The 230,686-nt window shown below is 59.5% G+C and carries 206 protein-coding genes, 7 tRNA genes, 2 pseudogenes and 2 riboswitches (2 of these 217 cut by a window edge); of the genes and pseudogenes, 166 read left to right on the forward strand and 49 right to left on the reverse strand.

Annotated elements, in window-relative coordinates; all coding sequences use genetic code 11:
- From DWX25_RS01035 to DWX25_RS01065, 7 genes are all read left to right on the forward strand, one after another.
- Positions 1-291, forward strand: the 3' end of a protein-coding gene (locus DWX25_RS01035; protein WP_199412288.1) for an HD-GYP domain-containing protein. The gene continues 633 nt to the left of window position 1, outside the view; the window shows 291 of its 924 coding nt (coding positions 634-924); its start codon lies beyond the left edge, outside the window; it ends in the stop codon at positions 289-291.
- Between the two features lie 23 nt (positions 292-314).
- The gene (locus DWX25_RS01040) at positions 315-671 is read left to right on the forward strand and encodes an Hpt domain-containing protein (protein ID WP_117798463.1); all 357 of its coding nucleotides are present in this window, start codon (positions 315-317) and stop codon (positions 669-671) included.
- A 230-nt stretch (positions 672-901) separates the two neighbouring features.
- A complete protein-coding gene (locus DWX25_RS01045; RefSeq protein WP_117798465.1) occupies positions 902-1,462 on the forward strand; it encodes a hypothetical protein in 561 nt (186 codons plus the stop codon).
- Between the two features lie 8 nt (positions 1,463-1,470).
- Positions 1,471-1,800, forward strand: coding sequence for a helix-turn-helix transcriptional regulator (locus tag DWX25_RS01050; RefSeq protein WP_117798466.1), 330 nt, complete (start codon positions 1,471-1,473; stop codon positions 1,798-1,800).
- A gap of 144 nt (positions 1,801-1,944) precedes the next feature.
- Positions 1,945-2,706, forward strand: coding sequence for an ABC transporter ATP-binding protein (locus DWX25_RS01055; protein ID WP_117798468.1), 762 nt, complete (start codon positions 1,945-1,947; stop codon positions 2,704-2,706).
- The gene (locus DWX25_RS01060; protein WP_117798470.1) at positions 2,703-3,527 is read left to right on the forward strand and encodes a hypothetical protein; all 825 of its coding nucleotides are present in this window, start codon (positions 2,703-2,705) and stop codon (positions 3,525-3,527) included. Before DWX25_RS01055 ends, DWX25_RS01060 begins: the two co-directional genes overlap by 4 nt.
- Positions 3,511-4,329: a hypothetical protein gene (locus DWX25_RS01065; RefSeq protein ID WP_117798471.1), complete on the forward strand. Its 819-nt coding sequence runs from the start codon at positions 3,511-3,513 to the stop codon at positions 4,327-4,329. Before DWX25_RS01060 ends, DWX25_RS01065 begins: the two co-directional genes overlap by 17 nt.
- Positions 4,330-4,438: 109 nt before the next feature.
- Here the strand turns inward: DWX25_RS01065 and DWX25_RS01070 are convergent, their stop codons facing one another.
- From DWX25_RS01070 to DWX25_RS01095, 6 genes are all read right to left on the reverse strand, one after another.
- On the reverse strand, positions 4,439-5,248 hold the full coding sequence (locus DWX25_RS01070) for a gamma-glutamyl-gamma-aminobutyrate hydrolase family protein (RefSeq protein ID WP_117734249.1): 810 nt from the start codon (positions 5,246-5,248) through the stop codon (positions 4,439-4,441).
- Positions 5,249-5,336: 88 nt separating this feature from the next.
- Positions 5,337-6,101, reverse strand: a complete 765-nt coding sequence (locus DWX25_RS01075) for an amino acid ABC transporter ATP-binding protein (protein WP_117734250.1) — start codon at positions 6,099-6,101, stop codon at positions 5,337-5,339.
- Between the two features lie 36 nt (positions 6,102-6,137).
- A complete protein-coding gene (locus DWX25_RS01080) occupies positions 6,138-6,971 on the reverse strand; it encodes an amino acid ABC transporter permease (RefSeq protein WP_117734251.1) in 834 nt (277 codons plus the stop codon).
- The gene (locus tag DWX25_RS01085; RefSeq protein ID WP_117798473.1) at positions 6,968-7,627 is read right to left on the reverse strand and encodes an amino acid ABC transporter permease; all 660 of its coding nucleotides are present in this window, start codon (positions 7,625-7,627) and stop codon (positions 6,968-6,970) included. The genes DWX25_RS01080 and DWX25_RS01085 overlap by 4 nt, the downstream gene beginning before the upstream one ends.
- Before the next feature lie 138 nt (positions 7,628-7,765).
- Positions 7,766-8,761 carry a glutamate ABC transporter substrate-binding protein gene (locus DWX25_RS01090; protein ID WP_117798474.1) on the reverse strand — a complete coding sequence of 332 codons (996 nt, stop codon included), beginning with the start codon at positions 8,759-8,761 and terminating at the stop codon, positions 7,766-7,768.
- Positions 8,762-9,228: 467 nt separating this feature from the next.
- Positions 9,229-11,010, reverse strand: coding sequence for a 1-deoxy-D-xylulose-5-phosphate synthase (locus DWX25_RS01095; protein ID WP_117798475.1), 1,782 nt, complete (start codon positions 11,008-11,010; stop codon positions 9,229-9,231).
- 228 nt (positions 11,011-11,238) lie between these two features.
- On the opposite strand from DWX25_RS01095, the gene DWX25_RS01100 reads away from it, so the two are divergent.
- From DWX25_RS01100 to DWX25_RS09735, 6 genes are all read left to right on the forward strand, one after another.
- The gene (locus tag DWX25_RS01100) at positions 11,239-11,796 is read left to right on the forward strand and encodes an HD domain-containing protein (protein WP_117798477.1); all 558 of its coding nucleotides are present in this window, start codon (positions 11,239-11,241) and stop codon (positions 11,794-11,796) included.
- A 3-nt stretch (positions 11,797-11,799) separates the two neighbouring features.
- Positions 11,800-12,819, forward strand: coding sequence for a putative ABC transporter permease (locus DWX25_RS01105; RefSeq protein WP_233505172.1), 1,020 nt, complete (start codon positions 11,800-11,802; stop codon positions 12,817-12,819).
- A gap of 198 nt (positions 12,820-13,017) precedes the next feature.
- Positions 13,018-14,295, forward strand: coding sequence for an ammonium transporter (locus tag DWX25_RS01110; RefSeq protein ID WP_117798479.1), 1,278 nt, complete (start codon positions 13,018-13,020; stop codon positions 14,293-14,295).
- A gap of 188 nt (positions 14,296-14,483) precedes the next feature.
- Positions 14,484-14,822, forward strand: a complete 339-nt coding sequence (locus tag DWX25_RS01115; protein WP_089572298.1) for a P-II family nitrogen regulator — start codon at positions 14,484-14,486, stop codon at positions 14,820-14,822.
- Between the two features lie 87 nt (positions 14,823-14,909).
- Positions 14,910-15,767: an HAD-IIB family hydrolase gene (locus tag DWX25_RS01120; protein WP_117798480.1), complete on the forward strand. Its 858-nt coding sequence runs from the start codon at positions 14,910-14,912 to the stop codon at positions 15,765-15,767.
- A gap of 471 nt (positions 15,768-16,238) precedes the next feature.
- Positions 16,239-16,364 (forward strand): hypothetical protein, encoded by a 126-nt coding sequence (locus DWX25_RS09735; RefSeq protein WP_255412936.1) that lies wholly within the window; start codon positions 16,239-16,241, stop codon positions 16,362-16,364.
- Positions 16,365-16,516: 152 nt separating this feature from the next.
- Here the strand turns inward: DWX25_RS09735 and DWX25_RS01125 are convergent, their stop codons facing one another.
- Complete coding sequence (locus DWX25_RS01125) at positions 16,517-19,804, reverse strand: ATP-dependent DNA helicase (protein WP_117798482.1); 3,288 nt, start codon at positions 19,802-19,804, stop codon at positions 16,517-16,519.
- A gap of 7 nt (positions 19,805-19,811) precedes the next feature.
- Positions 19,812-20,822 carry a YafY family protein gene (locus DWX25_RS01130; RefSeq protein WP_158553178.1) on the reverse strand — a complete coding sequence of 337 codons (1,011 nt, stop codon included), beginning with the start codon at positions 20,820-20,822 and terminating at the stop codon, positions 19,812-19,814.
- A gap of 222 nt (positions 20,823-21,044) precedes the next feature.
- Here DWX25_RS01130 and DWX25_RS01135 point away from each other — a divergent pair, with 222 nt between their 5' ends.
- The 3 genes from DWX25_RS01135 (at position 21,045) to DWX25_RS01145 (ending at position 24,180) form a co-directional block, all read left to right on the forward strand.
- Positions 21,045-22,142, forward strand: a complete 1,098-nt coding sequence (locus DWX25_RS01135; protein WP_117798484.1) for an RtcB family protein — start codon at positions 21,045-21,047, stop codon at positions 22,140-22,142.
- 61 nt (positions 22,143-22,203) lie between these two features.
- Positions 22,204-22,983: a hypothetical protein gene (locus DWX25_RS01140; protein ID WP_147335803.1), complete on the forward strand. Its 780-nt coding sequence runs from the start codon at positions 22,204-22,206 to the stop codon at positions 22,981-22,983.
- 162 nt (positions 22,984-23,145) lie between these two features.
- Positions 23,146-24,180 (forward strand): hypothetical protein, encoded by a 1,035-nt coding sequence (locus tag DWX25_RS01145; RefSeq protein ID WP_117798487.1) that lies wholly within the window; start codon positions 23,146-23,148, stop codon positions 24,178-24,180.
- Positions 24,181-24,410: 230 nt separating this feature from the next.
- Here the strand turns inward: DWX25_RS01145 and DWX25_RS01150 are convergent, their stop codons facing one another.
- From DWX25_RS01150 to DWX25_RS01165, 4 genes are all read right to left on the reverse strand, one after another.
- Entirely contained in the window at positions 24,411-25,445 is a 1,035-nt protein-coding gene (locus tag DWX25_RS01150) for a hypothetical protein (RefSeq protein ID WP_117798489.1), read from the reverse strand.
- An 8-nt stretch (positions 25,446-25,453) separates the two neighbouring features.
- The gene (locus DWX25_RS01155; RefSeq protein WP_117807738.1) at positions 25,454-26,527 is read right to left on the reverse strand and encodes a hypothetical protein; all 1,074 of its coding nucleotides are present in this window, start codon (positions 26,525-26,527) and stop codon (positions 25,454-25,456) included.
- Between the two features lie 2 nt (positions 26,528-26,529).
- Positions 26,530-28,662, reverse strand: a complete 2,133-nt coding sequence (locus DWX25_RS01160; protein ID WP_117798492.1) for a hypothetical protein — start codon at positions 28,660-28,662, stop codon at positions 26,530-26,532.
- A gap of 202 nt (positions 28,663-28,864) precedes the next feature.
- The gene (locus tag DWX25_RS01165) at positions 28,865-30,994 is read right to left on the reverse strand and encodes a hypothetical protein (protein WP_117798494.1); all 2,130 of its coding nucleotides are present in this window, start codon (positions 30,992-30,994) and stop codon (positions 28,865-28,867) included.
- Positions 30,995-31,500: 506 nt separating this feature from the next.
- Here DWX25_RS01165 and DWX25_RS01170 point away from each other — a divergent pair.
- The 5 genes from DWX25_RS01170 to DWX25_RS01190 all read left to right on the forward strand — a co-directional run bounded on the left by DWX25_RS01170 (position 31,501) and on the right by DWX25_RS01190 (position 40,019).
- Positions 31,501-32,211, forward strand: a complete 711-nt coding sequence (locus tag DWX25_RS01170; protein ID WP_117798496.1) for a TetR-like C-terminal domain-containing protein — start codon at positions 31,501-31,503, stop codon at positions 32,209-32,211.
- A gap of 12 nt (positions 32,212-32,223) precedes the next feature.
- Positions 32,224-37,011 (forward strand): 2-hydroxyacyl-CoA dehydratase, encoded by a 4,788-nt coding sequence (locus DWX25_RS01175; protein WP_117798498.1) that lies wholly within the window; start codon positions 32,224-32,226, stop codon positions 37,009-37,011.
- Between the two features lie 415 nt (positions 37,012-37,426).
- Positions 37,427-38,386 (forward strand): 3-hydroxyacyl-CoA dehydrogenase, encoded by a 960-nt coding sequence (locus tag DWX25_RS01180; protein WP_117734259.1) that lies wholly within the window; start codon positions 37,427-37,429, stop codon positions 38,384-38,386.
- A 124-nt stretch (positions 38,387-38,510) separates the two neighbouring features.
- Positions 38,511-39,308: an aminoglycoside N(3)-acetyltransferase gene (locus tag DWX25_RS01185; RefSeq protein WP_117763482.1), complete on the forward strand. Its 798-nt coding sequence runs from the start codon at positions 38,511-38,513 to the stop codon at positions 39,306-39,308.
- Between the two features lie 261 nt (positions 39,309-39,569).
- Positions 39,570-40,019 carry a hypothetical protein gene (locus DWX25_RS01190; protein ID WP_147335804.1) on the forward strand — a complete coding sequence of 150 codons (450 nt, stop codon included), beginning with the start codon at positions 39,570-39,572 and terminating at the stop codon, positions 40,017-40,019.
- Positions 40,020-40,075: 56 nt separating this feature from the next.
- On the opposite strand, the gene DWX25_RS01195 is transcribed toward DWX25_RS01190, so the two are convergent.
- A complete protein-coding gene (locus tag DWX25_RS01195; protein ID WP_117798802.1) occupies positions 40,076-41,215 on the reverse strand; it encodes a DUF389 domain-containing protein in 1,140 nt (379 codons plus the stop codon).
- A gap of 307 nt (positions 41,216-41,522) precedes the next feature.
- Here DWX25_RS01195 and DWX25_RS01200 point away from each other — a divergent pair, with 307 nt between their 5' ends.
- Positions 41,523-44,975 carry a CAP domain-containing protein gene (locus DWX25_RS01200; RefSeq protein WP_117798502.1) on the forward strand — a complete coding sequence of 1,151 codons (3,453 nt, stop codon included), beginning with the start codon at positions 41,523-41,525 and terminating at the stop codon, positions 44,973-44,975.
- A 200-nt stretch (positions 44,976-45,175) separates the two neighbouring features.
- Here the strand turns inward: DWX25_RS01200 and DWX25_RS01205 are convergent, their stop codons facing one another.
- Positions 45,176-46,879, reverse strand: coding sequence for an OPT/YSL family transporter (locus DWX25_RS01205; RefSeq protein ID WP_117798503.1), 1,704 nt, complete (start codon positions 46,877-46,879; stop codon positions 45,176-45,178).
- Between the two features lie 303 nt (positions 46,880-47,182).
- On the opposite strand from DWX25_RS01205, the gene DWX25_RS01210 reads away from it, so the two are divergent.
- The 11 genes from DWX25_RS01210 (at position 47,183) to DWX25_RS01255 (ending at position 57,593) form a co-directional block, all read left to right on the forward strand.
- The gene (locus DWX25_RS01210; protein WP_233505173.1) at positions 47,183-48,037 is read left to right on the forward strand and encodes a type III pantothenate kinase; all 855 of its coding nucleotides are present in this window, start codon (positions 47,183-47,185) and stop codon (positions 48,035-48,037) included.
- Between the two features lie 84 nt (positions 48,038-48,121).
- The gene (locus tag DWX25_RS01215) at positions 48,122-48,646 is read left to right on the forward strand and encodes a dCMP deaminase family protein (RefSeq protein WP_117798505.1); all 525 of its coding nucleotides are present in this window, start codon (positions 48,122-48,124) and stop codon (positions 48,644-48,646) included.
- 172 nt (positions 48,647-48,818) lie between these two features.
- Positions 48,819-49,097: a NifU family protein gene (locus tag DWX25_RS01220; RefSeq protein WP_035137589.1), complete on the forward strand. Its 279-nt coding sequence runs from the start codon at positions 48,819-48,821 to the stop codon at positions 49,095-49,097.
- Between the two features lie 109 nt (positions 49,098-49,206).
- Positions 49,207-50,028: a prolipoprotein diacylglyceryl transferase gene (gene lgt, locus DWX25_RS01225; RefSeq protein WP_117798507.1), complete on the forward strand. Its 822-nt coding sequence runs from the start codon at positions 49,207-49,209 to the stop codon at positions 50,026-50,028.
- An 84-nt stretch (positions 50,029-50,112) separates the two neighbouring features.
- Positions 50,113-52,296 (forward strand): DUF6020 family protein, encoded by a 2,184-nt coding sequence (locus DWX25_RS01230; RefSeq protein WP_233505174.1) that lies wholly within the window; start codon positions 50,113-50,115, stop codon positions 52,294-52,296.
- 165 nt (positions 52,297-52,461) lie between these two features.
- On the forward strand, positions 52,462-53,268 hold the full coding sequence (locus DWX25_RS01235) for a YebC/PmpR family DNA-binding transcriptional regulator (RefSeq protein WP_006234926.1): 807 nt from the start codon (positions 52,462-52,464) through the stop codon (positions 53,266-53,268).
- A gap of 166 nt (positions 53,269-53,434) precedes the next feature.
- A complete protein-coding gene (locus DWX25_RS09480; protein ID WP_118299280.1) occupies positions 53,435-53,980 on the forward strand; it encodes a hypothetical protein in 546 nt (181 codons plus the stop codon).
- On the forward strand, positions 53,973-54,350 hold the full coding sequence (locus tag DWX25_RS09585) for a DUF2273 domain-containing protein (RefSeq protein WP_233505175.1): 378 nt from the start codon (positions 53,973-53,975) through the stop codon (positions 54,348-54,350). The genes DWX25_RS09480 and DWX25_RS09585 overlap by 8 nt, the downstream gene beginning before the upstream one ends.
- Before the next feature lie 44 nt (positions 54,351-54,394).
- Positions 54,395-54,916, forward strand: coding sequence for an Asp23/Gls24 family envelope stress response protein (locus DWX25_RS01245; protein WP_117798511.1), 522 nt, complete (start codon positions 54,395-54,397; stop codon positions 54,914-54,916).
- 207 nt (positions 54,917-55,123) lie between these two features.
- The gene (locus DWX25_RS01250) at positions 55,124-56,146 is read left to right on the forward strand and encodes a YitT family protein (protein ID WP_117798513.1); all 1,023 of its coding nucleotides are present in this window, start codon (positions 55,124-55,126) and stop codon (positions 56,144-56,146) included.
- A gap of 148 nt (positions 56,147-56,294) precedes the next feature.
- Positions 56,295-57,593 carry a zinc-ribbon domain-containing protein gene (locus DWX25_RS01255; protein ID WP_158557545.1) on the forward strand — a complete coding sequence of 433 codons (1,299 nt, stop codon included), beginning with the start codon at positions 56,295-56,297 and terminating at the stop codon, positions 57,591-57,593.
- A gap of 141 nt (positions 57,594-57,734) precedes the next feature.
- Here the strand turns inward: DWX25_RS01255 and DWX25_RS01260 are convergent, their stop codons facing one another.
- Entirely contained in the window at positions 57,735-59,198 is a 1,464-nt protein-coding gene (locus DWX25_RS01260; protein ID WP_117798517.1) for a M20 family metallopeptidase, read from the reverse strand.
- A 168-nt stretch (positions 59,199-59,366) separates the two neighbouring features.
- Here DWX25_RS01260 and DWX25_RS01265 point away from each other — a divergent pair, with 168 nt between their 5' ends.
- The 12 genes from DWX25_RS01265 to DWX25_RS01320 all read left to right on the forward strand — a co-directional run bounded on the left by DWX25_RS01265 (position 59,367) and on the right by DWX25_RS01320 (position 73,346).
- Positions 59,367-61,004: an amidohydrolase gene (locus tag DWX25_RS01265; protein WP_233505176.1), complete on the forward strand. Its 1,638-nt coding sequence runs from the start codon at positions 59,367-59,369 to the stop codon at positions 61,002-61,004.
- Positions 61,005-61,384: 380 nt separating this feature from the next.
- Entirely contained in the window at positions 61,385-61,678 is a 294-nt protein-coding gene (gene groES / locus DWX25_RS01270; RefSeq protein WP_022094351.1) for a co-chaperone GroES, read from the forward strand.
- 96 nt (positions 61,679-61,774) lie between these two features.
- Entirely contained in the window at positions 61,775-63,412 is a 1,638-nt protein-coding gene (gene groL / locus DWX25_RS01275; protein WP_117734272.1) for a chaperonin GroEL, read from the forward strand.
- A gap of 365 nt (positions 63,413-63,777) precedes the next feature.
- A riboswitch (FMN riboswitch) is annotated at positions 63,778-63,970 on the forward strand.
- Between the two features lie 5 nt (positions 63,971-63,975).
- A complete protein-coding gene (locus DWX25_RS01280) occupies positions 63,976-64,566 on the forward strand; it encodes an ECF transporter S component (RefSeq protein WP_117798519.1) in 591 nt (196 codons plus the stop codon).
- Positions 64,563-66,467, forward strand: a complete 1,905-nt coding sequence (locus DWX25_RS01285; RefSeq protein WP_117798521.1) for an energy-coupling factor transporter ATPase — start codon at positions 64,563-64,565, stop codon at positions 66,465-66,467. The genes DWX25_RS01280 and DWX25_RS01285 overlap by 4 nt, the downstream gene beginning before the upstream one ends.
- Positions 66,467-67,267, forward strand: a complete 801-nt coding sequence (locus tag DWX25_RS01290) for an energy-coupling factor transporter transmembrane protein EcfT (RefSeq protein ID WP_117743818.1) — start codon at positions 66,467-66,469, stop codon at positions 67,265-67,267. The genes DWX25_RS01285 and DWX25_RS01290 overlap by 1 nt, the downstream gene beginning before the upstream one ends.
- A 30-nt stretch (positions 67,268-67,297) precedes the next feature.
- Positions 67,298-67,744, forward strand: a complete 447-nt coding sequence (locus DWX25_RS01295; RefSeq protein ID WP_117798523.1) for a pyridoxamine 5'-phosphate oxidase family protein — start codon at positions 67,298-67,300, stop codon at positions 67,742-67,744.
- A 44-nt stretch (positions 67,745-67,788) separates the two neighbouring features.
- Positions 67,789-68,199: a pyridoxamine 5'-phosphate oxidase family protein gene (locus DWX25_RS01300; RefSeq protein ID WP_117734277.1), complete on the forward strand. Its 411-nt coding sequence runs from the start codon at positions 67,789-67,791 to the stop codon at positions 68,197-68,199.
- Between the two features lie 258 nt (positions 68,200-68,457).
- Positions 68,458-69,528 carry an N-acetyl-gamma-glutamyl-phosphate reductase gene (gene argC / locus DWX25_RS01305; RefSeq protein ID WP_117798525.1) on the forward strand — a complete coding sequence of 357 codons (1,071 nt, stop codon included), beginning with the start codon at positions 68,458-68,460 and terminating at the stop codon, positions 69,526-69,528.
- 134 nt (positions 69,529-69,662) lie between these two features.
- Positions 69,663-70,931 (forward strand): bifunctional glutamate N-acetyltransferase/amino-acid acetyltransferase ArgJ, encoded by a 1,269-nt coding sequence (gene argJ, locus DWX25_RS01310; protein ID WP_199412289.1) that lies wholly within the window; start codon positions 69,663-69,665, stop codon positions 70,929-70,931.
- Between the two features lie 81 nt (positions 70,932-71,012).
- Positions 71,013-71,993 carry an acetylglutamate kinase gene (gene argB, locus DWX25_RS01315; protein ID WP_117798529.1) on the forward strand — a complete coding sequence of 327 codons (981 nt, stop codon included), beginning with the start codon at positions 71,013-71,015 and terminating at the stop codon, positions 71,991-71,993.
- 69 nt (positions 71,994-72,062) lie between these two features.
- Entirely contained in the window at positions 72,063-73,346 is a 1,284-nt protein-coding gene (locus DWX25_RS01320; RefSeq protein WP_117743813.1) for an aminotransferase class III-fold pyridoxal phosphate-dependent enzyme, read from the forward strand.
- 613 nt (positions 73,347-73,959) lie between these two features.
- On the opposite strand, the gene DWX25_RS01325 is transcribed toward DWX25_RS01320, so the two are convergent.
- Positions 73,960-74,035, reverse strand: a tRNA-Val gene (locus tag DWX25_RS01325).
- 187 nt (positions 74,036-74,222) lie between these two features.
- On the opposite strand from DWX25_RS01325, the gene asnB reads away from it, so the two are divergent.
- From asnB to DWX25_RS01415, 18 genes are all read left to right on the forward strand, one after another.
- A complete protein-coding gene (gene asnB, locus DWX25_RS01330; protein ID WP_117763499.1) occupies positions 74,223-76,103 on the forward strand; it encodes an asparagine synthase (glutamine-hydrolyzing) in 1,881 nt (626 codons plus the stop codon).
- A gap of 112 nt (positions 76,104-76,215) precedes the next feature.
- Positions 76,216-77,778 carry a Mur ligase family protein gene (locus DWX25_RS01335; protein ID WP_117743107.1) on the forward strand — a complete coding sequence of 521 codons (1,563 nt, stop codon included), beginning with the start codon at positions 76,216-76,218 and terminating at the stop codon, positions 77,776-77,778.
- Between the two features lie 107 nt (positions 77,779-77,885).
- A complete protein-coding gene (locus tag DWX25_RS01340) occupies positions 77,886-78,797 on the forward strand; it encodes an HAD family hydrolase (protein WP_117743106.1) in 912 nt (303 codons plus the stop codon).
- A gap of 51 nt (positions 78,798-78,848) precedes the next feature.
- Positions 78,849-79,733 (forward strand): glutamate racemase, encoded by an 885-nt coding sequence (gene murI, locus DWX25_RS01345; RefSeq protein WP_117798531.1) that lies wholly within the window; start codon positions 78,849-78,851, stop codon positions 79,731-79,733.
- 55 nt (positions 79,734-79,788) lie between these two features.
- Complete coding sequence (gene rph, locus DWX25_RS01350) at positions 79,789-80,514, forward strand: ribonuclease PH (RefSeq protein WP_117743104.1); 726 nt, start codon at positions 79,789-79,791, stop codon at positions 80,512-80,514.
- Between the two features lie 143 nt (positions 80,515-80,657).
- On the forward strand, positions 80,658-81,299 hold the full coding sequence (gene rdgB / locus DWX25_RS01355; protein ID WP_117798533.1) for an RdgB/HAM1 family non-canonical purine NTP pyrophosphatase: 642 nt from the start codon (positions 80,658-80,660) through the stop codon (positions 81,297-81,299).
- Positions 81,300-81,302: 3 nt separating this feature from the next.
- Complete coding sequence (gene dtd, locus DWX25_RS01360) at positions 81,303-81,749, forward strand: D-aminoacyl-tRNA deacylase (protein WP_117734288.1); 447 nt, start codon at positions 81,303-81,305, stop codon at positions 81,747-81,749.
- Positions 81,750-81,932: 183 nt separating this feature from the next.
- Positions 81,933-82,229 carry a Veg family protein gene (locus DWX25_RS01365; protein WP_006234957.1) on the forward strand — a complete coding sequence of 99 codons (297 nt, stop codon included), beginning with the start codon at positions 81,933-81,935 and terminating at the stop codon, positions 82,227-82,229.
- 2 nt (positions 82,230-82,231) lie between these two features.
- Entirely contained in the window at positions 82,232-83,128 is an 897-nt protein-coding gene (ispE, locus tag DWX25_RS01370; protein WP_233505071.1) for a 4-(cytidine 5'-diphospho)-2-C-methyl-D-erythritol kinase, read from the forward strand.
- Positions 83,129-83,177: 49 nt separating this feature from the next.
- Positions 83,178-83,254 (forward strand) — tRNA-Pro (locus tag DWX25_RS01375).
- A gap of 112 nt (positions 83,255-83,366) precedes the next feature.
- A complete protein-coding gene (gene tatA, locus DWX25_RS01380) occupies positions 83,367-83,642 on the forward strand; it encodes a twin-arginine translocase TatA/TatE family subunit (protein WP_022094895.1) in 276 nt (91 codons plus the stop codon).
- Positions 83,643-83,748: 106 nt separating this feature from the next.
- Positions 83,749-84,219: a transcription elongation factor GreA gene (greA, locus tag DWX25_RS01385; RefSeq protein ID WP_006234960.1), complete on the forward strand. Its 471-nt coding sequence runs from the start codon at positions 83,749-83,751 to the stop codon at positions 84,217-84,219.
- Between the two features lie 79 nt (positions 84,220-84,298).
- The gene (gene lysS, locus DWX25_RS01390) at positions 84,299-86,263 is read left to right on the forward strand and encodes a lysine--tRNA ligase (RefSeq protein ID WP_117743102.1); all 1,965 of its coding nucleotides are present in this window, start codon (positions 84,299-84,301) and stop codon (positions 86,261-86,263) included.
- 566 nt (positions 86,264-86,829) lie between these two features.
- Positions 86,830-87,423, forward strand: a complete 594-nt coding sequence (locus DWX25_RS01395; RefSeq protein WP_117743101.1) for a DUF2798 domain-containing protein — start codon at positions 86,830-86,832, stop codon at positions 87,421-87,423.
- 185 nt (positions 87,424-87,608) lie between these two features.
- On the forward strand, positions 87,609-90,251 hold the full coding sequence (locus DWX25_RS01400; RefSeq protein ID WP_117794203.1) for an ATP-dependent Clp protease ATP-binding subunit: 2,643 nt from the start codon (positions 87,609-87,611) through the stop codon (positions 90,249-90,251).
- Positions 90,252-90,357: 106 nt separating this feature from the next.
- On the forward strand, positions 90,358-90,717 hold the full coding sequence (locus tag DWX25_RS01405) for a type II toxin-antitoxin system RelB/DinJ family antitoxin (protein ID WP_117794202.1): 360 nt from the start codon (positions 90,358-90,360) through the stop codon (positions 90,715-90,717).
- Positions 90,714-91,235, forward strand: a complete 522-nt coding sequence (locus tag DWX25_RS01410; RefSeq protein ID WP_117794201.1) for a PIN domain-containing protein — start codon at positions 90,714-90,716, stop codon at positions 91,233-91,235. Before DWX25_RS01405 ends, DWX25_RS01410 begins: the two co-directional genes overlap by 4 nt.
- A 148-nt stretch (positions 91,236-91,383) precedes the next feature.
- Complete coding sequence (locus tag DWX25_RS01415; RefSeq protein WP_117798535.1) at positions 91,384-92,841, forward strand: aminoacyl-histidine dipeptidase; 1,458 nt, start codon at positions 91,384-91,386, stop codon at positions 92,839-92,841.
- Positions 92,842-92,967: 126 nt separating this feature from the next.
- Here DWX25_RS01415 and DWX25_RS01420 read toward each other — a convergent pair whose 3' ends face one another.
- The 3 genes from DWX25_RS01420 to DWX25_RS01430 form a co-directional block, all read right to left on the reverse strand.
- A complete protein-coding gene (locus tag DWX25_RS01420) occupies positions 92,968-94,272 on the reverse strand; it encodes a type II toxin-antitoxin system HipA family toxin (protein WP_117743098.1) in 1,305 nt (434 codons plus the stop codon).
- Entirely contained in the window at positions 94,273-94,704 is a 432-nt protein-coding gene (locus DWX25_RS01425) for a helix-turn-helix domain-containing protein (RefSeq protein WP_158553132.1), read from the reverse strand.
- A 124-nt stretch (positions 94,705-94,828) separates the two neighbouring features.
- Positions 94,829-95,407, reverse strand: a complete 579-nt coding sequence (locus DWX25_RS01430; protein ID WP_117798537.1) for a manganese efflux pump MntP family protein — start codon at positions 95,405-95,407, stop codon at positions 94,829-94,831.
- A 248-nt stretch (positions 95,408-95,655) separates the two neighbouring features.
- Between DWX25_RS01430 and disA the strand changes: the two genes are divergently transcribed.
- The 6 genes from disA (at position 95,656) to DWX25_RS01460 (ending at position 101,117) form a co-directional block, all read left to right on the forward strand.
- Positions 95,656-96,696, forward strand: a complete 1,041-nt coding sequence (disA, locus tag DWX25_RS01435; protein ID WP_369796797.1) for a DNA integrity scanning diadenylate cyclase DisA — start codon at positions 95,656-95,658, stop codon at positions 96,694-96,696.
- Entirely contained in the window at positions 96,696-97,424 is a 729-nt protein-coding gene (gene ispD / locus DWX25_RS01440; RefSeq protein WP_117629251.1) for a 2-C-methyl-D-erythritol 4-phosphate cytidylyltransferase, read from the forward strand. Before disA ends, ispD begins: the two co-directional genes overlap by 1 nt.
- Positions 97,414-97,908 (forward strand): 2-C-methyl-D-erythritol 2,4-cyclodiphosphate synthase, encoded by a 495-nt coding sequence (ispF, locus tag DWX25_RS01445; RefSeq protein WP_006234975.1) that lies wholly within the window; start codon positions 97,414-97,416, stop codon positions 97,906-97,908. Before ispD ends, ispF begins: the two co-directional genes overlap by 11 nt.
- Positions 97,909-97,911: 3 nt before the next feature.
- Positions 97,912-99,378 (forward strand): cysteine--tRNA ligase, encoded by a 1,467-nt coding sequence (gene cysS / locus DWX25_RS01450; protein ID WP_117743095.1) that lies wholly within the window; start codon positions 97,912-97,914, stop codon positions 99,376-99,378.
- A gap of 143 nt (positions 99,379-99,521) precedes the next feature.
- Positions 99,522-100,436, forward strand: a complete 915-nt coding sequence (rlmB, locus tag DWX25_RS01455) for a 23S rRNA (guanosine(2251)-2'-O)-methyltransferase RlmB (RefSeq protein WP_117763510.1) — start codon at positions 99,522-99,524, stop codon at positions 100,434-100,436.
- Positions 100,437-100,439: 3 nt separating this feature from the next.
- The gene (locus tag DWX25_RS01460; protein ID WP_055285223.1) at positions 100,440-101,117 is read left to right on the forward strand and encodes an NYN domain-containing protein; all 678 of its coding nucleotides are present in this window, start codon (positions 100,440-100,442) and stop codon (positions 101,115-101,117) included.
- Between the two features lie 27 nt (positions 101,118-101,144).
- Here DWX25_RS01460 and DWX25_RS01465 read toward each other — a convergent pair whose 3' ends face one another.
- A complete protein-coding gene (locus DWX25_RS01465) occupies positions 101,145-102,485 on the reverse strand; it encodes a DNA-binding protein (RefSeq protein ID WP_117798539.1) in 1,341 nt (446 codons plus the stop codon).
- 223 nt (positions 102,486-102,708) lie between these two features.
- On the opposite strand from DWX25_RS01465, the gene DWX25_RS01470 reads away from it, so the two are divergent.
- The 13 genes from DWX25_RS01470 to DWX25_RS01530 all read left to right on the forward strand — a co-directional run bounded on the left by DWX25_RS01470 (position 102,709) and on the right by DWX25_RS01530 (position 109,275).
- Positions 102,709-102,783, forward strand: a tRNA-Thr gene (locus DWX25_RS01470).
- A 568-nt stretch (positions 102,784-103,351) separates the two neighbouring features.
- A tRNA-Tyr gene (locus DWX25_RS01475) sits at positions 103,352-103,433 on the forward strand.
- A gap of 10 nt (positions 103,434-103,443) precedes the next feature.
- Positions 103,444-103,519, forward strand: a tRNA-Thr gene (locus DWX25_RS01480).
- Positions 103,520-103,522: 3 nt separating this feature from the next.
- Positions 103,523-103,599: transfer RNA gene (locus DWX25_RS01485), tRNA-Met, on the forward strand.
- Positions 103,600-103,695: 96 nt separating this feature from the next.
- Positions 103,696-104,886, forward strand: coding sequence for an elongation factor Tu (gene tuf / locus DWX25_RS01490; protein WP_089572520.1), 1,191 nt, complete (start codon positions 103,696-103,698; stop codon positions 104,884-104,886).
- 279 nt (positions 104,887-105,165) lie between these two features.
- On the forward strand, positions 105,166-105,315 hold the full coding sequence (gene rpmG, locus DWX25_RS01495; protein ID WP_102372646.1) for a 50S ribosomal protein L33: 150 nt from the start codon (positions 105,166-105,168) through the stop codon (positions 105,313-105,315).
- A gap of 13 nt (positions 105,316-105,328) precedes the next feature.
- A tRNA-Trp gene (locus DWX25_RS01500) sits at positions 105,329-105,404 on the forward strand.
- A 75-nt stretch (positions 105,405-105,479) separates the two neighbouring features.
- Positions 105,480-105,818 carry a preprotein translocase subunit SecE gene (gene secE, locus DWX25_RS01505; protein WP_117583102.1) on the forward strand — a complete coding sequence of 113 codons (339 nt, stop codon included), beginning with the start codon at positions 105,480-105,482 and terminating at the stop codon, positions 105,816-105,818.
- Between the two features lie 3 nt (positions 105,819-105,821).
- The gene (gene nusG / locus DWX25_RS01510) at positions 105,822-106,358 is read left to right on the forward strand and encodes a transcription termination/antitermination protein NusG (protein WP_099432095.1); all 537 of its coding nucleotides are present in this window, start codon (positions 105,822-105,824) and stop codon (positions 106,356-106,358) included.
- Between the two features lie 120 nt (positions 106,359-106,478).
- Complete coding sequence (gene rplK, locus DWX25_RS01515) at positions 106,479-106,907, forward strand: 50S ribosomal protein L11 (RefSeq protein ID WP_022093893.1); 429 nt, start codon at positions 106,479-106,481, stop codon at positions 106,905-106,907.
- A 117-nt stretch (positions 106,908-107,024) separates the two neighbouring features.
- Positions 107,025-107,732 carry a 50S ribosomal protein L1 gene (rplA, locus tag DWX25_RS01520; protein WP_117734301.1) on the forward strand — a complete coding sequence of 236 codons (708 nt, stop codon included), beginning with the start codon at positions 107,025-107,027 and terminating at the stop codon, positions 107,730-107,732.
- A 435-nt stretch (positions 107,733-108,167) separates the two neighbouring features.
- Complete coding sequence (locus DWX25_RS01525) at positions 108,168-108,407, forward strand: hypothetical protein (protein WP_233505177.1); 240 nt, start codon at positions 108,168-108,170, stop codon at positions 108,405-108,407.
- A 106-nt stretch (positions 108,408-108,513) separates the two neighbouring features.
- Positions 108,514-109,275: an isocitrate/isopropylmalate family dehydrogenase gene (locus tag DWX25_RS01530; RefSeq protein ID WP_117798541.1), complete on the forward strand. Its 762-nt coding sequence runs from the start codon at positions 108,514-108,516 to the stop codon at positions 109,273-109,275.
- Positions 109,276-109,324: 49 nt separating this feature from the next.
- On the opposite strand, the gene DWX25_RS01535 is transcribed toward DWX25_RS01530, so the two are convergent.
- From DWX25_RS01535 to DWX25_RS01580, 10 genes are all read right to left on the reverse strand, one after another.
- Positions 109,325-110,035: a metallophosphoesterase gene (locus tag DWX25_RS01535; RefSeq protein WP_117798543.1), complete on the reverse strand. Its 711-nt coding sequence runs from the start codon at positions 110,033-110,035 to the stop codon at positions 109,325-109,327.
- Positions 110,032-111,948, reverse strand: coding sequence for a BMP family ABC transporter substrate-binding protein (locus DWX25_RS01540; RefSeq protein WP_117798545.1), 1,917 nt, complete (start codon positions 111,946-111,948; stop codon positions 110,032-110,034). The genes DWX25_RS01535 and DWX25_RS01540 overlap by 4 nt, the downstream gene beginning before the upstream one ends.
- A 93-nt stretch (positions 111,949-112,041) precedes the next feature.
- Positions 112,042-112,809: a mechanosensitive ion channel family protein gene (locus DWX25_RS01545; protein WP_117734305.1), complete on the reverse strand. Its 768-nt coding sequence runs from the start codon at positions 112,807-112,809 to the stop codon at positions 112,042-112,044.
- Positions 112,810-112,937: 128 nt separating this feature from the next.
- Positions 112,938-114,968, reverse strand: a complete 2,031-nt coding sequence (locus DWX25_RS01550; RefSeq protein ID WP_117798547.1) for a bifunctional UDP-sugar hydrolase/5'-nucleotidase — start codon at positions 114,966-114,968, stop codon at positions 112,938-112,940.
- 72 nt (positions 114,969-115,040) lie between these two features.
- Positions 115,041-115,835 (reverse strand): ABC transporter ATP-binding protein, encoded by a 795-nt coding sequence (locus tag DWX25_RS01555; RefSeq protein ID WP_117743088.1) that lies wholly within the window; start codon positions 115,833-115,835, stop codon positions 115,041-115,043.
- The gene (locus DWX25_RS01560) at positions 115,828-116,751 is read right to left on the reverse strand and encodes an ABC transporter permease (protein ID WP_117743087.1); all 924 of its coding nucleotides are present in this window, start codon (positions 116,749-116,751) and stop codon (positions 115,828-115,830) included. The genes DWX25_RS01555 and DWX25_RS01560 overlap by 8 nt, the downstream gene beginning before the upstream one ends.
- A gap of 204 nt (positions 116,752-116,955) precedes the next feature.
- Entirely contained in the window at positions 116,956-117,936 is a 981-nt protein-coding gene (locus DWX25_RS01565) for an ABC transporter substrate-binding protein (RefSeq protein ID WP_117798549.1), read from the reverse strand.
- Positions 117,937-118,096: 160 nt separating this feature from the next.
- Complete coding sequence (locus DWX25_RS01570) at positions 118,097-118,885, reverse strand: hypothetical protein (protein WP_117798551.1); 789 nt, start codon at positions 118,883-118,885, stop codon at positions 118,097-118,099.
- A 249-nt stretch (positions 118,886-119,134) separates the two neighbouring features.
- Positions 119,135-120,538, reverse strand: a complete 1,404-nt coding sequence (asnS, locus tag DWX25_RS01575; protein ID WP_117798553.1) for an asparagine--tRNA ligase — start codon at positions 120,536-120,538, stop codon at positions 119,135-119,137.
- Between the two features lie 181 nt (positions 120,539-120,719).
- Positions 120,720-121,283, reverse strand: coding sequence for a PTS glucose transporter subunit IIA (locus tag DWX25_RS01580; protein WP_117743083.1), 564 nt, complete (start codon positions 121,281-121,283; stop codon positions 120,720-120,722).
- A 248-nt stretch (positions 121,284-121,531) separates the two neighbouring features.
- Between DWX25_RS01580 and DWX25_RS01585 the strand changes: the two genes are divergently transcribed.
- The 5 genes from DWX25_RS01585 (at position 121,532) to DWX25_RS01605 (ending at position 128,614) form a co-directional block, all read left to right on the forward strand.
- The gene (locus DWX25_RS01585) at positions 121,532-122,434 is read left to right on the forward strand and encodes an alpha/beta hydrolase (protein ID WP_117798555.1); all 903 of its coding nucleotides are present in this window, start codon (positions 121,532-121,534) and stop codon (positions 122,432-122,434) included.
- Positions 122,435-122,809: 375 nt separating this feature from the next.
- On the forward strand, positions 122,810-125,221 hold the full coding sequence (gene feoB, locus DWX25_RS01590; protein WP_117798557.1) for a ferrous iron transport protein B: 2,412 nt from the start codon (positions 122,810-122,812) through the stop codon (positions 125,219-125,221).
- A gap of 124 nt (positions 125,222-125,345) precedes the next feature.
- Complete coding sequence (locus DWX25_RS01595; RefSeq protein ID WP_117798559.1) at positions 125,346-126,542, forward strand: MFS transporter; 1,197 nt, start codon at positions 125,346-125,348, stop codon at positions 126,540-126,542.
- 128 nt (positions 126,543-126,670) lie between these two features.
- A complete protein-coding gene (locus tag DWX25_RS01600; RefSeq protein WP_117798562.1) occupies positions 126,671-128,047 on the forward strand; it encodes an alpha-amylase family glycosyl hydrolase in 1,377 nt (458 codons plus the stop codon).
- Between the two features lie 3 nt (positions 128,048-128,050).
- A complete protein-coding gene (locus DWX25_RS01605) occupies positions 128,051-128,614 on the forward strand; it encodes a uracil-DNA glycosylase family protein (RefSeq protein ID WP_117734317.1) in 564 nt (187 codons plus the stop codon).
- Between the two features lies 1 nt (position 128,615).
- Here the strand turns inward: DWX25_RS01605 and DWX25_RS01610 are convergent, their stop codons facing one another.
- Positions 128,616-129,278, reverse strand: coding sequence for a hypothetical protein (locus DWX25_RS01610; RefSeq protein ID WP_117734318.1), 663 nt, complete (start codon positions 129,276-129,278; stop codon positions 128,616-128,618).
- A 93-nt stretch (positions 129,279-129,371) separates the two neighbouring features.
- Between DWX25_RS01610 and DWX25_RS01615 the strand changes: the two genes are divergently transcribed.
- From DWX25_RS01615 to DWX25_RS01755, 29 genes are all read left to right on the forward strand, one after another.
- Positions 129,372-130,508 (forward strand): pyridoxal phosphate-dependent aminotransferase, encoded by a 1,137-nt coding sequence (locus DWX25_RS01615; RefSeq protein ID WP_117734319.1) that lies wholly within the window; start codon positions 129,372-129,374, stop codon positions 130,506-130,508.
- A gap of 504 nt (positions 130,509-131,012) precedes the next feature.
- Complete coding sequence (rplJ, locus tag DWX25_RS01620) at positions 131,013-131,534, forward strand: 50S ribosomal protein L10 (protein ID WP_089572500.1); 522 nt, start codon at positions 131,013-131,015, stop codon at positions 131,532-131,534.
- A gap of 102 nt (positions 131,535-131,636) precedes the next feature.
- Positions 131,637-132,014 carry a 50S ribosomal protein L7/L12 gene (gene rplL, locus DWX25_RS01625; protein WP_006235005.1) on the forward strand — a complete coding sequence of 126 codons (378 nt, stop codon included), beginning with the start codon at positions 131,637-131,639 and terminating at the stop codon, positions 132,012-132,014.
- A 314-nt stretch (positions 132,015-132,328) separates the two neighbouring features.
- On the forward strand, positions 132,329-133,237 hold the full coding sequence (locus DWX25_RS01630) for a UTP--glucose-1-phosphate uridylyltransferase (RefSeq protein WP_117734321.1): 909 nt from the start codon (positions 132,329-132,331) through the stop codon (positions 133,235-133,237).
- 370 nt (positions 133,238-133,607) lie between these two features.
- Positions 133,608-137,036, forward strand: coding sequence for a DNA-directed RNA polymerase subunit beta (locus DWX25_RS01635; RefSeq protein WP_233503781.1), 3,429 nt, complete (start codon positions 133,608-133,610; stop codon positions 137,034-137,036).
- A gap of 6 nt (positions 137,037-137,042) precedes the next feature.
- Positions 137,043-141,518 carry a DNA-directed RNA polymerase subunit beta' gene (locus tag DWX25_RS01640; RefSeq protein WP_199411177.1) on the forward strand — a complete coding sequence of 1,492 codons (4,476 nt, stop codon included), beginning with the start codon at positions 137,043-137,045 and terminating at the stop codon, positions 141,516-141,518.
- Positions 141,519-141,827: 309 nt separating this feature from the next.
- Positions 141,828-142,346 (forward strand): RNA polymerase sigma factor, encoded by a 519-nt coding sequence (locus DWX25_RS01645; RefSeq protein WP_233505178.1) that lies wholly within the window; start codon positions 141,828-141,830, stop codon positions 142,344-142,346.
- Positions 142,297-143,373: a DUF4179 domain-containing protein gene (locus DWX25_RS01650; RefSeq protein WP_117794179.1), complete on the forward strand. Its 1,077-nt coding sequence runs from the start codon at positions 142,297-142,299 to the stop codon at positions 143,371-143,373. The genes DWX25_RS01645 and DWX25_RS01650 overlap by 50 nt, the downstream gene beginning before the upstream one ends.
- Positions 143,374-144,055: 682 nt before the next feature.
- On the forward strand, positions 144,056-144,433 hold the full coding sequence (gene rpsL / locus DWX25_RS01655; RefSeq protein ID WP_006235012.1) for a 30S ribosomal protein S12: 378 nt from the start codon (positions 144,056-144,058) through the stop codon (positions 144,431-144,433).
- 74 nt (positions 144,434-144,507) lie between these two features.
- Positions 144,508-144,981, forward strand: coding sequence for a 30S ribosomal protein S7 (rpsG, locus tag DWX25_RS01660; RefSeq protein ID WP_006235013.1), 474 nt, complete (start codon positions 144,508-144,510; stop codon positions 144,979-144,981).
- 19 nt (positions 144,982-145,000) lie between these two features.
- Positions 145,001-147,100 carry an elongation factor G gene (fusA, locus tag DWX25_RS01665; RefSeq protein WP_117798566.1) on the forward strand — a complete coding sequence of 700 codons (2,100 nt, stop codon included), beginning with the start codon at positions 145,001-145,003 and terminating at the stop codon, positions 147,098-147,100.
- A 60-nt stretch (positions 147,101-147,160) separates the two neighbouring features.
- On the forward strand, positions 147,161-147,469 hold the full coding sequence (gene rpsJ / locus DWX25_RS01670) for a 30S ribosomal protein S10 (protein WP_022094184.1): 309 nt from the start codon (positions 147,161-147,163) through the stop codon (positions 147,467-147,469).
- Between the two features lie 139 nt (positions 147,470-147,608).
- Positions 147,609-148,763 (forward strand): cation diffusion facilitator family transporter, encoded by a 1,155-nt coding sequence (locus tag DWX25_RS01675; RefSeq protein WP_117734327.1) that lies wholly within the window; start codon positions 147,609-147,611, stop codon positions 148,761-148,763.
- 39 nt (positions 148,764-148,802) lie between these two features.
- Positions 148,803-149,429, forward strand: coding sequence for a histidine phosphatase family protein (locus DWX25_RS01680; protein ID WP_158557547.1), 627 nt, complete (start codon positions 148,803-148,805; stop codon positions 149,427-149,429).
- Positions 149,430-149,879: 450 nt separating this feature from the next.
- Positions 149,880-150,500: a 50S ribosomal protein L3 gene (gene rplC / locus DWX25_RS01685; protein WP_089572481.1), complete on the forward strand. Its 621-nt coding sequence runs from the start codon at positions 149,880-149,882 to the stop codon at positions 150,498-150,500.
- Positions 150,501-150,546: 46 nt separating this feature from the next.
- A complete protein-coding gene (rplD, locus tag DWX25_RS01690; protein WP_006235032.1) occupies positions 150,547-151,173 on the forward strand; it encodes a 50S ribosomal protein L4 in 627 nt (208 codons plus the stop codon).
- Positions 151,174-151,461, forward strand: a complete 288-nt coding sequence (rplW, locus tag DWX25_RS01695; protein ID WP_006235033.1) for a 50S ribosomal protein L23 — start codon at positions 151,174-151,176, stop codon at positions 151,459-151,461.
- Between the two features lie 179 nt (positions 151,462-151,640).
- Entirely contained in the window at positions 151,641-152,471 is an 831-nt protein-coding gene (rplB, locus tag DWX25_RS01700) for a 50S ribosomal protein L2 (RefSeq protein ID WP_055250219.1), read from the forward strand.
- Between the two features lie 32 nt (positions 152,472-152,503).
- Positions 152,504-152,764 carry a 30S ribosomal protein S19 gene (rpsS, locus tag DWX25_RS01705; RefSeq protein WP_006235035.1) on the forward strand — a complete coding sequence of 87 codons (261 nt, stop codon included), beginning with the start codon at positions 152,504-152,506 and terminating at the stop codon, positions 152,762-152,764.
- Positions 152,765-152,778: 14 nt separating this feature from the next.
- Positions 152,779-153,150: a 50S ribosomal protein L22 gene (gene rplV / locus DWX25_RS01710; protein ID WP_006235036.1), complete on the forward strand. Its 372-nt coding sequence runs from the start codon at positions 152,779-152,781 to the stop codon at positions 153,148-153,150.
- 6 nt (positions 153,151-153,156) lie between these two features.
- Positions 153,157-153,867 (forward strand): 30S ribosomal protein S3, encoded by a 711-nt coding sequence (gene rpsC / locus DWX25_RS01715; protein ID WP_006235037.1) that lies wholly within the window; start codon positions 153,157-153,159, stop codon positions 153,865-153,867.
- Complete coding sequence (gene rplP, locus DWX25_RS01720; protein WP_117734329.1) at positions 153,867-154,304, forward strand: 50S ribosomal protein L16; 438 nt, start codon at positions 153,867-153,869, stop codon at positions 154,302-154,304. Before rpsC ends, rplP begins: the two co-directional genes overlap by 1 nt.
- Positions 154,304-154,519: a 50S ribosomal protein L29 gene (rpmC, locus tag DWX25_RS01725; RefSeq protein ID WP_006235039.1), complete on the forward strand. Its 216-nt coding sequence runs from the start codon at positions 154,304-154,306 to the stop codon at positions 154,517-154,519. The genes rplP and rpmC overlap by 1 nt, the downstream gene beginning before the upstream one ends.
- A gap of 16 nt (positions 154,520-154,535) precedes the next feature.
- On the forward strand, positions 154,536-154,796 hold the full coding sequence (gene rpsQ, locus DWX25_RS01730) for a 30S ribosomal protein S17 (protein ID WP_117734330.1): 261 nt from the start codon (positions 154,536-154,538) through the stop codon (positions 154,794-154,796).
- Positions 154,797-154,914: 118 nt separating this feature from the next.
- Positions 154,915-155,283 (forward strand): 50S ribosomal protein L14, encoded by a 369-nt coding sequence (rplN, locus tag DWX25_RS01735; RefSeq protein WP_117734331.1) that lies wholly within the window; start codon positions 154,915-154,917, stop codon positions 155,281-155,283.
- Between the two features lie 13 nt (positions 155,284-155,296).
- Positions 155,297-155,602 carry a 50S ribosomal protein L24 gene (gene rplX / locus DWX25_RS01740; RefSeq protein ID WP_099432059.1) on the forward strand — a complete coding sequence of 102 codons (306 nt, stop codon included), beginning with the start codon at positions 155,297-155,299 and terminating at the stop codon, positions 155,600-155,602.
- Between the two features lie 330 nt (positions 155,603-155,932).
- Positions 155,933-157,012, forward strand: coding sequence for a Gfo/Idh/MocA family protein (locus DWX25_RS01745; protein ID WP_117743068.1), 1,080 nt, complete (start codon positions 155,933-155,935; stop codon positions 157,010-157,012).
- A 3-nt stretch (positions 157,013-157,015) separates the two neighbouring features.
- Positions 157,016-157,762: a DeoR/GlpR family DNA-binding transcription regulator gene (locus DWX25_RS01750; RefSeq protein WP_117743067.1), complete on the forward strand. Its 747-nt coding sequence runs from the start codon at positions 157,016-157,018 to the stop codon at positions 157,760-157,762.
- A gap of 254 nt (positions 157,763-158,016) precedes the next feature.
- Positions 158,017-159,507, forward strand: a complete 1,491-nt coding sequence (locus DWX25_RS01755) for a PTS fructose transporter subunit IIC (protein ID WP_117743066.1) — start codon at positions 158,017-158,019, stop codon at positions 159,505-159,507.
- A gap of 444 nt (positions 159,508-159,951) precedes the next feature.
- Here DWX25_RS01755 and DWX25_RS01760 read toward each other — a convergent pair whose 3' ends face one another.
- Both DWX25_RS01760 and DWX25_RS01765 read right to left on the reverse strand, forming a co-directional pair.
- Positions 159,952-160,611: an RluA family pseudouridine synthase gene (locus DWX25_RS01760; RefSeq protein WP_231501551.1), complete on the reverse strand. Its 660-nt coding sequence runs from the start codon at positions 160,609-160,611 to the stop codon at positions 159,952-159,954.
- A gap of 15 nt (positions 160,612-160,626) precedes the next feature.
- On the reverse strand, positions 160,627-163,122 hold the full coding sequence (locus DWX25_RS01765; RefSeq protein WP_117798568.1) for a U32 family peptidase: 2,496 nt from the start codon (positions 163,120-163,122) through the stop codon (positions 160,627-160,629).
- Between the two features lie 297 nt (positions 163,123-163,419).
- Here DWX25_RS01765 and DWX25_RS01770 point away from each other — a divergent pair, with 297 nt between their 5' ends.
- A complete protein-coding gene (locus tag DWX25_RS01770; RefSeq protein ID WP_117798570.1) occupies positions 163,420-163,797 on the forward strand; it encodes a RidA family protein in 378 nt (125 codons plus the stop codon).
- A 220-nt stretch (positions 163,798-164,017) separates the two neighbouring features.
- Here the strand turns inward: DWX25_RS01770 and DWX25_RS01775 are convergent, their stop codons facing one another.
- A complete protein-coding gene (locus DWX25_RS01775; protein WP_233505179.1) occupies positions 164,018-164,674 on the reverse strand; it encodes a transcriptional regulator in 657 nt (218 codons plus the stop codon).
- Between the two features lie 593 nt (positions 164,675-165,267).
- On the opposite strand from DWX25_RS01775, the gene DWX25_RS01780 reads away from it, so the two are divergent.
- The 6 genes and pseudogenes from DWX25_RS01780 to DWX25_RS09600 all read left to right on the forward strand — a co-directional run bounded on the left by DWX25_RS01780 (position 165,268) and on the right by DWX25_RS09600 (position 172,161).
- Complete coding sequence (locus DWX25_RS01780) at positions 165,268-166,149, forward strand: uracil-xanthine permease family protein (RefSeq protein ID WP_233505601.1); 882 nt, start codon at positions 165,268-165,270, stop codon at positions 166,147-166,149.
- Positions 166,150-166,344: 195 nt separating this feature from the next.
- Positions 166,345-167,283, forward strand: a complete 939-nt coding sequence (locus DWX25_RS01785) for an amidohydrolase family protein (RefSeq protein WP_233505181.1) — start codon at positions 166,345-166,347, stop codon at positions 167,281-167,283.
- Positions 167,284-167,421: 138 nt separating this feature from the next.
- Complete coding sequence (gene ygfK / locus DWX25_RS01790; protein WP_117798572.1) at positions 167,422-170,421, forward strand: putative selenate reductase subunit YgfK; 3,000 nt, start codon at positions 167,422-167,424, stop codon at positions 170,419-170,421.
- Positions 170,422-170,432: 11 nt separating this feature from the next.
- Positions 170,433-170,690, forward strand: coding sequence for a hypothetical protein (locus tag DWX25_RS09590; protein ID WP_233505182.1), 258 nt, complete (start codon positions 170,433-170,435; stop codon positions 170,688-170,690).
- A gap of 30 nt (positions 170,691-170,720) precedes the next feature.
- Positions 170,721-171,260 (forward strand): annotated as a pseudogene (locus tag DWX25_RS09595) (molybdopterin cofactor-binding domain-containing protein); the annotation flags it as partial.
- A gap of 61 nt (positions 171,261-171,321) precedes the next feature.
- A complete protein-coding gene (locus DWX25_RS09600) occupies positions 171,322-172,161 on the forward strand; it encodes a molybdopterin cofactor-binding domain-containing protein (protein ID WP_233505183.1) in 840 nt (279 codons plus the stop codon).
- Positions 172,162-172,369: 208 nt separating this feature from the next.
- Here DWX25_RS09600 and DWX25_RS01805 read toward each other — a convergent pair whose 3' ends face one another.
- Complete coding sequence (locus DWX25_RS01805; RefSeq protein WP_117734339.1) at positions 172,370-173,107, reverse strand: SDR family NAD(P)-dependent oxidoreductase; 738 nt, start codon at positions 173,105-173,107, stop codon at positions 172,370-172,372.
- Positions 173,108-173,263: 156 nt separating this feature from the next.
- Between DWX25_RS01805 and DWX25_RS09780 the strand changes: the two are divergent.
- From DWX25_RS09780 to DWX25_RS01815, 3 genes and pseudogenes are all read left to right on the forward strand, one after another.
- Positions 173,264-173,365: pseudogene (locus DWX25_RS09780) on the forward strand (hypothetical protein); the annotation flags it as partial.
- A 184-nt stretch (positions 173,366-173,549) separates the two neighbouring features.
- Positions 173,550-173,882 (forward strand): hypothetical protein, encoded by a 333-nt coding sequence (locus DWX25_RS09375; protein WP_233505185.1) that lies wholly within the window; start codon positions 173,550-173,552, stop codon positions 173,880-173,882.
- Between the two features lie 314 nt (positions 173,883-174,196).
- Positions 174,197-175,588: an ATP-binding protein gene (locus DWX25_RS01815; protein ID WP_117798576.1), complete on the forward strand. Its 1,392-nt coding sequence runs from the start codon at positions 174,197-174,199 to the stop codon at positions 175,586-175,588.
- Between the two features lie 487 nt (positions 175,589-176,075).
- Here the strand turns inward: DWX25_RS01815 and DWX25_RS09740 are convergent, their stop codons facing one another.
- Positions 176,076-176,201 (reverse strand): hypothetical protein, encoded by a 126-nt coding sequence (locus DWX25_RS09740; RefSeq protein WP_255412934.1) that lies wholly within the window; start codon positions 176,199-176,201, stop codon positions 176,076-176,078.
- 462 nt (positions 176,202-176,663) lie between these two features.
- Between DWX25_RS09740 and DWX25_RS01820 the strand changes: the two genes are divergently transcribed.
- Complete coding sequence (locus DWX25_RS01820; protein WP_158557548.1) at positions 176,664-177,398, forward strand: 3'-5' exonuclease; 735 nt, start codon at positions 176,664-176,666, stop codon at positions 177,396-177,398.
- A 224-nt stretch (positions 177,399-177,622) separates the two neighbouring features.
- Here the strand turns inward: DWX25_RS01820 and DWX25_RS01825 are convergent, their stop codons facing one another.
- Positions 177,623-180,535: a type I restriction endonuclease subunit R gene (locus DWX25_RS01825; protein WP_117798580.1), complete on the reverse strand. Its 2,913-nt coding sequence runs from the start codon at positions 180,533-180,535 to the stop codon at positions 177,623-177,625.
- Positions 180,528-181,196, reverse strand: a complete 669-nt coding sequence (locus DWX25_RS01830) for a restriction endonuclease subunit S (RefSeq protein ID WP_117798582.1) — start codon at positions 181,194-181,196, stop codon at positions 180,528-180,530. Before DWX25_RS01830 ends, DWX25_RS01825 begins: the two co-directional genes overlap by 8 nt.
- A 70-nt stretch (positions 181,197-181,266) precedes the next feature.
- Here DWX25_RS01830 and DWX25_RS01835 point away from each other — a divergent pair, with 70 nt between their 5' ends.
- A complete protein-coding gene (locus DWX25_RS01835) occupies positions 181,267-182,766 on the forward strand; it encodes a class I SAM-dependent DNA methyltransferase (RefSeq protein ID WP_117798584.1) in 1,500 nt (499 codons plus the stop codon).
- Entirely contained in the window at positions 182,756-184,246 is a 1,491-nt protein-coding gene (locus DWX25_RS01840) for a class I SAM-dependent DNA methyltransferase (protein ID WP_117798586.1), read from the forward strand. Before DWX25_RS01835 ends, DWX25_RS01840 begins: the two co-directional genes overlap by 11 nt.
- A 1,043-nt stretch (positions 184,247-185,289) precedes the next feature.
- Here DWX25_RS01840 and xerA read toward each other — a convergent pair.
- The gene (xerA, locus tag DWX25_RS01845; RefSeq protein WP_117798588.1) at positions 185,290-186,273 is read right to left on the reverse strand and encodes a site-specific tyrosine recombinase/integron integrase; all 984 of its coding nucleotides are present in this window, start codon (positions 186,271-186,273) and stop codon (positions 185,290-185,292) included.
- Positions 186,274-186,694: 421 nt separating this feature from the next.
- Complete coding sequence (locus DWX25_RS01850) at positions 186,695-187,228, reverse strand: hypothetical protein (protein ID WP_117798590.1); 534 nt, start codon at positions 187,226-187,228, stop codon at positions 186,695-186,697.
- An 8-nt stretch (positions 187,229-187,236) separates the two neighbouring features.
- Positions 187,237-187,327: riboswitch (SAM riboswitch) on the reverse strand.
- Between the two features lie 269 nt (positions 187,328-187,596).
- Between DWX25_RS01850 and DWX25_RS01855 the strand changes: the two genes are divergently transcribed.
- The gene (locus DWX25_RS01855) at positions 187,597-188,919 is read left to right on the forward strand and encodes an ATP-binding protein (protein ID WP_117798592.1); all 1,323 of its coding nucleotides are present in this window, start codon (positions 187,597-187,599) and stop codon (positions 188,917-188,919) included.
- Positions 188,920-188,956: 37 nt separating this feature from the next.
- Here DWX25_RS01855 and DWX25_RS09495 read toward each other — a convergent pair whose 3' ends face one another.
- Positions 188,957-189,943, reverse strand: coding sequence for a hypothetical protein (locus DWX25_RS09495; protein WP_117798594.1), 987 nt, complete (start codon positions 189,941-189,943; stop codon positions 188,957-188,959).
- A 122-nt stretch (positions 189,944-190,065) separates the two neighbouring features.
- Entirely contained in the window at positions 190,066-190,719 is a 654-nt protein-coding gene (locus DWX25_RS01865; RefSeq protein WP_117798596.1) for a transcriptional regulator, read from the reverse strand.
- A gap of 272 nt (positions 190,720-190,991) precedes the next feature.
- Between DWX25_RS01865 and DWX25_RS09500 the strand changes: the two genes are divergently transcribed.
- The 22 genes from DWX25_RS09500 (at position 190,992) to DWX25_RS01975 (ending at position 204,607) form a co-directional block, all read left to right on the forward strand.
- Positions 190,992-191,717: a hypothetical protein gene (locus DWX25_RS09500; RefSeq protein ID WP_199412290.1), complete on the forward strand. Its 726-nt coding sequence runs from the start codon at positions 190,992-190,994 to the stop codon at positions 191,715-191,717.
- A 363-nt stretch (positions 191,718-192,080) separates the two neighbouring features.
- A complete protein-coding gene (gene rplE, locus DWX25_RS01875; protein ID WP_006235260.1) occupies positions 192,081-192,638 on the forward strand; it encodes a 50S ribosomal protein L5 in 558 nt (185 codons plus the stop codon).
- A gap of 79 nt (positions 192,639-192,717) precedes the next feature.
- Positions 192,718-192,903 carry a type Z 30S ribosomal protein S14 gene (locus tag DWX25_RS01880; RefSeq protein ID WP_022094280.1) on the forward strand — a complete coding sequence of 62 codons (186 nt, stop codon included), beginning with the start codon at positions 192,718-192,720 and terminating at the stop codon, positions 192,901-192,903.
- Between the two features lie 119 nt (positions 192,904-193,022).
- A complete protein-coding gene (gene rpsH / locus DWX25_RS01885) occupies positions 193,023-193,421 on the forward strand; it encodes a 30S ribosomal protein S8 (protein WP_006235262.1) in 399 nt (132 codons plus the stop codon).
- Positions 193,422-193,454: 33 nt separating this feature from the next.
- Complete coding sequence (gene rplF, locus DWX25_RS01890) at positions 193,455-193,991, forward strand: 50S ribosomal protein L6 (RefSeq protein ID WP_006235263.1); 537 nt, start codon at positions 193,455-193,457, stop codon at positions 193,989-193,991.
- A gap of 75 nt (positions 193,992-194,066) precedes the next feature.
- Entirely contained in the window at positions 194,067-194,435 is a 369-nt protein-coding gene (rplR, locus tag DWX25_RS01895; RefSeq protein WP_006235264.1) for a 50S ribosomal protein L18, read from the forward strand.
- Positions 194,436-194,449: 14 nt separating this feature from the next.
- Positions 194,450-194,974: a 30S ribosomal protein S5 gene (gene rpsE, locus DWX25_RS01900; protein WP_055252236.1), complete on the forward strand. Its 525-nt coding sequence runs from the start codon at positions 194,450-194,452 to the stop codon at positions 194,972-194,974.
- A gap of 2 nt (positions 194,975-194,976) precedes the next feature.
- Positions 194,977-195,159 (forward strand): 50S ribosomal protein L30, encoded by a 183-nt coding sequence (gene rpmD / locus DWX25_RS01905; RefSeq protein WP_006235266.1) that lies wholly within the window; start codon positions 194,977-194,979, stop codon positions 195,157-195,159.
- A gap of 3 nt (positions 195,160-195,162) precedes the next feature.
- Positions 195,163-195,612, forward strand: coding sequence for a 50S ribosomal protein L15 (rplO, locus tag DWX25_RS01910; RefSeq protein ID WP_006235267.1), 450 nt, complete (start codon positions 195,163-195,165; stop codon positions 195,610-195,612).
- Positions 195,606-196,892 (forward strand): preprotein translocase subunit SecY, encoded by a 1,287-nt coding sequence (gene secY, locus DWX25_RS01915; RefSeq protein WP_117734357.1) that lies wholly within the window; start codon positions 195,606-195,608, stop codon positions 196,890-196,892. The genes rplO and secY overlap by 7 nt, the downstream gene beginning before the upstream one ends.
- A gap of 18 nt (positions 196,893-196,910) precedes the next feature.
- Positions 196,911-197,537, forward strand: coding sequence for an adenylate kinase (locus DWX25_RS01920; protein ID WP_055252238.1), 627 nt, complete (start codon positions 196,911-196,913; stop codon positions 197,535-197,537).
- Positions 197,534-198,322, forward strand: a complete 789-nt coding sequence (map, locus tag DWX25_RS01925) for a type I methionyl aminopeptidase (protein WP_117743545.1) — start codon at positions 197,534-197,536, stop codon at positions 198,320-198,322. The genes DWX25_RS01920 and map overlap by 4 nt, the downstream gene beginning before the upstream one ends.
- A 232-nt stretch (positions 198,323-198,554) precedes the next feature.
- On the forward strand, positions 198,555-198,773 hold the full coding sequence (gene infA, locus DWX25_RS01930; protein WP_035137443.1) for a translation initiation factor IF-1: 219 nt from the start codon (positions 198,555-198,557) through the stop codon (positions 198,771-198,773).
- 149 nt (positions 198,774-198,922) lie between these two features.
- Positions 198,923-199,036 (forward strand): 50S ribosomal protein L36, encoded by a 114-nt coding sequence (gene rpmJ / locus DWX25_RS01935; RefSeq protein WP_006363204.1) that lies wholly within the window; start codon positions 198,923-198,925, stop codon positions 199,034-199,036.
- Between the two features lie 14 nt (positions 199,037-199,050).
- Positions 199,051-199,425 (forward strand): 30S ribosomal protein S13, encoded by a 375-nt coding sequence (gene rpsM / locus DWX25_RS01940; RefSeq protein ID WP_022094275.1) that lies wholly within the window; start codon positions 199,051-199,053, stop codon positions 199,423-199,425.
- Between the two features lie 14 nt (positions 199,426-199,439).
- On the forward strand, positions 199,440-199,844 hold the full coding sequence (gene rpsK / locus DWX25_RS01945; RefSeq protein WP_006235274.1) for a 30S ribosomal protein S11: 405 nt from the start codon (positions 199,440-199,442) through the stop codon (positions 199,842-199,844).
- Between the two features lie 19 nt (positions 199,845-199,863).
- Positions 199,864-200,460, forward strand: a complete 597-nt coding sequence (gene rpsD, locus DWX25_RS01950; RefSeq protein WP_006235275.1) for a 30S ribosomal protein S4 — start codon at positions 199,864-199,866, stop codon at positions 200,458-200,460.
- Between the two features lie 32 nt (positions 200,461-200,492).
- Positions 200,493-201,434, forward strand: coding sequence for a DNA-directed RNA polymerase subunit alpha (locus tag DWX25_RS01955; RefSeq protein WP_117734359.1), 942 nt, complete (start codon positions 200,493-200,495; stop codon positions 201,432-201,434).
- A gap of 30 nt (positions 201,435-201,464) precedes the next feature.
- On the forward strand, positions 201,465-201,917 hold the full coding sequence (rplQ, locus tag DWX25_RS01960) for a 50S ribosomal protein L17 (RefSeq protein WP_117734360.1): 453 nt from the start codon (positions 201,465-201,467) through the stop codon (positions 201,915-201,917).
- A gap of 92 nt (positions 201,918-202,009) precedes the next feature.
- Positions 202,010-202,834: a tRNA pseudouridine(38-40) synthase TruA gene (gene truA, locus DWX25_RS01965; RefSeq protein ID WP_117734361.1), complete on the forward strand. Its 825-nt coding sequence runs from the start codon at positions 202,010-202,012 to the stop codon at positions 202,832-202,834.
- 203 nt (positions 202,835-203,037) lie between these two features.
- Positions 203,038-204,036: a glycosyltransferase gene (locus DWX25_RS01970; RefSeq protein ID WP_147335806.1), complete on the forward strand. Its 999-nt coding sequence runs from the start codon at positions 203,038-203,040 to the stop codon at positions 204,034-204,036.
- Between the two features lie 133 nt (positions 204,037-204,169).
- On the forward strand, positions 204,170-204,607 hold the full coding sequence (locus DWX25_RS01975) for an arginine repressor (RefSeq protein WP_006235280.1): 438 nt from the start codon (positions 204,170-204,172) through the stop codon (positions 204,605-204,607).
- 188 nt (positions 204,608-204,795) lie between these two features.
- Here the strand turns inward: DWX25_RS01975 and DWX25_RS01980 are convergent, their stop codons facing one another.
- Positions 204,796-207,009: a transglycosylase domain-containing protein gene (locus DWX25_RS01980; RefSeq protein ID WP_117763198.1), complete on the reverse strand. Its 2,214-nt coding sequence runs from the start codon at positions 207,007-207,009 to the stop codon at positions 204,796-204,798.
- A 162-nt stretch (positions 207,010-207,171) separates the two neighbouring features.
- On the opposite strand from DWX25_RS01980, the gene DWX25_RS01985 reads away from it, so the two are divergent.
- From DWX25_RS01985 to DWX25_RS02000, 4 genes are all read left to right on the forward strand, one after another.
- A complete protein-coding gene (locus DWX25_RS01985) occupies positions 207,172-209,133 on the forward strand; it encodes a U32 family peptidase (protein WP_158557549.1) in 1,962 nt (653 codons plus the stop codon).
- A gap of 97 nt (positions 209,134-209,230) precedes the next feature.
- The gene (gene tyrS / locus DWX25_RS01990) at positions 209,231-210,442 is read left to right on the forward strand and encodes a tyrosine--tRNA ligase (RefSeq protein ID WP_117763196.1); all 1,212 of its coding nucleotides are present in this window, start codon (positions 209,231-209,233) and stop codon (positions 210,440-210,442) included.
- A 202-nt stretch (positions 210,443-210,644) separates the two neighbouring features.
- Complete coding sequence (locus DWX25_RS01995; RefSeq protein WP_117743539.1) at positions 210,645-212,465, forward strand: adenine deaminase; 1,821 nt, start codon at positions 210,645-210,647, stop codon at positions 212,463-212,465.
- A 208-nt stretch (positions 212,466-212,673) separates the two neighbouring features.
- On the forward strand, positions 212,674-213,468 hold the full coding sequence (locus DWX25_RS02000) for a Cof-type HAD-IIB family hydrolase (RefSeq protein WP_117763194.1): 795 nt from the start codon (positions 212,674-212,676) through the stop codon (positions 213,466-213,468).
- A 42-nt stretch (positions 213,469-213,510) separates the two neighbouring features.
- On the opposite strand, the gene DWX25_RS02005 is transcribed toward DWX25_RS02000, so the two are convergent.
- The 6 genes from DWX25_RS02005 to DWX25_RS02030 form a co-directional block, all read right to left on the reverse strand.
- Positions 213,511-214,353, reverse strand: coding sequence for a Cof-type HAD-IIB family hydrolase (locus tag DWX25_RS02005; protein WP_117763193.1), 843 nt, complete (start codon positions 214,351-214,353; stop codon positions 213,511-213,513).
- An 87-nt stretch (positions 214,354-214,440) separates the two neighbouring features.
- On the reverse strand, positions 214,441-215,859 hold the full coding sequence (locus DWX25_RS02010; protein WP_117798602.1) for a citrate synthase: 1,419 nt from the start codon (positions 215,857-215,859) through the stop codon (positions 214,441-214,443).
- A 74-nt stretch (positions 215,860-215,933) separates the two neighbouring features.
- Positions 215,934-216,221, reverse strand: coding sequence for an ACT domain-containing protein (locus DWX25_RS02015; RefSeq protein WP_006235289.1), 288 nt, complete (start codon positions 216,219-216,221; stop codon positions 215,934-215,936).
- 397 nt (positions 216,222-216,618) lie between these two features.
- Positions 216,619-217,326 (reverse strand): site-specific integrase, encoded by a 708-nt coding sequence (locus DWX25_RS02020; RefSeq protein WP_255412939.1) that lies wholly within the window; start codon positions 217,324-217,326, stop codon positions 216,619-216,621.
- 18 nt (positions 217,327-217,344) lie between these two features.
- Entirely contained in the window at positions 217,345-217,596 is a 252-nt protein-coding gene (locus tag DWX25_RS02025; RefSeq protein WP_006235292.1) for a helix-turn-helix transcriptional regulator, read from the reverse strand.
- A 9-nt stretch (positions 217,597-217,605) separates the two neighbouring features.
- Positions 217,606-218,118 carry a DUF2975 domain-containing protein gene (locus DWX25_RS02030; RefSeq protein ID WP_006235293.1) on the reverse strand — a complete coding sequence of 171 codons (513 nt, stop codon included), beginning with the start codon at positions 218,116-218,118 and terminating at the stop codon, positions 217,606-217,608.
- A 552-nt stretch (positions 218,119-218,670) separates the two neighbouring features.
- Between DWX25_RS02030 and DWX25_RS02040 the strand changes: the two genes are divergently transcribed.
- The 10 genes from DWX25_RS02040 to DWX25_RS02095 all read left to right on the forward strand — a co-directional run.
- Positions 218,671-220,893 (forward strand): hypothetical protein, encoded by a 2,223-nt coding sequence (locus tag DWX25_RS02040; RefSeq protein ID WP_117798607.1) that lies wholly within the window; start codon positions 218,671-218,673, stop codon positions 220,891-220,893.
- Between the two features lie 5 nt (positions 220,894-220,898).
- Positions 220,899-221,639: an ATP-binding cassette domain-containing protein gene (locus DWX25_RS02045; protein ID WP_158553158.1), complete on the forward strand. Its 741-nt coding sequence runs from the start codon at positions 220,899-220,901 to the stop codon at positions 221,637-221,639.
- A 433-nt stretch (positions 221,640-222,072) separates the two neighbouring features.
- Positions 222,073-222,732, forward strand: a complete 660-nt coding sequence (locus DWX25_RS02055; RefSeq protein WP_117734374.1) for a hypothetical protein — start codon at positions 222,073-222,075, stop codon at positions 222,730-222,732.
- Position 222,733: 1 nt separating this feature from the next.
- The gene (locus DWX25_RS02060; protein ID WP_117734375.1) at positions 222,734-223,159 is read left to right on the forward strand and encodes a hypothetical protein; all 426 of its coding nucleotides are present in this window, start codon (positions 222,734-222,736) and stop codon (positions 223,157-223,159) included.
- Positions 223,160-223,833: 674 nt separating this feature from the next.
- A complete protein-coding gene (gene rpmE / locus DWX25_RS02070; RefSeq protein ID WP_006235303.1) occupies positions 223,834-224,259 on the forward strand; it encodes a 50S ribosomal protein L31 in 426 nt (141 codons plus the stop codon).
- 342 nt (positions 224,260-224,601) lie between these two features.
- Positions 224,602-227,409 carry a preprotein translocase subunit SecA gene (gene secA, locus DWX25_RS02075; RefSeq protein WP_117743529.1) on the forward strand — a complete coding sequence of 936 codons (2,808 nt, stop codon included), beginning with the start codon at positions 224,602-224,604 and terminating at the stop codon, positions 227,407-227,409.
- Positions 227,409-228,557 carry a peptide chain release factor 2 gene (prfB, locus tag DWX25_RS02080; RefSeq protein WP_117743528.1) on the forward strand — a complete coding sequence of 383 codons (1,149 nt, stop codon included), beginning with the start codon at positions 227,409-227,411 and terminating at the stop codon, positions 228,555-228,557. Before secA ends, prfB begins: the two co-directional genes overlap by 1 nt.
- A 141-nt stretch (positions 228,558-228,698) precedes the next feature.
- Positions 228,699-229,589 (forward strand): YitT family protein, encoded by an 891-nt coding sequence (locus DWX25_RS02085; RefSeq protein WP_117734378.1) that lies wholly within the window; start codon positions 228,699-228,701, stop codon positions 229,587-229,589.
- A gap of 207 nt (positions 229,590-229,796) precedes the next feature.
- Positions 229,797-230,627, forward strand: coding sequence for a transketolase (locus DWX25_RS02090; protein WP_117798608.1), 831 nt, complete (start codon positions 229,797-229,799; stop codon positions 230,625-230,627).
- Between the two features lies 1 nt (position 230,628).
- Positions 230,629-230,686 carry the 5' portion of a transketolase family protein gene (locus tag DWX25_RS02095; protein ID WP_117734380.1) on the forward strand. Its footprint extends 884 nt past the window's final position, so only the first 58 of its 942 coding nucleotides appear in the window; it begins with the start codon at positions 230,629-230,631; its stop codon lies off the right edge, out of view.

The raw sequence follows: 230,686 nt of genomic DNA on the forward strand, positions 1-230,686 counted from the left end.
GCGCGTTGGCACCACGAGCGCTGGGACGGCAAGGGTTATCCCGACGGCCTTAAGGGCGACGATATCCCCATCGCCGCACAGGTGGTTTCGGTGGCCGACGTGTACGATGCGCTGACGAGCGTTCGCGTGTACAAGGATGCCATCCCGCACGAGGAGGCGATCCAGATGATCCTGGACGGTAAGTGCGGCACCTTTAACCCGCTGCTGCTGGACTGTCTGCTCGAGGTGCAAGACCGTATTGCCGAGACGTTGGCACGCCCCGCCGACGTTGTCGCGTTTCCCACGATTTAGTTTGACCAAAGGAGTTTCAATCCATGATTTCCATGCGTGAGGCGTATAAGAAGATCGGCGCTAATTATGATGACGCGTGCGCTCGGCTGATGGGCGGGGAAATGCTTGCCCGCTTTGCCCTCAAGTTTTTGGATGACGAGAGCATGGACAAGCTGGAGGCCGCCATGGCGGCAGGAGACGCCGAAGGTGCGTTTATGGCAGCGCACACGCTCAAGGGCGTGAGCCAGAACCTGGGATTCGATAATCTGTACGAGCCGGCGGTTGTGGTGACCGAAGCGCTGCGCGGCGCCGATGCCGTTGACGGCGCTCGCGAGGGGATGCATGCGCTGCAGCAGCAATATGCGGCTACGATGTCGGCCCTGCGCGAAGCGGCTGAATAAGAGCTTGCGGGCCTTGATGACTATGAGAGTGGATAATCTCCCGTTTTAGGCCCGGTGGCGGCCTCAAAGTGGGAGATTATCCACTCTCGTTCGATATGTGTCCAAAAATCCACGCTCACCCCTCCGGGTTAGTAAATGGCCTATGCGCACTGGCGGGGCTTTCCGCATGCAATCAATATCGTTGTTCGATAAACTGTTCGAATAACGATAGAGTCGATGAGGGTGAGTGTATGTCTAACAGCGTTCAGCGTATGGCCAAAGCGGGCGAAAATATCAGGAAGCTTGGCTTTTGCATGGCAGCCGTTTTTGCAGGGATGCTCGTCGCTTTTGCCGCGTTGGTTGTTTACGTGATCTGGTATGCGGTTGCAAACGTTGCCTCTGTCGATTCTTTCGGCGTCGTGACGCTTCTCGATGGCGGGTGCATCGTTATCCCAAGCGGACTGTGCCTGGCACTCGTCGTGGGTATTTCGCTTGTCGTTCTGTGTGGGATCAGCCGTAACATCTCGCGAGGCGTCTCGCCCTTTACCAAGACGCATGTGCGGCTTATCCGTGTTCTTGCGCTTGCCTTTGCTGTTAACGCCGCGGTTTCGCTTATTGGTGCCTACGGATCGGTCAATCTTACCATTGGTGGGCTGGAGCTTTACGTCGTGCCTCATTCCTTCGTTATTGAGATTTGCCAAGGCGTTGCCTTTGATGCGGGGTCGCTTATCGGCGCGGCTGTCTGTCTGTGTATCTCGGTGATCTGGAGTTATGCCTCGCTGCTCCAAGAGCAGTCTGACGAGCTTGTGTAGGAGGAAGCATGAGCTATCTCATCATCGAGCTTGAGACGCAGCTACTTAAGACCGGAAAGACCAGTGCTGATCTGATTCGTGCCACGGGGCATACTCCGGCTAATATTTCTAAGCTAAGAAACGGAAAAATTAAAGCTATTCGCCTTAAGACGCTTCTCGATATTTGCGATGAACTTGACTGTCAACCGGGAGATATTATTCGGCGGGTGAGTGAGAAAGAGCTTGAGGAGCTTATTGTTGAGCGTGCAAAAAATGTCGTGAGGCAGATGCGGAATGGTGGAGGCAATGAGGCGTCGCTTCCGACATCAGTCTTTGCTGTAGATTTGAGCGACGAGTAGCATAAAGCGAACAACTATAACGAAATATCAGCGTAAAGGGGCCCGTGTCTAACACGGGTTCTTTCTTTTAGATTACCTTGACAAATATGAGTTATCGAAAAACAATAACAACTATGAAAAACGATAAAGGAAAGAAGGAACGATATGAGCGGTTTTGCTATCAAGCAGAACGGGAGGCCGATGAACGCATCAGCGATAAAGTTATCAAAGGTGTCAAAGCGCTACGGGAAACGGCGCGTTTTGCATGACGTTTCCTTCGAGGTGCATCAGTCTGAGCTCCTTGCCCTTGTTGGTGCAAACGGTGCGGGCAAAAGCACGCTTATTAAAATCGTCTTGGGCCTCTGCGAGCCGTCGTCGGGGAGCGTGGAGCTCTTTGGGGGCAAGTCGAAAAAAGAGCTGAGCCTGATGCGGACGCGTGTCGGCTATGTGCCAGATTCCTGCGGAGCATACCAATCCCTCAGTGCGGCTGAGAATCTTCGGATCCGATGTGCGGAATGGGGGCTTGATGCGAATCGTGAGATTCCTCGCGTTTTGAGCCTAGTCGGGCTGGACGTCGAAGAGAAAAAGAGCGTGAACAGTTTTTCTCTGGGAATGAAACGGCGGCTGGATATAGCTACGGCTTTGTTGGGCGACACCGACGTACTAATTTTCGATGAGCCGGCAAATGGATTGGACCCGCTGGGCATCGAGAGTATATGGGCCCTTATCGGTCGATTGAATCGAGAACAGGGTAAGACCATGCTCGTCTCTAGCCATGATTTGGATGAGTTGGCATCAGTTGCAACAAGTTGCGTGTTTATTCATGACGGCGAACTGCTGAAAAAGGAATCGATGGACGTCATAAGGGATGAGGCGTCGTCCCTAAAAGAGTATTACAGGCGCTTGATGAAGGCGGTCTCGCTATGAAGCGGGCGATCCATCCCATAAAGGCAGATATGATGCGTTTGCACAGGATGTTTCCGGCGAAGTTTGGTCTTGCGCTTATTCTGGCGTTCGGCCTTCTCTTCGGTGTCTTTCTAAAAAACGGAACAACGTTGCTCGCCTTTGGCAATAGCGTGTTTGGGGAGGATATTGGTTTCTGCTGGAATGTAATCGATCCTTCTGCACCCGATGAGTCCCTTGTGCGCAGTGCTTTTGCCGGCACGTCTCTGTTCGTTCCGCTCATCGTTTGCCTGGCGATTTTACAGGAGCGCGGCTATGAAGAGGGGCACCGAATTTCTTCAGCAAGAGGTCTTACCCGCTTTAATGGGGCCCTAGCACATGTGCTTTCGTTTGCTTTAATAATTGGCGTAGCATATAGTGCGCTTTGCCTTCTTCTTTTTGCAATAGCCATAATACGTGGAGGGCATAACCTCTCGCACGATATGCTAACTGCATTTTTGCCTGCAATGATAGTCAACGCTGTATTGGTGATATCGGTTGCGCTGGAGACGGTGACCATCTATCGGATTACAGACAGTGCTGTATTGAGCGGGGCTGCGATAATTATTGGATTTGTCATGAGCTTGACGCTCTACGGAACCTTCCTTCAGGCGCCCATACCGTCCTTGCGATGGATTTTCCTTCTTCCGGGGCCGTATCTTGGAGTCGGATGTGCCCTTGGGTATAGCGATATGGGTCAGCTGACACTTCTGGGATACGGCGTGGCAGCCAGCTGTCTATCGGTATTGATTTACGCTCTCGTGAGCTTTCGTGCTGGGGGTGTACTCAATGGCTCGCCAGACTAGAAGATTTCTTCATTCAGAATTGGGGCATGTGAGTAAATGGACGTACGCCTTAATCCTGGTAATTTATGCGTGCATGGTGGTATTGCAGCTTAATTCTTTCCCGATGTGGTTCTGTAGCCTCCGTGAGAACAGTTTCTTGGGCTTTTTCCCAGACCCGACACTTCGGCTATCGGCAGAGGATGTCCTTCTATTTGGTAATGCAGAGGTTTTCCGCGGTCTGCTGTTCAACGTGGCCCCGTTGGCTCATGCATTGTTCTTTCCGTTCATCGCGGCTTGCATTGTGCCGCGCTTTGTCAGTTCGGGCTTTATTGAGGAACCGTGGGGGTTGTCGGAGGCTCGGGGAGGGAAGCGTGTGTGCGCTATCGTTGCGCGAGTGGTGCTGTCTTCTTTTGCCCTTTTGGGCGCATTTATCCTGTCAAGTGTCGTTTTGTACTGTCTTAACTGCGTAATCGTTTTGGATGCTCAGCAGTATTTCAACCTGAATATTTTTTGCTATCGACTTCTTCTGGCGAGTGTCGTCTGCCTTGCATATGTGGTCTCTTGCGTGATTGCTGTTTCCTATTTTGGGTCCGGCTTCGGTCCGATTGGCATGCTGCTGCTTGTCAATGTTGTAGCGATCTACATACAGCTCGAGGCCAATTCCATGCTTCCGCTTCCGTCCTCGATGCTCATGTGGATTTGCGGTGTGACCCCGTTGGGGGACGGCCAATGCGTTTCGATTTTAATTGACTGCCTAATAAACGTAGCAAGCGTTTTTACCATTTGCTTCACTATCGACCGATTGCGGTCGAGATTTATTTGATTGTTTGTGAGGGATAATCATACCGAGCAAACCAAATGCAGGCGGGCGGGCACCGTGGCTGGTGTTCGCCCGCCTGGCATAGGAGGCTTTAACCTGAGTGGTTTGCGGGCTAGCGGGCCTGCTTGACCTTTGCCGCTGCCTCGACAAACGACTTCCACAGGTTAAAGTCGGTCTCGAGCGTCTGCCAGGTGTACTCGGGATGCCATTGCACGCCTAGGCAGAACGGCTGGCCCTCGACCTCGATGCACTCGGGTACGCCGTCGGTTGCCTTGGCGACCAAGCGCGTGCTTTTACCCAGACGATCGACGCAGCAGTGGTGTGCGGAGTTGGTCTGGATCAACCTGTGCCCGCCAACCGCGCGCTCCAGCAGCGAGCCCGGCACGACCTCGACAGGATGCACAGGGTCGTTGAGCACGTGGGTATGGCGCCACTGCGTGCGGCCCTCGCGCGCGCCCAGGCTCGGCACGTCCATGCACAGGGTGCCGCCGGTGGCGACATTGAGCAGCTGCGTGCCTCGGCAGGTGGTAAAGAGCGGCTTCTTGGCGCGAAGCACCTCGTTAACCAGCTTAAACTCAAAACGGTCGCGAATCTCGCAGCACAGCGTGGGGTCGTAAGGACGCTCGTCGCCCCAGCGTTTGGGGTTGACGTCCGGGCCGCCAGGAATGGCAATGCCGTCGGCGATTTCCACGTAATGACGGATAACATCGATGTCTTCGGTAATAGACATCTGCAGCGGCAGGCCACCGGCGGCAAGGATGGCATCGACAAAGACGCTTGCGATTTCCTCGTTGGGGGAGAGCATCTCGCTTAAAAACGGCTTTGCCTCTTCCCAACGCGGCGCGACGAGGATGAGAGGACGGTCGGCGGGGGCAACGTCGACGTGCGGGGTATAGGACGATGAGGTGCGAGTTCCGATCATGGGTGTGGCTTTCGAATCCGGGTGGACATAGCACAGGGGTGACGCGGGACAAACGCTGGTGATGAATTAGTCCCGCGTGGCAATGGGGTTAGTGGCCCTTGATGGAGTTGAGGAAGTCCTGGGCGCGCTTGGTCTGGGGGTGGTCGAAGAACTCGTCGGGCGTGCCAGTTTCCACGATCTGACCGTCGGCCATAAACACGACGCGGTCGGCAACGCGGCGGGCAAAGTTCATCTCGTGTGTAATCACGATCATCGTCATGCCCTGTTGGGCCAGGCGAACCATGACCTCGAGCACCTCGTTGATCATCTCGGGGTCAAGAGCGCTCGTGGGCTCGTCGAAGAGCATGGCCTTGGGCTGCATGGCAAGCGAGCGGGCGATGGCTACGCGCTGTTGCTGGCCGCCCGAGAGCTGTGCGGGCACCTTATCGGCCTGCTCGGCCACGCCTACGCGGCTCAGCAGGTCCATGGCGCGCTCGCGGGCCTCGTCCTTGGAGATGCCCAGCACGTCGACCGGTCCCAGCATGACGTTTTGCAGCACCGTCATATGTGCGAACAGGTTGAACTGCTGAAACACCATGCCCAGCTCGGCGCGCATGCGGGCAAGGTCCTTGCCTTCCTGCGGCAGGGGCTCGCCCTCGATGAGGATCTCGCCCGAGTCGATGGTTTCCAGACGGTTGATGGTGCGGCACATGGTCGACTTGCCCGAGCCCGAGGGTCCAATCACAACGACGACCTCGCCGCGGTCGACCGAGAGATTGATGTCGTTGAGGACGTGCAGATCGCCATAGTGCTTATCGACGTGTCTGAGCTCGATCAGCGGCTGATTGCCGGTGGAAGAGGTGCTCTGTGCCATGGTGCTCGGCTCCTTATGACTCGAAGTGGTAAATCGTTAGCGGATGATGGTCGCGCCGGTCTTGTGCGAAACATAGACAGCGGCCTTGTTGATCGCGACGTTGATGAGGATGTAGATGACCGCGATAACCAGGTAGACCGACACGAGGGCGTCGTAGTTGGTAATGAGCACGCGGGCGTTTTGCATGAGGTCGGGGTAGCTCACCACGTAGGCAACGGTGGTGTCCTTGACTACGACCACAAGCTGCGAAATCAAGGACGGAATGATAAACCGAATCGCCTGCGGCAACACGATTTTAAAGGTGATTTTAGCTTTGGAGAGACCGAGTGCCTGGGCGGCCTCGACCTGGCCGCGCGGCACGGCGTTGACGCCGGCACGGAAGATCTCGGCAAGCACGCCGGCCGCAGCGAGCGCGACGGGAAGCGTGAGCATCCAAAACGACGGCAGCGCAATCTTGTACTGGGGCAGCACCAAAAAGAAGAAGTAGATGAACAGCAGGCTCGGCACGCCGCGGAAGAAATCGGTGAGCACGCGGCAGACCAGTTGCAATGGCTTAATTCCGCTGGTACGGCCGAGCATAAGGGCAAGACCCAGCACCAGCGCGATGGCGCCGGCGGTGAGTGCGACTTTAACGGTGCCCTCAAAGCCGGCAAGCAGGAACTTCCAGGTGGTGAGGTGCGTAAAGAAATACCAATAGTGGACCGAAAGCTGACCGGTCACATAAAAGCGCTGCAGTACCAGGACGGCGAGCGCGGTGACAGCAACAAGCGAGATGGCGGTGCCGATGCGAATCTTGGCGCGCATCTTGGGGCCGGGAGCCTCGTAGAGCGCATCGCGCATGGTGAGCGCGGGAGAGGAGTGCTTGCTCATCGGAGGATCCTTACCTTCTTATCGATGTAGTTGCCAATGTGGCTCACCACAAAGGCCGTGCCCAGGTAGCCGAGCGCCGAGATAAAGAACGCGGCGACACCGCCGAGCGAGCGCGTGTTGATATAGCTCACCACGCCGGTGAGTTCCTGGGGTTTAAGCGGCACCTGACTGCCGAGCGCCGTGGTGAGCATGACGGCGATAAAGAGGTTGGTCATGGGCAGCACGCTCGAGCGCAGTGCCTGCGGAATCACGATCTTGGCGAGGATGCGGTTGAAGCTCATGCCCAGCGAGCGGGCGGCTTCCACCTGGCCGACGCCGACGGTGTTGATGCCGCTCATAAAGTTCTCGGAGCCAAAGGCCGAGCCCAGCAACACCGTGGCGACGATAACGCAGGTGCGGTAGGGCAGGACGACCTTGAGCGGCGGCAGCGCATAGACGACGATGATGAGCAGCGCGATGCCGGGAATGTTACGGAAGACCTGAACATACAGGTCGCCAAAGACGCGCAGCGGCTTGAGCGGCGACACGCGCATCACGGTGACGGCAACGGCCAGCACCATGGCGATGGCAAACGACTCAAGCGTCATGCTCCAGGTTGCTAGCAGCGCGTCGATATAGTTCTGGCCATAGAGCGACCAGAGCTCAGAGAGACTCATGCGGACCTCCCGCCGATAAGGAAAGGGGCTCCCGCGTGTACGGAAGCCCCGACAACTCAGTGAGGAAACAGTTTAGCGCAATAAAGCGCACCGTGCGTTTCCGTATGGTTTCGTTGCGGCCGTTACTAGGCGCGTTGCCTAGGCGCCGATCTCGGGCAGCTCGGGAACATTGGTGTCGCCCGTGCGGTCGCCGATGCAGATCTGCCACAGCTCGGTCCAGGTGCCGTCGCCCTCGATCTTCTTAAGGAAGTCGTTGACAAAGGCGACGCCGTCGGAATCGAGCGGCAGGCCGATGCCGTAGGGCTCCTTGCTGCCGAAGGGCTTGCCGGCAATCTTGTACTTACCGGGCTCGCGGACCAGGGCGCTCTGCTGCATGTTGTTGTCGATGACGTAGGCGTCAACGCGACCCTGCTGGAGTGCCTGGCGGGCCTCCTCGTCGGTCTTGAACTCCTGCTGGCTGGCCTTGGGAGCGAACTCCTCCAGGATGGCAGGGCCGTTGGAGCCGGACTGGACGGCAACGTTCTTGTCGGCCAGGTCATCGACGCTCTTGATGTCGTCGTTGTCGGCGAGCACCAGGATGGCCTGCTGGGTGTAGTAGTAGGGACCGGCAAAGGAGATGAGCTTCTTGCGCTCGTCGGTGATGGTGTAGGTGGCAAAGACGGCGTCGACCTGGCCGTTCTGCAGGACGGACTCGCGCGTGTCCGAGGTCACCTGGGTGATCTCGACCTTGTTCTCGCCCAGAATGTAGTTGGACAGAAGCTGTGCGATACCGGCGTCGAAGCCGCGGGTCTGACCGTCCTTCTCGTTGAGGAGGGAGAAGAGCGTGGAGGTCTGAACGCCGCCGATCTTAAAGACACCGGCATCCTTGACGGCCGTGGCCCAGGTGCTGGCGGCGATGGCGTCGTCATCGGCCTTGGGGCCGTCGTTGACGAGCTTGTCGAATGCCTTGGCGTCGAGCGTGGTGGAAGCCTCGGTATTTTCGGAGCTCTTGGAAGAGCCGGCGGCGGAACCCTTGTCGGCCTCGGCGCTGGTGTCGGAGCAGCCGGCAAGACCAAGGCCGGCGACGGTTGCGAAGGTAGCGGCGACAAAGCCGCGGCGGTCGAGAACGACCTGCTGGGAGAGGTTCTTGCTCATGGGAGAACACCTTTCTCAAAAAAATCCTAGTGGTTGAGTAGAGTTATACCCTATTGCGCTCAAATGGGTCAACACGAAATAACTCAGAAACATACTTACCTTATAGGTTATTCTATCTACCAAATAGGGACAGGTTTATTTTGGCAGGTTTTATCTGGGAAAACGTCGGTTATTGCAGCTGAGACGCCGCCTTGTGGGCGGCGCGGTCGCTCATGGTGGTCGTTATATAAGTAAGGAGATCGCGTATGAACGGTTATTCATTCTTCGCATCGACCATGACCTAAAACCACCACAAAGGGGACAGGCACCTTTGTGGTGGTTCTTGCAGATGTGGCGGCCTGCCCCGCTGTTTTGTCTCGACCTGTAACAGTTAGACGGGAATTCGGGTCCTAGATGTTACAGATCGAGATAATTGAGTTGGGGGAAATAAAAACCTCCGCAGGGGTGCTTCCCTTGCGGAGGTTTTCTTACTCGTTGAGCAGCTTCACGGTTTCGGCGGCCATGTTCTCGACCGTCATGCCGCTCTGTGCGAGCAGTTCGTTGGGGTCGTAGCGGTCGGGGAAGCCCTTGGCGATGCCGAAGGTGCGCGTGCGCACGGGCGTGCAGGCCAGGTAACACGCCACACGCTCGCCCCAGCCGCCGTCCAAGATTCCGTCCTCGAGGGTGACGACAACGCGATGCTTGGCGGCAAGGCTGTCGAGGAACTCGCGGTCGAGTTCGGTTGCGAAGCGCGGGTTGACGAGCGTCGCCTCGATGCCATACTCGGCGGCCAGGCGGTTTGCCACGCGCTCGCCCAGCTCAAAGAAATCGCCAAGCGCGAGCACGGCCACATCGCGGCCCTGGCGCACCATGTTGTAGCGAACGGCGCTGTAGTCGGTGTCTTCGGCGGGCGCCAGATCGGGGCGGCTTACCAAGCCAATGCCCGGCACGCGAATCGCCACGGGATGCTCGCGGTGATCGAGCGACCAACTCAGCATGGACAGGTATTCCTCCATGCAGGAAGGCGCCAGGTAACGCATGTTGGGAAGACCGCCCAGCATGGAAATATCAAAGAACGAAAGGTGCGTCTCGGACGTGGTGCCAAAGATTGACGCACCGAACACCAGGATGGTTGCGGGGGCGTCGTTGAGGCACAGGTCGTGCCACAGCTCGTCGTAGGCGCGCTGCAAAAACGTGCCGTACACACCAAAGACTGGCTTGGCGCCCGAGCGCGCAAGCGCGGTGGCAAAGGTTACGGCATGCTCCTCGGCAATGCCCACATCGACGAACTGTTTGCCGGCGGCAGCGCGAAGCTCGGGTGTAAAGCCCATGATGTAGGGCGTGGCGGCCGTGATGCCCACGACCTGCGGATCGTGCTCGATGGCGGCGCTGAGCGCCTCGCCCGTAATGTCGGCATAGGTGCGCGGCGCGGGCTCGCTCGGATGGCCCGGGCAGAGCTTGCGCCCAGTCGCCATGTCAAACGGACCCACGTGGTGCCAGCGCTCGGGGTCGTTCTGGGCTGGCTCAAAGCCCTTGCCCTTGGCGGTGGAGACGTGCAGCACGATGGGATGATCGATATCGCGCAGCTCCTGCAGCGTGTCGACCAGGGCCAACACATCGTTACCGGCATCCAGATAGCGGTAGTCGAGTCCCATCGCGCGGAAAACGTTGCGCTCACAGGTGCCGTTGCTGGCGCGCAGCTCGGCCAGATTGCGATACAGGCCACCGTGGTTCTCGGCGATGGACTGGTCGTTATCGTTGACGATGATGATCAGGTTGCTATCGAGTTCGGCGGCATTGTTAAAGCCCTCAAACGCCAGGCCGCCCGAAAGCGAGCCGTCGCCAATGATGGTGATGACGTTGTACGCATCGCCCGCCAGGTCACGAGCGTGCGCCAGGCCGCAGCCCAGGCTCACCGACGTAGAGGTGTGACCCATGGCGAACAGGTCGTGCTCGGACTCGTCGGGATTGGCAAAGCCAGAAGCCTCACCATAACGCTCCGGATCGATATAAGTGTACGCGCGCCCAGTCAGCGCCTTGTGGGCGTAGGTCTGGTGCGAAACATCAAAGACAATCTTGTCGATGGGGGAGTTAAACACGCGATGAAGCGCAACCGTGAGCTCAACGACGCCCAGGTTGGGGGCAACGTGCCCGCCGACGGCGGCGGAGCTTTCGAGGATGGCGTGGCGAATCTCGCCGCAGAGCTGCGGGAGCTCGGCGCGATTAAGAGCCTTGACGTCCTCGGGCGTTGTCGTTTGCGTAAGCAGCATCGTTGTGGGTTACTCCATGCGAATCGAGCGCCGGCGCTCCCTCGGCCGGCACAATTGCACAAGACAGTCTCGCACATTTTGGCGTTTGATATGTGACGGCGGCGCGGTAATTCGCCAACTGGCGGGGCAAAACGTTTTGCCCGATGCCATACTGATAAGTTCCATGATGATTTTATTCATTGCGTGCAGGCTGTGGCTTGCCGCCGAGAGCCGCTGGAAGGAGGCCGCATGTCCGATACCGTTTGTGCCAAGAGCATCGCGCGCGAGGTCGACGATGCCGCCCGTCAGCTGGCCCAGGCGGGCCGCTTGGGCCTGACGCACGAGTTTATTCAGCATGGTGACGTGACGGTTTATGCACATGTGACCTCGGTGGCGCGGGCGAGCCTGTCTTTTGCCGAGCGCCTTGGCCGTGCTGGTATTTCGGTCGACCGTGCCTCGCTGCTGCGCGGAGCCCTGTTACACGACTACTTTCTCTACGATTGGCATGACCCCGACCCGAGCCATCGACTGCACGGATTTCGGCATCCATTTTTTGCCCTGGCGCGTGCCGAAGAGGATTTTGAGCTGACGCCGCGCGAGCGGAATATCATCGTGCGCCATATGTTTCCGCTGGTACCGGTTCCACCGACGTGTCGCGAGGCATGGATTGTGTGCCTGGCCGATAAATGGTGCGCTCTGTGCGAGACGGTCGCCGGCCGTCTGCCGCGCAAAGGCGGCGCGAACGATTTGAACGAGGGCTCGAGTGACGGCTCGAGCAAAGATTCGAGCGAAAAGAGGAGAGGGTAGACGGTGGGAACCGCGATCGACATGGCATTTGACGGCGCGACGCTTGCCGCCTGTCCGCTCTCGGCGCTGGTACTCTCGTTTGCCTTCTACGGTTTTTGCGGCTGGGTATGGGAGTCGACAGTCTGCGCCATGCTCAACCACGGACGCTTTGCCAACAGCGGCTTTTTGCTAGGGCCGTGTTGTCCCATCTACGGTGCGGGCGGCATCGCGTGCTGGTTGCTGCTGCGTGGAATCCCAGACGCCTCGAGCCAGTTTGTCGCTGCCGCGCTCGTATGCAGCGTGATCGAATATAGTGTGGGCGTGCTGTTGGAAAAAACGACGGGTGCCCGGTTTTGGGATTACTCGCATCTGCCGTTTAACCTGCACGGACGCATCTGCCTGTACTGGGCCTGCGCGTTTGGCTTGGGTGCGTTGTGTATTTGCCGTTTAGTGGAGCCGGCATTGCTGGGGCTGCTTGGCCATCTGCCGGTGCTGATTGTGCGGCTGTCCGCCTTTATCGTCGCGGTCGCGATGATGGTCGATGCGGTGTGCTCGTTGGCCAGCTGGCGCCGCCTGTCCGATCAGCTTGAGCGTGTGCGTGCCGACCTTGCCGACCGCATCAATGAGTCGCTTGCCGACGCCTCCGACTCTATGCTCGAACGTATTCCCGATTCGGCGATCGACTCGGTGGCGCAGACGCATATCCGCGGTCGCGCCGTTAACGCTTGGCTGGCCGAGCTGGGTGACGCGGCGCTCGATGCCCTGCGCGAGAAGGCTTCGATGCCGACGTTTATCTCGGATGGTGCTCGCGGCCTGGCGCTCGCTGCCCGCCGCGTTGCCGATGTCGCGCCGAGCATGCCGCGTCCGTCGCTCAGTCGTCGCCTTGCCGGCAAGCGCATGAGCCGTCCGGTGCCGAGTGTGTCGCTCAGCCGTCGTGACCTGCGCTTCTTTAACGCCTTCCCGCGTCTGCGCATCAATCGCTACGAGGGCGTCATCCGAGCCACCGACCTTCGCGACCGAGCCCGCGAGCTGTTCCGGCGCTAGCCGGGACGGATGCGCTCACGGCTCCCTTGCTTGCGTATTTCCCGTTCGTTTCGCGTCCGTTGCCGCGCCGTTTCCAAGATTGCGGCGCCGTTTCCATTCGACAACGCCGCGTTTAACAACGCCGTATCTGGTCTACACCAGTTGTCCCTCGGCCGCATTATGGGCGCCGACAACGTTCATGCGACCAAGGGGGAGCGAATGTACGATACGGGATCGACAACGTTTATGCTCATCTGCACCATGCTCGTGTTTTTAATGACACCGGGTCTGGCGTTTTTCTATGGCGGCCTGTCCAGGCGCAAAAATGTCATTAACACCATGCTTATGTGCTTTGGCGCCATTGGCCTGGTCGGTGTGCTGTGGATTGTTGCCGGCTGGTCGCTGGCCTACGGCGGCGACGGCTCGAGTCCGTTTATGGGGGGCCTTGACCAGCTGCTGTGCCTGCCGGTGCTCAACCAGGTGCTGCAGGCGGCCGAGGGCAACGTCGCGGACGGCGCCGTCTACCCCCAGATCATCAACATCACCTTTCAGATGGCGTTTGCCATGATCACGGCCGCCATCGTCACGGGCAGCCTGGCCGGCCGCGTTAAGTTCGGTGCCATGACGGCCTTCCTGGGCATTTGGCTGCTCGTGGTCTATGCGCCACTCGCCCACATGGTCTGGGGCGGCGATGGCTCTTTTATCGGCGACATCATCGGCGCGCTCGACTTTGCCGGCGGCGACGTGGTGCACATTTCGTCTGGTCTTACCGGCCTGATCCTTTGCTTAATGCTCGGCCGTCGTCGCGGTTTTGGCATGGTGAGCTATCGTCCGCATAACGTCCCGTTTGTGGCGCTGGGAGCCGGCCTGCTTTGGTTTGGCTGGTTTGGCTTTAACGGCGGCAGCGAGTTTAAGGCCGATGCCGTGGCTGCGCTCGCCATTCTCAATACCGTGACGGCCAGTGCGGCGGGCATGGTCTCGTGGCTTGTCGTGGAGCGCGTGCATACCGGTCGTCCCACGCTGGTGGGTGCCAGCACCGGTCTGGTCGCGGGCCTTGTGGTGGTCACGCCGGGTGCGGGCTTTGTCGAGCCATGGGCGGCGCTGGTCATGGGCTTGATCGTGTCTCCTGTCTGCTATCTGGCTATCAGCCATCTTAAGACGAGGTTCGGCTACGACGACGCGCTTGATGCGTTTGGCTGCCATGGCATCGGCGGCATTTTGGGCGGCGTGCTCACGGGTCTGTTTTGCGTGCCGGAACTCTCGTGGACCGGTAAAGGCGGCCTGTTCTATACGGGCGACGCGTCGCTGCTTGTCTCGCAGGTCCTGGGCATTGTAGTGACGGTCGTTATCGTGCTGGTGCTCGACGTGGTGATCGCCGCAGTGGTCAAGGCACTGTTCCACGGCAGCCTGCGTGTGGACGAGGCCGACGAGGCGCTGGGCCTGGATGCGAGCCAGCACGGCGAGAGCGCATATCCTTCTTTCTCCGGACTCGATTAGCAGCTTCCCCAAGCACCGCACCTTGCCGTTCAAACCGTCGCGCGGCTTTCCCAGGCGCCCGACCTTGCCCCTCAAACCGTCGCTTGCGTACCGAAGTACGCGGCGCTCCTCTTTCGGGACAATCTCGGGCACCTGGAAAACCCGCGTCTCATGTAAAGGGATACGTTGATTTTTGAGAGGAATTCATTATGAAGAAGATTACGGCTATCGTGCGCCAGGAAAAACTTGAGGTTCTTAAAGATGCGCTGTTTGCTGCCGATGTTCGCGGTATGACCATCAACCAGGTACAGGGCTGCGGCGCGCAACATGGCTGGAAGGAATACGTGCGCGGCAACGAGTTGCTCGTCAACACGATTCCTAAGGTGCAGTTCACCCTCATCTGCGCCGATGAGCATGTCGACGGTATCGTTGAAATCATCTGCAACGCCGCTCGCACCGGTGCCGTCGGCGACGGCAAGATTTGGGTCGAGCCGGTCGAAGAAGTCATCCGCATTCGCACCGGCGAACACGGCCCCGCCGCGGTATAGAGTTGTCTTTCGCCTGATGGGCGTGCCTCCCTTGGGGTGCGCCCATTCTCGTCTACAATATCGTGCAGACGAAGGAGAGGCACGCCCATGATCAAGATGTTTGCGAGTGACTTAGACGGAACGCTACTGAACGCCCTGCATGAGGCGGACGGGACCATCCGCCGTGCCATTCGTGAGCTGACCGAGGTTGGCTTGCATGTGGTTCCCGCGACCGGGCGCTCGACGTTGCCAATCGGCGAGCATGGCTTCACGGGGCTGGCGCTCGATGCCTGCTGCTCCAATGGGTCCATCGTGCGCGACAGTCATGGCGAGGTGCTCAAGACCTGGACCATCGATCCGCAGATCACCGAGGAGCTGCTCAAGGAGTTTCCGGACATTTGCTTCGACTGCTCCACGCCCGACGGCATGTTCTCGAGCGGTTCGTTCGAGATGCACCAGGCGGGTTTTAAGAAGGACAGCCCTATCAAGCGCATCGTGATGCGCGGCATGCGTGCACGTGGCGGCTATCACGAGGAACAGTATTTTGACCAGTCGATCGGTGACATCCTGCGCCACGATGTGTGCAAGATCAACTGCCGCGTGACCTCGCCCGAGCTGGAGCGCGACCTTAAGGCCTATCTTGCCGAGCGCTCGGACCGCGTGGTCAACGCGCCGTTCGATCCGGTGATGTTCGAGATCACGGACGTGGCGTGCAACAAGGGTGAGAGCGTGGCCTGGCTGGCGGGCTACTACGGTATTGCCGAGGATGAGGTCGCGGTTTACGGCGACGGCGGCAACGACATCGCCATGCTCAAGCGTTTCCGCCACAGCTACGCGACCAAAAACGCAAGCGATGCAGCTAAGGCCGCCGCTAGTGCGACCATCGGCAGCTGCATGGTCCACGCCGTCCCCAAACACATGCTTGCCACCATGCATAAGCAAAACTCTCGCACCGTCATCGAATAATGTGGCAAAGGGACACTCACTTTTTCGCATGGGAGATGCCGGCTTTTGGCGTATAGGACTGTTACGCTTTCGCCACCAACAAATTTCGAGTTATTCGGCCTGTCGGAGGTCGTTAAATGGCTAAAGATGCCCTCTCGGGAACATTCATGCCTCTAATGGTGTTTGATTCGGTGACGTAAGTGCGCAAATGGGCATATATACGCTCAAATAAGGACAAAAACCCTCAGATAATCCCGGCGGTGCATTTATGCAGAACCAGTAGCGTGGCCGAATAACTCGAAAAATGTAGGTGGCAGTTCGGCGACAGGCTCGGGTATGGCAAAGGAACTGTTCCTTCGCCATACCCGAGCTTTGATCTTCTGAAATGCGAACAAACATTCGCATATCTAACTGCGCTTTGATAGAATCGGTATCGTTGACGGCAGTTCCATGTGCCGGGCAACGCCCTCCATTTGATGGGAGGTGATGCCCATGACCGGTCTGATTGATTTCGTGAGGCTTCTGACCGCTTTGGTCTCGTTCTTCACAGCGCTTGTCGGCCTTTCCGAGGCACTCAAGCAGCGTTCGAAGCGCAACAGAAGGGGTCGCCGCCGCTAAGGCGTTGACCCCCTAATGCAAACAACGGCGCTGCCCAGCCAGCTACAACTTGGGCTGCCGTCGACACTATTCTACCCACGAATGCCATTTCGGACAATCGGTAATGCCGATTCAAAAGGTGGGCGGGGCGTGACAAAGGGACAGTCCCTTCGTCACATTCCGGGGTTCTCGACTAGCCAATGCTCGTAAGCGCGTTGCACGATCTCGGCTTTGTCGGCCTTTTTGCGACAGCTCTTCTGCTCCTCGATAGCAAGCTCATGGGCATCGCTCTGCTCAAAAGCGCCGGTATCCCAAGCACCGTGTTCAATGCGCGACCATACGGCATCGATGAGTTGTTCGAGCTCGGCAATGTCGTCGGCGTTGGCGGTTGTCGCGAACGGCGGGCGGAGCTCGCCCGTTGTCTTGTCGGGTTCTACATAGTAGTCGCCCATGGAAGTGACGGTGTAGCCATAAAACTCGGGTGACGCTTCGACCAGCAGTTTGTAAAACTTGAGCTGACGATGGTAGCCTGCAGGGACTTCTTTGCCAAAGCCAGTCTTGTAGTCAACAATCTGCACCGTTTTAGCTGCATCGTCAACGAGGAGCAGGTCGAGAAAACCAAAGAGCGGAGTTCCTTCGGTGGTCAGGCACTGCATATTCGCCTCTGTGACGCAGCGATAGCCATGGACGTGCTCGACAAGCCAGGGGACGAATGCACGACAAATGCGTTCGAAGCGCTCCGAATAGCGATGGACGTCCTCGGGGGCAAAATCGAGCCACGAAATCTGCTGGCGATACTCGGCCTCAATTGTCTCAATCGCCGTCTCGCCATCGGCTTCCATTCTATTAACGATCTCCTCGAACATCGCGTGAATGATGGTGCCGAATTCGGTTTGGATCGTGGGCGCCGTGGGCAGGCGCACAATCTGCTTCTCAGGGAAGTGCAGACTATTTGCGCATCCAGGCTCGTACGTCGCAAAGTTGTTGAGTGCTGTGGCAGAAAGAAACTTCACGTCGGTATGAGGATCCAGAAGCGCGCGGAGCTCGGGCGTATCGAGCACGTAGTTGTCGCGCCACTCGGTTTCGATTGCAATGCTGAGCTGGTCTGCTTCAGCAGAAACCTCGCAAGAGTCGATAAGCCCCGTGAGCTCCTGCAGTGCCGACCCGCCGGCACGGTACAGCTCGAGGTGTCGTTTAGCGCGCGTGATGGCGACAAACAGCAGGCGGCGCGCGTCGTCATCATCCTTTTCCTCGCGAATAAGCAGGTTGGACGGGTACAAGCTCATGCCGCCGGCGCCTTTGTGCCAAGTGGAGTCGTCGGCATCGAGCAGGTAGACGCAGTCGAATTCCAGGCCCTTAGAGCTATGGGCGCTGGTGAGGCGAACAGCTCCCGGCGTGCCGAGGTCGATCGATGCGTCGATACTCACGCCAAACTTTTGAGCGGCATCGAGCTTGTCGACAATATCGGGCAGGCGAAGCGCACGTCCCATACGGCGCGCATCTCCCATTTCACCTTCGGCAAAGGTGAGCAGGGCGCGGATGCCGGCATTGAATTCGGCTGCGCCCAGCGGATTTTGTTCCTTGCAATTCTGATAATAGCCAAGGCTGCGTTCGACAATTCTAAAGAGCAGTGGCCTGACAGGGGAGGTGCTGGCTTCGGCCGCCCACTGCATAAGGCCGTCGTACAGCTCTTTGACGCGGACGTTATCGCTCTCGTGCATGGCGGCCATCCAGTCGCCGCGATGCTCACGCTTGGCGTTGAGCGCAAACGCCACGGATGACGGATGATTTCCGCCCAGCTCGGTGGCGCAAATGATCTGGGGGAGATAGCTGCTTGCCAGCCCTTTTTGCCCGCGAGCAAGCGCGGTAACGCAACGCAACAGTGCCAACGTCGTCTGCATACGCTCGGAGGCAAAGAGATTCTGCCGCTCGCGATACGAAAACGGCACGTTCTCCTTAACGAGGAAGGGAATCAGCGAGCGCAATGCGGCGTGTTTGGCAGAGATGACTGCAATTCCTTCATCGGGATCTTCGCAGTCATCGAGGTAGCCAGCATCAATCCTCTGCCTAATGCTCGCGGCAACGGCGGCGTATTCCTCGGCTTTGCCGGTGTAGACGTTCTCGCTAAAGCTGACCTGATCGCCTTGAGGCTTAAAGGCTTCGATTGACTTATTCGAGCTGGCGTCGAGGCGATATTCAATTTGCCGTGCGATAGCTTGACCAAGCTCAACGATGGCGGGCGTGGAGCGATAGTTGGTCTTGAGCACGATGCTCCGGGGCGAGAACTCGGCCGCAAACTGGTTAGCACATTCGATCGTGGCGCCCTGAAAACGCATGATGGCCTGATCATCATCGCCGACGGCCATGATATTGGGCGCACCAACGCCGTCGCAGAGCAGCTCGATGATGCGCATCTGGGCACCATTGGTGTCCTGGAATTCGTCGACCTGAATGTAGCTATAGGTGTCCTGGAGGATTTGGCGCAATGCGTCGTTGTGCTCGACGGCGTTAACAAAGTCGCCGATCATGTCGTCGTAATCGTAGAGATGATGCTGGTTGAGCTCGCTCTGGTAGCGACGTGCAACGTCGCAAGCAGCCTTAAGTCGCTCGCTTTGCTCGGCAATTTTAAACGTACGTCCTTGGGAGTTGCTACCGCCAAAGAATTGGTCGCGTACCTTGGTGTATCCCGACGACTTTCCCTTCTCGTCAATAAGCTCGGTGCGGCGAACGGTGTCGCGCAACTCAAGAATGTACGGTACATACGTGCCAGCAGGACAGCCGATCGGGCGGGTGAGCGATGTAGGCGCCATGCCGCAGGCACGCTCTGCCTCTTCCTCAAAACGCTCAGCCAACGCAGCGCTTGCCCTTTCACAGACAAGTGTAAGCAGCTCGGAATGTTCGGTGAGCCAGGTAGCGGCGTCGATATTCTGCTGCGCGATGGCGCTCAGCGTGTCGTAGTCCAGGCCACTGCGTTTGATTTTGGAGACAAAGCCGATCATCTTACCGATGTTTTGCGCAGGCATATCAGGTGACCCTCCGCCTAGCGGAGAACAAAAGGGCAGCGATTTGAGCAGTCGATCAAAAATCTCTTGCTGGTGCAGGCTGGTAACAAGCGTGTCGGTCGAAGGGCGCACGAAGTACTCGGGATAGCGCGACCTGATACTGCTTGCAAATCCGTGGAACGTGCTGACTTCGATGCCGTAGGCGTCGCGCCCAATGAGCTCAATCAAGCGCTTGCGCATGGCTTCCGCTCCCGCCTCGGTATAGGTGAGGCAGAGGATGTTGCGCGGGGCGGCATCGCGCTTGGCCAGGATGTTCGCCGCGCGCAGGCTCAGCAGCTGCGTCTTGCCGGTGCCGGGGCCGGCAATGACGAGCAGCGGACCATCTAGGCATTCGACGGCCTCGTGCTGTTCGGGGTTTAGTCGGTCTAGCGATGCTATGAGTTCGGGGGTCATGTTCATGGCAGTATTACCTGTCTTCCTGGTAGAGTGCACGCGTGCTATCGAGATAGTCGAGATACGTATCGATGGCACTTTGAGGTTGAACGATCTTAATGAAGGTGCTGAGTTGCAAGAGCCAGCCAAAGAATTGCGGCGACAGTGGGGCTTTGACGGTCGCCAGCAAGCGCCCATCCTGGTTCTCAAACACAACGGCGTCGAGCCCGAACTTGTCGATGAGCGGGTTCATCGCACGATCGTCGAGTTCCAGTACCACGGTGGTTTTGTCGGCAGCATAAACACCAAATGATGGTGAAACGTGATCCTCAAGCACATAGCCCGCAATACGCGGATCTTTGGTCGCGGACTCTTCGGACACCGCAACGTCGAGCATACGATCGACGCGATAAGGCGTGAACGGCTGATGACCCGAGCCGGCATTAGCCCATTTATCTCGAAATCCGATCATGTAATAGAGTTCGTCGGAGTAGATAAGGCGCACGGGCGTGAGCTCGTAGGTCTTTCCGTCATGATTAAGGGCCTTTTGCTTGGCGGCGTCGTAGTGGAAGTAACGAAACCGAATCTTGCGTTTTTCGCGCATAGCCTGCTGAATCAAGTCGATGTTGAGCAGGGCATCGGAGTTTTGCATCTTCACGCGCGAAGGCACGTCGACGCGCTTGTGCATCAGCTCGCGTTCGCCCAGGCTGGCGAGGCTCTGCAGCTTGCCGATGAGGTGGTCGGTCAACTTATCGGTCAAAAACGGCGAACTCTGCACGGCGTCAACAAGCATGATGAGTTCTTGCAGGTCGAGCGGGCGTGAGACCAGCGCCCATTCCTTGCCACCGCGCTGGTCGATGTTGAGCCCAAAGTCGCGAAGTGTTTGCAGGTCGCGATAGATGGCCTTTCGTTCGGCCTCGAGATCGTGATAGGCGAGCTCCTCGATGATCTGCTGTGTTGTGAGCCCGTGCGCGCTGTCGGTCTTTTCCATCAAGGTTTTAAGCAGGAACAGAAGCCTGAGCTTTTGATTTGGTCTGTTCGCCACGTTGTCTCCTTTCGCCGGCAGGGTAACAGCCGAAGATACAAAACAAGACCCGTTATTGGGACTCATTGTAGCCCGCGCGACCGTAGTATTCGCAGCAATAAGAGTCCGAATAGGGCGAAAGGTGGTTAAACGGAAATCGGCGGTTTGGCTGGCTGGCGTGACATGCACTCTGTTGGCTTGGGGCCGGTTCCGGTTTACAAGGATCAAAACAGGAGAAATGCGATGGCAGACATCAAAGTCTTTGCCGAGAATCTTGAGGATTCAACCAAGGAGCAGATCGAGGAGATTTCCAGCTGCCCGCCGTTTGAAGGTGCCAAGATCCGCATCATGCCCGATGCCCATAAGGGCAAGGGCTGCGTGATTGGCTTTACGGCAAACTTGGGCGACAAGGTGATTCCCAACCTGGTGGGGGTCGACATCGGATGCGGGATGTATTGTGTGCCGCTTGCGGAGACCATTGCGCGCGACGACCTCATTCAGTTCAATCGCGATGTGAAGCGCGCGGTGCCTACGGGCTTTAGCCTTCATCGCGATCCTGCCTGCGTACTCGCGGACTTTGACATGGAGTCGCGTGATTGGCTGCAGGATAAACGCAAGGTTGAGCGCTCCATGGGCACGCTGGGCGGCGGCAACCACTTCATTGAACTCGACGAGGACGAGGATGGGTGCCAATATCTGGTCGTGCACACCGGCTCGCGCAACATGGGCAAGCAGACGGCGGAGCACCATCAGGCGCTGGCGCAGAAGACGTGCACGGCAGATATCCCCGACGAGCTTAAGTATCTCGTGGGAGATCTTTCTGCCGAGTATCTCGTCGATATGCATAACTGCCAACGCTTCTCGAATCAGAACCGCAAGGCGATTGTCGCACAGATTGTTGAGCGTACGGGAATTCGACTCGACGGAGACGGCTTTACCACCATGCACAACTACATCTCGGAAGGCGGCATGGTTCGCAAGGGCGCTATTAGCGCTCATGCGGGCGAGATGGTGCTGATTCCGTTCAACATGCGCGACGGTGCCGTTATTGCGCGCGGCAAGGGAAACGAGGACTGGAACTGCTCGGCGCCGCATGGGACGGGTCGTGCGATGAGCCGCACCAAAGCGTTCCAAACGCTCGATACCAGGTCGTTCGTTAACGAGATGCGCGATGCAGGCATCTACTGTCCGAGCGCATGCGAGACGACGCTCGATGAGTCGCCCGAAGCGTATAAGCCTGCGGATGATGTACTGAGACTCATGGACCCGACGGTCGATGTTATTCATCGACTCAAGCCGATTTGGAATTTTAAGGCTACTGGTAAGCGCGGTAGGCGTTAGGAGGGTTGCGATGACGCTAAAGATGGACTCCAGGGACGACCGAATTGGACGCTCCGTGAGCATGGACGAGATGCTGAGCTTCTCGGGCGTGATGCCGCCGTCCGCGAATCGGTGTGGCGGGAATCGTGGAGAGCGTGATGATGAGGGTTTTGACCTCAGCGGTTTCCGCAACCGACTGGCTTCTGGACTCGACCGTGGTATGGAGACGTCGGTGCTTGAAGCCCCGCGAGTGTTGAGGACCGGTATGCCGGTCGATGATGCCCTAGGTGGCGGCGTTGGGCTGGGCAAGCTCAGCGTGATTGGCGGCGCGCATGAAGATGTCTCGAACGTGCTGGTGTATGCGGCTTTGCGTCTGAGTGAGCAATGCGCCGTGCTTTACGTGCCGATTCGGGAGCGTGAAGAGGATGCGATTGCCCGGCTTATTCGTGCCGAGATGGGCACCAAAGTGCCGGAGGATTCTGAAGAGCGTCAAGTCGAGGCGATTCGCGCAACGATGCGACTCAAGCAGCGCAACCTGGGCATCTTTGTCGAAGACAACATGACCATGGACCTTTTAACGAGCTGGTTGCTCGGCGACCAAACGTGGAACAGAGCAGTACTAAAGGACGTCGTGGTCGTAATCGACGGACTCGAAATGCTCGACGACAACCGCCCGATAAACGCTGTCCTGCGCGATCTGCGAAACATGCTCAGCCCAACATCCGCCATCCTGGCAGGCTGCTTTGCGGCAGAGGGTCGAGACAACGATGTGGCATTCGTCGAGACCCACTGCAATGCAGATGCTCTGGTCCGCATAAGTTCCGATGGCATGGAGCCGTCCTGCACGCGAGCCTTCGGCTGAGGCCATAGCCAATAACAACTGCTCGGCCAGCAGCGCGTTTACCAGCAGAAAATGACCGCTCATCTGCCAAAAAGATGCTTCTGAGTGCGCCAGGAATTACCATCAATATAAGGTGTTGTGACTATCAACGCCATGTCTGAACAGCTCTGGGAAGGAGTCCGCATGGGTCGTCAAGAGATACTTTTTAATCCGGTGACGGAAGAGGACGATGGGGCGAAGCGAGCTGCCAATCCATATTTGTTTGACCTGGATCAGAATGGATTCCCGGTTTTTAGTGACAAGAATATCCGATTTGTTCAGACCATGATTGATCACAATTCGTCTTATGACATAGCAGACGAAACATTGATTGGCAAAATGTATGGCGACGTTCTTGGCGGCGATGAGGATGCTATTAAACAGGCTGTTTACTACACCAATAAAGTGAACTCAACACACTTAGCGGTGCTGGGAAAGAGATATAGCGATGCAGTCAAAGCTGGCGAAATCAAGAACGTTGACCCAGAAACTGATATTCCTCAACTTGAAGAAAAATACAAAGAGAGTTCTCAAAAAGGCAATAGTTCCAATAGTCGGAAGTCTGAATGGGTGTTGACCGGTGGGGCAGCGTTAACCGCTCGTGAGATTATTAAAAACAAAGATGAATTAATAGAAGCCTTGAAGGACGACTCGAATGGCGGCGATGAGCACGGAGGCGCTAGGGCGGTGTATCTTATCGCTCGATATGCTGAGAATTATTTGCGTGATGAGGGTCTTACCGACTTTAAGAAAAACAATGTTTCATTTGCATCGAAATTCTGTCATCACACATGTATAAAAGGCGGGCTTGGGGATAGATATTGCATCTATGACTCAGTTGTCGGGGAGGTTCTTCCCTATTACATTTGGGCCTACTCCAATCATGCTGACATCGAAAAAAAGAACTACTCAAAGCTGAAGAAACTGATTTCAGACTATGTCAATGATGATTCATCTTTGGGTTACTGGAAGTACCGTGAGCTATATAGAAGTGTATGCGATGGCGTTAACCTCTGGCGAGGCGAACATTCGAATGAGTGTGCGTTAGATGGCTCTATGACGATCGAGCCATTTGAAGGTGACATTGGCTTCCAAGAGGTTGATAGGCTTATTTGGTATTACTTCAAGGGCCGTCGTCTTGATGAGGCCAAGAGAAAAATGAAGCAAATCATCAAGTAGATCTAGTGCTCGATTGATTGATGGGAAAACCCTCTCAAGTTCGACATCATGTGCAGAGCTTGGGCGAATCAAGATGCTTTCACTTCGCCCAAAGATATTCTGAGTCTCGTGTTCTTGGGCCGTGCCTGGTGTGGGCACGGCCTCTTTTGTGTCCATGAGGATTCGAATGCCGAATTGAGATATGGGCAAGACCGGCTAATGGGGGTTGTTGCGGCTTTTCGTGTCTTCCGTCAACGAGCGCGATGCCGATATATATCCAGCCAGCCGGGCTCTTCCTCTTTGTTGTCGGTGCACGCTTCTAGCAAGTTATCTATCCGGTCCAACCCGATCGCTTGCAAGGCCGCGTATTCTTCTGGCAAAGGTTGCGTTGCTTTTCTCGCCCTGAACACAGGCGACAGCATCAGATTCGTATGTGCCCATCCGGCAAAGCAGCTGCCGTAGGGGATAGAGCCACATCTGATCTGCCCATCGTCATCGGGATACAGACAGTCCAATTTCGAGTTTGCTACCAGGCAATAACAAGGTCCTGGCGCCCATGGCCTGCAGTCAATCTCGAGAATGTCGCCCTTCTTGTACGGTGTGGGCAGGTCGATGTACGCCCCTTTAAACCATGGCCCAAAGATTTCACCCACAATGCAATCGCGCGCCTCGCCACATTCGCCCTCTTCCTCTCTGCAGATGTACTGGATTTCGCCGGAGGCGTTTGCGTAGTAAGCGTAGTCTGGCTGTAGAAAGCCGTCGTATGGATATGAACAGCTCGGGTCGTTGGCAAGGTTGAACAGCTCAATCATCCAGTATGAGGACGATAAATCTGTCATGCCGCCCCACTTGTCTGCGTATGTCTTCATTGCCGCAAGGGCGGCCTGCCACGATGCCACGGGGAAGGGGCCATGCGTGATAGCGGATCCCACTTCGCTATCGATGAAGCTAATTTCGCTGATAAGCAGCACTTTCTTGTTTCCGTCGACGGCCTTTAGCGCGTCCAAGCAGCCATCGATGTAGTCGATACAATCTTCTGGATCGTACCAATGAAAAGTGTTGTCTGACGAGTTGCGCTCAGCAGCAAGCAGTCTGCTGAGCATCTTCCGTTTGCGGTTGATTTCTATCGGCGCGCTACCGATGATGTGCGCGTGCTGATCACTGCTCAGTAGCTGTGGATTATGCAGCAAATGCTCTCGCAGCTCCGGAGAGTCGATCAAGTTGATTATTTCTTCGTGCATGATGGCCTCCGGGTTGCCGGTGTGGCTTCTCGTAGATTCGGACATGGCGGCCTTTATTCAAATAGCTGCGGATACTTTTCCTTGAGCGGTGCCTGATCCAGACGTAGCTCTTTCAGGTTACGCTTTGCCTTGGACTCCATCCTTATGGTGTCGATAAACGCGATGAGTGAGTCGACATACAGGTCGCCGCGCAGGTAGGCCTGGGCGGCGATTAAAATTCGCTGCTCGTCTTCGAGTGGTTTGCGATAGTACTCAAGATTCAGGTAAAGCGGGTCTGGCTCGCCGATGTAGAGGGGAAACGTCTCGTTGTAGGTAATCGAGCAGCCAGTGGCACACATGTTGCTGATATCCCCTGCATGGCGATAGTGCTCGAGGCGCTGCTGCGCATGATCAAGCCATTCGTCAGAACGGTCTGCCTGCCGAAGCTCTGCCTCGAGCTTTGTCCGGTCCCACGTGCGCAGATCGAACAGCGTGAACGGCTCGCGGGCACTGCCTTGCGGCGTCCAGACGATATCGCCGGTGTGGAACGGCGTGGGGATATCGACCCAGATGAACTCGAATGCGATTTCCCAATCGTTCTCAACGGGGCCGGCGGAAGGGCAATAGACGGAAAGGGCCTCGCCTTTACCGTTCACCATGAGCCAATCTTCCCGGTGATGTTCTTCGTCGGCATCGAGCGGACACCGGGTGATGCGTACGCGTGCCTCTGGACGGCTCGCCAGCTCATCATCACCGCGCAACGCCTCGGCACATTTCTCATAACAGCTGAATGGCGCGCCGAAGGCCCCACAAAGTTGCCCGTCGGGCACAATCTCCTCTTCATACTGATAAACGTAGCCCGTCCCACTCGCAAACGCATCGACGCACCGCTTGTTGTAATCGATTGTCCAGCACAAAAAAGCATGGAAATCGGGGATGGCCGGCCTTCCAAGACCGGCATGGGTTGCCTCCAGCGAGCAATTGGGCATGGTTCGGGCGATCTCCTGCCAAGCTTCGCATTTCTGATCGAGCGTGGCGGTCTTCGAAAACCAAACCAGATAGGCGGCCTCAATGGTGTCGGGTTGAAAATTGATGCGGCGGAGATGCTCCCGGATGTCCCGGGAGTCCACAAAATCCAAGATGTCCATGGTTAGCTCCTCTTTGTTTTGAATCGTGCCGGCGGGGCTATCGTGTCATCGAACAGCTCCGGATAGCGGGTCTTGAGCCCGCCGTCTTCCCCTTCAAACCGCTCGGCTTTTTTCTTGACCAGCGCCTGCAGCTCGTAAAGGCTCGATAGCGCAATAAGTGAGTCAAGACCCAGATAGCCGTCGAGATATGCCCGCACGCCGTACAGAATTCTCGCCTCCGGCTTGAGCGGGGTACGGCAGTATTCCATATCGAGAAGAAAACAACTCGGCTCTCCGATATAGACGGGGTACTCCAGGGGATATTCAATCTGACAGCCGTAGGCGTACATGTCGCTCGTATCGCCATTTTGCCGATGGTGTCTGAGCAGGTCGTCGGCATTTTTTGCGGCGCATTCCCTGTAGGTGGAAGGCGGAAGCTCATCCATGACCCGCTGCGTGGTCCATGTCTGCATATTGAGAAGCAGCATGGGGTCGCCAGGGTCGCCGTGACGACAAATGATGTCGCCGGCGTGGAATGGCGTCGGGATGTCAAACCACATCAACTCAAAAGCGAAAGTGGGGTCTTCGCCCTCGCGTTCCATGTCGATGCAGCTCAGCTGGCAGTCCATAATTTCGCCTTTTGCGTTGAGCATGAGCCTGTCGGCGGCATAGTAGTCTTCGTCCGGATCGATCGGGCGGCGCGTTATTTCTATCGAGGTAGGATTTTCCTCCTCAAGCTCATTCCAGATTGCCTCGAAACATTTTTCGTAGCTGGTGTAGGGGCCATAATTGCACCCGCTCTCATGGGGACTTCCCGTCTTGTCCTCAAAGAAATACATGTGCTTGCCAGGCTGTTTGAACCGGGCGATTTTCTTGCGCTCCCATCTGATGACGTCGCGAAGAAAGACATGGAAGTTGGGGATATTGAACGTGCCGTATCGCCTGTTCATCGCACAATTGGGCATGTTGTTGATAATCTTTTGCCAGCCCTTGATCTTCTGCCGTAGCGCCTTTTCGTTCGAACGGGCAACAATAAATGCCGCCTCGGACGTGGTGAACTCGTAGCCGATGTCTCTCAAATGCTCCTTGATGTCAGGCGAGTCGAGAAACTCGAGAATGTCCGAACGTATAGCGTTGGCACTGGGACCGGCCGATGTGCGGTATGGCTGCAGGCAGTCGTGTACGACCGATCCGTCCGACCATTGTTTGCCGTAGCTGGGGTCATCGTGCAGCTTTTTCGAGAGTTCGAGCATAAAGGAGCAATCATCGGGCAATTCGCCGGTATAACGTTCGGCGGTATAGAGGGCAGAGGGCGTGAAGTCGTCGAGGAAGCCGTCCGTGAAATCCCTCAAGCGGAGATTGCCTTCCTCAACGCCGTAGATTTTGCTCGGATAGGCACACCAAACCTGGCCTTTGAACGAACTATCGTAGTCGTCTTCGAGCACGATGACAAAACGGGGACCGTGATCGAAGGGCCGACCGTCGATCTTGATGATGTCGCCGGGGACCCAGGGAGTGTAAAAGACCTCGCCATTGGCGCAGAAGTGCTTGCTATTGTTCCACGGCAAGTGATCGATGCTTTGGTGCGGAGTCCGCTGATTCCGGCGATCGCTCAAAAAGACCAAATCGCCAGCCATGGTCGCGGCGAATATCAGCGAGGCTTGAGCGCACGGGCGGTCATGTAAGTCTTCGGCGGTATAGAGCTTAATCTGCCAGAATGATTCGGACCAATCTTCATCGGGGTCATCATCGACGTATTGCTTCATGAGGGTTTGCGCAGCTCCCCATGAGGCAACGGGGAAGGGGCCGTCAAAGGTGTCGTGCCCGCGCTCATCTTCACTGTAAAACATGCCGGAGACCAGCAAGATACTGCGGTCACGGTCAACGTTATAAAGCATATCGAGTGCAGTGTCGAGTTGTTCGAGGCCGGAGTCGATCGCCTCGGCGTAATCCGATGAGACCTCTTTGCGAAGCTGCTCGAGCATGGTCCGTTTTTCGTCGAGCGTCTTGAGGGAGCCGCCGATGATTTTACAGAGGGAGCCATCTGCCATTCCCATGTGTTTGAACATATGAGCACGCAGCTCATCGTCCTTGATGCAACTGCAAACGAGCTCCCTGCCGGCATCGGTGATTACGGTATCTGCTTGGTTGTTCATGGCAACCTCCAATTCGGTCGTTGCCGTTAGCATCCATCAGAGATTGCGCTTTGTGGTCCCATTAACGGGTCTGATATGAATCTCGCGTCAAACATACTTTTGGAAACGCACTGGTACATGGGTGTGCGCGTACTGAAAGGATTGCCATGCAGAATATGATGTTGGATCTTGTGGCGAACAGCGCCGGTATGGCGTTGACCCTTTAATCCTGGCAACCGGCGCAACCTTCCTCTAAGAAGGGATCGACCGTCGCATCGAACAGCTCCGGGTAGCGGTCCTTGAGCCAACTGTCTGCGTCCTCGAAGCCACGCACCTTTTTCTCCGCCAGTGCTTGTAGCTCGCATGCGCTGGCCATCGCGGCGAGTGAGTCAACCGCCAGGTCGCCTTTGACATATGCCCTGACGCCGTAAAGGATTCGCTCCTCTGACTTGAGCGGCTTGCGGTAATAATCGATGTCCAAAAGAAAGCCCTCAGGCTCCCCAATGTAGAAGGGGAAATGCAAGGCGGATGAGACTTGGCAGCCGTAGGCGTACATGTCGCTGGTGTCGCCGTCATATCGGTGCCAACGCAATAGCTTGTCGGCCTTTTGCACGAGGCGCTCTTTGTAGACGGAGGAGGCCAGCTCTTTGTCGACTCGTTCGGATCCCCAAGTTTGCAGGTCAAATAGCACCATCGGCTCGTCGGGACGTTGGAGGTTGCAGACGATGTCTCCGGCATGGAAGGGCGTTGGGATATCAAACCACATGTCCTCGAAATCGCTGGCGGTGCCCGCCTCGTCCCACTCGCTTTTGTTGCGATAATCGCAAGACATTACTTCGCCGTTCGCATTGAGTAAGACCATGTCGTCGGCATAGTGATCTTCGTCTGGGTCGATGGGACGACGAGTGATCCTGATGGCTTTGGGATCGTCACCGTCGAGCCCTTTCCAGGTTGCATCGAAGCACTTTTGATAACTGCTGTACGGGCCGTAAAGACAACCGCCCTGCCCGCGCCGGTCCCATGAGTAGTCATCAAAGAAATACAGACTCTGGCCGTCTGTCCTTTTAAAGTGCGCGAGCTTTCTTTGCTCCTGCCTGATGACATTGCGCAGAAAGGCATGGAAGTCCGGGATGTTGATCGTGTCGTTTCTGCGGCTCATGGCGCAATTGGGCATATTGTCGATGATCTTTTGCCAGCCTTCGAGCTTTTGCTGTAGCGTTGCTTTATGCGAGCAATTGACGATAAAAGCCGCTACGGGCGTGGTGAGCTCGTAGTTGATTCGTTGAAGATGCTCCTTAATGCTGCGCGAGTCCAAAAACTCAAAGATGTCCGGACGAATATCCAACTCACATTGGCTGGCGGGCTTGCGATACGGCTGAAGGCAGTCATGTCCGACGGAACCCTCGGACCATTGTTTGCCGTAGTCGGGATCATCGTGCAACTTTTGCGAGAGCTCGAGCATAAAGGCGCAGTCGTCCGGCAAGTCGCCGGTATAGAGCTCGCCGGTGTAGAGGGCAGAGGGGATGAAGGGGTCCAAGAGACTGTCGCTGAAGGTGCCGGATGAAGGCGAACCCTCCTTAACGCCGTGATCTCTGCTGGGGCCCGCACACCAGATCTGTCCCCGGAGCGTGTGCTCGTAGTCGTTTTCGAGCACAATGGCAAAGCGAGGCCCGTGGTCGAAGGGACGGCCGTCGATTTTGAGGATGTCGCCCGGTACCCACGGCGTGTAGATAGGCTCGTTGTTCGCGCAGAACCGCCTGCTATCGTTTCGCCAGGCGCTTTCGACATACGATTTGCGAGTGCGGTTATTGCGCTGATCGCGGAGAAATATAAGCTCGCCATCCCTGGTTGCCGCGAACGACAGGGAGGGCTGCGCCGTTTGATGTTCGTGCAGGTCTTCTGAGGTGTATAGGTCGATCTTCCAGTACGATTCGGACCAGTCGTCTTCAGGATACTCTTCGATGTAGCGCTTCATGAGCGTTTGCGCGGCTTCCCAGGATGCGGTGGGGAAGGGACCGTCAAGGGCGTCGGCGCCGCGTTCCTCCTCGTTGTAGACCATGACGTGCAACAGGAGGATTCCGCGGCCGCGCTCGATGTTGTCGAGCATTTCAAGCGCGCTGTTAAGTTGGGCGAGATGCGAATCGATATCTTCGGTCAGCTCTGGCGAAACCTCCTTGCGGAGTTGCTCGAGCATGGTGCGCTTTTCGTCAAGCGTCTTAAGAGAGCCAGCGATGATTGGTGCCGGCCAGTATAAGTATTTGCGCATGTGGTCTCGCAGCTCTTGGCTTCTGATGCAGCTGAGGACAAGGTCCTTGCCAGTAACGCTGATGCTATCGTTTGCGTGGTTGTTCATGTCGGCCTCCTTATCGATTGTTACCGGCATGATGCAACGCGTGGGGCCATTGTTAGTCCTATTAACGGGATCAAGTCGCAACTCGCTACGACATTGAGATAGTCAATTTGCCGCGTTGCGGGCGAGCAAGGCCGGTTTTTGGCAACACCGTTTGCGCCACCAGCAAAAATCGAGTTATTCGGCCTTTCCGAGGGTGCTTACTGACGAGAAGGGCCTTCTTCGAACCGCCTGCGTCCTTTACGGTGTTCGATTCTGTGAAAAGTGAGCGAATAAACGCCCAAATAAAAACAAAGCGGCTCGAGTATTCCGTATGACATTCACGGAGGATTGGCAGTGAGGCCGAATAACTCGAAAAATGTAGGTGGGGTTCTGCGACAAGGGTGAATGTGACAAAGGGACTGCCCCCTCGTCACATTCCAAATATTGCCTTTACGTGTTGATGCACACGGTGTGCAATAATACTCGCACTGTGCAATAGCGCACAGGATGAGTAACAAGGAGGACGCTTGTCCCAGCTCGAGAAATGTGATCGCCGGTCCCTTCGCTCGCAGCGTGCCCTTCGCCAGGCACTTGCTAGCGAGCTTGCCGAAAGCGGCGACCTTTCGCGCATTAATGTTGCGTCACTCACCGAGCGCGCTGGCCTTACGCGTCGCACGTTCTATTCGCACTACCGCGATATTCCCGACTTTATCAATCAAATCGAGGACGGTTTGCTGGCCGAGATTCGTGAGTGCATTGAGCTCATCACTGCAGCTCAGCTGCCCGATCTCTATCACAACATCGATGAGCTCGAGCCGGCGCCCGGTTCGGTTGAGCTGCTGCGTTATCTTGCGGCCAACCGCGACTTAATCGGTGCGCTGCTGGGTCCGGGCGGCGACCAGGCCTTCATTAAAAGGATTATCGACACCGCACGTGAGGCCGTGGCGCCGCGTGCGCAGACGGGCATTTTGGGCCTGGCGCTGGGCACGTTCTTTGACTACTACGTCACCTACGTCGTGAGTGCCGAGGTCGGCATGATTCAGCGCTGGTTTGAACGTGACCTTTCCGAATCGCCCGAGACCATGGCGCGCATCATGACGGTTATCGCCTTTGTGCGCCCCGGCGACCTGTATGGCCAACCCATCGATATCAACGTGCCGGAATACGGCATGAAGCTATTGAATCTGCAGCTCGAGGACGCGGCCGACACCGCCGCAACCGTCGAGTCCAACAACTAAGAGGAGAAACAGATGAGCAAACTCGTCGAGGGCATTAAAGACCGTGTGGTCGCTGCCGCACGCGAGGCCGCTCCCGCCGTGGTGGACGCTGCGCAGAAGGCCGCGACCGCCGCTGCCGAGAAGGTCGCCGAGGCAGTTGCCGATGCCAAGAACACGGCAGGGGAGACGTCCATCGCTAGTGAGCCCGCCATCGCCGCCGAGCCCGCAGCTGCCACCGCCGCCCAGGCCCCCGAAGGCGCGATCTTCAACCCCGAGGCCGCCCGCGGCAACCTGCACCTGGGCATCGATGTAGGCTCTACCACCGTCAAGCTCGCCGTGCTCAACGACGACAACCAGATCGTGTACGCCAAGTACCAGCGCCATCACACCGACGTCCGCGCCTGCGCCCGCGACCTGTTCGAGGGCGCTGCGACCGTGCTGCCGACGGCCCAGATGACCTGCGCCATTACCGGTTCGGGTGGTCTGCTGCTCTCCCAATGGCTCGACCTGGAGTTTGTCCAAGAGGTCATCGCCAGCAAGCGTGCCGTCGAGACCCTCATCCCCGCTACCGACGTCGCCATCGAGCTTGGCGGCGAGGACGCCAAGATCATCTACTTCGATAACGGCATCGAGCAGCGCATGAACGGCACCTGCGCCGGCGGTACGGGCGCCTTCATCGACCAGATGGCAACCCTGCTGCACACCGACGCGAGCGGCCTCAACGAGCTCGCGGCCAACGCCACCACCATCTATCCCATCGCCAGCCGCTGCGGCGTCTTTGCCAAGACCGACGTGCAGCCGCTGCTCAACGAAGGCGCCCGTCCCGAGGACGTCGCCGCTTCCATCTTCCAGGCCGTGGTGACGCAGACCATCTCCGGTCTGGCCTGCGGCCGTCCCATCCGCGGACACGTGGCGTTTTTGGGAGGCCCGCTGCAGTACCTCTCCGAGCTGCGGCGTCGCTTCTACATTACGCTCAACCTCGACGACGAGCACATCATCATGCCCGAGAACGCCCATCTGTTCGTGGCCTCCGGCGCGGCGATGGCGCACGAGTCGGACAAGCTCGCGACGTTCCCCGAGCTGATTGCCGCCATCGACAATCTGGGCGACACCCAAGGCGACGAGGTGGCGCGCCTCGACCCGCTCTTTGCCACTGAGGAGGACTTCCGAGCGTTCAAGGAGCGCCATGACCGCGAGGTCGTGCCGCGTGGTGAGCTCGAGGGCTATACGGGCCGCGTGTTCATCGGCCTCGACGCAGGTTCCACCACCATGAAAGCCGCGATGGTGGGCGAGGACGGCCAGCTGCTGCACACATGGTACGGCAACAACAACGGTGACATCTTGGGCACGGCAAAGACCATCATGGCCGACTTCTATGCGCATGTTCCCGCAGGTTGCAGTATCGGTCATGTGACCACGACGGGCTACGGCGAAGCTCTGCTCATCGAGGCGCTCAAGGCCGACTCGGGCGAGATCGAGACGGTGGCGCACCTGCGCGGCGCCCGTGCTTTCCTGCCGGGCGTGCAGTTCATTCTCGACATCGGCGGTCAGGACATGAAGTGCCTGCGCGTGCGCGACGGCGTGATCGAGCACATCATGCTCAATGAGGCATGTTCGAGCGGATGCGGCAGCTTCATCGAGAGCTTCGCCGTGTCCATGGACATGGACGTTCGCGCGTTCGCGGCCGAGGCTATCAAGGCCCAAAGTCCCGTCGACCTGGGCAGCCGCTGCACGGTCTTTATGAACTCCCGCGTGAAGCAGGCGCAGAAGGAAGGCGCCACGGTGGGCGATATCGCGGCCGGCCTGTCCTATTCCGTCATCAAGAACGCCTTGTTCAAGGTCATTAAGCTGCGCGATCCCAAGGAGATCGGTACCCAGGTGATCGTCCAGGGCGGCACCTTTATGTCCGACGCCACGCTGCGTGCATTTGAGCAGCTCACCGGTGTTCACGCCGTGCGTCCCGACATTGCCGGCTGCATGGGCGCCTATGGTGCGGCCCTGCTCGCCCGCGATCGCGCCGGCGCCGACGGCACCTCTACCATCCTTTCGGCCGAGGACATCGCGCACCTCACTGTGACGCAAAAGCACGTCCGCTGCGGCCGCTGCTCCAACAACTGCCAGCTCACCGTCAACGACTTTGGCGGCGGCAGGCGCTTCATTACCGGTAACCGCTGCGAGAAGGGTGCCGGCCACAAAAAGCAAAAGACCGAGGCCCCCAACCTCTTCAAAAAGAAAAACGAGCTGCTGTTTAACCGCGAGGTCCTGAGTCCCGACGAGGCCCCGCGCGGCACCGTCGGTATCCCGCGCGCGCTCAACATGTACGAGAACTACCCCTTCTGGCATGCGTTCTTTACGCGCCTGGGCTTTAGCGTGCAGCTGTCCGACCAGTCGAGCAAGAAGACCTACCAGGCGGGCATCGAGTCCATGCCGTCCGAGAGCGTGTGCTATCCGGCCAAGATGAGCCACGGCCATGTGATGAACCTCATCGACCGTGACGTCGACTTTATCTGGATGCCGTGCGTGCGCTGGGAGCGCAAAGAGGACCCGACGGCTGGTAACTGCTACAACTGCCCCATCGTCATGAGTTACCCCACGGCGCTGGCGCTCAACATCGACGAGATCCGCGAACAGAACATCGAGTTCCTGTATCCGTTTGTGCCCTATCACGATAAGACCGAGCTCAAGCGCCGCTTGTACCAGGTGCTCGCCGTCGACCGCGTGGCCGACGCCGAGGCCGGTCGCGGTCGCGTGCGCGGACCCAAGATCACCCGCTCCGAGATCGACGCCGCCGTCAATGCCGCCTATGAGGCCGATGCGCGTTTTCATGAGGACATCCAGACCATGGGCGAGGAGACCCTTAAGTGGGTCGAGGACCACGGCGGCCACGGCATTGTGCTCGCCGGCCGTCCCTACCACAACGACCCCGAGATCAACCACGCCCTGCCCGAGCTTATCTCGAGCTTTGGCTTTGCGGTCTTTACCGAGGATTCGCTCGCGCATCTGGTGAAGCCCGAGCGCCCGATCCGCGTTGTCGACCAGTGGATGTACCACTCGCGCCTCTACGCCGTGGCCCGTTTTGTGACGATGCGCAACGATCTGGACCTGATCCAGCTCAATTCCTTTGGCTGCGGCCTAGATGCCCTGACCACCGATCAGGTGCAGGAGATTCTGGAGGCCAGCGGCAAGATTTACACCGTGCTCAAGATCGACGAGGTGTCCAACCTGGGCGCCGCGCGCATCCGCATCCGCTCGCTCATGGCGGCGCTCAAGGACCAGGAGGCCGAGCGTCTGGCCGAGGCAACCGCTGCGGGTGAGGCCTACGAGCAGGGCGATGCCGCGCCGGTGGCGCCCTCCACGGATGCCCCTGCGTTCGCGAGCCGCAAGTACACGTTCGAAGCGCAGCGTGAGAGCGCCTCGACTGCATGGCCCAAGGTGCCCTTTACCGAGCAGATGCGCGACGAGGGCTACACCATTCTGTGCCCGCAGATGGCGCCAATCCACTTTGACCTGGTCAAAGAGGTGTTCCGCGGTGCCGGCTACAACCTGGAGCTGCTGCCCTCGACCGATCACGACGCCGTCGAGGCCGGCCTGCGCTACGTAAACAACGACATTTGCTACCCGTCCATTTTGGTGACCGGTCAGATTATGGAGGCCATCGAGAGCGGCCGATACGACCTGTCCAAGACCGCCGTAGTCATCAGCCAGACCGGCGGCGGCTGCCGTGCCACCAACTACATCGCGCTCATCCGCAAGGCCCTGCGCGAGAGTGGTCATCCCGAGATCCCGGTGATCTCGCTTTCGGCCGTGGCGCTCGGCGAGGACAACCCCGGCTTCAAGATTACGCCGGCGCTGCTTAAGCAGGCTGTGTACGCGGTGCTCTTTGGCGACGTGATGATGCAGATGCTCTACCGCTGCCGCCCGTACGAGGCCACGCCCGGTGCCGCCAACGCGCTCTACGAGGAGTACATGGCGCGCGCCCGCAAGCTCGCGCCCAAGTTCAACAGGCATAACTACACCAAGCTTGCTCGCGAGGCCATCCGCGCGTTCGACACCATGCCGCTTGTGGGCGAGGGCACTAAGCCGCGCGTAGGCGTGGTCGGCGAGATCCTGGTCAAGTTCCACCCCACGGCCAACAACCACGTGGTCGATGTCATCGAGCGCGAGGGTTGCGAGGCCGTGGTGCCGGGCCTGCTCGACTTCTTCCTGTACTCCATGAGCAACGCCGAGCTGCAGAAGGACGAGCTGGGTAGCTCTGCTACCACGCGCGCTGGTATGCAGGCGCTTATTAAGCTCGTGGACTGGATGCGCACGCCGGTGGAGGAGATGCTCGAAAAGTCCCGCCGCTTTGAGGCGCCCGAGCGCATCGGCACCATGGCGGACAAGGCCCGTACGGTTCTTTCGGTGTGCAACAACATGGGCGAGGGCTGGCTGCTCACGGCCGAGATGCTCGACCTGATCGATCACGGCGCACCCAATATCATCTGCACGCAGCCCTTCGCGTGCCTGCCCAATCACGTGGTGGGCAAGTCTGTGATTAAGGAGCTGCGCCGCCAGCATCCCGAGAGCAACATCGTCGCGGTGGACTACGACCCCGGCGCGTCCGAGGTCAACCAGCTCAACCGCATTAAGCTCATGATCAGCGTGGCCAAGGAAAACATGCGCGCCGGCAAGGGCTTTAAGCTCGAGAAGGTGGCGCCGCTCGCGATGGACGAGGTCACCGGCCAGATGCGTGCCCACGATGGCTGCGTGAGCTGCGGACCGGCCAGCGAGGAGGCCGTGGCGTCGGTCGCCGAGCGTCTGGGGCGTGGCATTAAGAAGTAACTGGCCTGCTATGGGCTAGATATGAGACAAACGGGTGGTAGCCGTACCGGCCACCACCCGTTTTTGCTGGACATATGTTGCGTAAATGGGCTTGTTAACGCCTTCAGCGGACTCGGATTTCGGAAGTGCGGGGAAAAACGCGAACCTCCCGAGCACACTCCTCTTTTGGGCTCTCGTTACCTGCGGTTTTGTTGCTAGAATAGTCGGTCTGGTCGACGAAACTCATTTTTTCACCGCACTTCCGAAAACGACGTCTCGGTGGCACAAAAAATCGCCCTCGGAGCCCTGAGTTAATGAACAGGTGTAGCCGTTCACCGCGTAAAAGCGTCCGTTTGTAGAACCAGCCCCCGGCTCGTAGCCTCCATACGGTTGAATAAAAACACATCTATGGAATTACGTAAGAGAGGACCGTTTCATGAGCTACAAGACCGTTTGCGTTGCCGGCGGCGGCGTGCTGGGAAGCCAGATTGCCTTTCAGGCTGCCTACTGCGGCTTTGATGTAACGATTTGGCTGCGCAGCGAGGGCAGCATCGGCCGCACCCAGCCCAAGATCGATCATGTGCGCGAGGAGTACATCGCTGCTATCGAGGGCATGGCGGACGGCACGGGTGAGTGGTGCGCCGGTATCGCCGATAGCGACCAGACCTTCGACAGGGAGGCGGCACTCGCCGCCGTTGAGCGCGCCTACTCCACACTCAAGCTGGAGCTCGATCTTGCCAAGGCAGTGGCCGACGCCGACCTGGTCATCGAGTCTATGGCCGAGGACACCCAGGCAAAGATCGACTTCTACAAGAAGCTCGCCCCGGTTCTCCCGCAAAAGACCGTCATCGTCACCAACTCCTCCACGCTGCTGCCGAGCACCTTTGCCAAGTACACCGGCCGCCCCGAGAAGTACCTATCGCTACACTTTGCCAACTCTATCTGGAAGAACAACATGACCGAGGTCATGGCCCAAAGCCAAACCGACAAGCGCTATTTCGATGAACTCGTCGACTTTGCCAACGACATCCGCATGCTGGCGCTTCCCGTCAACAAGGAAAAGAACGGCTATCTGCTCAATTCCATGCTGGTGCCATGGCTGCTTTCGGGCCTCGACCTGTATGTCTCGGGCGTGAGCGATCCCAAGAGCATCGACCTCGCATGGACGCGCGGCACCGGCGCTCCCAAGGGCCCGTTCCGCGTATTCGACACCGTGGGCATCCAGACGGCGTACAACATCGTTATGCAGTATCAGAAGGTCCCGGGCCTGGTGAGCCCGCTGCTCAAGAAGATGATGATGCCCTACAACTTTAAGGCTATGGCGTCCGTCCTCAAGAAGATGCTCGACGAAGGCAAGCTGGGCGAAAGCTCGGGCGAGGGCTTCTTCAAGTACTAAAAAATGATCCCTCGGCAACATTGGGAAACGTATCATTTGCAGCGTCATGCGCCGCATGGCCCGTGTGCTATTTCGGCGCATGACGCAAAAGAAACTGATGTGTGGGGATAGAGGGGAAACGGTAATGAATCGGCAAATCGTGCTTAAGCAGGATATCCTCGACGCGCTTTCCGCCGTCGGTATGTGCGCAGGGCAGACGGTTATGGTCCATTGCTCGCTCAGCGCGCTTGGATATGTGTGCGGCGGCGCGCAGCCGGTGATCGAGGCGCTGCTCCAGATGGTGGGCGAGGCCGGTACCATCATGATGCCGACGCAATCATGGAAAAACTTGGACCCCGAGAGTGGTGTCCATTGGCAAGAGCCGCAAGAATGGTGGCAGCTGATTCGCGATAACTGGCCTGTCTATGACAAGCGCATTACGCCCACCAACACGATGGGTGCCGTGGCTGAGATGTTCCGGACGTGGCCGGGCACGTTTCGCAGCGATCACCCAGCGCGTTCAGTGGCGGCAAACGGCCAGCATGCGCAATTCCTGACGGAGAACCACGACCTGAGCAACATCTTTGGCGATGGATCGCCCATCGCGCGTCTGTACGATTTGGACGGCTATGTTCTGCTGGTGGGCGTTGGCTATGACAAGAATACGTCACTGCATTTGGCAGACGCCCGTGCGCAGTACCCCGGCAAGCACGACTGCGTGGAACACAGCGCGATCATGGAAAACGGCCAGCGCGTGTGGAAGGAGTACCGCACACTTTTTGTCGACGGCGAGGACTTCGACGAGATCGGCGCTGCTTTTGAGCGTGAATGCCCGGTGCGTACGGCGCCTCTCGGTAACGGAATGATTCGCTTTATGCGTCAACGCGAGCTTGTCGATTTTGCCGTGGACTGGATTGAGCGGCATCGCGGCTGCCTTGAATAGTTCGGGGGCGGAAGCATTGGGGGTTTACGGTAGTATGCGACAAGATCTGAATAGGTCGAGCAAGAGCTGTGGCGCGCGTTGACGTTTGCCCAATAGTACGCAAAAATGCACCGTTCGCCGATACTCCTCTCGCGAGTGGTTGCCATATGGTTTGATGTTAGAAACACATAGTTGCCGGCGGGCCGCGGGTGACGTTTGCTTTGATATCGGAGGTACCAAGTATGTTTTGCACTCCGTTAAACAAGTATCGGGCTGGTTAACATGAGCCGCCGTGCTATCTCGATAGCCCTCGCAGTGGTTTGCCTTGCTGTGTTCCTAGGCGCTGCAGGGCAGTTTGCTATAAATCGAGAAACATCCTATATGCAGGAATGCGTTTCCGAAGGCTTTGCCATTGACGGTTACTATCGGGATGACAAAACAAGTCTGGAAACTCTGGCCTTTCATGAAGAGGATAACCATCGTTGGCAACTGGTCGACAAAGACGGCAGCTGCGTTGACGGGCAGTTTAAGCGTACGGACGACCCCAATATTTTGGTATTAACGAGGGAAAACGGCGAAAAAATCGGTACGGTCCACGTGGTGTATATTTCGCGCCGCCGCGATCAGGGTTGGCTCTACCTATTTAGAGATACCAAGGTGACCCGTTTTTATCTGGTGAGCACCAAACCGGCGTTTATGGTGGAGTCTGGCGATGTCGATGTGGACAGTTGATTCACGGCAATAAAACAGCGAGCGGGGCGCGGGTGTGAACTGCGCCCTACATCAGGTCACTTCACATCGAACTCTACGCGGTCGAGTTCGGGCACGTTAAGGTCGATGAGCTTGCGAGCGACGTGGCGGTCGCGTGCCCCGAGCGCCTCGCTTGTCGTCACATGGGCGACAATCTCGCGCTCGACGATGCCTTCCTCGTCACCTTCGGTAGCCGAGGTCTCGACGGCGACGGTGTAATCCTTAAAGCCTGGCAGCACCGCCGCAAGCTCGCGCGTGGTTTCGGTCACGCCGTAGCCGTCCTGCACGCCGGCCTGCGCCGAGCCAATGGAACCCGCCGTCATAACGATGCAGGGGATGGCAAAGACTACCGTGCCCACAATGATGCGGCTGCGCACCTTGCGTGACAGCTCGTTGACCTCGGCGTCTTCCTCAGCGGTCACAATACCGTCGCCGTTCAGGTCGCGCTTGAGCGGCACGCGCAAAAGAAGCAGCACGGCTTCGGCAGCCAGCGCGATAAAGACCACGTTGATGCCAAACTCGTAGAGGGCTGAGAGGAACAGCGACCCGCTCGCGATGGCAATGCCATAACCCGCCGCGCACAGGGGCGGCATGAGCGCGGTTGCCACGGCCACGCCGGCGATGAGCGTCGAGGGCTCCTGGTCGCGCGAGTTGCCCAGGCCGCCCGCAAAGCCGCCCGCGAGCGCGACGGCAAGGTCCCACACGGTGGGCGTCGAGTTGTCGACGATGGCGGCCGTGGCGGTGCCAAGGGGCGAGAGCTTAAAATACAGCGTGGACGTGACCAGGCAAAAGGCCATTTGTAGAGCCAAGCCCGCGACGGCTTCGACGGTAATCTCGCGGTCGAGCGTGGCGATGCCGTATGCCATGGCAAGGACCGAGCCCATGAGCGGGCAGATGAGCATGGCGCCCACGATGGCGATGCTCGAGTCGATATCGAGGCCGATGCTTGCGATGAGCATGGCGATGATGAGGATGCACAGGTGAGAGCCGGTCAGGCGTGCCCCGTTTACAAAGCGCTTGCGGATTACGTGGTAGGGCGCGCGTCCCTCGCGAATGTTGAATGCGCGCTTTAGGAAGCGGGCGGCGTTCTCCATGGCCTCGCTATGGGCGGGGCGGATGCCGTGGCGCCGGTGATGGCGTTCGCGTAGTCGCTTGATCTGTTGTTTATCGAGTTCCATGTCCACCTCGTTCTGGCACGGGCCGTACACCTTGCCCCTCGTCCTTACTCTACACCGTGGCGGGCGGGGTGTCTGTTGGATGCGGAATCCGATAGAGCGGATGACGCGAGAGCAAATGCAAATCACAGGCTCAATTCGATCCCGCAAGAATATGACGCACCAGCTCCTACATATGTGACGAAATTGTGAAGCACGAGAGCGCGAATTTCAAAAAATTCGCTGGTGACCAATGTTGCGCAACAGAATTCAAAAATCGACAGCTACCGTTTGATACGTATGGATACATCCGTGTCAAAGGGAGAAAGCCATGGCAAACTACAGTCCACAACACTTTGAGCCTCGGGCCAAGGCCGTCAACGTCAAGGGCGTTGCCAACCGCGCCGTCGCAACCGTTTTGACGGCGGGCCTCATCGCTCAGCCGCTCATGTCGCCGCTGGCGGCAATCGCTGCACCGTCAACCGATAACGGCGATTCTGTTCAGGGGGGGGGTAGTTCTGTAGAGAATACCGTTGCCGCCGGTAACCAAGCGGTCGTAAAGACGGCTGCCCAGCTGGCCGAGGAGTCGGCAAAGCAGCTCAAGGACGCTCAGGCCGCCTACGATGCCGCCCAGAAGAAGGCCGACGCGGCGGGCCAGTCTCAAAAGCAGGCGCAGCAGCAAAAGAATCAGGCCTCGCAGGCTGTGAGCGACAACGAAATCGAGCAGAACGCAGCAGAAGTCGCCGCGCTCCAGGAGAAGATTGACGAGCTCAAAGCCGCCGTCGAAAAGACCGAGCAGCAGCAGAAGAAGCTGGGCGACCTGAACGATCAGCTTGAACAGGCCAACAAGAGTGTCGAGGATAAGACCCAGGCGCTCAAGGACGCCAAGGCAAAGCAGGATGAGGCCAAGAAGGCCCTCGACGATGCGCAGGCCAAGCTCGAGGCCATGGGTATGGACGAGTACGAGGCCGCCAAGAAGGCCGTCGAGGACGCGCAGGCAAAGCTCGATGATGCCAATAAGGCCGTTACTACTGCACAGGCCAATCTGGACCAGGCCAAGGCTACCGAGGCCAACGCTCAGCGGGAAAAGAAGGACACTGAGGCCGCTCTGACTTCCGCCCAGGCCAAGAAACAGGAGACTGCCGCTGCTCTCGCAGCCGCAACCACCGCGCGCGATAACGCCCAGCAGAAGTTCAACCAAGCGCAGGCCGCGCTCGATGCTGCCGTCTCGGGTACGGGTGTCGACCTCAGTGCGCTTGAGGCCGCCAAGAACGCTGCTGCTGGTGAGCTCAAGACCGCGCAGGCCGCGCTCGAAGCCGCGACGACTGCAGACGCCACCGCACAGGCGAACCTGCAGGCGGCCCAGAATACCGTCGACGCCGCCCAGCAGAAGGCCAACGCCGCCAACGCTGCCGTGGCATCTGCCCAGTCTGCATACGATGCGGCAAACAAGGAGTACAACGCCGCCGCCAGCGAGCGCGACGCCGCCAAGGCCGCATACGAGAAGGCGCAGCAGACCGAAGCAGACAAGAAGACCGCGTACGATAAGCTTGTCGAAGTTCGCAAGCAGAAGCGCAGCGAGTGGGAGGCAGCCTGCGCCGCTTCGAACGCCGCGGAAAAGGCTTATGACGCTGCTAATGCCCAGGTTGAGGCTCTTGAGCAGCAGATTGCCGACCTCAAGTCGAACATGACCGTTGACCAGGAAGTCATCAGCCAGGGCATATTCGGCTTCATGAATTACATCGTCGGCGGCAGCCAGTTCACAGCCACACAGAAAAAGAACGCCCAGGAAGCCGTATCGATGCTGACCGGTGCCGCTGACAAGGCCGAATGGTATGACCAGTACGTCGATCATGACATGTCTCGCGACACCAACCCGCTCTCCCTGGAGCAGATGCGCAACGCCTTGACATATCTCGACACCCAGAACAACCTCCGCAAGGCGAACGGTCAGTCGGCGCTCAGCGTCAGCCTCCGCATGACTGCGGCAGCCGCCCTTAATGTATCATATTCATCGAACATCTGGGGGCACTCGGGCTGCTACTGGGACAATGGAGAAAATCTTGCCGGCGGCGGCGGCGCATATACCGGCGGCGAGACCGAGGATACGCTTGGCTGGCCATATACCGGTCTCTACACTCAGGAAAAAGAGGCATTCGATAAGTACGTCGAGAAGAATAGTGACCTTGGAAACCATCGATATGATTCCTACTATATCTACCAGCACTACAGCAGCATCTACCATGAGTGCGGGCACTATCTCAACATCATCGATGCCGGCACGAAGGCTATCGGCATCGCGACCGGTAGCGGTAAGAACACCGATTCCGAGGTAACAATCTTCGATTACAGCTCTTTTGACAGTGAGGCTGATTTCACTGTCTCCGAGTTCAAGAAGCTCCTGAACGACTACATCGATTCCGCATACAACGCAGGCGGCACGCAGGAGCAGAAGGAGCAGCTGAAGCAGCTTCGGAATAAGCTGGCGGAAGCGCAGAAGACCTTCGGTACTACCAAGGAAGCTTATTTCGCAGCGGTAAATAAGCAGGATGCGGCGCATGACGCCTATACCGCGGCAGACACGAACGTGAACACCGCCAAGGGCGAGTACGAGAAGGCTAAGTCCGGCACCGCCGCCGCGAAGACGACATACGACGCCGCCGAAGCCAAACTCAAGGGTATCGACGTCAAGACGCCCCAGACCAAGCTCGATGCCGCCAAGGGCGAGGCCGCTACTGCCCAGGCAGCTCTCGATAAGGCAAACGCCACGCTTGCTGACAGCAAGACGAAGGCAGCTGAGGCCGCTGCTCACAAGGCGAAGGCTCGCAGCGCCCGCGACGCCGCCAAGGTAAAGTCCGATCAGGCCAACGAGGCGTATGACAACGCTACCGCTTCGGTCAAGGACCTTGCCGCCAAGTGCGATGCCGCCAAGACGGATCTTGCGAACAAGCAGGGCACGCTTAACGATGCCAAGAAGGCCGACGACACTGCCCAGGCTGGCGTTGACAAGGCTCAGGCCGCAGATGTGCACGCCGCAACCGCTCTTTCGGGCGCCAAGCAGGCAGTTGCCGCCAAGACGCAGACCCTGTCCGACGCACAGGCGAAGGCCAAGGCCGCCGAGGACGAGCTTGCCACCGCAAACAAGGCCTTCGAGCGCTTCGCCGGTGCCCAGAAGGCGGTCGACGACGCCAAGGCCGCCTATGACGCTGCCGTGGCCAGTGTCGCCGATGCCCAGAAGCAGCTCGAGGCCGCCAACGAAGCCGTCGTCGATGCGAACCTCGATATCGTCAAGGCCAAGGCCGAGCTTGCCAGCGATGAGGCACTCAAGGCCGATCTTGAGGCTGTCGACCACAAGGCATCCCTTGCCGCGGGCACGACGGGCAACGAGAAGCTGGTCAAGCTGAACGCTGCCTACGCTCGCTATAAGGCCGCCGTCGATGCCGCCGCTGGCCTCAAGGCTGCTCTGAGCGATGCCGATGCCAAACTGTCCGATGCCAACGACGCCTATGCCGCCGCGCTGGCTGAGCTTGGCGATGCCAAGGATGCCCTGGCTGCCGCGCAGGCCGAGTACGACAAGTATCATCCCAAGGCTGAGCCGCAGGCCAAGCCTCAGGTTGCGCAGGCTGCTGCAAAGGCCCCCGTTGCCAAGAAACAGGCTGCGCCTGCCGCGCTCGCCCAGACTGGCGACAATTCCGCTCTTGCGGGCGAGGTGTTCGTCATCGGCGGTATTACGCTCGTGGCCGCTGGTGTGACGCTGAGCGATCGTCGTCGCAAGCAGATGTAGCGTTTCGAGCGTAGTTTCTGCAACGAACTTCAATTCATAACGGGACCGTCTCGTTAGCCAAACGATAAGGCCGGCGCGCTGTTAAATGCAGCGCGCCGGCCTTTCTTTGCGTTGGTATCAAAAAGCCCGGTCGGTAGCCGCGAAAGCTACCGACCGGGCAAATCGTAGGCAATATGGTCGCTGTCGAGCAACTGCTCGACTTAGCCCAGCAGGCTCAGACCCACGGAGACAAACGCCAGGATAACACCGACGATGGACTCGCCGCCGAGCAGGCCGCTGGCAACGACCAGACCCTGTTCCTGGAAGGCGGCGTCCTTGGCAGCCCTCTCCTCGTCGGAAAGACCAGCGGTGGCGTCGCGGTGGGCGGACCACTTGTCGTAGGCGAGCTTGACGCAGGAGCCCAGGAATGCCGTGAGTGACATGTAGAACGGCAGGTACACGCCCAGGCCGATCATCATGGCCGGAATGCCGAGCCAGTACATGACGATGCCGGCGATAAAGCCGCCTGCAAACCACGGCACGCTCGGAATGCCCGAGACCATGGTGGCAACCACGCTTGCCTGCGCGGCCACAAAGCTCTTGTCGGGACCAAAGGCATCCGGACCATAGGCGGTGACGAGCGCGACCATGACGGCTGCGGCGACCAGGGCGCCCACGATGCCGCCGATGGCCTGGCCGATCCACTGCGCACGCGGGTTGGTGCCCAGCACGGCGCCGGCCTTAAAGTCGTTCATGACGTCGCCCGCAAGGCCGCACGCCACGGCTACGATGCCGGCGATAAAGAACAGCTTGACCTGAGTAATCTGTGCAAAGGCAGCCACGATGAGCATAACGATGAGGCCAAAGATCTCCATGGGGTCGATGCCCGTCTGGCCGCAGCTCTGTGCGCTCATGATGGTGGTGACAAAGGTGAACAGCGTCACGATGACGGCCGGAACGGGACCAAGGTCAAGCACGATGGCGATGATCACGGCGATGGCGGCAGCGCCCAGGCCGATGATGCCGGCGTCGAGCTTAAGGGAGCCCGAGATGAGCGATTGCTCGTCGGTGTCGGTGGAGCTGTCGGCGGCAAGACCGCGGACGATGCCGGTGACCTGCGGCAGGATGTCCTTAAGGACGACGGCGACGCCAAAGCCCATCATGAGGCCCATGCCGAGCGACTTGACGATGCCCTGCGCAGTCACAACGTCGAATAGACCGGCAGCGGTGCCGCCCACGATGATGCCAAAGTTACCTAGCAGCGCACCGGCAAACCAGAAGGCAACCGGGGCGAAGCCCACCAAAAAGCCGATGGAGAGCAGCATGGGCGAGTTATAGATGGCAAAGGTCACGCCGGGGATATTGAGCGTGCACAGCATACTGGGCACCACGCCCAGAGCGTCGCGAAGCACGCTGTAGATGCCTGCGATGGCCATGGAGCCAAAGAGCTGCTTGCCGGTCTTGCCGCCGGCCTCGGTGGCGCGCAGTGTCTGAGCTGCGGCGTTACCGGTGGGAAACTCCAGCGCGGCGTCCACGATAAAGTGGCGATGGATGAGCGCCGTTGCCAGAAGGCCCAAGATGGTGCCGGCGAGCGCCACGATAAACATGTCGAGCCAGCTGATCTGGTCGGCATAGCCCAGCATCCAAGCGCCCGGGATGGTAAACGCCAGGCCGCCGGCGACCATGGCGCCCGCGGACATGATGGTGTGGGTGACGTTGGCCTCGTTGAGGCTGGCGTTGCCCATGAGTTTGAGGAAGAACAGCGAGATGACGGCAGCGAAGATGATCGGCCAGGGGAGCGCGCCCATCTTGAGGGCGGTATAGGCCGAGCTTGCCGTGATGATCACGCAGCCAAGGACGCCGATGACGACGCCGCGCAGCGTGAGTTGCCCGCGCATCGAGGTGCGGTTCGAGGGATTGCTCATATAGAACTCCTTTGCGTATATCCGCTTCCCCCGGGAGCGCCGCTACGGATACGGCGCGGGAAGTCGGGTTACCAAGGGCCGCCGCGTGAGCCCGCGCGCGACCGCGCATCAGTATAGCCGCAAGGTAGTCATTTTGGGACGGGGCTATTTTAGCTACCCTTTGACAGTCGACGAATTATCTGGGATTGGGGCAAATATCAACCGACATATTGGGGTAGCTAAAATGGCCCCGTCCCAAAATGACTACCTGGGATGGCTGGTTCGGGTAGGCGATATACTGCTGGGCAGACGAAAGGAGCGCCGATGATGCTTAATGGGTGCGCATACATATTGACGGTCGACGTGGGCAACACATTCATTCGCTTTGGCCTGTTTGCCGAGGATTCGGCCGCGGCGCAGGAATGCCCGCTTGCGACGTGCGAGATCACGACGCCGACCCGTATTACGGCCGATGAAGCGCGTATGCGTCTCGCTCAAGTCATGGCCGCGCTGGCGGCCGATGCGGGCATGCCGGGCACGCTTGTGCCCACGGCTGCCGTGCTGAGCTGCGTAGTGCCGGCGCTCGAGCGCCCGTGGAAGACGGCGCTTTCTCGCACCTGTACGGGGCGCGTGCTCACTGTGGGACCGGGCCTCAAGACTGGCATGCCCGTCCACTACGACGACCCGGCCGAGATCGGCCCCGACCGCATCGCCGACGCCGTGGCGGCCCGTGCCGTCTACGGCTCTCCGTGCATCGTGATCGACCTGGGCACCACGACCAATATCGAGGTCATCGACGCGCGTGGTACCTTTGTCGGCGGCGTTATCGCGCCGGGGCTGGCGCTCGGCGCCCGTTCGCTCTCGGCCGCTGCGGCGCGCCTGCCTCAGGTCGAGCCTTCGGCGCCAACGCATGTGATCGGTCGCAACACGCGCGAGGCCATGCGCTCGGGCGTGGTCTTGGGCGAGGTAGCCCGCATCGACGGCATGCTCGACATGGTGCTCGCCGAGATGCGCGCGACCAAGGCCGCGGGGGAGGGCAATGTACCCATCGTCATTACCGGCGACGATGCCGACCCGCTCGCGGCGCTGGTCGGCCATAGCCTGACGGTCGATGACGCGTTGACGCTGCGGGGTCTCGCCGAGCTCTACCGCATCAACCAAAAGCCCCGCCGCGTGTAAAGGTGAGGGCGCCGGTGGGACAAACGCCCCCACCTTTCACCTGCTACAATGGGTCAAACTATTGCGATTACGGAGGTGTCTGTCATGTCGGACGATCTTCATCAAACTTCGTCAGGCAAGCGCCTTGACGTCATTAGCTGGGACGAGTTCTTTATGAGCGTGGCCATCGCCGCGCAGCGCCGCAGCAAGGACCCCAACACGCAGGTGGGTGCGTGCATCGCCAACACCAACCACCGCATCCTTTCGGTGGGCTACAACGGTACACCCTCGGCGCTCAACGACGACTTTTTCCCGTGGGGTACGAGCGACGACCCGCTGCAGGACAAGCACAACTACGTGGTCCATGCCGAGGCCAACGCCGTGCTCAACTACCGTGGCTCGCTCAAGGACCTCGAGGGTTCCACGGTCTACGTCACGCTGTTCCCGTGCCACGACTGCGCCAAGATTTTGGCGCAGGTGGGCGTGGGCGAGGTTGTCTACCTGGACAACAAGTACGCCGACACCGATGATGGGCGCATCAGCCGCCGCATCCTCGACTCCTGTGGCATCAGCTACCGCCAGGTTATCGTCGATGTGCACATCGGCACCGAGGGGCAGGCTCGGCAGTAGCGCGTGGCAACGCCAGCTGGCAACAAAAAGCAGCTAAAATGGCCCCGTCCCAAATTGACTGCTCGTGAAAGTCGTGTCCGCACGCATGGCTGGCGCCTAAGCGGGTACATGGCTGTAGTAACATAGCCCCTGTCCGCGGGCGTGCCCGCGTTATTGTGAGAAAGGAGCCCCTGTGGCTGTTAACGAAGAGCTGCTTAAGAAGGTTCTTGAAGAGATTCGCCCCAACCTGCAGGCCGATGGCGGCGATATGGAGTATGTGGGCGTCGACGACGAGGGCGTTGTCAAGCTGGAGCTGCAGGGCGCCTGCGCCGGCTGCCCCATGAGCTCGCTAACCCTGTCTATGGGCATCGAGCGTATCCTGAAGGAGCATGTGCCCGGCGTTACCCGCGTTGAACAGGTCAATGCTTCCGGCGAGGCCGAGGACCTGTACGACGAGTACGCGCCGTTCTAAGATGCGAAAGCTGCGGACGGTACGCTTCGCATAGACGTTACGCCATAATATGCGGCTGCGAGCGTAAGGCCCGCGGCCGCATTTGTATGTAGGGAGCAGGGGGATCGATATGCTCAACGACCTCTACCATATGCTTGATCCCGTCGCGATCTCGGCGGGCCCCATCACCATCTACTGGTACGGCCTGGCCTACGTGGTCGGTGCTCTGCTCACGGCGGTCGTTATGTACCGCACGCAGCGTCGTTGGGGCTTCGACATTACGATTGATGACCTGACGAGCGTCGTGGTCGGCGCGGTCTTTGGCCTCATTATCGGTGCGCGCCTGTTCTACGTCGTCTTTTACGGTGATGGCTACTACTGGGCGCACCCGCTCGAGATCTTTGCCACCAACGAGGGCGGCATGAGTTTCCACGGTGGCCTGGTCGGCGGCATTATCGGCGGCATCATCGTGTGCCGCATGTATAAGCTCGACGCCTGGACCATTGCCGACCTTGCAGTTATCGGTGCTCCGCTGGCGCTGTGCCTGGGCCGTTGTGCCAACTTTGTCAACGGAGAGCTGTGGGGCAAGCCGACCGATCTGCCGTGGGGCGTGGTCTTTGGCGGGACTGCGGGCGAGATGCCTCGTCACCCCTCCCAGCTCTACGAGGCATTTCTGGAGGGCATCGTGCTCTTTTGCATTCTGCAGGTGCTCAGCCGCAAAAAGCCGCTACTGCCCCAAGGCACGTTTATGGGCGTGTTCGTGATGGGTTACGGCATCGTCCGCTTCCTCGTCGAGTTTGTGCGCGTGCCCGATGCGCAGCTGGGCTATCTGCTGGGCGGTGTCATCACCATGGGTCAGCTGCTGAGCCTGCCGCTCATAATCGCGGGCCTGGCGCTCATCATCTTCGCCCGTCGCCGCAACCGGCCCCAGCGCGTCTACCTGGACGCCTAACCACCAAAACCACCACAAAGGGGACAGGCACCTTTGTGGTGGTTTTGCCGAGTTTGATAGGTTTCTAGAAAGGCTCTTTGGACTGTGAAGGATTCCGACCTCTCCACAACGGCTGCGCGCGATGCCGCTCGCATCGTCTGGTTTAAGCGCTACCCCGCCAAGCAGACGCTCATCGCATTTTTGCTCGCGCTGTTGGCGACCACGGCGTTTTCCATCGATCCCGCCCCGGTGTCGAGCAACGCAGTCTTGGCGATTGACCCCAAAGCCTCGGGCATGCTGTACGTGTGCTACGAGGTACTCCTCTCGTTTGCCGGCCATACCGACGCGGTCATGCTGCTTGCACTTGCCTGCCTGCTCACGCTGCCGTTTCGCTACGTGTTCTTTGGCCGTGGCGACACCTGGCGTCCATCGATCATTCTGCCGTCGCTGTTCTTCGCCATCTGCATGGTGTTCGGCCGCAGCTACGACCTCACCGACTCGGCCGAGATCGTCCTTGGCGATAAAGCTCGCATCATCTGCGCCTGGATTGGCGGCGCGGGCTGGATGCTCCTGGCGATCGTTGCCTTCTACCTTGCCTTTGAGTGTCTAGATTGGCTGAGCTCTCGGCGCATTCCGTTTTCCGAAGCGCACTTTGGCCGCATATGGCGTGTGGCTCACGCCGTACTCTCGGTCCATCCCTTTGCCGGGCCCTTCCTGGTGCTTATGATCGCCTGGGCGCCCACGCTCATCGCTTCGCTGCCCGGCCTTTTTATGGGAGATACGGGTGCGCAGATTCGCCAGTGGTTCAACTATCCCAACGGCACGAGCGACTACCTGCGCCTACTCAACCCCAACGTGCTGCTCAACGGACATCACCCCGTGGTGCACACGGCCATTATCGGCTCGTGCGTTCAGCTGGGGCTTTCGCTGTTCAACAGTGCTAACGCGGGCCTCATCATCTATACCTGCACTCAATTTGTCATCACGGCTGCCTGCATGGCCTATTCCATCTCGTCTCTGCGCAAACTGGGCGTGAGCCTGCCGGTCCGCGGCGTGATCTTGCTGTTCTTTGCGTTTATGCCGATGTTCTCTAACTACGCGGCGTTGCTCACCAAAGATGTGCTGTTTGCCGACGCGTTTTTGGTGCTGCTGGTACAGACCCTCAAGCTCGTGGCATGTGGCTTGCCCCGTCGTGATGCCAATGTCGAGCGAGCGGGCGAGAAAGCCCCCGTGCTCTTTGCGCGCCACGACTGGCTGCTGCTCGCTCTGGGCGCCATGGGTTCCACGTTTCTGCGCAACGGCGGCCTGGTGTTTCCCCTGGCGGCATGCGTAATCGCGTCGGCGTTTTGCGCATGGGACGCGCATGTGGCTCGTCGTGCAGCCAAGCAGGCTGGTGTTGCGCCTTCGGGCGCCATCTCGCGCTTCCGCTGGGTGGGAGTTCTTGCGGTGCTTGCACTCTGCCTTGCCTTTAATATGTACTTCACCAAGGTCTTTATGCCGGCGCACGACATCACTCCTGGTTCCAAGCGCGAAATCCTCTCGATTCCGTTTCAGCAGACCGCTCGTTTCGTCCAAAAGCACGACGGCCTCAACTCGGGCGTCAACCCCACGGTTAAGGAGGACGGCACCATCGTGGAGGCTCCTTGCGACGGCTTGGTGGCCGACGAAGAGCGTGCCGTGATCGACCGTGTGCTCAAGTACGAGAATTTGGGCCGCCGCTATAACCCGGATAAGTCGGATGCCGTCAAAAATTGCTTTAACGAATACGCCTCGCAGGAGGACATCAAGGCCTATTTTGAGGTGTGGGCCCAGATGTTTAAGAAGGATCCCGAGTGCTATATCTCGGCGCTCATCAATAACTATTACGGCTACTTTTATCCGAGTGCCCGCGATGCGTGGGTCTACAGCACGGCGCGCAGTGCCGAGATTATGGCGCGCCCCGATAATCTCAAGTACTTCGACTTCCATCCGGTCGATAGCAAGGTTGTGCGCTGGTGCGACCACCTGATCAACCTGTATCGCGTGGCGGTGCAGCGCATCCCGTTTATCTCGCTCACCATGAGCTCGGCCACCTATGTGTGGATCATGATCGCCGTGGTGGTCTACCTGCTGCGTCGTCATTCATGGCGTGCGCTGGCAATCTGGGTGCCGCTGTTGGGCGTGCTCGCCGTGTGCCTGATTGGCCCGTGCAACGGCTCGACCTACATGCGCTACCTGTATCCGGCCATCGCCTGCATGCCCTTCGCCATCGGCGCCACCGTCACCCGCAGCGACTTCCTCTGGTCCTAACTTGGTGCATTGGGGTCAGGTTACTTTGCACCAAAGGGTGGCATCATCACGACGCCTTCATTTTGGGGTTTATCTCGCAGGCCAGTAGGTATATCATAACGACGTTTGTTTATATTGCCCGAGCATCTGCGCTGGGCTTTAGGTCGAAACCGATAGGAGACACGTATGTCCGGACACTCTAAGTGGGCCACAACCAAGCATCGTAAGGGCGCGCAGGACGCCAAGCGTTCCGCCCTTTTCTCCAAGCTCAGCCGCAACATCACCGTTGCTGCCCGTCTCGGCGGTGACCCGCTGCCCGAGAACAACGCCAGCCTCGCCGCTGCCGTTGCCAAGGCCAAGGCTCAGTCCATGCCTAAGGACAAGATCAAGTCCGCTATCGACAAGGCTTTTGGTTCGGGCGCCGATGCTGCCGTCTACGAGAACATCGTGTACGAGGGCTACGGTCCCGCCGGTGTCGCCGTCTACGTCGACTGCCTGACCGACAACCGCAACCGTACTGCCGCTGATGTCCGTTCCGCCTTCTCCCACGCTGGTGGCAACCTGGGCACCTCCGGCTCCGTCGCCTTCCAGTTTGAGCGCAAGGGCCAGATCGTCGTCGCCAAGGAGATCCTGGACGAGAACGCCAAGAAGGAGACCATGATCGCCAACGGTGCTGCCGGTGACGAGGATGAGTTCATGATGGCCATCGCCGAGGCCGGTGGCGAAGACTACGAGGACGCCGGCGAGGAGTGGATCGTCTGGACTACTGCCAACGAGGTCATGGCTGTCTCCAAGGCGCTCGAGGAGCAGGGCGTCCAGGTCAAGGGCTCCGAGACCACCATGGTCCCGACCACCCCGACCGAGGTCTCCGGCGCCGACGCCAAGAAGGTCCAGCGCCTCATCGACCGTCTTGAGGAGCTCGATGACGTCCAGGATGTTTACAGCACCATGGACATGACCGACGAGGTCATCGCTGCCCTCGAGGAGGAGTAGCGCCCGCACGGGTTAAGCCGTGCATATCTGGGCATAATGAAGCGAGCATGCAAGCCTCGTGAAATAGATGAGCCGGATCCGCGTGCGTAGAGCGCCGGACCCGGCTCTTTTATAATGATGCGAACCGTTTTGCATTTCGAGAGCCGAGATTTGAAGGGAGCGCCGCGTGCGCGTACTCAAACGAGCCCTAGCGATCGTGTACCTTGCCGCCACCATCGTGGCGCTGGGTACGCTTGTCTGCCAGTTTTGGGGGCCGTATACGTATCGCTTTATGTTGCTGATGCGCGACCCCATGCCGCGCATCGTCGTCACGGCGTGCGCCGGCGTCGTGGCGATCGGCGTGCTGGTAAGCTTCTTCCGCCTGATGTTCGCCCGTCGCGAACCGTCCTGCGTGCATCCGGCGGGGGAGCGCAATATCGAGGTTACCCTCGCGGCGCTTTCTTCGTGCGCCAGGGCTGCTGCCGAGCGCGACGACCGCGTGATGGTCGAGCATGTCGAGGCCCGCGTCCAAGGCTCCGACGATTCGCACGTCCGTTTTAAGGTCGAGGCTATCGCGCTTGATGATAAGGACGTGGCATCTCTGGCTACCGCGATGCAGCAGCGCATCGAGAAAGCTTGCGACACCATGCTCGGCACGCCGGGTACGACTACGCGCGTCCGTTTTTTGCCGTCCAAGACTACCGTCCAGACCGTGGAGGTTTCCGGTGAGTGATACCAATCAAGATAAGACCGTCCGCACCCCGCGCCTGACCATCGATCAGAGCGCCGCGCCGGCAAGTGAGGTCGTCGATCCCAAGGTAGAGGGCACCGAGTCGCGTGACGCGGTCGTCGACGACTTTGACGAGGCTATGGGCCTCATCAAGGGCACGGGGGCGGCTATCTGGAGCTATGCCGTTCGCCATCCCAACACCACGCTCGGCGCCGTCGCGGGTTTTGTGCTCGCGGTGCTGGTGCTCACGCTCGGCCTGTGGGACACGCTGGTCATCGCATTCTTCGTGCTGATCGGGGCTGTGATCGGACAGATTCGCGATGGCGAAAACGGGATCGTCAACTTCTTCGGCCGCCTGTTTAGCGGTCGCTAGCATGTATTCGACCGCCGCGTATGCGGTGGGCATAAGGAGGAACCATGGCTTTTAACACGAAGGTCGATGTGACCGATACCGAGCTCGAGGCGGACGAGACCGTCGTCGCCGAGGCCGAAGGCGTGACGCTCGAGGACGAGGCGCTTGTCGAGGCCGAATCCGAAGACGAGGTTGACGAGGACGACGAGGAGGCTGACGAGTCCGAGGACTCGCTGACCTATTCCAACGGCGTGATCGAGAAAATCGTCGCCATGGCCACCCGCGAGGTGCCGCACGTCTTGGGCATGAAGGGCAACCTCATGCACTTTGTACAGGAGCAGTTTGGTGCCGAGAACCTGACCAAGGGCGTGACGGTCGAGGTCACCGATGACAACCGCGTGGTCGTCAACATTTCCGTCATTATCGAGTATGGCGCCTACGCGCCCGCGATTTTCGACGACGTTAAGGCGCGTGCGACCGAGCGCCTCGCCGCGATGACCGGCCTTGAGGTGGCGGGCGTCAACCTACGCATCGAGGATGTCATCACCCCCGAGGAGTACGAACGCCGCACCAACCAGCACGAGTAACCTGCCAAAAAGGGACAGGTTTATTTTGGCAGGTTTTATCTGCCAAAACGTTAAACGGCCAGTCACGCAGGTACATGCGCGGCTGGCCGTTCTTTGTATGCCCCCGATGCGGGCATACCGCTCGTCTAACTAAGGGTTGCAATTGCCGCGTTCCGCGTTACCCTAATGGGCGCATTGTTTCCAAATTGTTAACGAGGGGTTGCCGTAATGGCTGACGAGCACGAAACAGAAAACAAGGCATGGGCGATTGAGGCCGCTGCGGCAGAGGCGGCATCGCGTGCTGCCGAGGAGGTGCATCGTCCTCCCGTGGTGCCGATGGAGCGCGTTGTCGATCGCGATGTTATTGAGCAAGGCGAGCGTGCCGGCCAAAAGCGCAGCCAGGAGCCGGGCTTTCCGCGCTTTTTCGCCGAGCTCAATCTGGGCCTGATTCTTACGGCCTTTGCCATCGTTGCGTTTAAAACCCCTAATCACTTTGCTTTCGGCGGTACCTCGGGCGTGTCGGTCATTCTTTCCACGCTGTTCCCGACCCTGCCCGTCGGCGTCTTTATGTGGATTATCAACGCGGTTCTCGTCATCTTGGGCTTTATCTTTTTGGAGCGCAAGGCAATTCTGTGGAGCGTCTTCGCCTCGTTTGCGCTTTCCGCCTATGTTTCGCTGTTTGAGCTCTTTATCCCGACCGATGTCTCGATGACGGGCGATATGTGGCTCGACCTGTGCTTTGCCGTGATTCTGCCGGCCCTCGGCAGCGCCATCGTCTTCGATATTGGCGCCTCGACGGGTGGCACGGACATTCTGGCCATGATCCTCAAACGCCGCACCACGCTCGAGATTGGCCGCGCGTTGCTGCTGGTCGATATCGGCATCGTAACTATCGCGGCCTTTTTGTATGGCCCGCGCGTCGGCCTGTATTGCGTGCTCGGCCTGTTTGCCAAGACGCTTGTGGTCGACAAGGCCATCGAGAGCATTCACCTTCGTAAGGTCTGCACGATCATTTGCTCCGAACCCCTTAAGGTCGAGGAGTTCATCGTCAAGCATCTCAACCGTACGGCGACCATCAGCCGCGGCTACGGCGCCTTCTCGGGCAAGTGCGTGACGGTGATCATGAGCGTGCTGAGCCGCCGCGAGGCCGTGCAGCTGCGTCGCTACGCGCGCGAGGTCGATTCTGGTGCCTTTATCACGATCGTTGACAGCTCCGAGATCGTCGGCAAGGGCTTCCGCGGAACGAACTAACGCGAGCGCGCTCGTCTAACAATCAAATAACGCCCTGCGCGTTGCAAAACGTCATCTAGGAGAATTTGTCCTCACACTGGGTGATAATGATGACAAGACATCGTTTGCGATCCAGGTGATTCGCTCAAGATACGAAGGGATGATTTCGATGTTCTGTTCGCAGTGTGGCGCTCCCATGGGCGATAACGACAAGTTCTGTGGCGCGTGTGGTGCTCCTAATGCAGCGGCCGGTGCGGCTCCTCAGGGGCAGCCTCAGCAGGTCATGACGCAGCCGCCCGTGGTCAACGTGCCCAAGGGCTGTGTGGCTCAAGCGTTTGAGGATATGACCAAGATGCCGGGCGTACTACAGCGCGTGTGCCAGATCGCCTTTTTGCCGGCGCTTATCTGCGTCGTGTCGGTGCTCGTGCTGTTCATTCCCGTTATCGGCGGTATCGCGGCTGCTATCGGCTTTTTGGCAGCCTGTGTGGCAAGCGCGTGCGGTTCTGGCTTTGGCATCGAATGGGGCCGCGACCTGTCGCTCAAGGTCGATGACGGCATCGACCGTCCGTTGATGCGCTCCACGTCGTTTGGTCTCGGAGTCTTTTCGGGCGTCATCTCGAGCGTGCTCAAGGTCATTGCTGCCATTCCCGTTATTGGTGTAGTGCTCTCGGTAATTGAAGGCGTTGCGTTCGGCGCCGCAGGTTCGTACTCTTACTACGGCTCCTATGCGCTCGAGGCCGCGCTGTTTGGCTCGCTGGGCCTGCTTGTCCTGGCTCTGATCGCTTCGGCGGTCCTGGGCGTCTTCTTTAAGATGTTCGCCGACATCGCCGTGATGCACTTTGCGGTGACCGGTCGCGTTGAGAGCGCGTTTTCGCTCGATAAGGTCTGGGCGGCCTTTAGGAACAATAAGACTAAGCTGTTCTGCGCTTCGTTTATTCCCGAGTTTTTGACGGGCCTGATCGCCAACGTCATCACATGGATCTTGACGGCCGTCTTTGGCGCCATTGCCTCTGTTGGTATGTATAGCTACTACTACCGCCCCACGGTTATTGAGGCAATCGTTTCCGGCGGCGGCGTCACGCTCGTGCCGTTTCTGGTGCTGATCGCATTCGTCACCGTATTTCTTACGGTCTTTGGCAGCATGCTCAAGCATCGTGCCGTTGGCTACTGGGTGGCGCGCTACGCAAGCGAGTGGGCCGACGAAGACAAGGACGACGTCCTGACGTTTGTGCTGCCGTTTGAGAAGAAGGCCGCTCCTTCGGGCTATAGCGCTCCGGATGCTGCGCCCGCGCCCGAGCCGGCGCCTGCACCCGAGCCTGAGCCTGCGCCGGTGCCCGAGCCTGAGCCTGAGCCCGCCTCTGATTCCGAGCCCGCACCAGAGCCGGCGCCCGAGCCCGAGCCGACGCCTGAACCTGAGCCCGAACCCGAACCCGAGTCGAGTTCCGACGAGGACCTGCAGGACGAGTAGCCCTGCCGCCTGCCATTTGGGGACGGGGTAGAAATGGTAGAAATAGCGCTTGACAAATGAGCGGGGGCGAACGTTGAGATAACGTTCGCCCCTGCTTTGACATCGCGATGCGGCTATGACTGCGAGATAGTCGCGAATCGACTACTCGTCGTGCTTCTCCTCGCGGCGAGCGGCGGCGCGAGCTTCGTGGATGCCCTTGATCGCGGCATGACGAGCCGTGCGGGCATCGTGGATGGCGTCACGGGCCTCGGCAGTCGTCGCCTTGGCAGAGCGCAACTTGGCGGCCAGATCGGGGTTGGTTTCGGCGACCGCGGTAATCGCGGGGCCGTCGAGCTCCTCTTGCGTGGGCTCGGCCAAAAAGTCGATGGCATACTGGGCGGCCACCATGGAACCCTTGGCCAGTACGGTCTCGTCAATCTTGTAAAAGCAGGAATGTTGGGCGTACGTGGCGCCAATCTTGGGGTTGCGCGTACCTACAAAGGCGAGCACACCCGGTACGCGGCGCAGGTACTCCGAAAAATCCTCGCCCGAGAGCGTGCCGCGATAATGGCCTTGGCCGGCGGGGCCCAGACATTTAATTACAGCCTGACGGCAGCGCTCGCTCGAGGCCGCGTCGTTTTCGACCTTGTAGTTGGCGATGGTGTAGTCGGCGAGCTCTGCCTCGGCGCCCAAGGCTGCCGCAGTATGCTCCACGATGCGGCGCATAAGCTCCGGCATTTCCTCGTGGGTCGAATCGCCGTAGGTGCGCACCGTGCCGGCGAGGTAGGCCGTGCCGGCAATAACGTTGCGCGCGGTGCCGCCGTGCAGCTCGCCGACGGTGATGACCGCCGGCTCGTAGGGGCTAATCTCGCGCGAAACGATAGTCTGCAAGGCGTTGACGATCTCGGCGGCAACCATAACGGCGTCGTGGCCGCGCTGGGGCATGGCGCCGTGGCATGAGGTGCCGCGTACGTCGATGCGGAACCAGTCGGTGTTGGCCATGCGTGGACCGGGCTCGCAGCTTACGGTGCCGGCATCGACCTCGCTCCAGATATGCGCGGCGTAGGCGCCATCGACGCCGTCGAGCACGCCCGTGCCGATCATGAGCTTGGCGCCCTGGCCGTTTTCCTCACTGGGCTGGAAGACGATGCGGACCTCGCCGTGGATGTCGTCGGTCATATGGCGCAGAATCTGCAGCGTGCCGAGCATCATGGCGATGTGGCAGTCGTGGCCGCAGGCGTGCATGCAGCCCTCGTTGACGCTAGCAAACTCCTCGCCGGTCTGCTCGGTAACGGGCAGGGCGTCGATGTCGGCGCGCAGCAGGATGCGGCGGCGCGGCGTGCCGTCCTCGCGGTAGGCATCGGGCGCGGTGCCGCGAAGGGTTGCCACCAGGCCCGTCTTAAGGGGGCGCTCATAGGGGATATTCATGGCATCGAGCTGATTGGCGATGTCAGAAGTCGTGCGCTCCTCGGCGAGGCTCAGCTCCGGGTGCTTATGGAAGTGGCGGCGCTGCTTGATGATGTAGGGCTCAAACTCGGCAGCGATATCTTGGATGGCTGCGGTGATGTCGTCAGCCGCTCGCACCCCGGTCGCTGCCATAATCTGCTGTGCCTTGGTCTTCGTCATGATCGATTTGCTCCTTGCTGGGTTGTTCGCAAAATCGTACAGGCTGCCTCCAGTATGCCACCTGCCACTTGGCGTGGCAAAGCAGCCGTTTGCCGCTTGGGGTTTAGTAACAAGAGTGGGGGAGTACACTCGGGGGTGTTGAATTTCCTGCCAGAGATGGGGATGCCCATGCAACATATCGATCGGATAATCCGCTCCAAGAACGTCTTTACCGCACAAGACGGCATCGATGATGCCCGTGAGCTGGCGATTGCCATCGCGGGCGACCGTATCGTCGCGGTCGGCAAGCCTGACGATGTGATCGCCGCGGCTCCCGCCGTCACGCCGGTTATCGATTACGGCGAGCAGTTTGTTTGCCCCGGTTTCCACGATGCGCACTTGCACTTCTTCCATACCTCGGTCGGCTCCTCGCCGTACATGCTCATGGATATGGGCACGTCCGAGACAGCACTGGTACAGCATGCGCTCGAGTTTTCCCAGGACCTGCCCGATGACGCTTGGGTTGTGACGCAGGGCTGGCGCGATTACCGTTGGGACCCGCCCGAGCATCCAACCAAGGCGTCGCTCGATGCGGCATTCCCCGATCGTCCTTGCGTTATGTATTCGGGCGACGGGCACACGCTTTGGCTCAACAGCCGCGCACTCGAGGCGCTCGGCGTCACGCGCGACAGCGAGCCACCAGCGGGCGGCAGCTACGACAAGGACGCAGACGGCGAACTCACGGGCATTGCGCACGAGGCGGCTGCCATGCAGCTGCTGCCGCGCTGCCTTGAGTGGCTGGGCGAGGACCGCATCGCGAGCGCTTACGCCGACCAGATGAAGCGTATGGCAGAGCAAGGCATCACCTCAATCTGCGATATGTCGCTCATGCCCATGCCGGGCTGCGACTTTATCCGCGACGACGTCTACGACAAACTACAGGCAGCCGGCAAGTTGGGCATCCGAGCCCATCTGTTCCCCACACTGCTGGATGACCAATCGCGTTTGGAAGAGCTGCAGGCACGTTACGCGAACAATGTGCTGCTCTCGGCGCCGGGCTTTAAGCAGTTCTTCGACGGCGTGTCGAGCGAACACACGGCATATCTCACCGAGCCCTATACCAATCCGCGCTTCCCGGGCGACCAGGGCCGTCTGACGGTTCCCGCCGAGCGCATGCGCAAGCTAGTTCTGGCTGCCGCGGAGCGCGGCCACACCGTGCGCATCCACGTCATTGGCGACGGTGCCATCCATGCCGCGCTCGATATCTTCGAGGAAGCGGCCGAACTGTACGGCCTGCCCCAGCACGGCCATAACACGCTCGAGCACCTGGAGAATTTGCTGCCTCAGGACATCGATCGCCTGCGCAAGCTCAACATCCTTGCCTCGAGCCAACCCTGCCACATCACGCTCGACCCAGGTGGTCCGGAGCGCGACCTGGGCCTGGAACGCAGCCGCATCATGTGGCCGTTCGCGACCTATAAGCAGCGCGGCATTCGCCAAGCCTTCGGTACCGACAGCCCTATCACGCCCGTTACCAGCATGAACGTGCTCTACACGGCTATCACACGCCAGGACCCCAAAAGCCACTGGCCCGAGGGTGGCTGGCTGCCGAGCGAGCGCATCGATGCAGCAACAGCCCTGCGCAACTACACCCTGGGCAGCGCCTATGCAGCGGGCGACGAGCAAAACCTCGGCAGCTTGGAGCCCGGCAAGTATGCCGACCTGGTAGTCCTGGACCAAAATCCGCTCACCATCGACCCCCAAGAACTGCAAGCCACCAAGGTTCAGACCACCTACCTGGCAGGCAACTTGATTTACGAGCGCTAACCCCATCTGCATCGCCATTTTGCTGCACTGACTTTTCTGAACACCGGGCCCGATAACGTTGACTCAGCTCCCGTGTGGCGCCGGAGGGGCGGGGCATAAGGTTTATCGCGAGTTCCGCACGAGCCGAAGGCCACTTAATGTGGCCTTCGTGCGAGCAGGACTGCCCGAGCAGGAAACCTTATGCCCCGCCCCTCCGGCGCCACACGGGAGCAACCGCTAAGTTATCCCCCGGCATTCAGAAAATCTAAGTGCCAAAAAATAAGATTTTTTGACTCCGTGTTGTATAACCCGCCATTCGTGGGTACCATTCAACGCGTACGCAAACAAAAAGGGTTAATTCGCGTGGTATAACCGCGCGGCCCAAAAAGGAGGAGACAAGCATGTCGTCTTTGAAGCCGCTTGCAGATCGTGTTCTGGTCAAGCCCGACGAGGCCGAGCAGAAGACCGCTTCTGGTCTGTATATCGCCAGCAACGCTCAGGAGAAGCCGCAGCGCGGCACCATCGTTGCCGTTGGCGCCGGCAAGGTCAACGACAAGGGTGAGCGCATCCCCATGGACGTCAAGGTCGGTGACGTTGTCATCTACGGCAAGTTCGGTGGCAACGAGGTCAAGGTCGACGGCGAGAAGTATCTGCTGATGCGCGCCGACGACATCTACGCCGTCGTCGAGGCCTAGTCTCGTCAGAATCTCTGATTCGTCTTTGAACGCGCCCGCCGCATAGGACTCGGAAGCGGCGACGCGAGTCGCATTTCTTTTGGAGGATTACCTACCATGGCAAAGAACATTACGTTTAACACCGATGCCCGCGCTAAGCTTGCCAAGGGCGTCAACACTCTGGCCGACGCCGTTACCGTCACCATGGGCCCCAAGGGCCGCTACGTTGCGCTGCAGCGCACGTTCGGTGCCCCGACCATCACCAACGACGGCGTTTCCGTCGCTAAGGAGATTGAGCTCGAGGACAACATCGAGAACATGGGCGCCCAGCTGGTGAAGGAGGTCGCCACCAAGACCAACGACACCGTGGGTGACGGTACCACCACCGCAACCCTGCTCGCCCAGGCCATCGTCAACGACGGTCTGCGCAACGTCGCCGCCGGCGCCAACCCTCTGGCCATCCGTCGCGGCATCGACAAGGCCGTCAACGCCGCCGTTGCCGAGATGAAGAAGCAGGCCAAGCCGGTCGAGACCAAGGAGCAGATTGCTTCCGTCGGTACCATCTCTGCCGGTGACCCCGAGGTCGGCGAGAAGATCGCCGAGGCCATGGAGGTCGTGGGCAAGGACGGCGTCATCACCGTCGAGGATTCCCAGACGTTCGACATCACCATCGACACCGTCGAGGGCATGCAGTTCGACAAGGGCTACGTCTCCGCTTACTTCGTCACGGACAACGACCGCATGGAGGCCGTGATGAAGGATCCGTTCATCCTCATCACCGACCAGAAGATCTCCAGCGTCCAGGACATCATGCCCGTTCTCGAGGCTGTCCAGCGCGCTGGCCGCGGCCTGCTCATCATCGCTGAGGACATCGACGGCGAGGCTCTGCCTACCCTGGTCCTCAACAAGATCCGTGGCGCCCTCAACGTCTGCGCCGTCAAGGCCCCGGGCTACGGCGATCGCCGCAAGCGCATCCTCGAGGACATCGCCGTCCTCACCGGTGGCCAGGCCGCTCTGGACGAGCTGGGCGTGAAGGTCGCTGATATCACCGCCGATATGCTCGGTACCGCTAAGTCCGTCACCATCTCCAAGGACAACACCGTCATCGTCGGCGGCGCTGGCTCCAAGGAGGCCATCGACGCCCGTATCGCTCAGATCAAGGGTGAGATGGAGAACACCACCTCTGACTTCGACCGCGAGAAGCTCCAGGAGCGCCTGGCCAAGCTCTCCGGTGGCGTTGCCGTCATCAAGGTCGGCGCTGCTACCGAGTCCGAGCTCAAGGAGATCAAGCATCGCGTCGAGGACGCCCTTCAGGCTACCCGCGCTGCTGTCGAGGAGGGCATCGTCGCCGGCGGCGGCGTCGCCTTCATGGACGCTGTGCCCGCGCTCGATGCTGTCGAGATTGACGACCCCGAGGAGAAGATCGGCGTCGACATCGTCAAGAAGGCTCTGACCGCTCCGGTCGCCACCATCGCCAAGAACGCTGGCTTTGAGGGCGCTGTCGTGGTCGACAAGGTTGCCGAGCTGCCCGCTGGCCAGGGTCTAAATTCTGCCAACGGCGAGTGGGGCGACATGATCGAGATGGGCGTCCTCGACCCCGTCAAGGTCAGCCGCGTCACCCTGCAGAACGCTGCTTCTGTCGCCAGCCTGATCCTCATCACCGAGGCCACCGTCTCCGATGTGCCCAAGAACACTCAGCTTGAGGACGCTATCGCTGCTGCTACCGCTGGTCAGCAGGGCGGCGGTATGTACTAAGGCCGACAAGGTCTAGAACTCCCACCGGGAATCCGGGGGCGTGACGGGGGTTTCTCTCCGGAACGTCCTCGGACATGCAAAGAGGCTCCGCATCGCGCTTCGCGCTGCGGAGCCTCTTTGCGGAATGTTCCGGAGAGAAACCCCCGTCACGCCCCCGGATTCCCTGCGTTTACGGCCTTGAGGTCGGCGGGCGGAGAAGGACGTGGTTGTGGGGGATACGCGTCCCGGTTGCTGTTTCGCGGCAAAGCCGCGAAAAGCGCACCACTTTGGGGTGAGTGGGAGACGTGGTTGTTGCGACAACTGGTCCCCGCCACAAATTACTCTCGGCATACTTGCGCGAGCGATTGCTCGTGCTACACTTGCAATTGCTGTTTCAGGGCGGGGTGAAATTCCCCACTGGCGGTAAATCGGGCGGTGTCAAAGGGGCGCCGTGGCGCAGGTAAAGTGCCTGCGACCGAGCCGATGAGTCCGCGACCCGTGTGTGCGTTGGTTCGCATGCCGGCTGAACTGGTGAGATCCCAGTACCAACGGTTAGAGTCCGGATGAAAGAGGCAGGTGATCTTATGTCTGAACAGTCGCAGCATATCCATTTTGAGAACACGAATAGGTGGAGCACCAAACAGCTCGTTACCATGGCGCTGATGTGTGCCTTGAGCGCATTGTTTATGTATGTGCAGCTACCCATCCTTCCTTCGGCGCCGTTTTTGACGTATGACCCGTCGCTGGTGCCGGCGATGGTGTGTGGGTTTGCGTATGGCCCTGGTGCCGGCACAGCTGTTGCCGCCATGGCGATCGTTATCCATGCGCTTACCACGGGCGATTGGGTCGGTGCGCTTATGAACTCGGTTGCTACGCTGGGCTATATTCTCCCCGCGGCTATCGTCTACCAGAAGATGCATACCTATAAGGGTGCCGTGATTGGCCTGGTGCTCGGCGTCATTGCCGCTACGGCGCTGTCTATGGTTGCAAACCTTACCATTGGCGTATGGTTCTGGTATGGCTCGGTCGATGTGATCGCCCCGCTCATGATTCCCGCCGTGCTGCCGTTCAACCTCATCAAGACCGTGCTCAACTCGGTGTTGACGCTGGCGGTATATAAAGCAGTCTCCAACCTCATCACGCCTAAAAAGGACCAGGTCAAAGGCCGCGCATGATTGAGTGTCGGGGCGTTTCCTTTAGCTATGACGGTGCCGTGCCGGCGCTTGACGGTGTCGATCTGAACATAGAGGACGGCGAGTTTTTCTGCATCCTCGGCGGAAACGGATCGGGCAAGTCGACGTTTGCCAAGCATTTGAACGCGCTACTGCAGCCCGATGCGGGAGCGGTGTGCGTCAACGGCATGGACGCGTCCGATCCTGAGCTGGTCTACGACATTCGCTCGACCGCGGGCATGGTGTTTCAGAATCCCGACGACCAGCTCGTGGCGACGCTTGTCGAGGACGATGTTGCCTTTGGTCCCGAGAACTTAGGGGTGGAATCCGCCCAGATCGCACAGCGCGTGCGCGAGGCGCTGAAGGCCGTGGGCCTGGTGGGCTTTGAGCGCCACGAGACCCATGCACTTTCGGGTGGCCAAAAGCAGCGCGTGGCGCTTGCCGGCGTGCTCGCCATGGAACCGCGCGTGCTCATATTGGACGAGGCTTCTTCGATGCTCGATCCGCGTGGACACAAGGGCCTCATGAAGGCTTGCCACGCGTTGCACGATCGCGGCATGACCATCGTGATGATTACGCACTTTATGGAAGAGGCCTCCGAGGCCGATCGTGTCGCGGTATTTCGGGCGGGGCGCGTTGCCATGCTCGGTACGCCCGAGGAAATCTTGACGCGGGCGGACGAACTTGCGCAGCTCAATCTGGATATGCCAGCGTCGTGCTGCTTGGGCATGGAGCTTCGTGCGAAGGGCGTGCCCGTTCATGCGCAGGTGCGCGAGGTGGATATGGTCGCCGAGATTGCGCAGACTTATGCCGAGCGAAGTGGGGCAGGCACCGTGGGACAGTCTTCCGCACCCCAATCGGAAATCGTTGGCGGTACGGTTTCGGCAAGCAACGAAGATGACGTACCAGAGCCCGTCATCGAACTATCCCATGTTTCGTATAGCTATTCGCTGAGCGCCCGCGAGCGTCGTCGCTGGCGCAAGCGTTCGGCTGTCGCGGACAAATCGAACAAACAAGCCCTTTGGGGAAACGACCCCAACAGCCCGTGGGCGCTGCGCGATGTATCGCTGACGGTGCGCCGCGGCGAGTTCCTGGGCCTGGCGGGTCATACCGGTTCGGGTAAGTCGACGCTGGTCCAGCATCTCAACGGTTTGATTCGCCCCCAGGAGGGATCCGTTCGCGCGCTGGGGCTCGATCTGTCAAACAAGAAAGACGCCGCCGCGGTTAAGGCAAAGGTCGGCGTGGTGTTTCAATATCCCGAGCGTCAGCTGTTTGCCGAAACCGTGGCGCAGGACGTGGCGTTTGGTCCGCACAACCTTGGCTTGCCGCAAGATGAAGTCGACCGTCGTGTCGAGTCATCGCTCTCGCGCGTGGGCCTCGACCTTTCCACGGTCGGCGACAAGAGCCCCTTTGAGCTTTCGGGCGGCCAGCAGCGCCGCGTGGTGTTTGCCGGCGTGCTTGCCATGGAACCCGAGGTCCTGGTGCTCGATGAACCCATGGCGGGGCTCGATCCGGCTGCGCGCAGGGATTTCCTTGAGCTTATCGATCGACTTCACCGTGATGGCCTGACCGTTGTCATGGTTTCGCACAGCATGGATGACCTGGCCAATTGCTGCGACCGTATCGTCGTAATGAACGAAGGCGCGGTGTTTGCCGAGGGAACTCCCGAGCAGGTGTTTGCGCATGCCGATGAGCTCAAGTCGATCGGCTTGGGCGTACCTGCTGCTCAGCGCATGGCGTTGGCGCTCGCGGAAGCGGGCGTGCCGCTGCGTCGCGGCGGGCTCTATACGGTTGAGTCGTTGGCCGACGAGTTGGCAGATTTGCTGATCGGTCGCTCGGACGGTTCTTCTAACGTCTCGGACAAGGCCAAATCCGAAACGGTCACGCGAGAGGAGGGTTGCTGATGGAGGCGTTTTCGTTTGGCAGCTACTATCCCGGCGATAGTGCAATCCACCGCCTGGACCCGCGAACCAAGTTGCTCTTGGGCTTTGTGTTTCTGATCACGACGCTCACGGTCAGTGGCTTCCGCGGACTGGCCCCGGTCGCAATTTTCGTTGTGCTGATCTATGCCGTGTCTCGGGTGCCGGCTCGTCGCGCTCTGTCGTCGATGGCGCCGCTGCTGGCGATCGTCGTCGTGGTCGCGGTGCTCAACTTGTTTACCGATCAGAGCGGGCGCATCCTGTGGCAGCTCGGCTTTCTGCAGATAAGCGAGGGTTCGCTGCATTCCGCCGCCTTTATGACGTGCCGCCTGACCTTGATGATGGCCGGTATGAGCGCCATTACGCTCACCACACCGACGCTCGACCTCACCGCGGGCTTTGAGCGTCTGCTCGCACCGTTCGCGCGTGTGGGGCTTCCGGCACACGAGCTTGGCATGATTATGGGCATCGCGCTGCGGTTTATGCCGCAATTTGCCACCGAAATGAAACAGACGGCCGATGCGCAGGCCAGCCGCGGCGCGCGCGTGACGGGCGGTCCGCTCGGCGGTGTGCGCATGCTCGGCAGTGTGGCGATTCCGCTGTTCACCGGCGTGTTCCGTCATGCCGAGACGTTGTCTGCCGCCATGGATGCCCGTTGCTATCATGGCGAGCAGGGCCGCACACGTCTGCATGCGCTTGCATTTGGCCGCGGCGATGCGTTGGCGGCGGTGGTGACGGCGTTGCTGCTCATCTGCGTCATCGTCATCAATCTTCAACTTGTTTAGGCGCGATTTGAGCGCAAGAAAGGGGTCCCTATGACCGACAACGACCGCACGGCTCAGCTTGAGCGCACCTGTTTGTATCTCAGGCGCATTCCGGCGTGGTATCTTGCCACGACCGATGCGAGCGACGGACACCAGCCCCGCGTGAGGCCGTTTTCGTTTGCCATGGTCGATGACGGCAAACTGTGGTTTTGCACGTCGCGCGACAAGGATGTGTGGGCGGAGCTGAGTGCGAATCCCAAGTTTGAGCTCTCGGGCTGGAAGCCGGGGGAATGTTGGATCGTATTGACCGGCGAGGCCGCGCTCGAGGACGATGTGGTCGTGAGCGACCGCGTTCGCGAAGCAGGCTTTAAGCACATGGTGGGCATTGGCGAGAATCACGAGAGCGCCAACGACGGCCGCCTTGCGTTTTTCTCGGTCCGCAATATCGTCGCCCGCTTCTGTGATATCGACGGCAGCGAGGAGCGCCTGGAGCTCTAGCTCACACAAACCAGGCTCCCAAACTAGCTAGTACAGGAGGAAACGTGGACGGATTGAATACGGTTTTGGAGTATCTGACGTCGGTGCCGGCATGGTATTTGGCGACGAGTGTGGACGGACAGCCTCATGTGCGTCCGTTTTCGTTTGCGCAGATTCAGGACGGCAAGCTGTGGTTTGTAACGGCGCGTACTAAAGATGTGTGGCAAGAGCTGCTGCATAATCAGCGTTTTGAGGCCACGAGTTGGTGGCCGGGCCATGGTTGGTTGATCTTGCGCGGGCGTGCGGGTCTGGATGACCAGGCCGCTCCCGATATGCGCGAGGCAGGATGGAAACATCTTGAGCGCTTGAGCGAGCACTATGAGGGGCCTAACGACCCCACGCTCGTCTTCTTTAGCGTCGAGGATCCCGAGGCGTATATCTGCAACCACGATGAATGGGTGCCGGTCGAGCTGTAGTCAGGCTAGCTCATCTTAACAACTTAGTATCCGCATGGGCGGGCCCCGTATTGCCCGGCGCCGTAAGGAGTGCCGGTCAATACGGGGCCCGCTCCATTTGTCAATTCCTTCAAGCGAATGTGTCGGGAATGTTTCAATGCATGAATATGCAAGCCATTTATGTGTTCTTGCATCTTTTGGTGCTAAAGTTTCAACCCACCTCATAACGACTGCTGAGAAATGCGCATCGGTGCATAAATCGCAGACAAGGAGTCTGATATGTCTTTGAAGGTTGGAATCGTCGGCGCGGCTGGATATGCCGGTGCCGAGCTCATTCGTCTCGTGCTCGGTCATCCCGAGTTTGAGCTTGTTGCCATTACGTCCAACGCCGATGCTGGCCAGCCGCTGTCCGCGGTGTACCCGAGCTTTGCTGGCATAAGCGATCTGGTTTTTACCACGCATGACGCCCCCGAGCTCAAGAGCTGCGATGCGGTCTTTCTTGCCGTGCCGCACACTGCCGCCATGGCACAGGTGCCTGCGCTGCTCGCCGCGGGTGTCTCCTGCTTTGACCTTTCGGCCGATTATCGCCTGAGCGACCCGTCCGTCTTTGAGATATGGTATGCCGTCGAGCACACGAGCCCCGAGCTGCTCAAGACCCGTGCCTTTGGTCTGCCCGAGCTGTTCTGCCAGGACTTGGAGGCCGCCGCATCCGACCATGCCGACGGCAAACCCGTGCTGGTCGCCTGCGCCGGTTGCTATCCCACCGCAACGAGCCTTGCCGCCGCGCCCGCTGTGCGCGCCGGCTGGGTTGCCCAGAGCGGCCCCGTGATCGTTGACGCTATCAGCGGTGTGACGGGTGCCGGTAAGTCCTGTAACGCCCGTACGCATTTTTGCAGCGCGGACGAAAACCTGGAGGCCTATGGCGTGGGCAAGCACCGTCACACGCCCGAAATTGAGCAGATCTTGGGCCTAACCGATCGCGTCGTCTTTACCCCGCACCTGGCACCGCTCAAGCGCGGTCTACTCTCTACGGTAACGATGCCGCTTACGCCACAGGCTATCGATACCTTGACCCTTGAGGACGTTGTCGACCATTACAAGCAGTTCTACGCCGGTCGCACCTTCGTGCGTGTATTCGATGCCGGTCAGCAGCCCAAGACGGCTTCGGTCGTCGGCACCAACGCCGCCCAGATCGGCCTCGCGCTCAACAAGCGCGCGGGCGTGCTGGTGGCGACGGGCGCCATCGACAATCTGTGTAAGGGTGCAGCAGGCCAGGCGGTCCAGTGCGCCAATATCGTCTTTGGTTTTGACGAGCGACGAGGCTTGCCCACAGTGGCGTGCCCGGTGTAGCACATTCGATTGTTAACGATTTGGTAGTCGGGCATCGAGTGGGGCGCCACTCTTAAGCTGGTTTCATGATCACGACTGGCATGGCGCACCAACCGATGTCCGTTTTTTGTTTGACATAAGGAGTCATAAAGACGATGAATACCGAGCTGTTTGATATCAAGATTCGCGCTATCGAGGGTGGCGTTACGGCTGCGGCTGGTTTTAAAGCCGCAGGCATCCACGCTGGGTTCCGCAAGAATCCCGAGCGCCTGGATTACGCCCTCGTCGTGCCCGATAAACCCTGTCCCGGCGCTGGAGTGTTTACCACCAATCGCTTTTGCGCGGCGCCCGTGCAGGTGAGCCGCGCCAACCTGGGCGGTGCCGACAAGGGCTACGGTATCATTGCCGGCGTTTCGGTCAACTCTGGCAATGCCAACGCCGCCACGGGCGAGACCGGCCTTGCATGCGCGCGCGAGACGTGCAGCATCGCATCGCAGGTCATCGGCTGCGAGCCCCAGCAGATCCTGGTTGCCTCCACGGGTGTGATTGGCCAGATTCTGCCGATCGACACGTTTGAGACCGCCGTTCCGTCCGCATACGAGGCACTCTCCGCCCATGGCGGTGCCGATGCAGCCCGTGCCATTATGACGACCGACACGCACTCCAAGGAGTACGCCGTGTCCTACGTCAGTGAGGCTGCGGGTCATGCGGGCAATGTCTATACGGTAGGCGGAATGTGCAAGGGCTCGGGCATGATCATGCCCAACATGGCCACCATGATCGCAGTTATCACCACCGATGCCCCCGTCGAGCCTGTGGCACTTCATGCCCTGCTGCTCTCGACCGTCAAGCAGACCTTTAACAAGGTAACGGTCGACTCCGATACCTCGACCAACGATACCTGCATTATGCTTGCTTCTGGCGCTGCTGCCGCGGATGCCGAGGCCATCGTCGAGGGCACTGATGCCTTTGACGAGCTGGCCTTTGCCGTGCACGAGGTGTGCGAGAGCCTGGCGCGCAATATCGCCGCAGATGGCGAGGGCGCATCCAAGCTCGTGACGGTTAATGTTATCGGCGCCGCTAACGACGAGGAGGCCGATATCGCCGCCCGTGCCGTTGCCAACTCGCCGCTCGTTAAGACCTGCATCGCCGGCCACGACTGCAACTGGGGCCGTGTTGCTATGGCGCTTGGCAAGTGCGGCGTGAAGTTTGATCAGGAAGACGTTTCCATCGACATGATGGGCATGCCTGTCTGTCGCGACGGTCTGACTGTTCCCTTTGATGAGGACGAGGCTCTACGACGTTTCGAGGCGCCCGAGATCGTGATCTCGGCCGACCTGGGCGCAGGCGACGCGGCAACGACCGTGTGGACCTGCGACCTCACGCATGAGTACATCTCCATCAACGGCGACTACCGTTCCTAGATTCCGGGCACGCTTCGCATCTTGCCGCGATTACGGACAGCGGAGCACGGCGCGATAACGATACGAAAGACGAGGCAGATTATGAAATTCGCACGCGATTGTCGTTCGAGCGAATCCAACGAAGCAACCGCGCAGCTGCTGTTCGAAGCGCTGCCGTGGATTAAGAACCTGACCGGCAAGACGGTTGTTATCAAATATGGCGGAGCCGCCATGGTTGATGAGCAGCTGCGCCGCGACGTGATGAGCGACATCGTTTTGCTCAAGATCATCGGTATGCGCCCCGTCATCGTGCACGGCGGCGGCAAGGCTATCAACGAGGCGCTGAGCCATTACGATATTCCCGTCGAGTTTAAGAACGGCCAGCGCGTGACCACGCCGGCGACTATGGATATCGTGCGCGAGGTGCTGGGCGGCAAGGTTAACCAGGAGCTGGTTGCTGCCATCAACCACCACGGTAACCTGGCCGTGGGCGTGTCCGGCAGCGACGCCGGTACGCTCATTGCCGAGCCGCTCGATCCCGAGCTCGGTCGCGTGGGCAAAGTGACGCACGTCAACACCGACTATATCGAGCGCTTACTCGATAGCGAGTACATCCCCGTCATAGCTACCGTCGCGGCGGGGGAGGACGGCGGCTTTTTCAACATCAACGCCGATACCGCCGCTGGTGCCGTTGCGGCAGCGCTCCACGCGCACAAGGCGATTTTCTTGACCGACGTCGACGGCCTGTACAAGGACTTTAGCGACAAGGATTCACTTATCTCCAACCTGACGCTCGACGAGGTCAATGAGATGCTCTACGGCGGCGAGGTCGATAAGGGCATGATCCCCAAGCTTCGTGCGGCTGTCGACGCGCTTACCGCTGGCGTGTTCCGAGCCCACATCATCAACGGTACGACGCCGCATTCGCTGCTGCTGGAGCTGCTGACCGATGCCGGCGTCGGCACCGTGATTCATTCCACCGAGACGGCTTACGAGTTCGATACGCATCCGCATCCGCTTTCGACGTTTGCTGCGCGTCTGACCGAGAACCTCGACGAGGTCGAGAAGCTTCAGACGGTCTAGCTGACCCGCAGTTGTCGCGTCCCTGCATCCATAGCCCTGCGCCGTACGGCGCCCAACGAAAGGCATCCCATGTCACTTGCAACTCAACAATCGCTCGAATCCCATTACGTTATGCATACCTTTGGTCGCTCGCCGGTCGAGTTTGTCGAAGGTCACGGTATGAAGCTCACCGGTGACGATGGTCGTGAGTACCTCGACTTTCTTGCCGGCATCGGCGTGTGCAGCCTGGGTCATGGCGACTCGGCTGTGCTCTCGGCGCTCGAGGCACAGACCAAAAAGCTTCTGCATGTGTCTAACTACTTCTACATCGAGCAGCGTGGCCAGGTCGCGGCGCTGCTGTCCAAGCTTGCTAACGACGACGTAGATGGTGCGCGCGTGCTTGCCGATGCCATTGCCGCCGGCGATGAGACCACAGCAGCTGCTCTTGGTGCCCCGGCTGCGGACGAGCAGGTGTGGGAGACCTTCTTTGCCAACTCCGGCGCCGAGGCCAACGAGGGCTCGATGAAGCTTGCGCGCCTGTACGCCAAGCGTGCCGGTAACGGCGGCAACACTATCGTGTGCATGCGCGGCGGCTTCCACGGCCGTACGCTCGAGACCATTGCCGCCACCATGCAGGATTGGCTGCAGGATAGTTTCCGCCCGCTGCCGGGTGGCTTTGTGGCCTGCACGCCCAACGATGTCGATGAACTGTGTGCAATCTTTGAGCAGCTGGGGAGCGAAATTTGTGCCGTGATGCTCGAGCCGATCCAGGGTGAGAGTGGCGTGCACCCCATGACCGAGGAGTTTATGGCGGCGGCGCGCGACCTAGCACACGACGTGGGCGCCGTGCTTATCGCCGACGAGGTCCAGTGCGGTCTGTTCCGCTCCGGCAAACCGTTCGCTTACCAGACCTATGGCGTGGAGCCCGACATCATGAGTCTTGCCAAGGGCATCGCCGACGGCGTTCCTATGGGCGCCGTGGTGGCAAAGAAAGAGATCGCCGACGTGTTTAAGCCCGGCGATCACGGTTCGACCTTTGGCGGTAGCTGCTTGGCCATCGCGGCGTGCGCCGCGACGCTCTCCGCGCTCGTGCGCGGCGATTATGCCGACCATGCTGCCAAGGTAGGCGCCTATATGGAGGCAAAGCTCGCCAAGTTACCGCACGTTACCGAGGTGCGCGGTCGCGGCTTGATGCTCGGCTGCGACTTGGATGACGCAGCAGGCGATGCGCATGATATTGTTGCCCGCGCGTTGGCCGCCGGTGCCGTGATTAACGCTACGGGTGCCCATACGCTGCGTTTCCTGCCGCCGCTCGTCTGCGAGGAAGCCGACGTGGACAGTCTGATCGAGATCCTGTCGGGTGTCTTGGGCTAACGCGGCGCAATAACTCAATTTGGACCGGGTTCCGGACTGCGGGTGTGCCATATGCGGCACGATTCAACGGTCTGGAGCCCGTTTTGCCTTAGATTTGCTAAGGCAGGGAGACCTGCTGGTCAAAAAACATCAAATATGAGTACTGTTACTGATTTGGTAGCAGCAATTTTGGACTAATAAGGCCAGATAGCAAGTCGAAATGGCGATGAAAGCACGATTTTGAGCCAACTGTTAGTCCTTATAATGGACATATGTTGCGTAACTTAAGCAAATACTGTCTATTTATATGTTGCAAACAAAGTAGCAGTACTCATTTTTGCCATTTTTTGACCACGGCCTTTGTGACAGACGTGCTGGCGGGTTCGAATCCCATGCGCTGGGCCTGAAAAAGGAAAGGCCTCCATCGCTGGAGGCCTAACAATTCAGTGGTGGGCGATGAGGGATGTCCGCGTGCGGCTGGCGCCGCCCGCGTCCCGCTTCGTCGCTCCGCTCCTCGCGTGCTGCGCTGGAAAACGCTTCGCGTTTCCTCAGCTCCGCACCCTGTCGGGTTCGAATCCCTCTGCGATGGGCCCAAAAAAGAAAGGCCCCCATTGCTGGGAGCCTATCAAATCAGTGGTGGGCGATGAGGGATTCGAACCCCCAGCCTTGTGCGTGTAAAGCACCTGCGCTAACCGTTGCGCCAATCGCCCGTGCGGAGAGAGTATAGCAAAACAATCGCCTCATTCACCTCATATCCATTAAAGGTAACTGGCGCGTGTCACAGCGGAGCTGATTCAGTTGAGATTGCCTGAACATTCCGCCCCTCTTTACGCCCTCGGGTATACTCAAAAGCTACTGATTCGATTTGATGCCCAGCAACAGCAGAGGGGATAGTATATGTGCGGTTTTGTCGGTTTTGTCGGTGGGACGGATAACCAATCCGAGGTGCTCACCAAGATGATGGACCGCATCGTCCATCGCGGTCCCGACATGGGCGGTCAGTTTATCGACGGCCGCGTTGCCCTCGGCTTCCGCCGCCTGTCGATCCTCGACCTGACCGAGGCTGGCGCCCAACCCATGGCCAACGAGGACGGTAGCGTCGTCATTGTCTTCAACGGTGAGATCTACAACTTCCAAGAACTCCGTTCCGAGCTCGAAGCCAAGGGCTACAAGTTCCATTGCGGCGCCGACACCGAGAGCCTCCTGCACGGCTACGAGGAGTGGGGCGAGGCCGTCCTCGATCGCCTGCGCGGTATGTACGCCTTCGTCATCTGGGACAAAAAGAAGAACAAGCTTTTTGGCGCCCGTGACATCTTTGGCATCAAGCCGCTTTACTACTATCCCATGGCCGATGCGGGCGACGGCGCTCCGGGCGTGCTCTTTGGCTCCGAGATCAAGAGCTTCCTAGACTACCCGCACTTCCACAAGGCGGTCAACAAAAAGGCTCTGCGTCCGTACATGACGCTGCAGTATTCGGCAACCGAGGAGACCTTCTTCGAGGGTGTCTACAAGCTGCCGCCGGCGCACTACTTTACCGTCGATATCCCGACCGGCAAGATGAACATCGAGCGCTACTGGGATTGCGATTACTCTGCCGTCGAGAAGCCGTTCGAAGAGTATGTCGATGAGCTGGACGAAGTCGTGCACGAGAGCGTCGAGGCCCATCGCATCGCCGACGTCAAGGTCGCGTCGTTCCTCTCCGGTGGCGTCGACTCCAGCTACATCGCCGCTTGCCTCATGCCCGACAAGACCTTCTCGGTGGGCTTTGACTACAAGAACTTCAACGAGACCAACTACGCCAAGGAGCTTTCCGATAAGCTCGGCGTCGAAAACGTTCGCAAGATGATTACCGCCGACGAGTTCTTCGGTGCGCTCGAGGACATCCAGTATCACATGGACGAGCCGCAGTCCAACCTGTCTTCCGTGCCGCTGTGGTTCTTGGCCGAGATGGCCCGCAAGGACGTCACCGTCGTGCTTTCGGGCGAAGGCGCCGACGAGCTCTTTGGCGGCTACGCCTACTACGAGGACACGGTCCCGGTGCGCAAGTACAAAAAGATGGTGCCGCTGCCCATCCGTCGCGCGCTCGGTAACCTGGCGCTGCATATGCCGTACTTCAAGGGACATAACTTCCTGGTCAAGGGTGCCGAGATCCCCGAGAAGTCGTTCCTGGGACAGGCTCTGGTATGGCCGGAGCGCGAGGTCGACGGCGTGCTCAAGCCCGAGTACAACACCGGCGATGGCGCCTTCGAGCTTGCCGCTCCCATCTATGCGCGCGTGAAGGGTCAGCCCGAGCTGGTCAAGAAGCAGTACCTGGACATGAACATGTGGCTCCCGGGCGACATTCTGCTCAAGGCCGACAAGATGTGCATGGCGCACTCGCTGGAGCTGCGCGTGCCCTTCCTGGACCGCAAAGTCATGGAGTTCGCCGAGCACATTCCCGACCGCTACCGCATCAACGAGAACGGCAACAAACAGGTACTCCGCCACGCTGCCAACAAGTCGCTGCCCGATGAGTGGGCCACCCGTCCCAAGGTGGGCTTCCCGGTGCCGATTATCTACTGGCTGCGCGAGCAAAAGTGGTACGACTATGTCAAGGAGTACTTCACCGCGCCGTGGGCAAGCGAGTTCTTCGATACCGACGAGCTCATGCACCTACTCGATCTGCACTTTGCGGGCAAGGGCGATTTCCAGCGCAAGATCTATACGCCGCTCGTGTTCTTGGTGTGGTACAAGCGCTTCTTTATCGACGAGGACCAGCCCACTGTTCAGGCTGCCTAGCCTCGGCTTACGAACGCCTGCGCGTAACGGCTCCTCCGGGAGCCGTTTTTGCGTGGGTGCGTTTCAGTTACTATAAAAACCGTCCCTGCCAAATGGCTGAGAAAGGTGAAAGATGCACCATTCGGATTCCGCGACCGTGACCACGGTCGATACGCTTGCCAAGCTTCTCGATGTGTGCGGCGAGCTGCGCGCATCAGAGCAGGTTGACGAGCGTGCCGTGACCGGCTGCTCGTTTGATTCGCGCGCGGTCTCGGCAGGTGACGTGTTCTTCTGCAAAGGTGCTGCCTTTAAGCCCGCGTTTTTGAGCATGGCGCTCGATGCTGGCGCCGTCGCATTTGTGTGCGAGGAGTCGCTGGTCGAGTCTCTGGAGCCGCTGGCGAAGGAGAGCGGTGCTGCGATGCTGGTTGTTGATAGCGTCCGCACGGCCATGGCCCTGTTGCCGCCGGAGGTCTACGACCGTCCCGACCACGACGTCAAGATCGTGGGCATCACCGGCACCAAGGGAAAGACCACGGCCGCTTTTATGCTCCAGTCCATCATCAAGGCGGCGGGCGAGTCCTGCGGCATGATCGGCTCGGTGAGTACCGACGATGGTATCGAGTGCTACGAGAGCACCAATACTACGCCCGAGGCCCCCGAGGTCTGGCGCCATATCGCCAACTGCCGCACGTCCGGTCGCCAGTCCATGGTCATGGAGGTCTCGAGCCAGGCGCTCAAGTACCAGCGCGTCGAGAACCTGCCGTTTGACGTGGCGTGCTTCCTCAACATCGGCCGCGACCACATCTCGCCGATCGAGCACCCGACCTTCGAGGATTATTTTGAGAGCAAACTCAGGATCTTTGACCAGGCAAAGACCGCCGTGGTGAATCTGGGCACCGAAGAGGTCGACCGTGTGCTGGAGGCAGCGTCGACGGCCGAGCGCTTGGTGACCGTTGGCGTCGAGCATCCCGAGGCAAGCCTGTGGGCGAGCGACGTACGCATGGTCGGCTTTAGCATCGAGTTCAACTTGCATGGCCTGTGTGCCGACGAGTCCGAGGCGGGGGAGAAGGTCCTGCTGGGTATCGCGGGAGACTTTAACGTGGAGAACGCGCTGGTCGCTATCGCCGCTGCGCGCGAGATCGGCATCGGTATCGATGCCATCAAGAAGGGCCTCTCCAAACTGCGTGTGCCGGGCCGTATGGAGGTCGTGGAGTCGAAGGACGGCCGCGTGATCTGCGTCGTTGACTATGCGCACAACCAGCTTTCGTTCCGTTCGCTTTTCTCGTCGGTCAAGCGCGCGTTTCCCGCCAGCCCCGTCATTGCGCTGTTTGGCGCCGCCGGCGGCAAGGCTCAGGAGCGCCGCGAGCAATTGCCACGCGAGGCCGCACCATATTCCGACCTGATGATCTTTACGAACGAGGATCCAGCTCACGAGGACCCGATGAAGGTCTGTCGCGAGCTTGCCGAACATGTTCCCGACGATACGCCGAACAAGATCATCCTCGATCGCGAAGCCGCTGTGCATGCGGCGTTCAAGGCGGCGCGCGAGGAGTACGTCAACCCCGATGCTCCCACCATTGTCTTGCTGCTGGCAAAGGGTGACGAGGAGCTCATGCACGTGGGCGACGAATTCGTGCCCATCGAGAGCGACCTTTCGCTGGCCAATCGCCTGATCGATGTTACCCAGTTTGACTAATGAACCATGATGGCGGCGGCGCCCTGAGTACGCTGTCGCCATAAGCGTGTTCCCTCAATCAAAACATGCCGTCCAAGTCCAAACCCTTCTACGTAAACGGAGTAACCATGTCCCACAACACCCTGCCGACCGTTGCCGAGCTTTCGGGCGAGATGCGCGAGCGCTTGGCCAAGGTTAAGTACGTCTTTACCGACCTGGACGCCACCATGCTCGCGCCCGGCTCGTGCGTGCTGCGCGACAACGACGGCAACCCCTCGACCAAACTCGTCGAGGCCGTCGTGGCGCTCGCTCGCGCTGGTATTCAGGTGGTTCCTACCTCGGGCCGCAACCGTACCATGATCCACGAGGACGCGCGCGTGCTTGGCCTCAACTCCTACATTGGTGAGATGGGCGGCCTGGTCATGTACGACCTCAAAGCCAACGATTGGGAGTATCTGACCGGCGACATGCCTTACGACCCCGCCTGTGGCCTTACTCCGCACCAGGTGATCGAGCAGACCGGCGTGTGCGAGAAGATCCTTGCCCGCTGGCCGCACAAGATCGAGTACCACAACGACATGTCGACCGGCTACAAATACCGTGAGGTCACCGTCGGCATGCGCGGCGATGTGCCCGACGATGAGGTCCAGGCCATCCTGGACGAGGCCGGCTGCGGTCTGATCTGGGCTTGCAACGGCCATCTGACTCACCTGTCCAAGCCGACGACGCTCGAGCTCGATCGCGTCGAGGACGGCCGGGCATTCAACATCAATCCCGCGGGCCTCAACAAAGGCGTCGCTATTGCGCGCTTCTGCGAGCACCTAGGGATCGAGCGCGAGGAGACGTTGGCGCTCGGCGATTCCGAGTCCGACTTTTACATGGCCGATCACGTGGGCACGTTCTGCCTGGTCGAGAACGGTCTGACCAGCGCCGGCGCGCCCGAGTTCCTGGCTGCTTGCGAGAACGCTTTCGTTACGCGCGGCAAGATTGTCGACGGCTGGGTGGCAACGGCTGAGCTGCTTGTTGCGGCCCGTTCATAGCGCGACGCATCACGCGTGGCCGCATTTTTCGAGAGAGAATCTGGTGAGGTAATGTCCGATATCGAGAATCTGGCCGGGGACACGCGCCCCATCGGCGTGTTCGACTCGGGCCTGGGCGGCCTGACGGTCGCACGGGCAATTGCCACGGCGCTTCCGCACGAGTCTGTTTACTACTTTGGCGATACTAAGCGCTGCCCTTACGGCACTCGCACCGAGGATGAGGTGCGCTCGTTTGCGCTGCAGGCGGGGCGCTGGCTTTCGAGGCACGACGTCAAGATTATGGTCATCGCCTGCAACACGGCAACGGCCGCGGCGTTGCGTCTGGCCCAGCAGGTGCTCGACGTTCCTGTGATCGGCGTGATCGCGCCGGGCGCGCGTGCGGCCATCAACAGCACCCGCACGCGCCGCGTGGGCGTGCTTGCCACTAACCTCACCATCCGTTCGGGTGCCTACACGCGCGCCATCCAAGACCAGGATGCCGGCGTGGACGTGTACGGCTGCCCTGCCTCGAGTTTTGTCGAGGTCGTCGAGCACGAGCTCGCGTCGGGTGCGCACCTGCAGGAGCAGTGGCTCGAGAACGAGGATATCTTTGATACGCCTGCCGTGCGCGCGCTGGTCGGCGCCACGGTCGAGCCGCTGCACGATCGCGGCATCGATACCGTGGTGCTTGGATGCACGCATTTTCCGCTGCTGGTGGGGCCCATTCGCCATGCACTGGGGTCCGGGGTGCGCGTGGTGAGTTCTGCCGAGGAAACCACCCGCGAGCTGACCGATATCCTCACGCGCCGCGAGCAGCTGGCGGGCGACGCCGCCGAGCCGCAGCATCGTTTTGCCACGACGGCCGATAACATTGCTGAGTTTGCGGTGGCGGGCAGCTTTATCTTTGGACAGCCGCTCAAGAGCATAGAACATATCGATATCGATGAGCTGAAATAGATGTAAGGCCACCGACCAAAGGCTCACTTTCATCTTTTGCCGAAAGGATATTTCTATGGAGTACATGCAGGTCAACCGCGCCAACGGCCGCGCCGCCGATGAGCTGCGCCCCGTTAAGCTCACCCGTGGCGTCATGAAGCACGCCCGCGGCTCGTGTTTGGCCGAGTTCGGCGACACGCGCGTGCTGTGCGCCGCTACTATCGAGGAGGGCGTGCCGGGCTGGCGCAAGGGCGCCAAGGCCGGTTGGGTAACGGCGGAGTACGCCATGCTACCGGCATCGACCGGCAAGCGCTGCAAGCGCGAGCACGCCAACCGCAAAGGCCGCTCCATGGAGATCGAGCGCCTCATTGGCCGTAGCCTGCGTACCGTCGTCAACATGAAGGCGCTCGGCGAGTACACCGTCACCGTCGACTGCGACGTGATCCAGGCCGATGGTGGTACACGTACGGCAAGCATTACCGGCGCCTGGGTGGCGCTGCACGACGCCCTCGCCATGTGGGTTGAGGCAGGCAAGATCGAGCGCATCCCGCTTACCGGCCAGGTGGCTGCCATCTCCATGGGCGTTGTCGACGGCAATACGCTGCTTGACCTCGATTATTCCGAGGACAGCCATGCCGAGGTCGACATGAACCTCGTCGCCACCGACACCGGTGAGATGATCGAGCTCCAGGGCACCGGCGAGCAGGCGCCCTTCGACCGCAAACGCCTCAACGCCCTGCTCGACCTGGGCGACAAGGGTATCGCCGAGCTCATCGAGCTCCAGCGCCAAGCCCTCGCCTAACCTGCCAAAAAGGGACAGGTTTATTTTGGTAGGTTTTATCTGCGGAGACGTCTAGACACAAGACTGCCGTTGATTGAGAGGGGAGAGGCTAAGGTCCTCGCCGTCCTCAACACGGCATTGCTATAGAGACAAGGAGACCACTCATGGCACTTGAGAAGATCGACATCGACACCCTCGACCCGGCGGCGACCATCGTCGTGGCAACCGGAAACGCTCATAAGCTCACCGAGATCGAGGCCATTTTGGGCAAGGTCATGCCCGAGGTGCGCTTTGTGGCGCTCGGCCAGCTGGGCGATTTTGAGGACCCCGAGGAAAACGGCATGACGTTTTTGGAGAACGCCATCATCAAGGCGCAGGCTGCCGTCGAAGAGACGGGGCTCATGGCCATTGCCGACGATTCGGGCCTGGTCGTTGACGCGCTGGACGGTGAGCCCGGTGTGTATAGCGCGCGCTACGCGGGCGTTCACGGCGACGATGCCGCCAACAATGCCAAGCTGCTCGTTAACCTGGAAGGCGTGGCTGACGAGGACCGCACCGCGCGCTTTATGAGCGTCGTTGCGCTTATCGACACGGACGGTTTGGTCACCTATGGTGAGGGCGCCTGCGAGGGCGTTATCGCACACGAGGGCCGCGGCGATCACGGCTTTGGCTACGACCCGCTGTTCCTGCCGGTCGACACGCCGGGCAAGACCATGGCTGAGCTGACGGCGGACGAGAAGAACACCATCAGTCATCGTTTCCACGCGCTTGAGCATCTGTCCGCCAAACTGACGGGCGAGGAGTAGGCTGTGCGTGCGGTGGTTCAGCGCGTGCTCAACGCCGGCGTGACGGTCGACGGCGAGTGCGTGGGCAAAATTGGGCGCGGCTATCTGGTGCTGCTGGGCGTGGGCCACGGCGACACGCGCGCCGAGGCCGATAAGCTGTGGGGCAAGCTCCGGGGCTTGCGCATTAACGAGGACGAGAACGGCAAGACCAACCTGGCACTTGCCGATGTCGACGGCGAGGTGCTCGTGGTGTCGCAGTTCACGCTGTTCGCCGATTGCCGTCACGGCCGCCGCCCATCGTTTACCGATGCAGGCGCCCCCGATGTCGCCAACGAGCTTTACGAGTACTTTTTGACGCTCGTTGCCCAAGATGTCGAGCACGTGGCACATGGCATCTTTGGCGCCGACATGAAGGTCGACCTGGTCAACGATGGCCCGTTCACCATCGTCCTGGACACGGACAACCTTTAGGTTACTCGGTTTTACCAAACCGCGTAACAACTGGTCATGCGAGGTTGTCGTCTGGTACGTATTTGGGACGGGGCTTATTTAGCTACTTGCGTGTGGTGGCAGCAGGGTGCTATAGTATTAGAGTTTTGTCTATCTTAGGGGTATTATCCCCTTTTTGAATTGCACCTTCTGGAGGCCCTGTTCATGGAAGAGATGGAAGTCAATCACGTCGACGACATCCACGAGAAGCTGACCGATATGGTGGGCGATCGCGTCAAGGTTAAGGCCAACATGGGCCGCACCCGCGTCGTCGAGCGCATGGGCACCATCAAGAGCGTCCACCCCGCCGTCTTTATCGTCGAGGTTGACGAGCGTCGCGGCCGCAAGTCGCGTCAGTCATATCAGTATATCGATGTCCTCACCGGTCAGGTTGAGCTGTTCGACCCCGAGAGCGGCGAGCATATCTTTACCCCGCTCGGCAATCAGCTCGAGGAGCATTAACGGTGACCGATCGGTCCCTGACTCTTTCCGCGCCGGCAAAGATTAACCTTTACCTGGGGGTTCATACCGAGCGCGATGACCGCGGCTACCACAGGGTCGATTCCCTGATGGCAGCCGTCGGTCTTTCCGATACCGTGACGGTCACGCCGGCACAGGCGCTGACCGTCCAGACGGTTCCGGCATCAGATTTTCCCATGCAAAAGAATACGGCGTATCGGGCTGCGGTTGCTATGGCCGAGCATTATGGTCGCGAGGCAAACATCTACGTGACGATTGAGAAGCACATTCCATTGTGCGCCGGCTTGGGCGGCCCCTCGACGGATGCGGCCGCGGTCATTGTCGCCTTGGCGGAGCTCTGGGGAATTGATCGCACCGATTCCACGCTCGACGACATTGCACGGGGCATTGGTGCTGACGTCCCGTTCTTTTTGCACGCGAGCCCTGCGTTCTACGTGGGTGGGGGAGACGTGCTGGCAACCGAGTACCCCGTGCTGCCCGCGACACCCGTCGTGCTGGTCAAGCCGCGGGAGGCGAGCGTTTCGACAATTGAAGCCTATCGACGTTTTGACGAGGCCCCGGTGCCTGCGGACAAGCCCGGCGCGATGGCTTCTGCCTTGCGTGCTGGTGATGCCGAGACGGCATATGCGCTCATCCATAACAACCTGGGTGTCATTTCCGCACAGATGGAGCCGCAGATTCAAACGGTTCTCGATTGGCTGCATAAACAGGACGGCGCCGTTGCTGTAGATGTGTGCGGATCGGGCGCCTGCTCGTTTGCCATTTGCGACACCGCCGCCACGGCCGAAAGGCTTGCCGGCGCTGCCCAGCAAAATGGCTGGTGGGCCTGCGCAACGGAGCTCATTTCCAACACGGTTCAGATCGACGCGCCAAAGAAATAAAAAATTATCTAGCACGTGGCGGAAATCTTTGTTACTATAGTCGAGCTAACGGGTTGTGGCTCAGTTTGGTAGAGCACTGCGTTCGGGACGCAGGGGTCGCTGGTTCAAATCCAGTCAACCCGACCAGAGCATGAGGAGGGACCGCTTCTTGCGGTCCCTTTTTTTAGCTATTGTTGTGATACCGCGATACCCGCGGTATACTCATTCGAGCTTGTCTCGCTGTATTGTGGAGGTCTACATGTTTGGACTGAGGGCTCCTGAGCTCATCATTATTCTCGTCGTTGTCCTGATTATCTTCGGGCCCAAGAACCTGCCGAAGCTCGGCAAGTCCCTCGGCTCTACCGTCAAGAATATCCGCGAGGGTATGGAGGGCGACGATAAGGCCGAGACCAAGCAGGCCGAGGAGGTCGTGGTCGAGCAGTCCGAGGAGGACAAGGAGATCGCTGAGCTCGAGGCCAAGCTCGCTGCTGCCAAGAAGAAGCAGGCAGAGGACAGCGACGCGGACGCAGAGTAGTTCCATCCCTTTGGGGTGAGCACCTGACCGGCTTGCCCGCAGGCTAGCCGGTCTTTTTTGTTTTGTTGACAGTTGATTGTTTGATCAGAGTTGGGGAGATATCCGTATGGACGCAAGCCAGATCGTACTGACCGCTGAGGGCCGCCAGAAGCTCGTCGAGGAGCTCGCTTGGCGTGAGGGCGATTACGCCAAGGAGATCGTCGAGGACATCAAGGAAGCCCGCGCGTTCGGCGACCTTTCGGAGAACTCCGAGTACGATGCCGCCAAGGACAAGCAGGCCCAGAACGCCGCTCGTATTGCCGAGATCCAGGCCATCCTCGCCAACGCTCAGGTTGCTGCCACCACGGGCGATCTGACCGTCTCCATCGGTTCCACCGTTTCTCTGATTGATCCCAACGGTGAGGTCATGGAAGTCACGCTCGTCGGTACCACCGAGACCAACTCGCTCGAGCACAAGATTTCCAACGAGTCTCCGGTTGGCCATGCCATCATCGGTCACGGCGAGGGCGACTCCGTCGAGGTCGTTACGCCTTCCGGCAAGACTCGCGTCTACACCATCGCCAAGATCGCACGCTAGACCACGGTCCCGCGTAAAGCTATGTTTTCGCTCCCTGGGACCGAATCCTGGGGAGCGTTTTAATTTGAGGAGCTAACTTATGGCAGAGAACCAGAACGCCGCCGATCAGGCATCGACGCTCAACGACGAGCGCGCCACCCGCCTGGCCAAGCGCGCCGCCCTGTTCGAGGCGGGCCAGAACCCTTATCCCGAGCACTCTGAGCTTGAGGACTACGTCGCCGATATCGAGGCTAAGTACGCCGGGCTTGCCGATGGCGAGGACACCGAGGACGTCGTGAAGATCGCCGGCCGCGTGGTCGCCAAGCGCGGTCAGGGCAAGATCATGTTCATCGTCGTGCGCGATGCGACTGCCGAGATTCAGCTGTTCTGTCGCATCAACGACATGGACGAGGCTACCTGGAATACGCTCAAGGCCCTCGACCTAGGTGACATCCTGGGCGTGACCGGCGTGGTCGTGCGCACTCAGCGCGGCCAGCTTTCCGTTGCCCCAAAGAGCGCGACCCTGCTTTCCAAGGCCGTTCGCCCGCTGCCCGAGAAGTTCCACGGTCTTTCCGACAAGGAGACCCGCTATCGTCAGCGCTATGTTGACCTGATCGCCAACGACGACGTTCGCGAGACCTTCCGCAAGCGCTCACAGATTCTCTCCACCTTCCGCCGCTTTATGGAAGCCGACGGCTACATGGAGGTCGAGACCCCGATCCTGCAGACCATCCAGGGCGGCGCCACGGCTAAGCCGTTCATTACCCACTTCAACGCGCTCGATCAGGAGTGCTACCTGCGTATTGCCACCGAGCTCCACCTCAAGCGCTGCATCGTCGGTGGTTTTGAGCGCGTGTTCGAGATCGGCCGCATCTTCCGTAACGAGGGCATGGACCTTACCCACAACCCCGAGTTCACCACGATGGAGGCCTACCGTGCCTTCTCAGACCTCGAGGGCATGAAGGCGCTCGCCCAGGGTGTCATTAAGGCGGCTAACAAGGCCATCGGCAACCCCGAGGTCATCGAGTACCAGGGCCAGACCATCGACCTTTCTGGTGAGTGGGCCAGCCGTCCCATGACCGACATCGTCTCCGACGTGCTCGGCAAGCAGGTCACCATCGACACGCCGGTCGAGGAGCTTGCTGCCGCCGCGCGCGAGAAGGGCCTGGAGATCAAGCCCGAGTGGACTGCCGGCAAGATTATCGCCGAGATCTACGATGAGCTGGGCGAGGACACCATCGTCAACCCGACCTTCGTGTGCGATTACCCCATCGAGGTCAGCCCGCTCGCTAAGCGTTTTGAGGACGACCCGCGTTTGACTCACCGCTTTGAGCTGGTCATCGCCGGCCACGAGTACGCCAACGCATTCTCCGAGCTCAACGACCCGGTCGACCAGGCTGAGCGCTTTGCTGCCCAGATGGCCGAGAAGGCCGGCGGCGACGATGAGGCTATGGAGTATGACGAGGACTACGTGCGCGCCCTCGAGTACGGTATGCCTCCCGCGGGCGGCATCGGCATCGGTATCGACCGCGTGGTCATGCTGCTTACCAACCAGGCTTCCATCCGCGACGTGCTGCTGTTCCCGCACATGAAGCCCGAGAAGGGTTTCCAGTCCGGTGCCGCTGCTGCCAAGGCTGCCGAGGCCGGCAACGCCGCGAGCCCGTTTGTCAAGCCGCTCAAGCCCACGGTTGATTATTCCAAGATTGCCGTTGAGCCGCTGTTTGAGGAGTTCGTCGACTTTGATACCTTCTCCAAGAGCGACTTCCGCGCCGTGAAGGTCAAGGCATGCGAGGCCGTCAAGAAGTCCAAGAAGCTGCTGAACTTTACGCTCGACGACGGCACCGGCACCGACCGTACCATCCTCTCCGGCATTCATGGCTACTATGAGCCCGAGGACCTGGTCGGTAAGACGCTGCTCGCCATCACCAATCTGCCTCCGCGCAAGATGATGGGCATCCCCAGCTGCGGCATGCTCATCAGTGCCATCCACGAGGAGGAGGGCGAGGAGCGCCTCAACCTGATCCAGCTCGACGCCTCCATCCCCGCCGGCGCAAAGATGTATTAAGAGTTACGCGGTTCTACGAACCGCGTAATCAGTTGACGCTACGCGCCACCCAGGGCGACAATTTGTCATTCAAAAGGCAAGGCATGACCAGAAGGTCTATGCCTTGCCTTTTTCATGCCAACTTGTTCGTCCTGGACGTCGCTCGCTGTTGGTCCCATTACATTGGCGTTGCCATTGTTGTTGAGTAGTCGTTGGGGACGTTCTTAAACGACTGGTTATTTAAGAACGTCCAACGACTACAACGCACGAGAGTGGATAATCTCCCACTTTTGGCGCGTATGCGGACTTAAAACGGGAGATTATCCACTCTCGTGGAATGGGTGTCCGATAATCCACGCTCGTTGGGCCGATGCGGGCGCATCTGCCGTCCTGCGCGAATGACTCGGCATCTTCATAAACCCAACGCTTACGAAGCGCATGCGTTTCGTGCTAGGCTGGTTCCACCACATAAGTAGTCGCAGACGCACGTAACACGGGCGGGCGAGATGAAGTCCCAACAGCTCCATCTCGCCCGCCCGTTTTTGTTGGCGGCGCCGCGACGCAACACAGAGAGGAATCTGCCCTTTATGCCTATCAACAAACGAGAGAGCTTGCTGTTCACCTTTATCATGTGCTTTTGCATGGCGCTCTGGATGAGCATCTACAACGTTGCCCTGCAGAATGGGGCCATCAACGGCGAGGTTGTTGCCGCCGCGTGGCTCGGCTTCCCCGTTGCCTACATTTTTACCATGTGCTGCGACTGGTTTGTTGCCAGCCCCCTTGCCAAGGGTTTCGCCTTTAAATTCCTGGTCACGCCAGGCAAGAGCTCGCCGCTTGCCATGACGCTCGCCGTTAGCTCCTGCATGGTCGTTCCTATGGTCATCATCATGTCGCTCTACGGTGCGTGTGAGGGCCTGTTCCACATGCCCGGCGGCCCGCTCGCCAACCTGCAGATGCTGCCGATGATGTGGCTCATCAACATCCCGCGCAACTTTGTCATGGCCCTGCCTTGGAATCTGCTGGTGGCCGGCCCGGTTGCTCGCTATGTCTTCCGTCGAGCCTTCCCCATGGGCACGGTTTTTGAGGAGCAGCATATGGAGCTCGTGCGTATGCCGGGCGCTCCCGCTGCCGATGCAGTCAATGACGTTGCCGAGAGCATGGACGTTGAGCCCGTCTGCTAGACAGCAGCGCAAAACCAAACCGCCAAGCGGACCAGAGCGATTCCTTTTTTGTAGACGTTGTCGCGCGGCTACGGGTGGGAAAGGTCCCAACGGTTAACATATACTCCATATGGGTAAAGAGACCAAAGCGCCGCCACGAGTGGCGCTTTGCGTTTGAAAAACTAGCTCGTCTAAGAGGAACTAGCATGTTAGACCGTTTTACCGATCGCGCGCGCAAGGTCATGTCCATGGCCAAGCAGGAGGCGCTCGATCTTCATTCAAATAAGGTGGGTACCGAGCATCTGCTGCTCGCGCTTGCCAAGGAGGACGAGGGCATTGCCGCCGAGGCACTGCGCTCGCTCGATATCTCCTACGATGACATCATGGATACCCTCAAAGAGGTCCAGACCACGGTTCCCGAGCCCAGCGAGGAGACCGAGGCTGCCAAGCTCGCCTTTACGCCGCTCGTCATCAGCGTGATGGAGCGTTCATTCCGCGTGGCGCGTGAGAACAACCAGACCTACGTGTCGACCGAGCACTTGCTGATCGGCATCGTCGAAGAGGGCAACGGCATGGCCATGGACATCCTCATGCGCCTGGGCGTGTCGTCTGCTTCCATCAAGAAGGCCATCGAGAAGCTTACCGCCAAGGACCAGGACAAGAAGCGCCCGCTCGCTGGCGCCGGTGCCGGGCGTCCCGGTGCGGGTCTGCCGTTCTTTAGCGGCTCGGACGCCTCACAGCAAAAGGGGAGCGGCACCGACACGCTCAAGCAGTTCGCCACCAACCTCACACAGAAGGCGCGCGACGGCAAGCTCGATCCGGTGATTGGTCGCGAAAAAGAAGTCCAGCGCATGATGGAGATCCTTTCGCGCCGCACCAAGAACAACCCGCTTATCCTGGGCGACCCCGGCGTGGGCAAGACGGCCATCGTCGAGGGCCTGGCACAGCAGATCGCCGCCGGTAACGTGCCCGAGAACCTTATGAACCAGAACATCTGGACGCTCGACCTGCCGGGCCTTGTTGCGGGTGCTAAATATCGCGGTGAGTTTGAGGAGCGCCTCAAGAACGTGATCCAGGAGGCGACCGAAGCCGACGACGTCATCCTGTTTATCGACGAGATGCACACCATCATCGGTGCCGGCTCCGCCGAGGGCTCCATCGACGCGAGCTCCATGCTCAAGCCCGTGCTTGCGCGCGGTGCCTTCCAGATTATCGGCGCCACCACGGCCGAGGAATTCCGCAAGTACCTCACCAAGGACCCGGCCTTCGAGCGTCGCTTCCAGACTATCGATGTCGAGGAGCCGAGCGTTGAGGACACGGTTAAGATTCTGACCGCGCTCAAGCCGCGCTACGAGGAGCACCACCATGTGCGCTATACGCAGGGTGCTATCGAGGCCGCCGCGAACCTTTCCAACCGCTACATCCAGGATCGCTTCCTGCCCGATAAGGCCATCGACCTCATCGACGAGGCCGGTGCCCGCGCTCGCATCGCCGCGAATCGCGCGCCCGAGCCGGTGCGCGAGGCCGAGCATCGCATCGAGGAGCTCAAGGCTGCCGCACAGGAGGCCACGGAGAGCGACGACATGAACAAGGCCGCCGAGATCACCGAGCAGCAGAAGGCTGCCGAGATTGAACTCGCCGAGGCCAAGGCTGCCTGGACCGCCGAGCTCGACGCCAGCCCGCTCACCATCGACGTGAGTCAGATTGCCGACATTGTGTCCGTGACTTCGGGCGTACCGGTTTCCTCGCTCACCGAGAGCGAGAGCCGTCGCCTGCTGCAGACCGAAAGCGTGCTCAAGACTCGCATCATCGGCCAGGATGAGGCAGTCGAGGCCGTCGCCAAGGCAGTGCGCCGCAGCCGTTCGCCGCTCAAGGACCCGCGTCGCCCCGGCGGCAGCTTTATCTTCCTGGGTCCCACCGGCACGGGCAAGACCGAGCTCGCCAAGACGCTCGCCGAGTACCTCTTTGGCAGCAAGGACGCGCTCATCAGCTTTGACATGTCGGAGTTCGGTAGCGAGTTCGAGGTCTCCAAGCTCATCGGTAGCCCTCCGGGTTACGTGGGCCATGACGAGGGCGGCCAGCTCACCAAGGCCGTGCGCCGTCACCCGTACTCGGTTGTGCTGTTCGACGAGATCGAGAAGGCGCACCCCGACATCTTCAACATTCTGTTGCAGGTGCTGGAGGAGGGTCGTCTGACCGATAGCCAGGGCAAGACGGTCGACTTCCGCAACACGGTGATCATCATGACGTCCAACGTGGGCGCCCGCGAGATCGCACAGGATGCGAGCGTTGGCTTTGGCACCACCGGCGAGCAGGGTCTCACGTCGAGTGAGATCAAGGGCCGCGCGATGGGCGAGCTCAAGCGCCTGTTCCGCCCCGAGCTGCTCAACCGTATCGACGACATTGTGGTGTTCCAGAAGCTCTCGGGCGAGAATCTCACCAAGATCGCGCACCTGCTGGTGGACGATCTGCGCCAGCGTCTGATCGCAAACGGCATGAACATCAAGCTCACCGATGCGGCCTACGACAAGATCGTGGCCGAGGGCACTGACCTCACCAACGGCGCACGTCCGCTGCGCCGTGCTATTCAAAAGCTCATCGAGGACCCGCTGTCCGAGGAGCTTCTGGCCGGCGAGTGGGGCGAGGGCGATACCGTCCTGTGCGACGTGGCCGATGGCAAGTTTGTCTTTAGCCACGGCACGGGCGAGATCCCGGCACCGCGTCCGGCGGGCACGCTCGGTGGCGATTCCGCCCCGGCGGCACCGCACATCGGCAACGCCGCGCCTGTGAGCAGTGGCGTGAGCTCGGGCCCCGGCGGCATGATGCAAGCCGGTTCCGGCGCGCTGTAGGGGTTAACATAGCTTTGCGAAGGGGCACTCCTGTCGGGGCGCCCCTTTTTTATGAGTAAATGGTGCTATACTCGAAATATAAATATGTATAGCAGAAGGAGCTAGTATGCCTATATCGGTACTCGACTCACGGCCGGTCCAGATGAATGTGCGCATGGATCGCCAACTCAAAGAGGCTGGGGACGCCGTGCTGGCGCATATCGGCATGACGCCGTCTCAAGCGGTGCGGACACTTTGGGAATATCTGGTCGTCAACGGATGCATGCCCTCGAGATCGGGGGTTGCGGCACCGAGCTCTAACGTGCCAGCGACTGCGTCGGTGGAATCAAGGGTTACGCAGGGCAGCCACATCGTGCGCGATGCGTGCCTCAAATACGGCATCCCTGTTCCCGACCTCTCGGGTGACTACGATGACCTCTATGAGGAAGCAATGGCGGAGCGCTATCCCGAGTGGGTGGAGCTATGAGTGCAGACGGCATTCTCAAGTTGCTCATCGACACCAACGTATGGATGGATTACTTTTCTGGAAGGTCGGACCGGACAGCGGATGTCGCCCGTCTATTCGAGATTGCCGATGTCTCGGAGCAGATTGCCCTGTTTGCCTCGTCTCTTTCGGTCAAAGATGTCTCGTATCTTGTCTCGGCGGCGATTAAGAGGGAGTGCCGAAGGAAGAATGGTTCGCTGAGCGATAACGCCATTGCGGCGGCGGACGAAACGGCCTGGGCATGCGTTCGGCAGATGCGCGAGCTCGCCCTCATCGCGCCGGTCGGTGCAGACGAGGTCTTCGACTCCTTTGTGTTCAAGTATCATCACAACGACTTCGAGGACGACCTGATGCTGGGCGTCGCCAATCGCATTGATGCCGATTACGTCGTGACGGAGGACAAGAATCTTATTAAACATACCAATGGTGTATGCATTAACGTTCAACAGGCGTTGAGGCTGGTTGAAGGGTCCAACGTCCCTTCGGCACGGCCCGTCTAACCTGCTTTATCTTGATAAAGTGGCGTTTCCTCGCCGTTAGCCGATGATGCGAGGGCGCTCGGCGTTTTCGACTGGTTTATGCACGCAAAGTCTGGGAATATACAAGTCGCATGTCTTACTGTCTAACCAGTTGCGCCAAGGAGGCACCATGGACTACAAGATTACCGGCTACGAGCCCGCCCAGCTGTTCCATTTCTTTGAGGAGGTCAGCGCGATCCCCCGTGGGTCTGGCAACGAGAAGGGCATCAGCGATTTCCTGGTCGCGTTTGCCAAGGAGCGCGGTCTCGATGTGTATCAGGACGAGGTCTACAACGTCATCATTCGCAAGCCCGCATCTGCCGGCGCCGAGAATGCCCCGACCGTGATGCTGCAGGGCCACATCGATATGGTGTGCGACAAGCTGGGCTCCGTTGAGCACGACTTTACGACTGATGGTATCGACCTGGTCGTCAAGGACGGCGTCCTCACCGCTAACGGCACCACTCTGGGCGCCGACAACGGTATTGCCGTCGCTCTGATGCTCACTGTTCTCAATGACGATTCGATCGTTCACCCCGCCCTCGAGTGCGTATTCACCACCGACGAGGAGACTGGCCTGGTCGGCGCCGAGACGCTCGACAAGTCCCAGATTAGCGCCCGCACCATGATTAACCTTGACTCCGAGGAAGAGGGCGTTGCTACCGTCAGCTGCGCCGGCGGTGTCGTCGTTACCTACACCTGCCCGATCGTGCGCGAGCACAAGACCGGTAGCACCCTCACGCTCGACATCTCCGGCCTGCTGGGCGGCCACTCCGGCAGCGATATCCACCTGGAGCGCGGCAACGGCAACCTCATCATGGCCCGCATCATCGACCGCCTGATGGTTGCCGGCGAGCCTGCCATCGTTAGCTTTAACGGCGGCACCAAGGACAACGCCATCAACCGTGAGTGCAAGGCTGTTCTGGTCTATGCCGACCACGCTGCCGCCGAGACCTCGGCCCAGATCGCCCGTGGCATCATCGCCGACGTTACCGCCGAGCTCGAGGTCTTCGACCCCGGCTTTACCTGCACTGTCGAGATCGCCGACGACGCTGAGGTCGAGGCCATGGACGAGAAGTCCGCGCTTGCCCTCATCCGCGCCCTGCGCCTTGCCCCTAACGGCGTGATTCGCCGCAACGTCGCCACCGACGGCTCCGTCGAGGTTTCCTCCAATATCGGTGTGGTTGCCACTTCTGACGACGAGGTCAAGATCATGCTGTCTCCGCGCTCCTCGATCACCTCGTTGCAAAACGAGTTTAAGGATCGTCTGCAGACGCTCGCCGATATCCTGGGCTTCGACGCCAAGTTCGAGTTCGAGTATCCCGGCTGGAGCTATGCCGAGCATTCGCCGGTCCGCGACGTCTTTGTCGAGAGCTATCGCGAGCTCTTTGGCTCCGAGCTGCGCATCGAGTCCATTCATGCCGGCCTTGAGTGCGGCCTGTTTGCCGATGCCCTGCACGGCCTGGACGCCATCGCCGTGGGCCCGACGCTCTCCGATGTCCACACCCCGGACGAGAGCATGGAGCTCGCTTCTGCCGAGCGCTTCTACGAGCTGCTCATCGACGTCCTCAAGCGCCTTGCCGCGTAAGGGTTGCGCTAGCAGCAGCCCGAGCCACGTGCTAGCGGATTGCAAATGACATTACGAGAGGGGGCACCCGAGCTTTTGCGACGGGTGCCCCCTCTCTTCTTTTGGGAAATGGGAAATTGCGGGCGTCTAGCCAATATCCGCCTTGATGAGGTCGAGGGTGCGCTGGCAGTTTTCGCGGACGGGGCCGAGCATATGCTCGCGCAGGTCCGCCATGCCGGGCAGGTCGGCGTATTCGTCCATGACCTCTTCCATGCAAATGGGTACCTCGTAGGCGAGGTCCATCATGGTCGCAAAGCAAAACTTCTCAGATAGCCCGGCATCGGTGAGCGCCGTCTCCAGCGCGGGGTCGCCCATACCGTGGTATCGGCGGATAGCACCTGGACCGATGCGCCCCACACGATTTTCGCCGCCAACGCTCATAGCAAGGCGTGCCCGACGTCGCATGCTCTCATACGCCAAGCCCGATGCGACATCGTACATGGGTGCGAGCGCCGCGTTTGTGCCTTTGCCAAGGACGAGCGAGTAGTTTTTAGCGTGTGCGTTAGGCGCTCCGATAATGGCGTTATAGAACAACATATAGGTAAAAAGCACAAGATTCATGTGGTGGGGGACTGTTTTAATCAGTCGTTCTTGGATGTCTCGTGTGGTTGGTCCTCCGTCGGCGGTGTATTTCTGGCTTGGCAATACACCGAGCGCCTGGCAAAAGTCCTCCTGATGCAGCCTTTCGATATTTCCGCTGCTATTGACCATTCTGTCGTACCGTTCAACGACGAGCGCGGCTTCGTCTTCAAATGTGCAATAGGAGACGTCGGCAGTTGGAATGCCAACACGCCGAGCCGTTTTCATGCAGACGAATTCGTTTAAGGCCTGATGTTTGAACCCAACGACACCATTTTTGAAGATATGGGTAGTGGGGGATGACCCTAGACATTCGCACCATTGGCCATCATGCCAAGCCAGTGCAAATTTGCCTTGATTGCCGCCCAGGGACCAGCTTTCGTTGGAGCCCATCCATGTCTCTCTTTCGTCATCGCGAATTGCTTTGAGCTTATGAGCGATTTGAGAATTGGTAAGCGGGCGGTATGCGGAGACCCTGCCACGGACGGCGTCTAATTGATCGGTTCGACAAAACTGAACGGCCCCCGCGCAGTCAAGACCGATATGGCACAAGAGGGCGACGGGGTTGTTGGATGCAACGTCATGCTCGGCGGCAATAGCGCGACGCTGCTCTTGACTGTCGGGCAAAAGGCCAAATAGGAACGGGCGGACGATGTTATGGCCATACGTGCGATTGGAAAGCGGCATTGTTAGCGATAGCGGTGCTCCGCGATAGGTTGGGGCGTATACAAAGCTGCAGAGTCCATGCTCGTCTTGCCGGAGAGTGCCTGCGATTTCGCCACAAATGAGGGTCGCAAGCTCCATCTCTGCCATTTATTTCACAACCTTACAGCCAAAGGAGAGGTCTGAAGTGTCGGAAAGGCCTTGCTCGGCTGCGATTTGGGCCAGCAAGGCACCATAGGAAGATGGCGTTCCTTGTCGGGCGGGTCGTCTGCCTACACTTGGCTTGGGCAGGGCATTCGAGTTCGCGATAGGGAGGTCCGCTATCGTCGTCGGATGTTTAAAGGGTGATGCGATTGGGTCGTTATCGCTTTGCACAAAGAGACTTATGCCGAGTGCGTTAAAGACGGTCAGCAGCTTGTCGAGTCGAATGCCAGTGGCGTCGCCCAGCTCGAGCGATGCGAGCAGGCGCTCCGAAACACCGGCCTTTTTGGCGAGGGCGGCACGGGTGAGACCCTGAGCCTCGCGTGCCTGGCGCACGTAGATGCCAGCTTGGCGCGGTGTGGTGATGGGAAAGGTATCCACGGCGATCTCCTAACATGCAGACTTTTGCATATCAGTATGACATGCAAAAGTCTGCACGAAAAGGCATTATGTAAAACTCTGCATGAGACCTCTACATTGACGTTGAGCTTATGAGAGGCGTTTTTTATATCGCGAGAATCCCCAGATGCTCAAGCAAGATCTTAAGCCCGATGAAGATGAGCACGACGCCACCCACGATGGTGGCAGGCTTTTCGTAGCGCGCGCCAAAGGTGTGGCCGATCGCTACGCCGGCGACGGAGAAGATAAAGGTCGTGATGCCGATGAGCGACAAGGCGGGCATGATGTCGACCGAGAGCGCGGCAAATGAGATGCCTACGGCTAGGGCGTCGATTGAGGTGGCGATGGCGAGGATCAGGTACTCGCCCAGGTCAATCTTTTCGGCATCCTTGCCGTCGCCTTCATCCTCGTCCTCGGTAAATGCCTCCCACAGCATTTTGCCGCCAATGAAGGCGAGCAGGATAAAGGCGATCCAGTGGTCGATGGGGCCGATGATGCCCATGAATTGACTGCCAAGCGCCCATCCGATTACGGGCATGCCGGCCTGAAAACCGCCAAAGAACAGGCCGAGCACCACGGCGACCTTAAGGTTGATCTTTTTCATGCCGAGACCCTTGCAGATGGATACGGCAAAGGCGTCCATCGAAAGGCCAACGGCGAGCAACACGAGCTCTGCGAGTCCCATAGTCTGGCTCCATCTCTGCGGGCGAACCCGATTACGCGACTACTCCCTCATTTATATGAGACCCAATGCTATCACATGAGCAGTCAAAGGAGCCCCGTCCCAAATGAGTTACCTAAGCTGTGTTCGCTCATTCTGTAAGCATCGGATTTCGCGAGCGCCGCGGGGACAAACCGTGAGAAACTATTTAGCGTTTATGGAGCGTATACGATGGGAGCGATGCCTTGGATAAGAACGAGCTGCAAAAGCGTATGGAACAGGCTATTCGCCTGACGGCACCTGGCCAGCCGATCCGCACCGCCCTCGATATGATCATCGCCGGTCACCTTGGTGCCCTCATTTGCGTCGGCGATACTGAAAACGTGCTCGCCGCCGGCAACGACGGCTTCCCGCTCAACATTTCGTTCACCTCGAACCGTCTGTTCGAACTCTCCAAGATGGACGGCGCCATCGTTATCGACGGCGACCTCACCCAGATTCTGCGCGCCAACTTCCATCTCAATCCCGATCCCTCGCTCGCCACGAGTGAGACGGGCATGCGTCACCGTACTGCCGCTCGCATGTCGGTGCTCACCGATGCCATCGTGATCTCGGTCTCGGCCCGTCGTGCCGTCGTCAACGTGTACGTCCACGGCAAGAGTTACGAGATCCAGCCCGTCACCACCATCATGAGCTCGGTCAACCAGCTCGTCGCCACGCTTCAGACCACCCGTCAGTCGCTCGACCGCTCCTTGCTGCGCCTGACGGCCCTTGAGCTCGACGACTACGTCACGCTCGCCGACATCACCGGCATCTTCTCGAGCTTCGAGATCATGCAGCAGGCAAAGACCGAGCTTAAGGATTGCATCGTCAAGCTGGGCAACCAGGGCAAGCTCGTGCAGATGCAGCTCGAGCAGCTCGCGGGCTCCAGCATGGATACCGAATACGACTTGATGATCCGCGACTACGCAAGCGATTCCTCTGAGGCCAACGCCGAGAAGATCCGCGCCGAGCTGAGCCGCATGACGCCTAAGGACCTGTCCGACCCGCAGCACGTGGCGGCAGTTCTGGGCTATGACGACCTGGACGAGGATTCCGTCATGACGCCGCTGGGCCTGCGCACGCTTTCGCGCGTGTCCGTCGTGCGCGACGGCGTGGCAGAGAAGATCGTCGACGAGTATGGCTCGCTGCAGGAGCTCATGGACGACATCAGCGAGGACCCGGAGCGCCTGGGCGACTTTGGCGTCAACAACCCTGCCATTCTTGCGGACTCGCTGTACCGCATGAAGGGCACCAAACAGGGGAACGCATAATGGCGCCCGTATGCGCCGTGGTCGTTGCCGGCGGCAGCGGCCAGCGCTTTGGAAATCCCGGCGGCAAGCAGCTCGTTAACGTGGCGGGCCGTCCGCTCATGAGCTGGTCCATCCGCGCGTTCGATCGTAGCGACAAGGTCGGCCACATCGTGGTGGTGTGCCCTGCCGAGCGCCGCGCCGAGATGCGCCGCCTGGCCATCGATCCGTTTGACTATGACACGCCCATCAGCTTCGCCGATGCCGGCGATACCCGTCAGGATTCCACCCGTGCCGGCGTGCATGCGGTTCCGGCGGGTTTCGAATATGTCGCCATCCACGACGGCGCCCGTCCGCTCATCACGACCGAGGCCATCGATCATGCGATCGACGTGCTTGTGGGCGACCGCTCGCTCGACGGTGTCGTATGCGGTCAGCCCGCGATCGACACGCTCAAGATCGTCGACGGCGACAATATCGTCGAGACGCCGCCGCGTGAGCTCTACTGGGCCGCGCAGACACCGCAGATCTTTAGCGTCGACGCCATGAAGCGCGCCCACACCGCAGCTATCGCCGAGGGCTTTATCGGGACCGACGATTCTTCGCTGGTCGAGCGCATGGGCGGGCGCGTCCGCTGTGTCCAGAGCCCGCGCGATAACCTTAAGGTGACGGTGCCCGAGGACCTGCGTCCCGTAACCGCGATTCTGCTTGGCCGCATGGCCGAGGGAGAGGACCTTCCCCATGTTCAGTAACCTGCGCATTGGCCACGGCTACGACGTCCACCGTTTGGTGGAGGGGCGTCGATGTATCATCGGCGGGGTCGACATCCCCTACGAGCGCGGCCTGCTGGGCCACTCGGATGCCGATGTGCTTGCACACGCGCTGGCAGACGCCATTCTGGGAGCCTGCCGCGGGGGAGACATCGGCAAGCTATTCCCCGACACCGATCCCGCCTACGAGGGTGCCGATTCGATGGTGCTGCTCGCTCGCGTGATGGACTATGCGCGCGAGCTGGGCTTTGAGTTTGTCGATGCCGATTGCACCATTGCCTGTCAACAACCTAAGATCACCCCGCACCGCGATGCCATGCGCGCCAACCTTGCCCATGCCCTGGGCGTTGACGTCGAAAACGTGGGCGTCGCCGCCACTACGACCGAAAAGCTCGGTTGGGAAGGCCAAGGCGAGGGAATCGGCGCCTGGGCCGTCTGCCTGCTACAGAAAACCGTTAAGGAGTAACGAATGCGTATCTACAACAGCGCTACCCATAAAAAGGAAGAGTTCAAGCCCATCGAGTCCGGCAAGGTCCGCATGTATGTGTGCGGCCCCACGGTCTACGACAACATCCACATCGGCAATGCCCGCACGTTCATCAGCTTTGACGTGATTCGTCGCTGGCTCATCGCGAGCGGCTACGAGGTCACGTTCGCCCAGAACCTCACCGATGTCGACGACAAAATCATCAAGCGCGCCAACGAGCAGGGCCGTACGGCTGTCGAGGTCGCGACGGAGTTCTCCGACAAGTTCATCGGCGTCATGCGTGCCGCCAACGTGCTCGATCCCGATGTGCGCCCCCGCGCCACCAAGGAGATCGGCCCCATGATCGCCATGATCAAGACGCTCATCGAGCAGGGCCATGCCTACGCAGCCGATAACGGCGATGTGTACTTTGCCGTGCGCAGCGATCCCAGCTACGGTCAGGTCTCGGGCCGCAACATCGATGACCTTATGGTTGGCGCGCGCATCGAGGAGAACGAGGACAAGAACGACCCGCTCGACTTTGCCCTGTGGAAGGCCGCCAAGCCCGGCGAGCCCAGCTGGCCGAGCCCTTGGGGCGAGGGCCGTCCTGGTTGGCACACCGAGTGCGCCGCCATGGTGCATCGCTACCTGGGCACTCCGATCGACATCCACGGCGGCGGCTCCGACCTTGCCTTCCCGCATCACGAGAACGAGTGCGCCCAGGCCACCTGCGCCTGGCACCAGGGCTTCTCCAACACCTGGATGCACACAGGCATGCTGCTGGTAGACGGCGAGAAGATGTCCAAGTCGCTCGGCAACTTCTTTACGCTGGCCGAGGTCCTCGAGCAGCACTCCGCTGCCGCTCTGCGCCTGCTGATGTTGCAGACGAGCTATCGCTCGCCGCTCGACTTTTCTTGGGAGCGCCTGGAGGGTGCCGAAAACTCGCTCACGCGTATCGCCGGTACGGTCGAGAACCTGCGCTGGGCCGCGAACCATGCGACGGCCGATGCCGATGAGGCAGCATCCGAGGCGTTTGCCGCCAAGGCCGCCGAGACCCGCGCCACCTTTAAGGAGTGCATGGACGACGACTTTAACACCGCCGGCGCCATGGGTGCCGTCTTTGGCTTTGTGACCGAGTGCAACCAGTACCTGGAGCAAGCGGGCGACGCTGCCGACAAGACCGCTGCCCTGGCCGCCGCCGATACGCTGGTCGAGCTGCTCGATACGTTTGGCGTTGAGCTCCCCGAGCCCAAGGTCGAGCTGCCGCTGGGTCTGCTAGGCGTTGCCGCCGGCTTGGTCGCCTACACGGGCGACGACGTGGACGAGGCCGCTGCCAAGATTCTCGAGGCCCGCGCCGAGGCCCGCGCCGACAAGAACTGGGATCTGGCCGACGCCATCCGTGACCAGCTCAAGGACCTCGGGCTGACGATCGAGGATACTGCCGCGGGCACTCGTATTAAGAGTCTCTAGTATTTGTCGACCGTTCGAGGTGCGGCAGATTGCCTTGAGAGAGGAGGGCATAGACCTGGTGGTCATGCCCGACGATTGAAAGGCAAGGTGCCGTGGCTCGGACGGTCGATTCTTGTTCGTTATCTATTTAAGGAGGCCGTTTTATGGCCGACAATCGCAAGCGTGCGTCTCGTGGCGGCAAGCAGGCTGCTTCTGTCTCGCGTCCGATTCGCCGCAATGACCGCACTGCCGCTCCCAAGGGCCAGCGCGATCGCGCCCAGGCCGCACGTCCGCAGCGCGATCGCAACCGCGACGCTGTCCAGGCTCCCAAGGGTGAGTTCATCGAGGGTCGCCGTGCTGCTGCTGAGGCGCTGCGCACCGGTTTTCCCATCAAGTGCGCGCTCATTGCCGAGGGCGGGGAGCGCGATGCCGCCTTGTCGCGCCTGGTCGACGACCTCAACGCTGCGGGCGTCCGCATTAAGTATGTGCCGCGCGCGCAGCTCGACGCACTGTCGAGCCACGGCGCTCACCAGGGCATCGCGCTCGAGGTTGGCAACTTCCCTTACGCCGATGTCGCCGACATCCTCGACCGCGCGGGTGACGGACCGGCGCTCGTCGTCGTGCTCGACCATGTGACTGACGACGGCAACTTTGGTGCCATCGTGCGTTCCGCCGAGGTTGTGGGCGCTGCCGGCGTCATCATCGCCAACAAGCGCGCCGCCGGCGTGACCGTGGGCAGCTACAAGACTTCAGCCGGCGCCGTTATGCATCTGTCTATCGCGCAAGTGCCCAACATCGCCCGTGCGCTCGACGATCTTAAGGCCGCCGGCTTTTGGGTGGGCGGTGCCTCCGAGCACGCCGAGGGCAGCTGCTGGGACGCTCCCTTCGAGGGCCGCGTGGCACTTGTCATGGGTTCGGAGGGTGACGGCATCTCGCGCCTGGTGCTCGAGAAGTGCGACTTTTTGACCAAGCTCCCCCAGCGCGGTATGACCGAGAGCCTCAATGTGGCCCAGGCGACCACCGCGCTGTGCTTTGAGTGGCTGCGCCGCAACGCCGGTGAGCTCATGGGGGAGGAGTAGCGCATGTCCAAGAAGAACCGCGCCAAGTCCAAGGCCAAGCGCTTTGGCGAAGGCTCGGCCAAGCCGATTGTTTCGGCCGCAACCTATGGCGTGGGCGGCAATGCGTTTGCGCAGGCCATCGCCGATCCGGTCTCGACGGTGCACTCCAATAAGCCCGAGCTGCTGGTGGTCGACGGCTACAACGTGATTCACTGCACGCCGCGCTACGAAAAGCTCGTCTACGACCATTCCGATGATCCGTATTCCAGCGACGTCCACGATATGGCGCGCACGGCGCTCATCAACGACGTTGCCGCGTTTGCCCAGGGCCGCTACGAGGCCGTGATCGTGTTCGACGGTGCGGGCAATATCTCCAGCGAGCGCCCCAACCTGCCGGCCCGCGGCGTGCGTATCGAGTTCTCGCCGACGGGCGTCTCTGCCGATACCGTGGTGCAGAAGCTCTGCATCGAGGCGCGCGAGGAAGGCCGCGCGTGCTCCGTGGTGTCGAGCGACGGCACGATCCAGGCCGTTGTCATGGGCAAGGGCGTTACGCGCATCTCGAGCCGCATGCTGGTGGACGAGATCAAACAGATCGATAACGATGTTCACGAGGCAGAGGAAGCTCCGCAGATCAAGATGACCCTGGGTAGCCGCCTGAGCCCCGAGGCCCTGGCCAAGCTCAAGGCGTTGCGCGGACGGTAGGGGAGCTGGCGGGGCAATGCTGCTTTGCTAACTCCATTCAGCGATGTCGATCATTCTTTCGAGGCGCCACGTTAGCGCCTCTTTTAGATAAGGCAGTCTCGCTGCTAGGGCATCGTTTTTAGACAGAATCTCGATTGCCTCGTCGACAAAGCCTTTGAGTTTGTCTCCATCGAACCAGCCCATGTCCTCGACGAGCAGCATTTGTTTGGCGGGGCTTGAATGAAACTGCGCGCTGGTAAAACTGTGCTCTCCCGCCCTAAGCTCCTCAAGAGAAATGTTGCACCAGAGCGATGAGCCCGAATCGAAGATGGGGGCTGGCCTGCAGACTAGTGAGTTGACGTTTCGCACGAGGCCGAAGTTGCGCCAATGACGATCGTAGTTGGCGATGATGTCGTCGCACACGATCATGCGGTCAAGGGCATCCTTAACGCCTGTCACCCCGAGCTCCTCGCAGTTTGCTACATATCGCTCGTAGTCGGTTAGCCGTTCATCTGCGTTTGCGTGCTGGTTTACATAGAACGCAGGGACATACTCTTCTTCATCAGTTAAGAAGACATCGCATATGCTCATGGCGGAAGTGCCCGTGCCCTCGAGCGAGTAAGGCACATAATCGCAGGCGTTTAGGATGCGCCGGTGGAGCGCGGTCGCCACCAGCTCGTTATAAGGTTCTTGGTTCAGGTGCGCTCCTGCCTTATGCAGAATTCGACGCCCGCCCTCGCACGTCCAGTACTTTTGAAGATTGCCGTCCGAGGTGTTATCGGGCTTTGCGGCAGCCGCTTTTCCCTCTGGGGCAAAGGGCGCAATGGACAGCGAGACGTCATCAAAGGCGTTATTGAAGAAGTTGATATCCTCCCAGGCGAGACCGGAATCTTGGGGTCTAATCCAATACTGGTCGGATAGGGAGATGCCGAGATTTCGCTGTACGAGTTCATCGGGAACATCGACTGCGGCTTCTGCAAGCAGGGAGGTTAGCCCAATGCGTGCGAGCGGGATACCGCGGCCGCGCCACCAGATGCGGAAGGAGTCGAGCGATACGGGTTTGCTGGGAGCAAAAACTCCAATAGGGGCGTGGGCACGATCGACGTCGGCGCCGATGTGGGTGAAGTCTTTCCGTGATCTGCTGTAGACCAGCTGGGCTACTTCGTGCGTGCGGTTCATGAGGGTAAATGCGATTTCGCTTTTCCCATGCCCGCGACGAGGCCGTCCCCCTCTTTTGGTTGCGGAGCGGAGTCGCGTGTCTACGCTGTCTTTGTCGATAAGCCACACGCCAGAAGCCTTGCGGGCGGTCAACGCGCCGTTCTTAATGAGCTCCTGCACCCTGCGCGGGGTGATGCCGAGCAGCTCGGCTGCTTCCTTTGTAGTCAACATCGCGAAACCCTTCGCCAAAACGAATAGTTTTATATAGCCAATTGTAATTAAAACTATTCGTTCTGGCGAATGGTTTTAAGATTGAGGGCGCACTGACAGAAATGAACGGGCCTGGTATGCGCTGTTGCTGGATTTTGCATATTTGTATATCGCCGTGCGGCCTGTTGCGCCCCGTCCGCAATTCCATTATTCTTAACAGGCTTCGCGCGAAAGCGCCAAGTGTGCCAGTGTGGCGCAACGGTAGCGCAACTGATTTGTAATCAGTGGGTTGCGGGTTCGATTCCTGTCACTGGCTCCATGAGAGTTTCGGGCTCTGTTCCTTGTGGGACAGGGCCCGTTTCTTTTTTGTTGATAAGTATCGGGCAAAGCGTCCGTCTCGTCCCCCAATTAGTCTCAATCTGTAACACCAAGACGGTTTAATCGTTTCTAACTGTTACAGAATGAGACGTGAGCTGGGGTCTCTGCGTAATATCTCAATCTGTAACAGATAGGGGAGAAAATGTTCTCTAGATGTTACAGATCGAGACAAAGGCCGGACCGGCTCCAGTCATCCACGCTCGGTCAAGCCAGAGAAGCGCGATCTCGACCTATATATAGGTGCAAATAAGTCGTTATCGAAGTTCGATCCTGAAGGTGCACTCCACTACACCAAAGTGTCGCCTCGGGAAATGTCGCCTCAGTATCCAAAACCACCGTTCTTCATATCCATATTCAACAAAATCGCAGGTCACAGGTATATAGATACGCCCGGCACCGTGTATCTAGAGGTTTTCGTTGACAGCCCCCAAGGTGGCATCGTATTATCTTTTTCGTTCGCGGGGGCGGCGGTCCAAAAGACCAAAGAACCTGCGGATACTTGAACGATTGGGAGTTTGCCCGAGTGGTTAATGGGGACGGGCTGTAAACCCGTTGGCTCTGCCTACATAGGTTCGAATCCTATAGCTCCCACCCGTCAAGTGCCTGTATAGCTCAGTCGGTAGAGCACTTCGTTGGTAACGAAGAGGTCACCAGTTCAAGTCTGGTTGCAGGCTCCATCCGGCGGTGTAGCTCAGTTGGTTAGAGCACACGGTTCATACCCGTGGCGTCACTGGTTCGAATCCAGTCACCGCTACCATAGGTAACACGGTGGCTTCTCAATAGTATGTTGAGAGGCCACTATGGTATAAAGGCAAAGTCCCGTCCGGGGACGACCTGTTAAGAGGAGGGCTTTATGGCCAAAGAGAAGTTTGAGCGCACTAAGCCGCATGTTAACATCGGCACCATTGGTCACGTCGACCACGGCAAGACCACGCTGACCGCTGCCATCACCAAGGTTCTCTCCGAGACCGAGGGCTGCAAGGCTGACTTCACTGCGTTCGAGAACATCGACAAGGCTCCCGAGGAGCGCGAGCGCGGCATTACGATCTCCGTCTCCCACGTTGAGTACGAGACCGCTTCCCGTCACTACGCTCACGTTGACTGCCCGGGCCACGCTGACTACGTCAAGAACATGATCTCCGGTGCTGCTCAGATGGACGGCGCTATCCTGGTCATCGCCGCTACCGACGGCCCCATGGCTCAGACCCGCGAGCACATCCTGCTCGCCCGTCAGGTCGGCGTTCCCTACATCGTCGTCTTCCTGAACAAGTGCGACATGGTTGACGATGACGAGCTCATCGACCTCGTCGAGATGGAGACCCGTGAGCTCCTCTCCGAGTACGATTTCCCCGGCGACGACATCCCCGTCATCCGTGGTTCCGCTCTGGGCGCTCTCGAGGGCGACGCCAAGTGGATGGACGCTATCCGCGAGCTCATGAATGCCGTCGACGAGTACATCCCGACGCCTGCTCGTAACAACGACCTCCCCTTCCTGATGGCCGTTGAGGACGTTATGACCATCTCCGGCCGTGGTACCGTTGCTACCGGCCGTGTCGAGCGCGGTGAGCTCAAGCTCAACGAGCCCGTCGAGATCGTCGGCATCAAGGACACCCAGAACACCGTCGTTACCGGTATCGAGATGTTCCGTAAGTCCATGGACTTCTGCGAGGCTGGCGACAACGTCGGTCTGCTGCTCCGCGGCATCAAGCGCGAGGACATCGAGCGCGGCCAGGTTCTCTGCAAGCCCGGTTCGGTTACCCCGCACACCAAGTTCACCGGCGAGATCTACGTTCTGACCAAGGAGGAGGGCGGCCGTCACACCCCGTTCTTCGATGGTTATCGTCCTCAGTTCTACTTCCGTACCACCGACGTTACCGGTACGGTCAAGCTTCCCGAGGGCACCGAGATGGCTATGCCTGGTGACCACATCACCATCGAGGGCGACCTCATCCACCCGATCGCCATGGAGGAGGGCCTGCGCTTCGCTATCCGCGAGGGTGGCCACACCGTCGGTTCGGGCATCGTCTCCACGATCATTGAGTAAATTAGCTCTCTGATATAGCTGACTTAGAGAACCCGGCACTTATATGGGTGCCGGGTTCTTTTCTGCAATGGACATTGAGTCGTTGCTGGTGTCGAGAGGATCGATAATGGTCCTGGGTACACCGTCGATTAGCTCTCGCTGGCTTCATTGATGTGTTCCAAATATGAATGGATCCACCGAGAACCAATTGACTCGAGGTTTTCGTTGACAGCCCTTACGTAGAGCTGATAAAGTACCATCTCGTGCCCGTACGGGGCGGAAATGAAAGGTTCAGGATACATGCGTACTCTAGTTACTCTTGCGTGCACTGAGTGCAAGCGCCGCAACTATACGACCACCAAGAACAAGGCGAACATGCCTGATCGTATGGAGATCAAGAAGTATTGCCCCTGGTGCCGTCACCACACGCTGCACAAAGAGACCCGCTAGTCTCTAGTCACATACGCCAGTAGTTCAATTGGTAGAGCATCGGTCTCCAAAACCGAGTGTTGAGGGTTCGAGTCCTTCCTGGCGTGCCAGTCATTATTCCGTAAGCTCCCATTGGGGGCTTACGGTTTACTCATGTATAAGCGCATTGCGCGGAGGTAACCCAAATGGCCAACAAGAAGAACAAGAAGAAGGCTCAGCAGCCGGCACCCGCCAACAACGCTGCCGCCAACTCCAAGGTTGAGGCCAAGAAGGCCGTTGCCAAGAAGAACGAGAAGGCTGCGAAGTCCAAGAAGAACGAGAAGCCTGGTTTCTTCGCCCGCACCAAGAAGTATTTCGCTTCGGTCAAGTCCGAGATGAAGCGCGTCACGTGGCCCGATAAGAAGGAGCTCGTGAACTACTCGGTCGTCGTTTGCGCTTCTCTGATCGTCGTCGGCGTCGTCATCGCTCTGCTCGATGCTGGCTTTGGCGAGGCTCTTGCTCTGTTTTCTGGATTGAGGGGCTAAACCATGTCTAAGCGTTGGTACGTCGTTCACACTTACTCTGGATACGAGAACCGCGTTAAGTCTGATCTCGAGCATCGCATCGAGACTATGGGCATGCAGGACCGTATCTTTGATATCGAGATTCCTATGGAGCGCGTCACTGAGATTAAAGAGGGTGGCAAGCGTGAGACCAAGGATTCCAAGATTTTCCCGGGTTATGTTCTGGTCCGCATGGAGATGGATGACGATGCATGGACGTGCGTTCGTAACACGCCTGGCGTCACCGGTTTCCTGGGCGGTAACGGTAAGCCCGCTCCGCTTTCCCGCGACGAGTACAACAAGATGACTCGTCGTCCCGGTAAGGGCGATTCGCCCAAGCGTACCTCGGTTGATATTGAGGTCGGCACGTCCGTCCGCGTCACCGATGGCCCGCTTACCGACTTTGATGGCAAAGTCTCCGAGGTTAACACCGAGGCTGGCAAGCTCAAGGTCACGCTGATGATCTTTGGCCGCGAGACGCCGGTCGAGCTCGACTTTAACCAGGTCGCTGTCATCGCTTAAGTTTTCGTCCGTTCGCGCGAGCGTGCTTCTTCTGTGACTGCTCATCTCAGGAGTGCTTCTAACACGTGCGTGCTTACGATATAGCAAGTACTTCACACTCGTGATTCGAAAGGAATGACCATGGCTGAGAAGAAGGTTGCCAACGTCATTAAGCTCCAGATTCCTGCTGGTGCCGCTAACCCCGCTCCTCCCGTCGGTCCTGCCCTGGGCGCTGCTGGCGTGAACATCATGCAGTTCTGCCAGGCCTTTAACGCCGAGACGCAGGACAAGAAGGGCGACATCATCCCCGTTGAGATCTCTGTCTACGAGGATAAGTCCTTCTCCTTCATCACCAAGACCCCGCCGGCGGCTCACCTCATCAAGAAGGAGCTGAACCTCAAGTCTGGTTCCGCTAAGCCCCAGGCCGACAAGGTTGGTCAGCTTTCCCAGGAGCAGCTCACCAAGATCGCCGAGATCAAGATGCCGGACCTCAATGCCAACGACATTGACGCCGCCAAGAAGATCATCGCCGGTACCGCCCGCTCCATGGGCGTCACCATCGCTGAGTAGCGATTTCTTTAGGTAATGACGGGTGTTCCGACCGGGGCGCCCGTTATATGTGTGCAATAGGGCACACGATACGATGTGGGAGGGCTCACGCCCGTTTAACCACAGGAGGTAATGCACATGGCTAAGCATGGTAAGAGCTATAACGCCGCTGCCGAGAAGATCGACCGCGCCACGCTCTACACCCCCCTTCAGGCTGCCAAGCTCATCAAGGAGCTCGACACCGCCAAGTTCGACGAGACCATCGAGGCCCACTTCCGTCTGGGCATCGATACTCGTAAGGCTGACCAGAACATCCGTGGTTCCATCTCCCTGCCCCACGGCACCGGCAAGACCGTTCGTGTTGCCGTCTTCGCCGAGGGCGAGAAGGCCCGCGAGGCCGAGGCTGCCGGCGCCGACATCATCGGTTCCGACGAGCTCGTCGCCCAGATCCAGAAGGGCGAGATCAACTTCGACGCCGCTATTGCTACGCCGAACATGATGGCCAAGGTTGGCCGCATCGGTAAGATCCTTGGTCCCCGTGGCCTCATGCCGAACCCCAAACTCGGCACCGTGACCATGGACGTCGCCAAGATGGTCTCCGAGCTCAAGGCTGGCCGCGTTGAGTACCGCGCCGACCGCTACGGCATCTGCCACGTGCCCCTGGGCAAGAAGTCCTTCTCTGAGCAGCAGCTCGTCGAGAACTACGCTGCCCTGTACACCGAGATCCTGCGCGTCAAGCCCTCTTCTGCTAAGGGCAAGTACGTCAAGTCCATCTCCGTGTCTTCCACCATGGGCCCTGGCGTCAAGGTCGATCCCGCTGTCCAGCGTGACTTCCTGGCTGAGTAACTGCTAGTTACTGCCTCAGCAAAGCAAACATTGCTAAAGGAACCCAGTTCTGCCTCGTGCAGGACCGGGTTCTTTGCTATCTCGGGGCAAAACCACCACAAAGGGGACAGGCACCTTCGTGGTGGCTTTGCCTCGGTTGCTCCAAAATCCCCATTGCACGTCGTTTCGACTGTGTTGCACTTTAGCGCGATGTAGTGAATACCCGAGGCTGAAAGGAGCCAGGCATGTTCTATAACACGCAGCAGCTCCTAGGCCTAGCGCTACTAGATGGGATAGCGCGCTAGGGTTGCAATCTCGCTATAACGATGAGTTGTACCCGGGTGCGCTATCGTCCGCTGCTTTTGGGCGTGATGAGCGACACGGGTATTTTTCTATCTTGGGGCACTCCATCTCTCCTGAAAGCCATCTGTATCTCAGGCCTATCAGGAGGAAATCATGAGTCGCAAAATCGCAATCTTTGACACTACGCTGCGCGACGGGGAGCAGCCTCCCGGCGTCAGCATGAATACTGAGGGAAAAATCGTTATCGCACGTCAGCTGGTGCGTATGAACGTCGATGTGATCGAGGCGGGCTTTCCCATCTCGAGCCCCGGCGATTTTCGCTCGGTGCAGGAGATTGGCAAGATCGCGGGCGACCGGTGCACGGTATGGAGTCTCACCCGTGCGGTCGACTAGGATATCGAAGTGGCCGCAGAAGCCCTCAAGACGGCTCAGAGGCCCCGTATCCATACCGGCCTGAGGTAAGCCAGCCATCTGCGCGATAAGCTCCATATGACCGAGGATGAGGCTAGCATCAGTCGGTGGCCCTAAGTGGGATTCGACCGATCCGGCGGCCCCACGCCGCGAGCTTACCGGCGGCATTTACTTTGGCAAGCACGATCGTTTCTACGACGAGGACGGCGCGGGCGCTAATGGCGCTGCGGGCCAGCGTGCGGTCGATGTGATGGAGTACCGCGAGTTCGAGGTGGAGCGCATTGCCCGTCAAACGTTCGAAGCGGCCCGCAAGCGTCGCGGTGACGTGACGAGTGTGGATAAGCGCAACGTGCTGGAGACGAGCCGCATGTGGCGCAAGGTCGTGCATCGCGTGCATGATGAAGAGTGCCCCGATGTGCAGCTCGAAGACCTGCTCGTCGATAACACCGCTATGCAGCTCATCAACCGACCGGGCGACTTTGACGTCGTAGTTACGGAGAACATGTTCGGCGACATTCTCTCCGACGATGCTGCACAGATTACGGGCTCGCTCGGCATGCTCGCCTCTGCTTCGCTGGGCGACGGCGTTTCGCTGTTCGAGCCGAGCGCTGGCAGCGCGCCCGATATCGCAGGGCTCGGTATTGCCAATCCGCTCGCACAGATCCTGTCGGCGGCAATGCTGCTCACGTACGCGCTCGACATGGGCGAGCAGGCCGTCTTAGTCGAAAATGCCGTGGCCCATGTGCTCGACGAGGGCTGGCGTACCCGCGACATCGCCGACGCCAACACCCCTGCCGATAAGATCCTCGGCACCGCTCAGATGGGCGATAAGGTCATCGCTGCCCTGTAGCGTCGAGAGTCCGGAACCACCACAAAGGTGCCTGTCCCCTTTGTGGTGGTTACCAGGGGGTTCTGGCGGTCGAGGACTCGATGGCCTCATGGCGCTTGAGCTCGCGGCGCATGGTTTGCGAATTGAGCCAGGCTGCTTGCCAGCCACGGATGGGGTAGCGCGTCTCGTCGAGTTCAAACTGCGTATAGCCGCAGGCGTTGATGATCGTTGTCCCGCATGCGTGCTGACGCTCGCGCTGAAAATTGCAACCGTAGCTTTGGTGCACATGCCCGTGCACCATGTAGTCGGGATTCCAGGATTCGAGTGCCGTGTTAAAGCATTCGAATCCTCGATGCGGTAGATCATCCAGATCGCCCACGCCGGCGGCGGGCGCATGGGTGAGCAAGATGTCGCAGCCGCCGACCATCCTCACTTTGTGGGACAGCTTGCGCACGCGCTTGGCCATCTCGCGCTCGGTGTACATGTTGGCGCCATCTCGGTAGCGCATGGAGCCGCCAAGCCCCGCAATGCGAACGCCGCGATACACGTACACGGTGTCTTCGACACAGATGCAGCCGCCCGGTGCATGACGTGCGTAGCGGTCATCGTGGTTGCCGCGGACGTAGATGAGCGGTTTGTTGATGACCGTGACCAAAAACTCAAGATAGTCCGGGTCCAGGTCGCCGGCAGACAGAATCAGGTCGACACCCTCAAAGCGCTCCTTGCGAAAGCACTCCCAAAGGCATCGTTCTTCGGTATCTGCTATGGCAAGGATCTTCATAGGGCGGTAACCCCCGGCTCATCGTCGAGCTGCGGAATGGTGCCCACCACGTTGTCCGCCAGCCAATTCATCTCGACAATCTGCGTGCTCGGCAGTGGGGGAAAGCCCTCAATCTGTACCACGCCGTCTTGGCTATGGAGCTCGCCGCCAAATGGATTGATGGAGCCCTCGACGATGCCATTGCGGAGTAGCTGAACAAGCTTGCGCGTCTGGTAGGGTAGGCCCGGAGCATAACGGATGTCGATAACACCTGAGCTCATGCCGTACCAGTAGTTGACGGCGCGAACCTGGCTGTCGTCACTGGTCTCATCCCAGGTGCCATGCAGCAGGCTTCGCACGATAAGCTCGTAGTATCGGCCCCAGTTCCATACCGGCATGGCAATGCCGACAGCCTTGCCATCGACCAGACGGTGGAGTCCGTATGCCGTGGGGTCTTCGAGTGACTTTGACATGTCGGCGCCGGTCATGACGCTCACACCTTCGCGGCACATGGCCTCGGCAAGGCCTCCGGCGGGCACATCGCCCCAGGTCAGGATAATTTGCGCACGGGGGTCGAGCAGTGAAGCGCCAATCGCAAAGGCGTTGATCTCGCTGAGCGCGCCCGAGGCGAAGACCGACGCGTGGTAACCGATGCGGTGGTTGTCCGCCATGCTGGCGGCAAGGGCGCCCAAGAGAAATTTGGCCTCATACATCTTGCCAAAGTACGAACGGACGCTTTGGTGGGGAAGGCCGATAGAGCAGTTGAGGAATCGCACCTGAGGATACTCGACGGCAGCCCTGAGCGTGTATTCCATCAGGCGGTGCGAGGTCGAGAAGATGACGTTTGCTCCATGTTTGACAGCCGTTTCCACGGCGGCGTAGAACACGTCCGGATCGTGGCAGTTCTCGAACGCCTCGGTGCGCACGATGCCGCCAAAGTGCTCGTCAAGATATTGACGCCCTTGATCGTGCAGGCTGTCCCAGCTCGATGTCGCACAGGGGAATTCGTGGATAAAGGCGATGCGCAGGGGGTTGGCGGCCGAGTAGACGGTCTTGCCCATAAAGAAGTTGAGCACGCCGGAGGTGGACTTGGCGGGCGACTCTTTCTCGTTGGGTTGAGGGGCTTCGACAAGATCGACCTTGTCCTCGTCACTTTTGCCGGCAATGACCAGCTCGCGCCAAATCTTGCACAGGCGGTTAACGACGATATCCGTCGGCGTATCCAGCAGGCGGTCCTGGTTGTACACATTGAGGTAGACGAGCATGGCGTCGGCGGGCGTAATGTCCAGATGGTCGCCACCTGCGCGAAGGTAGGCGCGCTTAAAGAGCAGGAAGGTGTGGCGCAGGTAGTCGACCTTTTTCTGCGGCCATTTTTCGATAAGGTTCTGACCGAGCATCTTGGCGAGCGTCTCGTAGCTTCCCTCGCGCGAGAACTCGATCTCGTATAGGGGACAGACGTGCCAAAACGCAGAGAACTCACCGTACAGGCGGCTTTCGACGGAATCCCATTTGCCGGGGTAGAGACGGGTGACCTTGGCGGAAACCGTTGGGGCGTCCAGGAATTTGAGGACACTGACGCGCTTGTTGCCCTCTTGGACGTAAAACCGATGCATGAACTCGGTTACGATGACGGGATCGCGATAGCCCTCGGTCACCTGGATGTCGTAGAGGTTGGACCACTTGCGGGCGAACTCGGTGCTAAACGGCAGCAGGGGCATAAAGTTGCACGAAAAGGCGGACTGACGGCCCTTGGTAACCGTACCGACGACCATTTCGAGCGGAATATCCCGCAGGCCGACGTTCTCTCGCCGACCTAAGGGGAGCTGAGCAACCAGGCTATCGAGGTCCGTAAGGTATGGATGCTCGCTTTGGCTGATGGCGCGACGACGCCCTTGCTCGCCGCGTTTGAGTGCTTGACGATAGGCCTCTCCCATGGTGTCTACTCCCTAAGTCGTTTAAACAACGATATGAACCATGGTACCACGAATGAAAACCACCACAAAGGTGCCTGTCCCCTTTGTGGTGGTTTAGGCAATGAGGGGAGCGATGGCACGAATGCAGGCGTCGGCAGCGGTGAAAGTGGTGCTGTCGTCGCTGACGATAAAGATAATCTTTCCTTTGATGCCAAAGTCGCCGATCTCGCTAAAGAGCACGTAGGGCTCCTTGTCAAAGCCCGAGATGGGCGAGACAGCCGTTTTGGTTGCGCTCGTGAGCTCGTCTGCCAGCGCGTCAAGGGAAGCCCATTTAGACGTGTCCTTTACGGCAACGGGCACGGCCACGCGCCCAAAGGGCATCAGATGCACGAGTGTGTTCTTGGAGATGTTGGAGTTGGGCACAATGATGGTCTGTCCACAGGCATCTTCGATGGTCGTGTGGCGCCAGGTGATGTCTTGGACCACGCCGGATACGCCGCCGACCTCGATATTGTCGCCGGGCTTGATGATGCCCATAAACGTCACTTGCATGCCGCCGATAAGGTTTGAGAGCGTGTCCTGAAAGCCGAGCGAGATGGCGATGCCGCCGACGCCAAGAGCGGCGACGAGTGCGTTTGCGTTGATGCCAAAACAGTTGTCGAGGATAAAGCTGCCGCCGATCATCCAGATGACGGCGCGCGCGATGTTGATGAAGATGCTCGATGAAGGGAGCGGGTTATCGTCGCGGTTAAGCAGGTGGTGCAGGGTCTTGGACGCGACTTTGGCGGCAACGGCGGTGCCGATGGCCAAGATGCCGGCCCAGATGATGTTGTGGACCCATCGTTGTGCAAAGAAATGAAGAATTGGCTCAAACAATTCCATGTAGGGAAACCTCCTCATGATCGTCCAACCATGATACCCACCAAGAAGCCCGTCCGATCAAATTCTGACGGGCTTCTGTGCTCGATATAAGGTTTGCACGGCGGGGCTGCAAGGCCCGGCGGTGTAGCTTAGCGTCGACGCTTCCAGATAATGCCGAGAATGATGATGACGATGCCGCCGATGAGGCATGCGCCGACCATAGCCAGCGTGCGGTCTCCCGTTGCGGCGAGCTTACCGGTCGTCTTCTTGGTGATGACCTTCGTGGTCGTCGTATCCGTCTGAGGCGAGGGCTCAGGCGCCGGGGCCGGTGTGGGCGTGGGGTCCACGGCGGCGGAGCCAAAGCTGATGGTGCCCGCGAGCGAGGCCATCTTGCTCTCCCAGCTGTTCTGCCCGATCAGCGCCCTTAGTGCTGACTCGCAGGTACCCCACTCGGTGTGCTTGGTGGCGTTTGCGAAGGTGGGGAAGTCGGTCGTGTTGGTGATGATGTAGTTGTTGGTGGCGACGGTATAGGTCTTGGCGGGGTCGAGCGTGCTGCCATCCTTGGTGAGCGTGGCGCTCACGATGCGCTTGCCTTCGGACTGCGTCCAATCGATTGTCACGTTGATGCCGCCGAAGGAAAGGATACTGCCGGAGTCGTCGCGCCACTTGTACATGTCTTGCGCCTCCTGCTCGGTGTGGCCGGCCGCCACGTAGGCTTGCTGAAGCTCGTAGCTGTGATTGCACTCGTCGCTGATCTGCAGCGAGTGCTCGAGCGCTGTCAGGAAGTCCGCACCGGTCATGGTCCAGGTCTCCACGGTGTTGCCGTAGGGCGAGATAGCGATGACGTTGCCGGCGGTCACATCGCCCGCCGCGATGCCGCCGCGGATGCCGCCCGCGTTCTCGATGGCGAGGTCCGCGTCCGTCAGGGCAAGATAAGAGCCGCAGATCACATGTCCGATGGTCTGGGCCTTGGTGGTGTCGCTCTCCTTGCTGGGGCGGAAATCGATGGTGCGCACCGTTTCCCAACCATGCGTGCCTGTGGCATCCTCGCCGTAGAAATAATTGGTAGAGCTCGTGCCGAGCACCTCGCTCGATGCGGCGCTAAAGGCATCGTCGAGCGGCTTGATCTTGTTGTTGTGGACCTCATCAAGGATGCTCTGATAGGTGGAGCCCTTGTTGGGGTCGGTCAAAAGAACGTTTACGTCCTTGGCGGTATAGAGCTTCTCGTCGCTTTTGCCTGCGTATACCGCCACCGTGTCATCGTCGGTGCTTTCGGTGCCCTTGGTGTCATACTCGTAGGGGACGGAAAGCAGTCCCACCTCGGCAAAGGCACTGCCCGCCTCGACAACGTGGATTGTCTTGCCGTCGGCTCCCGTTACCTTCTCGTTAAGGTTGATGTGCTCGTGGCCTGCGATAAGGGCATCGACGCCACGGAGCCGCGTGGCAAAGGTCTTGGCGTCGAGCGTGTGCGCGATACACACAACAACATCGCAGCCCTCCTTGCGCAGCTGCTCCGCCTCGGCATTGATGGCGTTCGCGGCACTCGAGAAGCTGGTGCCCGCGACCAGGTCCGCGCGCAGCGAGGAACCTAGCGACTCATCCATGGCTCCGACGACGCCGACCTTAATCTTGTAGTTAAACGTGGAACTGTCCTCGCCGTCCTTCCAAGTGCGGTTGAGCGTCTTGGTGATGCTCGAGCTCCATACGCCGTTCGAGGACGTTGCATTCGCGCAAAGCATGGCGAAGGGCGTACCGGTGGTGCTGTGGCCGGTCATGGCGCGGAGCTTGTCCGCGCCGTAGCTCCAGTCGTGGTTGCCCGGCGTGGTCGCGTCGTAGCCGTCGGCATAGAAGGTGTCCATGAGCTCGGCGATGCTTTTGCCCTCGCTCATGGTGGCGAAGGACTGTCCATGGAAGGTGTCACCCGCATCGAGCAGAAGATCGGGGGCGTTGCCCTGGGCGCTATAGAGGACTGCCAGTCCGTCAAAGCCCACAGTGCCGGTGCCCTTGCTTGCGTTGTAGCTGTACTTGTAGCTGCCGTGGATATCGTTGGTGTGCATGACGGTCACGGAGTCGTTGATCGCCTGGGGCAGATCGCTCGCAAGGGCGAGGCTGGGTGCGCCAGTGAACACGCCGGCAAGCAGCGCGGCGGTTAACGCAAGGCAGGGGACGAATCTTTTCATGGCAGTCTCCTTAGTCCTTAACAAAAACCACCACAAAGGTGCCTGTCCCCTTTGTGGTGGTTTTCTAAGTCGTTAGCTTAGCAGCATGCGGTCGTTGGCGAGCTCGCCGCCCGAGACCTCCTCGAACTTCTGCAGCAGGTCGGCGACGGTGAGCGACTTTTTCTCGTTGCCTGCCACATCGTAGATCACGTGGCCCTCGTGCATCATGATCAGACGGTTGCCCAGACGGATGGCGTCGTTCATGTTGTGTGTGACCATGAGCGTGGTCAGGTGGTTCTCGTCGACGATTTCCTCGGTCAGGTTGAGCACCTTCGATGCCGTCTTGGGGTCGAGGGCCGCCGTGTGCTCGTCGAGCAGCAGCAGGCGCGGCTTGGTGAGCGTGGCCATCAGCAGGGTGAGTGCCTGGCGCTGGCCACCCGAGAGCAGGCCGACCTTAGCGTTGAGGCGCGTATCCAGACCAAGGTCCAGACGCTTGAGCAGCTCAACGTACTCGTCCTTCTCGGCCTTGGTGACGCCCCACGAAAGACCGCGATGCTGGCCGCGGCGCTTGGCGAGGGCCAGGTTCTCGGCGATCTGCATGTCGGCTGCGGTGCCGCGCATGGGATCCTGGAACACGCGGCCCAGGTACTTGGCGCGCTGCGACTCGCTCAGGCGCGAGATATCGGTGCCGTCGAGCTCGATAACGCCCGAATCGAGCGGATACACGCCGGCGATCATGTTGAGCAGCGTGGACTTGCCGGCGCCGTTGCCGCCAATCACGGTTACAAAGTCGCCGTCGTTAAGGGTGAGGTCGACACCGGTGAGCGCGCGCTTCTCGGTGACGGTGCCCTTGTTAAAGGTCTTCTTGACGTGTGAGAGCTTAAGCATCAGCCTCATCTCCCTTCGTGTAGGAGCTGCGGAGCTTATATCGCTCCCAAACCACGGGCACGCACAGGGCCACGGCCACGATTACGGCGGAGAGCAGCTTCATGTCGTTGGCGTCCATGCCCAGCTGCAGCACGATGGCGCGGATAAGGAAGTACACCACGGAGCCAAAGACGGCGGAGGCAAGACGGACGCTAAACTGCGTGAGTCCGCCGGGCAGCAGGCGACCGAGCACTTCGCCGATGACGATGGCGGCAAGGCCGATAACGATGGCGCCTGTGCCCATGCCAATGTCGGCATACTTTTGGCTCTGGCAGATAAGCGCACCCGAAAGGCCGATGAGGGCGTTGGAGAGCACGAGAGCGATCATCTTGGTGGAGTTGGTGTTAACGCCCAAGGCGCGGATCATGTACTCGTTGTTGCCGGTGGCGCGCAGCGCGGAGCCGATCTCGGTACCAAAGAACCAGTACAGGATGGCAACGATGGCCACGGCGAGCAGGATGCCCAAGATGATGGCAACGGTGGACTGCGGCAGACCGGTCATATTGCTGACGGCCGAGAACACGGTGCCCTTGGCAAGGATGGGCGTGTTGGATTTGCCCATGATGCGCAGGTTGACGGACCACAGGCTAATTTGGGTGAGGATTCCAGCGAGGATCGCGGGAATCTCGAAGACGGTGGTCAGAATGCCCGTGACCGCGCCCGCGATGGCGCCGGCGCACATGCCGGCCAGCACGGCGAGCAGCGGGTCGACGTTATTGTTGACGATGAGTACGGCGCAGACACAGCCGCCGAGGGCAAAGCTGCCGTCGCAGGTCATATCGGGGATGTCGAGCAGGCGGAACGTGATAAACACGCCAAGCACCATAATGCCCCAGAGGACGCCCTGCGAAACGGCGCCCTGCAATGCAATGAGCATGCTTCATACCTCCTAGGATAGGGTGGACACGTGATGTTCCATAATAGCGGTAACAATGAATATAAGAGCGGCAGGCAAACGTTTTGTTTTATCTGAAACAAGCAGGGCGAACGTCGGTCTATGACGTTCGCCCCAATGACTCAGATATTGAATAACGCAGCTATAGTGCGAGAACGAACCCTAGATGCGTTATGGCGCATGGCGCTACTCGTCCAGGGCGGAAAGGTCGATGCCCAGCGCCTCGGCCATCTCGTCGTTCTTGACGACGACCAAGTCCTTGCTCGAGAGGTGCTCGATAGCCATATCCTCGGGCTTGGCCTCGCCCTTCAGGATCTTAACGGCCATCTCGCCCGCGGCATAGCCCAGGTCCTCATAGTTGATGGAGAGGGTGAACAGACCGCCGGCCTTGCACATGCCCTCCTCGCCGGTAACGAAGGGGAGCTTGTTCTCCTTGCAGATCTGACCGACCTGCGAAGCGCCCGCGGCGATGGTGTTGTCGGTGGGGGAGTAGAGCGCGTCGACCTTGCCCACGGCGGACTCGACGACGGACTGGATCTCGTTGGAGCTCGAGACGGTGAAGTCGGTGTACTCCAGGCCAAGCTTGTCGAGTTCCTTCTTGGCGGCCTTGATTTGGACGTCGGAGTTGGACTCGGCGGTGCAGTAGAGCAGGCCGACCTTCTTTACGTCGGGCAGGACCTTCTGCATCATCTCGAGTTGCTCGGCGACCGGGGTAAGGTCGGAGGCGCCGGTGACGTTGGTGCCGGGCCTGTCGTTGTCCTGGACCAGGCCGGAGGCGGCGTAGTCGGTGATGGCGCAGCCCACGATGGGGATATCCGCCGTGGCACCGGCAGCAGCCTGTGCGGCGGGCGTGGCGATGGCGTAGATCAGGTCGACGCCATCGCCCACGAACTTGTCGGCGATGGACTTACACGTGGACTGGTCGTTCTGGGCGTTCTTCTGGTCGATCTTGACCTTAAGGCCGCTTTTCTTGATGGCCTTGACAAAGCCGTTGTTGGCGGCATCGAGTGCGGAGTGCTCGGTGAGCTGCAGAACGCCGATGGTGTAGTCGGAACCGGCGGCAGCAGAGCCGGAACCAGAGTTGCCGCCGCATCCGGCGAGCGGGGCGAGCGCGAGCAGGCCGGCGGAGACCAGAAGGCTCCTGCGGCTGATGGTGATGTCCTTCATATCATTACCCCCAGTATAAAAATGGCTGGAAACACTGCACTGGGACAAAGTGCAAGTGGAACTATAGTAACGCCGATGTCCATTTTTACAACAGCCTGGCGGGTTTTTTAATACAGAACCGGATAGGCGGTACGGGTAGTCGAATGGGTGACAGAGATGCTTATGCGGCGGAGACGGCGTCATCATCCTCGTCCAGGGCGGCAAAGAGTTTCTTGCCGTCAAGGAGGCGCGTGCTGACGTTTCTCATACGGGTGATCTCGACGGTGCGCAGCGTATCGTCGGTGCCTCGGGCGTCGTAGACCGTTCCCAGCAGATACGAGATGCCATCGCGCTGCCTGATGGCAAAGGGTCGGAGCGTCATCCGCACCGCTTCGGTTGCGCCACGGGCGAGGGTACTCGAGATATCAAAGCTGACGGTCGTTCCGTGGTCGATGGCCTGCTCGACGAGCTCGCACGTGTCGATGCGCTTGATGGGCGTGCGTGTTGCCTTGGTAGCCTTGCTGCTTGCGCTTGGAGCGGGTTCGGGTGTATCGAGGTAGTCGCGAACGTCGGCACTCGCCATGGCAACTAAATGCTGCGCCATGCTCTTGCGGATAGCGATAGGCGTGGAGCGGTTGCGCATGACCATGCCGTGGAGTCGGATGATCTCTTCATCGGTGAGCGGGCGGGTAAGAAGTTTGTAGCCCACGCCGCGTTTGTAGTCGATTTCGTATCCGGCGTGACGAAGCGCGGATATCGAGGTGTAGATGCTGCGCCGCGCCGCCGAGATGGGCATGCGGGTGGGGTCATCGGGATGGGCGAGGTGCTCGATTAACTCATCGGAAAGCAATGCCTTGTCTTCGCCGGTGTTTTCGCTCAAGAGCTGCAGGATGCGCACGGCGCGATAGGCCGCCATCGAGGCGGCGCCTCTGGTCGTGGTCTCATAGTTTTCAACAACGGCTTCGGTCATAACGCCCACGTCCTTTCCATTTTGGGTGGCGACGGTACGGAGCCTAGGACGCGGGGCTTGCCTAGGGGCGCAAGGCGCTCTGGGCGGTCGGTAGTTGTCGGCAAGCGGCGGGTCGAGTTTTCAACAGCCCTGCTCAACTAACCAAAACCTTGCCAAAAGCTTGACGGGTGCTGTTGAAAAAAGCGCCCCTCGGCTTGCCGAGAGGCGCTGGCGCGATGCGCTGTAACGCGCTGGGTGGCGCTGTGGCGATTAGAAGTCGGCGTTGCCCACGGTGCGCGGGTGCGGCAGGACGTCGCGGATGTTGCCCACGCCGGTGAGGTACATCACCAAGCGCTCGAAGCCCAGACCGTAGCCGGCGTGCTTGCAGGAACCGTAGCGGCGCAGGTCAAGGTAGTACTTGTACTGCTCGGGATTCATACCCAGGTCCTTGATGCGGGCCTCGAGCAGATCCAGGCGCTCCTCGCGCTGGGAGCCGCCGATAATCTCGCCGATACCGGGAACCAGGCAGTCGGCGGCGGCGACGGTCTTGCCGTCCTCGTTCATGCGCATGTAGAACGCCTTGATCTCGGCCGGGTAGTCGGTTACGAAGGTCGGGCGCTTAAAGTGCTCTTCGGTCAGGAAACGCTCGTGCTCGGTCTGCAGGTCGATGCCCCAGCTGACGGGGTAGTCGAACTGGTGACCCGCGGCGACTGCCTGCTCCAGGATCTCGACGGCCTCGGTGTAGGTAACGCGGGCAAAGTCGGAGTTTGCCACGTGGTTCAGGCGCTCGACCAGGCCCTTGTCCACAAACTTGTTGAGCATGTTGAGCTCGTCGGGGCAGGTGGCCATAACGTCCTTAAGGACGTACTTGAGCATGGCCTCGGCGTTATCCATGTAGTCGTTAAGGTCGGCAAAGGCCATCTCGGGCTCGATCATCCAAAACTCGGCGGCGTGACGCGTGGTGTTGGAGTTTTCGGCGCGGAAGGTGGGGCCAAAGGTGTACACGTCGCCAAAGGCCATGGCAAAGTTCTCGGCATTGAGCTGACCGGACACGGTGAGGCTCGCATGCTTACCAAAGAAGTCCTGGCTCCAGTCGACCTCGCCGGACTCGGTGAGGGGCGGATTTTTGGGGTCGAGCGTGGTCACGCGGAACATCTCGCCGGCACCCTCGCAGTCACTCGTGGTGATGATGGGGGTGTTGACGTAGACAAAGCCCTGCTCCTGGAAGAACCGGTGGATGGCGGCAGCCGCGACAGAGCGGATGCGGAACACGGCGCGGAACAGGTTAGTGCGCGGGCGCAGGTGCTGCTGGGTGCGCAGGAACTCGACGGTTGCGCGCTTCTTCTGCAGCGGGTAATCCGGGGCGCTCGTGCCCTCGACCTCGATGGAGGTGGCAGAAAGCTCGAAGGGCTGGGGCGCATCGGGGGTCAGTTTGACGGTGCCAGTGCAAATGAGTGCGGCCGAGACGTTTTGGTGGGCGATTTCGTCGTAGTTGTCGAGCGCCTCGCGGTTCATGACGACCTGCAGGTCGCGGAAGCAGCTGCCGTCGTTGAGCGTAACAAAGCCAAAGTTCTTCATGTCGCGGACGGACTTGACCCAGCCGGCGACAGTGACGGTCTGGCCGCCGAGCGACTCGGCATCGGCATAGAGCTGCGCGATTTTGGTGCGGTTCACGTATCCTCCCATAGCGGTTGAATGATAGTTATCCATACAGTTCGATATTCTAGCAGCTCGGCTCATTTGGGCTATACAGACAAGGCATTGGCGGGATGGTTTTTCAAACGAAAAGCGCCCGCGGCCAAATGGTCGCGGGCGCTTGACGAGGTGCCTTTTGGCTGTGTGGCACGGGGCCTGGCTACTTGGTCTTGGCTACCAGCAGCGGGTCGCCAAGCTTGACGAGTGGGTTGCCGCCGATAAGCGTTCCAGACTCGCCGACATGGTCGATGCTCTTAAGACGATCGAGCTCGGAGACGATGACGGTCACGATGTCCTCGTGACCGGCGGCCTTAATAGCCTCGCGGTCGAAGCTGATGAGCGGCTGGCCTGCCTTGACCACATCGCCCATCTCGACAAAGCGGGCAAAACCCTTGCCGTTCATTTCCACGGTGCCCAGGCCAACATGGATGAACACGCGAAGACCGTCCTCGGTGATCATGCCGATGGAGTGGTTGGTGACGGTGGTGGCGCCGATGCGGCCGTTGGCGGGCGCATAGATGGTGCCGGTGATGGGCTCGATGCCATAGCCCTGACCGAGCATGCCCGCGGCGATGGTCTCGTCGGGAACCTCGTCCAGATTGACGAGTACGCCGTTGACAGGGGCATAGATGACGCCTTCGCGGGTAGCGAAGCTTGCTGAGGGCGGAACGGACGCCTCGCCCGACGAAGTGAACGTGGACTTGAGCGAATCGAGCAGACCCATAGTTGCCTCCAACGTATCAAGCGCGCCTGTTGCACGCGTGTAATGTAGCCGGAAACGTTACGTATGTGTTTCCCGGCACGGTCAGCGTCCCTATTTTACGCTGTGAAACGATAGTGCTGAGCTGGGATTATGTGATATATCAGTTGAAAGGGAACTTATTGCGGGAGTGTTTCTGCGCCGTGGGTCCAACTGGGGTACGCTTGAGGACGAAAAAATAGTGCGCACGAATTGCGCGAAGGGAGCACCAATTGATTATCGAGAGTCATGCGCTGTGGGGCGAGGAGCCGACTGAGGAGTATCCGGCGACGTTTACCTATTTGGGCGCCGAGCCGCTGCCCGATAAGCCTAATGGTCGTCGCCCGGCAGCGATCATCTGCGGCGGAGGCGCGTTTACGCACATCGCTCCGCATGAGCAAGATCCGGTGGCGTTTGCGTTTTTGGATCACGGGTACCAGGCTTTTGTGCTCAACTATGTGACAAGCGGCACGGGCGACGTGAGTTTTCCGCACCCGCAGGCCGATCTTGCCAAGATGGTCGCCACGGTGCGCGCTAATGCCGACGAATGGCATGTCGACCCCAAGCGCGTGTGCGTCGTGGGCTTTTCGGCGGGCGGCATGATTTGTGCCTCGTTAGCAACGCAGTGGAAGACCGGTCCCTTTGCGGCGCTTGCCGGGGTGCGTCCGGATGATATTCGCCCCGATGCCGTGGTGCTGGGCTATCCATTGCTCGACCTTGCCTATGTGCGCGACATGCAGACGTGCGATCCGCGCATTGACCTGCGCGTGCCCAAGACGGGCGGCAAGACGGGACGTGATTTGCTTAACGACTACCTGTCGATGGTGACGGGCGGTGAGGCAACCGACGAACACTTGGCCGACATCTGCCCCACCACGCATGTTTCGCGCCAGATGCCGCCGACCTTTGTGTGGGGCGTGTCCGACGACAAGACGGCGCCGATCGCGCAGGTCTACCCGTTTGCGCAGCGCATGGCCGAGGAGGGCGTCGCATGCGAGATGCACGTCTTTGACCAGGGCGGCCACGGCCTTTCGCTCGGCAACGCCAACACCGCAGTCGACAACGAGGACAAGCAGGTGGCGGTCCGTCCTTGGATTCGTCTAGCCTTCCGCTTCCTCGAGCGTCACGGGTTTTAGTTACGGCGTTTTACCAAACGCCGTAACTGCTCGACGCTGCAAGTCCGCCAGGGCGGCAATCTGCCTTTCAACTTCGGCGGCATGACCAGAAGGTCAATGCCGCCTCGTTTCAAGGCACCTTGCTCGCTCTGGCGGGTTTTCGCTGTCGGTTCCAAGAACATCGAGGTAGTCATTGGGGACGTTCTTGGTAGTCATTGGGGACGTTCTTAAGCGACTAGTCGAAAGGGACACTCTTGCGGCACTTGGCACTCGGGGACGTTCCTTTTGTGCCGGCACTTGGGGACGGTCCTTGCACCGATCTGTCGATTGAACATCGTTGCATGTTCGCGCTATCATGCATGCTTAAAATTGGTTAGCCATGGCAAACGGTTAGCCATGGTGAACATAAATACAAAGCCCTGTGGGCGCCGGGGGAGGAACACGGACGTGAGACTCGATACACTCGAGATTGGAAAGGACGCCGTTGTCGCATCGGTGGCATCGGACGATCAGGCACTCCGACAGCATATTTTGGACATGGGTCTAACGCCGGGCACCGAAGTCACCATGATGAAGTACGCCCCTATGGGCGATCCGCTCGAGATCCGTCTGCGTGGCTACGAGCTGACGCTGCGCAAGGACGATGCCGCTCGCATTGAGCTCGTGGGCATCCACGACACCGATACGGGTCCGCGCGTGAACGCCGCTATTGGCACAACGGAGCACCCGGCCCTCGGCGAGGGAACGTATTCGCCCCGCGCGGCAAAGACGGCCGTGCCCGAGGGCGCGCCGCTGCACTTTGCCCTCGCCGGCAACCAAAACTGCGGCAAGACCACGCTGTTCAACCAACTGACGGGCTCCAACCAGCACGTCGGTAACTTTCCCGGCGTGACGGTCGACCGCAAAGACGGCACCATCCGCAACCATCCCGAGGCGAGCGTTACCGACCTGCCCGGCATTTACTCCCTGTCGCCGTACACGGGCGAAGAGATTGTGAGCCGTCAATTTATCCTGGACGAGCATCCCGACGCCATCATCGACATCATCGACGCTACTAATATTGAACGCAACCTGTACCTAACGCTGCAGCTTATGGAGCTCGATCGCCCCATGGTCATCGCGCTCAACATGATGGACGAGGTGACGGCCAACGGCGGCGCCGTGGACGTCAACCTGCTCGAGAGCCTGTTGGGCGTGCCTGTTGTCCCCATTAGCGCTGCCCGCAACGAGGGCATCGGCGAGTTGGTGGATCATGCCTTGCACGTGGCGCGGTTCCGTGAGCGCCCCGGTCGCCTGGACTTCTGTGCGCCCGATGGCTCGGACGGCGGTGCGCTGCATCGCTGCATCCACGGCATTGCCAACCTTATCGAGGACCATGCCGCGACGGCGCACATTCCCGTGCGTTTTGCGGCGACCAAGCTGGTTGAGGGCGACGAGCTGGTAACCGAGGCGCTTCACCTGGACCGTAACGAGCTTGACGCCATCGAGCACATCATTACCCAGATGGAGGGCGAGGCCGGCACCGACCGCCTGTCCGCGCTGGCCGACATGCGCTTTAGCTTTATCGGCGACGTGTGCGGGCATTGCGTCGTCAAGCCGCATGAGAGCCGCGAACACGTGCGCTCCGTCAAGATCGATCGTATCCTGACGGGCCGTTATACGGCCATTCCGGCGTTCCTGGTGATCATGGGCCTCGTCTTTTGGCTGACGTTTGGCGTGATCGGCGCGGCGTTGCAGGGCCTCATGGAGGACGGCATCGCTGCCATCATCGCCTCGGCCGATGCGGGTCTCAAGGTGTTCGGCACCAACGACGTGGTGCGCTCGCTGGCTGTCGACGGCGTGCTCACAGGCGTGGGCAGCGTGCTCACCTTCCTGCCGATCATCGTCGTGCTCTTCTTGTTCCTCTCTATTTTGGAGGACTCGGGCTACATGGCGCGCGTGGCCTTTGTCATGGATAAGGTGCTGCGCCGCTTTGGCCTGTCGGGTCGCAGCTTCGTGCCCATGCTCGTCGGTTTTGGCTGCACCGTGCCGGCTATCATGTCGACCCGCACGTTGCCGTCCGAGCACGACCGCAAGATGACGGTCATGCTCACGCCGTTTATGAGCTGCTCGGCCAAGCTGCCGGTCTACGGTCTGCTGTGCGGGGCGTTTTTCCCACAGGCGACGGTTCCCGCTATGGTCTCGCTTTATCTGATCGGCATTGCGGTTGGTTGCATCGCGGCTTTGGTGCTTAACCGCACGGCATTTAAGGGCGACCCGGTGCCGTTTATCATGGAGCTTCCCAATTACCGCCTACCGAGCGTCAAGACGACGGTGATGCTGGCATGGGATAAGGCCAAGGACTTTATTACCAAGGCCTTTACCATTATCTTTGCCGCTACCGTGGTCATCTGGTTCCTTCAGACGTTCGACATTCGCTTTAATGTGGTCGCCGATCAGTCGCAGAGCCTACTTGCCGGTCTGGGTAGCATTATCGCACCGGCGCTGACGCCGCTTGGGTTTGGCGACTGGCGTGCATCCACGGCGCTCGTTACTGGACTTATCGCCAAGGAGAGCGTTATCTCGACCCTCACGGTGCTTTTGGGTACAACCTCGCCCGCGGCACTGTCGACCATGTTCTCGCCGTTTACCGCCTACGTGTTCCTGGTCTTTACGTTGCTGTACCCGCCGTGTGTGGCGGCAATCGGTGCCGTCAAGAGCGAACTGGGTGCGCGCTACGCCGTGGCCGTGTTCGCGTTCCAAGTGACGGTCGCCTGGATCGTGGCGTTTGTCGTGCATTCGGCGGGCATATTGCTGGGGTTGGCTTAGTTATGTATTGACGGCGCAACCTCTGTGTATCGAATTGTTTTCGGCCCTGCATCTGTACTGACGGATGCGGGGCCGTTGCTATATAATCGCCCACCGCTCAAGATAATCGGAGAGGTTTTCCTATATGGCTCAAACAAAGCAAGATGGCATCTCGCTCAAGCAGTGGCTCCCGCTTATCGGGCTCGCCTGTTGCGCGTTCGTGTTCAACACGTCGGAGTTTATGCCCATCGGCCTTCTGACTGATATCGCCGCGTCGTTCTCGCTCACCGAGGCCCAAGCCGGCATCATGATCTCGGTCTATGCTTGGGGCGTCATGCTGCTGTCGCTGCCACTCATGGTGTTTGCCTCGCGCTTTGAGTTCAAGCGTATGCTGCTCGGTGTGCTCGCCGTGTTTTCTCTGGGTCAGTTCCTGTCCGCTGTGGCACCGACATATCCCATCCTGGTCTGTGCGCGCCTGGTGGTCGCCTGCGCGCATGCCGTGTTCTGGTCGGTCGCCTCGATCATGGCTTCGCGCCTGGTCGACACCCGCCACGGAGCGCTCGCCATCAGCATGATCGCCACGGGCTCGTCTATCGCGCAGATTTTCGGCCTGCCCCTCGGTCGTGCCATCGGCCTGGCCGTGGGCTGGCGCATGACGTTTGCCGTGGTCGGGGCCTTCTCTGCCGCCGCGGTGGTGTACCAGGCCGCGGTGTTCCCGGCCATGCCGGCGGGTGAGCGCTTTACCGTTAAGCAGCTGCCCGAGCTGCTCAAGAACCCGTTCCTGATCGCGCTCTACGCGGTCACGGTCTTTATGGCGACCGGCTATTACGCAAGCTACAGCTATATCGAGCCCTTCCTGGCGCAGGTCGCACACGTCGATGCGGGCGCCATCACCATGACGCTGACGGCGTTTGGCTGTTCTGGTCTGCTCGGAAGCTGGCTGTTTGGCCGCCTGTTCGATGGGCATCGCTTCCCGTTCTTGGCTATCACGCTCTCCGGCGTGCCGGTGGCTCTGCTGCTTATGGCCCCCGCAGCCTCGGCACTCGTGTTGGTGCTTGCCGTCTGCGCACTATGGGGCTGCTGCGCCACGGCCTTTAACGTGGCGTTTCAGGCCGAGCTCATCAAGTACACGCCGGCAGACTCGTCGGCCGTCGCCATGTCGATCTTCTCGGGCCTGTTTAACCTTGGTATCGGCACGGGCACCGCGATCGGCGGAGCCGTGGTGTCGGGCCCCGGTATCGCCTGGATCGGCTACGCGGGCGGCACGATTGCCGTCGTGGGCGTCATCCTCGCCATCACCGTGCTGTTCCCGGCCATACGCCGCGCAAAGCCTGTCGCCTAACCACACCCCCTCATCAGCTGCGGCGGAATGCGGACTGGATTGGGTAGCTAAAAAAGCCCCGTCCCAAATTAGCTACCCTGCTGGGCATACAATGGATGTCGTTGTGTTGAGCTTACCGGGAGGCTGTTATGTGGGCATACGAGACGACGTTCTATCAGATCTATCCGCTGGGCTTTTGCGGGGCTCCGCGCGAAAACGCCGCGCCTGTTGCCGAGGATGAGCTCTTCCAAGCTGCCGGTACCGCGCGCAATCCCGATGCCCCCATCATGAAAATCGCCCAATGGGCCGATTACCTGCAGGAGTTCGGTATCGGTGCCGTGTTGATCAACCCTCCGCTTGAGTCCGATAGCCATGGCTACGATACGCGCAGCCTGCGCCATATCGACCGCCGCCTGGGTGGAGATGCCGATTTTGCCGCCGTATGCGAGACACTGCACGCCCATGGCATCCGCGTGGTGCTCGATGCGGTCTTCAACCATGTGGGCCGTGGCTTTTGGGCCTTCCGCGATGTGCAGGAGCGCAAGTGGGATTCGCCCTACAAGGACTGGTTCCACATTAGCTTTGACGGCGAATCCTGCTATGGCGACGGCTTTTGGTACGAGGGCTGGGAGGGCCATTTTGAGCTCGTGAAGCTCAACCTGCAAAATCCTGCCGTAGTCGATTACCTGCTCGAGTCTGTGCGCCGTTGGGCCGATGACTTTGGCATCGACGGCCTGCGCCTGGACGTCGCCTACATGCTCGACCGCGACTTTATGCGTCGCCTGCACTCCTTTACCCGCGAGCTCAAGCCCGACTTTGTACTGATCGGCGAGACGCTCCACGGCGACTACAACCAGATCGTCAACGACGAGATGCTCGACTCCTGCACCAACTACGAGTGCTACAAGGGCCTGTATTCCAGCTTTAACTCAGTCAATATGTTCGAGATCGCCCATTCGCTGCATCGCCAGTTTGGCGGCGACCCGTGGTGCATCTACCGCGGTAAACACCTGCTGAGCTTTGTCGACAACCACGACGTGCCGCGCCTGGCGAGCATTCTCACCGACAAGCGCTGTCTGCGTCCCGCCTATGCCATGCTGCTTGGTATGCCGGGCATTCCGTGCGTCTACTATGGCAGCGAGTGGGGGATTGCCGGCGAAAAGGGCGGACCCGATGGCGACTGGGCGCTGCGACCCGCACTCGACGAGCCCGCGCCTAACGAGCTGACAGGCTTTATTGCGCAGCTTGCACACCTGCGCTCGACAAACGATGCGGCGGCACGCGCTCTCAACTACGGCGCGTACCGTAACGTGGTGATTCAAAACAAGCAGCTGCTGTTCGAGCGTGCCTGCGACGACGCCACGGTGCTCGTGGCGGTGAATGCCGTGGACGAGACCTATTCCTTTACAGCCGGCGAGCTCAACGGGTCCTTTGTCGACCTGCTTGCCGACGACGCGCCCACGGTCGAGCTGGCGGGCACGCTTGAGCTTGCGCCCTATGAGGTGCGTTATCTGCTGAGGGTCTAGCCCATGCCTGCGTCTGACGAGGGCTATCAACATATTGAGCATGGGTTTGAGCCCGTGTTCGACCGGCACTCGCGCGTTTTGGTGCTCGGGTCGTTCCCCTCGGTGCTTTCGCGCGCCAATGCCTTTTACTATGGCAACCCTCAGAACCGCTTTTGGCGCGTGATAGCGGCATGCCTCGGTGCGCCTGTGCCACCCAATGAGGGCGATCCTTTGGCGGACGGTACGCCGGCGACACTCGACGCCTCGATTGCCGCCAAGCGATTCATGCTCCTCGACGGCGGCGTAGCCCTGTGGGATGTGATCGAGAGCTGCGATATCAAGGGCTCGAGTGACGCTAGTATTCGTAACGTCGTGCCGGCACACATCGAGCTCATCACCAGCAACGTGTCCATTGAGCAGGTAATATGCAACGGTGGCACGGCGGGGCGCCTCTACAAGCGCTATCTACAGGAGCGGACGGGCCTGCCCGCTGTCATATTGCCGTCAACAAGTCCCGCTAACGCGGCCTGGCGCCTGGAGCGCCTCGTTGAGTGCTGGCGCGAGGCCGTTGACTGGGGTGCTCGATAATTTAGATAGTTGATTGAGCACGGGTGCCGAGACGTTTGATGATGGCGTGCCAGATTGACGTGGGCACGGCGGGCTTGGCGAAAACCACGCCATCTGCTGTGACATCCCCGGTGTCGCCGCCGCCGAGTCGTTGGGCGTGCTCAACCGAGCAGCCCATGCGCACGGCGCCTACCAGCTTATCCATCGCTTCGGAAAACGGCCGTCGCAGAAGTCCCATGCGTGGGGAATGGTGAAGCGCCGCGATGCCGCTGCCGGCACAGATGACAACGCCGCCGCACCACGTTAGCCTACGGAGTTCGCAAGCTTGGCGCAGGCACTCGATATACCGGTGCGCCTCCTCGGTGCGCCCACAGGTGGCTTGAACGACGACATAGACGCGCGTTCCCGTATTGCCAAAGCGATCGAGTGCTTGTTGAGCGGCGGATGCCGCCTCATCGTTGGGCTTATCCGTAATCGCGAGCACAATGCCATCGACGGCGGCATCGGCGTCATTCGCCTTCAAGTCGACCGGGCGGGGGAGCGCGGTGCCGGAAAGCCGGGCATAGGCCGCGATGGCATCCTGCAGGTCCCAGAGCAAAAACTCAAGATCGGCGCTATTGGGAATACTGACGTATGCAATCTTCTGCAGTGTTTTGGGCTTATTGCCCTGCGGATCTGTCTCCATGCCGCCTCCTTTCCGGTTCGTTTCCGTTTAGGTTACACCGTCTGGCGGCGCCTCGCCGCGCTATCCTAGTGCAACCCTTACGAAAGGAACGCCATGCGCCTGCCCATGAATACCTCGCTTGCCACGCTCAAGCCTTCCGGCATCCGCCGGATCAACGCGCTCGCCGCTCAGCACCCGGGGTGCATCGCGCTCGCGCTTGGCGAGCCCGATTTTCCCACGCCCGATGTGATTGGCGCCGAGGTGACTACCTCGCTGGTGCGCGGTGACACGCACTATCCGCCCAACAACGGTCGCCCCGCCCTGCGCGAGGCGCTGTCTGCCTACATGGGCGACGCGGGTCTTACGTTTTCTGCCGACGAGGTCATCCTGACCGACGGCGCGACCGAGGCCCTGTCGGCAACGTTCATGGCTATGCTCAACCCTGGTGACGAGGTCATTATCCCCACACCGGCCTTTGGCCTGTACGAGAGCATCGTCGTGGCCAACCATGCCAAAGCTGTCTTTTTGGACACGGAGCCCGCACAATTTCAGATTGACGAGGACGCCCTTCGTGCTTGCGTGACGCCGGCGACCAAAGCCATCGTCATTTGCTCGCCCAACAATCCCACGGGCTGTATCCTCAACGCGGCTTCGCTCGACGCCGTGGCGCACGTGGCGGAGCGGACGGGCATCTACGTGGTCTGCGACGACGTCTACAACCGCCTGGTCTATGTGGATGGCTACGAGCGCTTTGCCCAGCGTCACCCGGAGCTGCGTGAGCAGACGGTAGTCATCGAGAGCTTTTCCAAACCCTGGGCCATGACCGGCTGGCGCTTGGGCTGGCTCGCAGCCGCAGCCCCCGTCATCGCCGAGATCGCAAAAGCTCACCAATACTTAGTATCGAGTGCCGTCTCCTTCGAAATGGACGCCGCAGCCAGAGCCCTCACCGTCGACCCAACCCCCATGCTCGAAGTCTACCGAGCCCGCCGCGAGCGCGTACTCGCAGCCTTAGACGCCATGGGCCTCGACGCAGTAGAACCAGCAGGAGCCTTCTACGCCTTCCCCAGCATCAAACAGTACGGCCTAACCAGCGAAGATTTCTGCATCAAAGCCATCAAAGAAGCCAATGTAGCCCTAGTCCCCGGAGACTGCTTCGGCTGCGAAGGCCACATCCGCCTAAGCTACTGCGTAAGCGACGAAAACCTAGACAAAGGCCTAAATCGCCTGTCCGCCTTCATTTCGACTTTGTAGTCCTCAGGGATGCAACACATCAGCCCACCGACATAAGGGTTATGCGTGGGGCGCGTCGCTCAACGGACACGAGGATTCGCAGCAAAGGCAACGTAGCTCCGGCCGGGAGGGGCAGGGCGAGTTTTCCGTAGATTCCGCACGAGCCGAAGGCCACTTAATGTGGCCTTCGTGCGAGCCCAGGACTTGACCGAGCGGAAAACTCGCCCTGCCCCTCCCGGTCGGAGCGTATGCAGGGTTTGTGTACGAATCCTCGCGTCCGTTGACCGACGCCGGGGTCCCCGCCATAATACTTTCGGTTCACGCACGAATCCGCTGCCAGAGACAGCCGGTGCAAACGGGCTTCGCCCGCAAGCTTAATGGGACATCCCGCCAGCCGAGGTGGTCGAGTAGATATGTCTTCTCGCCCCCGTCGCTCATGCAGCGCGGGGGCTTTCTTTTTGGACATGCCCCCGTCACGTCCTTGTGGCGGACCGTGCCCGGAAAGAATTCGAGGAGGTGTAATTCATGCCCCAGCAGTACAAAATCGACAAGGTTGCAGAGATCGAGTCCCGTATCGCCGAGAACGCCGGTCTGTTCGTCGTCAACTACAACGGTCTGACGGTTAAGCAGGCTCAGGAGCTGCGTCATCAGCTTCGCGAGTGCGGCGCCGAGATGAAGGTCTACAAGAACAACCTGGTCAAGATCGCTCTCAAGAACCAGGAGCAGCCCGAGCTCGACGAGATCCTCGCCGGCCCCGTCGCTTATGTGTTCTACGAGACCGAGCCGGTCGAGGCCGCTAAGGCCCTCAAGGACTTCTCTGCTAAGTCCAAGGGCGTCCTTGAGATCAAGGGCGGTATCTCCGACGGCAAGGCCGTTTCCGCTGATGATGTTAAGGCTATCGCCGAGCTGCCCACCAAGGATCAGCTTCTCGGCCAGATCGCCGGTCTCATCTCCGGTTTCGCTCGCGACATCGCTGTCTGCGTCAACGGCGTTTCCTCTGGTCTCGCTCGTTCGATCCAGCAGGTTTCCGAGCAGAAGGCAGCCTAGTCGCTGTTTTCACCCGCGGCGGCAACGCCGCACCCCTGGCGCATTCGCGCTGTGTTTTAACTGATCTCCGTGCACAGACACGGAAACCGAAAGGACTTAGAAATGGCTAAGCTTACCACCGACGAGATCATCGATGCTCTTAAGGAAATGACCCTTCTCGAGGCTTCCGAGCTCGTCAAGGCTATCGAGGACACCTTCGGCGTTTCCGCCGCTGCTCCTGCTGCCGTTGTCGCCGCTCCCGCTGCTGGCGCTGCTGAGGCCGAGGAGAAGACCGAGTTTGACGTCGTGCTCGAGGGCTTCGGCGACAACAAGATCCAGGTCATCAAGGCCGTCCGTGAGCTCACCAACCTTGGCCTGAAGGAGGCCAAGGAGGTCGTCGAGGGCGCTCCCAAGGCTGTTCTCGAGGGTGCCAAGAAGGAGGACGCCGAGGCTGCCAAGGAGAAGCTCGAGGCTGCTGGCGCTGCTGTCACCCTCAAGTAATCAGGCTTTCTCGCCAGATTTCTTTGCAGACGGGGTTCGCATTGCGAACCCCGTCTTTTTTGTTTTTCGGTCCCTCGGCATCGGTTGCTCAAACTACCATGTTCTGTGATTTGCGTCGTAGCGGGTGCCCTGCCGTTGGACAATAAAATTGCACCATTCGAGCAATAATTTGCGTTGACCTGCTGAAGAATTGTCTCTGCCTTGTAGCGACATATAGTTCCAGCGGTAAGATGCTTGGGTATCGCAATTTGGTCTGCGGCTGTGTGCCGCACGCATGGGGCGCTTTTGCGCCTGCGAAAGGATCTTTGAATAACATGAAGGCAATCATCCCCGCCGCCGGTCTTGGCACGCGTTTTCTGCCTGGCACTAAGTGCACGCCCAAAGAGATGCTGCCGGTGCTCGACAAGCCCGTCATTCAGTACGTCGTCGAGGAGGCGCTCGAGCCCGAGGAGGTCGACGATGCCATCATCGTTACCTCTCCCGGTAAGCCCGAGCTGCTGAGCTACTTCCAGCCCGATCGCTCGCTCGAGAACCTGCTGCGCGAGCGCGGCAAGAACGCCTATGCCGATGCCGTAGCCCACGCTGGCGGTATGCCGGTCGATTTCCGTTATCAGTACGAGCCCAAGGGCCTCGGCCATGCTATCCGCTCTGCTGCCGACGCCGTGGCAGGGGAGAACTTCCTTGTTCTTCTGGGCGACTACGTTGTGCCCAACCGCGACATCTGCGACAAGATGCTCGCCGTCTCCAAGGAGCACGGTGGCGCTTCGGTTATCGCCGTCGCTGCTTGCTCGCCCGAGGAGGTCAGCCGCTACGGCGTGATCGCCGGTGAGCGCGTCGGTTCGCTCGAGGGTGCCGAGGACGTTGCCGATGCTGAGCCGGGCGCTGTCTGGCGTATCGGCGGTCTGGTCGAGAAGCCCGCCCCCGAGGCGGCTCCGTCCAACCTGTACATCGTCGGCCGCTACCTGCTGAGCCCGCTGGTCATGGACCTGCTTGCCGACCAGCAGGCCGGTAAGGGTGGCGAGATCCAGCTGACCGACGCCATGGCCCGTTCGCTCGACCGCGAGGCCATGTATGCCGTTGTCATCGACCCGCTGTCGGGCTACGACACCGGCACTCCCTCTGGCTGGATGGCCACCAACGCCCTCATGGCCGCAAGCGACCCCCGCTTTGCCGATGCCTTTTGGGACGCCATCGACGAGCGCGGCGGTCTTAAGCGCAACTAGCACGTGCCACGGGTGCGGACTTCGGTTCGCACCCGTTTTTTGTTCGCGGGCCATGTAAGCCGTTGCGGGAGGCCGTCGTTGTCCTGCAGGGGAGTGTGTGTTCACAGAAAATATATGAACGCATGTTCGATACAACACCATCTACCTGCTCGTTTTCTGTTGAAAAACTTTGCTACTCCAAAAACTCAATCGCGTCAAGGCTTTTCTTGCCCAACGGTCGGTACCTGATAAACTATTAGGTTGCGATAACTGGCGAAGCTATGCCTCGCCAACCCACCGAGCATTTCCGTGAAGGAGGAAAAACCTGGTGACCTACGCATACACTGCCACTGAGCGCAAGCGCGTCAGCTTCGGGAAAATCCCGGAGGCCATGGAGCTCCCCAACCTTATCTCTGTTCAAAGGGAATCCTTTGAGCGTTTTAAGGACGAGGGCCTTCGTGAGGCGTTCAAGGAATCCAGCCCCATCCAGAGCCAGAACCATGTTCTCGAGGTTACCTTCGGCGAGCATCAGTTCGGCGATCCCGCGCACACCGTCGAGGAGTGCCGCGAGAAGGACATGACCTATCAGGCTCCGCTTCTGACCGACGTCCGTCTCACCAACAAGGAGACCGGCGAGATCAAGGAGCAGCTCGTCTTTATGGGCGACTTCCCCATGATGACCGATCAGGGCACCTTTATCATCAACGGTACCGAGCGTATCGTCGTCTCGCAGCTCGTCCGCTCCCCGGGCGTGTACTACAGCTCCGAGATGGATTCGGGCAAGCAGATCTACAAGGCCCAGATCATTCCGTCCCGCGGTGCCTGGCTTGAGTTTGAGGTCGACAAGCGCGATCAGCTCATGGTCTCCATCGACCGTAAGCGCAAGCAGAGCGCCACGATGTTCCTGCGCGCCCTTGGCATCGCCGTCACCAACGACGACATCATCGAGCTGCTCGGCAACTCCGATGTGATCAAGCGCACCCTCGAGCGCGATACCGCCCTCACTCGCGAGGACGCCCTCATCGAGATCTACCGTCGCCTGCGCCCGGGCGAGCCTCCCACCGTGGACGCTTCCCGCAGCCTGCTCGAGGGCCTGCTCTTCAACCCGCAGCGCTACGATCTGGCCCGCGTCGGTCGTTACAAGGTCAACAAGAAGCTCAACCTCACCACCGAGGAAGAGGTCACGGTGCTCACCGACGAGGATATCGTCGCGACGCTGCGCTACCTGCTGTCCCTCGCTGCCGGCGAGCAGGGCTTCAAGGTCGACGACATCGACCACTTTGGCAACCGCCGCATCCGCACCGTCGGCGAGCTTGTCGCCAACCAGTTCCGTATTGGCATGAGCCGTATGGAGCGCGTCGTCCGTGAGCGCATGAGCTCCCAGGACATCGACGAGATCACCCCGCAGTCGCTCATCAACATCCGCCCGATCGTGGCCTCCATCAAGGAGTTCTTCGGTTCCTCGCAGCTCTCGCAGTTCATGGACCAGGCGAACCCCCTGACCGGTCTGACCCACAAGCGCCGTCTGTCCGCACTCGGCCCTGGCGGTCTTGCCGGCCACAAGTCGGGCTCCAGCCGCCGCACCAACGTGCCGACGGCCGTCCGCGACGTTCACAACTCGCACTACAGCCGCATGTGCCCGATCGAGACCCCCGAAGGCCCCAACATCGGCCTGATCGGCTCGCTTGCCCTCTACGCCCGCGTCAACGAGTACGGCTTCATCGAGGCTCCGTTCCGTCGCGTCGAGAACGGCGTTGCCACCGACCAGATCGACTGGATGACCGCTGACGAGGAAGAGAAGCACGTCATCGCGCCGGCCAACACGCCGCTCGATCCCAAGACCAACGAGTTCATCACAACCGATGCCGAGGGCAAGATCGTTCGTCCGCACACCGTGATCGCCCGTACCCGCGACTTCGACGGCTCCTTCGGTGCTCCCGCCGACGTGCCTGTCGAGGACGTCGACTACATGGACGTCTCGCCGCGTCAGATGCTCTCCGTCGCAGCCACGCTGATTCCGTTCCTGGAGCACGACGACGCCAAGCGTACGCTGATGGGCGCTAACATGCAGCGTCAGGCCGTGCCGCTGGTTCACCCCGCCGCTCCCTATGTCGGTACCGGCATGGAGCGTCGCGCCGCTCTGGACTCCGGCGAGGTCACCCTGGCCAAGAATGCCGGCGAGGTCATCTTTGCCGACGCCGCCAAGATTATCGTCAAGCATGCCGGCGGCATGGACGAGTATCACCTGGCCAAGTACCAGCGCTCCAACCAGTCCACCTGCATCAACCACCGTCCGCTCGTGCGCGTCGGTGACACCGTTGAGCAGGGCGAGCCCCTGGCCGACGGTCCTTCGACCGATCATGGCGAGCTTGCACTGGGTCAGAACCTCACCGTGGCATACATGCCGTGGGAAGGCTTTAACTACGAGGACGGTATCGTCGTGTCCGAGCGCCTGGTGGCCGAGGACCTGCTGACGACCATCAACATCACCCGTCACGAGATCGACGCCCGCGACACCAAGCTCGGTCCCGAGGAGATCACCCGCGAGATCCCGAACCTCTCCGAGGACATGCTTGCCAACCTCGACGAGGACGGCATCATCCGCATCGGCGCCGAGGTCGGCCCTGGCGACATCCTGGTCGGCAAGGTCACACCTAAGGGCGAGAGCGCTCTGACCGCCGAGGAGCGCCTGCTGCGCGCCATCTTCGGTGCCAAGGCCCACGACGTCCGCGATACCTCCCTTAAGATGCCTCACGGCGCTTACGGCCGCGTCATCGATGTCGTCCGCTTTAGCCGCGAGAACGGCGACGACCTGGCCCCCGGCGTCAACGAGCAGGTGCGCGTCTACGTCGCCCAGCGTCGTAAGATCCAGCAGGGCGATAAGATCGCCGGCCGCCACGGCAACAAGGGTGTTATCTGTAACGTTCTGCCGGTCGAGGACATGCCCTACATGGCTGACGGTACCCCGATCGACGTTATCCTCAACCCGCTGGGCGTTCCTTCGCGTATGAACGTCGGCCAGCTGCTCGAGTGCCACCTTGGCTGGGCTGCTGCCTGCGGTTGGGATACCGAGCAGGCCGACTCCGACAAGTACGTCCCCGGTCCGTTCTTCACCGCCACGCCCGTCTTCGACGGCGCCAAGGAGGACGAGATCGCCGAGGTCATTCGTCGTGCCAACAAGAACATGCTCAACAAGGCCACCGCTGCCTTTGGCGATCACATGCGCCCCGAGTTCGTCACCCAGCTTGACGAGCGCGGCAAGACCCGTCTGTTCGACGGCCGTACCGGCGAGGAGTTCCGCGAGCCCATTACCGTGGGTACGTCCTACATCCTCAAGCTCGGCCACATGGTCGACGACAAGATCCACGCCCGTTCGACTGGCCCTTACAGCCTGGTTACCCAGCAGCCTCTGGGCGGCAAGGCCCAGTTCGGCGGCCAGCGCTTCGGCGAGATGGAAGTTTGGGCACTGTACGCTTACGGTGCTTCCAACGTCCTGCAGGAGATCCTGACCGTCAAGTCCGACGATACCGTGGGCCGCGTCAAGACCTACGAGTCCATCGTCAAGGGCGAGAACGTCCCGGTTCCGGGTATCCCTGAGTCCTTCAAGGTTCTCGTCAAGGAGATCCGCTCCCTCGCGCTGGACATCGAGCCCATGCACGATGCCGACGAGGACGCCTCCGCCCCTGTGACCGCCGAGGAGACCTCTGCTCTCGACGACCTGGCTGCGCTCGCCGGCGTTGACACCGACGTCGAGGCCGAGGATGCCGAGACCGCCGAGGCACCCGAGGCTGTCGCCGCCACGACCACTGATAAGGAGTAGTTGACTGTGGCAGATTTCGAAGCTACTGATTTTGACTCGGTAAAGATCTCCCTTGCCTCCGCCGACCAGATCCGTTCCTGGTCGCACGGTGAGGTCAAGAAGCCGGAGACCATCAATTACCGTACCCTCAAGCCCGAGAAGGACGGCCTGTTCTGCGAGAAGATCTTCGGTCCCGCCAAGGACTGGGAGTGCTCCTGCGGCAAGTACAAGGGCATCCGCTTTAAGGGCATCGTCTGCGAGCGCTGCGGCGTCGAGGTCACCTCGGCCAAGGTGCGTCGCGACCGCATGGGCCACATCGAGCTCGCCGCTCCCGTGTCCCACATCTGGTACTTCAAGAGCCCCACGAGCTTCCCGATGAGCCGTATGCTCGACATCAAGTCCAAGGACCTCGAGAAGGTTCTGTACTTTGCCAGCTACATCATCACCGAGGTTGACTACGAGGCTCGCGAGGCCGACGCTGACGACCTGCGCGAGGAGCTCGCCGCCGATCTGGAAGAGATCGATGCCGAGTGCGCCCGCCAGATCGAGTCCCTCAAGGAGCAGGGCGACCCCGAGAACTTTGACGAGTTCTCCGACGAGGAGCCGCTGACCCCCGAGGAGATCGCCTCTGGCATCGTCGACATCGAGGAAGAGTGCAAGGACGAGAAGCAGCTCCGCACGGACGCCTTCAACGCCTTCATGAAGCTCACCGAGCGCGACCTCATCTCCGATGAGCCGCTGTTCCGCGAGATGACCCGCTACTACTCCATGTACTTCAAGGGTGGCATGGGTGCCGAGGCCGTCCGCGACCTGCTCGCTGCCATCGACCTTCCTTCCGAGGCCGAGAAGCTCAAGGCCATCATCGCCGACGAGGACTCCCAGAAGCAGAAGCGCGAGAAGGCCGTTAAGCGCCTCGAGGTCGTTGACGCCTTCCTGAAGGGTGGCAACAGCCCCGCGAACATGATCCTGGACGTCATCCCGGTCATTCCGCCCGATCTGCGCCCGATGGTCCAGCTCGACGGCGGCCGCTTCGCCGCGTCCGACCTCAACGACCTGTACCGTCGCGTGATCAACCGTAACAACCGACTCAAGCGCCTCCTCGACCTGGACGCCCCCGCGATCATTGTGAACAACGAGAAGCGCATGCTCCAGGAGTCCGTGGACGCCCTGTTCGACAACGGCCGTCGTGGTCGCCCGGTCTCTGGCCGTGGCGGTCGCCCGCTCAAGTCGCTCGCCGAGGCCCTCAAGGGCAAGCAGGGCCGTTTCCGTCAGAACCTGCTGGGTAAGCGTGTCGACTACTCCGGCCGTTCGGTTATCGTTACCGACCCCAAGCTGCTGCTGCACCAGTGCGGTCTGCCCAAGACCATGGCGCTGGAGCTCTTCAAGCCCTTCGTCATGAAGCGCCTGGTCGAGCTTGGCAAGGTCGAGAACATCAAGGGCGCCAAGCGCGCTATCGACCGTGGTGCCACTTTTGTGTGGGACATCCTCGAAGAGGTCATCGACGGCCGCGTCGTGCTGCTCAACCGTGCACCGACCCTGCACCGTCTGTCCATCCAGGCCTTTGAGCCGGTGCTGGTCGAGGGCAAGGCTATCCACCTGCACCCGCTGGTCTGCTCGCCCTTCAACGCCGACTTCGACGGCGACCAGATGTCTGTCCACGTGCCGCTGTCCAGCCAGGCTCAGGCCGAGGCCCGCGTGCTCATGCTCTCTGCGAACAACCTGCGCTCGCCGGCATCCGGCAAGCCGGTCAACATCCCTTCGCAGGACATGATCATCGGTGTGTACTACCTCACCCAGGTCCGCGACGGTCTGCCGGGCGAGAACCACGTGTTCTCGAGTTTCGACGACGCGCTGCACGCCTATGACTGCCGCTCCGAGGTCGACATGCAGGCCAAGATTCAGGTCCGCGTGTCCGCTGCCGACGCCAATGTCATCAACGAGGACGGCACCCGTATCTTCCGCGTCAAGAACGGCAAGAACGAGTTTGTCGACTACGACGTCACCGGCAACAAGACCGCGCGCTTCGAGACCTCTATCGGCCGCATCATCTTCAACCGCCAGTGCCTGCCCGAAGACTACGAGTTCATGAACTACAAGATGGTCAAGGGCGACGTGGCCAAGCTGGTTGCGGACTGCTGCGATCGCTATCCCGAGGCCAAGGTCGGCCCGATCCTCGACGCCATCAAGTACTCCGGCTTCCACTACGCTACCCGCGCCGGCCTCACCATCTCGGTGTGGGACGCTCTCATCCCTGCCGAGAAGCAGGAGCTGCTCGATCGCGCCCAGGCCAACGTCGACCAGATCAACGAGTACTTCGAGGAGGGCTTCATCAACGAGACGGAGCGCCACATCGAAGTCGTTAACGAGTGGACCGCTTGTACCGATAAGGTTGCAGCGCTCATGCTCGACTTGTTCGACGAGGAGAACCCGCTCTACATGATGGCCGACTCCGGCGCCCGTGGTTCTAAGACCCAGCTGCGTCAGCTCGGCGGCATGCGTGGCCTGATGGCAGACATGTCCGGCGAGACGATCGACCTTCCCATTAAGGCGAACTTCCGCGAGGGCCTGCTGCCGCTCGAGTACTTCATTTCGACCTACGGCGCCCGTAAGGGCCTGGTCGATACCGCATCCCACACCTCAGACTCTGGTTACCTGACCCGTCGTCTGGTCGACGTGGCCCAGGACGTCATCGTCCGCGAGGAGGACTGCGGTACGCACGAGGGCGTCACCTACAACCTCATCATCCCCGGCACCACCGACCTCAACACCGACCTCGTCGGCCGTTGCTTCATTGAGGACGTCGTGGCTCCCGATGGCACCGTGCTTTTTGAGCAGGACGGCTACATCGAGAAGGTCGCTGACATCCAGAAGATGGTCGATGCCGGCCTTAAGAAGGTCAAGCTTCGCGCGCTGCTCACCTGCCGCTCCAAGTACGGCGTGTGCCAGAAGTGCTACGGCTGGGATCTTTCCACCCGTCGTCCGGTCGCCATCGGTACTGCCGTCGGCATTATTGCCGCCCAGTCCATCGGCGAGCCCGGTACGCAGCTTACGATGCGTACCATTCACTCCGGCGGCGTCGCTGGCGTCGACGATATTACGCAGGGTCTGCCTACGGTCAGCCGTATGTTCGATATCGTCGGCAACGTCAACGAGAAGATCCTGGGTCGCGAGGCCGAGCTGGCTCCGTACTCTGGTCACCTCTCGATTAAGCCCGAGAAGTCCGAGTACGTGCTGACGCTCACCGACTCCGAGGATCACACCCGTGTCCTCGACGAGCGTCGTGTCCCCGCTTCGGTGCGCTTCATGCCCGAGATCGAGGACGGCTGCGAGGTTCGCGCTGGCGACCAGATCACCAAGGGCTTCGTTAACTTCCGCAACCTGCGCAAGCTGACCGACATCGAGTCGACGATGCACACCTTCGTCGAGAGCGTCAAGGACGTCTACACCAGCCAGGGCGTCGACCTGAACGACAAGCACATCGAGGTGCTCGCACGCCAGATGCTGCGTCGCGTTCAGATCACCAACCCCGGCGACTCCAAGTACCTGCTTGGTCAGTACGTCGACCGCTACGAGTTTGCCGACGAGGTCGAGCGCGTTGCCCGTCTGGGCGGTCAGGCTCCTGTGGCCGAGCCCGTCATCCTGGGTACGCTCAAGGTCGCGTCCAACATCGACTCCTGGCTGTCGAGCGCTTCGTTCATTCGTACCGCTGGCGTCCTTACCGAGGCTGCCATCGAGGGCAAGGTCGACCACCTGCTCGACCTTAAGTCCAACGTCATCGTCGGTAAGAAGATCCCGGCTGGTACCGGCCTCAAGCCGTACGCCAACGCCAAGCTGACGTATCGCACGGCCGACGGCTACGTGGACATCGACGGCCCGGCTTCGCCCAACGCCAAGTCGCTGCCCGAGTGGGCTCCTGTGGAGCTCAAGGACCTGGACGAGCAGCTCCCGCAGCAGCTCGACTGGGCCGGCTACGACGAGTTCGGTGGTGCTGACGGTTCGTTCACCCGCAACGGCCACACCATCTCCGCCGAGAAGGCTCGTCTGTACCTGTTCGACGATCTGGGCGTGTCGCAGCGCTGGACCAACAAGTTCAGCGAGGTTGGCATCGAGACGGTCGGCGACCTGGTTGGCAAGTCCGAGGAGGATCTGCTGCGCATCGATGGCATCGGCGCCAAGGCGATCGAGGAGCTCCGTGACGGCCTGGAGGCCCACGATCTGCTCTACATCCTCGAGAACAACGACGACGTTGCCGACGAGGAAGACCTCTCGCAGCTGCTGCAGATGGTCTTTAGCCCCGACGGTCCGGACGATATCCTGCTGGGTACCTCCGCTCCGACGCATCACGCCGACGCCGACGAGGAGCTCCTGGGCGCCCCGATCGACGACAAGAAGGCTCCCGCCAACGGCGCGATCAACGAGGACATGGCTTCCCTCGACGAGCTGCTCAACCAGCTCGTGGACACCGACGACGCCGAAGAGGCCAAGGACAACGACGAGGAGTAACTAGTTCCGCCGTTCTAACGAACGGCGGCGACCTCCGTCGCTGCGCGGCCCCCAGAGCTACAATCTGTCATTCAAAAGGCAGGGCATGACCAGAAGGTCAATGCCCTGCCTTTTTCATGCCACCTTGTACGCTCTGGGGGCCGCTCGCTTGCGTATGATCAACCTGTTGCGTTCCGTTGATCCCTTGCCAAAAAGGGACGGATTAATTTTGGTAGTTTTTCCTGCTTGAATTTGAAACATTCCGTTTGGTCAAAGCGTATCTATGGTGAGGGCCCCATCAAGAACCATCAATGTCACCGGGAGGTGATTATGGAAGAACAAGCATTTAGACAGGCGGTTGAAGATCACCGGGATGTCGTGTTTCGAATCGCATTGACGTACCTGCGCGATCGCGCCGATGCCGACGATGTTGCGCAAGACGTCTTTCTAAAGTTACTCAAAAGCGACACGCAATTTGAAAGCTGGGAACATCTTCGTCGATGGCTTATCCGGGTCACGATCAATGAATGCAAATCGCTCTTTCGAAAGCCATGGAGGCGTGTGGAGGATATTGAGAACCTGGCCGAGTCGCTTTCGACAGCGCAGGAGGAGACCAAGGCGGTCCTGTCAGACGTTATGCGGCTTCCGGAGCGATTCCGTGTTCCCATCGTGCTCTATTACTATCTGGGCTTCTCGACTTCAGAGATTGCCGAGTTGCTGCACGTACCAGCCGCGACCGTTCGAACGCGTTTAGCTCGCGGCAGATCGAAACTCAAGTTCATCCTAGAGGAGGGCGACCGTGAAATCCAACCAAATCAAGCAGGCCTTCGAGTCCGTCCAAGCCGATAGCGATCTTGCTGACCGTGTTCTTTATGCCGCTGCTGGTGAGCCGCTTCGCCGAAAGGGTCACGCGAAGCCTCTGTATGTTGCCGTGATCGGATGCCTTGCCGGAGTGCTGGCGACCGGAGGGGTCGCCTACGCCGTCGTCAATTCCAGTTATTTTGCCTCTGCCTGGGGAAACCATGGCAACGGAGAGTCCATTACCTGGACTCAAGGTGGCTCGTCGGGGACTAAATATACCTACACCAGAGAGTTTGGTGATGGTATCGCGCCCCAAAGCTTGGAGGGTTCAGTACAGAAGGTCAATCTGTCCGTCGAGGGCAACGGCTATACACTCGACATTCATGATATGGCTATCGATAAAAACGGTTGCGGTGCCGTGACGTTTACGTTGTCCAATCCAAATGGTGTTAACTACTACAAGCCGGCAGCAGAGACTGGCGAACTTGTTCTCTATGGTGAAGAAGAACAAGGCATCGGCACGCCCGACATGAAGTTCGGCGAGGAATGGGCTGACACACGCTGCACCATTGATAAGGACACATCAAGCGATACTGTCATTAATGGCACGATGTACTTTGCTTCTATGGATCGCGAGCGAGGTTTTCAACATGCGGTCACCTGGAATATCCAGTGGACCGAGGGCGAAGGTGAGAGTGCGAGGCAGTTTAAAGCATCGACGCCCGAGTTTAGCGTTGGAGCGTACGTCGATACAAAGGAACTCCGCTCCGGTGACTCGTCTCTCGAGATCAGTCCGTTTTCCATCCAGACGCACATCGATGATCTGGGCTATGAAGCAGTTGATCATAAACTGACCGTCACCTACAAGGATGGGTCAGAGCAGATTATCGAAGATGACGACGCAGGGGCGTACAATTTCTATGTTTCGATGGGACGCAATAGCGGAGAGAACATTTGGGTGCCAACGAAGTTGATTGATGTCGACCAAGTGGTTTCAGTAACGCTCGAAGGCACACGCTGCACTTCAACAGGGGGCGCCGAAACGTCGGAACCCTTTACCATCGTCTATTCGTAAGATTTGGGGCCGCTTTCTACTAGGGGAAGCGGCCTTCTTTGCGGTAAATGGGCGGTTAGACCGCACGATATTCGCCTGCATTCCTGAAGTATGCGGCAAAATCTTGATGGGTCGACCACACCGTATATGCTCAAGCGCTCTACCTGCGGGTTTATTATCGCAAAACCCCGGTGCGCTCGGCGGGTCCAGAATTTGCCGCATACTTCCGAAAGCGCCGCCGATTTCCATGCGACAGGTGAGAGCAGATCACCGTTGGAGCGCGACGTTTCCCCAGATAAAACCGACCAAAATAAACCTGTCCCTTTTTGGCAGGTAACGTTGCCCCGACGAGCACGTCGGATCCCCGGCCCGGGCGGCACAGGGGTTAAGTTTGTCGCGAGTTCCGCACGAGCCGGAGGCCACTTAATGTGGCCTCCGTGCGAGCCAGGACTGTAGAGCAGCAAACTTAACCCCTGTGCCGCCCGGGCCGGGGATCCGCCCCCGCGCACAGGAGGGGATTCCTTTTGTGTAGGCTTTGCGGAAATGTGCCAATTTTGGGATACGCCCGGCGGCGTGGTCTGTTGACGGCACAGCTAACGCCACGTATCCTATCGAACTGCGTGTTTCGTAGGGGGATGCTGACCCCTCGATTCAAGCCGTTGCACTTTACAGAAAGCTGGAATCATTCGAGAAGGAGTACGCTTTGCCTACTATTAACCAGCTGGTTCGCCAGGGCCGTCGTTCCGTGCCCAAGAAGTCCAAGAACGCTGCTCTGCAGCACAACTCCCAGAAGCGCGGCGTGTGCACCCGCGTCTTCACCACGAGCCCCAAGAAGCCGAACTCGGCTCTTCGTAAGGTTGCCCGTGTTCGCCTTGTCAACGGCATCGAAGTTACTGCTTACATCCCGGGTGAGGGCCACAACCTGCAGGAGCACTCCATCGTGCTCGTCCGCGGCGGTCGTGTCCGTGACCTCCCTGGTGTCCGTTATCACGTCATCCGTGGCGCCTATGACGCTGCTCCGGTCCAGAACCGTATGCAGGCCCGTTCCAAGTACGGTGCTAAGCGCCCCAAGGCCAAATAAGCCAGATAACGTTTTGATACTTTCGCCGTGTGCCGTCTTGAGCGCCGCACGGTAGACACTTAAGGAGATTTCACATGCCGCGTCGTGCAGCAGCTAATCGTCGTGAGGTTCAGCCTGACGCCGTTTACAACAACCGCCTGGTGACTCAGCTCATCAACAAGGTCCTTCTTGACGGCAAGAAGGCCACCGCTGAGCGCATCGTTTACACCGCTTTCGAGATCGTTGCCGAGAAGTCCGAGGGCGGCGACGCTCTCGCTACCTTCAAGAAGGCTATGGACAACGTCAAGCCCACGCTCGAGGTTAAGCCCAAGCGTGTCGGTGGCGCTACCTATCAGGTCCCGATGGAGGTCAACTCCCGTCGTTCCACCGCTCTGGGTATCCGCTGGATCGTCAACTTCTCCCGCGCTCGCAAGGAGAAGACCATGGCCGAGCGTCTCGCCAACGAGATCCTCGACGCTTCCAACGGCCTGGGCGCTTCCGTCAAGAAGCGTGAGGACGTCTTCAAGATGGCCGAGGCCAACCGCGCGTTCTCTCACTATCGTTGGTAAGTTAAGGTAAGGAACTAACATGGCTAAGCCTAAGTACAAGCTTTCCGATACCCGTAACATCGGCATTATGGCCCACATCGATGCCGGTAAGACCACCACGACCGAGCGTATTCTTTACTACACCGGTAAGACCCACAAGATCGGTGAGGTCCATGAGGGCGCTGCCACCATGGACTGGATGGTTCAGGAGCAGGAGCGCGGCGTAACCATTACCTCCGCTGCTACCACCTGCTTCTGGAACAAGGACGGTAAGGACTACCGCATCCAGATCATCGACACCCCGGGCCACGTTGACTTCACCGCCGAGGTCGAGCGCTGCCTGCGCGTCCTCGATGGCGCTGTCGCCGTCTTCGACGCCGTTGCCGGCGTCCAGCCCCAGTCTGAGACCGTTTGGCGTCAGGCTTCTACCTTCAACGTCCCCCGCATCGCCTTCATCAACAAGTATGACCGCGTGGGCGCTGACTTCTTCAACGCTATCGAGACCATGAAGGATCGTCTCGACGCTAACGCCGTGGCCGCTCAGGTCCCGATGGGCGCCGAGGACAACTTCTGGGGCGTCATCGACCTGGTCACCATGACTGCTTGGGACTTCAAGGCCGACGAGAAGGGCATGACCTACCCCGAGCCGATGGACGAGATCCCGGCTGAGTTCGCTGACATCGTTGCCACCAAGCGCGAGGAGCTCCTCGACGCTGCTGCCAGCTTTGATGACGAGCTCATGGAGAAGATCCTCATGGAGGAGGACTTCACCGTCGAGGAGCTCAAGGCTGCTCTGCGCAAGGGCGTCCTGGCCAACGAGCTCAACCTCGTCTTCGTGGGCTCCGCCTACAAGAACAAGGGTGTTCAGGAGCTGCTCGACGCTGTTGTCGACTACCTGCCCAGCCCGCTCGACGTCGAGGCCATCACCGGTACCGATCCGGACACCGGCGAGGAGGTCGAGCGTCATCCTTCCTTCGACGAGCCCTTCTCCGGCCTGGTCTTCAAGATCATGACCGACCCGTTCGTCGGTAAGCTCACCTACGTCCGCGTTTACTCCGGTCGTGCTGAGTCCGGCTCCTACGTTGTCAACGCTTCTAACGGTCAGCGCGAGCGCCTCGGCCGCATCCTCGAGATGAACGCTGCCGAGCGTATCGACCGTGATGACGCTGCCGCCGGCGACATCGTCGCTTGCGTCGGCTTCAAGAACTCCACCACCGGTGACACCCTGTGCGCCGAGGGCAAGGAGATCGTCCTCGAGAAGATCGAGTTCGCTAAGCCCGTTATCGACGTTGCCATTGAGCCTAAGTCCAAGGCCGAGCAGGACAAGATGTCTCTGGCTCTGACCAAGCTCGCCGAGGAGGACCCGACCTTTACGGTGTCCACCAACCACGAGACCGGTCAGACCATCATCGCCGGCATGGGCGAGCTGCACCTCGAGATCATCGTCGACCGTCTGCTCCGCGAGTTCAAGGTTGACGCTAACGTTGGTAAGCCCCAGGTTGCCTACCGCGAGACCGCTGGTCACGACGTCGAGAAGGCTGAGGGCAAGTTCGTCCGTCAGTCCGGTGGTCGCGGTCAGTACGGCCATGCCGTCATCAAGCTCGAGAAGATGGAGGAGGGCTTCGGCTACGAGTTCGTCAACGCTATCGTCGGCGGTGTCGTGCCCAAGGAGTACATCCCGTCCATCGACAAGGGCATCCAGGAGGCCCTGAACACCGGTGTTATCGCCGGCTTCCCGGTCCTTGACGTTAAGGTCACCCTGTTCGACGGTTCTTACCACGAGGTCGACTCCTCCGAGGCCGCCTTCAAGATCGCCGGTTCCATGGCTATCAAGGACGCTCTCAAGAAGTCTGACCCGCAGCTGCTCGAGCCGATCATGGCTGTCGAGGTCGAGACCCCCGAGCAGTACATGGGCGACGTTATGGGCAACCTCTCCGGTCGCCGCGGCAAGATCGAGGGCATGGAAGATCGCAAGAACAGCAAGCTCATCCGTGCCAAGGTGCCGCTGGGCGAGATGTTCGGTTACGCTACCGACCTTCGCTCCCAGACCCAGGGCCGTGCATCCTACACGATGCAGTTCGACTCTTATGAGCCCGCGCCCAAGTCCATCGTGGACGAGGTCATGAGCAAGAACGCCTAAGTTCGAGCTCCCTGTTACGTAATCCGCGAGAACATCTCTCGCACTCTTTGGAGGTTTAAGTTGGCTACCCAGAAGATCCGCATTCGCCTCAAGGGCTATGATCACGAGGTCGTCGATCAGTCCGCGAAGCTCATCGTCGAGACCGCTCAGAAGACCGGTGCTCGCGTTTCCGGTCCTGTCCCCCTGCCCACCGAGCGCAACCTGTACACGGTCATCCGCTCGCCGCACGTGAACAAGGACTCCCGTGAGCAGTTCGAGATGCGCACCCACAAGCGCCTCATCGACATCCTCGACCCCACCTCGGGCACCGTTGATTCGCTCATGCGTCTCGACCTTCCCGCTGGTGTCGATATCGACATCAAGCTCTAAGCTTTTTGCTCGATCGCACGATTGATAAGGCCGCAGCCCTTTGGGTTGCGGCCTTTTTGTATCGATGCTGTAAAGGGTCTACACTACTGAGCTATTCGACAAACGGGTGTATGAGTAACGCTGTTGGGGGCAGGTAAAGATGGTCGAGTGGATTGTTAAACGAGCACAAGGTGACCGGGCGCGCGTGGGCACGTTGACGGGCGTGGTGTGCATTATCGCCAATGTGGCACTTTGTGCTGCGAAGGGTGCCATCGGTGTGATTTCGGGTTCGGTTTCGATTGTGGCGGACGCTATGAACAACCTGTCCGACGCCAGCTCAAACATCGTGAGCGTGCTTGGCTTTAAGCTGGCGAGTAAGCCGGCGGACCCTGAGCATCCTTACGGACATGGACGCTACGAGTATCTCTCGGGCCTGGTCGTGGCGGCGCTCGTGCTGCTCATCGGCCTTGAGCTAATCAAATCCTCGGTTGAACGCATCATCCATCCCGAGCCTGTTGAGTTCTCGCTTGCCCTGGTTGCGGTCCTGCTGCTTTCGATGGTCGTTAAGCTGTGGATGGCGGCCCTCAACCAAAAGCTCGGCGACCGTATTGAGTCCGAGACGCTGCATGCGACGGCTCAGGATTCCAAGAACGATGTTCTTGCCACGGGTGCTGTGCTGGCATGTGCGATTGTTTCTCAGGTGACGCATGTCAATCTTGATGCCTGGGTCGGCCTTGCCGTTGGCGCCTATATTGGCTGGAGCGGCTTTGAGCTTATCCAAGATACGGTGAGCCCGCTTTTGGGCCAAGCACCCGACCCCAAACTGGTCAAGCATATCCGTGGCAAGATCATGAGTTATCCCGGTGTTTTGGGCGTGCATGACCTGATGGTTCACGATTACGGTCCGGGCAGGAAGTTTGCGAGCGCCCATGCCGAGATGGCAGCTGAGGTCAGTCCACTAGAGAGCCACGACACGCTCGATAACATCGAACAGTCGTTTAAGGACGAAGACGGCATGATCGTCACGCTCCATTACGACCCCATCGTGACCGACGACCCCAAGGTGGCGAGCATGCGTTTGTGCATTAACGCTATGGCTCAACAGATCGATAGCCGCCTTTCGATTCACGACTTGCGCTGCGTGCCGGGCCCTACGCACACCAACGTGATCTTTGACTGTGTGCGTCCCTCGGATCTGCAGATGAGTGCCGAAGACGTAAAGCACACGCTGGCCCAGAGGGTCGAATCCGAATATCCTAAGTCGATTGCCAAGATTACGATTGACGAAGACTACGTAGGCCATGCCCACGAGTAGGGCTGTGTCGGCAAAGTAATGTATGCAGAAGGGGAGAACATGAAGAGGCTGTATCTGCTCCGCCATGGCCAGACGGAATTCAACGTCAAAAAGCTGGTCCAGGGCCGCTGCGATTCACCGTTGACCGACCTAGGCCGCAAACAAGCGGGAATGGCGGCCGCATGGCTCAAGGGCCACGACGTCGTCCCCGACAAAGTGGTCTCATCGCCCTTAGGCCGAGCTATGGACACGGCAAGTCTCGTCGCAACCGAGCTCCTCGGCCCGGACGCAGCCGTCGAACCCTGCGAAGGCATCATCGAGCGCAGCTACGGTACCTTCGAAGAAGGCCCTCACGACGCCCTGCCCACCGACGTCTGGGACCCCGGCGAGGATTTGGTCCCATTTGGCGGAGAAGGAAGCCATGCCCTGCAGGAGCGCATGGTAAGTACCCTCGCTTACCTCATGAGCGCCGAAGACGTTGAAACTCTCCTAGCAGTAAGTCACGGCAGCGCCAGCCGCCAATTCATCAAGGCTGCAGCCCCAGAGGGCTTCGAGCTCCCAACAAAACTCCCCAACTGTGCCATCATGATCTTCGATTTCGATGAGGCGAAGCCACAAGCAGAAGGCGAGCCAATGCAATGCAAGTTCACCCTCCAGCAAATAGTGGACCCCCAACAAGGTAATTAGCTGAGCGAGCAGGGTTAAGCAGACATCAACGTGTCGTCTCCCGAGCTTTGGCGGAGGGGCGGCGAAATATATTAAGTTTGTCGCGAGTTCCGCACGCAAAGGAAAGCACTTAATGTGCTTTCCGTCTTGCGCAGGACTGTAGAGCAGCAAACTTAATATATTTCGCCGCCCCTCCGCCAAAGCCCAGGCGATTCCACGCACTTTACCTGCGTAAACAATGTGAGTGAAATATGAATCTCGATGGATACGCCCGCAGCCGTGTATACTAAACAGCTGTGTGAAACCAGGGGAGTATTTTGGCTGGACAAAATGCCTGCTTAATAGGGTTGTCAGGTAGTTCGGGCACAATACAAGGCTGGGGAGCACGTCGTGTAAGTAGTGGTCCTCTAGGGGCGTACGCTCGGTGGTGTACGCATTGTCCCAAGACCACGCGAGAGTTGGGATCATATCTTGATCAGCATGATTCTCGGCCGCAAGATTGGCATGACCCAGGTTTGGGACGAGAACGACAACGTCGTTCCCGTCACGGTCATCCAGGCTGGCCCCTGCGCTGTCTCGCAGGTTAAAACTCAGGCAACCGACGGCTATGACGCCGTCCAGATCGGTTTCGGCGACATCAAGGCCAAGAACGTGAACAAGCCCATGGCTGGTCACTTCGCCAAGGCTGGCGTCGAGCCTGTCCGCTTCCTTCGTGAGGTCCGCGTCGAGAACGGCGAGGAGCACAAGGTCGGCGAGGTCGTTACCGTCGCTGATTTCGCTGATGTCGAGAAGGTCGACGTCATCGGCACCTCCAAGGGTAAGGGCTTCCAGGGTCGCATCAAGCGCTGGGGTCAGCGCCGCGGTCCTATGACGCATGGTTCTCACTTCCAGCGTCACCCCGGTTCTATCGGTCAGTGCGCCTATCCTGCGCGCGTCCTCAAGGGCGTCAAGATGGCCGGTCACATGGGTAACGAGCGCGTTACCGTCAAGAACCTTTCCGTTGTCCGCATCGATGCCGAGCAGAACCTCATCTTGGTCAAGGGCGCTGTCCCGGGTGCCAAGAATGGTCTCGTCGCCATCCGTATGGCCTAAGGGCCCAGCCCATTTAGCCCAGCGTCATACCAAGGAGAACACTTAAATGGCAAAGTTTGAAGTAAAGAACAGCGAGGGCAAGAAGGTCGCCGAGGCCGAGCTCGCCGCTGAGGTGTACGGCATCGAGCCGAACATCCACGTTATGCACCACATCGTCAAGTGCCAGATGGCCTCTTGGCGTCAGGGCACCCAGTCTGCTAAGGGTCGCTCTGAGGTTTCCGGTGGCGGCAAGAAGCCTTGGCGTCAGAAGGGTACTGGCCGTGCCCGCCAGGGTTCCATCCGTGCTGCCCAGTGGCGTCACGGTGGCGTCGTCTTCGCCCCCAAGCCCCGTTCCTACGCTAAGCGTATGAACAACAAGGAGGTCAAGCTGGCTATGCGCTCCGCGCTGTCCGCCAAGCTGGCCGATGGCGAGCTCGTGCTCGTCGACGACTACGGCTTCGAGAAGCCTTCCACCAAGGCTGCCGTCGCCATGCTCAAGGCTCTCGGCCTTGAGGGCAAGCGTCTGACCATCATCGTTCGCGATGAGGACGTCAACGCCTACCTGTCGTTCCGCAACATTCCCAAGACGTTCATCATCACCGCCGACGAGGCCAACACCTACGACCTCGTCAACAACAACGCCGTGCTGATGCCCGCCGACATCGCCGCTCACTTCGGGGAGGTGCTTGCATAAATGACCGCCCACGAGATCATCATCCGTCCGATCGTGTCCGAGCGTTCCTTCTCCGGCATGGAGCAGAACAAGTACACGTTCGAGGTCGCCAAGGATGCTAACAAGTATCAGATCAAGGACGCTGTCGAGGAGATCTTCGGCGTCAAGGTCGTTCGCGTGAACACCCTGACGGTCAAGCCCAAGACCAAGCGTGTGCGCTATGTCGCCGGCAAGACCCGTTCTTGGAAGAAGGCCATCGTCACGCTGGCCGAGGGCGACACCATCGAGGTCTTTGGCAACCAGGCCTAAGACTCGCTGCTGTTGAGTGAGCTCATGCCTCCCAAATAGGGGAGGCGAGAGCTCAAGGTTTTGGGTGTATAAAATGGACACGCCCGGAACCGTGTATACGTCCGGTGTCATCGCACCCGAGGCAGAACCTCGAATCCCTGTCTGCGATGGCTAACGGATTCCTATTGAAAGGGATTGTAATGGCTGTAAAGCACCTTAAGCCGACCTCCGCTGGTAGGCGTTGGCAGACGATCTCCGACTTCTCCGAGATCACCTGCACCAAGCCCGAGAAGTCTCTTCTCGAGCCCCTGCCCAAGAAGGCCGGTCGTAACAACAACGGCCGCATCACCACCCGCCACCAGGGCGGCGGCGTGAAGCGTCGTTACCGCGTGATCGACTTCAAGCGCAACAAGGACGGCGTGCCCGCCAAGGTTGCCACGATCGAGTACGATCCGAACCGTTCCGCTCGCATCGCTCTGCTGCACTACGCTGACGGTGAGAAGCGCTACATCCTGGCCCCCAAGGGCCTCGAGGTCGGTCAGACCATCATGTCCGGTTCTGACGCCGACATCAAGCCGGGCAACGCTCTGCCCCTCGCCGACATCCCCGTCGGTACGCTCATCCACGCCGTCGAGTTCCAGCCGGGCAAGGGCGCTGCTATCGCCCGTTCCGCCGGTAACTCCTGCCAGCTGATGGGTAAGGAGGGCAAGTACGCTATCGTCCGTATGCCTTCCTCCGAGATGCGCCGCATCCTCGTTACCTGCCGCGCCACCGTCGGTGAGGTCGGCAACGCCGATCACGCCAACATCGTCATCGGCAAGGCCGGCCGTAAGCGTCACATGAACGTGCGCCCGACCGTCCGCGGTACCGTCATGAACCCTGTCGACCACCCGCACGGCGGTGGCGAGGGCAAGAACCACACCTCTGGTCGTCCCTCTGTTACCCCCTGGGGTAAGCCGACGAAGGGCCTTCGTACGCGCAAGAAGAAGAAGGTCTCGAACCAGCACATCATTCGTCGCCGTAAGAAGTAATTTCGGATACCGAGTTTTAGGAGAAAGCACTTATGAGCAGAAGTCTCAAAAAGGGCCCGTTCGTGGAGACTCGCCTTCTCTCGCGTATCACCGCGATGAACGAGGCTGGCAAGAAGGACGTCGTGAAGACCTGGTCCCGCGCGTCCACCATCTTCCCCGAGATGGTTGGTCACACCATCGCCGTCCACGACGGCCGCAAGCATGTGCCCGTGTATGTTACCGAGTCCATGGTTGGTCACAAGCTCGGCGAGTTCGCGCCGACTCGTACGTTCCGTGGCCACAAGGCCAAATAGGGGGTTAACCGTAAATGGCAACTAAGTCTATTGAAACTGAGGCCACCGAGGTTCGCGCCGTCGCTAAGTACGTGCGTGTTTCCCCCAGCAAGGCCCGCCTGGTGGTCGATTTGATCCGCCGCAAGCCTGTCGCTCAGGCCTTCGACATCCTCCACTTCTGCGACCGCGCCGTCGCCGTGGATGTCGAGAAGGTTCTCCGTTCCGCCGTTGCGAACGCCGAGAACAACAACGGTCTGCGTGCCGACAACCTGGTTGTCGCCGCTGCCTATGTTGACGAGGGTCCGACGCTTAAGCGCATCCGTCCCCGCGCCAAGGGTTCCGCTTCTCGTATTCTGAAGCGTACTTCCCACATCACCGTCGTCGTTGCTCCTCGAAAGGAGGCGTAAAGCTGTATGGGTCAGAAAGTCTACCCCACCGGCTTCCGTCTTGGCATTACCGAGAACTGGCGCTCCCGCTGGTTCGCAGAGAAGGATTACGCTAAGACCCTCGGTAACGATCTCGAGATCCGCAAGTACCTCGAGAAGCGTCTTTCCCGCGCAGCTGTCTCCCGCGTCGAGATCGAGCGCGCTGGCGACAAGGTGAAGGTCATCATCCTCACCGCTCGCCCCGGCGTTGTCATCGGTAAGAAGGGTGCCGAGATCGATACCCTCCGCACCGAGCTCGAGAAGGTCGCTGGCGTCTCCAAGGGCCAGCTCTCCGTCGACGTTGTCGAGATCAAGCGCCCCGAGCTCGACGCCAACCTCGTTGCTCAGTCTATCGCCGAGCAGCTCGAGGGCCGCGTTGCCTTCCGTCGCGCTATGCGCAAGGCTGTCCAGTCCGCGCGCAAGGCCGGCGCCAAGGGCATCCGTATCCAGTGCTCCGGTCGTCTCGGCGGTGCCGAGATGGGTCGTCGTGAGTGGTACCGTGAGGGTCGCGTGCCTCTGCACACCCTCCGTGCCAAGATTGACTACGGCACGGCTGTCGCCAGCACCACCATGGGCGCTTGCGGCGTGAAGGTCTGGATCTACCTGGGCGAGAAGCTCCCGGGCCAGCCTGTTCCCAACCCTGCACTCGAGGGCTCTTCCCGTCCTCGTCGTCGTAACTCCGAGAGGAGGGGTCAGTAGTGCTTGCCCCTAAGCGTATTCTTCACCGCAAGGTGCAGCGTGGCTCCATGAAGGGCCAGGCCAAGGGTAATACCGAGCTGCATTTCGGCGAGTTTGGTATCCAGGCTCTCGAGGCCCATTGGATCACCAACCGTCAGATCGAGGCCGCTCGTATTGCCATGACCCGCTACATGAAGCGTGGCGGTCGTGTCTACATCACGATCTTCCCCGATAAGCCCATCACTAAGAAGCCTGCGGAGACCCGCATGGGCTCCGGTAAGGGTAACCCCGAGGAGTGGGTGGCCGTCGTCAAGCCCGGCCGCATTATGTTCGAGGTCAAGGGCGTGCCCGAGGAGGTCGCTCGCGAGGCTCTGCGTCTGGCGCAGCACAAGCTCCCCATCAAGACCAAGATCGTCGCTAAGCCTGCCGCTAAAGAGACGGCCGAGGAGGAGAACTAATGAAGCCCGCAGAGATTCGTGAGCTCTCGGACGCTCAGCTCGTTGAGAAGCTGAAGGAAATGCGCGCCGAGCTCTTTAACCTTCGTTTCCAGATGGCCACCAGCCAGCTGGACAACACCGCTCGCGTTAACACCGTGAAGAAGGACATTGCTCGTGTCCTCACGGAGCAGCGTGCCCGCGAGATCGCAGCGGAGAAGTCCGCTGTCGCCGAGTAGGACCTAAGGAGAGAACATGACTGATTCGCGTAACACGCGTAAGGTCCGTACGGGTGTCGTTACCTCTGTCTCCGGTGCCAAGACCATCGTCGTCACCATCACCGAGCGCAAGCGTCACCCCAAGTACGGCAAGATGATGACCACCTCCAAGAAGCTGCACGCTCATGACGAGGAGTGCACGGCTGGCGTGGGCGACACCGTCCGCGTTATGGAGACCCGTCCTATGTCCAAGATGAAGCGTTGGCGCCTCATCGAGGTCGTCGAGCGCGCTAAATAAGCAGTCGCTCTTACGACTTGTACGTTTCCGAAGATGTGCGTATGCCTGGCTTGCATACCACGGGCCGTATAAAGGCTGCGCACCTCTCTTCGGTTCTTAGTTCGGAGGAACATCTACCATGATTCAGATGCAAACCATGCTGAACGTCGCCGACAACTCCGGCGCTCGCAAGATTCGCTGCATCAAGGTGCTTGGCGGTTCCAAGCGTCGTTATGCAGGCATCGGCGATGTGTTCATCGGTGCTGTCCAGGAGGCTACCCCTGGCGCCAACGTCAAGAAGAAGGACGTTGTCCGTTGCGTCGTCGTTCGCACCGTTAAGGAGATCCGCCGCAAGGATGGCTCCTACATTCGCTTTGATGACAACGCCTGCGTCGTCATCAACAACGATGGTTCGCCCGTCGGCACCCGTATCTTCGGGCCCGTCGCTCGCGAGCTTCGTGACAAGAAGTACATGAAGATCGTCTCGCTCGCTCCCGAGACCCTGTAGTTAGGGGAGATATATGTATATCAAGAAGGGCGATAAGGTCCAGGTTCTCTCTGGTAAGGATCGCGGCAAGCAGGGCGTTATCCTGCGTGCTCTCCCCGCCGAGAACAAGGTCGTTGTCGAGGGCGTTTCGGTCGTCAAGAAGGCCGTCAAGCCCAACGCTGCCAACCAGCAGGGCGGCATCGTTTCGCAGGAGGCTCCCATCGACGCCTCCAACGTCAATCTCGTTTGCCCCGAGTGCGGTAAGGTTACCCGCGTCGGTCACGAGAAGGACGGCAAGAACAAGCTGCGCGTCTGCAAGAAGTGCGGCCACAAGTTCTAAGCTGCCCGCAACATCAAGTTGCTAGCAAAGGCCCGGATGCCCCACAGCACCCGGGCCTTTTTCTATCCCTACTCATTGGGGACAGACTTAAATGAGTACCCTAACTGGGTAAGCATAAATGAGCGGGTCGTGCTGTATAAATTGCTTGTGTGCGCGTTTATGCGCGTTAGATTGCGTTTAATTACGCACCTATGCGTATATATGCGCCGTTTACGGGGCAATAATGACCGTTTAGCGGTGAGATACGCAAAAACGCGCACAGACGCGCGTGTTTGTGCGAATATAGAGCTGTCAGAAATGCAAGACGTTCTATGACACAGGAGACACATAATGGCAGATTCCAAGCAGGCTCCACTCGACGCCGCGGCAGCCGCCAAAGCAGCATTTGCTTCGGTCCAGGACAAGCCGTTCCCTAACGACATCTTTACGGCTCCCGAGCTCCGTTGGGCTGTGATCGGTTGCGGCGTTATTGCCAACCAGATGGCTCAGTCCCTTGCCCTGGCCGGCCGCAAGCTTACGGGCGTTGCCAACCGCACGCTCACCAAGGCTCAGACTTTTGCCGACCAGTACGGCGTCGAGAAGGTCTATGACACGGTTGAGGATCTCTACGCCGATCCTGACATCGACGCCGTCTACATCACCACCCCGCACAACACCCATATCACCTATCTGCGCGCCGCCCTGGCGGCCGGCAAGCACGTTCTCTGCGAGAAGGCCATCACGCTCAACTCCGCCGAGCTCGATGAGGCCCGCGCCATTGCCGCCGAACACAACGTGGTCCTTATGGACGCTACCACGGTGCTCCACATGCCCTTGTATCAAGAGCTGCGCCGCCGCATGGATGCCGGCGAGTTTGGCCGCATGAACCTCGCTCAGCTCAACTTTGGTAGCTACAAGGAGTACGGCGATCTGACCAACCGTTTCTACAACCGCAACCTCGCCGGCGGTGCCATGCTCGATATTGGCGTATACGCCCTGTCCGTCATGCGCCTGTTTATGGCGAGCCAGCCCGTCGAGGTCGTGTCTCTGGGTAACACCTGCGAGACCGGCGTGGACGTTGCAGGCGGCATCGTCTGCCGCAATGCCGAGCAGCAGCTGGGCGTCGTGAGCCTTACGCTCCACTCCAAGCAGCCAAAGCGCTCGGTTATCAGCTTTGACAATTGCTATGTCGAGGTCAACGAGTATCCGCGCGCCGATCACGCGACGATCGTTTGGACCGCGGACGGTCGTCGCGAGGAGGTCGCCGCGGGCACCGAGGCTTATGCCCTGTGCTACGAGATGGCTGACCTCGAGCAGGCCGTCGCCGGCGACGATTCCAAGCGTGAGCTTCTGGATTATGCTTCTGATGTGATGGAGCTCATGACCAAGCTCCGCGCCGATTGGGGAGTCGTCTACCCCGAGGAGGAGTAAGCGATGCTTGCGGAAGATAGGCTCAATACGATTGTGTCGATGGTGCAGCAGGCTGGCTCGGTAACGGTGCCCGAGCTTGCCGATGCCCTGGGCGTGACGGCCTCTACCATTCGACGCGACCTACAGACGCTCGACCGAGCGCACCGCATCGCCAAGGTGCACGGTGGCGCGACAAGTCTTGAGCGCGCGCACGTGACGCGCGACCTAACGATCAGTGAGCGCAGTGATCTCCATAACGACGACAAGGAGCGTATCTGCGCCCGCGCCGCGGCGCTCGTGGAGCCCGAGAGCTTTGTGTACATCGATTCGGGTTCGACAACGCTCAGACTCATCGAGCATCTTCCGCATCTCGAATCGGTCACCTATGTGACTGATTCCGTGCTCCATGCTCAGCATCTCGCTGTGCGCGGCATGCGCACCGTGGTGCTGGGCGGCGAGCTTAAACCCGAGACCGAGGCGCTCGTTGGCCCCGATGCTCTGGCAACCCTAGACCGCTACAACTTTAACTGCGGCTTTTGGGGTTCTAACGGCATTGCCGCCGAGCAGGGCTTTACGACGCCCGATATCGAGGAAGCGCAGGTCAAGCGTATCTCGATGCGCCATACAGCCAAACGCTTCGTAATCTCGGACGCCAGTAAGTTTGGTATGGTGGCTCCCGTAAAATTTGCGGACTTCCGTGACGCAACGGTTATCACTGCGGGCGAGGTGCCCGCCAAGTACCAGACGATGGAAAACGTCATCACGGTTTAGCAACGGGGCGAAGTAAGGCCAAAACCACCAAAAGGTGCCTGTCCCCATTCTGGTGGTTCCGATGGCCCCGTCGGGCATGATTTCCCAGTACCCCTGTTTCCATACGACGTGATCATGCCCGCCGGGGCCATCGTATAGATATCGCTTAAAAGCGCCGTCACTTCGGTGCTATCAATCACTCAAACACAAGGTAATACGCAGGTTGTGACCCTCGGAAGGGGAGGGCTGGGCCTGCTTGTGCAAAAGGAGGAAACATGTCAGCTGCAAACGAGAAGGTGGGGGGCGGCACTTACGATGTCGTTGCCATCACGGCATGTCCAACGGGCATTGCTCACACATTTATGGCGGCCAAAGGGTTGGAAGACCAGGCAGCCAAGATGGGCGTGAGCATTAAGGTCGAGACTCAGGGTTCGGGCGGCGCTAAAAATGTACTGACCGCGGCAGACATCGCTGGTGCCAAGGGTGTCATCATTGCGGCGGATAAAAATGTCGAGCTCGATCGCTTCGATGGCAAGTCGGTTTACTCCTGTGCGGTGACGCGTGGCATTAATGACGCCGAGGAACTTATCAATATTGCGCTTGCGGGCAATGCGCCTATTCATCATGTGTCCGGCGGCGCCGCGGTACAGGCGGCTGCCGAGGGCGAATCCGAGGGTTTGGGCCGCAGGGTCTATAAGGACCTGATGAACGGCGTTTCGCACATGCTCCCCTTTGTTGTTGGCGGCGGCATCCTCATGGCGCTTTCGTTCTTGCTGGACCAGGCGGGGCTGGGCACGAGCGCATACGGCCACAGCACTCCGGTCGCGGCCTTCTTTAACCTTGCGGGCAACCAGGCGTTCAACTTTATGCTCCCCATCCTTGCGGGCTATATTGCCATGTCCATTGCTGACCGTCCGGGCTTGGCCGCGGGCTTTGTGGGTGGCTGGATTGCAAAACAGGGCTTTACGTTGGGCTATCTCACCACGGCAATGGATGCCGATGCCCAGGCTCAGCTTGTCTCTGCTGGCTTTTTGGGCGCGCTGCTGGTCGGTTTTGCCGCCGGCATTATCGTCAATGCGCTCAAGAAGGCTGCAAGCGTGCTACCCGAGTCGCTCGACGGTATCAAGCCCATGCTCATCTACCCCGTGCTGGGCATTCTCTTTACGAGTCTCTTTATGATGGCCGTTAACCCGATTATGGGCGTTATCAACACCGCCATTAGCGGCGCGCTCAACGGTCTTTCGGGCACGAGCATCGTTCTTTTGGGCATTATCTGCGCCGGCATGCAGGCGACCGACATGGGTGGTCCCATCAACAAGGCCGCATATGTCTTTGGCACCGCGGCCCTTGCCGAGCAAACGCTGCAGGGCAATATGATCATGGCTGCCGTCATGGCGGGCGGTATGGTACCGCCGCTGGTAATCGCGCTCTCCACGACGTTCTTTAAGAACCGCTGGACCGAGGCCGATCGCAAGGCAGGCCTGGTGAACTACATCATGGGTCTGTCGTTTATCACCGAGGGTGCCATTCCCTTTGCCGCGGCCGATCCGCTTCGCGTGTTGCCCGCCTGCATCCTGGGATCTGCGACCGCCGGCGGTCTGTCGATGCTCTTTGGTTGCGCGAGCCCCGCTCCGCACGGTGGCGCCTGGGTTATCGCGGTCATCACGAACCCGGTGCAGTACCTGTTGGCCCTTGCTATCGGCGCTGTGGTCGGCTGCTTGGTTCTGAGCTTCCTTAAGAAGCCTCTCGACAAGGCTACCGAGTAGCGGGAGCGGAAGGGTCTTGCCAATGGAAAGGCGGCAACGTCCACCAGGGACGTTGCCGCCTTTTGCTGTTTGGGGATTTGTCTCGATCTGTAACAGGAAGAGAGGGATATGGGTTCCAGATGTTACAAGCTAAGATATTTTTCCTGGTGGTCCCATAACGTCTCAATCTGTAACAGGAAGGCCAAAATGCGGGCTCCAGATGTTACAGATTGAGATGATTTCTCCGGTGGGATCCGAATATCTCAATCTGTAACATCTTGGGCCGATTTTGCCGAGTTATTGTTACAGATTGAGATTTTCTCTTGAGGGGGATTCGAATGTCTCAATCTGTAACGGATAGACCGGAAAACGGTTTCTAACTGTTACAGATCGAGACGTTTTGGGACCGCGGCTGAGCCATTGCGGCAAAACCACCACAAAGGTGCCTGTCCCCATTGTGGTGGTTTAGGGCTCCCAGGGGCAGGGGGCTTCGATGTGGATGTGCTCGCCGGTTACGGGATGCGTGAAGGACACGCTGTGGGCGTGGAGCATCAGACCGCAAGGGCGCGGCGTTCCGTACAGGTCGTCGCCAACTAGGGGATGACGCTCGCTCGCCAGATGCACGCGGATTTGGTGCTTGCGTCCGGTGAGCAACTCAACATCGATATACGAGCGCGTGGGCAGGCCACGGCGGCTCTTAAGGCGCTTGAGCACCTTCACGCGCGTCTGTGATGGCTTGCCGCTGGCGCCGACGCGCATCTTGCGGCTGTCGTGGCGGTCGCGGGCGATGGGCTTGTCGATGAGCTTTTCGTTCCAGTCGATCTTGCCCTCGGCGAGCGCCAGATAGTGCTTTTCGAATGCGTGGTCGATGATCATCTGGTCAAAAGCGGGTTGCGTCTGCTTGTCGAGCGAGAACAGCACCACGCCGGTGGTGTCGCGGTCCAGGCGGTTGAGCGGCTGCATGTCGGTCGCGGCAAAGCCGTCGCCCATCGCCAGCAGCAGGTCGCTGGCGTAGTCGGTAAGTGTGCGCTCGCCGGTGCCGTCACCGTGGACGATCATGCCGGCGGGCTTGTCGATGGCCATGAGCCAGGCGTCGCAGTAGAGGACTTGAGGTTCTTCGTTCACGTGTAAGCCTTTCGGTTAGCTAATTCCCACAAACATGCAGCCCGAGGTCGCCCCGCGTAGGCGGGCGGCGGGCTTGCGGCCGGCCTGCGCTGCTTCGACGGCGCGACGGACGCGGGCGACGGCACGGCCCACCTCATCCGTCTCGAGCAGTGTGCCGTCCACCATGAGACGACGGACGCCGGCATCGAGCAGCTGAGGAACCTGCGGCGTGAGGTCGATGGGGTAAGCATCGTACAAGCGAGAGCGGCCATGGATGTCGGTACGCACGGGCATGACCTTGCCGTCGATATTCTTGAGCGAGAGCTTGCGGGCACGCAGGCGGCAGTTGGCACAATCGTGGATACAGCCGTTGGCAACCTGCAGAATGCAATGCTCGCTTGTCATGACGCGCGGGCGGCCAAAGACGGTGATGCCCAGAGCCGCGGGCGCGGCGGCGCCGAGCGAGACAATCTCGTCGAGTGTGATCTCGGGCGAGAGCCAAAACGCACCGGCTCCGCGCTCGGCAAGCGCCTCCATGCAGGGCGTGTTGTGCACCGGCAGGCAAGAGCGAATCTCGGCCGTGGCGCCAACCTGGGCGGCCAGGGCAAGCTCAGAGATGTTGCCAATAGCGACCGTGGCGCCGGCAACAACCCACGGGTCGACGCGTACGTGGTCGGCGGCGCGGCAGACCTCGTCGAGTACGGGCACGATACCCTGCTCAAATGCATCGGCAGGGGAGAGTCCGACAGCCTCGAGCGCATCGGTGGTCATGTAGATGCGCGTGGCGCCCTCGGCACGAGCTGCTTCGGCGGCCTCGAGCGAGGTGACGGCGGCGCAGATCTGCGGCTCATCGCGGTAGTGCTCGGGCGTGAGGCGGGAATCACTGGTGACAATCGCCGGCAGCTCGAGCGTTTTCGCGCGCTCCTCGTACGGTGCCAGAATGGCCTCTTCCAGCGCTTTACAAGCGGCGGCGCGCACTTTATGCACGGCGGAGAAGCCCATGCCGCAGCCGGCGTCGAGCGAAACGTCAAAGCTTGCGGCCTCAAAGGGAGAGGAGCCCATGCGCCCGACGTGCTCAACCAGATCGGATGCCTCGACGGCGCGGGTCTTGGCAGCCTCGACGGTAAAGCCCGTGGTCGTGGCCGTAAGCGAAGGATCGTCGCAACAGGTGAGCGTAACGGCAAACGGCTCGCCCAGACGCGCCACAACGGACACGTCTACGGCGCGGCGGCGCAGCACATCGCGCTTGAGCGCGGCGCCGGCGGCGTCAATGGCGCGCTGACTGCGAATCACGCGGACGCGGCAGCCCTCGGGCATGCTGCGGGGCACGCGACATTCGATGATGTCACCGGCGGCGGCATCATCGGCGGCAATGGTGGTCAGGAACTGGTCAAACTCGTTATCGTGGCGAAGCTCTAGCAGGTCGCCCTTGCCCACGGGTTCAAACAGCTCAATGCGGGCGATGGCGGCGCGGCGACGGCGGTCGTCGGGCTTGAGGCCGCGCACATCGCGGTTGGCCGGGCGGCTGCCCAGCACCGTGCCCACGATCTGGCCGCGGTTGTTGGAACGCTCATAGCTCATCATCTCGTCGCCCGAGGTACCGTCCTGATAGGCGTGCGTAAAGTCGCGGTTGAAGCAGCGCTTGAGCTGGCGCTGGCGAGCGGCTTGTTCGTCCTTGGAGGTCGAAACATCGGCCAGCATATCGTCAATTTGATGACGATACACATCGACGATGGAATACACGTAATCGGGGGCCTTCATGCGGCCTTCGAGCTTGAGCGACGCGGCACCGGCGTCATACAGGCGGCGCACGAGCTGCGAGGTGTTGGTGTCGCGCGGGCACAGCGCGCGCTCGCGCCCGGCAGGGGAGAGCGTGCGGCCGCCCTCGTCGATCAGCTCGTAGGGCAGGCGGCAGGGCTGGGCACACATACCGCGGTTGGCCGAGCGGCCCGCCATGGCAAAGCTCGAGAGCAGGCACAGGCCCGAGTAGCAAAAGCAGATGGCGCCGTGGCTAAAGACCTCGAGGTCGACATCGGGCGCGGCGTCGTGGATAGCGGCGATCTCGTCGATGGAGAGCTCACGCGAGAGGGTTACGCGGTCGGCGCCCTGCTCGCGGCACCAGATGGTTCCGCGGTCGTCATGGATATTCGCCTGGGTCGAGATGTGCGTCTCGATGCTCGGCATGGTGCGCTTGACCTCAAAGAACAGGCCCCAGTCCTGGATGATAAAGGCATCGGCGCCCAGCGTGGAGCAGCGATGGATGAGCTGCAGCGCATCATCCATTTCGGACTGCTTGATGACGATGTTCACCGTGACGTAGACGCGCGAACCGGCCAGGTGCGCGGCGCGGCAAGCCTGTTCAAAGGCCTCGTCGGTAAAGTTGGTCGCCTTGCGGCGGGCATTGAAGCTGCCCATGCCGCAGTAGATGGCATCGGCCCCGGCGGCGAGTGCGGCGGCAAAGGGCTCCGGGCCTCCGGCTGGGGCCAAAAGCTCGGGCCTGCGGTTGGTGGTTCGGCTGGCGGTTGCGGTCATATCCTGCCTTTCAAAATGCTCAGATACTCAAAAGTATAGTGGCGCCGCCGCGGCAGGAGATGCCCGTGGCCCAAGCGGGATAAAGTCTTCAGCAGCTTGGGGATTCTGTCCCAGAAGAGAACCGTTCGGCGGTTCGGAGAAACCGTTAGGCAATAAATCTTTCTCGCACAATAATAAAATTCTTGCACAGCGCGAAAACCTTGGTTACTATCCAATCAAGCGCGGCATTCAGACCGAATTGTGCCTCCCGGTATGAATGCCGCGCTCCCGTTCCCTTTTGCTTGTAAGGAGAAGAGCATGAGCAAGAGCGTTGTTTCTTCTGATAACGCACCGGCCGCCATCGGCCCGTATTCCCCCGGTATCCAGACCGGCAACATGGTGTTCCTGTCCGGCCAGCTGGGCATCGATCCCGCAACCGGCAAGATGCCTGAGGGCGTCGAGGCCCAGGCTAAGCAGTCCCTTGCTAACGTCGAGGCCCTGCTGACCGCTGCCGGCGCCACGTTTGCCGATGTTGTCAAGACTACGGTCTACCTGGCCGACATCGCCGACTTTGCCGCCGTGAACGAGATTTACGCCTCCAAGTTCGAGGCCCCGTTCCCAGCGCGCAGCGCCTTCCAGGTTGCCGCCCTTCCGGCCGGCGGTCTGGTCGAGATCGAGGTCGTCGCCGCTCTCTAAGGCGTAGGCGAAAACAAGACATGACATGCAAAAGAACCCTGCAACGCGTGTGAAGCTGCAGGGTTCTTTGTGTCAGGGGTAGTCTTTTTGGGACGGGGCTATTTTAGCTACCCCTACATGCAAGATTGATTTTACTTGCGGCTCATCGAGATCACGGGCAGAGGGAGGGTAGCTAAAATAGCCCCGTCCCAAAAAGACTACCCGCGCTCCATTCTGCTCGTTAGCCCTCCTTGCGGACCTTTTGCAGGTAGCGGTATACGCTGGGCTCAGAGATGCCCAGCGCGGAGGCGGCGCAGGCCACGGCGCCCTTGAGCATAAACACGCCGTTGCCGTTGAGATGGCGGATAACATCGACGCGGTCGGCTTGGCCGAGCGAAGAAACTTCCATTCCGCGGCTTTCGAGCAACTCGGAAATACTGCGGTCGATGAGCTCCTGTGTGGACTTCGAAAGGCTTTCGACCTCGATAGGGGCGGGCTCCGTGCGCGTCGGCGCCGCGTCGAAGCACGCCACGAGCTGCTGCACCATGGCGTTGATGGAGCGCACGGTCGAGAGGTCGGTGTTGACGCAGAGCATACCGACGATCTCGTCATTCTCGCGGATAAAGTACGTCGCTGACTCCAACGTCTTGCCGCCGGCACCGCGTCCCTCGTAGCCCGTAATAAACGGCAGGTCGCGATACTTGGCGTCGTGCATGATCTTGAGTGCCAGATCGGTGGCGGGACCGCCGACCTTGCGGCCGCTCACGATGCCGTTGCGGATATCGACGATGGCGTGGTCGGGATCCGAGAAATCGTGCAGCACGATTTCGCTGTTCTTACCGAGTACCTGCTCCAAGAAATCGACCATCGGCAAAAAGCGACGTACGGTCTCGTTCACGGGCAACTCCTTTGGGTTCTATCGAAGTGTTCATAACAGTTTTTCTCATGGTAACACGCTGCCCATCATCTCGCATATCCGCAGGTACATTGCGTAATACAGACGAACGGTAGGATTTTAGCGGTAAGCAGTCGACCAAAAGAAAAGTTAGATTTTATTTTGACCAGACACTTTTCTGACCTGCGGAAATGCGTTTTCTCAGCTGAAGAATAGTCTGATAACAAAAAATTATTATTGAGAATGAGAATCATCTTTAATGCGATATGCAACGAAGGCACAACCTCAACCCCGCACTGCGTCACAATAGAGCGTGAGATGCGAAAACAACTACTTCGAGGATTGGTGGTCAAATGACCCAGGAGACGGTTACGAACGGCACTGAAGCCCTGTTCACTCGCGAAGGCATGCCTCCCGTTAAGGCTTTAGCTTTGGCGCGCTGCTGGGCGGCGAGATCGTCGGCGGCGCCGTTGCGGTCCTCTTTGGTCTGGCCTACAGCAAGATCAAGTAGCTGTTCCCGCCCGTCGTGACCGGTACGGTCATCTTCTCCATTGGCGTCTCTCTATCCCACGGCCGTCAAGTATATGGCCGGCGGTATGGGTACGCCGTTGTGGGGCACCCCGCAGGCCTGGTGCGTCGCTCTTATCACCTTTGTCGTGGTCTTTGCGCTCGCCAACTTTGGCAAGGGCACGCTCAAGTTGGGCTCCGTGTTCTTTGGCATGATCGTTTCCATCCCCTTTGGCATGATCGACTTCTCCAGCGTCGCCACCGCTCAGGTCTTCGCCCTTCCCAAGCTCATGCCCTATGCGCTCGAGTTTGATCCCGAGGTCTGCATCACCCTCGCCGCCGTGTTCCCCATGGTTGCCATCCAGGTTATCGGTGACGTCTCCGCCGCCTGCCTGGGCTCCATCGACCGTATGCCCACCGAGCGCGAACTCTCCGGCGCTATCGTGTCCCAGGGCCTCACTTCTATGGTCGGCGGTCTGCTGGGCGGTCTTCCCACCAGCGCCCTTGGCCAGAACGTGGGCATCATCTGCTCCAACAAGGTCGTCAACAAGTGGGTCTTTGTGATCATCGCAGCCGTCTTTGCCATCGTCGGCCTGTTCCCGCAGCTCTCTGCCGTTCTTTCCGCTATCCCGCAGCCCGTCATCGGCGGCGCGACCGTCGGCGTCTTTGGCACCATCACCATGAACGGCGTGCGCATGTTCACCCGCGAGGGCCTCACGCAGCGCACCACCACCATCGTCGGCACCTCCGTTGTCTTTGGCTTGGGTATCTGGATGGCCAGCGGTTGCCTTGCCGGCGAGGGTATGCCCACCTGGGTGTCCACCGTCATCGGCTCCAACGCCGTGACCCCCACCGCCATCATGGCCATCGTGCTCAACCTGATCCTTCCGCAGACGCCGGTCGCGGCTCAGCACATCGATGCTGCCAAGGACGCTGCCGTGGATCTGGTCTTGCCCGAGAGCAAGAAGTAACCAATTCGGTACTATTCGTCGGCGGACGCATCGCCTCGTCCGCCGGCGCCATGCGGCGTCAAGCCGCACTTCAAAGGGTTTGTACCTTTGGTGAAGCGTTGACGGGAGAGGGCCCGTTTCCGGTGTAGGCCGGCACTTCGCACTCCGCCATGTCAGAGGTGTCAAATCCCGCCCCTGATGCTGAAGGGAGCATCCATGCTTCTGGTCGCTAACGGTTCCGTTTTTACCCGCAACGCTCAGACCCCGTTCATTCCAAATGGTGCGGTCGCCATTGACGGAGATACGATCGTCGAAGTGGGCCCCGAGTGCGAGCTCAAGGCCAAGTACCCGGATGCCGAGTACGTCGACGCCCAGGGCAACCTCATCATGCCTGGACTCATCAACTGCCACACCCACATCTACTCGGGTCTGGCCCGCGACCTTGCCATCAAGGGCTGCAACCCCACCAACTTCCTGGAGAATCTTGAGCAGCAGTGGTGGAAGATCGACGACAACCTGACGCTCGACGGCACCAAGGCCAGCGCCTATGCCACGATCCTGGATTCCATCCGCGATGGCGTCACCACGATTTTCGATCACCATGCGAGCTTCTGCGAGATTCCGGGTAGCCTCTTTACCATTAAGGATGCAGCTCAGGAGCTGGGCATGCGTTCGTGCCTGTGCTACGAGGTCTCCGATCGCCGCAGCCAGGAAAAATGCGACCAGGCCATTACCGAAAACGCCGAATTTGCCCAGTGGGCCGCCAAGGAGCGTCGCGATAACGACAACCACATGATCGCCGCCATGCCCAACGTGGGCTGGTGCGAGGCTATGACCATGCTGTTCGAGAACAACGTCAAGATGGCCAGCAAGTACTTCGATCGTAAGCTCGGTGTGCTTGAGCCCGGCGCTGCCGCCGACGTCATCGTCATGGACTACAAGCCCTTTACGCCGCTGAGCGAGGAGAACATCGACGGCCACATGCTCTTTGGCATGATGGGCAAAACTGCCGCACCACCATCATCAACGGCCGCGTCCTGTACAAGGATCGCGAGTTTGTCGGTATTGATGAGGACAAGATCAACGCGTGGACCATGGCTGAGTCCAAGAAGCTCTGGAGCACGCTCAACGATCGCGCCTACTAATTACGAGTAGATTCACGCGCGTCGGATGTTTCGCCGCATCCGACGCGCGTATAGGCGGCCTCCGCGGGGTCGCCGGCGCTGTGCTAGCGCTACACCGTATTTGCGCCCGCCGCGCGGTCTCGCCGGGCGTTACAGAGAGGAGCTCATTATGAGCGACATCATGAGGCCGATCCCGTTTTCGCAGCTGATGAACTGGATCATCGAGGAGCACAAGACCCAGGACGCCATCTTTGGCGTGCGCAAGATGGTCACGACCAACCAGGGGGGCGCGCTTCCCATTTTTGACGAGTGCATCGAGACCCCGTTTGGCCCGGCCGCCGGTCCCAATACGCAGCTGGCCCAGAACATCGTGGCATCCTACGTGGCCGGTTCTCGTTTCTTTGAGCTCAAGACCGTTCAGGTGATGGATGGCGAGGAGCTCTCCAAGTGTGTGAACAAACCCTGCATTGTGGCGCAGGACGAGTGCTACAACTGCGAGTGGTCGACCGAGCTCGAGGTTCCGCAGGCCTTTGCCGAGTACGTGAAGGCATGGTTTGCCTGCCACCTGATCGCTCGCGAGTACGGCCTGGGAAGCCCGGACGGCTTTGTCTTCAACATGTCCGTGGGTTATGACCTCGAGGGTATTAAGAGCCCCAAGGTCGACGCCTACATCGAGGGCATGAAGGACGCCAGCGGCTCTGACGTCTGGAACGAGTGCCGCACGTGGGCGCTCGCTAACCTGGACAAGTTTGAGCATGTCGATGCCGCGTTTGTCGAGTCCATCCCGGCGCGCGTCTCCAACTCCATCACCGAGTCCACGCTGCATGGCTGCCCGCCGGCGGAGATCGAGCGCATCGCGACCTACCTCATCACCGAGAAGGGCCTCAACACCTACATCAAGTGCAACCCCACGCTGCTGGGCTATGAGTTTGCACGTCAGCGCCTCAACGAGCTGGGCTTTGACTATATCGTCTTCGATGACACGCACTTCCGCGAGGACCTGCAGTGGGCCGATGCCGTGCCTATGTTCGAGTGCCTGATTGCCCTGTGCGCCGAGCGCGGCCTGGAGTTTGGCGTCAAGCTGACCAACACGTTCCCCGTCGATGTGACGAGGAACGAGCTGCCCTCCACCGAGATGTACATGTCCGGCCGTTCGCTGTTCTCGCTGACCATCGAGGCCGCCCGCCGCATTACCGAGCAGTTCGATGGCAAGCTGCGCATCAGCTACTCCGGCGGTGCCACGGTCTACAACATCCGTGCCCTGTATGACGCCGGCATTTGGCCCGTCACCCTGGCGACTGACGTGCTCAAGCCCGGTGGCTACGAGCGCTTTAGCCAGATGGCCGGCGAGTTTACCGATCTGGACGGCAAGCCGTTCGCGGGCGTCTCTCTCGACGCCGTGACCGCGATTCAGACCGATTCGCTCACCAACCCGCTCTACAAGAAGCCGCTGCGCCCGCTGCCCGACCGCGAGGTCGCCGGCAAGAGCCCGCTTTCCGACTGCTTTACCACGCCGTGCCGCACGAGCTGCCCCATCCAGCAGGATATTCCCGCCTATCTGGCGGCTGTTGACGAGGGCCGCTACGAGGACGCGCTTAACATCATCATCGAGCGCAACGCCCTGCCGTTCATTACCGGTACCATCTGCCCGCATCCCTGCGGCCGTTCCTGCGAGCGTGCGTTCTACGAGCCCGAGGGCGCCCAGATCCGCGCCAGCAAGCTCAAGGCCGCCCGCGAGGCCATGACCGCCGTGCTGCCCAAGCTGCGCGCCCAGGCCATCGCCAACGACGGCGAGCGCAACGTTGCCGTTATCGGCGGCGGCCCTGCCGGTCTGGCGACGGCGTTCTTCCTGACGCGTGCTGGCGTGCCCGTCACCATCTTTGAGGCCCGCGACTCGCTCGGCGGCGTGGTCCGTCACGTGATCCCCGAGTTCCGTATCGCCAGCGACGATATCTACCACGACGCCGAGCTCTGCCTGGCCTTTGGCGCCAAGGTGCAGCTCAACGCTCGCGTGGATTCCATCGACGAGCTCAAAGCCCGGGGCTTCACCGACGTGGTCGTGGCCACCGGCGCCTGGATACCCGGCTTTGCGGGCTTGGGCGAGGGCGCCGAACTCGACGTGCTGGAGTTCCTCGAGGCCGCCAAGAAGGGCGAGAAGCTCGAGCTGGGCGAGGACGTCGTGGTCATTGGCGCCGGCAACACCGCCATGGATGCTGCCCGCGTGGCCAAGCGCCTGGCAGGCGTGAAGAACGTGCGCCTGGTGTATCGCCGCACCAAGAAGCAGATGCCCGCCGACGAGGAAGAGCTCGATCTTGCTCTTGCCGACGGCGTTGAGTTCTGCGAGTTGCTGGCGCCCAAGGCGCTCAACGGCGCCGTGCTGACCTGCGATGTTATGGAGCTTGGCGAGCCGGATGCAAGCGGCCGTCGCAGCCCCGTCGCCACGGGCGAAACTGTTGAGCTTCCCGCCACCACGGTGATCTGCGCCGTGGGCGAGGGCATCGATGCCAGCCTGTACGATGCCGCGGGCGTCGAGCACGACCGTCGCAGCCGCCTTGCCGCCACCTCCACCGGCGTCGAGGGCGTCTGGGCTGCCGGCGACTGCCGCCGCGGTCCGGCCACCGTGGTCGAGGCTATCGCCGATGCCGCCGAGGTTGCCCGTGCCATCGCCGGTGTGGACTTTGACAGGTACGCCGACTGCAACGAGCAGGCCGGTCGCGAGGATACCTGCTACGAGCGCAAGGAGTCGCTGTGCCGCGACAAGCGCAACTGCACCAAGACTCGCTGCCTGGGCTGCGGTTCGGTGTGTGAGGTCTGCTGCGACGTGTGCCCCAACCGCGCCAACGTTGCCATTAAGGTGCCGGGCCTGGCCAAGCATCAGGTCGTCCATGTCGACGGCATGTGCAACGAGTGCGGCAACTGCGCCGTGTTCTGCCCCTACCAGGAGGGTCGTCCCTACAAGGACAAGCTCACCCTGTTCTGGAGCGAGCAGGACATGGAGAACTCCGAGAACGAGGGCTTCCTGGCCGTGGACGAGAACCACTTTAAGGTCCGCGTCGCCGGTACGGTCCGCACCGTCTCGGTCGATGCCGTCAACACCGGTCTGCCCGAGGCCGTCCGCCTGACCATCAAGGCCGTGCGCGACAGCTATCCGTACCTCCTTAAGAAATAGGCGAGTCTCTTATGGCCAAATCCATTCAACATAACGTGGCCTACGTTGCCCGCGGAAGCGGTTGCGCCTCCGCAGGCGGCGACGCCCGCTGCGTGGGCGATGCCATTGTGTTGGTGGTCGCCGAGGACGAAGCGACGCTCGAGAAGGCCAAGAAGCTCGTAAAGATCGATTACGAGCCGCTGGAGCCCGTGCGTAACATTGTCGAGGCCAAGGCTGCCGACGCCCCTCACCTGCACGACAGCTTCTTTGCCTTTGGCAACACGGTGTAGCTCAAGGACAACGTGTGTCAGTGCCGCCATGTGACGCGCGGCGACGCCGCCAAGGCGCTGGCGGAGAGTGCGTTCACCGTGACGCAGCGCTTTACCACGCCCTTTACCGAGCATGCCTTCTTGGAGCCCGAGTGCGCCGTTGCCTTCCCGTACAAGAACGGCGTCAAGGTGCAGTCGACCGACCAGGGCGCCTACGACACGCGCAAAGAGTGCGCCCACATGTTTGGCTGGGATAGCGAACCCGAGCGCGTGGTTGTAGAGACCATGCTCGTGGGCGGCGGCTTTGGCGGCAAGGAGGACGTGTCCATCCAGCACCTGGCCGCGCTTGCTGCCTATAAGCTCCAGCGTCCTGTGAAGTGCAAGCTCACGCGTGCCGAGTCGCTCGCTTTTCATCCCAAGCGTCACGCCATGGACGGCACCTTTACACTGGGCTGCGACGCCGAGGGCAACTTTACCGGCCTGGACTGCGAGATCAACTTTGACACCGGCGCCTACGCGTCGCTGTGCGGCCCGGTGCTCGAGCGCGCCTGCACGCATGCCGTCGGCCCCTACAAGTACCAGAACACCGACATTCGCGGCTTTGGCTACTACACCAACAACCCGCCCGCCGGCGCGTACCGCGGCTTTGTTTTTGCAGGACGTTGCCGAGGCATGTGGCCTGCCGCTTCACTGCATTGCCAACGGCGAGTGCTCCACCGAGAACGCTCCCGACTCCGGCACCACGTCTGGCTCGCGACAGACGGTCGTGACTGGCGAGGCCGTGCGCGGTGCCGCCTTCCTGCTGCGCGATGCCATGCTTGACATCGAGGCCGGCAAGTCTGCGCCCGCCGCTCCCGTGAATGCGCATGGCGACGGCGTCAAGATCGAGTACGACGACGGTCGCGCCTATCAGCTGCACACGCAGGAGCTCGTCGCCGGCCAGGGTATGCATCCTCAGGATCCCGCGGCCGCCATCAAGGCGCTCGAGGGATGTGAGTTTGGCTACGTGTACCTGGAGCCGACCGACAAGCTGGGTGCGGATGTTCCCAACCCCAAGAGCCACATCTGCTACGGCTTTGCCACACATGTGGTCATTTTGGACGATGACGGCCGCGTGAGCGAGGTCTATGCCGCGCACGATTCCGGCAAGGTGGTCAACCCCATCTCCATCCAGGGTCAGATCGAAGGTGGCGTGCTCATGGGTATGGGCTATGCGCTTACCGAGGGCTGGCCGCTCAAGGACTGCGTACCCCAGGCAAGGTACGGTACGCTTGGGCTGTTCCGTGCGCCCGAGATTCCGGATATCCACGCCATCTACGTGGAGAAGGACGAGCTGCTGCCCGTGGCATACGGCGGCAAGGGCATCGGCGAGATCGCAACGATCCCCACGGCGCCCGCCGTGCAGAACGCCTATCGCGCGTTTGATGGCAAGCTGCGTCCGGATCTGCCCATGGTGGATACGCCCTACAGCCGCGTCCGTCACCGCGGCTAGGGTAGGGCGCGGACGGCCATTGCTGACAGATCGTCCGCGCTCAACATCAACTGTATATGCCGTGCCTTCCATCGCCCCTCGGTCACAACAAAAGCCCGACCCCTCTTTCGAAGGGCCGGGCAGGAGGCATTGGATTATATGAGGCAGAACCAAAAAACCGCCGCATCGCTCAATCGCCCAAGCGCCGCGGTGTGTGCGGCAACCATGTCTAGGCGGTCATGCCACCGTCGACGATGAGCTGCGTTCCCGTTACGTAGCTGGAATCATCGCTCGCAAAGAACACGGCGACCGTGCCAATCTCACGCGGCTCTCCGCCGCGACCCATGGGAATCTTTGCCAGCGTGTATTGGGTGAATTCGCCGTCGCGCGGCATCATCTCGGAGAAGATTGTTCCGGGACAGATGGCGTTGACGCGAATGCCCTTGGGAGCGAGCTCCGCGCCCATCGAGCGAGTGAACGAGAGCGTGGCAGCCTTGCTGGCGCCGTAGCTGCTCATACCGGGGCAACCGCCAAGGCCGCCGATGCTTGCGACGTTGACGATTGCGCCGCCGTCCGTCATGGCTTTGACGGCAAGCTGCGTGGCATAGACGTAGCTGTGAAGGTTGAGGGCCATCACGCGGTCGAAATCGTTGGCGATGTCCATGGTCTCGACCTGGAAGTTAGTCATCATGCCGGCGTTGTTGACCAAGATATCGAGTTTGCCATACGCCTCGATGGTCGCGGAAAAGAGCATATCGACATCCTGCTCGTTTGTCATATCCGCCTGCACAAAGGTCGCGTCATGCCCAGCATCGCGGAGCTCCTTTTCGAATGCCTCGCCCTTTTCGCGGCGTCGACCGCAGAAAACGACCTTGGCACCTTCCTCGCAATAGCACCAGACGACACCCTGGCCAATGCCCGACGTCGCGCCCGTGACGATTGCGACCTTTCCATCAAGTTTGCCCATCTGTTCCCTCCGTTATGTTGCGAATTACGGTATCAAAACCGCTGATAAACTAAGTTTGGTCTATTTCATTCGGCATTACTAGGGGATAAAATATCCAAAAATGTTCATAAGAGAACACATAATTAACCATCATTCATTTCGCGAAGCCGGTAATCCATGAATCGCTCGAGGAAAGCATACTTAGAGGCACTTGTCGAGTTACTGCGAACAAAGTCGTATTCCAAGATAACGGCGAGTGACATCATCGGTCGTAGCGGCTACGGACGCACGGGTTTCTACCGTCAGTTCTCGGACAAAAATGCGCTCGCCGCCGCGCTCGTCAAAGAGCATACCGCGATGTATGCTCGAATCCTCGCGAACGATCTGCGCGATTCGCAGTGCAACATGGAGGACATGGTGCGGCATATCCTCGAACACGTAATGCAGCATCGAGCGGAGTACCATGCCATTCTGTCGTCGCAGATTCCTGGGCACGGCTTCGATGAGTTCTGTGTGTGCGCTCGTCGATTTTCGCATTATGGCGAACGCTCGCCCCAACTGCTCCGATGCCGAGCTCGACTATGACCTGTTCTACTATGCGACCACGCGCCAGTTCGCGGATTATCTGCGCTACTGGGATGCTCACGGATATGAGCCAGCTGCACCACAAATGGCCAAGCGCATCGCAGGGGTGATTGACCACTTGTCGCCGGGGGACGCCTTGCGTTTTGAGAATTCGGATGGCGCGGAGAGTAGGGGAGACGTTGGGCTGATCTCGTTTGCCGAGCTGTCCTAAATTAGTGCCGCGGGTAAAATAAGGTCGACGGCAGCCCAAGTGGTGGAAAGCTGGGCGACGCCGTTACTTAGATCAAGGGGTCAATGCCTTAACGGCGTCGACCCCTCTTCTTTTTCTTCGAACGCTGCTTGAGTGCCTTGGAAAGTCCGACAAGCGCTCGTAGGGCGGATTTGCCCCGGTGCTTCCGGGACATTCCACGTGTGGCGGGGCGCCGCCTCTTTCGCATGCGTGCCGATTGCCATATTACGTTATAGTTAGCTATATTATAGGAAGGTATAATATAGCTAACTATAACGTAAAGGAAGGGAGGCCCTATGTTTATCGGAAGAACAGCGGAAATGTCCGAGCTCAATCGACTGTATGACGCGGGTTCATTTGAGATGCCTGTGATTTACGGCCGTCGTCGTGTGGGTAAAACGCGTCTTATCACAGAGTTCATCCAAGGCAAGAAGGCTATTTACTTTCAAGCTCGTCGTACTAACGCAGAGGCAAACCTGCACGGCTTTAGCCAGGCGATACTTGCGGGCTCGGTTGGTGCTGCAGGTGTGTCGTTTCGTAGCTTTGACGAGGCGTTTGATGTATTGGCCACCATGGCTCGCACGGAACGTTTGATTGTCGTGATTGACGAGTATCCCTATCTCGCCCAATCGAATCCCGAGATCAGTTCGTTGCTGCAAGACAAGATTGATCACCTGTACAAAGAGACTAGGCTCATGCTTATCCTGTGCGGGTCGTCGCTTTCGTTTATGGAAGAGCAGGTGCTGGGCTACGAGAGTCCGCTATACGGTAGGCGTACGGCCCAGTTTAAGATCATGCCGCTCGATTTTACGACGACCCTCGGCCTGTGGCACGACATGGATCGCGAAGACGCTGCGGTTTGCTATGGCATGACGGGCGGCATTCCTGCATATATCGAGAAAGTCGATCCTGCCGCACCGCTCAAGGACAACATCAAACGTCTTTTTCTTACTCCTACGGGCTATCTCTTTGAGGAGCCGAGTAACCTGCTATTGCAAGAGTGCCGCAATCCCGAGCAATATGATGCGATTGTGCAGGCAATTGCCCAAGGGCGCTCGAAGATCTCGGAGATTGCGAGCTCTACGGGAATCCCTGCGAGCAACGTAAAGAGCTATGTGGATAAGCTGGCGTCGCGTGGGATTGTCGAGCGCGAGCTGCCCCTAAACGAGACGAGCAATAAGCGAGCCGTGTATCTGCTGAGCGACCAGATGTTTAGGTTCTGGTACAAGTTTGTTCCGCAGAACATCGGGCTGATTCAAAACGATATGGCTGAGATGGCGTATAAGCGCATTGAGCCGCACGTATCGGATTACATGGGTACGGTCTTTGAGCTTATATGCAGACAATACGTGTACGAACTTGCGCGGGCGGGCCAGCTCGATGTGGTTCCGGCGAGCGTCGGGCGCTGGTGGGGGACGGATAATCGCACGCATACGCAGGAAGTAATCGACTTGATTGTTGACGATGGCGAGGGCACTGCGCTGTTTGCGGAATGCAAATGGCGCAATGAATCGCTGGGCGAAGACGTGCTGCAAAAGCTCGTGCATCGAAGCGAGCTCTTTAGACGGCAGTATAAAAGCTACGTGATCTTCTCGAAGCGTGGCTTTACGCAAGGATGTCAGGAAGCTGCGGCGAGCAGGGGAGATACCAAGCTGATTTCGTTTGCCGAGATGTGCGAGCGGAGATAACCAAGCGCGCTCTGATGTGATGCTCGGAATGGGATGCGCTTTACTTTTGCAACCCTTGGCGGAAAGCGTGTCCCAGATTTCGGCTTCAGAATGGGATGCCGTTTCCGGATCGGCCCTCAGGCGGAAACTACGACCCGGAATTTGGCTCCAAAACGGGATACGCTTTCCCGGTGGCATCTCTAGCGGAAACTGCATCCAGGAATGAGCTCTCGGAACGGGACACGCTTTCCCATCGGGGCCTCAAACGGAAACCGTGTCCCGGAATCGAGCCTCAGGGTGGGACGCATTTTCCGGTAGAGGCCTGGGACGGAAGGCGTGTCCCAGAATCCGGCTAATCCGATGGCCAGGTGGTTGAGCGAGCGGGCTCCGAGGCTCCATTACTGAAAATTCATTTGTTAAACCTGGCAACCGTGGGTAGAATAAAGTCGACGGCAGCCCAAGGGTGATAGCTGGGCAGCGCCGTTACTTAGTTCAAGGGGTCAATGCCTTAACGGCGTCGACCCCTCTTCTTTTGCTTCGTACGCTGCTTAAGTGCCTCGGAAAGTCCGATAAGCGCCGTGAGGAGCGAGACCAAAGCGGTCAGGAGCTTCACGAAATCAATCAGATCGGTCATGGGCATCACCTCCCGTCGCATGGAGGGCGCTGCCCGGCACATGGAACTGCCGTCAACAACTGCCATTCTATCAAAGCGCGGTCATAAATACGAATATATGTTCGATAATAACAGCAACGTGATTCCCTCGAATAGCAGCCTTTCGTAAGGGCGGCAGAAGACGACGCTGGGCGATTGGGGATAGACGCGCAGGTCTTCGTCACCGAAAGCCCGTTTGATTAACCAGCCCTCTGTAGGTACACTGCATATTGATGGGCTCGGGATGACCGCTGATTCAAGTCACCGGGCCTAAATCTTTTTCATGCATTTGAATAGAGCGGGCGACTCTCTTGGGGCGGTCTGCATGGCGTGCGACCGGAGCATGGTATTGCGTCCCGCTTTCATGTCCGCGCGGGCGCCTATCCTTACGGCAATGCAGCCGCCTATGTAGCAAGCGGCAGTTGACGGAGAAAGGCCATAACCGTGTCAGCTGAAAAGACGCTGGGTATCTCGGCTATCGATACGACGAACTTTGCGCGCCAGATCGTGCTGGACTTTGAGTTTGCGCCGGTGCCAAAGCAGCGCCAGCGCCGTGGGCTGCGCAATGAAATTATCGAGGTCGGCGCTGTTAAGCTCGATTACCACGGCAACATTATGGGCGAGTTCTCGCAGTTTGTGCAGACGGAATTTACCGAAGGCGTTGCGTTCCCCGTCCGCGAGCTCACTGGGATATCGGCCGTGGACACAGCGATGGCCGATCCGCTCTACGTGGTGATCAAAAGGCTCAACGATTGGATTGGTCGTTACTCCGCCCAGGTGGTCTGTTGGAGTGGGGCGGACCGCCGGCAGCTTATGACCGAGTGCCAGGCAAAGCACATCCATCTTTCCGCATTTCCTACGGACTGGGCCGACCTGCAGGCGTTTTACACCTCGATCATGGACGTGGGCAGCCACGGGCGCGTCTCGTTGGGCGACGCGGCAACGTGGTTTGGCATCGAGTTTGACGAGTCGACGGGTCACGCTCACAGCGCCCTTGCCGATGCGCGCGTGACCGCCAAGCTGCTCAAGCAGATGATGGACGGGGACTACCGCGTGAGCCCGCGCGCCCAGGAAGTCCGCCAGCGGTGGGGGATGGGCGAGCGAGCTCAGACGCGCCTTTCCAACAAGTGCCCCGAGCTGGGCGATCTGCTGCTGAAACTGAAAGCGGAGGGGAGATAGGGGGCGGACATCATTGTCGTTTTCGCCTGCGAAGAAGGAATCAACTAACTACAAAGTGTGGATGGCTTCTAGTGAAGACTTAACCACCAGATTATGAAAGGGTTAGCGGGCCATTGGGGTTGCAGTGTTCACCCGTCGCAAGACGTTGCTCGTTCAAATTGGGACGCTCCGCATCCGATGAAATGGTTGATGCGGAGCGTCCCTAGAGACCTGTCTTCTGTTGCCTAATAGTAGAGTTCAATATACGAATACGCCTTATCAAAAAGAGCCTGGTCTTTGAGCTTGTAGCGCATCCAAAGAATGGCGCGTAGCTGCTTCTTGACCTCTTTGACGCCTGCTGTGGTTGCCTGCCAACCGTCGAATCGGGTGATCTTAACGATTTCGTCGATGTCGCCGACGATGTTCTCGACGATGATTGGCGTGTCCCCATTCTTTACACCATTGAAGAGTTCTGTGAGGGCAGCCTTGCCCTTGTCCTCCTCTTCTTCGGGCACGACTTCCTTTTCGGCCGCTCGAGCCTCTCTGGCGAGGTCGATGAGCATCTTGAGGAACTCGACGCTGTTGATGAGACCTTGCTCGTGACGTTCCCTCAGGTCCTCCAGGCGCTCGCCGAGCTTCTGGAACTTGCCATTCTTATCGTGCCTGCGGATTCGGGCGACGAGATCTATCTCCAGCTTACGCGTGATCTTCTCGGTATTGCTCTTGTCGTTGATGAAGTGCTCGATCATGTCCTCGTCGAGTTCAAGGATGTCGTCATCGTCTCGGACTCTCTCGACGGTGATGTTCTCGTGCACGAGCTCGATTGTCTTGGGCCCGAGCGCTGCCCAGATGAGCTTCCCGCGATTGTCTACCGGTCTCACGGAATCGTAGACCTGCGAGAGCCAGATGAAATCGGGCTTGTAGGGATTGAGACATGGGTCGGGCGAAAGGGCTTCCCACGCTCTGTTCAAGACCGAGAAGTCGGCCCCAAACTGGTCTTTCACCTTTGTCGTTGGCAGGCATTGTTGAGCTTCGAGAAGGGACTCCCAATCCGCGCTGCGGCGGTCTCTGACCGTTGAGAAGTACTCAAGACAGCAATGCATAAGCCCGGGCAGCTCGGCCTTTACCTCGTCGATGTTGGTTATAACTTTCTGCACCTCGGCCTCGTCGAAGTGCAGAGACTTGGCGACGTTGTCGAAGAGGCCGATATAATCGACAATGAGACCGAATGTCTTCTTGTCGTTGTAGACGCGGTTGGTTCGACAGATTGCCTGCAACAGCGTGTGGTCGCGCAAGGGCTTGTCAAGGTACTGAGTTTGCAGGATGGGCGCATCGAACCCCGTGAGCAGCTTTGCAGTGACGATGAGAATCTTGAGCGGATCGTCCGGGTCGCGGAAACGGTCAAGGAGCTTTTCCTCGGCATCGCGATCTCGACGGTATGCCTTGTAGCGGTCTTCCTTGTCGTTGTTCGTGTCCATGACGATGGTGACTGCATCAGTGCCCAAGAGCTTGTCGAGCTCCTCCTTATACAGCAGGCAACACTCTCGGTCGTAGCAGACTACTTGCGCCTTGAAGCCGTCGGGCTCAACCTTTGACTTGAAGTGCTTGGCGATGTGCTCGCATACCTTGTGGATGCGGTCGGGGGCCTTCATGACGGACTCGATCTTGACGCGCCTGGTGAGTTCCGCCTTGTCCTCTTTGCTGAGGTCTCGGGTCATTTCGTCAAAGGCGGCGTTCACGACCTCTTGGTTGACGTGGAGCTCGACGGGAACGGTTTCAAAATGGAGCGGCAATGTGGCGTGGTCGCGGATGGAGTCGGCGAAGGAATAGCGGCTCATGTAGCCGGACTTGTCCTCTTTGGCACCGAAGGTGTGGAACGTGTTCTTGTCGGTTCGGTTGATGGGCGTGCCGGTCAAGCCGAAGAAGAAGGCGTTTGGCAAGGCGAGTCGCATCTTCTCGCCGAGGTCGCCCTCTTGGGTGCGGTGCGCCTCGTCGACCATGAGGATGATGTTCTCGCGCTCGTTGAGCGTCCCCGCAACCTCGCTGAATTTGAAGATGGTGGTGATGAGGATCTTTCTCATGTCCTGCTTGAAGAAGGACTCAAGCTCCTCCTTGCTGCCGGCGCTTGCGAGGTTGGGGATATCGGATGCGTTGAAGGTCCCCGTGATCTGGGTCTCGAGGTCGATTCGGTCATCCACGATGACGACGGTCGGGTTCTTGAGTTCGGGGACCATGCGCAGCTTCTGGGCGGCGAATACCATGAGCAGTGACTTTCCTGAGCCCTGGAAATGCCAAATGAGGCCACGCTTCGGGTATCCTGCGCGGACGCGGTCCACGATGAGGTTCGCGCCCTCGAACTGTTGGTAGCGACAGATCAGCTTGATGCGTCGATGCTTCTTGTCGGTGGCGAAGAGCGTGAAGAACTGGAAGATGTCCATGACGTTCGTGGGGGTTAGCATGGACGCCATGCTTCTCTTGACGTCGGCAAGTGTGCCCTCGCTCTTCTTGTCGCCCTCATGCCAGGGTCCCCACATCTCGGGAGGCATGTTCACCGACCCGTAGCGATAGCATTTTCCTTCGCTGGCGAAGTTGATGGCGCTACAGACGAACATCTGCGGGATGCTCTTCTCATATTTAGCGATGTCGCCAGCGCCGTCGAGCCAGGTTATCGAATCGCGCACCGGCGTCTTGAACTCGCCGATGACGAGCGGAAATCCATTGACAAGAAGGACGAGGTCGAGGCGCTTGCCGCCCTGCTCCTGGGGGTAGACCCACTGGTTGGTGACGATGTACTCGTTTTTGTCAAGATCGCCGTCCGCCGCCGTGCCAAAGAAGCGGATGGGGACCATGCGGCCGTCTTTGCCGTAGGGGAATGAGTTCTCCTCGATGACGAGCTTTTTGAACCGCTCGTTGGTGGAGACCAAGTTCTGCGGACTTGTGGGCTGAATGAGGGCCCTGAGTCGGTAGATGATCTCGTCGGCGCGATCGGGGTCTTCTGCGATCTCCGGGTTAAGCCTGATGAGGGCGTCCTTGACCATGGGCTCGACCATGACGTCGGCATGGCGGCGCGGGAGGTCTTCGGCAGCAACGTATCTCCAGCCAAGGCTGGCAAGCGCCTCGACGCTCATTTGCTCGATGGTGTTGTCCTCGTTAAACATCTCCGAGTCCTAACTCCTGGTTCAAGATTTTCTTCGTCGTGGCGTTTAGCTCATCGAGGGCCTTTTGTACGGCAAATTTCGATTTGTCGACCGAGGTGGCAAAGTCGGCGAACTCCTGCTGGAGCTCGAGAGGCGGAACAAGAAGCTTGATATTGCCGAGAGCCGTTTGGTTGATCTTGAATGTTCCGTTGGTGGTTTTCGCCGATGCCTCGATTTGCTTGCGAGTCGAAGGCTGATTCCAAGCACACCGTAAATAAGGCAAGATAATTTGCTCTTGTTTAATCCTTGCCGCGATCATTGTGTCAGGGAAAACCATATCTTTCATTGGTACATTTGAGTATTCGCCTGTTCCAACCAGATGCTTGTTTCCATTGCCCCGGCAAACATAGAAATCTTCATTTGAGATGCGCTTATCGGCAGGAGGTTCCTCCGTAAAGAAGCCGTCTTTCCACGCTGACGAGTCGAAGCGCCCCTGGGTTATGGCGGATAGAGTAAGAACCTTCGAACGATGCGATCCTGACTTCGATGGAGACAGGCCGTTTCTCATCGACGACACGAGAGTCGAAAGGCAGCTGCTCGGATATTCCTTGCCCTCGAACATCTCGACAAATTGTGATTTACAGGCGCAGGATGTCTGAATGGGCGGCGATGCCCAGCTCATTTATCTCGGCAAATATGACGGTATAATCACAAGAGCTGTAATTTGTATTTTTAAGCTCATAGGTACCTGAATGACTGAAGAACCGATAAGTAAATCCGAGCTGGGAAACCACTTACTCGGAGCCTGCGATATCCTGCGTGGCCCCATCAACCAGGACGAGTACAAGAGTTACATCACACCGTTGCTCTTCTTCAAGCGCATCTCAGACGTCTACGACGAGGAGACCGCCGAGGCTCTAGAGATGTCGGGCGGAGACGAAGACTACGCTGCCCTGCCTGAAAACCACAGCTTCGCGGTGCCGGACGGCTGCCATTGGCAGAATGTGCGCAACACCGGCGCGAACGTCGGCAAAGCAATCGTTGACGCCATGGTGGGTATCGAGCGCGCTAACCCCGATACCCTCAGCGGCCTCTTCAGCAGCTTCGACGACGCGAGCTGGACGGACAAGGGCAAGCTCTCCGACGAACGCCTGAAAGACCTCATCGAGCATTTCTCTGCAAAGAAGTTCGGCAACAGTAGCTATAACGCCGACATGATGGGCGACGCCTACGAGTACCTGATCAAGAAGTTCGCCGACATGCAGAAGAAGAACGCCGGCGAGTTCTACACCCCGAGGGAGATCGTGAAGATGATGGTCTCCCTGCTCGAGCCAAAGCCCGGAGAGACCGTCTATGACCCCGCATGCGGCACGGGCGGCATGCTCATCGAGGCAGTACGTCAGATGGACAACTCGAGGCTCGCCTACGGCAAGCTCTACGGCCAGGAGAAGAACCTAAGCACGTCTGCCATAGCACGCATGAACCTCTACCTCCACGGTGCGAAGGACTTTCGCATCACCCAGGGGGACACCCTGCGCGACCCCGCCTTCCTTGCCGGGAATACCCTCAAGACATTCGACTGCGTCCTCGCCAATCCGCCCTTCTCCCTTAAGAACTGGGGATCCGCAGAGTTCTCCTCGGACCCGTGGGGCCGCAACATCTGGGGCGTCCCCACGGACAAGTCGGCGGACTTCGCATGGGTACAGCATATGGTCTGCTCCATGGACGAGAAGAGCGGTCGCTGCGCTGTAGTGCTGCCCCAGGGCGCACTGTTCCACAGCGGCAAGGAGGGCGCCATCCGCAAGGAGCTGCTCAAGTCGGACAAGGTCGAGGCAGTGATCTCGCTCGCGAGCGGCGTCTTCTACAGCACCGGTGTCTCCGCCTGTGTGCTGTTCCTCCGGAATGACAAGCCTCCGGCGCATCGGGACCGCGTCTGCATCATCGACGGTACCGAGATCTTCACCGCCCAGCGCGCGCAGAACATGATCTCGGAGGAGAACGCTCAGGAGATGCTCTCCCTCTACCATTCCTACGAACCCGTCGTAGAGAAGTGCGCCATCGCGACGCTCGATGATATAGAGCGCGAGGGTTACGTGCTCTCGGCGAACAATTACGTCGAAAGAAGGCGCGAGGAGATCGAGCCGCCGGCGGAAACCAGGAAACGTTTCTACGACCTCCTTCGCCAGACGAGGAAGTCCGAGGAGAAACTCCTTGAGCTGCTCTCAAAGGGAGGCTATGTCGATGGAGAGTAGAATCCCCCAGGAAGAGCTGAACAACCATCTATGGAACGCAGCGGTTCTGCTGCGCACCTACATCGATGCCGGCTCGTACAAGCAGTACATATTCCCGCTGCTATTCTTCAAGCGCCTCTCGGATGTTTACGACGAGGAGACCGCCGAGGCATTGGAAGCCTCTAACGGAGATGCGGAGTTCGCCGCCCTTCCCGAGAATCACAGCTTCGCAATCCCGGACGGCGCCCACTGGTGCGATGTCCGCGAGGCCACGGAAAACATCGGTAAGGCCATCGTGGGCGCCTTCCGCGCCATCGAGACGGCCAACGGTTCCAAGCTGCGTGGTATCTTCGGCGACGCCGCCTGGACTAACAAGAAACGACTTCCCGACCGCCTGCTCAAGGACCTCATCGAGCACTTCAGCGCCATAACGCTCTCCATCGCCAATTGCCCCGAGGACGAACTCGGCCAGGGCTACGAGTACCTCATCAAGAAGTTTGCGGACGATTCTGGACACACCGCTCAAGAGTTCTACACCAATCGCACGGTCGTCCATCTAATGACCGAGATCCTCCAACCCAGGCCCGGCGAGTCCATCTACGACCCCACCTGCGGCAGCGCTGGTATGCTAATCTCCGCCATCGCACACCTCAAAGAGCACGGAGAGGAGTGGCGCAACGTCCGTACGTACGGGCAGGAAATCAACCAGCTCTCCTCCGCCATCGGCCGCATGAACCTGTTCCTGCATGGCGTCAAGGACTTCGAAATCGCAAACGACGACACGCTGCGGCACCCGGCCTTCCTCGAGGCGGGAAAGCTACGCACCTTCGACATGGTGCTCGCCAACCCCCCGTACTCAATCAAGCAATGGGACCGCGAAGCGTTCGCGTCGGACCCCTACGGCCGCAACTTCCTCGGCACCCCGCCGCAAGGACGAGCAGACTACGCCTTCATACAGCACATCCTCAAGAGTATGGACCCACGCACAGGCAGGTGCTCCATTCTCCTCCCCCATGGCGTACTCTTCCGCAACGAGGAATCGGAGATGCGCGAAAGGCTCGTGAGAAGCGATCTCGTTGAGGCGGTCATCGGACTCGGCGCAAACCTCTTCTTCAACTCGCCCATGGAGGCCTGCATCCTCATCTGCCGCAGCGAGAAAGCGCCGAATCGAAGCAAGAAAATACTGTTCGTAGACGCCTCTGCCGAGGTAACCCGCAAGAACGCGCAAAGCTACCTTGAACCTCAACACATCAAGAGAATCGTCGATGCCTACCGATCTGACGAGGACATCGAAGGTTTTTCATCCCACGCATCGTTTAGTGAGCTCGAGGACAACGCCTTCTCGCTCTCCATCCCTCTGTACGTGAAGCCCTCCAATGATGAAAATGCTGACGATAGAAGCATCGAGGAGACGGTAGAAAGCTGGAGAGCCGCCTCCACAGAGGCCGCGTCCCTGCTCGATAATATTGCTGCGAAATTGCATGAAAACGATGGTGAGTAACATGACCCACGTTTGCCTGGGCGATGTGGCCCGCGAAATAAAACAGAAGGTCCCTGTGGGGCAAGAGCTGCCGACGGTCGGCCTTGAGCATCTAGACCCCGGCGAGGTCGAACTCGCCCATTGGGACGAAGGCGTCGAGACCACCTTCACTAAGGCTTTCTCAAAGGGGCAGGTGCTGTTCGGGCGTCGCAGGGCCTACCTGCGTAAAGCGGCCGTCGCCCCATTCGACGGAATCTGCTCTGGAGACATCACCGTCATCGCCCCCAAGGACAACCTCTCTCCGAGGCTGCTCCCGTTCATCATCCAGAACGACGCCCTATTCGAGCACGCCGTCACCAATTCGGCAGGCTCCCTCTCGCCAAGAGTCAAGTGGCAGAGCCTTTCGCAATTTGAATTCGAGCTTCCCAGCATCGCTAAGCAAGAAGATCTTGCCGACATACTCTGGACCGCACAAGAAACGAGGTCTCACTACAGGCAGCTGCTTACAGCCTGCGATGACGTCGTCAAATCACAATTTGTCGAAATATTTTCCAAGAAAGAGTTTCCACTGATTCCCCTCTCACAAGCATGCACGAAAATTACTGATGGCACCCATAAAACGCCCCAATATCAAGAAGCTGGAATTGCATTCATTTCTGCGAAGAATGTCACATCAGATGGCAAGCTAGATTTCAGCGACATCAAGCATATAAGCACGGATGAATATGAGTCCATTCAAAAACGTTGTGAAACCCAAATCGGCGATGTGCTTCTTACAAAAAGTGGATCACTTGGTATGCCGGCTATTGTCGATGTCGATTTTCCAATCGGTCTATTCGAAAGTCTCGCTGTCCTCAAATACCGTCGCGACATTCTTGATGGAGTATTCCTACGAGAACAACTAAAAAGCGCAAGAGTGCAGGACCAATTTACAGGCGGCGTTAAGGGGATTGCTGTAAAACACCTCCATCTAAACGTAATTGGAAGGACGAGCATTATAGTTCCCCCGCTCGAACTCCAGGAGGAGTTCACCGACTTCGTGCTTCAGGTCGACAAATCGAAATTTAAGTTAGGTATCTGCGGTGGGATGCTTTTACGTTGCGCTGGTCGACCATTGCGTACCTTAATGTGGTGTCTATTTTTTTATGGCCAAGGAGCACCTGGACTTGTTCGATGGGCATTCCTTTGTCGATTGCCTTTGTAGCAAGCGTTCTTCTGAACTTATGAGGGTGGACCCTTCCTAAATCAAGCTCGCGCCCCAGTTTTCTAAGCAACGCCTCGACGCCGCCAATTTGCAGCCTCTCGTGTGGCGCCTTGCTCGACACGAAGAGTGCTTCCGAGCTGTCCATTCGGGTTGACAGGTAATTCTCAATATGGACTTTAGTCTTTGCGTCAAAATAGACGATGCGGTCCTTATTTCCCTTGCCATGTACGATGCACTCACGATTGATGGTGTCGATGGAGCTCCTGTCCAACGAGACAAGTTCGCCCACGCGCATGCCCGTGGAGCGCAACAGGTCGATCAGGGCAAGGTTTCGGGGCGACCCGCAGTTATCACAAAGAATTTCAACGACTTCATCGCTATACGTTTCCTTTATGGGCTGCGGAGCCTTGACTCTTTTAATGCGTCTTACCGGGCTCTTGATGATATGGTCCTCGTCTTCGAGCCATGAGTAGAAGCTTGAGATGATTCTCCGGACATTGTCGACGGTGACGCGACTGACGCCGGCTTTTTGCTGATAGTCGGAAAGATAGGACCTAATCTCTTCGGTTCCCAGGTCGCAAGCTGGCGTGTCGAATGATTCAAGCATTTTATTGATGGTGGTTTCGTAGTAGGAGATGGTCCTATCCGAGCAGCCTTCGAGGCGTTTTGCAGACAGAAAAAGATCCAGGAATGATTCGCTTTCACCGTCGCCGCCGTTTTCGGCTAATTGGCTTTCATCGAAAAGGCAGTGCGATAAAACCTTTTTGAGCTGGCGGTTCTGCTGCGTGGTCAGGTAGGGGAGCATGAGACGGGTAATTTCTCTAGCCGTTTTCGTGAGATCCATGGTGGCGTCCTTCCTTGCACGGTGGGTGGCGCTATTTCCCTTTGTTTACCCGTGCGTTATGGAAGGGATGCCGGGTGGCACTTCCGCTGGGCCGCGTCAAGGGAACCCGTGAAACCCCGCGCAGACCTCCGCATCACTCCGGTGCGGCTTTGCCTGCAGAGTGAGATGCTCAGAAGCGTTTTATTAACGGGGGATGTCTTTCGGATTCTTTTGATGGGGATGTGGAAACACTGATGAAGTTTACGTATAGCGAGGTTGAGGGGTTCGCCTGTGCCCATCGCCTCTCGTGTGCGGATGGATGGTGCCGGTGGTTGTTTGAGACTGCAGTCGCGCCGACGGGATTGGTTGGGGTCGGTACAAGGCGAGCACACCCCATGCCGTTATGGTAGATGCATCTTTGTCGATAGAGCGCTCGATTAATCTACGCGGGAGCGCTGAGAAGATCTTCCAGCATCGGGTCTACCCCGGCGGCGACCATGCCCTCGATCAGGTGCTGGGCGTGGAACCGACCAACTGTCCATGCGATATATGAAAGCATCTGACAAGCGCGCTCCTTGATATCAAATGCAGCTTTGCTTAGAACGATTGCCTCTGCGATGTCGGCAAATGCGTCGTGATCTCCCCATGTCTTACAGGCTTGTATCATGCCCTGGTCGATAGCATCCATAACAAAGGCACCGGATCCGCCCGCAACGCATGTGCCATCAGCAAAGAACTCCCAGCTGGACGGCTCACGCGAGTCATCTCCGAGCAGTTTGATCTGCAACACATGCGGGTCGCCGGCAACGCAGAGCTCTTTCTCGAGCACCTGCACGGTAAAGCGCATCTGGTGGGAGAGACTGCTCTTGACCATGGCCGAGGCGTAGCCATTTGGCTTATCCAGAAGATGCATGTGATTCGGTTTGACGACCAGATTGTGGAAATTGCGCTCGCTGCGCACAGAGAAATTGTTCATACGGACTCCTTTCATCGATGTTGGCAGGGCCACCGTGCCTCTTGGCCGGTTGGCGTCGGGATCGTGGAGCCAACTCTCTACCCCGACTCTGGATAAAACGCGCCCGCTCCTTGCGGGCACGATGGAGTCTATCAGCGCGCGCGGACACAAATCAAGCGCTGCGTTTGAAATGACGAGCGGACGGCGCTTGATTTCGCCAGCTGCTGCTAGGCTTAAATCAGAAAAAGTGTCGAAATCGCCCATGTAAAAGTATGGAAAAGTGTCGTAATGTACACTTTAAAACCTCGGAAAAGTGTCGAAATGAGCACCTAACAACCACGAAAAAGTGTATCCTAGTGCTAAAACAGCACGTAATAAGGGGTGCGCTTATGTTACAGAGAAAAGCGAAAGCACAATTTGAATCTTGGCTTGCCTCGTCGCCTAACAAGGCCCTTTTGGTCAAGGGCGCCCGACAGGTAGGAAAGTCATATCTGGTCAACGCGTTCGCACGTGAATCGTTCGAAAATGTCGTGACGTTCGACCTTATCGCCGACGCGTCCGTGCGCGATTCGTTTTTGGCGGCGAAAAGTGCGGACGACCTGCTTATGCGCATGTCTATTGCTGCGACGCAGCCGATGGTTGCGAACAAGACCGTCGTGGTTATCGACGAGGTGCAGCGATGCCCCAATGTGGTGACGTTTATCAAATACCTGGTCCAGCGCGGTGACTTTCGATACATCCTTATCGGATCGCTCCTTGGCGTTGAGCTCGAGGGCATCGATTCCCTGCCGGTGGGGTATGTCGAGCAGGCGCAGATGTACCCGCTCGACTTTGAGGAGTTCTGCTGGGCAAACGGCGTTGCTGCCGGTGTGTTTGACATACTTAGGGACTGTCTAAAGGACGAAAGCCAGCTCCCCGACTATCTGTATGACCGCTTGCTCAACCTGTTCCATCAGTATGTGGTGGTGGGAGGTATGCCCGACGCGGTTAATACGTTCTTGGCGACGCGTAATGTTGACGAGGTTCGAAAGATCCACCGCGATCTTCACGCTCTGTATCACGACGACATCGCAAAGTACGCTCCGCCCGAGCTTCGTCTGGTCATTCGCGATATCTACGATTTAATTCCTAGCGAGGCCGGCTCCAAAAACAAGCGATTCAAACTGTCATCGATTAACGGTGTCAAACGTTTTTCGCAGGTGACAGATCATTTTCTCTGGTTATCGGAGGCAGGTGTCGCGCTTCCTGTGTATAACGTAACGGCGCCCGTTGCACCCCTTTTATTAGGGGAGCAACGAAATCTGTTCAAGCTGTTTTACCTGGACACCGGAATGCTCATGTCGTCGTATTCCAAAAGGGTCGCCCAAGGCGTTTTTGATGGGGAGGCGGAGGGCCCCTTTGGCATGAACATGGGGGCGGCGTTTGAGGGCTTCGTTGCCCAAGAGCTCAAAGCTCATGGATTTAGATTGCGCTACTTTACGTCCAAAAAGGTCGGTGAGCTCGATTTTGTGGAAGAGACGTTCGATGGGGAAGTGTTTGCCATCGAGGTCAAATCGGGCAAGAGCTTTAAGTCCCACGCGGCGCTCGATAACGCATTGACAACGAAGGGCTGCGGAATCGATCGCGCCCTGGTACTTGCGGAATGTAATCTTCACCGCGATGGTGACGTGCTGTATCTGCCCATCTTTATGGCAGGGCTTTTGGAGCCGTAACGTGCCGCCGGCTCTTCCGGCCCTCACTTAACCCTCGCTACTCGTCGTCTCCGTCGTTGGGGTCGCCCTTGAGGGTGTTGATGTCCAGATACTCGTTATCGTCCTCTTTTTGCTGGGTCTCCGACTCCGCTTGGGTGGGGCCGCGGAACAGCTGGAATCCCTCAAACGCAATGACGCCGAGCAGGGCAATGATAATGGCGATAAAGGCAACCTTGACTGCCTGCGGAAATTCCGAGAAACGCAGTGCCTTTTCCTCGGCGTAATAATCGGCGAAGAGCTCTTCGCCCGTGCTTTTGGTATACGCCGGTGCGGACGCGGCCTCCGGGTCATATTCCGGTGCAGGCGCGGCAGCGTACGGATCGTTGAGATAATCGCTCGATGCGGTGCTATAATCCTCGGTCTCGATGCGACCGGTGCCATCATAGCCATCGGAATAATCGGAATATGCCGCACCGCCCTCATAGTCCGCGGCGCTCGTGTTGGCGGCAAAAAGCGGGTTAACTGGAACGTCGAGCGCCAGCATGCCGGTAGAGGTCTCATCCAGATCGGCTGCAGCCCAGGAATCGTAGGCCACCTGATGGGCAGCGGGCTCATCGAGCCTTGTGACCTGAGGCTTGCGTGCCGCAGGAACAGGCAACTGCTGGGCGCTGAACATGACGGTGCTGTCGGCCGATTTGCCCTGCGTCGCTGCAGCGAGAAATGCCGCCGTCTCGGTCGGGTCGCTTGCGGGGCGGGGAGCGGGCGTGGGCGCCGAAGTGGGTGCGGGCGTAGGCGCGGGCGTCGAAACAGGCGACTGCGCAGGAGTCGGCGCAGATGCGGGCTTAGGCGCAAGTGCGGGATTGGGGCTTGACGGGCGAGCCCCGCCGCCCATGAGTTCGTCGGCGGTCCACGGGCGATCATCCATCACGTCGTCAAGGCTCAGTGAAAACAGGTTGTCTTCACCCTCATCGAACATGCGGTGCACATGTCCATCAATTGCCGGAATCAATCCGCGACCGGTGCATGATGCCTTGCTCAACGCCATTCTGTTCCACCCTTTCGAAATACCAATGACATCGATTATATGGAACTTCCCAAGCGGCTCGGTCTTGGATTCATGCTTTCCAGAACTCGCGCCCAAAAAGGGGAGGGGTGCAGGCGCGCTGACTATTTGTCGCCGGCCGCCGCCTTGGCCTCGTTGAGGTAGCTATAGAAGCTGTATTTGGAGATGCCAAAGAACTCGCAGGCGCGCTCGCTCGACTTTGAAATGAGGAAGGCGCCGCGACGGTCGAGGTAGCCAATGGCACGAATACGCTCGTCTTTGGTCATGAGCGCCGCGGGCTTGCCCACAAACTGCTCGCACTCGTGCAGCAGGTCCTCGAGCAGGTTGCCGATGTTCTTGGTAATGGGCTCGGGCTCGGTGTAGTCCGTGCCGCCGGTGCCGGTAAAGGCGTCGAGCGAACGCTCAAAAGCCTTCATAAGCGTGATGTCAAAGTTGATGCCCAAAATGCCGACGGGCTTGCCCTCGTCGTTGCGGATAAAGATCGTCGACGATTTGAGCAGCTTGCCATCGGTGGTTTTGGTGAGGTATGGCTCGCGGTCGTGCACGTCGGTGGTGCCCTCGTGCATGGACTCAAACACGATATGGCTGGGGCCGTCACCCAGTTTGCGCCCGCTGACGTGGCCGTTTTCGATCACTACGATGGAGTGGTCCACGTCCTCGGTCTCCAGATCGTGGACGACGACTTCGCAGTTGGGGCCAAATTGGAGCGCCAGACCGTGTGCAAGGCGCTTGTAGAACTCAATCTGTGCGGGGGTCATAGGTGCCTTCCTAAAAATTAGTTTGGGCTCACTGTGCCATAAACCCCACTTGTTCGCAAATAACGAAAGCGTCGCTGCGTTATAAGACCGCCGACATCTCAGGCGCCTCTTGCGAGCACGGCGAGGTCAACGCCGCCCGTTGGTTCCAGGCCTAAAGCCGGGTTGAGGTAAACCATGTAAAGGGGGCACTCTGCCACCCGGCGGGGTGCCCCCTTTTTGCATCGTGGGCGTGTGGGATAAGCGCTTTTAAGGCCAACGGCGGCGTCGCGCCCGTGCGTCTTGCCCTAAACGGTGAACCCGCCTCGCCGGTGCTGTTCCCTGCGAGTCTCTTTCCCGACCTTATGGGGCTTAAGGGCAAGGATGGCGGATCGTCGCTGCTTAGCGGTCGAACCGCTTTTGCTCTGCTCAAACCGTACATGGTCACGCAGATTGACGGCTGCTTGCGCGGCCTTTTGGCCGACGGCGTGCAGGTGACTGAGGGCTTTAAATGCGCCGACGTCGACCCGCGCGGCGATGCCAGCTATATCAACTATATTTCGGACAAGGCGACGTCGGTCGGCGGCGGCAAAATCGAGCTCTTTGCGCTGGACGAGGCTCGCGAGCTGCTGGCCGGGGGTAAATCGCGTCTGGTCCGCTACACCATGGGCGGCGAGAACTCCGATACCGGCATGATCTACGGCGGAGCCATCTGCCTGTGCTATCTGCACCTGGACGCGACCCAGGCGCCGTTGTTCCAGTCGGTTGCCGACGTCTTGGCGTATCGACGTATCGGCGACTTCGTCATCGACTTTGAACCGTTTATCGCGAGCGCGCTCGAGGGCGATGTGGCCGAGTGCCATGGCGAGGAATCGCGCCACACCATTGTGGGCTGCCCAGGCTTTCGCTGGTGGAGGAGGGGAGTAAGGTCACCTACACCAACGCGGCCTCCGAGATTCCCGCGGCGCACATCGAGACGCTCTGCCCCGAGGAGATCGCCATCTCCATCGCCGCCGAGATGATCCACCTACGCCGCACCAAGCTCGTCCCCCGCAAGCGCTAGTCGCATCCCAGAGGTAGCTAATTTGGGACGGGGCTTTTTTAGCTACCTTGTCGCAGGGTAGCTAAAAAAGCCCCGTCCCAAATTAGCTACCCTGGCACATGCGGGTCATATTTGTGCGGGGGAGTTGTGGAGTTGTGCAGGCAGACGAGGTTTTTCTGGTAATACGCTCTCGATGCGCGTATAGTACCGATTGTTTTGTCGGCTCCTGCTGCGTCGAGTCCAAACCGCGAAATGCCATGAGCGGCGCGGATGCAGCCAGGAGGCACGAGGACAACCCATCGTGGCCACGCCCCGTGCTTAAAACCCCAAGAAGGAGTGAACAATGGCAGAAGAGAAGTATGTGCCGCGTCTGAAGACCAAGTACAACAACGAGGTCAAGCAGCAGCTTCAGGACAAGTTCCAGTACGAGAACGTCATGATGATCCCCAAGTTTGAGAAGATCGTCGTGAACATGGGTGTCGGCGAGGCCGCTACCGATTCCAAGGCCATCGACGGTGCCGTGCGCGACCTGCGCGCCATCACCGGCCAGCAGCCGATGATTACCCGTGCCCGCAAGTCCATCGCTACCTTCCGCCTGCGCGCTGGTATGCCGATCGGCTGCAAGGTTACCCTGCGTGGCGACCGTATGTGGGAGTTCTTCGATCGTCTGACCTCCGTCGCGATCCCCCGTATCCGCGACTTCCGCGGCATCTCCGCCAAGAGCTTCGACGGCCGTGGTAACTTCTCCATGGGCGTCACCGAGCAGCTCATCTTCCCCGAGATCGACTTCGACTCCGTCGATCACCAGCGTGGTATGGACATCACTTTCGTGACCACCGCCAACACCGATGAGGAAGCCAAGGCCCTTCTGGACGCCTTCGGTTTCCCGTTCAAGAAATAGGTTCACCTGCCCTATAAGCGCCGTTCCCACAAGGGGGCGGCGCTTGGGGCGAACAATACTCTATGTGAGGAGGATATAAGTGGCTAAGACATCGATGATCGTCAAGTGCAATCGCAAGCAGAAGTTCTCTACTCGTGAGTACACGCGCTGCCAGCGCTGCGGCCGTCCGCACTCTGTGTACCGCAAGTTCGGCCTGTGCCGTGTCTGCTTCCGCGAGCTTGCACTCAAGGGCGAGCTTCCCGGCGTTAAGAAGGCCAGCTGGTAAGTCACTACCAGCGTTTCAAGCATCAGTTTGGAACAGGGAAAACGCGCTAAAAAGGCTTTGCCGTTAAGGGCGGCGAAGAACCAAGAGCACGTGTTCATCAAGAACGAAGGAGAATCTGTATGAACCTTACAGACCCGATCGCAGATATGCTTACGCGCATCCGTAACGCTAACTCTGTGAACAAGGCCACGGTCTCCATGCCGAGCAGCAAGAAGCTCGTCGAGATCGCTCGTGTTCTGCACGAGGAGGGCTACATCGAGGGCTACGATGTCGAGGACACCGTTCCCCAGAAGACTCTGCACATCACGCTTAAGTATGGTCCCAAGAAGGCTAAGGTCATCAACGGCATCCGCCGCATTTCCAAGCCGGGCCTGCGTAAGTACACCGGCGTTGCCGACATGCCCCGCGTCCGCGGTGGCCTTGGTACCGCCATTATTTCCACCAGCCATGGCGTCATGACCGACCGCGATGCTCGCAAGCACAACGTCGGCGGCGAGATCATCGCTTACGTCTGGTAATTCGCTCGGTAGGTAGAAGGAAAGGAGATCACCGTGTCTCGTATCGGTAATAAGCCTGTCCAGATTCCCGCCGGAGTCGAAGTGGCAGTCAACGGCAACAACGTTGTCGTCAAGGGCCCCAAGGGCCAGCTCGAGCTCGATGTCTTTGAGAAGCTCGCTATCAACGTCGAGGACAACGTCCTCACCGTTTCCCGTCCCGACGACGAGCGTGAGACCCGTGCCCGCCACGGCCTCACCCGCGCCCTCATCCACAACATGGTTGTTGGCGTTTCCGAGGGCTTCGAGAAGAAGCTCGAGCTCGCCGGCGTCGGTTACCGCGTGCAGCAGAAGGGCAAGAACCTCGAGTTCTCCCTGGGCTTCTCGCACCCCGTGATCGTCGAGGCTCCCGAGGGCATCACCTTCGAGGTTCCCGACAACACCCACGTGAACGTCAAGGGTATCAACAAGCAGCAGGTCGGTCAGATCGCCGCTGAGATCCGCGGCCATCGTCCTCCCGAGCCTTACAAGGGCAAGGGTATCCACTACGTTGGCGAGCACATCCGCCGCAAGCTGGGTAAGGCCGCCAAGTAGTCGTAACCGACTCACTCGCATAAGACCAGCACCCCGTCAGGTGCTGGCAAGATCAACCTTTTTAGGAGTTTACGTATGAACAAGCATAAGGCGAAGCTGGAAGGCCTCAAGCGTCGTCAGCGTCGTGTTCGCGGCAAGGTCTCGGGTACCTCCGAGCGTCCGCGTCTTCGCGTGACCCGTACTAACGCCAACATCTATGCCCAGATCATCGACGACAGCAAGGGCTCCAGCCTGACGCTCGTCTCTGCCTCGACCCTCGAGGCCGAGTTCAAGGGCACCCACACCTCGAACAAGGAGGCTGCGGAGAAGGTCGGTCAGCTCGTTGGCAAGCGCGCCATCGAGGCCGGCATCACCAAGGTCGCCTTCGATCGCGGTGGCCGTATCTACCATGGCCGCGTCAAGGCCCTCGCCGACGGTGCTCGTGCCGCCGGTCTCGAGTTCTAGGAGGTATGTAGCACATGGCTCGTAATCAGAAGCAGCAGCGCGAGGCCTCCGAGTTCGAGGAGCGCGTCGTTTACATCAACCGCGTGTCGAAGACCGTCAAGGGCGGTCGTCGCATGAGCCTCGTCGCTCTCGTCGTCGTTGGCGACGGCAAGGGCAACGTCGGCGTTGGCATGGGCAAATCCGCTGAGGTGCCCCTGGCCATCTCCAAGGCGTCTCTCGATGCCAAGAAGAACATGTTCCACGTGCCGGTGACCGAGCAGGGCACCATCCCGCACGAGGTTCTCGGCCACTTTGGTGCCGGCCGCATCATCATCAAGCCCGCTGTCGAGGGTACCGGCGTTATCGCCGGCGGCGCTGTGCGTCCCCTCTTCGAGCTTGCTGGCATCAAGAACGTCCTGTCCAAGTCCCTCGGTACCGACAACGGCCTCAACATCATCAAGGCTGCCGTCGAGGGCCTCAAGGAGCTCTCCAGCCCTGAGGACGTCGCGGCTCGCCGTGGCCTGACGGTCTCCGAGATGTTCGTCGGTAAGGAGAACTAAGCATGGCTGACACCATCAAGATCAAGCAGGTCCGCAGCACCAACGGTTGCAAGCAGGACCAGGTCCGTACTGTCCGTGCCCTCGGTCTCCACAGGATCCGCGAGGTTCGCGAGATTGCTGACAACGAGTCCGTCCGCGGCATGATCTTCAAGGTCAAGCACCTTGTCGAGATTGTAGAGGAGTAGCAAATGCAGCTTCACGATCTTACTCCCGCGCCCGGTTCCACCAAGAACCGCAAGCGCGTCGGCCGTGGCAATTCTTCGGGTCACGGCACCACTTCTGGCCGCGGTCAGAAGGGCCAGGGTTCCCGCTCTGGCGGCACCAAGGGTGCCGGCTTCGAGGGTGGCCAGACTCCGCTGGCTATGCGCCTGCCCAAGCTTCCGGGCTTCCGCAACCCCCGTCGTATCGAGTACACCGCTGTTAACGTTGAGCGTCTCGAGCGTAAGTTCGAGGACGGCGCTGTGATCGACGGTGCCGCTCTTAAGGCCGCTCGCATCACTAAGAGCGAGTTCGAGCCCGTCAAGGTGCTCGGCAATGGTGAGCTCACCAAGAAGTTCACGGTCAAGGTCGACAAGGTCAGCGCTTCTGCGCAGGCCAAGATCGAGGCCGCTGGCGGAAAGGTCGAGCTGCCGTGCTAAATGGTCTTAAGAATGCTTTCCGCATCAAAGAATTGCGTGAAAAGATTCTTTTTACCATAGCTATGCTCGTCGTGTACCGCATTGGTGCGCACGTTCCTGTGCCCGGCATTCCCTTCCAGGGGATGCTGGGCCTTTTCTCGACCGATAACAATTCGGTCGCCGCAGGTGCTATGGCCCTCCTGAATCTTTTCTCTGGCGGCGCGTTGAGCTATGTGTCGGTGTTCTCCCTGGGCATCATGCCTTACATCACCAGCTCGATCATCCTCCAGATGCTCCAGGCCGTTGTGCCTTCCCTGCATGAGCTTGCCCGCGAGGGCGAGGTCGGTCAGACCAAGATTACGCAGTATTCGCGTTACCTCACCCTGGCTCTGGCAATCCTCAACTCCGTGGGTTACCTCTTCCTCTTTAAGAGCTTCGGCATCAGCTTTACTGGCGCCGGCGCTCCCGAGATCATCTTCGACCTCATGATCGTCGGCACGCTCACCGCGGGCGCCATGCTGATCATGTGGATTGGTGAGCTCATCACCCAGCGCGGTATCGGCAATGGCATGTCGCTGATCATCTTTGCGAACATCATGGCCGGTCTGCCGCAGGCGATCTTCTCCAGCACCGAGGGCAATGCCGGTGGCATCATCACCATGGTGATCATCTGCGCCATCATCTTGCTGGTTATCCCGCTGATTGTTTTCCTTGAGCGCGGCCAGCGCCGCATTCCGGTCTCCTACGCTAAGCGCGTTGTGGGTCGTCGCATGATGGGTGGCCAGACCACCTACCTGCCCATCAAGGTCAACACCGCGGGCGTCGTGCCGATCATCTTCGCTTCGGCGCTGCTGTACTTCCCGGCTCAGATTGCCGTGTTCTTCCCCGGCATCGGCTGGATTCAGGCAGTTGCCTCTGCGCTTTCGACCGGTTGGCTCAACTGGGTGCTTAATGTTGTCCTCATCGTGTTCTTCGCATACTTCTACACCTCCATGGTGTTCAACCCCGATGACACGGCCGACAACCTTAAGAAGCAGGGCGGCTTTATTCCGGGCGTGCGTCCGGGTAGAGCTACCGCGGCCTACATCAAGAACGCGCTCAACAAGATCACGCTTCCCAGCGCTGTCTTTTTGGCGCTCATCGCCATCGTGCCTTCGATCATCTTCTCTTTCACGGGTAACCAGCTGATCCAGGCATTTGGCGGCACGTCCATCCTCATCATGGTCGGCGTCGTGCTCGACACGGTCGATAAGCTCGAAGGCCAGATCAAGATGTATGATTACGATGGATTCTTTAAATAGGCTAGAGGAGGATTGCTCATGAACCTCGTATTGCTCGGAGCTCCGGGTGCCGGTAAGGGCACCGTCGCACAGGAGCTCGTCGCCGAGTTTGGCGTCGCTCACATTTCCACGGGCGACCTGCTGCGTGCTGCCGTCAAGGGCGGCACCGAGCTTGGTATTCAGGCTAAGAAGTACATGGACGCTGGCGAGCTCGTTCCCGACCAGCTCGTGATCGATCTTGTCAAGGAGCGTCTTGCCGCCGATGATGCCCAGCAGGGTTTCATCCTCGACGGCTTCCCGCGCAACACCGCCCAGGCCGTGACGCTCGATTCCGAGCTCTCCGCGATGGGTCGCGAGATCGACTGCGCCCTTCTGGTCGACGTGGCCCCCGAGGTCATTATCGATCGTCTGTCTTCGCGTCGCACCTGCCGCGCCTGCGGTTACACCGGCACCGCTGCCGATGCTACCTGCCCCAAGTGCGCCGGCGAGATGTATCAGCGCGACGACGACAAGCCCGAGACCATCAAGAACCGTCTCGACGTCTACGAGAAGTCCACGAGCCCGCTCGTCGACTACTATCGTGGCCAGGGTCTGCTCAAGTCGGTCAACGGTGACCAGGCTCGCGAGACCGTGTACGGGGATGTCAAAGAGGCCCTCGGTCTATGATCAAGATTAAGTCTGCAACGCAAATCGAGCAGATGAAGAAGGCAGGAGCGCTATCTAAGATGGCGCTCCGCCACGTTGGAGCCATGGTGCGCCCCGGCGTTTCGACTTTTGAGCTCGATCAGCTCGCGGAGCAGATTATCCGCATGCATGGCGGCACCCCTGCCTTTAAGGGATACGGCGGGTTCCCGGGGACTATTTGCGCATCGATCAACGATGCTGTGGTCCACGGTATTCCCAACCCCGACATGATCCTGCGCGATGGCGATATCATCTCCATCGATACGGGAGCCGTTGTCGACGGTTGGGTTGGCGATAACGCTTGGACGTTTTTCGTCGGCACCCCTACGCCTGAGGCCAAGGCCCTGTGCGAGGTTACGCGCGATTGCCTTAAGGCTGCCATCGAGCAGGCTGTTCCCGGTAACCATATCGGCGACGTCGGTTATGCCGTTCAGTCCCTCGCTGAGTCTCACGGTTACGGCGTGCTTCGCGACTATGTGGGCCATGGCATTGGCCGTGTGATGCACGAGGACCCCAACGTTCCTAACTATGGAAAGAAGGGGAGGGGCGTGCGCCTCCAGACCGGCATGGTCATTGCCATTGAGCCGATGGTTACGATGGGTTCCAACCATGTGAGCTCGGGCTCCGACGGTTGGATTGTTACGACCAACGATCACCTGCCCGCCGCGCACTACGAGAACACCGTCGCCATTACCAATGACGGTCCGGTGATTCTCACCACGGACGCGCAAGGTGCTTGGTGCTCCCTGCAGGGCGGAGAAATGTAAAAGTCGCCGCCCCCTGATGCCCAACCTCGCCTTTCAATTTCGAAGGCATGACCCCAAGGTCTATTCCTTCTCATTTCAAGACGATCTTGGGCATCAGGGAACGGCTTTGTTTTACATTTCAAATGTAACAAGTTCCACGTAGTTGTGGAGCCATTACGAAGATATTACGATGCGTGCATACGTATTGTAGAATACTCAATCGCTGTCGTTTTCTAGAGAAAGATGATTGCTTGTGAAGAAGGAAGACGCAATTGAGCTCGAGGGTACGGTAAAGGAACCGCTGCCCAACGCCATGTTTAAGGTCGAGCTCGAGAACGGTCATTCGGTTCTGTGCAACATTTCTGGCAAGATCCGAATGAATTACATCCGTATTCTCCCCGGTGACAGGGTTGTCGTGGAGCTTTCCCCGTACGACCTGACCCGCGGCCGCATCACCTATCGCTACAAATAGCGGCACGCATACACGCACTCATTTCCGACTGCAGGCTTAGCTCAACCTACGGTCGGATTGTGTGTGAAGACCAGCCATAGTTTTAAACGCCTGCGGCTGGGCGAGTAGATAGTAGGGAAGTAGTTTGAGCGCTACCGAAAGGAAGAACGATGAAGGTACGTCCTTCGGTCAAGAAGATGTGCGATAAGTGCAAAATCATTAGGCGCCATGGCAAGGTCCTCGTCATTTGCGAGAACCCCCGTCATAAGCAGCGTCAGGGTTAAGAGAGGAGACTACGTTGGCCCGTATTAATGGTGTCGACCTCCCGCGTGAGAAGCGCGTTGAGATCGGTTTGACCTACATTTACGGCATCGGCCGCACCACTGCGACGAAGATTTGCGTCGAGTGCAACGTTAACGTGGATACGCGCGTTAAGGACCTCACCGAAGATGAGGTTAACGCCATCCGTGATTATATCGACAAGAACCAGATCATGGTTGAGGGCGACCTCCGCCGTGAGCGCAACCAGAACGTCAAGCGCCTTATGGACATCGGCTGCAACCGCGGCCTTCGTCACCGCAAGGGCCTCCCGGTCCGCGGCCAGCGCACCCACACTAACGCTCGTACCCGCAAGGGCCCGAAGCGTCAGATCGGTGCTAAGAAGAAGAAATAAGGAGCGCTAGATAGATGGCTACTGCTAAGAAGAACGTTCGCGCTGCCCGTCTGAAGCGCGCGGACCGTAAGAACATTTCCGTGGGCCAGGCTCACATTCGTTCTACGTTCAACAACACGATCGTTTCGATCACCGATCCCCAGGGCAACGTCATTTCCTGGAAGTCGGCTGGCCAGGTGGGCTTCAAGGGCTCCCGTAAGTCCACGCCGTTCGCTGCCCAGATGGCTGCCGAGGCTGCTGCCAAGCAGGCCATGGAGCACGGTATGAAGAAGGTTTCCGTCTTCGTCAAGGGCCCCGGCTCCGGTCGTGAGACCGCCATCCGCTCCCTCCAGGCTGCTGGCCTCGAGGTCTCGAGCATCCAGGACAAGACCCCCATTCCGCACAACGGCTGCCGCCCCAAGAAGCGTCGCCGCGTGTAACTGAAAGGATCGTATCAATATGGCAATCGACAGGACTCCTGTTCTTAAGCGCTGCCGTCAGCTCGGGATCGATCCCGCTGAGCTCGGTTACAGCAGCAAGAAGGAATCTATCCGTCAGCCCAAGCGCCGTCGCAAGGAATCTGAGTACGGCATGCAGCTGCGCGAGAAGCAGAAGGTCAAGTTCATCTATGGCGTTCTGGAGAAGCAGTTCCACGGCTACTTCAACAAGGCCCGTAAGATGAACGGCGTCACCGGTGAGAACCTCATGATTATCCTTGAGTCTCGCCTCGACAACGTCGTCTTCCGTCTTGGCTTCGCCCGCACCCGCAAAGAGGCTCGTCAGTCCGTCCGTCACGGTCACTTCACCGTGAACGGCAAACGCGTGGACATCCCGTCCTACCGCGTCAAGGCCGGCGACGTCGTCGCTGTCGGCGAGAAGTTCCGTGACCTCCTCCCCATCAAGGAGGCCCTGATTTCCTCCGAGCGCTTTGAGGTCCCTGGCTGGCTCGAGGTCGATATCGAGAAGCTGTCTGGTAACGTGCTCGCTCTGCCGACGCGTGAGCAGATCAGCGGTGATATCAACGAGCAGCTCATCGTCGAGCTCTACTCTAAGTAGTCCATCCGGGCTGCTGAGGCTGGAGGTAATACATGTCAGAATTCATTAGGCCTCAGGTTCAGGTCGAAGAGATCAACGAGACGTCTGCTCGTGTCTCCGTCGAGCCGCTCGAGCGTGGCTACGGCGATACGCTGGGTAACTCCCTTCGTCGCGTTCTTCTGTCCTCGCTCGAGGGTGCCGCCGTCGAGGCTATTCAGATCGATGGTGCGCAGCACGAGTTCATGACCATCCCTAACATGGTCGAGGATGTCACCGACATCGTCCTGAATGTCAAGGGTCTTGTCTTCAGGGCTCTCGGCACGACCGACGAGGCGACCGCAACCATCTCGGTTGACGGCCCCTGCGAGGTCACCGGTGCGGACTTCTTTATTCCGTCCGAGTTTGAGCTGGTCAACCCCGAGCAGCACATTGCTACGCTCACCGAGGGTGGCCATCTCACCATGAGCATGCGCATCGGCTATGGCCGCGGCTATGTCTCTGGCGAGGCTAACCAGCGCGACAACGATCCCATCGGTGTGATCCACGTCGACTCGCTGTACTCGCCGGTTTCCCGTTGCGCCAAGCTCGTTGAGGCTTGCCGTGTCGGTCAGCACACCGACTACGACCGCCTTGTCCTCGAGATCGAGACCAACGGTTCCATCGCCCCGCGCGACGCCGTGGTCCAGGCTGCCAATATCATCAACCAGCATATGGCCGCCTTTATGAACCTTGCCGAGACCCCCGAGGTCGAGGAGGAGGCTTCGATCTTCGCTCCCGAGGTCACCAACGACAACGCCGAGCTGGACAAGCAGATCGAGGATCTGGACCTTTCCGTCCGTTCCTACAACTGCCTTAAGCGCGCCAGCATTCACTCGGTCCGTCAGCTCGTTGAGTTCTCGGAGAACGATCTGCTCAACATCCGTAACTTCGGTGTTAAGTCGATCGAGGAAGTGAAGGACAAGCTTGAGTCCATGGGCCTGAGCCTGAAGGCTTAATGCTTCGCATATTTGAGGAGAAACTAGACCATGCGTCACAACGTTAAGAAGGGCCTGAAGCTCGGCACCGATGCGAGCCACACCAAGGCCATGAAGAAGAGCCTTGCTAAGGCCCTCTTCGAGAACGACCGCATCAAGACCACCGAGACCCGCGCTAAGGCGCTGCGTTCGGTCGTCGACCCGATCATCACTTGGGCCAAGAAGGGCGACCTGCACTCTCGTCGTCTGGCTATCGCCAAGCTCGGCGATAAGCAGCTCGTTGCCGAGATCTTCGACAAGGCTGCTCAGGGCATGTGGCAGGACCGCAACGGCGGTTACACCCGCATCATGAAGCTCGGTAACCGCAAGGGCGACAACGCTCCCATCGTTATCATGGAGCTTGTCACCGAGCCTTGCACGCCTAAGGCTAAGAAGGCTGCTCCGGCCCCCAAGAAGGCCGCTGCTCCCAAGAAGGTCGAGGCTGTCGAGGAGACCGCTGAGTAGACATTCCGTCTGCATAGGCTATATTCGAGGGGTACGTTCGCGTACCCCTCTTTTTTTGTCGCGATACCGTTGCTTGTTTGTTGGGAGCGCCCATGACTGCGCCGTCTGATTTCAATTCGATTCTCGAGCTTGACGCCACCCTTGTATTCCGCGTCGCCTATGACGGCTCGTCGTATAGCGGGTTTGCCGAGCAGCCGGGACAGACGACGGTTGCGGGTGAGCTGCGTCGAGCCATCGAGACGCTGCTTCGCCGCCCGATCGATCTGACATGCGCGGGGCGTACCGATGCCGGCGTGCATGCCGTGGCTCAGTACATCAGCGTGCCCGTAACGGACGCTGAGCTCGCGTGTACGCGCCGTAGGTGGCTGCGGGCTATGGATGCCCTGCTGCCCAAAGATATCGCCATAAACGAGGTCTACAAGGCCCGTAAAGGCTTTTCTGCACGTTTTGACGCGCGTTCCCGTACGTATACGTACCGTATTGCCGATCGAGATGCGCGCCCCGTGCTGTCCCGCGGTGCCGTGTGGTGGCATCGCTATCCCTTGGATGTTGAGGCTATGTCTGCTGCCTGCCCCGCGCTGCTGGGCGAGCAGGACTTCAAAAGCTTTTGCAAGGTTGCCTCGGCCGTTGGCAAGCCCACGCATCGCTGCGTGATGCGTGCCGAGTTTGGCCATGAGGTTGCGTTTGGCGAGGACATCCTGACGTTCACCATCGAGGGCAATGCGTTTCTGCATTCGATGGTCCGTACGATCGTGGGCACGCTTGTCGAGATTGGTGTGCATCGCCATGAACCTGGGTGGATGCGTGAGGTCATCGATGCTTGCGACCGTACCGCTGCGGGCCCCACGGCTCCTGCCTGCGGCCTTACGTTTATGGGCGTGGATTACGATCCCGCCGAGCTTGTCGTGCTCGACTAGGGGAGGGCTCGACGCGTCGTGCGTCGACACCTGTCATCTGTGGGCTGCGCGTGTGCAACATCTGTTCTTGGCGTGCAATACAACCGGTGTCTCATTGCTTTTATTGCCGGGGTGTACCATGAACGACAGTTTGATTCACTGCTGTCGAGAGGACGGATAACTTGGTTCGACGTGGCTCGCATCCGCGACTTTCGGTGATCCTTGTGGTAGAAGGTTCGCCCAGCTATGCGATGCGTGCGCTCGAGAGTATCCAGAACCAAGACCTCTATGATTTGCAGATTGTCGTTGTCTGCCGCGATGCTGCGCCCGGTGTACGCCATTCGCTTCAAGTTGCTGCCGACAGGGACATCCATATTGATTTGATTGACGTCGAGGACGCTAAGCGCGGCGCTTGTCTTCGTGCCGGTTTTGATGCCTCGCGCGGCTCTCAAATCATCGCCATGAACGCCGATGAGTGGTTTGCTCCGCACGCCCTTTCCAAGATGGTCGATATCGCGTGCGATACTGCGGCAGACATAGTCTTCCCCACGGTGTCGCTCGACCGCTATGATGCACATCGAGAGCGCCATTCGCGCGTCTTGGATGCTACTCATATTTCCATTGATAGCGAATCTTCGATGGTGGCCGGGCTGCCTCAGTTGATTTTAGGCGGCTTGGTTGCTCAAGTCTCTGGCGTGATGTACACCCGTCCGCTGTTTGAGGCATGCCTTTTGTGCGATAAGACGTTTCGCACAGTTGGGTTTATGGCGTGTGCGCTCTCGCAGGCACAGCGCGTCTCCGGATGCGGCGACGCTTGTTTCCACGCGGCGGCGCCTAATCTTACAGATGCCTTTGATCCCACCATGTATGCCAAGGTATCCGATGACACCCGAGCGCTCGACGAGCTTGCGGACTCACTCTCGGAAGCAGATAGCGGTGGTTGGCTCATGCTGGCAAGCCAGAAGTTCTACTTTGCCGGACTGGTCTCCTGCATCGAGAATTTGTGTCTGAGCCCGCATGGGGTGTCATCAATTGAGCGCTCCGCCCGTATGCGTGATATGCTTGAGGCACCCCGAACTCGTCAGATGGTTGCGGCGCTTAAGGATGACCACCGCGGACTCGGTTTGTTGTTTGGGCCAATTGCAAGCGCGAAGCCTACGCGTTGCGTGATGTATACGCATTTGGCTGCTTTTCTTAACCGAACTGGTGCCAAAACTGCCTAGGGGCGCTCATTTCGAAACAAACTTGCATGGAATTGTTTCGAAATGCGTTCTTATACACAAAAGCTTTCAAATAGCGTTAAACTATTCAATCATTGATTGATTGTCTCCGCCATCTTTTGGAGTGAGGGTTTGTATGGCTAAAAAACGCAATGGGCGCCAGGATGCCATTAGAGATATTGTGCGCAATAAGGACGTCCGCACGCAGCGCGTGCTGGTCGATGAGCTCCGCGCTATGGGCTTTGATTGCACGCAGGCGACTGTCTCTCGCGATATTGCCGATATGGGGCTGCGTAAGCTCCCTGAGGGCATCTATGTTCTGGCAGAGGACCTGCACCTGCAGCGTATGGTTTCCGAGCTCGTAACGGGCGTTCTGCGCACCGATAATCTGGTTATGATCAAGGCTCAGCCTGGCACGGCTTCTGGCATCGCCGCCGCCGTTGATGCGGCAGAGTTGCCCGATGTGCTTGGCTCGCTTGCCGGCAACGATACGATTTTGGTTATTGCCCAGACGGCCGAGGACGGCGAGCGTCTCGAGGCGCTGATCAATAAGCTGAGCAATTCTCGCAAGTAGGCGTGCGGGTCGTGCGCTTGGCCCTGCGTGCGCTGACATAGTGGCTTGTAAGGGGTATCGACGTTGGTCGGTACCCCCTTTTTTGTTTGCAGGCATAAAGACCGCCCACCAGGTCGCTTTAAACTAAAAGGCCCCCGAGCGGTTTAATAAGCTGCTCGGGGGCCTTGTTGCTTATGGCCGGATGATTTCTAGCCGACCGTATCGTCAGGCGTGGGCGAGGGGTCGGGAGTGGGCGTGGGCGAGGGGTCGGGAGTGGGCGTAGGCGTAGGCGTGCCGCCATCGCCGCCGGTCGAACCACCAGTGGAGCCGCCCGTCGAGCCACCGGTCGTACCGGTGCCGCCGGTGGTGTCGCCGCCTGTGGTCTCGGTGGTCGTGGTCGTTGTGGTCGTCGTGGTGGTGGTTTCCTCTTCGTCCTTGTCTTCGTCCTCGTCGCTTTCCGTCTTCTTGGTGTTGTTGGTGCCGTAGAACTTCCAGACGTTATTGTTCTTGTACGTGGGGGCCGTTCCGGTCGGGAACTCCTCGCGCTCGGTTCCAGCCAAAACAGTGTTCATGAACTTCTTAAAGACGGGCAGGTTGGTGCTGTCGCCCAGCAGGTCCGTACCGTACTTTTGGATGGGAATCTCGCCTGCGGAATAACCGGTCCACAGGGCGCATGCCAGTTGCGGCGTGTAGCCGCAGAACCACAGGTTGGTGGTGTTGTCAGTGGTACCTGTCTTGCCGGCATAGGGCTGGTTGACGCTCAGCGCGCCGGCGGCACCCGTGCCACTGCCCTGCATGACGCCGGATAGAACGTCGGTAACCGCGGCAGCCTCGCCTTCGGTGAGCACCTGCGTGGGATTGTCGGTGTGCTGGTACAGCACCGAGCCGGTACGCGAGTCGATCTCGGTGATGGCGATCGGCTGGCGATAATGGCCGCCGTTGGCAAAAGTGGCGTAGGCCGATGCCATCTCGAGCGGCGAGATGGACCCGGTGCCGAGCGTCATGACGGGAACGTCCTCGATATTGTCCTTGGCGGGATCGATGCCGAGCTTTTTGACGAGCGACATGATCTTGTTGTTGCCGATGGCTTCTGCCACCTGAATGTAGCCGGTGTTGGATGAGTATGCCGTTGCCTGCTTAAGCGTGATGTTGCCATAGCTCTGGTTGGCATAGTTTTGCACCTTGGTCGTAGTGCCCTTGGCTGTAAGAGGCGAGTTGCAGTTGAGGGTGACGTTGGGGTTCATACCGTTTTGGATGGCAGTTGCCAGCGTAAAGGCCTTAAACGTGGAGCCCACGGGGCGCTTTGCCGTAGCGTGGTTCACGTGATTCTCGTCGGCGTTGTAGTCGTAGCCGCCCACCATGCACTTGATGTAGCCGGTCTTGGGGTCTACGACGACCATGCCCATGTCCAGGCCGTCGAGCGAAAGCGTGTCGAGCTGCGAGCGCACAGCCTCCTCGGCCACCTGTTGCATGGTGGGGTCGATGGTGGTCTTGACGGTCAGGCCGCCCTTAAAGAGCACGTCGGTTGAGAACTCCTGCTCCAGCAGCTGCTTAACATAGGCGACAAAGTAGGGCTGCGAGTATATGTCGACGCCGCTGCCCGAAATCTCGGTCACGTTGAGGGTGATGGGCTCGGCCTGTGCGGCATCGTGCTCCTCCTGCGTGATGTGGCCCAGGCGCAACATGTTGTCAAGGACCTTGTTGCGACGGGACAGCGCCAGGTCGGGGTTGACCGTGGGGTCGTACTGCGAGGGCGAGTTGGGAAGGCCGATGAGCAGCGCGGCCTCGCTGAGGGTGAGGTCGGCGGCGCTCTTGGACAGATAGGTCTCGGCTGCGGCCTCGATGCCGTAGGCGCCGTGGCCGTAATAGATGGTGTTGAGGTACATCATGAGGATCTCGTCTTTGGAGTACATGTCCTCCATCTTGACGGCGATGTAGGCCTCGCGCACCTTACGCTCGATGGTCGAGTCGAACTGCTCCTCCTGCAGGATGGTGTTGCGCACCAGCTGCTGGGTGATAGTCGAGGCGCCTTCGTGCCCGCCGCCGAGGGTTGCCACCGCAGCACGCGCGATACCCCACAGGTCGATACCGCCGTGCTCGTAGAAGCGCTCGTCCTCGACGTCAACGGTGCCCTGCAGCACGTAGGGGGAGACCTCGTCCTTGGTGATGGACTTGCGGTTTTGCGTGTAGAAGCTCGCGATCTTGTTGCCGTTGCAGTCGACGATCTCGGTGGGCTCGCTCACCAGATACGCGTTGGCGTCGGTGTAGTCGGGCAGATCGGACAGCCAGCGGTTGACGTTGCCGACCATGCCGATGCCAAATGCCACGCCCGCGATAAGCAGAAAGCCCAAAAACGAGAGCAGAATTATGGGCAGGGCATGCGTCTTTGAACGGCTGCGTCCCTGTCGTTGGCGAGGACCCATATATTGACCTCCAGGTATGTCGTGCCGGACGGTGGATGTGCCGTCGGGGCAGGATGGACATAAGTTATTACACGATAAACCAAACGGGGCGCGCGAGGCCTCGTGTATGCTGGAAGACGGCATTTTTCAGAGTGAATGCATACCTTGGTAAGGAGTTTGCCGATGGCGATTCGGACGATGGGGCCGAGCGGACAATACGAGACTGGATTGGATGGTGCCGGTGCGGCGCTGCCCGAGCTGCTGGCGCCGGCGGGCGGACTCGACCAGATGCTTGCGGCCATAGCCGCGGGCGCCGATGCCATCTATGCGGGGTTGGGCGACTTTAACGCCCGTGTGAGCGCCCATGGCTTTACGGATGACGAGTTTGCGCGCGGTTGTGCCGTGGCGCATGCCCATGGCGTGCGTGTGTACGTGACGCTCAACGTGTTCGTGTTTGACGATGAGTTGTCCGACGCGGTGGCGTTGGGAGCTCATGCACTGGAGCTGGGTGCCGATGCCCTGATTGTTGCCGATGCCGGATTGGCGTGCGCGCTGCGTGCGGCGATTCCCGGCGTCGAGATTCACCTGTCCACGCAGGCGGGCGTTCATAGCGAAGGCGCCGTGCGGCTTGCCGCCGATGAGCTGGGGGTCGAGCGCGTGACGACGGCACGCGAGCTGACGGTCGACGAGATTGCCTCCTTGTGCGGTACGGGCGTGCCTATCGAGGTGTTCTGCCACGGGGCCATCTGCATTGGCTACTCGGGTGCTTGTGAGTTCTCAGCCCTGAGACGCGGGCGCTCGGCGATGCGCGGGGACTGCACACAGCCGTGCCGCCTGGCGTACGACCTAGTGGACGAGGCGGGGGAGAGCGTCGTCGCCGTTGAGGGGGACCGTCTGCTGTGTCCGCGTGATTACCTGGGCATTGCGCACCTGCCCGAGCTTGTTGCCGCCGGCGTGGCGTCGCTCAAGATCGAGGGTCGCATGAAGAATCCCGACTATGTCTTTAACGTGGTGAGGGCGTGGCGTCACGCGCTCGATATGCTGCGCGACGGCACGTGGGATGCCAATGCGGTGCCGGCGCTTGAACGAGAGCTGGGAAGGTCGTTTAACCGTGGGTTTACCGATGCGTACCTGCGAGGGCGTTCGGGCGCCGAGCTTATGAGCTTTGAGCGTGCAATCAACCAGGGCGTGCGCGTGGGGCGCTTGGTCGCTGTGGGCCACGAAGAGGTGGCCGTTGAGCTCGACGCCGCCGTGGCGGCGGGTGACACGCTCGAGATTCGGTTCTATCCGGGTGTCGACGCGCGTCCCGATGCGCCCAAGCGCTGGCCGCAGGTGCCCTGCCCGGTGAGTGCCGCGGCGGGGGAACGCGTTGTCGTGCATTGCAAGCGTAAGGTGGACACGGGCTGCGAGGTGTACCTGATTCGCAGCGCCGGCGTGTTGGATCAGACGGCGGCGGTGTTGGAGCGCATGCGGGCCGAGGCAGATGCGATTGCGCCCGTTGCGCGTGCCGTTGAGGTACTACCCTTTGAGGACGTTGCGGTGGATGGCGGTGCGTCGACGGAGTTGGTGGAGTGCGCGGTTCCCGCTCGCATGGTTTTTGCTTGGCAGCTGATGGATGCCGACCCGCGCGGAGAACTCGATTTGTCCGACGCCGTTGTGGTGCTCGACGAAGTGTGCCGCACGGGTGACGCTGACCGGACCCGCTCACTGATGCAGCGTGCCGGGCGCGTCGTCTGCCGCAACCTGGGACAGGTGGTGATCGCTCGCGAGCTGGGCGTGACGTTTGACGTGGCGGCGCCGGTGTTCTGTGCGAACCGGACTACGCTTGCCTGGCTACGTGGGCTCGGCGCGGGTCGGGTGTACTTGCCGGCCGAGTTGCTCGGCAATGATGCGGAACGTATTGCCGAACTGACGGCCGAACCTGGTGTTCTGGGCCCCGTCGATGCCGACCGCACCGAGCTCATGGTGTGCGAGCACTGCCTGCTGACCGCCGAGGGGGCTTGCGCCACCGATGCGGCGCAAGCCGGGGCATGTTGTCACGATTGCATGCGTCGTCGACAGGCGCGCTATCTGGTTGAGCGGGATGGCACGCGTTTGCCAGTTGCCATCGATGCACGCGGCAGGACGAGGATTTTCCTGTCATAGGTGCCGCGTCGCGCCGTTTTGGTTATCATAAGTGAGTTTATGAACTTCCAGCACCGCCGTATCCGGTGAGGGTGCTATAGCAAAAGGAGGATACCCAATGCTGTCTGTTGACGAGCAAATGCGTATCATCACCTCGGGCGCTGCGAAGATCGTCCCCGAGGCCGACCTTCGCAAGAAGCTTGAGAAGGGCGAGCCCCTCAACATCAAGCTTGGCGTCGACCCCACCAGCCCCGATCTGCACCTGGGCCATGCCGTGCCGCTGCGCAAGATGCGCCAGTTCCAGGACCTGGGCCACAACGTTACCCTTATCATCGGCAACGGCACCGCGCTGATCGGCGACCCCTCGGGCAAGAACTCCACGCGTCCGCAGCTTTCGCAGGAGCAGATCGAGGCCAACGCCGAGACCTATGTGAGCCAGGCCATGAAGATCCTGGACCCCGAGAAGACCACCATCGTGCACAACGGCGATTGGATCCTTTCGATGGATCTGGCCGGCCTGCTGCAGGTGTGCTCCAAGTTTACCGTCGCCCGCATCCTTGAGCGCGACGACTTTACCAAGCGTTACCAGTCCCAGACGCCGATCGCCCTGCACGAGTTTCTGTACCCCGTGATGCAGGCTTTCGACTCCGTTCAGATTAAGGCCGACGTGGAGATGGGTGGCACCGATCAGCTCTTCAACCTGCTCGCTGGCCGCGAGCTCATGGAGAAGATGGGCATGGAGCCGCAGATCGCGCTTACCATGCCGCTGCTCGAGGGCACCGACGGCGTGCGCAAGATGTCCAAGTCCTATGGCAACTACATCGGCCTGACCGATGCTCCCAAGGATATGTTCGGCAAGACCATGTCCATCCCCGACGAGATGATTGGCAAGTACTATCGTCTGGCCAGTTCGCTCACCCCGGCCGAGGTCGACAAGATCGATGCTGCTCTGGCCGATGGCTCTGCCGACCCCTACGAGCTCAAGCGCGCTCTTGGCCGCGACCTGTGCGACACCTACCACGGCGCCGGTGCCGGCGACGAGGCTCAGGCCGAGTTCGACCGCGTGTTCAAGGAGGGGCAGCTTGCCGACTTCCCCGAGAAGCACGTTGAGCTGACCGTCAACGACGAGGGCCAGATCTACCTCGCTGGCCTGCTCAAGGACCTGGGTCTTTCGGCCAGCGCCGGCCAGGCCCGCCGCGATATCGACGGCGGCGGCGTCAAGATCAACGGCGAGGCCGTGGCTCCCAAGAGCTACAACATCGACCCCAGCGCCCTCAAGCTGGGCGACATCCTCTCCGTAGGCAAGCGCAAAGGATTTAAGTTGGTCTAACGAGTAAGTTAACCTCACAGAATGAGAGTGGATAATCTTCCGTTTTTGGCCTGTTTGTGGGCTCAAAGTGGGAGATTATCCGCTCTCGTCATTTGCGGGGGGTGTATTGCTGTCCCATCGTTTGGGCATACAATGGCTATTGGTTTGCTGCGGTGAAGGTCTGTCCGCCCTGCAGCTTTTTTCTACGGTTAAAGGAGTATGTATGTCCGTTGAGGTCATGAGGTCTGTGATCGACGCTGCCGAGGGTCGCGTGCCCGTCGACACGCTGTTTACCAATGCGCAGATTGTCGACGTATATGGCCAGCGCGTGGCACCCGGTAGCGTTGCCGTCAAGGATGGCGTAATCGTCGGCGTGCTCTACGACGGTCGCGACGATGCCGCCGGCACCTACGAGGCGACCGAGGTTATCGACTGCCAGGGCCGCTATCTTGCTCCCGGCTTTATTGACGGGCACCTGCATATCGAGTCTTCGAACATCCGTCCCGCCGAGTATGCTCGCATGGCCGCGACGCGCGGTACTACCACCGCCATTGCCGACAGCCACGAGATTGCCAATGTTGCCGGTCTCGACGGCTTGCGCTTTATGATCGAGGATGGTCGCCGCGCACCCATCTCCATCAAGTACATGATGCCTTCGTGCGTGCCCGCGCTGCCCGATGAGCAGGCCGGTGCCGTTATTTCGGCCGCCGATATGCAGGCGTTTTTTGCCGAGCATCCGGGTGATGTCTTTGGCCTGGGCGAGATGATGAACCTGCCGGGCGTCTTTATGGCCGATCCCGAGACCTGTGCTCGTATCGACGCTGCCAACCAGACGCCGTCCAAGCAGGTCGACGGTCACGCCCCGCTCGTTGCCGGCAAGGATCTCAACGCCTATGCCGCGGCAGGCATCATTGCCGACCACGAGTCGACGATTCCCGAGGAGGCGCTCGACAAGCTGTCCCGCGGCATGTATGTGATGCTGCGTGAGGGTACGTGCAGCCACGACCTGGCCAATTTGTCCCCGATGCTGCTGGAGAACCCTGCCCGCGCCCGCCGCTGCTGCTTTGCGACCGACGACCGCGCTCCCTCCGATGCTCTTTCGACCGGCATGATCGACAATGCCTGCCGCGTGGCCATCGAGGCCGGCATCGACCCGGTGGTCGCTATCTCCATGGCGTCCCTTTCCACGGCTGAGGCATTTGGCCTGGACCACGGCTGTCGTGACCCGCATGAGCTCCGCGGCGCGATCGCCCCGGGCAAGCGCGCCGACCTGCTGGTGCTCAACGACCTGACGTTTGTCGCGGCTCCGCATCGCGTGTATGCCGCCGGTGCGCTCGTGGCACAGGACGGCGCCTTTGTGGGCGAGATTGCACCTGAGATGGCCGAGGTTGCGGCCCTTGCCGATGAGCTGCGCGCCTCCGTTAAGCTGCCGAAGCTTTCGCTTGACGTGTTCGATTATGCCTTTAAGCCGGGCGAGGCGGTTATTGATGTGATCCCGGGCATGGCTATCACGGGCATGGTTCGTCCCGAGACTGACGAGGGCCTGCGCCGCATTATGCTGATCGAACGTCACGGCCGCGGCGTGTCGCTGCAAGCCGAGGGCGCCGACGGTGATGGTCCTGCGGGCCTGGGTCTTGTTGGCAAGCACATCGGTCGCGGCTGGGTGCGCGGCTTTACCATCACGGGCGGCGCTATCGCCTCGACGATCGGCCACGACTCGCATAACGTGTGCGTGGTGGGCGACAACGCGGCCGATATGATGGCTGCCGTCGAGGCTGTTGGCCAGGGCGGCCACGTGCTGGTGCGCAACGGTGAGGTCGTGGCGCGTATTCCGCTGGCGCTCGGTGGTCTGATGAGCGAGGGCACGGCCGAGGATGTCGCCGCGCAGCACGACGACTTTATGGTCAAGGCGCGCGCCATGGGTATTGAGCCGCCGCTCGACCCCATCATGGGCATCATCTTCCTGCCCCTGCCGGTGATCCCGACGCTCCGCATCCGCCCCGAGGGCATGTTCGACGTCACTACCTTCACCTACGCCGACTAGTCATTGGGGACGTTCTTAAACGCCTAGCCGCCTGCGACACTCTTTGACTTGTCGCCTGACGCCGCGACCGTGAGACCTCTGGCGCGCGTGAGCTATTTGCCGGGTCTATGTAACGTTTATGACTGCGGCGTCTTATATTTGAGCTCCCTTTGGGTACGTTGGAATCGGATACACGTTCGATTCCAACAAGCCCGAAGGGAGCTTTTCTATGTTTAAACTGATTGCATCCGATATGGACGGCACACTGCTTGACGAAAACGGCCAGGTGCCTCCCGAGACCTACGAACTGATTCTGGCGCTACACGAGCATGGCGTGCATTTCGCCGCATCGTCAGGTCGTCGATACGATCGCCTGTGCGAGTTCTTTGCGCCCGTTCGCGACAAGATGGACTTTGTCGCAGCTAACGGTGCCCAGGTCTACGCCGACGGCAAAATGGTAGACCGCGAGGTGTATTCGCACCTGGCGATTCGAAAACTCGCCCAGGCCGTTAGGACGTTTCCCAATTTGCATCTTGCGCTCTTTGACCGAGCCAAGTCCTTCCTGCTCGATGACGAGAGCAAGTTCGTGCGCGAGGTCGATAAGGACCTCCCCAATGCCGAGCGCATTTGGGAGCTGCCCGATCCCGGCGTAAATATCATCAAAGCGAGTATCTTTTGCGACGACGGTGTCGTTATGGACAGTGCGTACGTGCTACAGCGCGAACTCGGTCAGCTCTTTACCTTTGCGCCTTCGGGCAACGCGTGGATCGATGCCATGCAGCCCGGTGTGTCGAAGGCTTCGGGCATCGCACAGCTCGCGGAGCATTACGGCATTGGGCGCGATGAGGTTATGGCGTTTGGCGACTCTATGAACGACTACGAGATCATTCGCTTTGTCGGCACGGGTTGCGCGATGGAAAACGCGCGCCCCGCGCTCAAGGCGGTGGCCGATCGCGTGGTGGGTCGTAACCGCGACCACGCCGTCCAGCAAGAACTCCGCCGTGTTCTGGAGAGCCTTGCTTAATCCAGCAGTTAGGGACGTTCCTTTGCTGCCGGGTTGCTGCTGCTAGGCGAGGGCGTCCATGATGGTGCGGGCGACACCGTCGTGGTCGTTGTCGTATTTGGTGATGGCGCCGGCTGCCTCGCGGTCCTCAGGCTCGGCGTTGATCATGGCCGTGCCGTGGCCCGCTGCCTGCAGCATGGGAATGTCGTTGATGTTGTCGCCGAACGCCCAGACGTCGGCGAGAGACTCGCCCAGATGGTCGCATAGCCACGTGAGGGCCGTTCCCTTGGTGGCGCCCTCGCCCATGACCTCAATATTCATGGCGTACGAACGCGTGACCTCGATGCCTTCGAGCGTGTCGAGCGCCGCCGCGATGGCGTCGCGATCGGCCGGGTCGTGCCAGTACATGGCGATGCGTTCGAGCGTCTCGACCTCGTCGATCTTGCTGTCGACATCCAAGTCGATCGGTGTTCGTGTGCGCTTGAGCGAAGCCGCGATGTGGGGGTCGCCGCCGCAGAATTCGTCCAGGCGCGTGTAGAGCGAGCGGGGGAGGAAGCACTGCCCGTCCGCGAAGATATCGAAGGTGACGTCATGGCCGGCGGCAATGCTATGGACGCGGTGGGCGATGGTGCGGTCGAGTGGTCGGCTCAAAATGCGCGTAGCACGTGAGGCATCGGTGGGCGTATCGTCGTCGAGCTGCCAGACGCTGGCACCATTGGCGCAGACCGCGTAATGCACGGCGGGATGGGCGAGGATGGGCTCAAAGACGCCTGACAGTGGACGTCCCGTGCAGGGCACAAACTCAATGCCGCGGCGCGCAAGCTCGTCGAGCATCGCCCAGGTGGCGTCGCTCATCTGCTTACCACTCGTCAGCAGCGTTCCGTCCATATCGGAAAACACAATCATTTGATGCAGCCCTTTCTGCTGGCATAAAAAGCGTGGCCGAGGGCGGCGATGCCCTGGCCACGCTCGAGCTCTATAACGGTCCGCGTCCTAGCGGTCGGCGAGTGGCTTGTACTCCAGCGGCTCGATCACCGGACGATAGGCCGGGCGAATAATACGGTGCGCGCAGAAGAGCTCTTCCATGCGGTGCGCCGACCAGCCTGCCATGCGGGCGACGGCGAACAGCGGCGTAAAGAGCGTCTCGGGCACGCCGAGCATCTTGTAGATAAAGCCCGTGTACAGGTCGATGTTGGCGCAGATGGGCTTGGTCATACCGTGGTCGCGCATCACCTGCGGTGCCAGGCGCTCGATGCGCTCGATGAGTGCGAACTCTTCGCCCAAGTCCTTCTTGGCGGCAAGTGCGCGCGCGTAACGGCGGCATACCTCGGCGCGCGGGTCGCTGAGCGTATAGACGGCGTGGCCCATGCCGTAGACGAGGCCCGTGCCGTCGAAGGCCTGCTTGTCGAGGATCTTGCCCAGGTAGGCCGCGACCTCGTCCTCGTCCTCCCAGTTGGAGACATGCGCGCGGATGTCCTCGTGCATAGACACGACCTTGGCATTGGCACCGCCGTGGCGCGGGCCCTTGAGCGATCCGATAGCCGCGGCGTAGGCGGAATACGGGTCAGTGGCCGAAGACGACAGCACGCGGCAGGCGAAGGTGGAGTTGTTGCCGCCGCCGTGCTCGGCATGCAGCATGAGCATAACGTCGAGCAGCATCGCCTCATCGCGGGTGAACGCCATGCCGCCGCGCAGGACCTGCAGGATGGTCTCGGCGGTGGAAAGGCCGGGCGTGGGGTGCGGCACGTGCATCTCCGAACCGTGGCACTTTGCGATCGATGCCATGTGCGCAAAGGCGGCGATGCGGGGCAGACGTGCCAGCATGGAAATGGCAACGTCGATCTCGTGCTCGGGTGTGATTACATCGGGCTCGGCATCGAAGGCATAGAGCAGCAACACGGCGCGCTGAAGCACGTTCATGATGCTCGAGGATACCGTGGTCATGGGGAACACGCGGACGTATTCGTCGCTCAGGTGCCTAAAAGCACCCAGGCGTTCGCAAAAACCGTCAAGCTCTTCCTTGGTGGGCAGAGAGCCCGTGATGAGCAGGTAGGCGACTTCTTCGTAGCCGTAGCGGTTCTCGGCCTGGGCATTGTTGACCAGATCTTCGATGCTGTAGCCACGAAGCGTGAGCTTACCCTGATCGGGCACAGCCTTTCCGTCGACCTTGTTGTAACCATGCACATCCGAGATGCGAGTGAGGCCTGCAACCACACCCGAGCCATCTGCATTGCGCAGGCCGCGCTTGACATCGTGCTCGACAAACAGCTCCTCGTCATAAGGGTCGGTCGGCAGGCCGTAGTATAGATTTTCGCTTTCGGGCGAAATCTGGCGGCTTGCTTCGTAGTCCAAGACCAGGCGGCTCAGGTGGTCGTCGAAGCGGTAATAGATTTTCTTGGCGTCGTAGGCCATGCGCGCTCCTCTCCGGGCTATGTGGCGACGTTGCGCCTGGGCGCACGTTGGGCCGTCGTCACGCAGCCTGTTCGCTACAGGCGGTACATAAAGTTAAAGACGTCCTCGCGCTGGATGGACACGTTGACGCCCGAAAGCTCGCCGGCCTCGGCCAGGGCCTTCTGCAGCTCGGCGAAGTCGAGCTTGGACTCGGCGGTGTCGGCCAGCATGGTCATGGTGAAGATGTCCTCGATAATGGACTGCGTAATGTCGCGGATGTCGACATTGGCTTCGCCCAGGACGCGGGTGACGCCGGCGACAATGCCGGGGCGGTTCTTGCCAAGGACGGTGATGACGATACGGGAGGACGAGATCTCGGCCATGGGAAACCCTTTCGCGTGGTTGCGGCGCGCGCGGGGCGCTCCGCTACGGTACAGTGTTCATCATTGTACCTGTCTGGCGCCAAAAGGGGTGCGCTTACAGCGGCGTTACACGTCTGCAACATGAGCGTAAGGGGGAAGGCCGTACGGGGAAGAGCCGTCTGGCGCGTGTCCGGCTCGTGTTGGGTTGATTTCCGATCTCAGCCGAACACATTGAGCGGACAGGCCGTTCCCGCAGTCAGCCGAACGCCTCCGACGGCTGATTCCGAACTGGAAGCGGAGGGCATCCCCGCCCTTCGGTAGGGGATACCGCTCCGCGGCGCATGCCGCGGGCGGCGCCCCTATCGGACCACCGTGACCTCAGTTGGGATGGGCCCAGCACTGCCGCGTACTCGGTGAGCTAGAGCCAACTGTTCGTCTTCACGTCGCGTATGGCGATATTTCGGTCGTCCGGCTCGGTGATGCCGTAGCCGAACGCCTGGAGCGTCTCGATGGACTCCTGGATCCTCTGTTGGAACATGGGACCCGGATCGACCCTCGGCCCGAGGTGCCCGCGCCAAAGGCACGGCGTGGCGCGCAGCATGTTATGGATTTTGGAGATGGGCTCGATGTCGGCGTAGACGTTGAGCGTCGCCATGGCGTCCTTGTGGCCGAGGATCGATTGGAGCGCCTTGATATCGCCGCCTTGGCGGATCCACTGCGTTGCGAACGTGTGGCGAAGGCCGTGGAACGTGATCAGCTCGTCGTTGGTGCCCATGAGGCCGTTGGTCTCCGAGAACGTCTTGAACGCCCTGCGGATATAGCTTGTCGTCGCGAAGGTCGCGCCCGGCTCCGACAGGATGTAGCAGTCCCCGATCTCGACCGCCCCGGTAAGGCCGCGCAAGCCCAGCTTTCCGCAGTCGATCTCGTGGGTCTCCTTCAGGAAGGGGAGTAGGCCGACCGGGTCGATGGGGATACCCCTGGCGTCATGGGTCTTGGTGTCCTTGATGAACGAACCCATTCCCTTCGCGTACGCCACCGAGTGTCTGATCGAGATCAGGCCCGTCTCGAAATCCACATCGCACCACCGAAGGCCGCAGACCTCGCCGATTCGCATCCCCGTGTGCAGGGCGAGTACGACCGCCCTCTAATCCTCGGCGGACCAATCGAGTCCGAACTCCTTTCGGGCATCCTCTTCGCTCATGACTTCGAGAAGGTCTCCGGGTTGGCAACGAAGGGCGAGGCATAGCTGCTCGAGTGTGTTGAAGCGAATGCCGCGAATATGCCCTTTTTTAATACGGGACAGGTTCACGGGCGTGGTTCCAATCCTTTCGGCAAGTTCGTTCGAGGAAATCTTTCGCTCGGCCATGATCTTGTCGAGGCGAACAATTACGGGCATGGCGTTTCCTTACGCAATCTCGTCGGAGTCGAGGTACAGCTCTCGGGCGTACAAGAAGAGCTGGGAAAGCATGAACAGGACGATGCCGAGAACCAGAGAGGTCCAATCGAATGATGAAGCGATCTCTTGGGCGCCGACGGCCCCCTCGCCGCCAAACATCGAAACGGAGGTTTTGAGTGAGCCGGCGTAGAGGCTGGTGGCAGCTTGAACAACGAAGAGAATGCCGAGCACCTTCAAGCATGTCGCAGACCCTTTCTTGAAGGGGTCTCCGCTCTTGATCGTCCACACGAGAACGGCGCTGAGGATGGTCGTAGCGATACCGATGACGGCAGGGACCAATGTCGAGATCGCAAGGGCTGGATACGCGGGGGAGTCTGCAATTACAGGGTTGTCGAGCACTTCGATTGCTGGCTTTAAGGAGAACGCCACTTGTGCGATGGCGGTGGCGCAAAGGGTCGCAGAGGCTATCGCACATGCGATGCGGAAGGAATGAAGCCGGGGAGTGCGATTGTCGGAACTCATAATAACCTCCGAAGAATTTAAAAAGCTCAGGTTACTTTTTAACAGTTTATGTTAAATTGACTTTGCCGGCAAGTAATCACAGCATGCTGCAACCGAAACCCCTCTAGATTGGAGAGGATTATGTTCAGTACTGTTAAGTCGTGTAAGCTCTTGGTTTTCCTCGGCCTCGCTCTTTGTCTGTTGCTGCCGGGAGCCCCCGCTTTTGCGGATACCCCGATGCCTCCTTCCCAGGAGAGCAGCCAGTGTGCCCTCGTTGAGCCCCTCGGGTATACGGACGACGTCGTCGATACCTACTGGAGCTACAGCTGTCCTCGCGGCGTAAGCGGGCACAGCATCTCGATGTTCAACATCTCTTACAAGACGATCTCCTACCGAAATGGCTATCGCCGATCCGCGCATCATAGGGAATCCCGCCTCGCTGCAATGTGCTCCTGTGGTGTTCTTGGCACAACTGATAAATGGCAATTTGTCTATAGCACCTACTAGATGCGAGGAAGGGCCGAGCATTTTGTTCGGCCCCTCTGTTCCGACTGGATGAGGTTAAGGTTGGCGATGAATATGCTCAAAATCTCGAAGGCGATCTTTAGGTCGCTTCTCTCCTCCAGGTCGCTCTGTGTTGTCGTTGTTGCGTTGATGGTTCTTTGTGCTCTGCCCGTCTTCAGGAGCGCGGCTGGCATCGACGGACGGGTCGAATACCTCGAGTCGGGAATAACCCGTGTTGAGCAGGAATTGTCAGCATCCTATGCGGATGCGCTTGTGAATGCGGGGGAGGACGGTGTCTATACCTCTTCATCAAGCATGCCCGCGCTTCTGTACCCTCTTGCCGCGGGACGTCTTATCTTGGCACCGCTCTCTCCCCTACTTCCGTTTCTGCAGATATCGGATGGAGAGTACACCTATTATGACGGATCGAAGGAGTACTTGCTATGGGTCGCAACGGCCGTTGCCGTCTCGTTCCTTGCCGCGCGTCTTAACAAACGTGAAAAGCTCATCATCCAGGCACCGATGGGTGAGCTGGGCAGGCTTGTTGCATCGAGCGTATGGGCGAGTGTTTTTGCGATGCTTGCCGTCTTCGCCGTCAATCTTCCAGGGATAATCGCCGCACTTGTGAAGAATGGCCCGGGCTCGCTGTTCTATCCGATAGGCTACGTTCAATATGCGACTCCGGTTATCAAACCGGCTTGGCTGGTGTTCGCACAGACGGCCATCTTGCAATTCTTGGTGGCGGCGTTCATCTCGCTCGTCGTTCACCTTGCCGTGAAGATTGCCAATAACCCTACGCTTGGAATCGTGTTCGTATGTGCCCTGATGGGGGCGACGATGGTTCCCGGGTATTACGGAAGATCCATCGCTTTACGTGAGTTCGCCCTGTTGAATCCCCTTACGTATGCGAACACTGAGTTGACCGTCGGCGCCTATAGCCCGTACCCGACAACGCAGATAGTGAATCTGCCTGGACTTTGCTTCGAGCGTGGCGCGATTACCCTCGTATGCGCAATCGGGATCGAGGTGCTGGCAATTAGCCTGCTTTGCGTTGCTGGAAAGAGCGGCTGCGCGCGCCCGATGTCCCCGATTTGTCTTGAGAGAGGTTCCTTCACCGCATCGAGAACGACAGCCCGTTCGAGCGCTTGTACCTCCGCCGTTGCATACGTAAGAACGATGGGGAAGCTGCTCCTGCATTCTCCTGCCCTCGCCGTATGCGCGATTGCAATGTCGACGGCGATGCTGGCCCCGGCTCTGGTCGAGGTGTTTCCTGACGCTGGTGACGTTTCCGCTGTTCGGTATAGGGATGGGGAGCTCCGTTCAATAGATCGGTATCTAGAGCAGGACGTTGCGAATATGGACGTCGAGGGCAAAGCGGCCCTGGAAGGCATGCGAGATGCTCTTTCGGGTTTCGTGTACGCGCCCACGCCTGCGGAGGGGTTTCGAAGCCTTGCGACGTACGAGCGCGCTCGAGGCGAGCTGGGCGCGGCAGATGCGACCCTCCTGCAATCGATCGGAATCGAGCCGGAGACTCCTTCTCGTGCGGAGGCGCGCGCCCTTCTGCTCGAGTCGATCGCGAGCTTGCCGGACCCCAAGGTTTACGAGTTAAGTACGAAGATGCCCCCATTAATCCTCCTTTCCTATCTCCAGGCAGCGCTTCCTTCCTTGTTTTGGCTGTTGCCCGTGGTTGTCACATCGCTTGCGTGCACCTACCTGCGGTGCCGTTCCCTTCTGGTTTTCCAAGTCCCCGCAACAGCGCATGTGCGTTTTCTGACGGCTGTTGCGCTGTCTCTCCTGCTTGGCTTGGCGCTGCTTTTGGTGTCGATGGTTCCCGCTGCGGTTGTGTCCTTGATTAAGAACGGTGCGGGTGGATCGGAGTATCCCGTCGCTCTCATTCGGGCGGGAGCTTCGACAACGTCCATGGTGGGGGAGGCGGTGTTGTGCAGCATTCCGTTGCTGGTCATGGCATACGGCGTGATTTCCGTCGTCGCTGCGTTGACAGCAGCGATTAGCCGCAACCCCGTTGTCACCGGAGTGGTTTGCGCGGTTCTCTTGGTGTTGGGTTCGTTGAGCGCTCATGTTGAAAGCGCGGGCATGGGCGTCGCGCTGCTGGCTCCATTCGCCTCGTTTGATCCCGCTTCCCAGGTGGGGACGATTGGGTTCCTTGGGCGAGGGACGAACGCGATGCCTTTTGGAGAGGTCGTCGGCGCATCGGTCGCTCTGCTGGTGGTCTTGGGCGCCGTATCTCCGTTGATGGTGCGCCTGAGTGTTCCAAAGATCGAAAGGGGATGATCTCGATGATTGGCCTTCAAACGCTGACGATCTCTTATGGAAAGAAGGTACTCGTAGATTCGGTGGACGCTGAGTTTGCCCCGGGTACGGTCTACGGTCTCGTCGCTCCGAACGGGCATGGAAAGACGACGTTGCTGCGGGCGATGGCAGGTTTGCCGGGTCCTCGCGTGGACGGGAGCATCGTTCTGGATGAGGCGCAGGGCACGGGTACAAGAGAGGTCCGTTCTATGATCTTCTACGCACCTGGTGAGGGGACGCTGCTGTATCCCGGATTGCGTGCGGAAGATCACCTCAAGATGGTTTGCGATATGTGGCCACATGCTCGCGATATCGAAGTGATAGTGGAACAAACGCAGATAGGCGAGTTCGCGAAGATGAGGATCCGTACTCTGAGCCAGGGCATGAAGCAGCAGCTTACCCTGGCGATTGCGTATGCGACGGGTGCGCGGTACCTTCTATTAGATGAGCCCATGAACGCGCTCGACCCCAGCAGGGTGGACTTGCATTCAGAGATCCTCAGGAAGCTGGCCGATTCTGGTACGTGCATCATCATGTCATCCCACATCTTGGATTCGGTCGATAGGCAGTGCGATGAGATTCTGTTTTTGAAGGATGGGAGGCTCATTAGAAGCATCCCGCAAGATGATACTGCGCCGAAGTCTCGTGGATCCCATTTCGCAAAGCCTGCCGGACGCGCCGAGGGTGCGCTAAGCACGTATCGGCGACTCTACGAAAAGGGCGGGTAGAAATGCAAGTTAAAAATCTATGTGGTCAATATGATACCGTTGAACCCGCGTATCAATACCGCTCAGCCATTTGCCTCGCCCCCGTCGCACGTATCTTCATTCGGTCTGTCATTAATTAAACTAACGATGCTTTGAGAAATGTAGGTGCTTCTAAATGTACTGTCGACTTCTTCTCAAACTAATCCTAAGAGACAGGGCCGTATGGATCTCTACGCTCGTTCTTGCCGCAGCCTTCTCCGTCCCCATCGCGTTCAATTCACCCATCTTCGGCCCCTTCTTTATGAAGCAGGGCATGCAGAGCTTTGTCGACGCATTCAATACGCGCGCAACCCAAGCCAACGGCAATATGAACGAGCGAGGAATCATCACGTTATCAGGGGCAATTTTGAGAAAGGAGATGTTTTCTATCCAAGACGTCCGTTAGGAGGACACAATGAAGAAAATCGTCGAAACCGGGATCACCAGGCGAGCCGCTATCGCCGCAGCGGCGGTTGGAGGAATCTCCCTACTGATGCCAAAAGGGGTGTTAGCGGCGGAATTTCAAACACTTGATCAGAATCGAATCGACTACTTCGTTCGCCCCGACCTCACTGAAAACCAGTTTGACGCGATGCTCCGCGAACGCGCGGAGGAAGAAGCTGCGCAAATCATCGAGCAAGCCCTCGCCGGGTACGATGGCGACGCACGAGCCGGGGGACGTCCGACCTACGACACGGTATACGGCAGCGTGGTAAACAAGAGCACTGGATGGCATGACGTCGCCGGACAGCCGGCGGGCGGCGTGCAGATATCGGGAGGTGGCTCTATCTTCGTATCACCTTCCGGCGGCGGATCGGTCGGTGTGTCGGTATCCCTTCCCGGAGGAGTTGGCAGCGTGAGCGTTTCCATCCCGAAGGCAAATCGCTCCCTCAGCGTGACGGGGTACGCGGTCAACATTTCCGGATCGGGCTTCTACAAGGCGACGGCGAACGTGACCCACAAGATTCAACCCTACGTCGTCTATGAGACGACGAACGGGGTACGCAGGGTCTACGCAAAGATGGCCACCAACACGTTCTACAGCATGGCTCTCGGCAAGCGCAAAGTAGGCTGACATGAAGACCGGCTCCGCCAAAATACCCATTGCGCTGGCGTTATTGGTCGCGATAGCCGCAATCGCAGTCTCTGCCGTATCCATAAAAGATGCGAACACCTTGAAACATGGCATTTCCGAAGGGTTCCGCCTAGACGGAGTGTACCGAGACCACGAGACCGGCTTAACCCAGCTCTCCTTCCTTGGGGAAGACGAAAACAGGTGGCAAATCGTCGACAGCAATGGAAATGTGACCGACGGTTCATTTGAGACAACCGGCGATCCGAACATCTTCATGTTGGCCGACCAATCAGGAGATGATTACGGATTTGTCCACCTGGCTTACGCCTCCGCAGACGGAAACCAAGGAAGCCTTTATTTGAACACCGGAACGTCGGTGCTCGAATTTGACAAGGTAACCAGCGGCCCGGCTTTCGTCGTGCCGTAAATGCAAATCGAGTGTCATGAGAGAAGAGGGGACTGGCCTTGCCAGCCCCCTCTTCCTTTTACTGCCCAAGCGGGAATGCTCACCACTGCAGTTCGCGAACGTCAGACGCTTCCTCCGCCCGCGGCACTCGGCCAGGTACATGCTGATGATGACTTGATACGGCACCACTGTACGGGCGGACTCCGCCTTGAAGTAGTCGATGTTCTAGCCGTCGATGTTCATAGTGACGCGGCGGCGCACCTTCCCGATGTAGGGGTTCGGAACGCTGTCGGAGAAGTCGACCTCGGCGGGCATCTCCATAATCTCGTCCTTGCCATTCGTTTCGATAGCTCCAATACTGCCGTCCCTCTGTCCTCGTCGATTTTCTCGCCGAGATTATCCTGATGGTCGAGCCGCCATGCCTCTCGCAATGGCAAACCGTCAGCACCCACGATTCCAGAACGTTGAAATTTGCAACGTTCTACCAGTGCGTGGGTCGTTTTGAAGGTAATTCATGGGACCATTTGTCGGTAATCCGTGGGTCATTTTTCCTCGCGTTGTGCCGAAAAGACCGTGAACCTTTTGTGGGACACGCGGCGCCGTGGTACCATAGCCGAGTTTGTTGTCTTGGTCGGAAACCAAGACGCCTTATGCGCTGATCGGTAACCAGCGCCTGACCAATAAGGAGTCCTACCATGAAGCAGGGTATCCATCCCCAGTATGTCGAGTGCACGGTGACGTGCTCCTGCGGCAACACCTTCAAGACGCACGCTACCGTGTCCGAGATGAAGGTCGAGCTTTGCAACGAGTGCCACCCGTTCTACACCGGCCAGCAGAAGTTCGTCGACACCGGTGGACGCGTCCAGCGCTTCGCCGACAAGTTCGGTGGCGCCGCTGCCGCTCAGCTCAAGAAGGCCGAGGAGGCCAAGGCTGCCAAGGCCGCCAAGGCTGCTGAGGCCGAGGCCGCTCGCAAGGCCGCCGCTGAGGCTAAGGCTGCCGAGAAGGCTAAGCGTGCCGCTAAGTTTGCCGAGGAGGCTGCCAAGCAGGCCGCCGAGGCTCCCGCAGAGGCTCCCGTCGAGGAGGCCGCTGCCGAGGCCGAGACCACCGAGGCTGCTGAGTAAGTAGCTCGCCGCGGAAACACTCGCATTCATGGCATAAGGGCCGCGCATCCGTTTGGGTGCGCGGCCCTTTTCTTTTTATTGGTGCAAGCTAGCCCGTCCCCATTGCGCCAGGTTGGTGCGAAGGGGACGGGCTAGCTTGCACCAAATGGCAGAGAGAGGCAGCGGTTTCCCAGATAAAAGCCGCCAAAATAAACCAGTCCCTTTTTGGCAGGCTGTCGTAGTTATTACGTGGTCGAGCGTGTCGACCGCATAGGCGGCGCCTTGTTTGGCTAAAGTACAAATATCTGTGTTTAACTCGTCCAAGGTTTTATGCCACGGGCGATGGCCAAAAAGGAAAACCACATGGGATTCATGTCAAAGCTGCTGTCCTTTGGATCCGATAAGGACCTCAAGCGCTACTACAAGATCGTCGACCAGATCAACGGTCTTGAGCCCCAGTTTGAGAAGATGACCGAGGAGGAACTCCGCGGCCAGACCGATAAGTTCCGCGAGCGTTACGCCAACGGCGAGTCGCTCGACGACATGCTCCCCGAGGCCTTTGCCACCGTGCGTGAGGCTTCCAAGCGCACCATGGGTATGCGCCACTTTGACGTGCAGCTTATTGGCGCCATGGCACTGCACGAGGGCCACATCGCCGAGATGAAGACCGGCGAAGGTAAGACCCTCGTCTCCACGTTGGCTGGCTATCTCAACGCTATTGCCGGCAAGGGCGTGCACGTCGTTACTGTCAATGATTACCTTGCCAAGCGCGACTCCGAGTGGATGGGCCGCATCTATAAGTACCTGGGCATGACCGTCGGTCTGCTCCAGAACAACATGCCGCTCGAGCTCAAGCGCCCGGCCTATCAGGCCGACATCACCTACGGCACCAACTCCGAGTTCGGCTTTGATTACCTGCGTGACAACATGGTTACCCGTCCCGAGCAGCGCGTGCAACGCGGCCACAACTACGCCATCGTCGACGAGGTTGACTCCATCCTGATCGATGAGGCCCGCACCCCGCTGATCATCTCGGGCGCTGGTACCAAGTCCGCCAGTACCTACAAGGACTTCGCGCGTGCCGTGCGTGGCCTTGAGCGCGGCGAGGACGTGTCGCACGACATGCTCACCGCCACCGAGGACGTCGAGCCCACGGGCGACTATGTCATGGACGAGGCCAAGCACACCATTGCCGCCACCGAGCGTGGCCTTAAGAAAATCGAGCGCCGCCTAGGCATCGAGGACATCTACGCCGATCTCTCGGGCCAGCTGGTCAACCACCTGCAGCAGGCGCTGAAGGCCCAGTACATGTTCCACCGCGATAAGCAGTACGTGGTCACCAACGGCGAGGTCAAGATCGTCGACGAGTTCACCGGCCGCATTATGGAAGGCCGCCGTTACTCCGAGGGCCTGCACCAGGCCATCGAGGCCAAAGAGGGCGTGCTCGTGCGCGAGGAGAACCAGACGCTGGCGACCATCACCCTGCAGAACTACTTCCGCCTGTATGACAAGCTCTCCGGTATGACCGGTACGGCACTCACCGAGGACGCCGAGTTCCGCGAGATCTACAAGCTGCCCGTTGAGGTCATTCCTTCCAACAGACCCGTGCAGCGCGTGGACCACGAGGACCTGGTCTACCGCACCATTCAGGCTAAGTACAACGCCGTTGCCGACGACGTTGAGCAGCGCCACGCTAAGGGCCAGCCGGTCCTGGTGGGTACCGTCTCCATCGAGAGCTCCGAGAAGCTGTCAGCCGCCCTTACCAAGCGCGGCATCGCGCACGAGGTCCTCAACGCTAAGCACCACGAGCGCGAGGCCCATATCGTTGCGCAGGCCGGACGCTACGGCGCCGTGACCATCGCTACTAACATGGCCGGTCGTGGTACCGACATCCTGCTGGGCGGCAACCCCGACGAGCTGGTGCGCGAGCGCCTTGAGTACGAGGGCCTGACCATGGAGGACGTGACACCCGAGCAGCTCGAGCAGTTTAACGCCGAGGCCAAGGAGACCTGCAAGGCCGAGCGCGAGCGCGTGCTTGCCGCCGGCGGTCTGACCGTCATCGGCACCGAGCGCCATGAGTCCCGTCGTATCGACAACCAGCTGCGCGGCCGCTCCGGCCGTCAGGGCGATCCGGGCGAGACCCAGTTCTACCTGTCGCTCGAGGACGACCTCATGCGCCTGTTCGGTGGCGACAAGATGGACCGCGTCTCCAAGATGATGGTCACGGCCGACATGGGCGACGACATGCCCATCCAGCACAAGATCATCTCCAAGGCCGTCGAGAGCGCCCAGCACAAGGTCGAGAGCATCAACTTCTCCATGCGCAAGAGCGTCCTCGAGTACGATGACGTCATGAACAAGCAGCGCCAGGTCATCTACGCCGAGCGCAACAAGATTCTGGACGGCAAGGATCTGACCGACCACATCACCGAGGTCATGCACGACACCGTGTACCGCTGCGTGCAGGAGTTCTGCACCAAGGACAGCCACGATGGCGAGCGCGATCTCGAGGGCCTGCGCAAGTGGGTCGTGGAGCTCACCGGGCATATCGATACGCCCAAGTTCCCCGACGAGGACTTTGAGGCCCTGGCTGCCGATGTCCTGGCCTACGTCGAGAAGTGCTACAACATGAAGGCCGAGCGCCTGGGTGAGGACCTCATGCGCGAGCTCAACACCCAGGTCATGCTGCGCGTCATCGATACCCGCTGGATGAACTACCTGCAGGAGATGGACTACCTCAAGACCGGTATCGGACTGCGCGGCTTTGGTCAGCGCGACCCGCTGGTCGAGTACAAGACCGAGGCTTATGGTGCCTTCCAGATGCTCGTCGACACCATGTACGAGGATTACCTGCGCACCGTCCTGCGCATCGAGATCAAGGCCGCCCCGCACGCCGTGGAGCACAAGGAGGACCCTGCGCTCGAGGGTGCACACTTCTCCGGCCCCGCCGATGTCGATGGCGACAACGGCAACTCGGTGCTGCGCAAGCAGGCACAGGTGCAAGCCCGTACGGTCGTCCAGGGAGGCCCGGCTGCCGTCAACAACGGTGGCAAGGTGACCACCTACCGCAAGTCCGAGAGCGATGACCCTTATGTCAACGTGGGCCGCAACGACCTGTGCCCCTGCGGCAGCGGCAAGAAGTTCAAGTACTGCCACGGCAGGAATCGTTAATGGCCGAGGCTTTAGAGGTAACGCCCGCCGAGCTGGACGCGTTTGCGGACCGGCTCGGCGAGGTCGAGTCGTATCTTCATTTGGACGAGAAGCGCACGCGCGTGACCGAGCTCGAGACCAAAAGCGTGGCCCCCGGCTTTTGGGATGACGCCGACGCCGCTCGCGCCACCATGGAGGAGATCGCTCGCGCCAAGGAAGATATCGCTGCCGTGGATACCGCGCGCGGCGAGCTATCTGACGCCCGCGCGGCGCTGGAGCTTGCCGAGGAGATGGGCGACGACCCCGATGCCGCCGCATTGCGCGAGGAGGCTGCCGCTACGGCAGAACGCCTGGCCCGCGCTATCGACGAGCTCGAGCTTTCGAGCTGGTTTACCGGTGAGTTCGATCACGGCGACGCGATTGTGACCATCAAACCCGGACAGGGCGGCCTGGAGGCGCAGGACTGGACCTTCATGCTCTTCAAGATGTACATGAAGTACTGCCAGCGTCGCGGCTGGAAGGTCACCATTAACGACTGCCCCGCAGCCGAGGTCATCGGCATCGACCGTGCGACCTTTACTGTCGAGGGCAAGGACGCGTTTGGCATGCTGCGCGCCGAGGCCGGCGTCCACCGTCTGGTGCGCATTAGCCCCACCGACGACAAGAAGCGCCGCCAGACCACGTTTGCCGGCGTCGAGGTCATCCCCGTGCTGCCTGACGATATCGACATCGAGATCAGTCCCGACGATATCCGCGTGGACGTGTATCACGCGAGCGGCCCGGGCGGACAGGGCGTCAACACCACCGACTCCGCCGTACGCGTGACGCATTTTCCCAGCGGCATCGTTGTCACTTGCCAAAACGAGCGCAGCCAGATTCAAAACAAGGCCGCGTGCATGCAGATTCTCAAGGCCCGTCTGTACGAGATCGAGCTCGAGAAGCGCGCCGAGGCGCTCGACGAGATTCGTGGACCCAAGACCACGATCGGTTTTGGTAACCAGATTCGCAGCTACGTGCTCTACCCGTATCAGATGGTCAAGGACCTGCGCTCGGGTGTGGAGACCAGCAACGTCGAGGCCGTTCTCGACGATGGCGATCTGGATCCGTTTGTGATCGGCTACCATCGCTGGGCAACCGGCAACGCCGATGCGGAGGCCCCGTCTGTCTAAACCCATAGGGTTGGCTTTGGGCAGATGTGGCCAATACGGACCCTGAGCGGGGGTGGTATTTGGTCGGCGAATCGGTAAAATCGAATACAAGAAGAAGCTCAAAGCGCATCCGTTTGGGTGCGCTTTTTTGAGGGAGGCAGCATGGCATATCGTCTGGACATCAAGCGCATTCTTTCGATGAACTTCTTTCGCGATCTGCCCCAGATTATGTTGGGGTGCGCTCTGGCCGCTATTGCGACCGACCTGTTTTTGATTCCCAACGGCCTTGCTGCCGGTGGCGTTACGGGCCTTGCCACCATTATCCAGGCGGTCGGCGCCTCGCATGGCATATCGCTTCCCGTCGGTATCCAGACCATCGTGATGAATGCCTTGCTGCTGCTGGTCGTTATGCGCGAGGGCGGCATGTTCTATGTGGTGCAGACCGCGACGGGCTTTGTGCTGCTGGGCTTTTTCACCGACCTGTTCGCTCCGTTTGTGGCGCCGTTGGCACATGCCGATCTGATGCTGCCCGCTATGTGGGGCGGCATTATCACGGGCATCGGCTACGGCATGGTGTTGCGCGCCGGTGCCAACACCGGCGGCTCCGACACGATCGGCCAGATCATCTCGCGCAATACGTCGCTACCGGTGGGCTCCACCGTCATGGCGATCGATGTTGCCGTGTGCGCGCTGTCGGCCCCGGTCTTCTCGCTCGAAAACGCGCTGTATGCAGGTCTTTCGATGGTGATCAGCGGCTACGTGATCGATGCTGTGGTCGATGGCGGCAACAAGCGTCGTATGGTGCTCATCATCTCGGACAACTTCCCCGATATCGCGGCCGACATCATGTATGGCCTGGGCCGCGGCTGCACCAAGTTAAAGGCGACCGGTATGTATTCGGGCGCCGAGAAGCCGGTGATTATGGTCATCGTGAGCCGTCGAGAGCTCAACACCCTCAAGACAATCGTGCGCGAGCGCGATCCTCACGCCATTGTGACGGTTGCCGATGTTACGGAAACCTTTGGCGAGGGATTCAAGGACATTAACGCGTAGGGCAGGCTGCGCCCCATCCAAAAGACGTTCACATTGATAAACCGTTTCATCAGCGGGTCTGCCTGCTAAATTGCTCAAATAATGATAAAAAGTCTGGTAAAGCCATCAGTTTCCAGCATAATGAATGACGTACGTGCATTGCGGCTGTGTTGGGATTACCTTCTGTGCCGTGCGCATTTTGTCTAATGAGGATGAAAGGAAGGCACAATGAGCGACGAAGAGCTCAAAAAGGTTGCCAACGAGGTAAGGAAGGGCATCGTCACCGGCGTGCACGCTGCCAAGTCCGGCCATCCGGGCGGTTCGCTCGGCGCTGCCGACATCATGACCTATCTGTACTTTGAGGAAATGAACGTCGACCCGGCTGATCCCCACAAGGCCGACCGCGATCGCTTTGTGCTCTCCAAGGGCCACTGTGCTCCGGGTCTGTACGCCGTGCTCGCCGAGCGTGCGTTCTTCCCCAAGGAGGATCTCGAGACGCTGCGCCATATCGGTAGCCACCTGCAGGGCCACCCCAACATGAACGACACCCCGGGCGTCGATATGTCCACCGGCTCGCTGGGCCAGGGCATCTCCGCCGCCGTGGGCATGGCGGTTGCCGCCAAGCACTGGGGCGATGACTATCGCACCTACGCCCTGCTGGGTGATGGCGAGAGCGAGGAAGGCCAGGTCTGGGAGGCCGCCATGTTTGCCGGCAACCAGCAGCTCGATAACCTTTGCGTGATCGTTGACCACAACGGCCTGCAAATCGATGGTCCCGTCGAGGAGGTCAACGACCCCATGCCGCTGGCAGACAAGTTCCGCGCCTTTAAGTTCCACGTGGTGGAGCTTGCCGACGGCAACGATTTCGATCAGATCCGCGCCGCCTTTGCCGAGGCCCGCGCCACCAAGGGCCAGCCGACCGCCATTATCGCCGAGACCATGAAGGGCAAGGGCGTTTCCTTTATGGAGAACCAGGTGGGTTGGCACGGCAAGGCCCCCAACGATGAACAGTTTGAGCAGGCCATGGCAGAGCTCACGGCCGCCGGAGAGGAGCTCTAGGATGGCAGACGTCAAGAAAATCGCCACGCGCGTAAGCTACGGCGAGGCCCTCGTCGAGC

Source organism: Collinsella sp. AF18-8LB, assembly GCF_003459795.1.
GTDB lineage: Bacteria > Actinomycetota > Coriobacteriia > Coriobacteriales > Coriobacteriaceae > Collinsella.

What these genes read in the sequence shown, in the direction of transcription:
- DWX25_RS01855 (WP_117798592.1), top strand. Translation starts at nt 187,597, where the DNA reads ATGTTACAGAGAAAAGCGAAAGCACAATTTGAATCTTGGCTTGCCTCG.
- rpsC (WP_006235037.1), top strand. Translation starts at nt 153,157, where the DNA reads ATGGGTCAGAAAGTCTACCCCACCGGCTTCCGTCTTGGCATTACCGAG.
- fusA (WP_117798566.1), top strand. Translation starts at nt 145,001, where the DNA reads ATGGCTAAGCCTAAGTACAAGCTTTCCGATACCCGTAACATCGGCATT.
- cysS (WP_117743095.1), top strand. Translation starts at nt 97,912, where the DNA reads ATGCGTATCTACAACAGCGCTACCCATAAAAAGGAAGAGTTCAAGCCC.
- DWX25_RS02060 (WP_117734375.1), top strand. Translation starts at nt 222,734, where the DNA reads ATGAAGACCGGCTCCGCCAAAATACCCATTGCGCTGGCGTTATTGGTC.
- DWX25_RS01205 (WP_117798503.1), bottom strand. Translation starts at nt 46,879, where the DNA reads ATGAGCAATCCCTCGAACCGCACCTCGATGCGCGGGCAACTCACGCTG.
- rplJ (WP_089572500.1), top strand. Translation starts at nt 131,013, where the DNA reads ATGCCCCAGCAGTACAAAATCGACAAGGTTGCAGAGATCGAGTCCCGT.
- asnB (WP_117763499.1), top strand. Translation starts at nt 74,223, where the DNA reads ATGTGCGGTTTTGTCGGTTTTGTCGGTGGGACGGATAACCAATCCGAG.
- DWX25_RS01155 (WP_117807738.1), bottom strand. Translation starts at nt 26,527, where the DNA reads ATGGACATCTTGGATTTTGTGGACTCCCGGGACATCCGGGAGCATCTC.
- DWX25_RS02015 (WP_006235289.1), bottom strand. Translation starts at nt 216,221, where the DNA reads ATGGCCGAGATCTCGTCCTCCCGTATCGTCATCACCGTCCTTGGCAAG.
- DWX25_RS09735 (WP_255412936.1), top strand. Translation starts at nt 16,239, where the DNA reads ATGACCGGTCTGATTGATTTCGTGAGGCTTCTGACCGCTTTGGTCTCG.
- rdgB (WP_117798533.1), top strand. Translation starts at nt 80,658, where the DNA reads ATGGCACTTGAGAAGATCGACATCGACACCCTCGACCCGGCGGCGACC.
- DWX25_RS01555 (WP_117743088.1), bottom strand. Translation starts at nt 115,835, where the DNA reads ATGCTTAAGCTCTCACACGTCAAGAAGACCTTTAACAAGGGCACCGTC.
- rpmC (WP_006235039.1), top strand. Translation starts at nt 154,304, where the DNA reads ATGAAGCCCGCAGAGATTCGTGAGCTCTCGGACGCTCAGCTCGTTGAG.
- DWX25_RS01095 (WP_117798475.1), bottom strand. Translation starts at nt 11,010, where the DNA reads ATGCTGCTTACGCAAACGACAACGCCCGAGGACGTCAAGGCTCTTAAT.
- DWX25_RS01180 (WP_117734259.1), top strand. Translation starts at nt 37,427, where the DNA reads ATGAGCTACAAGACCGTTTGCGTTGCCGGCGGCGGCGTGCTGGGAAGC.
- lysS (WP_117743102.1), top strand. Translation starts at nt 84,299, where the DNA reads ATGGCAGAGAACCAGAACGCCGCCGATCAGGCATCGACGCTCAACGAC.
- DWX25_RS02030 (WP_006235293.1), bottom strand. Translation starts at nt 218,118, where the DNA reads ATGAGTTCCGACAATCGCACTCCCCGGCTTCATTCCTTCCGCATCGCA.
- DWX25_RS01290 (WP_117743818.1), top strand. Translation starts at nt 66,467, where the DNA reads ATGGAGGCGTTTTCGTTTGGCAGCTACTATCCCGGCGATAGTGCAATC.
- DWX25_RS01750 (WP_117743067.1), top strand. Translation starts at nt 157,016, where the DNA reads ATGCTTGCGGAAGATAGGCTCAATACGATTGTGTCGATGGTGCAGCAG.
- DWX25_RS01975 (WP_006235280.1), top strand. Translation starts at nt 204,170, where the DNA reads ATGGCTAAAAAACGCAATGGGCGCCAGGATGCCATTAGAGATATTGTG.
- rplD (WP_006235032.1), top strand. Translation starts at nt 150,547, where the DNA reads ATGGCAAAGTTTGAAGTAAAGAACAGCGAGGGCAAGAAGGTCGCCGAG.
- DWX25_RS01420 (WP_117743098.1), bottom strand. Translation starts at nt 94,272, where the DNA reads ATGGCAGAGATGGAGCTTGCGACCCTCATTTGTGGCGAAATCGCAGGC.
- DWX25_RS01165 (WP_117798494.1), bottom strand. Translation starts at nt 30,994, where the DNA reads ATGAACAACCACGCAAACGATAGCATCAGCGTTACTGGCAAGGACCTT.
- DWX25_RS02085 (WP_117734378.1), top strand. Translation starts at nt 228,699, where the DNA reads ATGGCATATCGTCTGGACATCAAGCGCATTCTTTCGATGAACTTCTTT.
- rplA (WP_117734301.1), top strand. Translation starts at nt 107,025, where the DNA reads ATGGCTAAGCATGGTAAGAGCTATAACGCCGCTGCCGAGAAGATCGAC.
- DWX25_RS01200 (WP_117798502.1), top strand. Translation starts at nt 41,523, where the DNA reads ATGGCAAACTACAGTCCACAACACTTTGAGCCTCGGGCCAAGGCCGTC.
- DWX25_RS01595 (WP_117798559.1), top strand. Translation starts at nt 125,346, where the DNA reads ATGGCTCAAACAAAGCAAGATGGCATCTCGCTCAAGCAGTGGCTCCCG.
- DWX25_RS01340 (WP_117743106.1), top strand. Translation starts at nt 77,886, where the DNA reads ATGTCCCACAACACCCTGCCGACCGTTGCCGAGCTTTCGGGCGAGATG.
- DWX25_RS01955 (WP_117734359.1), top strand. Translation starts at nt 200,493, where the DNA reads ATGTCAGAATTCATTAGGCCTCAGGTTCAGGTCGAAGAGATCAACGAG.
- DWX25_RS01195 (WP_117798802.1), bottom strand. Translation starts at nt 41,215, where the DNA reads ATGGAACTCGATAAACAACAGATCAAGCGACTACGCGAACGCCATCAC.
- DWX25_RS01565 (WP_117798549.1), bottom strand. Translation starts at nt 117,936, where the DNA reads ATGAAGGACATCACCATCAGCCGCAGGAGCCTTCTGGTCTCCGCCGGC.
- DWX25_RS02000 (WP_117763194.1), top strand. Translation starts at nt 212,674, where the DNA reads ATGTTTAAACTGATTGCATCCGATATGGACGGCACACTGCTTGACGAA.
- DWX25_RS01285 (WP_117798521.1), top strand. Translation starts at nt 64,563, where the DNA reads ATGATTGAGTGTCGGGGCGTTTCCTTTAGCTATGACGGTGCCGTGCCG.
- DWX25_RS01400 (WP_117794203.1), top strand. Translation starts at nt 87,609, where the DNA reads ATGTTAGACCGTTTTACCGATCGCGCGCGCAAGGTCATGTCCATGGCC.
- DWX25_RS01865 (WP_117798596.1), bottom strand. Translation starts at nt 190,719, where the DNA reads ATGACCCCCGCACAGATTGAGTTCTACAAGCGCCTTGCACACGGTCTG.
- DWX25_RS01460 (WP_055285223.1), top strand. Translation starts at nt 100,440, where the DNA reads ATGTCCAAGAAGAACCGCGCCAAGTCCAAGGCCAAGCGCTTTGGCGAA.
- DWX25_RS01995 (WP_117743539.1), top strand. Translation starts at nt 210,645, where the DNA reads ATGTCCGTTGAGGTCATGAGGTCTGTGATCGACGCTGCCGAGGGTCGC.
- DWX25_RS01265 (WP_233505176.1), top strand. Translation starts at nt 59,367, where the DNA reads ATGCAACATATCGATCGGATAATCCGCTCCAAGAACGTCTTTACCGCA.
- rlmB (WP_117763510.1), top strand. Translation starts at nt 99,522, where the DNA reads ATGGCCGACAATCGCAAGCGTGCGTCTCGTGGCGGCAAGCAGGCTGCT.
- DWX25_RS01045 (WP_117798465.1), top strand. Translation starts at nt 902, where the DNA reads ATGTCTAACAGCGTTCAGCGTATGGCCAAAGCGGGCGAAAATATCAGG.
- prfB (WP_117743528.1), top strand. Translation starts at nt 227,409, where the DNA reads ATGGCCGAGGCTTTAGAGGTAACGCCCGCCGAGCTGGACGCGTTTGCG.
- nusG (WP_099432095.1), top strand. Translation starts at nt 105,822, where the DNA reads ATGTCTAAGCGTTGGTACGTCGTTCACACTTACTCTGGATACGAGAAC.
- murI (WP_117798531.1), top strand. Translation starts at nt 78,849, where the DNA reads ATGTCCGATATCGAGAATCTGGCCGGGGACACGCGCCCCATCGGCGTG.
- rph (WP_117743104.1), top strand. Translation starts at nt 79,789, where the DNA reads ATGGAGTACATGCAGGTCAACCGCGCCAACGGCCGCGCCGCCGATGAG.
- DWX25_RS01115 (WP_089572298.1), top strand. Translation starts at nt 14,484, where the DNA reads ATGAAGAAGATTACGGCTATCGTGCGCCAGGAAAAACTTGAGGTTCTT.
- DWX25_RS01580 (WP_117743083.1), bottom strand. Translation starts at nt 121,283, where the DNA reads ATGGGTCTGCTCGATTCGCTCAAGTCCACGTTCACTTCGTCGGGCGAG.
- rpmG (WP_102372646.1), top strand. Translation starts at nt 105,166, where the DNA reads ATGCGTACTCTAGTTACTCTTGCGTGCACTGAGTGCAAGCGCCGCAAC.
- DWX25_RS01630 (WP_117734321.1), top strand. Translation starts at nt 132,329, where the DNA reads ATGAAGGCAATCATCCCCGCCGCCGGTCTTGGCACGCGTTTTCTGCCT.
- DWX25_RS01280 (WP_117798519.1), top strand. Translation starts at nt 63,976, where the DNA reads ATGTCTGAACAGTCGCAGCATATCCATTTTGAGAACACGAATAGGTGG.
- DWX25_RS01210 (WP_233505173.1), top strand. Translation starts at nt 47,183, where the DNA reads ATGATGCTTAATGGGTGCGCATACATATTGACGGTCGACGTGGGCAAC.
- DWX25_RS01090 (WP_117798474.1), bottom strand. Translation starts at nt 8,761, where the DNA reads ATGAGCAAGAACCTCTCCCAGCAGGTCGTTCTCGACCGCCGCGGCTTT.
- DWX25_RS01465 (WP_117798539.1), bottom strand. Translation starts at nt 102,485, where the DNA reads ATGTTGACTACAAAGGAAGCAGCCGAGCTGCTCGGCATCACCCCGCGC.
- DWX25_RS01145 (WP_117798487.1), top strand. Translation starts at nt 23,146, where the DNA reads ATGGGTCGTCAAGAGATACTTTTTAATCCGGTGACGGAAGAGGACGAT.
- DWX25_RS01335 (WP_117743107.1), top strand. Translation starts at nt 76,216, where the DNA reads ATGCACCATTCGGATTCCGCGACCGTGACCACGGTCGATACGCTTGCC.
- DWX25_RS01070 (WP_117734249.1), bottom strand. Translation starts at nt 5,248, where the DNA reads ATGATCGGAACTCGCACCTCATCGTCCTATACCCCGCACGTCGACGTT.
- ygfK (WP_117798572.1), top strand. Translation starts at nt 167,422, where the DNA reads ATGAGCGACATCATGAGGCCGATCCCGTTTTCGCAGCTGATGAACTGG.
- DWX25_RS01085 (WP_117798473.1), bottom strand. Translation starts at nt 7,627, where the DNA reads ATGAGTCTCTCTGAGCTCTGGTCGCTCTATGGCCAGAACTATATCGAC.
- DWX25_RS01755 (WP_117743066.1), top strand. Translation starts at nt 158,017, where the DNA reads ATGTCAGCTGCAAACGAGAAGGTGGGGGGCGGCACTTACGATGTCGTT.
- DWX25_RS09375 (WP_233505185.1), top strand. Translation starts at nt 173,550, where the DNA reads ATGCCATTCTGTCGTCGCAGATTCCTGGGCACGGCTTCGATGAGTTCT.
- truA (WP_117734361.1), top strand. Translation starts at nt 202,010, where the DNA reads ATGACTGCGCCGTCTGATTTCAATTCGATTCTCGAGCTTGACGCCACC.
- tyrS (WP_117763196.1), top strand. Translation starts at nt 209,231, where the DNA reads ATGCTGTCTGTTGACGAGCAAATGCGTATCATCACCTCGGGCGCTGCG.
- DWX25_RS01365 (WP_006234957.1), top strand. Translation starts at nt 81,933, where the DNA reads ATGGAAGAGATGGAAGTCAATCACGTCGACGACATCCACGAGAAGCTG.
- argB (WP_117798529.1), top strand. Translation starts at nt 71,013, where the DNA reads ATGAAATTCGCACGCGATTGTCGTTCGAGCGAATCCAACGAAGCAACC.
- rplW (WP_006235033.1), top strand. Translation starts at nt 151,174, where the DNA reads ATGACCGCCCACGAGATCATCATCCGTCCGATCGTGTCCGAGCGTTCC.
- DWX25_RS01835 (WP_117798584.1), top strand. Translation starts at nt 181,267, where the DNA reads ATGACTGAAGAACCGATAAGTAAATCCGAGCTGGGAAACCACTTACTC.
- secA (WP_117743529.1), top strand. Translation starts at nt 224,602, where the DNA reads ATGGGATTCATGTCAAAGCTGCTGTCCTTTGGATCCGATAAGGACCTC.
- DWX25_RS01150 (WP_117798489.1), bottom strand. Translation starts at nt 25,445, where the DNA reads ATGTCCGAATCTACGAGAAGCCACACCGGCAACCCGGAGGCCATCATG.
- DWX25_RS01140 (WP_147335803.1), top strand. Translation starts at nt 22,204, where the DNA reads ATGGACGAGATGCTGAGCTTCTCGGGCGTGATGCCGCCGTCCGCGAAT.
- DWX25_RS01525 (WP_233505177.1), top strand. Translation starts at nt 108,168, where the DNA reads ATGAGTCGCAAAATCGCAATCTTTGACACTACGCTGCGCGACGGGGAG.
- DWX25_RS01135 (WP_117798484.1), top strand. Translation starts at nt 21,045, where the DNA reads ATGGCAGACATCAAAGTCTTTGCCGAGAATCTTGAGGATTCAACCAAG.
- DWX25_RS01530 (WP_117798541.1), top strand. Translation starts at nt 108,514, where the DNA reads ATGAGGCTAGCATCAGTCGGTGGCCCTAAGTGGGATTCGACCGATCCG.
- DWX25_RS01295 (WP_117798523.1), top strand. Translation starts at nt 67,298, where the DNA reads ATGACCGACAACGACCGCACGGCTCAGCTTGAGCGCACCTGTTTGTAT.
- xerA (WP_117798588.1), bottom strand. Translation starts at nt 186,273, where the DNA reads ATGGATCTCACGAAAACGGCTAGAGAAATTACCCGTCTCATGCTCCCC.
- DWX25_RS01570 (WP_117798551.1), bottom strand. Translation starts at nt 118,885, where the DNA reads ATGACCGAAGCCGTTGTTGAAAACTATGAGACCACGACCAGAGGCGCC.
- DWX25_RS01920 (WP_055252238.1), top strand. Translation starts at nt 196,911, where the DNA reads ATGAACCTCGTATTGCTCGGAGCTCCGGGTGCCGGTAAGGGCACCGTC.
- DWX25_RS01100 (WP_117798477.1), top strand. Translation starts at nt 11,239, where the DNA reads ATGTCCGATACCGTTTGTGCCAAGAGCATCGCGCGCGAGGTCGACGAT.
- DWX25_RS02055 (WP_117734374.1), top strand. Translation starts at nt 222,073, where the DNA reads ATGAAGAAAATCGTCGAAACCGGGATCACCAGGCGAGCCGCTATCGCC.
- map (WP_117743545.1), top strand. Translation starts at nt 197,534, where the DNA reads ATGATCAAGATTAAGTCTGCAACGCAAATCGAGCAGATGAAGAAGGCA.
- DWX25_RS01110 (WP_117798479.1), top strand. Translation starts at nt 13,018, where the DNA reads ATGTACGATACGGGATCGACAACGTTTATGCTCATCTGCACCATGCTC.
- rpsK (WP_006235274.1), top strand. Translation starts at nt 199,440, where the DNA reads ATGGCTACTGCTAAGAAGAACGTTCGCGCTGCCCGTCTGAAGCGCGCG.
- DWX25_RS02005 (WP_117763193.1), bottom strand. Translation starts at nt 214,353, where the DNA reads ATGATTGTGTTTTCCGATATGGACGGAACGCTGCTGACGAGTGGTAAG.
- DWX25_RS01050 (WP_117798466.1), top strand. Translation starts at nt 1,471, where the DNA reads ATGAGCTATCTCATCATCGAGCTTGAGACGCAGCTACTTAAGACCGGA.
- DWX25_RS01405 (WP_117794202.1), top strand. Translation starts at nt 90,358, where the DNA reads ATGCCTATATCGGTACTCGACTCACGGCCGGTCCAGATGAATGTGCGC.
- feoB (WP_117798557.1), top strand. Translation starts at nt 122,810, where the DNA reads ATGGTGAACATAAATACAAAGCCCTGTGGGCGCCGGGGGAGGAACACG.
- DWX25_RS01395 (WP_117743101.1), top strand. Translation starts at nt 86,830, where the DNA reads ATGCCTATCAACAAACGAGAGAGCTTGCTGTTCACCTTTATCATGTGC.
- rpsD (WP_006235275.1), top strand. Translation starts at nt 199,864, where the DNA reads ATGGCAATCGACAGGACTCCTGTTCTTAAGCGCTGCCGTCAGCTCGGG.
- DWX25_RS02010 (WP_117798602.1), bottom strand. Translation starts at nt 215,859, where the DNA reads ATGGCCTACGACGCCAAGAAAATCTATTACCGCTTCGACGACCACCTG.
- DWX25_RS01615 (WP_117734319.1), top strand. Translation starts at nt 129,372, where the DNA reads ATGCGCCTGCCCATGAATACCTCGCTTGCCACGCTCAAGCCTTCCGGC.
- DWX25_RS01175 (WP_117798498.1), top strand. Translation starts at nt 32,224, where the DNA reads ATGAGCAAACTCGTCGAGGGCATTAAAGACCGTGTGGTCGCTGCCGCA.
- DWX25_RS01160 (WP_117798492.1), bottom strand. Translation starts at nt 28,662, where the DNA reads ATGAACAACCAAGCAGATACCGTAATCACCGATGCCGGCAGGGAGCTC.
- DWX25_RS01785 (WP_233505181.1), top strand. Translation starts at nt 166,345, where the DNA reads ATGCTTCTGGTCGCTAACGGTTCCGTTTTTACCCGCAACGCTCAGACC.
- DWX25_RS01805 (WP_117734339.1), bottom strand. Translation starts at nt 173,107, where the DNA reads ATGGGCAAACTTGATGGAAAGGTCGCAATCGTCACGGGCGCGACGTCG.
- rpsH (WP_006235262.1), top strand. Translation starts at nt 193,023, where the DNA reads ATGAACCTTACAGACCCGATCGCAGATATGCTTACGCGCATCCGTAAC.
- rpsS (WP_006235035.1), top strand. Translation starts at nt 152,504, where the DNA reads ATGAGCAGAAGTCTCAAAAAGGGCCCGTTCGTGGAGACTCGCCTTCTC.
- DWX25_RS01075 (WP_117734250.1), bottom strand. Translation starts at nt 6,101, where the DNA reads ATGGCACAGAGCACCTCTTCCACCGGCAATCAGCCGCTGATCGAGCTC.
- rplB (WP_055250219.1), top strand. Translation starts at nt 151,641, where the DNA reads ATGGCTGTAAAGCACCTTAAGCCGACCTCCGCTGGTAGGCGTTGGCAG.
- DWX25_RS01550 (WP_117798547.1), bottom strand. Translation starts at nt 114,968, where the DNA reads ATGAAAAGATTCGTCCCCTGCCTTGCGTTAACCGCCGCGCTGCTTGCC.
- DWX25_RS01120 (WP_117798480.1), top strand. Translation starts at nt 14,910, where the DNA reads ATGATCAAGATGTTTGCGAGTGACTTAGACGGAACGCTACTGAACGCC.
- DWX25_RS09590 (WP_233505182.1), top strand. Translation starts at nt 170,433, where the DNA reads ATGGCCAAATCCATTCAACATAACGTGGCCTACGTTGCCCGCGGAAGC.
- DWX25_RS01645 (WP_233505178.1), top strand. Translation starts at nt 141,828, where the DNA reads ATGGAAGAACAAGCATTTAGACAGGCGGTTGAAGATCACCGGGATGTC.
- DWX25_RS01235 (WP_006234926.1), top strand. Translation starts at nt 52,462, where the DNA reads ATGTCCGGACACTCTAAGTGGGCCACAACCAAGCATCGTAAGGGCGCG.
- ispD (WP_117629251.1), top strand. Translation starts at nt 96,696, where the DNA reads ATGGCGCCCGTATGCGCCGTGGTCGTTGCCGGCGGCAGCGGCCAGCGC.
- DWX25_RS01680 (WP_158557547.1), top strand. Translation starts at nt 148,803, where the DNA reads ATGAAGAGGCTGTATCTGCTCCGCCATGGCCAGACGGAATTCAACGTC.
- DWX25_RS01745 (WP_117743068.1), top strand. Translation starts at nt 155,933, where the DNA reads ATGGCAGATTCCAAGCAGGCTCCACTCGACGCCGCGGCAGCCGCCAAA.
- groES (WP_022094351.1), top strand. Translation starts at nt 61,385, where the DNA reads ATGTCGTCTTTGAAGCCGCTTGCAGATCGTGTTCTGGTCAAGCCCGAC.
- DWX25_RS01545 (WP_117734305.1), bottom strand. Translation starts at nt 112,809, where the DNA reads ATGGAATTGTTTGAGCCAATTCTTCATTTCTTTGCACAACGATGGGTC.
- DWX25_RS02045 (WP_158553158.1), top strand. Translation starts at nt 220,899, where the DNA reads ATGATTGGCCTTCAAACGCTGACGATCTCTTATGGAAAGAAGGTACTC.
- DWX25_RS01830 (WP_117798582.1), bottom strand. Translation starts at nt 181,196, where the DNA reads ATGAGCTGGGCATCGCCGCCCATTCAGACATCCTGCGCCTGTAAATCA.
- DWX25_RS01215 (WP_117798505.1), top strand. Translation starts at nt 48,122, where the DNA reads ATGTCGGACGATCTTCATCAAACTTCGTCAGGCAAGCGCCTTGACGTC.
- rplQ (WP_117734360.1), top strand. Translation starts at nt 201,465, where the DNA reads ATGCGTCACAACGTTAAGAAGGGCCTGAAGCTCGGCACCGATGCGAGC.
- DWX25_RS01255 (WP_158557545.1), top strand. Translation starts at nt 56,295, where the DNA reads ATGTTCTGTTCGCAGTGTGGCGCTCCCATGGGCGATAACGACAAGTTC.
- DWX25_RS01430 (WP_117798537.1), bottom strand. Translation starts at nt 95,407, where the DNA reads ATGGGACTCGCAGAGCTCGTGTTGCTCGCCGTTGGCCTTTCGATGGAC.
- tuf (WP_089572520.1), top strand. Translation starts at nt 103,696, where the DNA reads ATGGCCAAAGAGAAGTTTGAGCGCACTAAGCCGCATGTTAACATCGGC.
- ispF (WP_006234975.1), top strand. Translation starts at nt 97,414, where the DNA reads ATGTTCAGTAACCTGCGCATTGGCCACGGCTACGACGTCCACCGTTTG.
- DWX25_RS01055 (WP_117798468.1), top strand. Translation starts at nt 1,945, where the DNA reads ATGAGCGGTTTTGCTATCAAGCAGAACGGGAGGCCGATGAACGCATCA.
- DWX25_RS01415 (WP_117798535.1), top strand. Translation starts at nt 91,384, where the DNA reads ATGGACTACAAGATTACCGGCTACGAGCCCGCCCAGCTGTTCCATTTC.
- rplK (WP_022093893.1), top strand. Translation starts at nt 106,479, where the DNA reads ATGGCTGAGAAGAAGGTTGCCAACGTCATTAAGCTCCAGATTCCTGCT.
- DWX25_RS01635 (WP_233503781.1), top strand. Translation starts at nt 133,608, where the DNA reads ATGGAGCTCCCCAACCTTATCTCTGTTCAAAGGGAATCCTTTGAGCGT.
- DWX25_RS01320 (WP_117743813.1), top strand. Translation starts at nt 72,063, where the DNA reads ATGTCACTTGCAACTCAACAATCGCTCGAATCCCATTACGTTATGCAT.
- DWX25_RS01535 (WP_117798543.1), bottom strand. Translation starts at nt 110,035, where the DNA reads ATGAAGATCCTTGCCATAGCAGATACCGAAGAACGATGCCTTTGGGAG.
- DWX25_RS01245 (WP_117798511.1), top strand. Translation starts at nt 54,395, where the DNA reads ATGGCTTTTAACACGAAGGTCGATGTGACCGATACCGAGCTCGAGGCG.
- rpmE (WP_006235303.1), top strand. Translation starts at nt 223,834, where the DNA reads ATGAAGCAGGGTATCCATCCCCAGTATGTCGAGTGCACGGTGACGTGC.
- rplR (WP_006235264.1), top strand. Translation starts at nt 194,067, where the DNA reads ATGAACAAGCATAAGGCGAAGCTGGAAGGCCTCAAGCGTCGTCAGCGT.
- DWX25_RS01125 (WP_117798482.1), bottom strand. Translation starts at nt 19,804, where the DNA reads ATGAACATGACCCCCGAACTCATAGCATCGCTAGACCGACTAAACCCC.
- rpmJ (WP_006363204.1), top strand. Translation starts at nt 198,923, where the DNA reads ATGAAGGTACGTCCTTCGGTCAAGAAGATGTGCGATAAGTGCAAAATC.
- DWX25_RS01765 (WP_117798568.1), bottom strand. Translation starts at nt 163,122, where the DNA reads ATGACCGCAACCGCCAGCCGAACCACCAACCGCAGGCCCGAGCTTTTG.
- rpsE (WP_055252236.1), top strand. Translation starts at nt 194,450, where the DNA reads ATGGCTCGTAATCAGAAGCAGCAGCGCGAGGCCTCCGAGTTCGAGGAG.
- rplV (WP_006235036.1), top strand. Translation starts at nt 152,779, where the DNA reads ATGGCAACTAAGTCTATTGAAACTGAGGCCACCGAGGTTCGCGCCGTC.
- secE (WP_117583102.1), top strand. Translation starts at nt 105,480, where the DNA reads ATGGCCAACAAGAAGAACAAGAAGAAGGCTCAGCAGCCGGCACCCGCC.
- DWX25_RS01080 (WP_117734251.1), bottom strand. Translation starts at nt 6,971, where the DNA reads ATGAGCAAGCACTCCTCTCCCGCGCTCACCATGCGCGATGCGCTCTAC.
- rpsQ (WP_117734330.1), top strand. Translation starts at nt 154,536, where the DNA reads ATGACTGATTCGCGTAACACGCGTAAGGTCCGTACGGGTGTCGTTACC.
- DWX25_RS01185 (WP_117763482.1), top strand. Translation starts at nt 38,511, where the DNA reads ATGAATCGGCAAATCGTGCTTAAGCAGGATATCCTCGACGCGCTTTCC.
- DWX25_RS01985 (WP_158557549.1), top strand. Translation starts at nt 207,172, where the DNA reads ATGGCGATTCGGACGATGGGGCCGAGCGGACAATACGAGACTGGATTG.
- DWX25_RS02090 (WP_117798608.1), top strand. Translation starts at nt 229,797, where the DNA reads ATGAGCGACGAAGAGCTCAAAAAGGTTGCCAACGAGGTAAGGAAGGGC.
- DWX25_RS01825 (WP_117798580.1), bottom strand. Translation starts at nt 180,535, where the DNA reads ATGTTTAACGAGGACAACACCATCGAGCAAATGAGCGTCGAGGCGCTT.
- DWX25_RS01250 (WP_117798513.1), top strand. Translation starts at nt 55,124, where the DNA reads ATGGCTGACGAGCACGAAACAGAAAACAAGGCATGGGCGATTGAGGCC.
- tatA (WP_022094895.1), top strand. Translation starts at nt 83,367, where the DNA reads ATGTTTGGACTGAGGGCTCCTGAGCTCATCATTATTCTCGTCGTTGTC.
- DWX25_RS01840 (WP_117798586.1), top strand. Translation starts at nt 182,756, where the DNA reads ATGGAGAGTAGAATCCCCCAGGAAGAGCTGAACAACCATCTATGGAAC.
- DWX25_RS01260 (WP_117798517.1), bottom strand. Translation starts at nt 59,198, where the DNA reads ATGACGAAGACCAAGGCACAGCAGATTATGGCAGCGACCGGGGTGCGA.
- rplO (WP_006235267.1), top strand. Translation starts at nt 195,163, where the DNA reads ATGCAGCTTCACGATCTTACTCCCGCGCCCGGTTCCACCAAGAACCGC.
- DWX25_RS01815 (WP_117798576.1), top strand. Translation starts at nt 174,197, where the DNA reads ATGTTTATCGGAAGAACAGCGGAAATGTCCGAGCTCAATCGACTGTAT.
- DWX25_RS01190 (WP_147335804.1), top strand. Translation starts at nt 39,570, where the DNA reads ATGAGCCGCCGTGCTATCTCGATAGCCCTCGCAGTGGTTTGCCTTGCT.
- rpsG (WP_006235013.1), top strand. Translation starts at nt 144,508, where the DNA reads ATGCCGCGTCGTGCAGCAGCTAATCGTCGTGAGGTTCAGCCTGACGCC.
- DWX25_RS01540 (WP_117798545.1), bottom strand. Translation starts at nt 111,948, where the DNA reads ATGGGAGAGGCCTATCGTCAAGCACTCAAACGCGGCGAGCAAGGGCGT.
- DWX25_RS01610 (WP_117734318.1), bottom strand. Translation starts at nt 129,278, where the DNA reads ATGGAGACAGATCCGCAGGGCAATAAGCCCAAAACACTGCAGAAGATT.
- greA (WP_006234960.1), top strand. Translation starts at nt 83,749, where the DNA reads ATGGACGCAAGCCAGATCGTACTGACCGCTGAGGGCCGCCAGAAGCTC.
- rplE (WP_006235260.1), top strand. Translation starts at nt 192,081, where the DNA reads ATGGCAGAAGAGAAGTATGTGCCGCGTCTGAAGACCAAGTACAACAAC.
- lgt (WP_117798507.1), top strand. Translation starts at nt 49,207, where the DNA reads ATGCTCAACGACCTCTACCATATGCTTGATCCCGTCGCGATCTCGGCG.
- rplL (WP_006235005.1), top strand. Translation starts at nt 131,637, where the DNA reads ATGGCTAAGCTTACCACCGACGAGATCATCGATGCTCTTAAGGAAATG.
- DWX25_RS01850 (WP_117798590.1), bottom strand. Translation starts at nt 187,228, where the DNA reads ATGAACAATTTCTCTGTGCGCAGCGAGCGCAATTTCCACAATCTGGTC.
- DWX25_RS01065 (WP_117798471.1), top strand. Translation starts at nt 3,511, where the DNA reads ATGGCTCGCCAGACTAGAAGATTTCTTCATTCAGAATTGGGGCATGTG.
- DWX25_RS02025 (WP_006235292.1), bottom strand. Translation starts at nt 217,596, where the DNA reads ATGCCCGTAATTGTTCGCCTCGACAAGATCATGGCCGAGCGAAAGATT.
- DWX25_RS01410 (WP_117794201.1), top strand. Translation starts at nt 90,714, where the DNA reads ATGAGTGCAGACGGCATTCTCAAGTTGCTCATCGACACCAACGTATGG.
- DWX25_RS01675 (WP_117734327.1), top strand. Translation starts at nt 147,609, where the DNA reads ATGGTCGAGTGGATTGTTAAACGAGCACAAGGTGACCGGGCGCGCGTG.
- argJ (WP_199412289.1), top strand. Translation starts at nt 69,663, where the DNA reads ATGAATACCGAGCTGTTTGATATCAAGATTCGCGCTATCGAGGGTGGC.
- DWX25_RS01980 (WP_117763198.1), bottom strand. Translation starts at nt 207,009, where the DNA reads ATGGGTCCTCGCCAACGACAGGGACGCAGCCGTTCAAAGACGCATGCC.
- DWX25_RS09495 (WP_117798594.1), bottom strand. Translation starts at nt 189,943, where the DNA reads ATGGCGTTGAGCAAGGCATCATGCACCGGTCGCGGATTGATTCCGGCA.
- groL (WP_117734272.1), top strand. Translation starts at nt 61,775, where the DNA reads ATGGCAAAGAACATTACGTTTAACACCGATGCCCGCGCTAAGCTTGCC.
- argC (WP_117798525.1), top strand. Translation starts at nt 68,458, where the DNA reads ATGTCTTTGAAGGTTGGAATCGTCGGCGCGGCTGGATATGCCGGTGCC.
- rpmD (WP_006235266.1), top strand. Translation starts at nt 194,977, where the DNA reads ATGGCTGACACCATCAAGATCAAGCAGGTCCGCAGCACCAACGGTTGC.
- rplN (WP_117734331.1), top strand. Translation starts at nt 154,915, where the DNA reads ATGATTCAGATGCAAACCATGCTGAACGTCGCCGACAACTCCGGCGCT.
- DWX25_RS01780 (WP_233505601.1), top strand. Translation starts at nt 165,268, where the DNA reads ATGGGTACGCCGTTGTGGGGCACCCCGCAGGCCTGGTGCGTCGCTCTT.
- DWX25_RS01060 (WP_117798470.1), top strand. Translation starts at nt 2,703, where the DNA reads ATGAAGCGGGCGATCCATCCCATAAAGGCAGATATGATGCGTTTGCAC.
- rplX (WP_099432059.1), top strand. Translation starts at nt 155,297, where the DNA reads ATGTATATCAAGAAGGGCGATAAGGTCCAGGTTCTCTCTGGTAAGGAT.
- DWX25_RS01600 (WP_117798562.1), top strand. Translation starts at nt 126,671, where the DNA reads ATGTGGGCATACGAGACGACGTTCTATCAGATCTATCCGCTGGGCTTT.
- DWX25_RS01770 (WP_117798570.1), top strand. Translation starts at nt 163,420, where the DNA reads ATGAGCAAGAGCGTTGTTTCTTCTGATAACGCACCGGCCGCCATCGGC.
- DWX25_RS01560 (WP_117743087.1), bottom strand. Translation starts at nt 116,751, where the DNA reads ATGCTCATTGCATTGCAGGGCGCCGTTTCGCAGGGCGTCCTCTGGGGC.
- DWX25_RS09740 (WP_255412934.1), bottom strand. Translation starts at nt 176,201, where the DNA reads ATGACCGATCTGATTGATTTCGTGAAGCTCCTGACCGCTTTGGTCTCG.
- DWX25_RS02040 (WP_117798607.1), top strand. Translation starts at nt 218,671, where the DNA reads ATGAATATGCTCAAAATCTCGAAGGCGATCTTTAGGTCGCTTCTCTCC.
- DWX25_RS01605 (WP_117734317.1), top strand. Translation starts at nt 128,051, where the DNA reads ATGCCTGCGTCTGACGAGGGCTATCAACATATTGAGCATGGGTTTGAG.
- DWX25_RS01040 (WP_117798463.1), top strand. Translation starts at nt 315, where the DNA reads ATGATTTCCATGCGTGAGGCGTATAAGAAGATCGGCGCTAATTATGAT.
- disA (WP_369796797.1), top strand. Translation starts at nt 95,656, where the DNA reads ATGGAACAGGCTATTCGCCTGACGGCACCTGGCCAGCCGATCCGCACC.